General features: G+C 57.9%; 163 protein-coding genes. 73 read left to right on the top strand and 90 right to left on the bottom strand.

Annotated elements, in window-relative coordinates:
- Positions 1-19 precede the first annotated feature (19 nt).
- The 5 genes from yacG to AC2D8V_RS11590 form a co-directional block, all read right to left on the bottom strand.
- On the bottom strand, positions 20-217 hold the full coding sequence (yacG, locus tag AC2D8V_RS11570) for a DNA gyrase inhibitor YacG (protein WP_484733677.1): 198 nt from the start codon (positions 215-217) through the stop codon (positions 20-22).
- Complete coding sequence (locus AC2D8V_RS11575) at positions 217-1236, bottom strand: ribonuclease E/G (RefSeq protein ID WP_484733678.1); 1020 nt, start codon at positions 1234-1236, stop codon at positions 217-219. Before AC2D8V_RS11575 ends, yacG begins: the two co-directional genes overlap by 1 nt.
- A complete protein-coding gene (locus AC2D8V_RS11580; RefSeq protein WP_484733679.1) occupies positions 1233-1799 on the bottom strand; it encodes a Maf family protein in 567 nt (188 codons plus the stop codon). Before AC2D8V_RS11580 ends, AC2D8V_RS11575 begins: the two co-directional genes overlap by 4 nt.
- Positions 1800-1802: 3 nt before the next feature.
- Positions 1803-2021, bottom strand: coding sequence for a translation initiation factor IF-1 (gene infA, locus AC2D8V_RS11585; protein ID WP_005978431.1), 219 nt, complete (start codon positions 2019-2021; stop codon positions 1803-1805).
- 79 nt (positions 2022-2100) lie between these two features.
- Positions 2101-2976, bottom strand: a complete 876-nt coding sequence (locus AC2D8V_RS11590; protein ID WP_484733680.1) for a carbon-nitrogen hydrolase family protein — start codon at positions 2974-2976, stop codon at positions 2101-2103.
- Between the two features lie 165 nt (positions 2977-3141).
- Between AC2D8V_RS11590 and AC2D8V_RS11595 the strand changes: the two genes are divergently transcribed.
- Together AC2D8V_RS11595 and AC2D8V_RS11600 are read left to right on the top strand one after the other, a co-directional pair.
- Positions 3142-4122: a LysR family transcriptional regulator gene (locus AC2D8V_RS11595; RefSeq protein ID WP_484733681.1), complete on the top strand. Its 981-nt coding sequence runs from the start codon at positions 3142-3144 to the stop codon at positions 4120-4122.
- Positions 4123-4144: 22 nt separating this feature from the next.
- Positions 4145-4837 carry an NAD-dependent deacylase gene (locus AC2D8V_RS11600; protein WP_484733682.1) on the top strand — a complete coding sequence of 231 codons (693 nt, stop codon included), beginning with the start codon at positions 4145-4147 and terminating at the stop codon, positions 4835-4837.
- A gap of 15 nt (positions 4838-4852) precedes the next feature.
- Here AC2D8V_RS11600 and AC2D8V_RS11605 read toward each other — a convergent pair whose 3' ends face one another.
- The 4 genes from AC2D8V_RS11605 to meaB form a co-directional block, all read right to left on the bottom strand.
- Positions 4853-5335, bottom strand: a complete 483-nt coding sequence (locus AC2D8V_RS11605; RefSeq protein WP_484733683.1) for a copper chaperone PCu(A)C — start codon at positions 5333-5335, stop codon at positions 4853-4855.
- Between the two features lie 43 nt (positions 5336-5378).
- The gene (locus tag AC2D8V_RS11610; protein WP_484733684.1) at positions 5379-5723 is read right to left on the bottom strand and encodes a hypothetical protein; all 345 of its coding nucleotides are present in this window, start codon (positions 5721-5723) and stop codon (positions 5379-5381) included.
- A 100-nt stretch (positions 5724-5823) separates the two neighbouring features.
- Complete coding sequence (gene rpmB / locus AC2D8V_RS11615) at positions 5824-6123, bottom strand: 50S ribosomal protein L28 (RefSeq protein WP_484733685.1); 300 nt, start codon at positions 6121-6123, stop codon at positions 5824-5826.
- A 117-nt stretch (positions 6124-6240) separates the two neighbouring features.
- A complete protein-coding gene (gene meaB / locus AC2D8V_RS11620; RefSeq protein WP_484733686.1) occupies positions 6241-7251 on the bottom strand; it encodes a methylmalonyl Co-A mutase-associated GTPase MeaB in 1011 nt (336 codons plus the stop codon).
- A 92-nt stretch (positions 7252-7343) separates the two neighbouring features.
- Here meaB and hrpB point away from each other — a divergent pair, with 92 nt between their 5' ends.
- Entirely contained in the window at positions 7344-9761 is a 2418-nt protein-coding gene (hrpB, locus tag AC2D8V_RS11625; RefSeq protein ID WP_484733687.1) for an ATP-dependent helicase HrpB, read from the top strand.
- A 1-nt stretch (position 9762) separates the two neighbouring features.
- Here the strand turns inward: hrpB and argF are convergent, their stop codons facing one another.
- Together argF and AC2D8V_RS11635 are read right to left on the bottom strand one after the other, a co-directional pair.
- Positions 9763-10689, bottom strand: coding sequence for an ornithine carbamoyltransferase (gene argF / locus AC2D8V_RS11630; protein ID WP_484733688.1), 927 nt, complete (start codon positions 10687-10689; stop codon positions 9763-9765).
- 61 nt (positions 10690-10750) lie between these two features.
- Positions 10751-11926, bottom strand: coding sequence for an acetylornithine transaminase (locus AC2D8V_RS11635; RefSeq protein ID WP_484733689.1), 1176 nt, complete (start codon positions 11924-11926; stop codon positions 10751-10753).
- A gap of 378 nt (positions 11927-12304) precedes the next feature.
- Between AC2D8V_RS11635 and AC2D8V_RS11640 the strand changes: the two genes are divergently transcribed.
- The 7 genes from AC2D8V_RS11640 (at position 12305) to mdoH (ending at position 22057) form a co-directional block, all read left to right on the top strand.
- A complete protein-coding gene (locus tag AC2D8V_RS11640) occupies positions 12305-12868 on the top strand; it encodes a GcrA family cell cycle regulator (RefSeq protein WP_484733690.1) in 564 nt (187 codons plus the stop codon).
- Between the two features lie 110 nt (positions 12869-12978).
- Positions 12979-14601, top strand: coding sequence for a thiamine pyrophosphate-binding protein (locus tag AC2D8V_RS11645; RefSeq protein ID WP_484733691.1), 1623 nt, complete (start codon positions 12979-12981; stop codon positions 14599-14601).
- Positions 14585-15793: a CaiB/BaiF CoA transferase family protein gene (locus AC2D8V_RS11650; RefSeq protein WP_484733692.1), complete on the top strand. Its 1209-nt coding sequence runs from the start codon at positions 14585-14587 to the stop codon at positions 15791-15793. Before AC2D8V_RS11645 ends, AC2D8V_RS11650 begins: the two co-directional genes overlap by 17 nt.
- A 182-nt stretch (positions 15794-15975) precedes the next feature.
- Positions 15976-17325: a tetratricopeptide repeat protein gene (locus AC2D8V_RS11655; protein WP_484733693.1), complete on the top strand. Its 1350-nt coding sequence runs from the start codon at positions 15976-15978 to the stop codon at positions 17323-17325.
- A 48-nt stretch (positions 17326-17373) separates the two neighbouring features.
- Entirely contained in the window at positions 17374-18645 is a 1272-nt protein-coding gene (locus AC2D8V_RS11660; protein ID WP_484733694.1) for an OpgC family protein, read from the top strand.
- Positions 18645-20168: an OpgD/OpgG family glucan biosynthesis protein gene (locus tag AC2D8V_RS11665; RefSeq protein WP_484733903.1), complete on the top strand. Its 1524-nt coding sequence runs from the start codon at positions 18645-18647 to the stop codon at positions 20166-20168. The genes AC2D8V_RS11660 and AC2D8V_RS11665 overlap by 1 nt, the downstream gene beginning before the upstream one ends.
- Positions 20168-22057 (top strand): glucans biosynthesis glucosyltransferase MdoH, encoded by a 1890-nt coding sequence (gene mdoH, locus AC2D8V_RS11670; RefSeq protein ID WP_484733695.1) that lies wholly within the window; start codon positions 20168-20170, stop codon positions 22055-22057. Before AC2D8V_RS11665 ends, mdoH begins: the two co-directional genes overlap by 1 nt.
- Positions 22058-22119: 62 nt before the next feature.
- On the opposite strand, the gene AC2D8V_RS11675 is transcribed toward mdoH, so the two are convergent.
- The 4 genes from AC2D8V_RS11675 to AC2D8V_RS11690 all read right to left on the bottom strand — a co-directional run bounded on the left by AC2D8V_RS11675 (position 22120) and on the right by AC2D8V_RS11690 (position 24677).
- Positions 22120-22617: a rhodanese-like domain-containing protein gene (locus AC2D8V_RS11675; RefSeq protein WP_484733696.1), complete on the bottom strand. Its 498-nt coding sequence runs from the start codon at positions 22615-22617 to the stop codon at positions 22120-22122.
- Between the two features lie 2 nt (positions 22618-22619).
- Entirely contained in the window at positions 22620-23144 is a 525-nt protein-coding gene (locus tag AC2D8V_RS11680) for a YHS domain-containing (seleno)protein (protein WP_484733697.1), read from the bottom strand.
- Between the two features lie 158 nt (positions 23145-23302).
- A complete protein-coding gene (locus AC2D8V_RS11685; RefSeq protein ID WP_484733698.1) occupies positions 23303-24097 on the bottom strand; it encodes an SseB family protein in 795 nt (264 codons plus the stop codon).
- Positions 24090-24677: a uracil-DNA glycosylase family protein gene (locus tag AC2D8V_RS11690; RefSeq protein WP_484733699.1), complete on the bottom strand. Its 588-nt coding sequence runs from the start codon at positions 24675-24677 to the stop codon at positions 24090-24092. The genes AC2D8V_RS11685 and AC2D8V_RS11690 overlap by 8 nt, the downstream gene beginning before the upstream one ends.
- A 104-nt stretch (positions 24678-24781) precedes the next feature.
- Between AC2D8V_RS11690 and AC2D8V_RS11695 the strand changes: the two genes are divergently transcribed.
- The 5 genes from AC2D8V_RS11695 (at position 24782) to kdsA (ending at position 29424) form a co-directional block, all read left to right on the top strand.
- Entirely contained in the window at positions 24782-25117 is a 336-nt protein-coding gene (locus tag AC2D8V_RS11695; RefSeq protein WP_484733700.1) for an ArsR/SmtB family transcription factor, read from the top strand.
- Between the two features lie 2 nt (positions 25118-25119).
- The gene (locus AC2D8V_RS11700; RefSeq protein WP_484733701.1) at positions 25120-26142 is read left to right on the top strand and encodes a permease; all 1023 of its coding nucleotides are present in this window, start codon (positions 25120-25122) and stop codon (positions 26140-26142) included.
- A 199-nt stretch (positions 26143-26341) separates the two neighbouring features.
- Complete coding sequence (locus AC2D8V_RS11705; RefSeq protein WP_484733702.1) at positions 26342-27001, top strand: ABC transporter ATP-binding protein; 660 nt, start codon at positions 26342-26344, stop codon at positions 26999-27001.
- Positions 26979-28589, top strand: coding sequence for a KpsE/RkpR family capsule polysaccharide export protein (locus AC2D8V_RS11710; RefSeq protein WP_484733703.1), 1611 nt, complete (start codon positions 26979-26981; stop codon positions 28587-28589). Before AC2D8V_RS11705 ends, AC2D8V_RS11710 begins: the two co-directional genes overlap by 23 nt.
- A gap of 1 nt (position 28590) precedes the next feature.
- Positions 28591-29424 (top strand): 3-deoxy-8-phosphooctulonate synthase, encoded by an 834-nt coding sequence (gene kdsA, locus AC2D8V_RS11715; RefSeq protein WP_484733704.1) that lies wholly within the window; start codon positions 28591-28593, stop codon positions 29422-29424.
- 10 nt (positions 29425-29434) lie between these two features.
- On the opposite strand, the gene AC2D8V_RS11720 is transcribed toward kdsA, so the two are convergent.
- The gene (locus tag AC2D8V_RS11720) at positions 29435-31351 is read right to left on the bottom strand and encodes an AsmA family protein (RefSeq protein WP_484733705.1); all 1917 of its coding nucleotides are present in this window, start codon (positions 31349-31351) and stop codon (positions 29435-29437) included.
- Positions 31352-31422: 71 nt separating this feature from the next.
- Here AC2D8V_RS11720 and rimO point away from each other — a divergent pair, with 71 nt between their 5' ends.
- The 3 genes from rimO to AC2D8V_RS11735 all read left to right on the top strand — a co-directional run bounded on the left by rimO (position 31423) and on the right by AC2D8V_RS11735 (position 33538).
- The gene (gene rimO / locus AC2D8V_RS11725) at positions 31423-32793 is read left to right on the top strand and encodes a 30S ribosomal protein S12 methylthiotransferase RimO (protein WP_484733706.1); all 1371 of its coding nucleotides are present in this window, start codon (positions 31423-31425) and stop codon (positions 32791-32793) included.
- Between the two features lie 45 nt (positions 32794-32838).
- The gene (locus tag AC2D8V_RS11730; protein ID WP_484733707.1) at positions 32839-33087 is read left to right on the top strand and encodes a CDGSH iron-sulfur domain-containing protein; all 249 of its coding nucleotides are present in this window, start codon (positions 32839-32841) and stop codon (positions 33085-33087) included.
- 67 nt (positions 33088-33154) lie between these two features.
- On the top strand, positions 33155-33538 hold the full coding sequence (locus AC2D8V_RS11735) for a thiol-disulfide oxidoreductase DCC family protein (RefSeq protein ID WP_484733708.1): 384 nt from the start codon (positions 33155-33157) through the stop codon (positions 33536-33538).
- Here the strand turns inward: AC2D8V_RS11735 and AC2D8V_RS11740 are convergent.
- Positions 33535-34212, bottom strand: a complete 678-nt coding sequence (locus AC2D8V_RS11740) for a M48 family metallopeptidase (protein ID WP_484733709.1) — start codon at positions 34210-34212, stop codon at positions 33535-33537. The two genes, AC2D8V_RS11735 and AC2D8V_RS11740, sit on opposite strands and share 4 nt — an antisense overlap.
- Before the next feature lie 157 nt (positions 34213-34369).
- Between AC2D8V_RS11740 and AC2D8V_RS11745 the strand changes: the two genes are divergently transcribed.
- Both AC2D8V_RS11745 and AC2D8V_RS11750 read left to right on the top strand, forming a co-directional pair.
- Positions 34370-34597, top strand: a complete 228-nt coding sequence (locus AC2D8V_RS11745; protein WP_484733710.1) for a hypothetical protein — start codon at positions 34370-34372, stop codon at positions 34595-34597.
- A gap of 71 nt (positions 34598-34668) precedes the next feature.
- On the top strand, positions 34669-35535 hold the full coding sequence (locus AC2D8V_RS11750; RefSeq protein ID WP_484733711.1) for a branched-chain amino acid aminotransferase: 867 nt from the start codon (positions 34669-34671) through the stop codon (positions 35533-35535).
- 1 nt (position 35536) lies between these two features.
- Here AC2D8V_RS11750 and AC2D8V_RS11755 read toward each other — a convergent pair whose 3' ends face one another.
- Complete coding sequence (locus AC2D8V_RS11755) at positions 35537-35938, bottom strand: BLUF domain-containing protein (RefSeq protein ID WP_484733712.1); 402 nt, start codon at positions 35936-35938, stop codon at positions 35537-35539.
- 136 nt (positions 35939-36074) lie between these two features.
- Here AC2D8V_RS11755 and AC2D8V_RS11760 point away from each other — a divergent pair, with 136 nt between their 5' ends.
- From AC2D8V_RS11760 to AC2D8V_RS11810, 11 genes are all read left to right on the top strand, one after another.
- Positions 36075-36530, top strand: coding sequence for a universal stress protein (locus AC2D8V_RS11760; RefSeq protein ID WP_484733713.1), 456 nt, complete (start codon positions 36075-36077; stop codon positions 36528-36530).
- 116 nt (positions 36531-36646) lie between these two features.
- Positions 36647-37210: a NifU family protein gene (locus AC2D8V_RS11765; protein ID WP_484733714.1), complete on the top strand. Its 564-nt coding sequence runs from the start codon at positions 36647-36649 to the stop codon at positions 37208-37210.
- Between the two features lie 8 nt (positions 37211-37218).
- Positions 37219-37659, top strand: a complete 441-nt coding sequence (locus AC2D8V_RS11770) for a GFA family protein (RefSeq protein ID WP_484733715.1) — start codon at positions 37219-37221, stop codon at positions 37657-37659.
- Entirely contained in the window at positions 37656-38273 is a 618-nt protein-coding gene (gene tsaB / locus AC2D8V_RS11775; protein ID WP_484733716.1) for a tRNA (adenosine(37)-N6)-threonylcarbamoyltransferase complex dimerization subunit type 1 TsaB, read from the top strand. Before AC2D8V_RS11770 ends, tsaB begins: the two co-directional genes overlap by 4 nt.
- Entirely contained in the window at positions 38270-38719 is a 450-nt protein-coding gene (gene rimI, locus AC2D8V_RS11780; protein ID WP_484733717.1) for a ribosomal protein S18-alanine N-acetyltransferase, read from the top strand. The genes tsaB and rimI overlap by 4 nt, the downstream gene beginning before the upstream one ends.
- Before the next feature lie 116 nt (positions 38720-38835).
- Positions 38836-39840 (top strand): BMP family lipoprotein, encoded by a 1005-nt coding sequence (locus AC2D8V_RS11785; protein WP_484733718.1) that lies wholly within the window; start codon positions 38836-38838, stop codon positions 39838-39840.
- A 65-nt stretch (positions 39841-39905) separates the two neighbouring features.
- The gene (locus AC2D8V_RS11790) at positions 39906-41432 is read left to right on the top strand and encodes an ABC transporter ATP-binding protein (protein WP_484733719.1); all 1527 of its coding nucleotides are present in this window, start codon (positions 39906-39908) and stop codon (positions 41430-41432) included.
- A 103-nt stretch (positions 41433-41535) separates the two neighbouring features.
- Positions 41536-42666 (top strand): ABC transporter permease, encoded by a 1131-nt coding sequence (locus AC2D8V_RS11795; RefSeq protein ID WP_484733904.1) that lies wholly within the window; start codon positions 41536-41538, stop codon positions 42664-42666.
- On the top strand, positions 42666-43634 hold the full coding sequence (locus tag AC2D8V_RS11800) for an ABC transporter permease (protein WP_484733720.1): 969 nt from the start codon (positions 42666-42668) through the stop codon (positions 43632-43634). Before AC2D8V_RS11795 ends, AC2D8V_RS11800 begins: the two co-directional genes overlap by 1 nt.
- A gap of 94 nt (positions 43635-43728) precedes the next feature.
- On the top strand, positions 43729-44640 hold the full coding sequence (locus AC2D8V_RS11805) for a sulfite exporter TauE/SafE family protein (RefSeq protein ID WP_484733721.1): 912 nt from the start codon (positions 43729-43731) through the stop codon (positions 44638-44640).
- Complete coding sequence (locus AC2D8V_RS11810) at positions 44640-45401, top strand: TIGR02186 family protein (RefSeq protein ID WP_484733722.1); 762 nt, start codon at positions 44640-44642, stop codon at positions 45399-45401. Before AC2D8V_RS11805 ends, AC2D8V_RS11810 begins: the two co-directional genes overlap by 1 nt.
- Before the next feature lie 11 nt (positions 45402-45412).
- Here the strand turns inward: AC2D8V_RS11810 and AC2D8V_RS11815 are convergent, their stop codons facing one another.
- The 7 genes from AC2D8V_RS11815 to AC2D8V_RS11845 all read right to left on the bottom strand — a co-directional run bounded on the left by AC2D8V_RS11815 (position 45413) and on the right by AC2D8V_RS11845 (position 52403).
- A complete protein-coding gene (locus AC2D8V_RS11815) occupies positions 45413-46147 on the bottom strand; it encodes an SDR family oxidoreductase (RefSeq protein ID WP_484733723.1) in 735 nt (244 codons plus the stop codon).
- The gene (locus AC2D8V_RS11820; RefSeq protein WP_484733724.1) at positions 46144-47685 is read right to left on the bottom strand and encodes an ATP-dependent DNA helicase; all 1542 of its coding nucleotides are present in this window, start codon (positions 47683-47685) and stop codon (positions 46144-46146) included. Before AC2D8V_RS11820 ends, AC2D8V_RS11815 begins: the two co-directional genes overlap by 4 nt.
- A 45-nt stretch (positions 47686-47730) precedes the next feature.
- Complete coding sequence (locus AC2D8V_RS11825) at positions 47731-48396, bottom strand: acyl-homoserine-lactone synthase (RefSeq protein WP_484733725.1); 666 nt, start codon at positions 48394-48396, stop codon at positions 47731-47733.
- Between the two features lie 127 nt (positions 48397-48523).
- Positions 48524-49156: a helix-turn-helix transcriptional regulator gene (locus AC2D8V_RS11830; protein ID WP_484733726.1), complete on the bottom strand. Its 633-nt coding sequence runs from the start codon at positions 49154-49156 to the stop codon at positions 48524-48526.
- 25 nt (positions 49157-49181) lie between these two features.
- Entirely contained in the window at positions 49182-49397 is a 216-nt protein-coding gene (locus tag AC2D8V_RS11835; protein ID WP_484733727.1) for a hypothetical protein, read from the bottom strand.
- Positions 49398-49615: 218 nt separating this feature from the next.
- Complete coding sequence (gene ccrA, locus AC2D8V_RS11840) at positions 49616-50896, bottom strand: crotonyl-CoA carboxylase/reductase (protein WP_484733728.1); 1281 nt, start codon at positions 50894-50896, stop codon at positions 49616-49618.
- Between the two features lie 133 nt (positions 50897-51029).
- Positions 51030-52403 carry a 1-acyl-sn-glycerol-3-phosphate acyltransferase gene (locus AC2D8V_RS11845; RefSeq protein ID WP_484733729.1) on the bottom strand — a complete coding sequence of 458 codons (1374 nt, stop codon included), beginning with the start codon at positions 52401-52403 and terminating at the stop codon, positions 51030-51032.
- A gap of 209 nt (positions 52404-52612) precedes the next feature.
- On the opposite strand from AC2D8V_RS11845, the gene AC2D8V_RS11850 reads away from it, so the two are divergent.
- Complete coding sequence (locus AC2D8V_RS11850; RefSeq protein ID WP_484733730.1) at positions 52613-54580, top strand: methylmalonyl-CoA mutase family protein; 1968 nt, start codon at positions 52613-52615, stop codon at positions 54578-54580.
- Positions 54581-54646: 66 nt separating this feature from the next.
- Complete coding sequence (gene deoD / locus AC2D8V_RS11855) at positions 54647-55351, top strand: purine-nucleoside phosphorylase (RefSeq protein ID WP_484733731.1); 705 nt, start codon at positions 54647-54649, stop codon at positions 55349-55351.
- A 73-nt stretch (positions 55352-55424) separates the two neighbouring features.
- Here the strand turns inward: deoD and AC2D8V_RS11860 are convergent, their stop codons facing one another.
- From AC2D8V_RS11860 to AC2D8V_RS11935, 16 genes are all read right to left on the bottom strand, one after another.
- Positions 55425-56270 (bottom strand): urea carboxylase-associated family protein, encoded by an 846-nt coding sequence (locus AC2D8V_RS11860; protein ID WP_484733732.1) that lies wholly within the window; start codon positions 56268-56270, stop codon positions 55425-55427.
- Positions 56271-56344: 74 nt separating this feature from the next.
- Positions 56345-56554 carry a hypothetical protein gene (locus tag AC2D8V_RS11865; RefSeq protein WP_484733733.1) on the bottom strand — a complete coding sequence of 70 codons (210 nt, stop codon included), beginning with the start codon at positions 56552-56554 and terminating at the stop codon, positions 56345-56347.
- 8 nt (positions 56555-56562) lie between these two features.
- Positions 56563-57270: a ZIP family metal transporter gene (locus AC2D8V_RS11870; RefSeq protein WP_484733734.1), complete on the bottom strand. Its 708-nt coding sequence runs from the start codon at positions 57268-57270 to the stop codon at positions 56563-56565.
- A 4-nt stretch (positions 57271-57274) separates the two neighbouring features.
- Positions 57275-58054 carry a succinate dehydrogenase iron-sulfur subunit gene (locus tag AC2D8V_RS11875; RefSeq protein WP_484733735.1) on the bottom strand — a complete coding sequence of 260 codons (780 nt, stop codon included), beginning with the start codon at positions 58052-58054 and terminating at the stop codon, positions 57275-57277.
- A gap of 24 nt (positions 58055-58078) precedes the next feature.
- Positions 58079-58408 (bottom strand): hypothetical protein, encoded by a 330-nt coding sequence (locus AC2D8V_RS11880; protein WP_484733736.1) that lies wholly within the window; start codon positions 58406-58408, stop codon positions 58079-58081.
- Positions 58405-59082: an FkbM family methyltransferase gene (locus AC2D8V_RS11885; RefSeq protein WP_484733737.1), complete on the bottom strand. Its 678-nt coding sequence runs from the start codon at positions 59080-59082 to the stop codon at positions 58405-58407. Before AC2D8V_RS11885 ends, AC2D8V_RS11880 begins: the two co-directional genes overlap by 4 nt.
- A 176-nt stretch (positions 59083-59258) precedes the next feature.
- On the bottom strand, positions 59259-59471 hold the full coding sequence (locus tag AC2D8V_RS11890; RefSeq protein WP_484733738.1) for a hypothetical protein: 213 nt from the start codon (positions 59469-59471) through the stop codon (positions 59259-59261).
- Positions 59471-61276 carry a succinate dehydrogenase flavoprotein subunit gene (sdhA, locus tag AC2D8V_RS11895; protein ID WP_484733739.1) on the bottom strand — a complete coding sequence of 602 codons (1806 nt, stop codon included), beginning with the start codon at positions 61274-61276 and terminating at the stop codon, positions 59471-59473. The genes AC2D8V_RS11890 and sdhA overlap by 1 nt, the downstream gene beginning before the upstream one ends.
- Before the next feature lie 56 nt (positions 61277-61332).
- Positions 61333-61704 carry a succinate dehydrogenase, hydrophobic membrane anchor protein gene (gene sdhD / locus AC2D8V_RS11900; RefSeq protein ID WP_484733740.1) on the bottom strand — a complete coding sequence of 124 codons (372 nt, stop codon included), beginning with the start codon at positions 61702-61704 and terminating at the stop codon, positions 61333-61335.
- Positions 61705-61716: 12 nt separating this feature from the next.
- A complete protein-coding gene (gene sdhC, locus AC2D8V_RS11905; RefSeq protein WP_484733741.1) occupies positions 61717-62100 on the bottom strand; it encodes a succinate dehydrogenase, cytochrome b556 subunit in 384 nt (127 codons plus the stop codon).
- Between the two features lie 156 nt (positions 62101-62256).
- Positions 62257-62919: a DUF1194 domain-containing protein gene (locus tag AC2D8V_RS11910; RefSeq protein ID WP_484733742.1), complete on the bottom strand. Its 663-nt coding sequence runs from the start codon at positions 62917-62919 to the stop codon at positions 62257-62259.
- Between the two features lie 50 nt (positions 62920-62969).
- Positions 62970-63383 (bottom strand): hypothetical protein, encoded by a 414-nt coding sequence (locus AC2D8V_RS11915; RefSeq protein ID WP_484733743.1) that lies wholly within the window; start codon positions 63381-63383, stop codon positions 62970-62972.
- A gap of 70 nt (positions 63384-63453) precedes the next feature.
- Positions 63454-64488, bottom strand: a complete 1035-nt coding sequence (locus AC2D8V_RS11920) for a MaoC family dehydratase (protein ID WP_484733744.1) — start codon at positions 64486-64488, stop codon at positions 63454-63456.
- Positions 64488-64691, bottom strand: coding sequence for a DUF1737 domain-containing protein (locus AC2D8V_RS11925; protein WP_484733745.1), 204 nt, complete (start codon positions 64689-64691; stop codon positions 64488-64490). Before AC2D8V_RS11925 ends, AC2D8V_RS11920 begins: the two co-directional genes overlap by 1 nt.
- A gap of 16 nt (positions 64692-64707) precedes the next feature.
- A complete protein-coding gene (locus tag AC2D8V_RS11930) occupies positions 64708-65265 on the bottom strand; it encodes an NnrU family protein (RefSeq protein ID WP_484733746.1) in 558 nt (185 codons plus the stop codon).
- 5 nt (positions 65266-65270) lie between these two features.
- Positions 65271-66128, bottom strand: coding sequence for an HpcH/HpaI aldolase/citrate lyase family protein (locus AC2D8V_RS11935; protein ID WP_484733747.1), 858 nt, complete (start codon positions 66126-66128; stop codon positions 65271-65273).
- Positions 66129-66460: 332 nt separating this feature from the next.
- Here AC2D8V_RS11935 and AC2D8V_RS11940 point away from each other — a divergent pair, with 332 nt between their 5' ends.
- The gene (locus tag AC2D8V_RS11940) at positions 66461-66793 is read left to right on the top strand and encodes a hypothetical protein (protein ID WP_484733748.1); all 333 of its coding nucleotides are present in this window, start codon (positions 66461-66463) and stop codon (positions 66791-66793) included.
- A gap of 41 nt (positions 66794-66834) precedes the next feature.
- On the opposite strand, the gene AC2D8V_RS11945 is transcribed toward AC2D8V_RS11940, so the two are convergent.
- Positions 66835-67590, bottom strand: coding sequence for a sulfite exporter TauE/SafE family protein (locus tag AC2D8V_RS11945; protein WP_484733905.1), 756 nt, complete (start codon positions 67588-67590; stop codon positions 66835-66837).
- A 145-nt stretch (positions 67591-67735) separates the two neighbouring features.
- On the opposite strand from AC2D8V_RS11945, the gene mdh reads away from it, so the two are divergent.
- Positions 67736-68695 (top strand): malate dehydrogenase, encoded by a 960-nt coding sequence (mdh, locus tag AC2D8V_RS11950; protein ID WP_484733749.1) that lies wholly within the window; start codon positions 67736-67738, stop codon positions 68693-68695.
- 41 nt (positions 68696-68736) lie between these two features.
- On the opposite strand, the gene AC2D8V_RS11955 is transcribed toward mdh, so the two are convergent.
- Positions 68737-69363, bottom strand: a complete 627-nt coding sequence (locus AC2D8V_RS11955; protein ID WP_484733750.1) for a sulfotransferase family 2 domain-containing protein — start codon at positions 69361-69363, stop codon at positions 68737-68739.
- A gap of 263 nt (positions 69364-69626) precedes the next feature.
- Between AC2D8V_RS11955 and sucC the strand changes: the two genes are divergently transcribed.
- The 13 genes from sucC (at position 69627) to lpdA (ending at position 82590) form a co-directional block, all read left to right on the top strand.
- Positions 69627-70820: an ADP-forming succinate--CoA ligase subunit beta gene (sucC, locus tag AC2D8V_RS11960; RefSeq protein WP_484733751.1), complete on the top strand. Its 1194-nt coding sequence runs from the start codon at positions 69627-69629 to the stop codon at positions 70818-70820.
- Between the two features lie 31 nt (positions 70821-70851).
- Positions 70852-71511, top strand: coding sequence for a hypothetical protein (locus tag AC2D8V_RS11965; protein WP_484733752.1), 660 nt, complete (start codon positions 70852-70854; stop codon positions 71509-71511).
- The gene (locus tag AC2D8V_RS11970) at positions 71508-72002 is read left to right on the top strand and encodes a hypothetical protein (protein WP_484733753.1); all 495 of its coding nucleotides are present in this window, start codon (positions 71508-71510) and stop codon (positions 72000-72002) included. Before AC2D8V_RS11965 ends, AC2D8V_RS11970 begins: the two co-directional genes overlap by 4 nt.
- Positions 72003-72010: 8 nt before the next feature.
- A complete protein-coding gene (locus AC2D8V_RS11975; protein ID WP_484733754.1) occupies positions 72011-72829 on the top strand; it encodes a glycosyltransferase family 25 protein in 819 nt (272 codons plus the stop codon).
- The gene (locus AC2D8V_RS11980) at positions 72826-73488 is read left to right on the top strand and encodes a hypothetical protein (RefSeq protein ID WP_484733755.1); all 663 of its coding nucleotides are present in this window, start codon (positions 72826-72828) and stop codon (positions 73486-73488) included. Before AC2D8V_RS11975 ends, AC2D8V_RS11980 begins: the two co-directional genes overlap by 4 nt.
- Positions 73485-74036: a hypothetical protein gene (locus AC2D8V_RS11985; protein WP_484733756.1), complete on the top strand. Its 552-nt coding sequence runs from the start codon at positions 73485-73487 to the stop codon at positions 74034-74036. The genes AC2D8V_RS11980 and AC2D8V_RS11985 overlap by 4 nt, the downstream gene beginning before the upstream one ends.
- 75 nt (positions 74037-74111) lie before the next feature.
- Positions 74112-74999, top strand: coding sequence for a succinate--CoA ligase subunit alpha (sucD, locus tag AC2D8V_RS11990; RefSeq protein ID WP_484733757.1), 888 nt, complete (start codon positions 74112-74114; stop codon positions 74997-74999).
- Between the two features lie 94 nt (positions 75000-75093).
- Positions 75094-75594, top strand: coding sequence for a DUF805 domain-containing protein (locus tag AC2D8V_RS11995; RefSeq protein ID WP_484733758.1), 501 nt, complete (start codon positions 75094-75096; stop codon positions 75592-75594).
- Entirely contained in the window at positions 75591-78551 is a 2961-nt protein-coding gene (locus tag AC2D8V_RS12000) for a 2-oxoglutarate dehydrogenase E1 component (RefSeq protein ID WP_484733759.1), read from the top strand. Before AC2D8V_RS11995 ends, AC2D8V_RS12000 begins: the two co-directional genes overlap by 4 nt.
- Positions 78552-78554: 3 nt before the next feature.
- Entirely contained in the window at positions 78555-80114 is a 1560-nt protein-coding gene (gene odhB / locus AC2D8V_RS12005) for a 2-oxoglutarate dehydrogenase complex dihydrolipoyllysine-residue succinyltransferase (RefSeq protein ID WP_484733760.1), read from the top strand.
- Positions 80115-80244: 130 nt separating this feature from the next.
- Complete coding sequence (locus AC2D8V_RS12010; RefSeq protein ID WP_484733761.1) at positions 80245-80628, top strand: MAPEG family protein; 384 nt, start codon at positions 80245-80247, stop codon at positions 80626-80628.
- 67 nt (positions 80629-80695) lie between these two features.
- Complete coding sequence (locus AC2D8V_RS12015) at positions 80696-81085, top strand: MAPEG family protein (RefSeq protein WP_484733762.1); 390 nt, start codon at positions 80696-80698, stop codon at positions 81083-81085.
- Between the two features lie 116 nt (positions 81086-81201).
- Positions 81202-82590 carry a dihydrolipoyl dehydrogenase gene (gene lpdA, locus AC2D8V_RS12020; protein ID WP_484733763.1) on the top strand — a complete coding sequence of 463 codons (1389 nt, stop codon included), beginning with the start codon at positions 81202-81204 and terminating at the stop codon, positions 82588-82590.
- Between the two features lie 51 nt (positions 82591-82641).
- Here the strand turns inward: lpdA and AC2D8V_RS12025 are convergent, their stop codons facing one another.
- From AC2D8V_RS12025 to AC2D8V_RS12040, 4 genes are read right to left on the bottom strand one after another with little or no spacing between them, the layout of a single operon-like run.
- Positions 82642-83253, bottom strand: coding sequence for a pyridoxamine 5'-phosphate oxidase family protein (locus tag AC2D8V_RS12025; RefSeq protein WP_484733764.1), 612 nt, complete (start codon positions 83251-83253; stop codon positions 82642-82644).
- Complete coding sequence (locus tag AC2D8V_RS12030) at positions 83237-83977, bottom strand: lysophospholipid acyltransferase family protein (RefSeq protein WP_484733765.1); 741 nt, start codon at positions 83975-83977, stop codon at positions 83237-83239. Before AC2D8V_RS12030 ends, AC2D8V_RS12025 begins: the two co-directional genes overlap by 17 nt.
- Entirely contained in the window at positions 83977-84879 is a 903-nt protein-coding gene (locus tag AC2D8V_RS12035; protein WP_484733766.1) for a cell division protein FtsX, read from the bottom strand. The genes AC2D8V_RS12030 and AC2D8V_RS12035 overlap by 1 nt, the downstream gene beginning before the upstream one ends.
- Entirely contained in the window at positions 84876-85553 is a 678-nt protein-coding gene (locus tag AC2D8V_RS12040; RefSeq protein ID WP_484733767.1) for a cell division ATP-binding protein FtsE, read from the bottom strand. The genes AC2D8V_RS12035 and AC2D8V_RS12040 overlap by 4 nt, the downstream gene beginning before the upstream one ends.
- 164 nt (positions 85554-85717) lie before the next feature.
- Between AC2D8V_RS12040 and AC2D8V_RS12045 the strand changes: the two genes are divergently transcribed.
- Positions 85718-86581 carry a zinc-ribbon domain-containing protein gene (locus tag AC2D8V_RS12045; RefSeq protein WP_484733768.1) on the top strand — a complete coding sequence of 288 codons (864 nt, stop codon included), beginning with the start codon at positions 85718-85720 and terminating at the stop codon, positions 86579-86581.
- Positions 86582-86593: 12 nt separating this feature from the next.
- Here AC2D8V_RS12045 and AC2D8V_RS12050 read toward each other — a convergent pair whose 3' ends face one another.
- From AC2D8V_RS12050 to argH, 6 genes are all read right to left on the bottom strand, one after another.
- Positions 86594-89206, bottom strand: coding sequence for a TIGR02302 family protein (locus tag AC2D8V_RS12050; protein WP_484733769.1), 2613 nt, complete (start codon positions 89204-89206; stop codon positions 86594-86596).
- Between the two features lie 42 nt (positions 89207-89248).
- Positions 89249-90514, bottom strand: a complete 1266-nt coding sequence (gene lysA / locus AC2D8V_RS12055) for a diaminopimelate decarboxylase (protein ID WP_484733770.1) — start codon at positions 90512-90514, stop codon at positions 89249-89251.
- A gap of 82 nt (positions 90515-90596) precedes the next feature.
- Positions 90597-90911 (bottom strand): DUF2834 domain-containing protein, encoded by a 315-nt coding sequence (locus AC2D8V_RS12060; protein WP_484733771.1) that lies wholly within the window; start codon positions 90909-90911, stop codon positions 90597-90599.
- 4 nt (positions 90912-90915) lie between these two features.
- Positions 90916-91083, bottom strand: coding sequence for a hypothetical protein (locus AC2D8V_RS12065; protein WP_484733772.1), 168 nt, complete (start codon positions 91081-91083; stop codon positions 90916-90918).
- A complete protein-coding gene (locus AC2D8V_RS12070; RefSeq protein WP_484733773.1) occupies positions 91074-91283 on the bottom strand; it encodes a hypothetical protein in 210 nt (69 codons plus the stop codon). Before AC2D8V_RS12070 ends, AC2D8V_RS12065 begins: the two co-directional genes overlap by 10 nt.
- Complete coding sequence (gene argH, locus AC2D8V_RS12075) at positions 91280-92683, bottom strand: argininosuccinate lyase (RefSeq protein ID WP_484733774.1); 1404 nt, start codon at positions 92681-92683, stop codon at positions 91280-91282. Before argH ends, AC2D8V_RS12070 begins: the two co-directional genes overlap by 4 nt.
- A gap of 23 nt (positions 92684-92706) precedes the next feature.
- Between argH and AC2D8V_RS12080 the strand changes: the two genes are divergently transcribed.
- Complete coding sequence (locus AC2D8V_RS12080; protein ID WP_484733775.1) at positions 92707-93282, top strand: TlpA disulfide reductase family protein; 576 nt, start codon at positions 92707-92709, stop codon at positions 93280-93282.
- Between the two features lie 17 nt (positions 93283-93299).
- Here AC2D8V_RS12080 and AC2D8V_RS12085 read toward each other — a convergent pair whose 3' ends face one another.
- Together AC2D8V_RS12085 and AC2D8V_RS12090 are read right to left on the bottom strand one after the other, a co-directional pair.
- A complete protein-coding gene (locus AC2D8V_RS12085; protein WP_484733776.1) occupies positions 93300-94367 on the bottom strand; it encodes a Hint domain-containing protein in 1068 nt (355 codons plus the stop codon).
- Between the two features lie 293 nt (positions 94368-94660).
- On the bottom strand, positions 94661-97024 hold the full coding sequence (locus tag AC2D8V_RS12090; protein WP_484733906.1) for an adenosylcobalamin-dependent ribonucleoside-diphosphate reductase: 2364 nt from the start codon (positions 97022-97024) through the stop codon (positions 94661-94663).
- Positions 97025-97112: 88 nt separating this feature from the next.
- On the opposite strand from AC2D8V_RS12090, the gene AC2D8V_RS12095 reads away from it, so the two are divergent.
- Complete coding sequence (locus tag AC2D8V_RS12095; RefSeq protein WP_484733777.1) at positions 97113-97562, top strand: DUF1489 family protein; 450 nt, start codon at positions 97113-97115, stop codon at positions 97560-97562.
- A 132-nt stretch (positions 97563-97694) separates the two neighbouring features.
- On the opposite strand, the gene hisG is transcribed toward AC2D8V_RS12095, so the two are convergent.
- The 3 genes from hisG to hisS are packed head-to-tail and all read right to left on the bottom strand — an operon-like array spanning position 97695 to position 101088.
- On the bottom strand, positions 97695-98387 hold the full coding sequence (hisG, locus tag AC2D8V_RS12100; RefSeq protein WP_484733778.1) for an ATP phosphoribosyltransferase: 693 nt from the start codon (positions 98385-98387) through the stop codon (positions 97695-97697).
- A complete protein-coding gene (locus tag AC2D8V_RS12105; protein WP_484733779.1) occupies positions 98384-99466 on the bottom strand; it encodes an ATP phosphoribosyltransferase regulatory subunit in 1083 nt (360 codons plus the stop codon). The genes hisG and AC2D8V_RS12105 overlap by 4 nt, the downstream gene beginning before the upstream one ends.
- Positions 99463-101088, bottom strand: coding sequence for a histidine--tRNA ligase (hisS, locus tag AC2D8V_RS12110; RefSeq protein WP_484733780.1), 1626 nt, complete (start codon positions 101086-101088; stop codon positions 99463-99465). The genes AC2D8V_RS12105 and hisS overlap by 4 nt, the downstream gene beginning before the upstream one ends.
- A 209-nt stretch (positions 101089-101297) precedes the next feature.
- Here hisS and AC2D8V_RS12115 point away from each other — a divergent pair, with 209 nt between their 5' ends.
- Positions 101298-101495: a SlyX family protein gene (locus AC2D8V_RS12115; RefSeq protein WP_484733781.1), complete on the top strand. Its 198-nt coding sequence runs from the start codon at positions 101298-101300 to the stop codon at positions 101493-101495.
- 59 nt (positions 101496-101554) lie between these two features.
- Here AC2D8V_RS12115 and dnaE read toward each other — a convergent pair whose 3' ends face one another.
- Positions 101555-105079, bottom strand: coding sequence for a DNA polymerase III subunit alpha (dnaE, locus tag AC2D8V_RS12120; protein ID WP_484733782.1), 3525 nt, complete (start codon positions 105077-105079; stop codon positions 101555-101557).
- 221 nt (positions 105080-105300) lie between these two features.
- Here dnaE and xdhA point away from each other — a divergent pair, with 221 nt between their 5' ends.
- The 7 genes from xdhA (at position 105301) to AC2D8V_RS12155 (ending at position 114659) form a co-directional block, all read left to right on the top strand.
- A complete protein-coding gene (xdhA, locus tag AC2D8V_RS12125) occupies positions 105301-106710 on the top strand; it encodes a xanthine dehydrogenase small subunit (protein WP_484733783.1) in 1410 nt (469 codons plus the stop codon).
- Entirely contained in the window at positions 106707-109001 is a 2295-nt protein-coding gene (xdhB, locus tag AC2D8V_RS12130; protein WP_484733784.1) for a xanthine dehydrogenase molybdopterin binding subunit, read from the top strand. Before xdhA ends, xdhB begins: the two co-directional genes overlap by 4 nt.
- A complete protein-coding gene (gene xdhC, locus AC2D8V_RS12135; protein ID WP_484733785.1) occupies positions 108998-109939 on the top strand; it encodes a xanthine dehydrogenase accessory protein XdhC in 942 nt (313 codons plus the stop codon). The genes xdhB and xdhC overlap by 4 nt, the downstream gene beginning before the upstream one ends.
- Positions 109936-111450 carry an ABC transporter ATP-binding protein gene (locus AC2D8V_RS12140; RefSeq protein ID WP_484733786.1) on the top strand — a complete coding sequence of 505 codons (1515 nt, stop codon included), beginning with the start codon at positions 109936-109938 and terminating at the stop codon, positions 111448-111450. The genes xdhC and AC2D8V_RS12140 overlap by 4 nt, the downstream gene beginning before the upstream one ends.
- Before the next feature lie 72 nt (positions 111451-111522).
- Positions 111523-112605: an ABC transporter permease gene (locus tag AC2D8V_RS12145; protein ID WP_484733787.1), complete on the top strand. Its 1083-nt coding sequence runs from the start codon at positions 111523-111525 to the stop codon at positions 112603-112605.
- Positions 112605-113525 carry an ABC transporter permease gene (locus AC2D8V_RS12150; RefSeq protein WP_484733788.1) on the top strand — a complete coding sequence of 307 codons (921 nt, stop codon included), beginning with the start codon at positions 112605-112607 and terminating at the stop codon, positions 113523-113525. The genes AC2D8V_RS12145 and AC2D8V_RS12150 overlap by 1 nt, the downstream gene beginning before the upstream one ends.
- 54 nt (positions 113526-113579) lie before the next feature.
- Positions 113580-114659, top strand: coding sequence for a BMP family ABC transporter substrate-binding protein (locus AC2D8V_RS12155; RefSeq protein ID WP_484733789.1), 1080 nt, complete (start codon positions 113580-113582; stop codon positions 114657-114659).
- 235 nt (positions 114660-114894) lie between these two features.
- On the opposite strand, the gene AC2D8V_RS12160 is transcribed toward AC2D8V_RS12155, so the two are convergent.
- The gene (locus AC2D8V_RS12160) at positions 114895-115059 is read right to left on the bottom strand and encodes a hypothetical protein (RefSeq protein ID WP_484733790.1); all 165 of its coding nucleotides are present in this window, start codon (positions 115057-115059) and stop codon (positions 114895-114897) included.
- Between the two features lie 615 nt (positions 115060-115674).
- Here AC2D8V_RS12160 and AC2D8V_RS12165 point away from each other — a divergent pair.
- Entirely contained in the window at positions 115675-116085 is a 411-nt protein-coding gene (locus tag AC2D8V_RS12165) for a universal stress protein (RefSeq protein ID WP_484733791.1), read from the top strand.
- 9 nt (positions 116086-116094) lie between these two features.
- Here AC2D8V_RS12165 and AC2D8V_RS12170 read toward each other — a convergent pair whose 3' ends face one another.
- From AC2D8V_RS12170 to AC2D8V_RS12185, 4 genes are all read right to left on the bottom strand, one after another.
- The gene (locus tag AC2D8V_RS12170) at positions 116095-117465 is read right to left on the bottom strand and encodes a glutamate--cysteine ligase (RefSeq protein WP_484733792.1); all 1371 of its coding nucleotides are present in this window, start codon (positions 117463-117465) and stop codon (positions 116095-116097) included.
- Positions 117466-117531: 66 nt separating this feature from the next.
- Positions 117532-118062, bottom strand: a complete 531-nt coding sequence (locus AC2D8V_RS12175) for a hypothetical protein (protein ID WP_484733793.1) — start codon at positions 118060-118062, stop codon at positions 117532-117534.
- Entirely contained in the window at positions 118059-118793 is a 735-nt protein-coding gene (locus tag AC2D8V_RS12180; protein WP_484733794.1) for a hypothetical protein, read from the bottom strand. The genes AC2D8V_RS12175 and AC2D8V_RS12180 overlap by 4 nt, the downstream gene beginning before the upstream one ends.
- Entirely contained in the window at positions 118790-119509 is a 720-nt protein-coding gene (locus tag AC2D8V_RS12185; RefSeq protein WP_484733907.1) for a 16S rRNA (uracil(1498)-N(3))-methyltransferase, read from the bottom strand. Before AC2D8V_RS12185 ends, AC2D8V_RS12180 begins: the two co-directional genes overlap by 4 nt.
- Before the next feature lie 25 nt (positions 119510-119534).
- Between AC2D8V_RS12185 and ubiA the strand changes: the two genes are divergently transcribed.
- From ubiA to AC2D8V_RS12200, 3 genes are read left to right on the top strand one after another with little or no spacing between them, the layout of a single operon-like run.
- Positions 119535-120497: a 4-hydroxybenzoate octaprenyltransferase gene (gene ubiA, locus AC2D8V_RS12190; protein ID WP_484733795.1), complete on the top strand. Its 963-nt coding sequence runs from the start codon at positions 119535-119537 to the stop codon at positions 120495-120497.
- Positions 120498-120557: 60 nt separating this feature from the next.
- The gene (locus tag AC2D8V_RS12195; protein WP_484733796.1) at positions 120558-122474 is read left to right on the top strand and encodes an OmpA family protein; all 1917 of its coding nucleotides are present in this window, start codon (positions 120558-120560) and stop codon (positions 122472-122474) included.
- Positions 122471-122800: a hypothetical protein gene (locus AC2D8V_RS12200; RefSeq protein ID WP_484733797.1), complete on the top strand. Its 330-nt coding sequence runs from the start codon at positions 122471-122473 to the stop codon at positions 122798-122800. The genes AC2D8V_RS12195 and AC2D8V_RS12200 overlap by 4 nt, the downstream gene beginning before the upstream one ends.
- A gap of 4 nt (positions 122801-122804) precedes the next feature.
- Here the strand turns inward: AC2D8V_RS12200 and AC2D8V_RS12205 are convergent, their stop codons facing one another.
- From AC2D8V_RS12205 to AC2D8V_RS12250, 10 genes are all read right to left on the bottom strand, one after another.
- Positions 122805-123251 carry a universal stress protein gene (locus AC2D8V_RS12205; protein WP_484733798.1) on the bottom strand — a complete coding sequence of 149 codons (447 nt, stop codon included), beginning with the start codon at positions 123249-123251 and terminating at the stop codon, positions 122805-122807.
- A gap of 91 nt (positions 123252-123342) precedes the next feature.
- Positions 123343-123789, bottom strand: a complete 447-nt coding sequence (locus tag AC2D8V_RS12210) for a molybdenum cofactor biosynthesis protein MoaE (protein WP_484733799.1) — start codon at positions 123787-123789, stop codon at positions 123343-123345.
- Between the two features lie 3 nt (positions 123790-123792).
- Positions 123793-124038 (bottom strand): molybdopterin converting factor subunit 1, encoded by a 246-nt coding sequence (gene moaD / locus AC2D8V_RS12215; protein WP_484733800.1) that lies wholly within the window; start codon positions 124036-124038, stop codon positions 123793-123795.
- Positions 124035-124703: a CDP-diacylglycerol--glycerol-3-phosphate 3-phosphatidyltransferase gene (gene pgsA / locus AC2D8V_RS12220; protein ID WP_484733801.1), complete on the bottom strand. Its 669-nt coding sequence runs from the start codon at positions 124701-124703 to the stop codon at positions 124035-124037. Before pgsA ends, moaD begins: the two co-directional genes overlap by 4 nt.
- A 123-nt stretch (positions 124704-124826) precedes the next feature.
- Positions 124827-126704: an excinuclease ABC subunit UvrC gene (uvrC, locus tag AC2D8V_RS12225; protein ID WP_484733802.1), complete on the bottom strand. Its 1878-nt coding sequence runs from the start codon at positions 126702-126704 to the stop codon at positions 124827-124829.
- 289 nt (positions 126705-126993) lie between these two features.
- A complete protein-coding gene (locus tag AC2D8V_RS12230; protein WP_484733803.1) occupies positions 126994-127773 on the bottom strand; it encodes an SDR family oxidoreductase in 780 nt (259 codons plus the stop codon).
- On the bottom strand, positions 127770-128720 hold the full coding sequence (locus AC2D8V_RS12235) for a calcium/sodium antiporter (RefSeq protein ID WP_484733804.1): 951 nt from the start codon (positions 128718-128720) through the stop codon (positions 127770-127772). Before AC2D8V_RS12235 ends, AC2D8V_RS12230 begins: the two co-directional genes overlap by 4 nt.
- Before the next feature lie 172 nt (positions 128721-128892).
- Complete coding sequence (locus AC2D8V_RS12240) at positions 128893-129690, bottom strand: S49 family peptidase (RefSeq protein ID WP_484733805.1); 798 nt, start codon at positions 129688-129690, stop codon at positions 128893-128895.
- Positions 129691-129759: 69 nt separating this feature from the next.
- Positions 129760-130521: an ABC transporter permease gene (locus AC2D8V_RS12245; RefSeq protein ID WP_484733806.1), complete on the bottom strand. Its 762-nt coding sequence runs from the start codon at positions 130519-130521 to the stop codon at positions 129760-129762.
- Positions 130518-131453: an ABC transporter ATP-binding protein gene (locus AC2D8V_RS12250; protein ID WP_484733807.1), complete on the bottom strand. Its 936-nt coding sequence runs from the start codon at positions 131451-131453 to the stop codon at positions 130518-130520. Before AC2D8V_RS12250 ends, AC2D8V_RS12245 begins: the two co-directional genes overlap by 4 nt.
- Positions 131454-131610: 157 nt before the next feature.
- Here AC2D8V_RS12250 and AC2D8V_RS12255 point away from each other — a divergent pair, with 157 nt between their 5' ends.
- A complete protein-coding gene (locus tag AC2D8V_RS12255) occupies positions 131611-132588 on the top strand; it encodes a DMT family transporter (RefSeq protein ID WP_484733808.1) in 978 nt (325 codons plus the stop codon).
- A gap of 10 nt (positions 132589-132598) precedes the next feature.
- On the opposite strand, the gene AC2D8V_RS12260 is transcribed toward AC2D8V_RS12255, so the two are convergent.
- The 3 genes from AC2D8V_RS12260 to AC2D8V_RS12270 all read right to left on the bottom strand — a co-directional run bounded on the left by AC2D8V_RS12260 (position 132599) and on the right by AC2D8V_RS12270 (position 135677).
- Complete coding sequence (locus AC2D8V_RS12260) at positions 132599-132949, bottom strand: YigZ family protein (protein ID WP_484733809.1); 351 nt, start codon at positions 132947-132949, stop codon at positions 132599-132601.
- Positions 132950-132958: 9 nt separating this feature from the next.
- Entirely contained in the window at positions 132959-133921 is a 963-nt protein-coding gene (locus AC2D8V_RS12265; RefSeq protein WP_484733810.1) for an NADPH:quinone oxidoreductase family protein, read from the bottom strand.
- A gap of 142 nt (positions 133922-134063) precedes the next feature.
- Positions 134064-135677 carry a GMC family oxidoreductase gene (locus AC2D8V_RS12270; RefSeq protein WP_484733811.1) on the bottom strand — a complete coding sequence of 538 codons (1614 nt, stop codon included), beginning with the start codon at positions 135675-135677 and terminating at the stop codon, positions 134064-134066.
- A gap of 92 nt (positions 135678-135769) precedes the next feature.
- Between AC2D8V_RS12270 and AC2D8V_RS12275 the strand changes: the two genes are divergently transcribed.
- The 4 genes from AC2D8V_RS12275 (at position 135770) to AC2D8V_RS12290 (ending at position 139970) form a co-directional block, all read left to right on the top strand.
- Positions 135770-136999: a TRAP transporter substrate-binding protein gene (locus AC2D8V_RS12275; protein WP_484733812.1), complete on the top strand. Its 1230-nt coding sequence runs from the start codon at positions 135770-135772 to the stop codon at positions 136997-136999.
- A 152-nt stretch (positions 137000-137151) separates the two neighbouring features.
- The gene (locus AC2D8V_RS12280) at positions 137152-137820 is read left to right on the top strand and encodes a TRAP transporter small permease (RefSeq protein WP_484733813.1); all 669 of its coding nucleotides are present in this window, start codon (positions 137152-137154) and stop codon (positions 137818-137820) included.
- A complete protein-coding gene (locus tag AC2D8V_RS12285; RefSeq protein WP_484733814.1) occupies positions 137820-139178 on the top strand; it encodes a TRAP transporter large permease in 1359 nt (452 codons plus the stop codon). The genes AC2D8V_RS12280 and AC2D8V_RS12285 overlap by 1 nt, the downstream gene beginning before the upstream one ends.
- Before the next feature lie 12 nt (positions 139179-139190).
- Positions 139191-139970 (top strand): IclR family transcriptional regulator, encoded by a 780-nt coding sequence (locus AC2D8V_RS12290; RefSeq protein WP_484733815.1) that lies wholly within the window; start codon positions 139191-139193, stop codon positions 139968-139970.
- Positions 139971-139980: 10 nt separating this feature from the next.
- On the opposite strand, the gene AC2D8V_RS12295 is transcribed toward AC2D8V_RS12290, so the two are convergent.
- The 10 genes from AC2D8V_RS12295 to AC2D8V_RS12340 form a co-directional block, all read right to left on the bottom strand.
- The gene (locus AC2D8V_RS12295; RefSeq protein ID WP_484733816.1) at positions 139981-142209 is read right to left on the bottom strand and encodes a xanthine dehydrogenase family protein molybdopterin-binding subunit; all 2229 of its coding nucleotides are present in this window, start codon (positions 142207-142209) and stop codon (positions 139981-139983) included.
- Between the two features lie 30 nt (positions 142210-142239).
- Positions 142240-142971 (bottom strand): proteasome-type protease, encoded by a 732-nt coding sequence (locus tag AC2D8V_RS12300; RefSeq protein ID WP_484733817.1) that lies wholly within the window; start codon positions 142969-142971, stop codon positions 142240-142242.
- A gap of 36 nt (positions 142972-143007) precedes the next feature.
- Positions 143008-143805, bottom strand: coding sequence for a transglutaminase family protein (locus AC2D8V_RS12305; RefSeq protein WP_484733818.1), 798 nt, complete (start codon positions 143803-143805; stop codon positions 143008-143010).
- Positions 143806-144747 (bottom strand): alpha-E domain-containing protein, encoded by a 942-nt coding sequence (locus tag AC2D8V_RS12310; RefSeq protein WP_484733819.1) that lies wholly within the window; start codon positions 144745-144747, stop codon positions 143806-143808.
- A 1-nt stretch (position 144748) separates the two neighbouring features.
- Positions 144749-146173 (bottom strand): circularly permuted type 2 ATP-grasp protein, encoded by a 1425-nt coding sequence (locus AC2D8V_RS12315; RefSeq protein WP_484733820.1) that lies wholly within the window; start codon positions 146171-146173, stop codon positions 144749-144751.
- Positions 146174-146303: 130 nt separating this feature from the next.
- The gene (locus AC2D8V_RS12320; protein WP_484733821.1) at positions 146304-146825 is read right to left on the bottom strand and encodes a CIA30 family protein; all 522 of its coding nucleotides are present in this window, start codon (positions 146823-146825) and stop codon (positions 146304-146306) included.
- A 62-nt stretch (positions 146826-146887) separates the two neighbouring features.
- Entirely contained in the window at positions 146888-147316 is a 429-nt protein-coding gene (locus tag AC2D8V_RS12325) for an ion channel (protein WP_484733822.1), read from the bottom strand.
- Between the two features lie 4 nt (positions 147317-147320).
- Positions 147321-150383 (bottom strand): efflux RND transporter permease subunit, encoded by a 3063-nt coding sequence (locus tag AC2D8V_RS12330; protein WP_484733823.1) that lies wholly within the window; start codon positions 150381-150383, stop codon positions 147321-147323.
- Positions 150384-150387: 4 nt separating this feature from the next.
- Positions 150388-151413, bottom strand: coding sequence for an efflux RND transporter periplasmic adaptor subunit (locus AC2D8V_RS12335; RefSeq protein ID WP_484733824.1), 1026 nt, complete (start codon positions 151411-151413; stop codon positions 150388-150390).
- 183 nt (positions 151414-151596) lie between these two features.
- A complete protein-coding gene (locus AC2D8V_RS12340) occupies positions 151597-152466 on the bottom strand; it encodes a LysR family transcriptional regulator (RefSeq protein ID WP_484733825.1) in 870 nt (289 codons plus the stop codon).
- A 97-nt stretch (positions 152467-152563) separates the two neighbouring features.
- Here AC2D8V_RS12340 and AC2D8V_RS12345 point away from each other — a divergent pair, with 97 nt between their 5' ends.
- From AC2D8V_RS12345 to AC2D8V_RS12360, 4 genes are all read left to right on the top strand, one after another.
- Complete coding sequence (locus tag AC2D8V_RS12345; protein ID WP_484733826.1) at positions 152564-153625, top strand: sodium-dependent bicarbonate transport family permease; 1062 nt, start codon at positions 152564-152566, stop codon at positions 153623-153625.
- 82 nt (positions 153626-153707) lie between these two features.
- Entirely contained in the window at positions 153708-153923 is a 216-nt protein-coding gene (locus AC2D8V_RS12350) for a TIGR03643 family protein (protein ID WP_484733827.1), read from the top strand.
- A gap of 26 nt (positions 153924-153949) precedes the next feature.
- Positions 153950-155242 (top strand): ABC1 kinase family protein, encoded by a 1293-nt coding sequence (locus AC2D8V_RS12355; protein WP_484733828.1) that lies wholly within the window; start codon positions 153950-153952, stop codon positions 155240-155242.
- Positions 155243-155449: 207 nt separating this feature from the next.
- On the top strand, positions 155450-157570 hold the full coding sequence (locus AC2D8V_RS12360; RefSeq protein ID WP_484733829.1) for a fused MFS/spermidine synthase: 2121 nt from the start codon (positions 155450-155452) through the stop codon (positions 157568-157570).
- Positions 157571-157578: 8 nt separating this feature from the next.
- Here the strand turns inward: AC2D8V_RS12360 and AC2D8V_RS12365 are convergent, their stop codons facing one another.
- The gene (locus AC2D8V_RS12365; RefSeq protein ID WP_484733830.1) at positions 157579-158547 is read right to left on the bottom strand and encodes a DUF1194 domain-containing protein; all 969 of its coding nucleotides are present in this window, start codon (positions 158545-158547) and stop codon (positions 157579-157581) included.
- A 128-nt stretch (positions 158548-158675) separates the two neighbouring features.
- Entirely contained in the window at positions 158676-160559 is a 1884-nt protein-coding gene (locus AC2D8V_RS12370) for an SLC13 family permease (RefSeq protein WP_484733831.1), read from the bottom strand.
- 477 nt (positions 160560-161036) lie between these two features.
- On the opposite strand from AC2D8V_RS12370, the gene AC2D8V_RS12375 reads away from it, so the two are divergent.
- Positions 161037-161513, top strand: a complete 477-nt coding sequence (locus tag AC2D8V_RS12375) for a transglutaminase-like cysteine peptidase (RefSeq protein WP_484733832.1) — start codon at positions 161037-161039, stop codon at positions 161511-161513.
- A gap of 86 nt (positions 161514-161599) precedes the next feature.
- Here AC2D8V_RS12375 and AC2D8V_RS12380 read toward each other — a convergent pair.
- The coding region (locus tag AC2D8V_RS12380) for a hypothetical protein (RefSeq protein WP_484733833.1) at positions 161600-162855 on the bottom strand (1256 nt) is incomplete at its 5' end.

Genomic DNA, 162855 nt, shown 5'->3' on the forward strand with positions numbered 1-162855 from the left:
CAGGCGGTGGGACTAACGGTCAGTGCGGCTTGCGCTCTACCTGTTCGCGGCGGACGTCTTCCAGAGCCTGCTCCAGTTCGTCGGCGTCTTCAGGGTCCGCTGATGGTATGGCATATGAGCCGTTCAGCCAGCGCGCCAGATCAACGTCGGCGCACCGTTTGGAACAAAAAGGCCGTACGTCTTCGACTTCGGGTTTGCCACAGATCGGGCAGGTCATCACAAATACTCCAGCGTCGGGAAGCGCGCCCGCTTTCTTTGCAACTCCACGTGTCCCAGTGGCGTCCACCCCACTACGGTTGTTTCCACGCTGTCCCGTTTGAAAGCCTGACGCAACGCTGTTTCAATTTGGCGTCGGTCTTTTTTAGGTGCCGGTGCAAGATCCAGTACGATTTGTCCCCCCAAACCTCTCACCCTAAGGGCGCGCGGCAACGCCTGCGCACAAGCGATGTTGGCCTTCAATCCGGCGGCGAGGGACGTATCCCGCCCGGTGTTGACATCAACCGCTACCAGCGCCCGTGTAGCTTCTACAAACATGTACGCCCCACCCCCGAGAGCGACCTCAATGCCGTTCAAACTTTCAAGGCTGTCCGTCACTCCAATTTCCTCAAAACCGCCCGGATCCGTATGTACCTGTGCAGGCTCGGTCCACTCCCGCCAGGCCAGAATATGTGGGCCGTCGCCCTGACACAAAACTTCCAACTGCATTCCGTGGTCATCCAACACTGACTGTGCAAGATCACGCATCGCGACAATGTCTTCGGCAATGTCCTCACCATCAGACCCTGCGCTGCATGACCGCAGGATGAGCCCGCTGTCGCTGCCTTCCATGGTCTCATGCGCCAGCTCCAGCAGGCGGTCACGTTCAGCATCGTCCTTGATGGAGCGGCTGACATTCAAACCAGGTGCGCCGGGCGTCACGATGGCGTAGCGGCTTTTGAACAGAATCTTCTGAGTAACCGGAATCGCCTTGCCGGGCTCTGCGTAGCCGGTGACTTGCACGAGCAAAGTCTGACCGGGCGAAAGCCCCTTCACCTGACGCAAAAACGCAGATCCATCCGGCGTTTTCAAAAACATGCCGCCCTGCCCCTTCACGGGCCGGTCCGCAACCGCGCGGTAGACGGTACCCGGGCGCGGAGCGTCTGCATCAATCAACAAGTCATCAAGCTGACCGTCTACCAAGAGTGCAGCAGCCTCTCGATCCCCGAGGTGATCAAGAACGATTTGACGGCCCTTCATGACGTCGCCCTCCAACCCGCCGCATTCAGTAAACCGGCGGTCTCGGCAAGCGGAAGACCGACAATCGCAGTGTAAGACCCGCTTATCCAAGGGATGAAAGCAGCGGCAGGCCCTTGAATACCGTAGCCACCCGCCTTGCCCTGCCAGTCGCCTGTTTCGATGTATCGCTCTATCTCGTCAGGCGACAACACCTTCATGCGCACCATGCTCACGACATCACGCTGCCAATACGAACCCCCGCGCCGCACACTGACGGCTGTGATCACCCTGTGCCGCCGGCCTGACATGAGTTGCAAGAAGTCGCGGGCTTCAGCCGCATCACGCGGTTTCCCGAGTATACGCCGACCTACTGCAACGGTTGTATCGGCACATAACACAATATCAGAGGAATCGGCCCGCACCGCGCGCACTTTTTCATTCGCCATTCGGCAACAATACGGGCGCGGCAGCTCGGTCTTTTTCGGGGTCTCATCTATGTCCGGCGCGCGAATGTCATCAGGCACAACGCCAAGCTGCGCCAACAACTCCTTGCGGCGCGGCGATCCCGACCCAAGAACGAACAACGGTTACTTAAAGCGGTAGTTGATCCGACCTTTTGTCAGATCATAAGGGGTCATTTCGACCTGCACCTTGTCGCCTGCCAGAACACGGATGCGGTTTTTACGCATCTTTCCTGCCGTATGCGCGATAATTTCATGGCCGTTTTCCAGCTCGACCCGAAACGTCGCGTTAGGCAGGAGTTCCTTCACGACACCGGGAAATTCGAGCGTATCTTCCTTGGCCATGTTTTCTCCTAATTTATACATCCGCCATTTGCGGACGCCGCTTAAATGCGCGCATTTGGACCAGTTTTCAAGGGGCTTATCACTTTAGAGACAGAATTGATGCCGTGTCATCACGGCCAAATTGCTCTAACCAATGGGTGCGCCCCAGAACAGTGCCATCTTCGCGAACGTGAGCGATTGCGGCCGTGTCGACCTCTGCATAGGTCCAACCCGGCGCATTCAGCGTGCCAAGCGCAATGACGCCGGTCTCTGGGAACCCGGTGTCAGGCGGGCCAAAAACACCTCCGCAACCAGTCGAGACATCAACTGCCTCTGACCACGGCGCTTCTCCAACCAAAGAGGCCATGACGGTAACACACTGATTTTCCAGTGCACGCGACATTGCACCGATCCGTACCCGCCAATAGCCGGACAACGCTTCGGTGCAGGAAGGCACAAGGATGAGATCGCACGCCGCGAGTGCCCGTCCCAACAACGGAAACTCACAGTCATAACAAATCAACACCCCGATGCGTCCCAGCGCAGTGTCAAATACGCGCAGCGGGCCACCGCCCTGCACGCCCCATGGGTCGCGCTCGAACCGCGTCATGATCTGTTTGTCTTGTATTCCGATCCCCCCGGACGGGGCAAAGAGGCGTGCACGGTTCACCGGGCGCACCGCGGTCGCAACCGGACCGGACGCTGCGAGGATATGCACACCATGTTCCTGCGCCAGACGGTTGTGCAAATTATCGGCATCTTTCATCCGGTCAGAAACAGCGAATAGGGACTCCTCCAAGTCTGCCGCCACCTCAGGCCCAGCCAGCGTCGCCAACTCCATTGCGCCGTATTCTGGGAAAACCAGTAACTCGGCCCCGCAACCGACCGCATCGGACACCCATGTTGATATCTTGTCCTCGTATTGCGCCCACGAAGTCAGGAAATCCAATGGGTAAGCTGCTGTAGCGATAATCATGGCGAACGGACCTGCTCTTGATGGCTTCACTGTCTGCGATTGACGCGGCAGCCGCAAGAGACATGCCGCGCACACATGTCCGCGATACATACGCACGGGCCATCAATACATTGACCTTTCGGAATTGTACCTTCACAAAATTCAAAACGGGGTGGAGTAACGACCATGTTGATGAAAGGCATTACGCTGCGCGGTCTGGAGGTTTTCGAGGCCCTCGCGAGCACTGGATCAGTGGCCCAGACAGCAACACGTACTGGGTTGAGCCAGCCTGCGGTCAGTCAGCAATTACGCAACCTTGAAGCGGCCTTAGGCACCGATCTGGTCGATCATGGGCGACGCCCCATGGCTCTGACACCTGCAGGAACGCTTTTCCTGAACCGCGCGCGCATCGCCTTGTCAGAGCTGCGGGCGGCGCAGGGTGAGTTGGTGGTCATGGATTTGGCTCATATTGATGTTCTGAATATTGGCATCATTGACGATTTTGACGACAAGATCACACCACGGCTGGCAACAATCCTTGCAGACAGCCTAACCGAGAGCCGCCTGAAGGTGATCACAGCGCCCAGCAATGAGTTGGCCAACGCAATGAACGATCGCAAACTTCATCTCGCAATTTCTGCCAGCAGCGGCGCTCCGTCACCTGGTTTGATCGAGTATCCAGTGGCTCGTGATCCGTTTATGATTGTGGCGCCCAGCAGTTTCGAATTTGACCCAAAAGAACTGGACGCACCCGGCGCGCTGCCACTACTGCGCTACGACGAAGAGCAGCTTATCAGTGGTCAAATTGAAGATGCACTCGCGGCCCAAGGGCTGGCCCCGCCAAGGCGTTTTGAAATTCGTAGCCATCTGGCGTTGATGTCCATGGTTGCGCGCGGAATCGGTTGGGCGATCACAACACCGCTCGGATACATGAGGGCCGACCGCTTTCGGGATGCTGTCACCGCATACGAGTGGCCCTACACGCCTTTCGAGCGCCGTATCTCTGTTTTCGCCAGCACGGAATGGTCAGAGGACGTTCCGAAAGACGTCGCTGCTACGATGAGGCGACTGATCCAGACCCAGATGATTGATCCTGCCATGCCTGACGTGCCTTTCCTTTCCGGAAAATTCGCCACCATAAGCGAAGATCACGCGCACGCACCATGACGCCAAGATAACGGAGACGACGATGCAAAAGATTGTCATTTTAACCGGTGCCGGTATCTCGGCCGAAAGTGGCCTTGGCACCTTCCGTGCCGAAGGCGGGCTTTGGGCGCAGCATCGCATTGAAGATGTTGCGACGCCGGAGGGCTTTGAGCGGAATCCGCAGCTTGTCGTTGATTTTTATAACGCGCGGCGTTCGCAGGCCGCCGAAGCAGAGCCCAACGATGCGCACAAGGCGCTTGCGCGACTGGAAGAGGCTTTTGACGGAGACGTGGTGTTGGTGACGCAGAACGTTGACGACTTGCACGAAAGGGCGGGCATGAAGCGTGTGATCCACATGCACGGTGCCCTGAAATCCGCATTGTGTGCGGCATGCGAACATCGCTGGACTGCTCCGCTGGCGATGGCGCCTAAAGACCCATGCCCTGCGTGTCGCGCACCTGCGGCACGTCCTGATATCGTCTGGTTTGGCGAGATGCCGTACCAGATGGAGGAAATATACGACCATCTGGCAACGGCTGATGTCTTTGCCAGCATCGGGACGTCTGGCAACGTCTACCCGGCAGCAGGATTTGTTGCCGAAGCGCGCAGGCACGGAGCGGACACGATCGAATTCAATCTGGAGCCATCGGCAGTGGGTAGTCAGTTTGAGGACTTGCGCATCGGCCCTGCGACCCAGACCATACCGGACTGGGTCACAGAAGTGCTTGCACAATAACGGGCATTTGCGCGGCTAGTTGTTGTCGCCCTGTGTTGTGTGATCGAGCGAAGGCTGGCGCATATTGTCGACCGGTATGGTCACAGTCACCTCACCGGCTTTTTCAAACACAAGTGTGACGGTGATCGTTTCGCCCTGTGCCAAAGGCTCGGACAGCCCCATGAGCATCACATGATCACCGCCACGTTTCATGATATGGGTTTTGCCTTGTTCAAGCGCGATACCGTCTTCCAATTCGGTCATGACCATAATGCCATCACCTTGCGACACGTGAGTGTGCAACTCGACCCGCTTGGCAGCATTTGAACGTGCCTCCAGCAGCTTGTCGGCCTCGGGTCCATTGTTCGTAATTTCCATGAAAGCAGCACCGGTTGGCGCGTTGGGGCGAGACACGCGTACGTAAGGGTTGGTGACCAGAATGTCGGCAGCAAGCCCGATGGTCGGCAATAGAGCGAAAGACGCACCAAATGCGGTGCGGACGAAGTGTCTGAGTGTCATATTATTTCCTCGATGTGATCTGTTGAAACTTTGAGTTCAAAGATCAGACCGGAGGTGCGCGTGCGGCAAAGGCTGTTGCGCGCCGTGCAATCACTGTTTCCCGGCGATACGGCCCATGGTCCACTTTGCCGATGCCGAAAGGGTGCGCAGAAACCTGTGACGGCGCTCCACCTAAGGCAAAGGTGATAATGCAATCGGGGCAAACGTGCGGTGCCTGTGTCGGGTTGCCTTCTGCGTCCGTATAGACGCCGACGATCTGGCCACCGATGCACAACTCGGTCTCGCCTGTAGCCACCGAAGCACCGCGAACGACCGCCATGGCTTGGCTCGTTAACGCAAGAACCAAAGCCAGCGCAATTGCGCAAAGCGGGTGCAAGATCAGTTTCATACGCTATTAGAAATACCTGCAAGCGCAGGCGACCACCACACAAAAACAAAGGCCCCACCTGCGCCGCAGGTAGGGCCTTTTGTCACAACCGAGGCTGCTTTTAGCTCAGTGCTTCTGCCGTATCGGACGACTTGGCAATCGCTTTTTTGACCTTCAACGCATTCGCAGACAGGTCGGTGTCCTTTGCTTTGGCAAGGAACTTGTCCAGTCCACCACGGTGGTCCACTGTGCGCAGCGCTGCAGCGGAAATGCGGAATTTGAAGGACCGGCCCAGAGCTTCGGACTGGAGCGATACATCGTTCAGGTTCGGCAGGAAACGCCGACGGGTTTTGTTGTTGGCGTGGCTGACGTTGTTGCCAGTCATCGGGCCTTTACCGGTCAATTCGCAAACGCGCGACATGGGTCTATCCTTTTCTCAACGGTCGCCCCGGCGGTCCGGTGAACGACAAAAAGGGGGCAGCCCTTGGCCACGCCCCGGAATTTCGTTTGGTGGCTTTAGTTGGAATCGCCCGCCCGGTCAACCCAGTGCATCACCATTTTCGGGGTTTTCGACGTCGCTAGCCGATAAGCCGCGCAGAAAAGAGCTCGCCGCGACCGAAGGCACAAGGCGACCTTCGGCAACCTCGTTCGCATAATGCGCCAAGGCATCGCGTGCCTGCGGCGTTTCCAACTGCGACAGCAGCGCATTGCGCACTTCCTGTCCGAACCAGTAGCGCCCCTGTCGCGCGCGGGTTTCGTCCCAAATACCAGTCGCCCGCCGCCACTCAATGAGCTTCGAAATGTCCTCCCAGACAGCCGTCAGCCCGATGTCATGCAACGCGGACGCCATCACCGCCTTGGGATAGCCGTCCGGGTCTTGCGGGCGTTTGCGCAAAAGGCGCAACGCACCGGCATAATCCGCGCAAGTGCGGGTCGCGGCAGCCTTGAGATCGCCATCCGCCTTGTTAACAACGATCATGTCCGCGATCTCCATGATACCGCGTTTGACGCCCTGCAATTCGTCCCCGCCAGCAGGCGCAAGAAGAAGCAGAAAAACATCGGACATCTCGGCCACCACGGTTTCGGATTGCCCCACGCCCACCGTTTCAATCAAAACGACGTCGAACCCGGCAGCTTCGCACAATGCTACTGCTTCGCGTGATCTGCGCGCAACGCCGCCCAAATGGGTCTGGCTCGGCGACGGGCGTATAAACGCCTGCGGCGCGCGCGCCAAGCGATCCATGCGTGTCTTATCACCTAGGATCGACCCGCCAGACCGCGCCGAAGACGGGTCAACGGCCAGCACCGCCACCCGGAGGCCCTGCTCTACCAGCATCATACCAAACGCTTCGATAAAAGTGGATTTGCCAACTCCCGGCGTGCCAGACAACCCGATCCGGACTGCCTGCCGATCCTTGGGAAGCGCTTGCATCAGGGAAGTGGCCGCCGCGCGGTGGTCAGCACGCGCGCTTTCCACCAGCGTGATCGCGCGTGACAGGCTGCGCCTGTTTCCTTCTGCCAGCGAGCGGGCGAGTTCTGCGGTGTCCATGCGGGTTTTCCCTTTGCTCAGAGCGTTTTCTCTAAGCTACATGCAAAAGTCCAGTGCTTGGCCTGACGCGGGCCTTCAGCTAAGCAACGGCTATGACAAGCATCCTGCCAATTGACAACATATTGGACGAACTGATCGACGCCGTGCAAAAAAACAGCGCCGTTGTTCTTCAGGCGCCACCCGGCGCCGGCAAGACAACGCGTGTACCGCTGGCACTGCTGCAAGCGGGCGTGATCAACGGCAAGATCGTTATGCTTGAGCCCCGTCGCCTTGCTGCCCGTGCCGCAGCCGAACGGATGGCGGAAACTCTGGGGGAACAAGCAGGTCAGACCGTCGGGTACCGAATGCGCGGACAATCAAAAACATCCAATCGAACGCGCATCGAAGTGGTCACTGAAGGTATCCTGACACGAATGCTGCAAGACGCGCCCGACCTGCCATCCGTCGGCGCTGTAATATTTGATGAGTTTCACGAAAGATCCTTGACCGCTGATCTGGGGCTCGCGCTGTGTCTTGAAGTTGTCGAGGCTCTGCGTGATGACCTAAAGCTGCTCGTTATGTCAGCGACGCTCGACGCCGAGCCGGTGGCAAAAATGATCGGTGCGCCGATACTGACATCTCAGGGACGCGCCTTTGAGGTGCGCACTCAATGGCTCGACCGGCCCCGACCCAAATCACAAAGGCTAGAGCAAGCTGTTTCGGATCTGACATTGGAGGCGCTTGGCGCGCAGACTGGAAGCGCTTTGGTGTTTCTTCCCGGCGAAGGAGAAATCCGCCGAACAGAAGCACTGTTGAAGGCGCAACTCTCGAATGATGTGGCGGTGCATCCGCTTTACGGCGCCCTCGATTTCAAAGCGCAACGTGCAGCCGTTGCCCCAGCGCCACATGGCCGCAAGGTCGTTCTTGCCACCGCCATCGCCGAAACCTCCTTGACCATCGAAGGCGTGCGCATCGTCGTAGATGCCGGGCTGTCACGCAGGTCGGAGTTTGATCCTTCATCCGGAATGTCGCGGCTTGTGACAACACGCGTATCACAGGCTGAAGCCACCCAGCGCGCCGGACGTGCCGGACGCCTTGAGCCGGGCGCGTGTTACAAGCTCTGGACCCGCGGAGAGGACGGCGCACTGCCAGCTTTCCCACCTGCGGAAATAGAAGTGGGCGACCTTTCGGGATTTGCATTGGAACTGGCTCAGTGGGGTACGCAGCCAGAAAATTTGCGGTTTGTAACACCTCCGCATTCCGGACGGTTTGCCGAAGCGCAGTCTGTTCTGCGCATGCTGTCAGCTCTGGATACGAATAACCGGATTACCGCACATGGACGCGTTTTGGCGCGGCTCCCGCTGCACCCGCGTCTTGCGCATATGGTTGCGCGCGGCGGAGAACGCGCGCCGCTTATGGCGGCGCTTTTGGCCGAGCGTGACATCCTTCGGGGTGCACCCGCAGATCTGTCTTTGCGCATCGAAGCCGCCCAGCGCGGCAGTTCTGCCGCGCACGCGCCGACGCTCCAGCGGGTACGTGAAGAGGCCAAGCGGCTTTCCCGTCAAGTCGAACACGGAGATGTAAACGACACAGCGGCCCTTGCCGCGCTCGCTTATCCCGATCGCATCGGGTTGCGACGCACGGGCGATGCGGCGCGCTACGTTTTATCTGGCGGCAAAGGCGCGGTATTACCCAGCGACGATCCAATGGCCAACACGCGGCTACTGGTTGCAACTGATCTGGACGGCAATCCGCGCGAAGCGCGCATGCGGCAGGCAATCGCCTTACCGATCTCGACGTTGCGCGCGCATTTTGCTGAACAGATAGAATGGGTCGATCACTGTGAATGGTCACGCCGCGAAGGCAAGGTATTGGCGCGCCGACAAGAAAGGTTTGGCGCGCTGGTGCTTGATGACCAGATATGGCGCGATGTGCCATCCGACAGCGTGGCACGTGCAATGTTGGAAGGGGTGCGCCAACTCGGTTTATTGCCGTCAAGCAAGGCAAGTCGACTGATGGCACGTGCGGCCTTGATGCACGCCAACAAGGCTGATTTTCCGGACCTAAGCGAAGAGACGCTTCTTGAATCCGCCGAGATCTGGCTGTTGCCACATCTAGACGGAGTGAAAACCACTGCCGATTGGAAGTCGTTTGACATCACCTCGGCGCTTGAGTTGCATCTTGGCTGGGACAACATGCAAAGGCTTAATGCAGAAGTTCCCGCGCATTTCACGACGCCACTGGGACGCAAAGTGCCGATCGATTACGAGGATGCCCAACCGCGCATTGCGCTGCGCCTGCAAGAAGTGTTTGGCGTGATCGAACACCCGACAGTAGCCGGTACTCCGGTGCAGCTAACACTGCTGTCGCCCGCCCAACGCCCGGTTCAGGTAACAGAGGACTTGCCGGGTTTCTGGACAACCTCTTATGAAGACGTGCGCAAAGACATGCGCGGGCGGTATCCAAAGCACCCGTGGCCGGAAGATCCCCGTCAGGCGGACCCGACACTAAGGGCAAAGAGGCGTTCCTAGGTCAGACGCCAAGACAATAGCGCATTATGGCCTTTTGAGCGTGCAGCCGGTTTTCCGCCTCGTCGAATATGACCGAATGAGGCCCGTCCATCACCTCGGATGTCGCCTCGTCATCGCGGTGCGCGGGCAAACAGTGCATGAACAATGCTTCTGGCTTGGCGTGCGACATCAACCGTCCGTCAACGCGATAGGGTCTGAGCTGGTTATGGCGACGCTCGCGCGCGGATTGGGCATCATGCATAGACACCCATGTATCCGTGACCACGAGATCAGCCCCCTGAACCGCTTGCACGGGGTCACGCTCTATACACACATCCACACCCTTGGAGCGCGCAAACTCGATGAACTCCGGCTCGGGGTCCAGCGTTTCAGGCCCGGTGAAGGTGATGTCGAACCCGAACTGTCCCGCAGCGTGCAGGAAGGATGAAAAGACGTTGTTGCCGTCACCGGACCAAACCACCTTTTTGCCCTTGATCGGACCGCGATGCTCTTCGAACGTCATAACATCCGCCATGATTTGGCACGGATGTGTTCTGTCCGTCAGGCCATTGATCACCGGCACTGTCGCGAACTCGGCCATCTCGGTCAGAACCGCCTCGTCAAACGTGCGTATCATGATCAGATCAACATATCGGCTGAGCACACGTGCAGTATCCGCAATCGTTTCTCCGTGGCCCAATTGCATATCCGAGCCAGAGAGCACCATTGTCTGACCGCCCATCTGACGCACGCCCACATCGAACGAAACGCGCGTACGCGTAGAGGGTTTTTCAAAGATGAGGGCGACCATATGGTCTTTGAGCGGCAACGTATCATCCAGGGCACCACGAGGGCGCCCTGCCCGCGCTGATTTCATCTCGCCGGCTTGGTCGATAATACCGCGCAGGTCGTGTGGATCGGTCCGGTGAATGTCGAGAAAATGGTTCATCTGTCTGCACTTTTGTTGGGTCGGGCGCATTTCAACAACATGCGCATCGAAAGCATCGGGTTTAGCCAGCGGTCAAAGCTGACGCCGCCGCGTCGAGCCTGTCAACGGCCATGGCAATTTCATCATCTGAAATGGTCAGCGCGGGCAACAGTCGCACAACATTGTCCGCTGCCGGAACCACCAACACCTCGCAATCGTAGCCTGCTTTCACGACATCGGTATTTGCCGCTCTGCATTTGATCCCCAACATCAGCCCTTCGCCACGTACGCTTTCAAAGACGTCTGGATGAGCGGCTACAAGGCCTTCGAGCTTTTGGCGTAGCAGGCCTCCTTTGCGGTAAACCTCCTCCAAGAAAGCAGGATCGGCCACATGGTCGATGACCGCGCAGCCAACAGCGCAACCCAATGGATTACCTCCATAAGTCGAGCCATGCGTGCCGGGCCCCATACCGCTTGCTGCCGCTTCGGTCGCCAAAACGGCACCGATGGGAAAACCGCCGCCTATGCCCTTTGCGACCATCATGATGTCAGGTGATACCCCGGCCCATTCGTGCGCGAACAGTTTCCCGGTACGTCCGACGCCGCATTGTACCTCGTCAAAGATCAGGAGAAGCCCCTTTTCGTCACACAGATCCCGAAGACCTTTGAGGCACTGGTCCGGTACTGGGCGGATACCGCCCTCACCCTGTACAGGTTCGATTAAAATTGCACCTGTCTCATCACTGATTGCCGCGTGCAGCGCCTCGTGATCACCAAATTCCACGTGCGTGAAACCCGGCAACAGAGGGCCAAAGCCCTTGGTCATTTTTTCCGATCCGGCAGCAGCGATCCCCGCCGATGAACGACCGTGGAACGACCCGGTAAAGGCGATGATCTCCGATTTCTCCGGGTGTTCGTTTTCTGTCCAGTATTTGCGCGCCATTTTCACCGCGAGTTCGCAAGCCTCGGTTCCGGAGTTCGTAAAGAAAACGGTATCGGCAAAAGTGTGCTCGCATAACTTGTCGGCCAGCATTTGCTGCTGCGGGATCTGATAGAGATTGGATGTGTGCCAAAGCGCTCCGGCTTGTTCTGTCAACGCGGCCACAAGCTTTGGATGCGCATGTCCCAAGGCGGTGACGGCAATGCCCGCCGCCAAATCCAGAAAACGTCGTCCGTCAGCCTCGATCAGCCAAGAACCTTCGCCTTTGACAAAACTCAAAGGCGCGCGAGCATAGGTGGGCAAAAGCGTCGGGATCATCAGATCATCCTCTGTTTGGGCCGCTGGCAAGAGCACGAACCGTGCATGAGCCTTTGGCTGGGGTCAATATTTTTTGGAAAGATGTGAAACGGTCAGGCGCACATGAGGGTACGCGTCGTCGCGGTAGGCATTAGCGCAGGGCGGAGCGTCGTCGCAAAATGTTGGCGCGTGTCTGTTTCATGGCTGCGGGTTAGCGTGCCGGATCGCAATTTGCAAAACATTTTTTGGTCAAACCCGCTGGCAAGGCCAGCAAAATGGCGAAGCTTGCGCCTCTATCGTCTTCGCCGCTTGTATCTGCGGTGGCAGTGCTTAGAATAGAAGCCTGAGAAAAACAGGCGGTCCTTTCAGCAGGGCCGCTTTTGAATTGGGGAACTGCTGATGTCGTGGACGGATGAACGGGTAGAGCTGCTCAAGAAAATGTGGGGCGAGGGCCAGTCGGCCAGTCAGATCGCCAAGGAACTGGGCGGCGTGACCCGCAACGCGGTCATCGGCAAGGTGCACCGGCTGGGTCTGTCCAATCGGGCCACGACGGCTGCGAAGCCTGAGACAAAGGCAAAGCAAGCCGCAAAATCCGAAGCCAAGGCGAAACCGGCCACAAGCAAGACTGCCGAGCCTGCGGCAAAGGCAGAAGTGGATACGGCGCCAAAACCTCTGCCTGCGCGCAAGCAGATCATACCGGCAGGCCAGCCTTTGCCGCCGCAGCCTTCTGCAAATGAAATCAGCCCTGAGGCGCTCGCCAAAGTTTCGGCCATTGAAAAGAAAGCCAAGAAGCTATCGCTTATGGAACTGACCGAGCGTACCTGCAAATGGCCCGTTGGCGATCCTGCGACCGAAGACTTCTGGTTTTGCGGCCTGCCGGTGCAGCAGGGCAAACCCTACTGCGAAGCGCATGTCGGCGTCGCGTTCCAGCCGATGTCGTCGCGTCGGGATCGCCGTCGCTGACGCGCAGCCAAGGCGCATTGAAACATCGGTGAACACAAAGGTGAGTTGCGCCGGCGCGCGCTTGCGTTATCTGCTGTTGGGCAAGACTGCTCTTGTGGGAAAGATATACCGTGCCTAACTCCGAAGCCATTCGCGCCGCCGACGCTCTAGCGCGCCGCCTTTACGATGCAGGATGCCGTTATGCCTTTGGTATGCCAGGCGGAGAAGTGCTTACTCTGGTCGACGCGCTCGAGGCTGCCGGAATTAAGTTCATACTCGCCAAACATGAAAATGCCGCGGGCTTCATGGCAGAAGGTGTGCACCACCGCACCGGTGCGCCGGGTATTCTGGTGGCCACTGTGGGCCCCGGTGCGCTCAATGGCGTGAATGCCGTCGCAAATGCCCATCAGGACCGCGTACCGCTTATCGTTCTGGCAGGCGCAGTTGATCAGGATGAGGTGCAAACATACACCCATCAGGTTCTGGACCAGCAGGCCGTCTTTGCACCGATCACCAAGGCCAGCTTTTCGCTGGTACCCGGTGCCGCCCATGTCATTGCGGACAAGGCGGTAGGCATCGCGACCGAGGGACGCCCTGGCCCAGTGCATATCGATGTGCCAATTTCTGTAGCCGACGCCAAAGTACCTGCGAAGGCGCCGCCTTATCGTTCGCCCGCTGTGCCAACTGTTCCGGCAGGCGACGCCTTGGACACAGCGCGCGAATGGTTGTCGGATAGCTTGCGCCCTGTGATCATCGCAGGTGTGGACGCCATGAACGAAACTGCGGGACCGGCGCTCATCGAGTTTGCAGAGACATTCAACGTGCCGGTGATCACGACGTACAAAGCCAAGGGTTTGTTGCCAGAGGATCACGAAATGGCTCTGGGCGGCGCAGGTTTGTCGCCTCTGGCGGACAAACACCTTTTGCCATTTGTGGCATCTGCCGACCTGATTATCTGCGTCGGATACGACCCGATCGAGATGCGCACCGGATGGCGCAATGCCTGGTCACCGGATACGCAGAATGTGATCGATATTACGGCCGAGCCGAACCATCACTACATGCATCAGTCCGGTCTCAATATCATCGGTAGTTGCAGCGCAACGCTGGCTGCCCTTTCCCACGGCCTGTCTGCGCGCGCGACGTGGAGCGACGGGGCCATCAAATCAACGAAATGCGCGTTGGATGAGGCTTTTCCAACCTCAGATGATTGGGGCCCGGCTGCTGTTATCGACGTCTGCCGGCAAGTGCTTCCGCGCGATGCCCTTGCAACCGCCGACAGCGGTGCACATCGTATTCTGCTGAGCCAGATGTGGGAATGCTACGAGCCACGCGGCCTGACACAATCTTCTGCTCTTTGCACCATGGGCTGTGCGCTGCCTTTGGCGATGGGTGCCAGCCTGGCGGCGCCGGACCGCAAGGTAGTTTCTTTTTCGGGTGATGCAGGTTTTCTTATGGTGGCAGGAGAACTATCGACCGCTGCCGAACTTGGCCTACGGACGATCTTTGTAGTTTTTGTCGACGCATCACTTGCACTGATCGAACTGAAACAACGATCACGGCAACTCAAAAACCACGGTGTGGACTTTGGGCAGCATGATTTCGCGGCAATCGGCAAGGCCTTTGGCGGTCATGGTGTTACAGTTACTTCGCGTGACGAATTGTCCGGCGCATTGAACGACGCATTGGTGGCCGATACCTTTACTGTGATTGCCGCAAAGATCGACAGGGGCGGATATGACGGGCGGATCTGACACACCCGGCGCGCTCGACGGTCTGGTGATACTGGATCTCAGTCGCATTCTCGCCGGCCCCACCGCGACGCAATTGCTCGGCGATCTGGGTGCCACCGTCATCAAGGTTGAAAACCCAAAGACTAACGGAGACGACACGCGTGGTTGGGGCCCGAACTATGCCCGTGACGAGACCGGGGCGCCGACCGATCTGTCGGCGTATTTCATGGCCGCCAACCGGAACAAGCGCTCGATCTCTGTCGATTTGTCAGATGCGTCCGGCCAGCAGATTGTCAAAAGCCTCGCGGCCCGCGCGGATGTTGTGATTGAAAACTACAAACCCGGCGGTTTGTGCAAATACGGGCTGGATCACGAAACACTCTGCGCGGCGCACCCCGGCCTTGTTTACTGTTCGATCTCGGGGTTTGGACAGTCCGGGCCAAACCGCGACCAACCGGGCTATGACCTGATGGCACAGGGGTACGGCGGCATCATGTCACTGACCGGCGCTCCCGACGGTGCTCCGATGAAAGTAGGCGTCGGGATCGCCGACGTCATGTGCGGCATGTATGCGACCATTGGCATTCTCGCGGCATTAAGGCACCGTGATGCCACAGGCGAAGGCCAGCACATTGACCTGGCGTTGGTCGACGCGCAGATGGCTTGGCTCATAAACGAGGGGACAAACTTTCTGACGTCGGGCAAAGAGCCGGTCCGACGCGGTAATGCTCACCCCAACATTGTCCCATACGACGCGTTCGAATGCTCTGATGGCCACGTTCTTGTGGCCGTCGGTAACGACGCCCAGTTTGTACGGTTCTGTGACGTGATGGAACTGCCGTCACTTGGCGCAGACCCCGGTTTTGCCACAAACCAACTGAGAATTGAGAACCGCGACCGGTTGATCCCGCTTTTGCGCGCGCACCTGGTTGAATTCTCAAAAGATGAGGTGTTGCGGCGACTGCAGAGTGTGAAGGTTCCCGCAGGCCCGATACATACCGTTGCCGAGGCACTGTCTTCTGATCAGGCACTGGCACGCGGCGCAGTCGTTGATGTCCCCGGTCGGGGGCTGGAAGAAGGAAGCGTACGCCTGCTGGCAAATCCGCTCAAACTGTCTCGCACTCCCGTGCAGTACCGATACGCACCACCGCGATTTGGCCAAGACACCGAAGAGGTTCTGCACAACTTTGGGCTGAAACCCGCGACAGATTGAAACGCAACGCTTTTTTCAGTGCCTGCATCGGCTGAATTCAGCCGGATTAATGCCGCAAAACTGAAATAATGAGCAGAAACAAACACAGACATTCACAACGACGTGTTTCACCCCGCAGGCCCGGTGCCTGATGATGGAATATAAGTTAGATACAGGACAACTCGTTTCATAAGGCTCCTGTGATGAACCTCGATATCTGTCAAAGTCCTGTTTCCCTGTCTTCGGCGACCGATCTGTCCGAATGGAATGCGATGATCCGTGCCTTCTTGGCCCATGGAACAACCACACCGACGCATTTGGGCGCCATACTGCAGAGCAATCCTGACTTTGCCATGGGCCATGCGGCGCGCGGTTTGTTCTCGCTGATGATGGGTCGGGCCGAACTGACGGCAACAGCAAAGGAGGCGCTGGCAGCTTGTCGCGTGGCCACCAGCCGTGCCCCGGTGCAGATGCGAGAACAGGCGTGGATCGACGCGCTTGAATATTGGCTGGACGGGCACCCGTCCCGTTCAGTGACAGAGATGGAAAAAGTGCTGGCCGCACATCCCGTGGACACGCTCTCTGCCAAGGTGAGCCATGCGATCCGGTTTATCCTTGGCGACGCCGACGGCATGCGCCGGTCTATCGAACGTGTGCTGCCTGCCCACGATAAAGACCACGCGCTGCGGGGCTTTCTTCTGGGGTGTCACGCCTTTACGCTGGAAGAAACCGGCGAGTACGACGCGGCAGAGCGGGCGGGTCGCACCGGGCTTGAACTTGCACCAGACGATGCGTGGGGCCTGCATGCTGTAGCACATGTCTATGACATGACGGCACGTCCGGACATGGGCATCGCCCTGATCGAAAACAACACAGGCGCGTGGGATCACTGCAACAATTTCCGCTACCACGTTTGGTGGCACAAAGCGTTGCTGCATCTGGACCGCGGAGAGCACGATATTGCCCTCGGTCTCTACGACGCACAAATCCGCGCGGATAAAACCGATGATTACCGCGATATCTCGAACGCGACATCGCTGCTTGTGCGGTTGGAACTTGACGGTATGGACGTGGGCGCGCGCTGGGAAGAACTGGCTGATCTGGCCGAAGCCCGTACCGACGACGGCTGTGTTGTCTTTGCCGACTTGCACTACATGCTTGCGCTGACCGGCGCGGGTCGCTCTGGTCCGCAAGACGATATGATACGGCGCTTTCAACGCGACGCCGTGCGCAAAGGTGACATGCCAGCGCGCTACGCCGACCCGGGCCAAGCCGCACTATCGGGCCTGAACGCTTTTGCGGAAGGGCGGTACGATGCCGCTTTCACCCATCTCGCGGCAGCACGTCCCCACATGCAACAGATCGGTGGCAGCCACGCCCAGCGCGACGTGTTTGAACGCATGACAGTCGATGCGGGGTTGCGTGCTGGCAGATATGACCAGACCGAAGCGATTTTGCGAGATCGTCTGGCACGCCGTGCGGACTTGCCAGACCGCTTTACCACTACCCGGATGAACACGATCTCGCAGGCAAGGCGTATTCCTGCGCAATGACACCGCGCGGCTGATGACAATACACAAGGTAAACATTAAAGAGCGCCCATGACACTCGCCGACACATCTTCGGTGGCGACAGATCGTCCAACTGCCACGACGGGCCAACCGGTGCAAACCGGTGCGCGCGTACGCGATATCCGGCTGGACTTCTTTCGCGGCATTGCGATGTTCATCATCCTTTTTGCCCACACGCCGGGCAATTTCTTTACCTCTTGGATTCCGGCGCGCTGGGGGTTTTCGGATGCAACCGAGATTTTTGTATTTTGCTCAGGCATGGCGTCGGCCATTGCTTTCGGCGCAACCTTCGATCGCGCAGGCTTTGCACTGGGAACGGCCCGCGTTGGGTATCGGGTCTGGCAAGTGTACTGGGCCCATGTGGGATTGTTCTTTGCCACCGTGGCCCTTGTTGTCTTTCTCACCGACACCGGCATCGGCACGCGCAATTATTGGGGGCAGTTAAACCTGTGGCCGCTTTTTGTTGAAAGCGAACGATGGAGCAACCAGAACATCTGGCTCAGTTTCATGACCCTTCGCTATGTGCCGAATTATTTCGATATTCTACCGATGTACATGGTCGTACTGGTCATGATGCCGGTGGTCATGGCACTGTCGCGCGTCAATCTGTGGCTGGTGGCAGCCTTTATCGCCGTAACTTGGCTGATGGGACAGCGCGCGCTGACCGACGCGCTTGGCCTGCCGCACTGGAATTTCGTTGCCGAACCATGGGTCAAGGATAACGGCACCCAGCGCGAATGGTTTTTCAATCCGTTCGGGTGGCAGCTCGTTTTCTTTACCGGCTTTGCGTTCATGCGCGGCTGGTTGCCCAAGCCACCCGTCACCCCATGGCTGATCGGCCTCGCGCTTTTGCTGGTGCTCGCCAACATACCGCTCAGCAACATTGGCGTCCGCGAGCTGGGCTTTGATTGGGCACGCGACTGGCGTGCAGAAAACATTGCCTGGATCACCAAATCTGACTTTGGAATTCTACGGTACGTGCATTTTCTGGCGCTGGCGTATCTGTGCTGGGTCGCGGCTGGCGACAAGGGCGACCGATTGCGGACAGCTGGTAGCGGCATCGCAGCACAGGTTTGGCAAGGTGTTCTGACCATTGTGCTCAAGGTCGGGCAACAATCCTTGGCGGTGTTTATCATCAGCATGTTTACGGCAAGGCTCAGCGGCTTTGCCCTTGATGTTCTGGGACGGGATACCCTGACCGTTATCGCAGTCAACCTTGCGGGTATGAGCGTGCTCGTACTCACCGCCTATACTGCCGGATGGTTCAAATCGCAGCCGTGGCGCGCAAAGGCGGTGCGGTAATGCTGCGGCGAGATGTAATCAAGTCACTGGTTGCGTTGGCAGCTGTGCCCGCGGCGGGATACGCAGAGGAGCCGGGCCTTCAAGTCGGCCCAGCGCAAGCCTTTGATGCAGGCGTGCCGCGCGCGCGCGCCAAAGCGCTGGCAGCCAAGCCCTATTCGCCACGCCCTCTCATTCCGGAAAGCTGGCGCAATCTCAGCTACGATCAGTACCGGAAAATCTGGTTCGACAGTCGCAACGCCTTGTGGGAAGGATCACAGATACCGCAACGGGTCGATGTCTTTCCGCCCGGTTTGTATTTCCCTCAAGCCGTTGAAATCAATGTCGTCGAGGACGGAACGGCGCGGCCTTTGGCCTTTGACATGGGCGTCTTTGACACCACTGATAAATTCCCTGAGGTGGAGATCGACGAAACTCTTGGTTTCTCCGGTTTGCGACTTCGAGCTGAGTTGGAACAACCGGGTATTTTTCAGGAATATGCAGTGTTTCAGGGGGCGAGCTACTTTCGCGGGATCGGTACCGGTGAAATCTACGGCTTGTCTGCACGAGGGCTGGCGTTGAAAACTGCTGACCCGGCGGGCGAAGAATTCCCCGACTTTATTGCTTTTTGGCTTGAAACTCCTGCCCCCGGTTCAGCGTCGATTGTGCTGCACGCTCTACTGGACAGCCCGAGTTGCGCTGGCGCATACAAGTTTCGCATCACCCACGGTGAAGTGCTGCGCATGGACGTAGAAGCAGAGCTTTTTGCCCGCGAAGAGATGCGTCACGTTGGGATCGCACCGCTTACATCCATGTTTCTGTTCGATGACACCATGCGTGACCGTTTTTCAGATTTTAGGCCTGCGGTTCATGACAGCGATGGCCTGCTAATTCACAATGGCGCGGGCGAAGTCATATGGCGACCTTTGTCAAATCCGCGCAGTTTGCAGATCAGCGCCTTTGCCGACCGCAATCCGCGCGGTTTCGGGCTGATGCAGCGCGCACGCAATTTCAGCGATTTTGCTGATCTCGAAGCACTGTATCACAAGCGACCGGCGCTTTGGGTCACGCCTCGCGACGACTGGGGCCAAGGCTCGGTAACCTTGGTGGAGATTCCAGCCGATCTGGAGATTTACGACAATATTGTTGCGTATTGGCGGCCCGCTGATCCGATCCAGCCCGGTGAAACGCACAAGATGAGCTATACGCTTGACTGGGGCGCCGATCCTGCGCCGGTGACGTCCATGCCGCTGCGCACGCTCAACACCGCCATGGGAGACCGTCCAGAAGGAGGTACCATCGTTGCGATTGATTTTGCCGACGGTCCTGAGGTGCCAGACAACCTCGCAGAGATCGACATTATCTTGCGCGGCAGCGCTGGTGAAGTCTCGACCGGGCTTGTGCAGCGCAACCCTGAAACAGGCGGCCCCCGACTTGCGTTTACCTTCCACCCCGGCGAGGCGGATCTCATTGAGTTTCGCGCACAGCTTCGCGTCGGAGGCGCACCACTGAGCGAGGTTTGGCTGTACCGGTGGACACGGTCGTGATGCAGTTTAAACCGCATCTTCCGGCGACAATGCCGGCGCGTGCGCCGCTGGAGATGCAAGCGCAATCCTTCCGGCAGCGGCCGGAACAGATCACCCCAGTACCACCGCGCGGAAAAACATCGCGCGGGTGGCGGCTTGCCGTTTTTGTCCCTGCGCTGATTGGTACTGCGTTGCTAATGTGCGCTCTTTACGGATGGCTCGCCGAGACCGGCATGACCGGACTTGAATGGGCGCTTCTGAGCATGATTGGCATGACTTTTGTCTGGGTCAGCCTGTCAGTCAGCACGGTCGGCGTGGCAGTTGCGGGGCTTTTGGCGCGCACCCGCCCTGATCCGGGGAAATCCGTTGCCAGTGCCCCCATGAACGTTGCGCTGTTGGTACCAATCTACAACGAAAACGCCAGTGATGTTTTCGGAAATGCATCCGCCATGCTCGAGGATTTGTCGCGACAGCAAAGTCAGCACAGTTTTTCCCTCTTCATACTCTCGGACACACGCGACGATGCCATCGCCGCAGATGAGGAGACCGCCCTTGCCGCGCTGCGTGGAAACGCACCGGAAAGCATCTCGGTGTATTACCGGCGGCGCACCGACAATACGGACAAAAAGGTGGGCAACCTTGTTGATTGGATCACCGGATGGGGAGCCGCCTACGAAGCCATGGTAGTGCTGGATGCCGACAGTCTGATGAGCGGACGTGCAATCGACCGACTGGCTGATGAACTGGCTGGTGACCCCTCAGCAGGCCTGATTCAGACCAGCCCCGTACTGATCGGCGCAAAGACGCTTTTTGCACGCATGCAGCAGTTTTCAAATGTTGCCTATGGCTGGCTTCTTGCCGAGGGTTTGGCCAAATGGGTGCGGGGCGAAGGGAACTACTGGGGCCACAACGCCATCATCCGAACCCGCGCCTTTGCAGAAAGCGCAGGATTGCCGCATCTGGTCGGACGCGGTGGACGCAGTCAGATGATCCTTAGCCACGATTTCGTCGAGGCAGGTCTGCTGCGGCGTGCCGGTTGGCAGGTGCGTTTCATGCCGCGTCTTGCGGGCAGCTTTGAAGAAACCCCGGGCAGTTTGATCGACTACGTTCTGCGTGATGAACGCTGGTGCCGAGGCAACCTTCAGCATTTGCGGCTGCTCGGTACTGCCGGCTTGCATCCGGTGTCGCGCTTTCATTTGCTACATGGTGCCGTCAGTTACCTGCTGTCACCGGCGTGGTTCACACTGCTGGTCATCTGGTTTTTGCTGGGCAAGGACGACGAGACAAACGTGATCCGCTACTTCAACGAAGCCAATCCGCTTTTTCCAGATTGGCCGCCAGCGATGAGTCATATCGATTCCGCCGTTTTCCTTGTCATCATGTACGCCATGCTGCTGGCACCGAAACTGGTAGGCGCCGCGATCATCGCCAGCCATAAAAAGGCCACCCGCATTTACGGCGGCCGTAGCGCTTTTCTGGGCGCGGTGAGCCAGGAAATCATCCTGTCCATTGCCTATGCGCCGATCCTCATGATCCAGCAAACCCGCGCCGTTTTCCGTGCAGCGCTGGGCCGGCCGATTTCATGGGTGGCGCAGAACCGGAGCGATCAGGGCTATCCGTGGCGAACGATGCTTCGGTTCCACTGGGTGGAAACCGCTCTGGGTACTGTTCTTGTGGGCGGCCTTGCCTCAGGGCTTGTGTCATGGTGGTTGACACCGATTGCCCTAAGCCTTGTTCTGGCCGCTCCCCTGTCCGCCCTGAGTTCATTGCCGGTGGCGCGCTACCTGCCGCGCGGTCTGTGGATGCAATGCCCGCAGACACTTCGCGAACCGTCAATCGTTGCACACGCGCGACGCGCTCGGGCTCGGCTGCGCGCTCTGCTTGACGCACAGAAGTTTCCGGCCGAATAGCCGACAGTAAAAAAAGCCGCTCGAAATGAGCGGCGTTTTTCGGGGCTTGGTACTTCAGGTATTTATTCTGGCGCCACGACTGGCAGGCCCCGCCGTAACCATCCCGGCCCTGCGCCAGACCCCAACATACCCTCGGGTACATCAATGATACGGGTAAAACCGGCGGCTTTGAGCCGATCGCTCATCCGGCGCGAACGCACGCCGCGCGCACAGATCAGCGCGATGGGGCGCGCGGTGTCGCCTTCGGCGCGTGCCAGCAAAACATCCTCGAAATCCGAACGGCGCATATCCAGCGGTATCGCGCCTGCTCCCACACCCGTTCGCGCCCACTCATCGGGGCGTCGGATATCAATCAGAAGGATAGCCCCTGCACTTGCAGCCTCATGAGCCTGAGCCGGATCGAGCGCCGCCGCGCCATCATTGTCGGCAAGAACATTGTACCATTGCGCGGCAACAGCACCGCCTGTTGCCAACAACGCGCCACTAAGCACCATGAGACCCCGCCGCGACAGGCGCAACGGGGACTTTTGAGCCATCTCCACCGGATCAGGCCTCTTCATTTTCAGTTCACCGGTGCCGAGCTGCTGAACTGCGGAATGGCACGGCCAGACGCTGCGGCAGCTTCAATGTTCACCCAGTTCTTTTCGGATTTGTTGAGATTGCCGGAGATATCTTCTTCCCAGAAACCAACCACGTTGGACGTGATGTTCAGGTAAAGCTTGTCGTCGACGATCCGCCAAAGATTTGGGTTGCCGGGGACTTTGCCGCCCTGTGCAACACCATAGGCGCAGTGTCCGTCATACTGCGGAACGTAGGCTGCCGGATTTGCCAGAAACCGCTCTTTGTTAGCCTCAGACGAAAACGCGAAAGTCGCCCCGTTGTACTCTGCGGTGATGTCTTTGTCGCCTGGGACACCGGCAGGTTGCGATTGGCCGACAGGCGCCTGGGCCAGGTCGAAATAGGCCACCACATCGTACCCTGAAACCGCATAACCGGTCGGGTCGATATATTGCTCGCCCGCAAAGGCAGAGGTGGCAAAGGTGATGGCTGCTGATGCAGCGGCAATCAAAGAGACTGTAGAACGCATTTTAGGGCTCCGTTTTCTGTGTTGTGGCCTGGGACGCAACGCCCCGGTCAACCTGATCTAACCTGACAGACACCTTTCTTGCACCTCCAAGCTTTGAGCCTCTCGTGCTTGTGACTAATCACGACTGCGCGTGATCGTTTCGTGAAGTTTAGCTGCATTTATTTCAAACGGGGTGGCTTTTCCGGATCCATACCCGGTGCGCTGCGCTCCTGTGGCGCAGATTGTTGCATCTGTGGCAAATCAAAACGCAACCCATAACGTTCCAGTTTTGGGAGGATACGATCCCCCTGACGGAAAAACGCAATATCCATGGCCCCTGCTTCAATCCCGGAAAAGGTCAGCGCTTCGGTTGCGGCCTGCGTCAGTGCATGTTGCGCCTGCGGGATGGCCTCGATGAACCCCAGCATGTGCCCCTTTGCGCCGTTTTCATATGTCACGCCGACAAGAAAGGCTGCCTGCGCTAGTCCCATGGCCGTGGCCAGTTTCGTGTCCAAAGCGGCCAAGAGCTGTTCCGGCAATCCTTTAGGCGTAGTCACCTCAGCAATCTGTGCGTCCACTTCGTTTGCCGAATTTCCAAGCGTTTCAGACAACCACGTGACCGCGTCGGGGGGCAGAATGATAGACGAAGGAGCGACATCAAGATTGACGCCGAGGCCGATCCCCTGCCCCAACAAAAGACCCGCAATAACACGGCCTGACAACGCTACATAAGGCGTGACCTGTCCGGCAAAGGCGGCAAGGCGTTCTTCGCGGTCAAAGATCAGTACGTAACGCGCGTCGGCCAGGTCAAATACCTCCGGGGTCACCCGTTCGTCATCACCCGGTTCTTCGGCAAGCATCAGGAAAAACTCGCCATCCGCGAGCCTTTCGTAAAAAGCAAGACGCGCGGTGTCATCGTCTGGCGCGGCTTGCATTGCAGCGTGCGCGGCGTCGAGAGGCGTGCGCTCAGTCATCCAATACATCCTCAAGTCTTTTTTGCAATCTTGGCAGAACATCGCGTTCGAACCACGGGTTCTTTTTCAGCCATCCAGTATTGCGCCAGCTTGGATGAGGCAACACGAATACATCGTCCGACCGTTGAGCCCAGTCTCGCACCGCTTCAGTAACAGGTTTTCTCACGCCCAAGTGATATTTCATCGCGTACCCACCAATGATCAACGTAAGCCGAATGTTCGGCAAGCTTTCCATGACACGGTCACGCCAAGTTGCCGCGCATATTTTTGGTGGGGCAAGGTCGCTGCCCTTTGCGTCGTAGCCCGGAAAGCAAAACGCCATCGGGACGATCGCGACAACCGACCGGTCATAGAATGTCTGTTCATCGACGTTCATCCACAAGCGCAAACGGTCACCGGATGGATCCGTGAAAGGCTGGCCCGACTTGTGAACTTTCATGCCCGGCGCCTGCCCGGCAATTAAAACGCGCGCTTTTGGATCGAACCAGACCACTGGTCGCGGCGAATGGCGCGTTGCCGTTGCCGCAAAGCGTTCGCGGCACAGAATACAGGCTGAAATTTCGGATCGAAGATCGCTCATTCTGACGCAGTTAACACGCGTTGAGGCTCATACAAGGCGCATTTATTTCGACAAAAGTTGAAGTAACTCTTGCATCCGGCTAATAATTCGATATTTCTAAGTTTATGAAAATATCAAATGTGCCTCCCCTCGACCTCACGGTCGCTGCCGCCCGTTTCGCGGCTCTCGGCTCAGAACAACGTCTTGGCGTTCTGCGCACCTTGGTAAGAGCGGGCCCTGATGGCCTATCCATGGGCGATTTGGGCGACCGTTCGGGTGTTACAGGCTCGACCCTTACCCACCACCTGAAAATTCTCGCGACAGCTGGCCTTGTTGTGCAAAGCAAACAGGGCCGCAGTATCATCTGCGCAGCCGTTGCATATGACGACATAAAAGACCTGTCCGCCTTTCTGTTACGCGAGTGCTGTGCAGACAGCGGTGAAGGCCCTTTGAAAGACTGAACATGGCAGAAACAACGCAAACGACACCACGGCGCCCATTTCGGCCCAATGCATGGCTAGCCACGATTGTGATCGTTGCGGCAATCGCCGTTTTCGATTCTTCCCACTTCGCTGAAATGATGCAATTCGCGGCGCGGGCCCTTGTGAGAACGGCTCCATTTATCCTTTTCGCCGTCGTGGCAGTTGCCTACCTCAAGGCAACTGGCGCGGAAAACCTGCTGGCGCGCGCATTCGAAGGTTCGCCGGTCCGAATGATTTTCTTTGCCGCGTTGCTCGGCGGCTTGTCCCCTTTTTGCAGTTGCGAGGTCATTCCCTTTATTGCTGCATTGCTGGCAGTCGGCGCGCCGTTGGCTGCCGTCATGGCCTTCTGGCTCGCCTCTCCTTTGATGGATCCGGCGATGTTTGCCATCACCACAGGAACTCTTGGATTGGATTTTGCCATTGCCAAAACGATCGCGGCAATTGGGCTGGGCCTTCTGGGGGGCTTTGGCACCCTGCTTTTCGCGAAAACGCCGGTCTTCACCAACCCCCTGCGCGAGAAACCTGCGGTCGGTGGGTGCTGTGGGGTCAAGAAACCCTTTTCAGGACAACCCGTGTGGCGGTTCTGGTCCGACCCGGAACGGCGTGAAATCTTTGGTGCGACGGCCCTCGAAAACGGCCTTTTTCTGCTAAAGTGGCTAACCTTGGCCTACGTAATCGAAGCGGCAATGATCCGGTACATTCCTGCCGAGGCGATCGCGACCGTATTGGGCGGTGACGGGATCTGGCCCATTCTTTTGGGCGCTATCGTGGGGGCACCGGCATATTTGAATGGCTATGCAGCGGTACCACTGGTCGATGCTCTGCTGACACAAGGGATGGCAAACGGTGCAGCGATGTCGTTCGTTATCGCCGGTGGTGTCAGTTCAATACCAGCGGCCATCGCCGTCTGGGCACTGGTAAAACCGCGTGTGTTTTTAGCCTATCTTGGCTTTGCTCTTTTGGGCGCGATGATCGCCGGCAGCCTTTGGCAAATCATCGCCTGAGGCGGTTTTTGGCCAATCATCCGCGAAAAACAGCAAAGAGCGCGCAGCTTCCAGCCAAGCTGCGCGCTCAGTTGTTGTACATTTGTTTCTAATTAAGACATAATAACGACAAAATCGGTAAATAGTCCGTAACCAACCTCTGATAAGCAACGAAGCAGTGCGCCCACAAAAGGGCAAAGAGTGAGCGGAGCAGGCAGGCATGCTGGCCTTTGAAAATGTCTCAAAGTCCTTTTGGACGGGCACACAGCACAAGGTCATCCTCGACAAGGTGTCCTTTAAGGTGGAGCTTGGCAATTCGCTTGGAATATTGGCGCCGAACGGCACCGGAAAAACCACTCTCATCAATATGATGGCCGGTTTGGAAAAGCCTGATGAAGGCGATATCCGGCGCGAATGCAAAATATCCTTCCCTCTTGGCTTTATGGGAGGAGTTGTAGGAAAAGTGTCAGCCGTCGAAAACGCGCGCTACATCGCGCGACTTTACGGTCTTGACCCCGACTATGTTGAAAGTTTTTGCCGTTGGCTGTGCAATTTGGATGAATACTTCGATCAGCCCTTGGGCACCTATTCAGCAGGAATGCGCGCACGGTTCTCATTCGCATTGATGCTGGCGCTGGATTTCGACATGTATCTCATCGACGAAGGCATGCCATCTACAACCGATGCAGAATTCAATCGCAAGGCGGGCCAGATCCTTCAGGAGAGACTGCGCACGACCACGATCGTGATTGTGTCGCACCGGCCCAATATTCTCGAAAAGTTTGCCCGTTCAGCTGGTGTCCTGCTCGGCGGTAAATTGCACATGTTTGACACCTTGGAAGAAGCGAAACGGCTTTATGACTACGAAACCGACGGCTAGAAAATTCCGCATCAAGCGCGCCGCGCAGGAACCAGCACCGCAAAAGCAAAATCCGGCCGAACGCGAACTTGTGCAAAAGCCGGTGTCAGCTCAAACGCCAGAGCCGCAGTCTGGCAAGCCTCGCACCGCTGGCGGTTCGGGCAGTGTGGCACTTGAGCTTGACGCCATCCGGCGCGAAGGGCTGACGGGCCGCCAGTTGCGCATGGCCCGGCGCGTCGCGCACAAGAACGGGCTGGCGCCAACCTCCGATTTCGACGCCGTTCGTTTGTTGCGACAACGCGGGATCGAACCGTTTCAACGCGCCAACATGCTTGAACTTGTTGTGCCCAGCGACGGCGAACAGAATGTGAAGGACACGCCACTTGGGCGGATTCAGTTGCCGCAAACGGTACCCGACGGTCAAACCACCCTGCCATCGCCAGATGTCAGCCCGGTTGAGCAGCGCAACCGGGAAATCTCTGAAATTCAACGCGAAATCGCGCAAAGACGTCGTCGAAAGGTGCGCAACCTCGTGGCAAGGCTTGCGTTCTTCGTGGGATTACCGACGCTTCTGGCGGGCTGGTATTTTTATAGTGTTGCGACGCCAATGTACGCGACCAATTCTGAATTTCTTATTCTGCAAGCGGATAATCAGGGCGGCTCGGGCATCGGCGGGCTTCTGTCGGGCACGCAATTTGCGACGTCACAAGACAGCATCGCGGTTCAATCCTATCTGCAATCCAAGGACGCAATGTTGCGTCTCGATCAGGATGTCGGCTTCAAGTCGCACTTTACCCAAAGCTTCATAGACCCCGTGCAACGCCTGACTGAAGATCCGACAAATGAAGAGGCATTCAAAACATTTCAGCGCAACGTAAAGGTTGGCTACGATCCGACCGAGGGCGTATTGCGCATGGAAGTGATCGCCGCCGACCCGCAAACAAGCGCACAATTCAGCCAGGCGCTGATCAATTACGCCGAAGAGCGTGTCAACTCGTTGAGCGAACAAAAGCGTGGCGACCAGATGTCTGAGGCACAGATAAGTTTCGAGAAAGCAGAAGCGGAACGGCGCGCGGCGCAAGAGGCGCTGGTGAACTTGCAATTACAAGGCGCCACCCTTGACCCCGAGGCGGTCATTGCAAGTCTGCGTTCGCAGATCAACACGGTCGAACTGCAAATCATCGAAAAAGAACTGCAGCTGGCAGCCTTGCTGGATAACGCCCGACCCAACCAGTCGCGTGTTGACGGCGCACGCGGCGATATCCGCCGATTGAACGACCAACTGGAAGAATTGAATGCCAAAATGACAGACGCCAGCCAGGGTGAAAACTCGCTGGCGCAGTTGAGCGTCCGCATTCAGATGGCTCAGGCAGATCTTGCGACACGCGACATGTTGCTGCAATCCGCGTTGCAACAGATGGAACAGACGCGGCTCGAGGCGAACCGACAGGTGCGATATCTGACCACGAGCGTCAGACCCGTGGCACCCCAAGAAGCGAGCTACCCGCGCAGTTTCGAAAACACAATTCTCGCGTTCTTGATCTTTGGCGGTATCTACTTGATGATATCTTTAACCGCTTCGATTTTGAGAGAACAGGTGACCTCCTGATATGATGCATGTTTCCGTGGGCGATCTGACGATCGCGAACGACCGTCCCTTGACGGTGATTGCCGGCCCCTGCCAGTTGGAAAGCGAAGACCACGCGCAGATGATCGCGGGCCGCATGAAAGAGGCCTGCGATGCGGTAGGTGCGCAATATGTGTTCAAAGCGTCATACGACAAGGCGAACCGCACGTCGCTTTCCGGCGTGCGGGGCCCCGGCATCGACGCGGGGCTCAAAGTGCTTCAGTCGGTTGGCAAATCCATCGGGGTACCCGTACTGACGGACGTTCACAACGAGGCACAATGCGCGCCAGCGGCCGACGCGGTGGACATTCTTCAAATCCCCGCTTTCCTGTGCCGGCAGACCGACATGCTGCTAGCGGCTGGCGAAACCGGCGCAGCCATCAACGTCAAAAAGGGCCAGTTCCTCGCCCCGTGGGAAATGCCAAATATCATCACAAAAATCGAAAGCACTGGTAACAAGCGGATTCTGCTCACCGAACGAGGCACGTCGTTCGGCTACAACACGCTTGTTGCAGATATGCGTTCGCTCCCACAGATGGCCCAAACCGGCTATCCCGTTGTTATGGATGCCACCCACTCTGTTCAGCAGCCCGGCGGAAAGGGAGGCTCCTCTGGCGGGCAGCGCGAATTCGCGCCGGTGATGGCCCGTGCCGCAGCCGCAATTGGCGTGGCCGCAGTGTTCATAGAAACGCACGAGGACCCCGACCGATCGCCCTCGGACGGCCCAAATATGATCTACCTTGATCAAATGCCAAAGCTGGTTGAGACATTGATGGCATTCGACAAGCTGGCCAAGGACAACCCCTTGGTAATTTAATCCGCGCGCGTCAGTCGAAAAGCTTGCGCAAAAGATGATCTTTGATCGCGTCTTCTGTTGATTGCCCGTCTTGCTCAGGCACACCAAGCTCTTTGGCGACTTTTTCGCGTGCTTTTTGTTCCAGCTTTTCTTTTTCTTCATCCAAAGACGCATCCAACGCGGCCTCGACATCCGGGCGAATGGACACGTTTTCCCATGGGCCAACTAGACGCACGGGAATAGAAAGGCCGCGACCGCTGTTGGCACGCAGGGCAACGGGCGTGAACGTATAGTCAAGGTTTCGAGCGCCCAAGCCGACCGTTCCTGCACCCGAAGCCTCGTAATTCTTGAGCTCCAAAAGCAAATCGCGGTTGTCTAGAACCCCGCCCGCGATGGTCCAGGATGCGGTTAAATTGTCAAAGATTGTCGTGCCACCATCAAGTTTTCCCGAACGCAGTACCTCGTCAAGATTAATTCCCTCAATAGTGCCCCGCGCAATACGCAGGCTGCCGTTACCGGACAGGCTGTTCATTATCCCCTGCACCGAAGAACCCGATCCGAGAAACGACAGTTGCAAATCACCTTGGCCAGTCAACCTGTCCACATCGATGGCGTCGTCAAGAAGCTGCTGTATCGCCATCGCGGCCACAGTCATGTTGCCGCCGACGGACAGCCCTGATCGATTATTGATAATGAACTCGCCGTTGACGCGCCCGCCGTAGGCGAGCACCTCACGCAGATCGAACACCATACGGGCATTCGAATTGCGTAGGACCGCCTGCGTTTTGCCAAGCGAAAATCGGCCCAGATCAACACTTTGGGCCTGTAAGGCGATGTCTCCGTTGAATCCGGACAGGGCCGAGGCATCGATCGGAGTTGTCGACCAGCCGCGCTTGGCGGAATCAATTGCGCCGCCCGCATTTACGCCATCGCCCGCCGAGCCTGACGATGCGGTGCTTAAGTCCAGCGCACCGGCATCCAGCCGCGCATTAACCTGCGGAACACCGTTTAACCCGACATCGGCCGCACCGGTCAGACGATTTCCTCCCAGATCAACAACAAGGTCGCGCAACGCCAACTGCCTGTCCGATGTCAACGTGAGTTGGGTGTTCAAATCAATGCGGCGCCCCAGTTTGGGAGGCAATTCGGGCGCTGGCAGGCCCAGCCCACCAAGAAATGCTGCCGTATTGGTTGTATTCAAAGCAAGGGAACCGGCAACGTCGCCTGCCGTGCTTGCCCGACCGTCAAAATCAATGCGGCCTGCAGGCGCAGAAACAGATGCGCGCAGCGTCTGAACGTCGCCTGCGATAAATCCACCGAACCCGTCTACCGTCGCCGAGATACTGATCACGTCATCTGCAGGACGCAGTGCGGCTGAAATCTCTGCAGCCCCGTCAGGATCAGGCCAATCAAGTGTTAGATCCACATTTTCATACGCAACAAGATCGCTGCCCTCGGCATCGTAAATCAACGTCGCGTTGGTCACCTTTAAACGTTCAATTGTGATCTCGCGCGCAGGGCGATCCGGGCTGGTTTTTGTCTCTATACCCGCACTGCCAGTGGCGTCCGTAAATTCCCAACTGGCTCTCCCGTCCAAACGTTGCTCAAGCCTGATGGTGGGGCTTTGTGCTTCGATATTCGTAATGCGGACATCTCCTGACAAAAGACTGCGCGCATCTACGCCAATCGCAGCACTTTCGGTTTGCAAAAGAGGTCCCTGCTGCGACCAGTCTGCATTGCCGACTTCCAACCCGCCGGCCCGCAGCCCCAATACCGGCCAGAACGTCAGCGCCACATCGCCTGTGATTGCCACATCTCTGCCGGTGGCGCTGCGCAACTGGTCAGTGGCAATCTTTGCGATGCGCTCCGCGGGCAAAAAAGCGAGTGATACCGCTGCCACCAAGATCAATAGCACCACACCACCCAGTAGCCTGAAGATCCATTTCATAAGCTAAACCTCTGTCCCGTCTTTGTGGACTGCCTCTTTTCGACACCGCCCAACTACACTATAGCGCCAGCATGAGCACAAACCCGCCCAACCTGCGCCCCGACATTGCGCCCAAAGCCAAGCTTTCCGCAACAGACCGTCCCGGTCAGCCGACGATCGGTATGGTCAGCCTTGGCTGCCCCAAAGCGCTTGTAGACAGCGAACGTATCCTGACGCGGCTGCGTGCCGAAGGCTATGCCATCTCACCTGATTATGACGGTGCAGAAGCGGTGATCGTCAATACCTGTGGATTTCTTGACAGCGCAAAAGCAGAATCGCTGTCTGCGATTGGCGAAGCCCTCGCCGAAAACGGACGCGTGATTGTCACTGGCTGCCTTGGCGCAGAGCCCGAATACATAACAGGGGCGCATCCCAGCGTCCTGGCTGTCACCGGACCTCAGCAATACGAGCAGGTTCTGGATGCAGTTCACACCGCCGTCCCGCCAAACCCGGACCCTTTCATTGACCTGCTGCCAGCTTCGGGTGTCTCTCTTACCCCGAGGCATTTCAGCTACCTGAAGATCTCTGAGGGCTGCAATCACAAGTGCAAGTTCTGTGTCATTCCTGATATGCGGGGCCGCCTTGCCAGCCGACCGGCCCATGCGGTTCTGCGCGAGGCGGAAAAACTGGTCGAAAATGGCGTCAAAGAGCTTTTGGTCATCAGTCAGGACACATCAGCTTACGGCGTAGATATCAAACACGCAGAAGACCGTGGACACAGGGCACATATTACCGATCTCGCGCGCGATCTGGGCAGCCTCGGCGCTTGGGTGCGGTTGCACTATGTGTACCCTTACCCGCACGTGCGACAGCTGATCCCACTCATGGCCGAAGGCTTGATCCTGCCCTACCTTGATATCCCGTTTCAGCATGCTCACCCGGACGTTTTGCGCCGTATGGCCCGCCCTGCAGCGGCGGCCCGCACACTGGATGAAATAGCCGCCTGGCGTGAGGTCTGTCCCGACCTCACGCTGCGATCTACCTTTATCGTCGGCTACCCCGGAGAGACCGAGGAAGAGTTTCAGACACTGCTCGACTGGCTCGACGAGGCACAACTCGACCGCGTTGGTTGCTTTCAATACGAAAACGTTTCCGGTGCGCGGTCCAATGCACTGCCGGACCATGTGCCGGATGACATCAAGCAAGAGCGCTGGAACCGCTTCATGGAAAAGGCGCAGATGATCTCGGAGCAGAAACTCGCAGCCAAGGTGGGCAAGATGCTCGACGTGATTGTCGACGAAGTCGACGCGGACGCCGCCACGTGCCGCACAACGTCAGATGCACCTGAAATTGACGGAAACCTTTTTGTCGACGAAGGGCATGAGAAACTGAGCCCCGGTGACGTTGTGTCCGTTACGGTTGATGAGGCCGGAGAGTACGATCTTTGGGGAAGGTTGAACTGAACGCGGGCCGGAATACGATATGTGTTATATCGGAAAGGAAATAATATGAGTGATCTGCCAAAAATCGCGCAAAAAGCGCCGTATCCTGTCGAAGTCACCGAAGGAAAATCATATTTCTGGTGCGCCTGTGGATTATCGTCCAACCAACCGTTTTGTGACGGTTCACACAAGGATACGGGAATTAATCCCGTAAAATACACAGCCGACGCAGACAAAAAGGTGTTTTTCTGTGGCTGCAAGGCAACTGACAAAACGCCGCTTTGCGACGGGTCTCATAACGCGCTTTCCGAGTGAGCTTCCACCTGCGGTGAATTGTCCTGCATTCTGGATGGCAACACCGCTGCGCGCTATTTCACTAGTCATGACCGATGAAAGACACTCAGATACCGAAGTATTGTACAACGCTGACTGCCCCGTCTGCAGCGCAGAGATCGACCACTACGCGAAAATTGCGCGATCCAAATCGTTGCCGATTGCCTTTTCCGATTTGAACGACGTCGACGCGCTCAAAACTTGGGGTCTGACCCGTGAAATGGCGGCAAAACGCCTTCATGTCCGGCAAGGAGATGAAATTCTGTCGGGTGTACCCGCCTTCATCGCACTGTGGCGACAGATGCCGCGATATCGGTGGCTGGCACGGGTCGTCAGTATCCCGGGCGTGCACATGGCAGCCGCATTGGTTTACGACAATGTGCTCGCCCCTGTCCTGTATCGGTGGGACAGGCGTCGCACAGCGCAAAGCTAAAGGCCCGCAGCCGTTCTCTTAACAATCTCGATACGCTGCGCATTGGGGGGATGGGTGCCCAAAAACCGATCGCCCGGGTCTGGAATACGTGCAAAGAACTGTGCGCCCCTGACCGGGTCATACCCCGCCCGGGCCGTGATCACGGTTCCAAGGGCGTCGGCTTCCAGTTCGAATTCTTTTGAATAGCTGCGTGCCCCGACCAAGGCACCGTTGCGCTGTGCGGCTTCGACCGCTTCTGCACCACCACCAAGCAACACTGCAAGGCTGCCAGCAATTACGGCACCCGCAGCGGCATTCTGCTGAGAACGTGCGATATGCCCACGGATGTGATGCGCCGCTTCATGTCCCAAAACAAAGGCCAGTTCATCGGTATTTTTCGCATCGTCAATGAGCGCCACAGTAAATGCAACGATCGGCCGGCCGTTTTTGTCTATCGTCTGAAACGCATTGGCCGGCTGGTTGGGTCTATCGTCAACGAGAATGCGGAAATCACAATTGATCCCGTTGGTGCGCGCGCGACATTCCCGTTCGGCCACGGGTTCCACTGCGCGGACAACGCCGATAAAATTGCGCGCGGCAGCGTCTGTTGGCAATCGTGACGGCTGTGCGACTTCTGTGCCAAGCGGCCCGCCGCTGCTTGTCGTGGTCACATCACACGCGGTAAGCGCGAGCATTGCGCATCCCGTCAGTATCCACCGTCGCAACATTACAAGCCGTCCTCTATTCACATTACGAAAGGCAATATAGTCGTTTTGCCAAGATCGGCCAGCGACCTCACTACACAGAATCGAGATACTTGCATTGCCGGTTCAGCGCGATACTGTCCATGACATGTTTACGATAGAACATGAATTCGACGCCACCGTCATAACGCTTGTGGATGACGGACACGCTCCGTTGCAGGAGGACGTCACGGTGCACGCCACGGAAAGCGCGATCCTTCTGAACCAGTGGGATCCGCGTACCGATAGTATGGTAACGGTGCGGCTCTCGCCCGAGCAGTGGCGCGACCTGAACGCCGCGCTGAACCTGCCCGAAGGCGTTTATCAGGCGAAATAGGTCACTGATGTTGACCCGAAACTCTTTACGCGGCACTTCTTGGTCGTCACAAAAATGAAAGGCGCGGGACTATGGCCGTAGGAAAGAACATCAGCACGTGGTTCGACGGGCAGTGGCACAAGGGCGACGTTCCAATCATGCGCGCTGCAGACCACGGCAGTTGGCTGGGCAGTTCTGTTTTTGACGGCGCGCGGTATTTCAACGGATACGCTCCGGATCTCAAAGCGCACTGCGAACGGGTCAACCGCTCTGCCGAGGCGCTGATGTTGAAGGCAACGTTAACAGCAGACGAGATGGTCGAAATTATCGCCGAGGGGCTCAAGGCCTACGACAAGAGCGACGCCGTCTACATCAGACCGATGTATTGGGGTATCGACGGTGACGCCACAGCCATTGTACCCGACAGCACCAAGACGGGGTTCGCCCTTTGCCTTGAAGTCATCCCGATGGCACCTGCAGATGCCACGACCACGCTTGGTCACACGCGTTTCCGCCGTCCCGTTCTCGAAAGCAGCGTCGTCAACGCCAAGGCCGGCTGCCTTTATCCGAACAATGCCCGCATGCTGACCGAGGTACGACAGCGTGGTTTCGGAAATGCGCTGGTTGCCGACGCCATGGGCAACGTAGCGGAATCTGCCACGGCAAACGTATTTATGGTCCGTGACGGGGAAGTCTTTACGCCGATCCCGAACGGCACTTTCTTGTCAGGCATCACACGTGCGCGGCACATTTCAAACCTAGCGCTGGACGGCATAAAGGTTCACGAAACAGTTCTGAGCTTCAAAGACTTTGAAGATGCCGACGAAGTCTTCCTGACCGGGAACATGTCCAAGATAACGCCGGTAACTGCTTTCGAAGACCGGCAATATCAAGTTGGTCCGGTGACACGTAAACTGCGCGATATGTACTGGGACTGGGCTGCAAGCGAGACTATTTAGCCTATAAATCAACGGCTTCTGCGACGCGGAGAAATATCGCTCTGATGTCTCGCGCCGAGGCCCTTGCCAGCGCACCATCCGCAATGTCCTCGGGCGAATAGAACCACGTAGCGGCAGGGTCGTGGTACATGGCCCAATTCGGGAAAAGCCGGTCTTCGATCTTGCTACGCACAAGCAACTTGACTTCCACGTGGCGATCGTCTTGTTCGATTTTGCGATACAGGTTTTCGACCTGCCCCGTCGGTCCTTCCAAGAGTTGCAGGTAAACATCAGGACGACACACCAACGCGCCGGTGATGTCCAACTGCGCATTTCGCACCCGCGCCGTCGACAGAATTCCGGCAAGAATGGATGCGTCGTAGCCAAAAGGCTTCGAGCAATAGATGATCTGCTGCTTAGGCATGGCCCCCCCTACCTTGCTTGCAGCGCCAGAGTGGGCGCATTTGATCACACTGTCCAGAGACGTCATCACAGATTGACATTGCGTCGGCGGCGACCAAAGGCCATGATCCAAGGCAACAAACGGGGGACGTCCAATCATGCGCAAGTTTCTGGTGATCCTGGATGACAGCCGGGAATGTCTGAACGCCATGCGGTTCGCAGCCATGCGCGCGGCCAAAACCGGCGGTGGCGTTGAAATCCTTTCAGTTATTCCGCCGGACGAGTTCAACCATTGGATCGGCGTCGGCAACGTGATGCGAGAAGAAGCGCGAGAACGCATCGAAGTGCACTTCGAAGTATTTGCCAAATGGATGCGGGACCGCCAGAACATCGAGCCGGAACTCGTTATTCGCGAAGGACAGCCCGTAGACGAGATCATGGCTCAGATACGGGATGACCCGGAAATCGGCGTGCTGGTTCTTGGTGCAGGCACCGACAAAAAGGGCCCCGGCCCGCTCGTGACCCAGCTTACAAAGAATGCAGGCGGCCTACCCATTCCGATCACGATCGTCCCTGGTGATTTGAGCAGGGAAAAGCTGGAAGCTATCACATAATCCAAGCGACTGACCCGCTACCCATTGTTCCTTACGCGTATGCAGTTTAGAATGGTTCCAAACCTTGACACACGCTAACGGCCTGCGCATATCAGGGGTATCTTCAGGAGAGACCGATGTTTATTCAAACTGAATCCACGCCGAATCCGGCAACGCTGAAATTCCTGCCCGGCCAGACCGTGCTTGAAATGGGTACCGCTGACTTTCCGAGCGCCGAAACCGCAGACAAGTCACCATTGGCGACACGTATTTTCGCCGTGGACGGGGTGACAGGCGTCTTTTTCGGGACTGACTTTGTGACGGTCACGAAGGCGGATGCGGTCGACTGGGACCACATCAAACCAGCTCTCCTTGGCGCAATCATGGAACATTTCCAATCAGGACAGCCTGTGATCTCCGGTGATCACGCCCCTGCATCAGGACACGCTGAACATGACGGTGAAGATGGACAGATTGTAAATCAAATCAAAGAGCTGCTGGACAGCCGTGTGCGTCCTGCGGTAGCGCAGGATGGAGGTGACATCACCTTCCACGGATTTGATCGTGGTGTCGTTTACCTGCACATGCAAGGCGCTTGTGCGGGCTGCCCGTCATCGACACTTACACTGAAGATGGGGATTGAAAACCTTCTACGTCACTATATTCCGGAAGTGACCGAGGTGCGCCCCGTCGCGACCTAAGGCCGGGCGTGCACGCAATCACCAAAGATACTGTTTGCAAGGGGCGCTGCTATTGCGGCGCCTCACATTTTGAAACTGACACCAAACCCGCCACCGTCGCTTACTGCCATTGCGCTGATTGCCGGCGTGTCACTGGGGCGCCGGTTGCAGCATTTGCCCAATTTCCCGAAGGTACAGTTTTGTTGCAGGGGCCGGTGACGAACTTGCGACGTGGTGACGTCACCCGACAGTTCTGCAAGTCTTGCGGCTCACCATTGACGGCACAATTCGATTATCTGCCCGGTCAGATTTACGTTGCTGTCGGGTGTCTTGAAAATGCCGCGTCCTTTGCCCCCGAGCTCCACTGCCACGCAGAAGCGCGCCTGCCGTGGCTTTGCCTGACGGACGATCTGCCACGCGCCCCGACCAGCGCGCGCAAGGCTTTGATTGATCGGAGTGTTTCCGAATGACCATTTCCGCCCCCGTTGCTCTTGGCTTTGATACTTCGGGGCCCTACTGCGCAGCCGCCGTCGTTCAAGGAGGCGCGGTGTTGGCCCATGGCGCAGAAGATATGACCAAAGGTCAGGCCGAACGGCTCATGGATCTTTTGGCGGAAACCATGGCAATTGCAGGCGTCGATTATCACGATCTCGACGCGATCGGCGTCGGTACCGGGCCGGGAAACTTTACAGGAATACGCATCGCCGTCTCGGCGGCGCGCGGGTTGGCGTTGGGCCTGAATATTCCGGCGGTGGGTGTTTCGGCGTTCGATGCGCTTCAATACGGAACTTCAGGCACCTGTACCGCCGTTGTCGATGCACGGCGCGGCGAGGTCTATGCACAATCCTACGATCCAGAGGGATTGCCGCTGACCCCTGCTCTCATAGTCCGCGAAGCTGCTGCTGGCCTAGCCGCCCCAGTTATCGGATCAGGGTGGGAAGAGCCAAAACACCCCGCTGCAATTGCCATCTCCCACCTTGCGGCACAACGATTTCGGCACGTCGAAAGCCGCCCCGCACCTTTATACCTTCGCCCTGCTGACGCGGCGCCTGCCCGTGATCGCGGGCCAAACATCCTGCCATGAAAACACAGCAGATGGCGCGCCTGCACGCGGCGGCCTTCGCGCCAGAGCGGGGGTGGCAGCCGGAAGAATTTGAAAACCTTCTGGCATCATCCAAAGTCCATCTTTTCGAGCGTGCAGGTGGGTTTGCGCTTGTGCAGGTGGTCGCAGATGAGGCCGAGCTTCTCACCCTCGCCGTCGATCCGGTGTACCAAAGGCGCGGTATCGCAACCACGCTCATGAACGCGTGGATGACCAGTGTGACAGCTACTGAAGCGTTCCTTGAGGTGGCGGCGGATAATGCCCCTGCGCAGGCCCTGTATCACAAGCACGGATTCGCTATCACCGGGCGACGCGCGCGTTATTACCGCCGGCCGGACGGCTCAGCGGTTGATGCTGTGCTCATGCGTGCCGCACTGACCCACCGTCAGAACGCTCATTTGCCCCCCTTGAACCCAAAAACCGGTTGACCCTGCCACTGCCTTGGGCCCTAATTTGGCGCAGGCATACAACTTCTGCTGACAATGAGCGACATCGGCAGGCTCCGGCTCCGGATCGCTCCAAAATCAAAACCTGGGAGACCTACATGACCCTCATCCAAAAATTTCTCGGCGCATCCGCTGCGCTCGCGCTGTCTGCGGGCGCCGCATTGGCCGAACCTGCGCTGATTTTCGATCTTGGCGGCAAGTTTGACAAATCCTTTAACGAGGCCGCATTCAACGGCGCACAACGTTGGGCCGACGAAACCGGCAGCAAGTTCCTCGAAATCGAACTGCAATCCGAGGCTCAGCGCGAGCAGGCGTTGCGTCGTTTTGCGGAATCCGGCGCGAACCCGGTGATTACGACCGGCTTTGCCTTTGCCGATCCGGTGAACAATGTCGCAGGCGATTATCCAGACACCAAATTTATCAATATCGACGGCTGGCTGCCCGAAGTCCCCGCCAACGTTCAACTCATCGGCTTTCAAGAGCACCAAGGGTCCTACCTTGTCGGTATGATGGCGGCAATGGCATCTGAATCGGGCAAAGTCGGCTTTATTGGCGGCATGGACATCCCTCTGATCCGCCACTTTGCTTGTGGCTATGCGCAGGGCGTCAAGGCTGTGAACCCCGATGCCGAAGTTATCGCGAACATGACAGGCACCACGCCCGCAGCTTGGAATGACCCCGTCAAAGGCTCCGAACTGACAAAAGCGCAGATCAGCCAAGGCGCTGACGTTGTTTATGCGGCTGCAGGCGGCACCGGTGTGGGCGTTCTGCAAACGGCCGCCGACGAAGACATTTTGTCAATCGGCGTCGACAGCAACCAGAACTACCTGCACCCGGGTAAAGTGCTGACCTCCATGCTGAAACGTGTGGACGTTGCGGTTTATGAAACCATGAAAGCTGGCGCAAACGTCGATACTGGCGGGTTCACCGTGCTCGGCCTTGCCGAAGACGGCGTCGGCTACGCGATGGACGAAAACAACGCGTCACTTGTGTCGGATGAGATGCAGGCCGCAGTTGAGGAAGCCAAGGCGAAAATCATCTCCGGCGAACTGGAAGTTGTAGCGTATTACGCCAACGACAGCTGCCCTGTTCTGGACTTCTGAAGACAAACTGGAAATGATACGTCAGGCCACGCTTTACGGCGTGGCCTGTTTCAATGGGGTGGGACATGGCCGATCAAGCGCCAGCAATTGAACTCAAAGGCATTTCCAAAGCCTTTGGCCCGGTGCAAGCCAACAAAGATATTTCGATCCGCGTGATGCCCGGCACAATCCATGGGATCATCGGCGAAAATGGTGCTGGAAAATCGACGCTGATGTCCATTCTCTACGGCTTTTACAAGGCCGACGCCGGTGAAATCTTCATCGCTGGCAAGAAAACCGACATCCCCGATAGCCAAGCCGCCATTGCAGCAGGCATCGGCATGGTGTTCCAGCATTTCAAACTGGTCGAAAACTTCACTGTGCTGGAGAATATCATTCTCGGCGCGGAAGATGGCAGATTGCTGCGCCCCTCACTGGCAAAAGCGCGCAAGTCTTTGCTCGAGCTGGAAAAAGAGTACGGTCTCAACGTAGATCCTGACGCCATCATCGAAGAACTCGGCGTCGGCATGCAGCAGCGTGTGGAAATCCTCAAAGCGCTGTACCGCCAAGCGGATATTCTGATCCTCGATGAACCGACCGGCGTGTTGACACCAGCAGAGGCCGATCAGCTTTTCCGCATTCTGGGACGTCTTCGCAACGAGGGCAAAACCATCATCCTGATCACGCACAAGCTGCGCGAAATCATGGATATCACAGATACGGTATCCGTCATGCGGCGCGGACAAATGACCGCAACCGTAAAGACGTCCGAAACCTCGCCCGCAGCGCTGGCCGAACTCATGGTCGGACGCAAGGTTTTGCTGCGCGTTGACAAAAAACCTGCAACGCCCGGTGAGGTTGTCCTCGAGGTGGAAAACCTCAAGGTCGTCGACGACAAGGGCGTCGAACGGCTGAAAGGCATCAACTTGACGGTACGCGCCGGTGAAATCCTCGGCATTGCCGGTGTTGCCGGTAACGGCCAGTCCGAACTGCTGGAAGTGCTGGGCGGATACGCTGACGGCACCGGGTCGGTCAAGGTCAACGGCACGCCGATTGATCTGTCCGGCAAAGCATCCGACGGGCAGTCACGACGCGCCCGCGGGATTGCCCATGTGCCGGAGGACAGGCAACGAGAAGGTCTGATCATGGACTATCAGGCTTGGGAGAATACTGCGTTCGGCTATCACCGCGACCCGGCTTTTCAATCCGGGGCCCTGATGAACAACGCAGCAATCCGCGCGGACACCGAAGCAAAAATGGACCGCTTCGATGTGCGCCCGCCCAACCCGAAACTCGCCGCCAAGAATTTTTCAGGCGGCAATCAGCAGAAAATCGTCCTTGCCCGCGAAATTGAGCGCAACCCCGATCTGCTGCTCATCGGACAACCAACGCGTGGTGTTGATATCGGCGCAATTGAATTCATTCACCAGCAGATCGTCGGCTTGCGCGATCAGGGCAAGGCGATCTTGCTGGTGTCGGTTGAACTGGAAGAGATCCTCGCCCTCGCAGACCGTGTCGCAGTGATGTTTGACGGGACGATCATGGGCGAGAAAATCGCCGCCGATACCGATGAAAAGGAACTGGGTTTGCTGATGGCCGGGGTGTCTGCATGACCAAGCTCCACTCACTTTGCCAGATAAACTCTGGGGGAGGCGCAACAGCGCCGGGGGTGAAACCCCCATGCCCCGATTACCGTCAATCCGGAAAGGTGCCGTCATGGACGTGATGCCAAAATGGGCCGAAGTCGTTCTCGTGCCTCTCATTTCCCTGATCCTTGCTGCATTTCTGTCCGCACTGGTGATCCTCGCAATTGGCGAAGACCCGGTCGCCGCCATGAAACTGATGGTCTCCGGCGCTTTGGGCAGCACCTATGGCTGGGGGTACACGCTGTACTACGCCACCAACTTTATATTCACCGGTCTGGCTGTTGCGATCGCGTTTCATGCGCGGATGTTCAACATTGGCGGCGAAGGTCAGGCGATGCTGGGCGGGCTTGGTGTAGCGCTTGCATGCCTGTACGTGCCATGGCCGCACTGGTCGCTGGCGCTTCTGGGTGCGCTGTTCATGGCCGGCCTGTTCGGCGCGGCCTGGGCCGCTGTCCCGGCCTACTTGCAGGCAAAGCGTGGCAGCCACATCGTTATCACCACGATCATGTTCAACTTTATTGCCTCCGCCCTGCTCATCTATGTGGTCAACTCCTACCTCAAGCCAACCGGCAGTATGGATCCGGCCAGCCCGCGCTTTCCCGAAGCCGTCCACCTGCCGACGCTACATGATATGCTGGCGCCTCTCGGGATAGAATTTTCCAAAGCCGCACCCGCAAATATTTCTTTTGTCATCGCTCTCATCGCTTGTTTCCTGCTGTGGCTGCTGATCTGGCGCACTTCCACCGGCTATGAAATTCGTGCCTATGGTCACTCTGAGAGTGCCGCGAAATATGCGGGTATATCGCCGGTTAAAATCACCATGATCGCAATGGTCATTTCCGGTGCGCTCGCGGGCATGATGGCAATCAACAACGTGATGGGCGAAGCAGAAAGGCTTGTACTGAATGCAACTGAAGGGGCCGGTTTTATCGGAATCGCCGTGGCCCTGATGGGGCGGTCACATCCGTTCGGCGTGTTTCTGGCCGCAATCCTTTTCGGGTTTCTCTATCAGGGCGGCGCAGAACTGGCGCTTTGGACATCCATTCCCCGCGAGTTGATCGTCGTCATTCAGGCGCTCGTGATCCTCTTCACCGGTGCGCTCGACAATATGGTGCGTATGCCGCTCGAACGTATGTTCCTCGCGTTGCGTCGCGCCCGTGCACCCAAGTCAGAGACAAAACCGATGGAGCCCGCTGAATAATGGACTTCCTGACGATCATTCAACTCTTTGACAGCACCGTACGACTGGCCACGCCGTTGTTGCTCGCCTGCCTCGCCGGTCTCTTTTCCGAACGCGCGGGCATCTTCGATATTGGGCTCGAAGGCAAAATGCTGGCAGCGGCTTTCTTCTCTGCGGCAATCGCAGCGATTTCCGGCTCTGTCTGGCTTGGCTTGCTTGCAGGGGTCGCCGCCTCCATCGCACTCAGCCTGCTGCACGGCCTCGCGTCGATCACTTTTCGCGGCAACCAACTGATCTCTGGCGTCGCCATCAACTTTCTTGCCGCAGGTCTTACAGTCCTCATTGCACAAGACTGGTTCCAGCAAGGAGGGCGGACGCCGTCGCTGATTGGGAATGCCCGCTTCGAGCCGATTACCCTGCCCTTTGCAGAAGCTCTGGCAGAGGTACCGATTTTTGGCCCACTCTATTCGGAACTCATCTCCGGCCACTCGATACTTGTGTATCTGGCATTCGCCACCGTCCCGTTCACATGGTGGCTTCTCTACCGGACACGGTTTGGCCTGCGCCTGCGTGCCGTTGGTGAAAATCCGGCGGCTGTTGATACCGCTGGTGTGTCAGTTGTCGGTTTGCGCTATGTCGCGGTCATCATATGTGGCGTTCTTTGCGGTATCGCCGGTGCCTATCTGTCCACCGCGTTGCAGGCCGGGTTCGTCAAAGACATGTCCGCAGGACGCGGGTTCATCGCCCTTGCAGCATTGATCTTTGCCAAATGGCGTCCGTGGTATGCGCTCTACGCCACCTTGCTTTTTGGCCTGTTCGGCGCGCTCGAGACACGGCCGGACGTTATTCAGGCAGTTATAGGTATGAAAGTTCAGGGACAGGTTCTGGGCGCGCTGCCGTATGTGATGACGGTCATTATTCTCGCAGGCTTTGTCGGCAAGGCCATCCCACCCCGTGCGGGCGGAGAGCCCTACGTAAAGGAGCGGTAAACGCTTAAGTCCAGATTGGGCAATTACATCGGTCCTGTTTGCTGCGCGGCAGCGTGTACCATTGATTTTTAAAGGTGGGGTGCTAAACCGAGCCATGCAAATTTACCTCCCCATAGCCGAAGTATCGGTCAACGCCTTTTTGTTGCTGGGCTTGGGAGGGATCGTGGGCATCCTGTCCGGCATGTTTGGTGTCGGCGGCGGCTTTTTGATGACCCCGCTGTTGTTTTTTATCGGCATTCCGCCTGCTGTCGCCGTGGCGACCGAAGCCAACCAGATCGTTGCTTCGTCGTTCTCCGGCGTGCTGGCACACCTAAAGCGAAAAACCGTTGATCTCAGGATGGGCACGGTTCTTCTCATAGGGGGCCTAATTGGCGCAGCCGTAGGCGTCGTCGTCTTCAACTACCTCAAGGCGCAAGGTCAGGTAGATCTGCTGGTCAAGCTTTGCTACGTTGTCTTTCTGGGCATCATCGGCAGCTTGATGTTTGTCGAAAGTCTGCAGGCGATCCGGAACACCAAATCCGGCAAAGCCCCCGCCCGCAAGAAACACAACTGGATCCACGGCCTGCCCTTCAAGATGCGGTTCCGCGTTTCCGGGCTGTATATCTCTGTGATACCGCCGATCTTGGTGGGGATCAGCGTGGGCATTTTGGCCGCGATTATGGGTGTCGGCGGCGGGTTTATTATGGTTCCCGCCATGATCTACCTTTTAGGCATGCCAACCAAAGTCGTTGTTGGCACCTCGCTGTTCCAGATTATTTTTGTGACCGCATTTACCACGATGCTTCATGCGACTACGAACTTCACGGTGGACGTCGTCCTAGCGGTGCTCTTGCTCGTCGGCGGTGTGATAGGCGCACAGATCGGCACCCGTATCGGCGTCAAACTGAAGGCCGAACAACTCCGTATCCTGCTTGCAATTATGGTGCTGGTTGTCTGTGGCAAGCTCGCGCTCGACCTTTTGCTGATGCCGTCCGAGCTCTACTCCATCGGGGACTCGGGTCACTGATGCGAATTCTGGCCGCCATATTCTGCATCGTCGCATGTGCTTCTACCGTCCTCGCAGAAGAGGTCGTAGTCGGTATGAGCAAGGACACCGTATCGATCAATACCAGCTTTGATGGGTCTGAAATCCTGATATTTGGCGCAGTGAAGCGCGAGAAACCGATCCAGTACGAACCGCGCCTGCAAGTAATTATTACGGTGGCCGGACCCAACGAAACGATGATCGTGCGCCGCAAGGAAAAGCGCTTTGGCATCTGGGTCAATACCGAAGCGGTCGAGGTCGACTCTGCTCCCAGCTTTTACGCCGTGGCCACAAGCACATCTCTGGGCCTGTCGCTCAGCGACACAGAAGATCTGCGTCACAAAGTTTCGATCCCCCGTGCGATCCGGTCGGTGGGTGCACCGGACACGATCTCCGATGCCGCCAGCTTTACCGAAGCACTCATCCGCATCAAATCCGGATCCGAGCAGTATCAGTTGAATGAGGGAACGATCAGCGTTGATGATCAGACCCTGTTCAGAACCGCCATCAAGCTGCCAGCAGCACTGACCGAGGGTGATTACCAGACACGCATCTTCCTCACCCGCGGGGGGGAGGTCGTATCGATGTACGAAACGAGTATCTACGTACGCAAGGTCGGGCTGGAACGGTGGCTGTTCCGCCTCTCACGTGAGAACGCGCTGGTCTATGGGCTGATGTCTCTGGCCATCGCAATCGGCGCAGGCTGGGCTGCTTCGGCGGCGTTCCGATTTATTCGCACCTGAGGCCCCGCGGATCATCCCCGCCCGATGTAAGGCATCTTGGTCGCCATCACAGTCATGAACTGAACGTTAGCCTCAAGCGGCAGCGTCGCCATATGCATAACCGATGTCGCGACATGGTGCACATCCATCGTAGGCTGAAGTTGCGCATTCGGGTCTTCTGCCAATGCTTTGTCGTTAAAGGACTGCACCATCGGTGTGAGCGCGTTGCCGATGTCTATTTGTCCGCACGCGATGTCAAACGGCCTGCCGTCAAGGGACAAGCTGCGCGTCAACCCCGTTACCCCGTGTTTCGTCGCCGTGTAACTCACCGATCCGGGCCGCGGGACATGCGCCGAAATCGACCCGTTGTTAATGATCCGCCCGCCCTGAGGCGTCTGACGGCGCATGACTGCAAAGGCTGCCCGCGCGGTCAGAAACATGCCGGTGAGGTTCACATTCACGGCTTGCAGCCAGTCTTTGACCGCGATTTCATCAATAGGTGCGGCGGGTGTAAAAATACCAGCGTTGTTGAAAACCACATCTAACCGCCCGGCCCGTTCGGAGAAGGCTTCTACAGCACGCTCGATGCCGTCCGGATCAGTCACATCCGCTGGCAACACGACGGCATTCTTCCCGCCATCCGCGACCTCTTCCAGAGTAGCTTGATTGCGCGCAACAAGCCCGACCTGCCAACCGCTTTGCAAAAACAACTCTGCCGTCCCTCGTCCGATGCCGCTGCTGGCACCCGTAATAAGTATAGAATTCATGACCCCTCCTGTGTGCTTTCTGCCTCCAACTTCAGCGGCGCCGCTGCAACCGAACGCAAATCATCGACCCGCAACCCTGACTGAGGCTTTGACAGCCGATTGCGCACGACCCAGATCAATCGCTCTTGCGCTCGCGTGATCGCAACATACGCCAGTCGCTTCCACAATGGCTGCCCCGCTTCCGAACGCCCCATGCGGGCAGCTGTATAGATGTCTGGTGCAAAAACCTGAACAGTATCCCACTGGCTTCCCTGTGCCTTGTGAATGGTCACCGCGGCCCCATGCAAGAACGTTGCGCCCATGCGCGCTGCAAAAGGAATAAACGGCTCTTCTTCATCGGGCTTTTCAATCTTGACGATAGACGCGGCAGAGACCTGAGGATCTTCTGCACCCATGACGTGCAACCGGCTAAAACCCGGTTTTCGCCCTTCGCCGAGATAAACGACCTGCGCGCCTTTGATGAGGCCCCGCGCCTCCAGATCAAGGCGCTTTTTCCGGTGTTTAAGCGGCAGTTCGATCCCGTCGCAGATCAATGGCTCACCTTCCAGCAAGGCATCTTCCGGCGCGCCATGAACACGGCGAAATGCATTGATCAGGCGGACACGTGTGGCGTTGCGCCATACCAGCACCGGACTGCGCGCCATCAGATCGACTTCGACCCGCTGCCCCCAGACGACCCGCTCGTCTCGTCTGGCCGCGTCTTCCACCATCCGCTCAAAACTTTCGAACGTCAGCTCAGGGTCACCAAGGGCATGGGCCAGATCGAGTATGGGGTTATCCGCTTCTTGCCGGTGTATCCGGCTGAGGTTCAGCACCCTTTTCTCGGGCAATTTGTCAAATACCATCGCGCCAGACTGATTGACCGGCGCAAGCTGCGCTGGGTCGCCAAACATCAGCAGCGTGGGAAAGATTTCTTTCAGATCATCAAACTGCCGATCATCCAGCATGGACGATTCATCGACAAACCCGATGTCCAGCGGCTCTTCGCGGCGTTTCCAGCCCGTAATGAAATCAGAGCCGCGCAGACCTGCCGCAGCCAGCGCGCCGGGGATCGACGAGTTGCCCGCATAAAAAGCAGCCGCCCGATCGAGCGCCTGCTCCGTCAGCCCTTCTATCTCGGGGCGGTCGCCACTGCCTGCCAGCCACTCCGCAATGCGCTCGTATTCCGGATCATAGACAGGGGTATAAAGTATGCGGTGGATCGTTGTGGCGGGAACGCCGCGCAGTCGCAAAACCGACGCCGCCTTGTTCGTTGGTGCCAATATCGCAAGGGATCGGCGATCACGTTTCTTGCGAGGCTCATAGTCACCCGAAACAATCTCGACACCCGAGGCTTTGAGCGCCTTGTACAGTTCGGCAAGCAACAGGGTCTTGCCCGAACCTGCCTTGCCCGTCACCGCAAGCACTGCCTGTTTTTCGCTGCGGGGAGGCATGAGCAACTGATCGTCCAAATCAATACCAGAGCCCCGCAAAAGCTCGGTAACCGCGTCATAGGCGACGGCTTGATCTTCAGAGAACTGGACAGGAACAGATGCCATGGCGCGACCCTACAGGCAGGTCACGCCGGGTGCCAGCGGGAACCCTCAGGCACACTTGCTGTAGGCGACCTGTGGCGTTGTCTCTACGCGGCTGCGCGCAAAGGATTGACGGAACCACATCTGTGACGTTTCGCGGGACACACCAACGCGTTTGAGGTTACGCGCCATACACTCCGCGGTGATCTCCCACGTGCCAACAGCGATGCGATCACCCGTGGTGTCAGCTTCTTCTGCTACGCCCAGAATATCGGCCTTGATATGGCTCAGCGCAAACACGCGTTCCATCTTGTCAAAGAACACACCGACATAGTGTTCCAGCGCAAAGGCATCCATCAATTCTCCGGCCCCGACGACGAGCGCCGCTGTGACGCGGTAGTCGGCTGTCGGCGAAATACAAAGGCGGGTACACTCCCAAATCAGCGGGCTTTCGATGCGCACGCCGTCGGTCAGGTTCGTAAAGTGATCATTGACCATTGTTTGCCCAACGGTCGGCATCATACGCAAAGATCCGCCATGGGTCCCGTCAGGCAATTCCCAGATGACGTAGATCGGATCGAGCGCATCATACGCATCGATCTCGTGACCATGCTCATCAACCGTGACAGCATCCCAACCCAATCGGTGCTTGAACTGTGCGGCGCGGTCCCGAAACATTGTATCGCGCAGTGTCGGGTAATGGTGCAGATCGTGCCCGTAGATGTAGTGCAACATGAAAGATCTCCTGGCGTTGGATGCCAGCAGACTGGTGTATTAACCTTAACGAGGGTTATCACCGCCGTTCGCGCGACTTTCAGATGTCTTGCCCGACCGCGCGCCCGCGGTAAGGTTGCGTTAGCACTTAAGCGACGATCAAGCCGTTGTTGAGAGCCCGCGCGACGGCATGGGTGGTATTCAACGCACCAAGCTTGTGCCGCGAAGATTCAATGTACACGCGCAACGTGTGCTCAGAAATCTTCATCTGATGTGCTGCTTGGTTACGGCTCAGACCGCGCGCCAGATATGTCAAAGCGCTCAACTCTCGTGGAGACAGTCTGCCGTGGATCGTATCCGTTTCGCGTTCGTCGAACTCTAGACCCTTCTTGTTGAACTCGTACGCAATGATCATGAACTCTCTTTTGTGCTGTCGCACGAACATTTCCCACTCACCGTCATCACGGTTGTCGTTGATGCTCAGAACGGCGTACTGCCCGTTTGGCCCGCGTAACGGTATGGCCAGCCCCTGCGCGCCCACCCCGTGATCAAGTGCGTCCGCGAGGAAATCGCGCGCCGTCTTGGATGACCAGTCAAAGTCTTTCCAGTTGGTGGGATCAAACCGTTGGAAGCATCCCAAAACTACAGGATCAATCTTGTTGTAGCCTTTCTCTACGTATCTTTCCGCCCATTCCGACGTATATGTTCCTGCGCCGTAGTTTTCGCCAACGCTGTTGACCCAGTAGTAGACCACATGTTTGACTTCGTATTTATCACGCATGAGGTAGGTGGCCTTATAAAGACCATCAAGCGTGTCCGCTTGTTCCAACTCCTCCAAGATCCGTTCCGCTATTGTGGTTGTCACCATCGTTATTGCCTTGCGTCCTCTCATGCAGCGCCGCGATCTCGGCCAGCGCAACGATTGCCGTGTCATCCAGCTGTTCTGCCAGAACGGGCAGATCATTGGCGGTGGCAAATGTTTTCAAATCGGTAAGTACATCCAAAATCCAGTCGCTTCGCATAACAGACTCGCCTTTCAAAGGTTAACGAATGATTAACACAACTCTAACATGTGCTAAGGGCCGTTGAAAATTCGCGGAATTACACTCCCCAGAAATGGTGAGCCGCTCAAGGCTAAGGCGTTGTTCTCAAAAAGGGCTACACGTAAAAATAGAAATACCCGCGAACCAACAAATGATTCGCGGGCATTGTGGTTAATAGGCGACGTGCTTTGTTAGACCTAACGGCGCGCTTCCAAAGCATCCTCCAGCGTGCGCAGACCCGTTGTCGGCGCCTGCACGAGAACAGACATATTTCCAGGCTTGTGCTGGTTGCGCATCATTTTCATATGCGCTTGCGGCAGATCGGACCAAGTGAAAACCTCTGACATGCACGGGTCAAGACGACGCTCCAGCATCAACTTGTTTGCAGCACTTGCCTGCTTGAGGTGGGCAAAGTGGCTACCCTGCAGACGCTTTTGGTGCATCCACATGTAACGCACATCAAAGGTCAGGTTGAAACCGGTCGTCCCCGCACAAATCACAACCATGCCGCCTTTTTTGACAACGAAGGTGGACACCGGGAAAGTGGATTCACCGGGGTGCTCAAACACCATGTCGACGTTCACGCCTTTACCGGTAATTTCCCAAATCGCTTTCCCGAACTTGCGCGCCTCGGTGAACCATGCCGCATATTCCGGCGTGTTTACCGTCGGCAATTGCCCCCAACAGTTAAAGTCCTTGCGGTTGATGACACCCTTGGCACCGAGATCCATGACGAACTGGCGTTTGCTCTCGTCGGAAATGACACCGATAGCATTCGCACCCGCAGTATTGATGAGTTGGATGGCATAGGACCCAAGACCTCCGGATGCCCCCCACACCAACACGTTCTGTCCGGGCTTCAAGTCGTGGGGCTCATGGCCAAAAAGCATCCGATAAGCCGTGGCAAGCGTCAACGTGTAACACGCAGCCTCTTCCCATGTCAGGTGTTTTGGGCGCGGCATCAATTGCTGGCTCTGTACCCGCGTGAACTGTGAAAACGACCCATCAGGCGTTTCATACCCCCAGATGCGCTGCGAGGGAGAGTACATCGGGTCGCCACCGTTGCATTCCTCGTCATCACCGTCGTCCTGATTACAGTGGATGACGACCTCGTCACCCACTTTCCAGCGGGTCACCTTGTCCCCAACCGCCCAGACAATGCCTGCGGCGTCTGAACCGGCGATATGATAGGGCTGCTTGTGACCATCGAATGGGCTGATCGGTACCCCCAAGGCGGCCCATACACCATTGTAATTCACGCCTGCTGCCATCACGAGAACCAACACATCCTGACTGTCGAGTTCAGGGACATCGACAACTTCCTGGACCATGGCCGTGTCCGGGTCACCGTGACGTTCGCGCCGGATCGCCCATGCATACATCTGCTTGGGCACATGCCCCATAGGAGGCATCTCGCCGACTTCATAAAGGTCTTTTTCAGGTGCGTCGTATTGCGCGATGGTCGTATCGAGTGCCATTGCTGTCTCCCGCGAAAATAAACATGCCGCATCGCAGAATCGCGATGCTCTTGGCCCTGAATAGGAGGTGTCACGCAACATTGCAACACTTTGAGGTCATTTTTTGTAATTTTATGACCGAGCATGTGCAGAATTATTCTGCAACTGCACGCTCCTCTTCGTAACGATGCTCAATAGAAGCGGCATAATAAGCCAAAACAGCCTCCTGCCCCGCAACGCCCTTCCACAAGCGCTCGCCGTCTTCTTCAATGATGCCATGCTTGCGCATGCGCAACAAAGCCGCAGACACGGCGACTGAAAGTTCGTCCGCAGTGTAGCTCGGCATGTTGGCACCGAATAGCGTTGCATCTCGTGACAGTGCCGCTTCGAGGTCGGCCTGCGACACGGGCGTGTCAGCATTTCCGAGGTGGTGCGACAGCAGCGGCACAATCAGAACCGGCATTGCGTCATTGATCCTGTCCATCAAAACGGCCGACAGTTCCTCCAGCGGTCGATCCGCTCCGAACTTCTGAAAAGACAGTGGTTCTCCGAAAGACACCGCTGCTGTGCCAAACCGCACAAACCGCCCGCGCAAAGCCTGCCAGAATTTCTTGAGGATGAATTTGACGACAACAGAGATTTTTGCACCAAAACGACGGTCGCCGCGTTCTGCGGCCGCGATGAGAACACGGTCTTCTAGTACTCGGTCGTAGTTGATCGCGACCGGAACAAAGACGACATCGCGCCCGTTCGGGTCCGGATTTTCTGTCAGGTACGACAGCAACCCAAGCTTTGGCGGCATCAACCGGCCGGTCAGGCTGAGTCCGCCTTCGGGGAAAATACCCTGAGAGACCCCGCCTGCTGTCGCCATTTGTACATATCGCGCCAACACCTTCCGATAAAGCGCCCCGCGTGAGCGCCGACGGATAAAATAGGCCCCCATCATCCTGATCAACTGACTGAGTGGCCAGACCCGTGCCCATTCCCCCACCGCATACGACAGCGCCGATGTCCGCGCAGCAAGATAGGTCACCAATACATAATCCATGTTCGAGCGGTGGTTCATGATGAACACAATCGTTGCATCCTTTGGAATGCTCTTGATCACGTCATCGTTGCGCGGGCCTGTCCAGACCTCATAGATCGAATTCACCAGCATCCGCGACAGACGCGTCCCCAGCCCGAAATAGGTAAACGCGCTAAAGCCGGGAACGATCTCGCGGGCATAATCCCGTGCTTTTTCAAAGGCGACGTTTTCCGGAACGTTGTGTTCCTGCGCGTAGTTGTAAATTTCGCGGGTCACTTCCGGATCGTAAATCAATCGCTGGATCATGTCATAGCGCCGCGCCAGCTTGAACGGTTCAATCGGCCGCGTCAGACGTTCATTCAACTGCGAGACCGCGCGTTCGAGCCGGCGGCGAAAGAACCAGCGCACTGAAGGGAAAAGAAAATGTGACGCAAAGGTCACCGCTGCGAAAAGCAGGATGAGCACGAACAGCCAAAGAGGAAGCTCAACTGTCTGGGTCATACTGCACAATCGCAATTCGCGCCCGCGAGGTCAAAACGAAACTCCCAACCGGCCATTCCTCCAGGTGTAATGCAGCCCAGCAGGCGTACGACCGGACGTCTTCTTGCTGCAGTGCAATAGCCGCAACGCGGCGAATTGACAGCGCCATAAAATTTCCTGTAACAACGCATCAACGCAACATTATTACACACCCGATTCACGAGGCCGAGATGACAAACGCCCAGAAAGATCGCCCATGGCTTATTCGTACATATGCTGGTCACTCTACGGCAAAGGCGTCGAACGCACTCTACCGGTCCAACTTGGAAAAGGGGCAAACCGGGCTGTCGGTGGCGTTCGATTTGCCGACGCAGACGGGCTATGACAGCGATCACGTCCTGAGCCGGGGTGAAGTGGGCAAGGTCGGTGTGCCGGTATCCCATCTCGGCGACATGCGTACTTTGTTTGACCAGATTCCGCTGGATCAGATGAACACGTCCATGACAATCAACGCCACTGCCCCTTGGCTGCTGGCATTGTATATCGCTGTGGCCGAGGAACAGGGCGCGGATGTCTCCAAGTTGCAAGGCACGGTCCAGAACGATCTCATCAAAGAGTATCTTAGCCGGGGCACATATATCTGTCCGCCGGCACCGTCGCTGCGCATGATCGCGGATGTGGCTGAGTACTGTTATTCCAATGTGCCCAAGTGGAACCCGATGAACGTGTGTTCCTACCACTTGCAGGAAGCAGGCGCGACCCCGGAACAGGAACTTGCCTTTGCGCTTGCGACAGCGACGGCAGTGCTCGACGCTTTGAAACCCCGGATGCCGGCCGAAGATTTCCCCGCAGTCGTTGGCCGTATCTCTTTCTTTGTGAACGCAGGCATCCGCTTTGTCACCGAAATGTGCAAGATGCGGGCATTCGTCGATCTTTGGGACGAGATTTGCCGCGATCGTTACGGCGTTGAGGACGCCAAGTACCGCCGTTTCCGCTATGGCGTTCAGGTCAACTCTCTGGGCCTGACAGAGCAGCAACCGGAAAACAACGTGTACCGCATTCTTATCGAGATGCTCGCCGTCACCCTGTCAAAAAAGGCACGCGCGCGCGCGGTTCAGTTGCCCGCATGGAACGAGGCGCTCGGCCTGCCCCGTCCCTGGGACCAGCAGTGGTCAATGCGCATGCAGCAGATCATGGCGTTCGAGACGGACCTTTTGGAATTTGACGATCTCTTCGACGGGAACCCCGCAGTTGATGCCAAGGTCGAGGCGCTGAAAGAAGGGGCGCGGCAGGAACTGGCGACGCTGGATGGCATGGGCGGCGCCATCGAGGCGATCGATTATATGAAAGCGCGGCTGGTCGACAGCAATTCAGAGCGTCTGGGCCGGATCGAAGCAGGTGAAACCGTGGTAGTCGGCGTCAACAAGTGGACGAAAGGCGAGCCATCGCCGTTGATGACCGGTGACGGCGGCATCATGGTTGTTGATCCGGCTGTGGAAAACGAACAGATCGAACGGTTGGAGGCATGGCGCGCTGCGCGGGACGAGACCGCCGTGGTTGCTGCGCTAGCAGAGTTGCGCGCCGCAGCCAAGGAAGGACGCAATGTTATGCCTGCGTCTATCGCCGCGGCGAAAGCAGGTGTCACAACCGGCGAATGGGCCGCCCAAATGCGCGCAGTGCATGGTGAATATCGCGGGCCTACCGGCGTATCCGGGTCGCGTTCGAACCGGACCGAAGGGTTGGACGAGTTGCGCGATGCGGTGGACGCAGTCAGCGACAAACTGGGGCGGCGGCTCAAGTTTCTGGTGGGCAAGCCGGGGCTGGATGGGCATTCCAACGGTGCCGAACAGATTGCTGTGCGCGCCCGCGACTGTGGCATGGACATTGCCTACGAAGGCATCCGCCTGACGCCCGCTGAAATCGTTTCAGCCGCGCAGGAAGACGACGCTCATGTCGTCGGACTGTCGATCCTGTCGGGCAGCCATATTCCTCTCGTAGAGGACCTGATGGCACAAATGCGTGAAGCAGGCTTGGGCCAAGTGCCAGTCATTGTCGGCGGCATCATACCTGACGATGACGCCGAAAGGTTGCGCGCGATGGGAGTTGCCCGAGTGTACACACCCAAGGACTTTGAATTGAACACGATCATGATGGACATTGTGACGCTTGCAGACCCTCAGGCAGTGGCTGCCGAATGACAGGCCGCTCTTGAAGCCCGCGCGCAGGTACAGTTAACTGCGCCTGCTGGCGAGAGGAGTAATGCCATGACCGTCCATATCGGAGCCAAGCCGGGAGAAATTGCCGAAACCGTCTTGATGCCCGGCGACCCCTATCGCGCCCGCTGGGCCGCAGAGACCTTTCTTGAGGATGCGGTTTGCGTCAACGAAGTTCGGGGCATGCTGGGTTTTACTGGTACATGGCGCGGCCATCGGGTGACGATACAGGGCTCGGGCATGGGCATGCCTTCCCTGTCGATCTACGCAAATGAACTGATTTCGCAGTATGGTGCCAAAACGTTGATCCGGATTGGTTCCTGCGGTGGCATGCAATCTCATGTCAACATCCGCGACGTGATCATCGCGATGTCTGCAAGCACGATTACTTCCCCGTCCTCTGCCGTTTTCAAGGAAGTGAATTATGCGCCGACCGCGGATTTTGGCCTGCTTGCGGCGGCGGTCGCTGCCGCACAGTCGAAAGGCACCACGACTCATGTGGGCGGTATTTATTCATCAGATGTTTTTTATGCAGAGCGGCCTGATCTCGATGAACAGATGGTCCGCCACGGCATTCTTGGCGTGGAAATGGAGGCGGCTGAGCTTTACACCCTTGCTGCGCGCCATGGGCGCCGGGCGCTTGCTGTGCTGACGGTCAGCGATCATCTGCAAACCGGAGAGGCGCTGCCGTCCGAGGATCGGGAAAAGACCTTTGGCGACATGGTAGAAATTGCCTTGGAAGCAGCTTTCGCCTGATCGACCGATTGAGGCGCGGCGAATGCGGGAACGTCTGGCAGGGATATTTGAGGGCAAAGAAAAGCTGTGCGCGTTATGTGCCGTGGCTTCCGTCATAGCTGTTACGGGCCGGCGGTGACCACGCGTCGAGTGCACCGGGCGCGGGGGCAAAGATATCCACACGCAAGGGGTAGCATGAAGCGGTATCGCTGGAATGCGTCGAGCCGCAATCACCTCCGGGGCATGCGGACAAGTTTCCCAAAAGATCAATCTCGGCAAAGAATTCTATGTAGTCACCGGGGCGGACCGGACTGGCCTTCATGAAGTACTGGCCGGTATCACGGGTAAATCCGGTGCACATGAATACGTTTAAGACGTCATGCACCAGTGGCTCTGCCTGCGAGACCGGCACGTCAAGTTCTGCGGCCAGAGACCGGGTAAGGTTAGAGTGGCAGCAGTGATGATACTGGCCGCCGTCAGATAGCAGGGCGTGTGTGTAAGGATCACAACGCGTACCGATTACATCGTGAACAGAGCCCCCATAGGCGTCGATCCCGTACCACCCCAACGTGTCCTCGGTAATGGTTGCCATCGGTCGCAGGGTTGGAAAGCTGGACCACAGACGCTCGCCCTTTGTGACATGGGTACCGTGCAGGGCGCGGGTCTTCCCGGAATAAAAACGTTCGGTAGGATCAGCGGCATTGTGAAGGTTCAGATCGCCAACCTGTGCGCCTTCAACCGATGTTATTCTGAAAAAGTGACCGGCAGGAACGTGAAAGCAGCGGGCCTCGCGCGGTGGGACCATCACCTCTTCTGTTTTCTCAAATCCTTGCCGCGCGCGGTCGTACAAGTCCATATCAGGCGCGGGCAGCGTATCGACCGGATAACAGATCACGGGTTCTATGGCGCGGCGTGCATCGGCGTCCTTGGGGGCTGGCATGGCGTTTCCTTTCTCAGAGGGGCTCACCATGGCAGTTTTTGTGCTTGGTGCAAGCGCCCGGGATCACGCAAAAATCAGACAGGTTTGTTTTTCTCGCATAGCTTTGGTGCTGCGCCGTTTTCTGTAAAAACCTCTGCGCCACAGGCCATGCATTTGTACTTATGCAGGCCGTCTCGGTTGCCCGTACGATCCGCCCGCCAGCGGCAATCGCGGGTCGTGCCCCGCTGACGCGTCACAATGACGACGATGACGAACGCGATGAGCAGACCGATAACAATGTGCATCACCGACCTCAGATCATGAGGTGGCCGGCCAGCCCAAGGCCAAAGCCCAGCACCGCGCCGATCGGTGGCACACCACTGCGTTCAAGTGGCACCTGTGGGGCGATATCCTGAAACATGAGGTAAACAATACCACCAGCCGACAGCATCATTACACAACCGATCAGCGGATCGAACCCCGCGGGCATGGCAAGACCAATGTACGCACACAGCGGGCCGACCGGCACCATCGCGGCAAACAGCCAAAGCGATACCTGTGATCCAGCCGCATTCATCTCGCGCATCGCGTTGAAAGCTTCGGGAACATTCTGGAGCGCGATCAGCACAGCAACGAGGACAGCCGTAGACAGATCGGTGGAGACAAGTGCGCCAAGTGCCAACGCCTCTGGCGCATAATCCAGCATCATCGCAAGAAACTGGCCCAGTTTGCCGCCGGTTTTTGCGATACGCCGATCTACGAAGTAAAAGCCAGCGCCACCGACAAAAAAACACGCCAGCGCCAGCCATGCAGGTGTCCGCGCGCTGCCTTCAGGGATGAGTACGAGCGCTACCGCAGCAAGCAAAGCACCTGCCCCGAACGCCAGCACGCCGTGGCGCGCTTCGGTATTTGCCCAATCTGGCAGGAGGTTGAACCGCCAGAGCGCGAGGCATCCTCCAAGAGGTATGGAAGCACCGGCGAGCGTCGCCAGTGCCAAAGCCAGCCAGACCGCCTGGTCCATCAGGTCAAACGCGGCGCTCGACCATCATCTTCTTGATGTTGGCGATTGCCTCTGCCGGGTTCAGACCTTTCGGACAGGTCTTTGCACAATTCATAATCGTGTGGCAGCGATAAAGTTTGAACGGATCTTCCAGATCGTCGAGCCGTTCGCCTGTTGCCTCATCGCGGCTGTCAATGATCCAGCGGTAGGCGTGCAACAGCGCCGCAGGCCCGAGGTACCGGTCGCCGTTCCACCAGTAGGACGGGCAGGATGTCGAGCACGAAGCACACATCACACATTCATACAGACCGTCGAGCTTTTTGCGGTCTTCAATGGATTGCTTCCACTCCTTGGCGGGACGGTTTGTTTTGGTCTCGAGCCAAGGCATGATGCTGGCATGCTGGGCATAGAAGTGCGTCAGGTCCGGGATCAGGTCCTTGACCACCGGCATGTGCGGCAGCGGGTAGATTTTCACGTCCCCCGTGATCTCGTCCATGCCGTAGATACAGGCCAGTGTGTTGATCCCGTCGATGTTCATCGCGCACGAGCCGCAAATCCCTTCGCGGCACGAACGGCGGAACGTCAGCGTCGGGTCGATCTCGTTTTTGATTTTGATCAGCGCGTCGAGGATCATCGGCCCGCAAGTATCAAGATCGACAAAGTAGGTATCCACCTGCGGCGTTTTCCCGTCATCGGGGTTCCAGCGATAGATCTGGAATTTACGCAGATTGGTAGCCCCTTCCGGCTTCGGCCACGTCTTGCCCGTGGTGATCCGCGAATTCTTTGGGAGTGTCAGTTGAACCATATGTTCAGGTCTCCTGTGGGTTGGTCAAAAGCTCAGAACGTCTGCCGACGCCTGCCGCTTTGCGCACTCTTGGGTTTCGGGGCGCGCGAGGATCGTGCGCACGAGGTCTGCGGTGCCTGAATCGACGCCAACAACGGCATCAGAGGCCAGCGACTGAACGTCGCTTGCATCGGCGTTGTCCACGATGCAGTTGGTCAAAGGCGCGTAGAACGCTTTCGGCACCTGCGGAAAATAGACAGCGAGTGTTTCAGGAATAATCGTTTTTGCCGCGTCGCGACCGGCTTTGTCTGTCGCCGTTTGCACATCGGTGCAGGCGCTGAGTACGAAGCACAAAGGTATCAGGTATCGGATCATGCGTTTGCCCACCTTGTAAAAAGAATATCGAGATAGCGCGGGTGCGCCTTTTTGCCCGGTCCCGCACCGATCGTCATGACGTCGCGCATTTCCAGACCTGCACGCGCCAGCAGCGCCACAGCTTCTGACGGGGCTCCGACCCCATCGAACCGTGGGCTCACCGACATCTCGAGCGTGACGAAATCGCAGCGTTCCAAGGTTTCAGAAGCGCCGCGCAGGATGTCGAGTTCCGAGCCCTCGGTGTCTAGTTTGAGGCCAACCCGTCCCGGATAGGCCAAGGCTATCTCGTCGAGCGTCTTGACAGGGACCTCTATCTCTTCGGTTTTGATAAACGCCTGCGACAGCTTGTCCGTTCGGTGAAACAGGCTGGCCATGTCAGGTTCACGGCCCTTTTTCGAATAGGGCATCGTCAGCTTGGCTGTCCCCGCAGAGGCACCAAGCGCGGTTGCGTGAAAGTGAAACGTCTCAAGATGGTCTTTTTCGCGCACCATATCCGCGCATTCCTCACGCGGATCTATCAGCACGAAACGCGCCTGTGGAAAGCTTCGATAGAGCCAGGGCGTGCCAGAACCAACGCCCACGTCGATGATCACATCAGGAGAAAACCCGTGGCTTCGCATGTACGGCGCACGTGTCTTGATAGGGTGTACGGTCATCCCCTCATTGCGCAGCATTCTGCGAATGCTCTGCAACTCGGCGTTCATTGCAAAGGCCCCGCGTAAAAAGGCACGCAGATCAGCCGCACGGCGGCGTCTGGTCGCACGCCAGACGCGGGCAGCCCTTGCCGCCCGCGCCTGTTTTTATTACACGTAACCAATCGCTTCATGCGATGCGCCCCACCCCTACGGTGTTATTGCCCCTTGAGGCAGTACAGGTCACCGCGATGCATCGTGTTCGCCCAGTCAGGGCAACGATACGCGCCGCGTGTGACAACGCCGCTGTGTCCGGCACTGACTTTGCCGCCATAGTTCTGGTTGGTGACTGGCTCTGGTCCGGTGGCAGGCGCACAGCCTGCCAGAGCCACGGTTGCGACTGTCAGCGCGATGGCAATTGGTTTCATCATCAGAAGGTCCTTTTCTTAGGAGCAATTTTTTTCGGGTCAATCCCACCGTCATTATGACTTGTAAGTGGTTGTTCGTGAACACCTCTATAACCAAGTGATGCTTTGTTGCCTTTAAACCATATCAGAGAGTGCTTGCGCCAATTCTCGTCATCACGTTCCGGGAAGTCCTCATGCGCATGCGCACCGCGGCTTTCCTTGCGTGCCTCAGCTCCAACAATGGTGGCCACGGCGTTGGGGATCAGGTTCGCCAGTTCCAGCGTTTCCATCAAATCCGAGTTCCATACGAGGCTACGGTCAGTGACCCCGACATCGCTCCATTTGCCCGCGACTTCTTCCATCGCCTTCTTGCCTTCTGCCAGTGTCTCGTTGGCGCGGAAGACGGCGGCGTCTTTTTGCATTGTCTGCTGCATTTCAAGCCGCAGTTCGGCGGTTGGCATGTGCCCCTTGGCGTAGCGTGTGTTGTCGAACCGGTCCAAGGCTGCCTCGACAGATTTGATGTTCGGCGTTGGCACCGCGCTGTCCGGATTGACAATTTTACCCGCGCGGATCGCCGCTGCCCGGCCGAACACCACAAGGTCGATCAGCGAATTCGATCCCAAACGGTTCGCACCATGCACAGAGGCGCACCCGGCCTCGCCCACAGCCATCAAACCGGGCGAGACGCGATCCGGATCGTCAGCAGTAGGCGCCAGAACTTCGCCCCAGTAGTTTGTCGGGATGCCGCCCATGTTGTAGTGCACTGTCGGCAACACGGGAATGGGCTCTTTGTTTAGATTGACGCCGGCAAAAATCCGGGCGCTCTCCGAAATACCCGGCAAACGCAGCTTGAGCGTTTCCGGCGGCAGGTGATTGAGGTTCAGGTGAATGTGGTCACCGTTGGCCCCTACGCCACGCCCCTCGCGAATTTCCATCGTCATGCAGCGGGAAACATAGTCGCGCGGTGCAAGGTCTTTATACTGCGGCGCATAGCGCTCCATGAACCGTTCGCCTTCGGAATTCGTCAGATACCCGCCTTCGCCTCGGGCTCCTTCTGTTATCAGGCATCCCGCACCGTAAATCCCTGTGGGGTGGAATTGAACAAACTCCATATCCTGCAGCGGCAGACCCGCACGAGCGGTCATACCGCCACCATCACCGGTGCAGGTGTGCGCAGAAGTCGCCGAGAAATAGGCACGCCCGTAACCGCCCGTGGCCAGTACAACCATTTTGGAGGCAAAAAGATGCAGGGTGCCGTCGTCAAGCTTCCAGCACAGCACACCCTGACACACGCCTTCATCCGACATGATCAGGTCGATGGCGAAATACTCGATGTAGAACTCCGCGTTGTTCTTCAAAGACTGACCATAAAGCGTATGCAGAATGGCGTGACCGGTCCGGTCAGCGGCGGCGCAGGTACGCTGCACCGCAGGGCCTTCGCCAAACTCTGTTGTGTGGCCACCAAAGGGACGCTGGTAGATTTTGCCCTCTTCAGTGCGCGAGAAAGGCACACCGTAGTGCTCCAGCTCATAGACCGCTTTGGGGGCTTCGCGCGCCAGATATTCCATCGCATCCGTGTCACCAAGCCAGTCCGACCCCTTGACGGTGTCGTACATGTGCCACTGCCAGTTGTCCGGACCCATGTTCGACAACGAGGCCGCGATCCCGCCCTGCGCCGCAACAGTGTGCGAACGTGTCGGGAAAACCTTTGTGACACAGGCGGTGCGCAGCCCTTGTTCAGCCATGCCGAGGGTCGCACGCAACCCGGCTCCGCCAGCACCGACGACAACGACGTCGTATTCATGTGTCTCATATTCATATGCAGCCATGGATCAATCTCCCGGATGATGGTGCAAGGCGCGCTTGCCCGCGCCTGAATGATTTCTCAGAGGGCGAGGCGGACAATGGCGTAAAGCCCGACCGCCATGGCCGCGTAGCTGACGCAGGTCATCGCAACGATTGCGACTTTCTGCGACAGACCGTGAACATAGTCTTCGATCAGCGCCTGAACACCACCTGCAAAGTGCCTGAATGTCACAATGATCGTCAGTGCGGCGACAACAGCTGGGAACGGCCGCGCGAAATATGCCGTCACCTCTTCGTAGGATGCGCCAAGCATGGGGCCAAAGGTAAAGATAAACAGCGGGATCAGCACGAGCAGCGCGCCCGAACTGACGGTCATAGACCAGTGATGCTCGGTTCCGGACTTGGCCGAACCGAGGCCTGTGGCGCGTTTGCGGTCTGTCAGATATCTCATATTCCGGCTCCCTTACACGATCGCAATTGTAAGCAGCGTCAGGACAAACGACCCGCCGATTACCGCGTACCCGAGTTTGTAAGCTGTCTCCAGATCAAGCCCGATGCCCTGATCCCAGATCAGGTGACGGACACCTGCAAGGGTGTGATACCACAGCCCCCAAAGCGAAAGGGTCATTACCAGATCACCGAACCAGCTTGTCAGCACGCCGTCTGCATAAGCAAAATACTCTTCCGACGTTGCAGCCGCGAGGAACCACCACACGACCAGCAGCGACGAGATCAGCAGCGCATTGCCGGTGATCCGTGTGAGGATAGACGTGATGGACGTCAGTTGCGGGCGGTAGATCGTCAGATGCGGCGACAGAGGGCGATTGCCCCGATTGACATCAGCCATGGTAGATTCCTTTTGTTCCCTGCTCTCCTTTTTACGCCTTTTGCGGCATTTGTCACCTGTTCAGAGCGTGTAAAGGCGCGCCAAAACAGCGCGATACGGGCAAAAAAGCCACGTAAATGAGTTTTTGTGATCACACACAAATATTGCGTGATCACATTACTCAAAAGAACTGAGCTGCCGTGTCGTTTCGCGCTGCAGTTTGCGGCGTATCTGTTCCGGATAGTCCTCAAAACCGTTGGCTGTGATAACAAATGCGCCCTCTCCGACAATCAGGTTTTCGAAAAACCATGCGGTGAGATCATCATCATCGGTTTCGATTGCCAGCGCGTTTACCACCACGCCCTGCGACTTCAGCGCCGCGTGCCGGGTTGCCGGCAACACACCTTCATTGGAAATGCCGTCGCCCGAGACATCAATGACTTTGCGGCGGCACTGCGGAACCTCGACCAAAGCGGCCTCCGCTTCGATAAGTGCCTCTCCGATTGCGGTAGAGTAATTCCGCCAGACGCGCTTGTTCGTCCCAATTCGATCCGCCAGAACCAGCACATCACTATCGGCACGCATTTGCGTCCAAGGGATTGTGCGGCGCTGCCGGGTCGCACCAGTCCACTGGATCAGGGTCACCATTGCTTCCTGTTCGATCAAGGCGTCAACGACAATACCGTCCCGCAGAGCAGCGGCGAGCCCTTGCATCTGGATGTCATACTCGCGGCTGTCTACCGACCCCGATACATCCACAGCAAGTACCAGCGCCAGTTCGCAAGCGCGTGGCGCTGTAGCCGTCAAAGCGACGCAAAACAGAAGCAACCGAAGCAACATGCCGCCAGTCTATCGCCCTGCGGAGCGATTGCATCTGACAATTGCGACACTTAGCCGATCAAAGACAAAACAAAACCCGCACCCAACAACCCGCCGATCAGCAGGCTCAGCCGCCAAGGCGTCTGAACACCGGTTATTTCCTCGACGTTTCTCGGGATGAAATACCCACCGGCGGTAAAGGCCGTGCCGGCCAGCAACAGCGCCACCTGCGCCCAGAGCGCATCTTGCAGCACTGGGCCAAGCGACAGGGCGACGATCAAAAGCCCAAGAGAGAGCATCGCGCCCGCGAAAGCGCGGTAAACGGCAGTCAGGATCAGCGTTTGATAGGGTGTCAGCGCTGTGCCCTCTTTTTCCAGAATCAGCTTGTGGTAGGTCACCGGCACCGGCCCCTGACCGTATTTCATGGCTCCCAGAAAAAGCAGCACGGCTGCCAGGCAGTTGCAGACAAGAGCGGCAATTAACATCAAACAGTCCTTTCAACGCATCATGGCAGCAGGGTCGCGGCGGGCATCGGTTGATGTCGCAAAGCTGTTGCTATGTTGGCATCAGGGCCCAATAGTCGAGATCAAGCAAGACGTCCGGCAGGTATTTTCCGTCATCGTTGCGCAATTCGAACGGCGTGCCCCCTTTGGTTGCGACCAGCCTCAGTCGAATGGCCCCGACGCCGGGCGCGGTCGTTTCCGCCTTGTCCAACACCTCGGACCAAGCACGCACCGTATCGCCACTTGTGCACGGGTTGGCATGGGCACCACCATTCAGCCCGACAACCATCTGAGCATTGGCCAATCCATTAAACGACAGCGCCCGCGCCATGGAAATCACATGTCCACCATAGATCAGACGGGATCCATCCGGGCGCGCCGACGTGTCAAAGTGCACCTTGGCAGTGTTCTGCCACAGGCGCGTTGCCATCATGTGCTCGGCCTCCTCGATGGTCACACCGTCTACATGGTCGATCTTTTCGCCGACCTCATAGTCTCCCCAGCGATGTGGCTCCCCTGCCAGCGTGAAATCGTAATTACTGAAATCAAGCCCCTTGGGGATAACAAGGCTCGCCGGATCGACGGCTTTCGCCAGATCAGGAATAACAGCCGTCGGTGCCGCTGCATCCAGATCGCGCTTGCGCACCATGACCCACCGCACATAATCCATGACGACCTCGTCATGCTGGTTCAGCCCGGTGGTCCGGACCCAAACGACACCGGATTTACCGTTCGAGTTCTGTTTCAGCCCGATGACCTCTGAACGTGACCGCAACGTGTCACCGGGCCAGACTGGCATGCGCCAGCGTCCTTCCGCATACCCGAGATTGGCAACCGCATTCAGCGAAACGTCAGGCACGGTTTTGCCAAAAATGACGTGAAAAGCGATCATGTCGTCCAACGGGCTGAAGGGCAGCCCGCTGGCTTGTGCGAACTGATCCGACGAATAAAGCGCATGGCGCGCCGGATAAAGCATATGATAAAGCGCGCGCTCGCCCATCTTCACCGTTCGCGGCACAGCATGATCGATCACCTGTCCCACCGCATAGTCTTCGAAAAACCGGCCCGCATTCGTCTTGGTGGCCATCACTGCTCTCCCAGTTTTAGATCAGGGCTGTAGTCACCCGGCACGTCCTTGATCACCGCCTGCCCACAGCGCATGACACCGGCTGCGTGGTCCCACGTCTGGGTAGGTGTGCCGTAAAGCGCCCAGCCATTGTTCAGCGCAGCAGTCACCTTGTGACAAAAGGCCGAAGAGTCCTCTTCAGACAGGAAACGGTAAAGCTTCATGAGGCATCACTCTTCGTCAAGCGGGAAACGGCCATACGCCGGCCCAAGCGTGTATCAACGTGACCAGCGCGAACAACACCGCAGAGATAATCGCCAGCCGGATATACGTGGCGCGGCCCGCTGGTGCAGGCGGCGTCCACTCCGGCTCGGCCCGGTTGATGAGGATTACCGCACCCACTGCCCAGCCAAGCAGGCCCCCAAACAGGATGATCGAGGCCAGATCGCCATTCACCAGCAGGTGTGATGTCGCCCAAATCTTGAAAGCAGTAAGTTGCGGGTGGCGGATCTTGTACGCGGGCCACGCTTTGGCGCCCTTCGCAGCGCTGGACCCGAAAACCCAGAACGCCAGCAACATCAAGGTGTTATTGATATGCACCATAAAGCTTGGCGGCGACCAAACATGGATATAATCGACCGCCTTGTAGCCCATCACCATCAACACAATCGACGCAACAAGGGCTGCGGTCACAACACCCTGCCCCATGGCACCCAGATTGGCACGCGCCGCCGGCGCCAGTCGTTTGAAGTAATGTGCGAGGGTCCAAAGAAGAACGCCGGCTATCAGAAGAATCATGGCGGTTACTCCGCGTTAAGGGCTTCTATTGCGTCCCTTTTTGCCAGCGTTTCGCGCGCTGTTGCAACATGGAGATTTTCCACGATCCTGCCGTCGACCACCGCGACGGCCTGCCCTTGCGCGATTGCGGCATCATAGGCTGCAATCTGACGCTCCGCGAGTTCAACCTCAGCTTCGCTGGGTGCAAAGGCGGCATTGGCAATGTCGACCTGTGCCGGGTGGATCAGCGTTTTGCCGTCGAACCCCATGTCGCGCCCCTGCGCGCATTCCTCACGCAACCCTTCTTCATCCTTGAAAGCGTTAAAGACGCCATCGATGATAGCAATTCCTTCGGACTTGGCAGCCAGCAGGCAAAGCCCCAGACCCGCCATCAGCGGCAGACGGTCTGCCCGAAACCGCGTGTTCAGTTCCTTGGCCAGATCGTTTGTTCCCATAACAAGGCCTTCACACAGCCGGTGCGCCGCGATGGCCGGGGCCGCAATCATACCGCGAGGGTTTTCCATCATCGCCCAAAGCGGGATGTCTTTCGTGATCTGTGCAAGCGCGTCCAGATTCTCTGGGCCATCAACCTTTGGCAAAAGGATGGCGTCCGCCCCCATCTCCGCCGCCGCAGCCGCATCCCGAGACCCCCAATCGGTCTCCAAACCGTTAATGCGCACGATCTTCAGGCGCGCCCCGTATCCGCCTTCGGCCAGCGCGTCGGCCAGCGTTTGCCGTGCCGCGTCCTTTTCATCGGGGGCGACGGCATCCTCAAGATCAAAGATGATCGCATCCACTTGTAAACTCTTGGCCTTTTCAAGAGCACGCGGCTTTGAACCAGGAATATAAAGAACCGATCTCAAAGGGCGGGAGGTGGCTGTCATGGCGTTTTCCTTGAGCGTTTACGCATCGGCTGCGTTATAATGTTGCGCGCAAAGGGGCATTTTTTTAACGAAACTTCAAGGGGCATTCCGCCGCATCGCAGCAAATTTCAAATTGGAGATGATTGCGGGCGCGACGTTAACCATTATTTTAACCCTCACACCGATGCTGAGCCGGTCGCGCATCTCTGCACAGGCCACGGCGGGTTACCGCCAACAAGTGAAGTAGATCAGGGATCACGATTTGTTGGAACCGGGGCCGCCCCGGTCATCGCCGGGCAACCGGCTCGGCCAGATGACGACGGGCGCCGCCTTTGAAACGAAGGCAATTTGAGATGAAATGCTCTGTGAAAATCCTCCACCTTGGCGCGCTGACCGCCGCGGCGGCACTCTATATCGCATCCACAACAGACGCGGCCGCGCAGAACAATCGCAACTGCGCGCCCCGCGATGCCGTTGTCGACCGTCTGGCCGAGGGCTATGGCGAAACGCGCCAATCGGTCGGCCTTGGCGCGAACAACGCGGTGATCGAGGTCTTTGCGTCAGATAAAACCGGCACTTGGACAATTACGGTCACGACACCCAATGGCATGACATGCCTAATCGCCTCCGGTCAGTCGTACGAGACAGTCGCCGAAGTGCTGCCAACAAAGCAAAAAGACGTCTGAAAACCGCCGCGGGCCGCACGCGGCCCGTCGGACACATCCGGTCAGGTCAGGCCGTCCCAGATGAGTTTCACACCTGTCACGGACAGCAGCACATATGTTAATGCAAAGAACGCCCGTTCGGGAACCAACCGGTGCGCCTTAACCCCAAGCCATGCGCCCAATAGCGCAAAAGGGGCCAGTACCAGGTTTGCAATACCCGTCTGCCAGGTGAACATGCCCAGAAAAGCATAAGGCACGAATTTGGCGATGTTTACGATCCAGAACACCAAGACCGTGGTCGCCTGATACTGGGTCTTGGTCATCTGCTTGGATAACAAATACACCGCTGCAGGCGGCCCGCCTGCGTGGCTCACAAAGCTTGTGAATCCCGCGACAGTACCAGCCGCAAATCCCGCCCATCGCGGCAGCACCTCACCGGCTGGCCGGATCAGCTTTTGTTTGACGCCCAGTTGCCAGACAACAAAACCCAGCGAAATAGCACCAATCAATACCCGGAAAACATCCGGAGCAGCCACGCTGTACAAAGCCGCACCCAAGGCCACGCCCGGCACGCCGCCAAGGATCAAAAGCAAAGCCGCCTGCCGGTCCCATTTGCCCCAGTAGGGTTTCAGCGTGCTGACATCTATCAGCATCAACAATGGCAACATCACACCTAGCGCAAGCCCCGGCTCCACCACCAACGCCAAGATACTGGCGGACGCAAAAGCTGCGCCAGAGCCAAAGCCGCCCTTGGAGATTCCGGCAAAAATCACCGCCGGCCCTGCTATCAGAAAAAACATGGGATCAAGGTGCAACATGAGGCGCAGCATTGCCCCACGGGTCAGGCCTTGTCTAGCACACCCCCTGCGACGCGGCCCCGCACCTTTCCATGCCGCGCTTGCGAAATCTCCTTTCATTCGCTAGCACAGGCGCGACTTCAACCGAATGCGGAGCATCACTCACATGGCAAGACCCAAAATCGCACTGATCGGCGCAGGCCAGATCGGCGGCACGCTCGCTCACCTCGCTGCCCTGAAAGAACTGGGCGACGTTGTTCTTTTTGACATCGCCGAAGGCATCCCAGAAGGCAAGGCGCTCGACATCGCCGAAAGTGGCCCCTCCGCCAAATTCGACGCGAAAATGTCGGGCACCCAGTCCTACGAAGATATCGCGGGCGCCGATGTTTGCATCGTTACCGCCGGCGTTGCGCGCAAACCGGGCATGAGCCGCGACGACCTCTTGGGCATCAACCTCAAGGTCATGAAATCTGTCGGCGAAGGCATCGCCGCACACGCGCCAGACGCCTTTGTCATCTGCATCACCAACCCGCTCGACGCGATGGTCTGGGCATTGCGCGAATTCTCCGGCCTGCCCCACGAGAAGGTCTGCGGCATGGCGGGCGTGCTCGATTCAGCGCGCTTCCGCCACTTCCTCGCCGAGGAATTCGATGTCTCCATGAAAGACGTCACCGCCTTTGTTCTGGGCGGGCACGGCGACACAATGGTGCCTTTGGTCAGGTATTCGACTGTGGCAGGCATCCCGCTGCCTGATCTGGTCAAGATGGGCTGGACCACACAGGAAAAACTCGACGCGATCGTACAGCGGACCCGCGATGGCGGCGCCGAAATCGTCGGCCTGTTGAAAACCGGTTCTGCGTTCTACGCGCCTGCAACATCTGCCATCGAGATGGCCGAAAGCTACCTGAAAGATCAAAAGCGCGTACTGCCCTGCGCCGCTTATGTGGATGGCGCCTACGGTCTTGACGGGTTTTACGTCGGTGTGCCGACCGTGATTGGTGCAGGTGGCGTCGAACGGGTCGTCGAGATCGAAATGAACAAAGACGAGCAAGGGATGTTCGACAACTCCGTCACCGCGGTCAAAGGTCTGGTTGAGGCCTGCAAAGGCATCGACAGCTCTCTGTAAGCCTGACGCAACAAAATGAGAAACGGCGCCGGCTGACTTGTTCAGCCGGCGTTTTCTTTTGTGTAGGTGGCCGCGCCACCCTGCGCCCGCGCCCGCGCGATCAGTGCGATATCCGCGTCGTAAAACCTTTCGATGCGGGCACGCATATCAGCGCTCAATTCAATCGCGGCACTCTTTGACTTTTTGTCCCATACATCCCGATCCGCCGCTGATGTGCCCGATTGCATGTCGATCCAGTCAAACACCGGTGTTAGCCCGTCTTCGAGGTGAAACAACCGCATACCGGGTCGCAAAAAATCAACCTGCGGACGGATATGATTGTCCTGTGTCGCGGGGTTTTGCGCATGTTTGCTGAACATACGCTCGACCCAGACATCAAACGGCGGCACGCCCGCACGCCGGTCCGCCCTGTAGCGGTACTCGCTGATGAGGCGTGCGACCGGATCGCGCAACACCGCAAAGCTGCAATCGATAAAGGCGTCTGGGACAAGTGCTTGATGCACCGCCGCATCCATGTGCTGCGCTGAGGTCTTTGACCAGCCCAGCCTGCGGGGATAGCGCAGCGCAACGGCCCCTTTCCGGCTCAGATAGGTCTCAACACTCGACCCACCGGTCTTGGGAATATGGGCAAAGAACATCACGATCGTGCCAATTCTGGCGAGGGGCATGATGATTTCTCCGCTTCAGATTGACCCTGCGCCGCAGATTAGGGCAGTCTGCACGCCAGCACCAGAGCCGCGATAAGTCATGTGATTCTCGCCGCTTGCGGCCAGATTCCATTCGAAATTACTTTTGTGATCACACTTTTTCACGCTGTGATCACAAATTTTCGTTTTTCGGTGTCTTTTGTCGCAGTTCGTCAAAAACCCTTTTTCACAACGCCTCAGCGCGGGCAATAACGGTTCAAACGTAGCTGAACGGGACAATCGACATGAACATCCACGAATATCAAGCAAAAGCGCTGTTGCGCTCTTACGGCGCACCGGTTTCCGACGGGCGCGTTGTGCTCAAGGCCGAAGACGCAAAAACAGCCGCGGGTGCGCTTGACGGGCCATTGTGGGTGGTCAAGGCGCAGATCCACGCCGGCGGGCGCGGCAAAGGCAGCTTCAAAGAAGCGGACGCGGGTGAAAAAGGCGGTGTACGTCTGACGAAATCTGTCGAGGAAGCTTCCGAGGAAGCGAAAAAGATGCTGGGCCGCACGCTGGTCACGCATCAGACCGGCCCCGCGGGCAAGCAAGTCAACCGCATCTATATCGAAGACGGCTCAGGCATCGAAACAGAACTTTATCTGGCCCTGCTGGTAGACCGCCAGACCAGCCGAATTTCCTTTGTCTGCTCGACTGAAGGCGGCATGGACATCGAAGAGGTCGCAGCCGAAACACCGGAAAAAATCCTGAGCTTCTCAGTCGATCCCGCCACCGGGTATCAGGCTTATCACGGGCGCCGCATCGCGTTCATGCTCGGGCTGGAAGGCAAGCAGATCAAGCAATGCGTCGCGCTGATGGGCACGCTGTATAAAATGTTCATCGAAAAAGACATGGAGATGCTCGAAATCAACCCGCTGATCGTCACGGACAGCGGCGAGTTGAAATGCCTTGATGCCAAGATGGGCTTTGACGGCAACGCAGTCTACCGCCACCCTGACATCTCGGAATTGCGCGACGTGACCGAAGAAGACCCCAAAGAGCTTGAGGCGTCCAAATACGACCTCAACTACATCGCGCTCGATGGCGAGATCGGCTGCATGGTCAACGGTGCGGGGCTCGCAATGGCAACGATGGACATTATCAAGCTGTACGGCGCAGAGCCTGCAAACTTTCTTGACGTAGGCGGTGGCGCAACCAAGGAAAAAGTAACCGAAGCCTTCAAAATCATCACCTCCGACCCCAATGTCAAAGGCATTCTGGTCAACATCTTTGGCGGCATCATGCGCTGCGACGTCATCGCCGAAGGTGTGGTTGCTGCGGTAAAAGAAGTGGGCCTGAAAGTGCCGCTGGTCGTGCGTCTTGAGGGCACAAACGTGCAGCAGGGCAAGGATATCATCAACAACTCGGATGTTGATGTAATCGCCGCTGACGACCTCAAAGATGGTGCCCAGAAGATCGTAAAAGCGGTCAAGGGCTGATCCATTGCACCACCGCGACGCAGCAGAGCAGATGCTTTTGGCGACGGGAGGCGAAATGCCCGTGGCCAAGACACCTGCGCGCGCGTCGCGGGCGAAATTTCTGTGCGCGGGGCGCATGTTAATGCGCACCGCTGCGATGTCATGCCTGATACTTGCATCGCCAGCAGCGGCGCAGTCGCAAGCAGAGTTGTCCCGACTGTGGGATAATTTCATGCGGGTGTGCCCGCTAGTGCTGACCGACCCGAACGCCTATGTGCAGACGCTGGCGATACCGGGGCCGAACGGCGAACCGGTCGTGCATCAGTCCGCAGACGGCCGTGTGACCGAATTTGACACGACCATTTCAGGCGATTTCCATCACGCTGTGATTGTGGTGGTAGGCAAGCATCAGGAATTGGGATGCGGCTTTACCAGCAATCCGATGTCCGCCCTGAACGCGCAGTCGAACCCGGTGGATGGCAACCAGTTCTTTCAGCAAACCGTCGCCCGGTACGAAAATCTGGATATCTCGGGCGGCAAGGTGTCTAAACAGCTGTCGATCGGTCAGGGCCCTGTCGAGACCGACGATTACTACCAGTACTATGTCACCGGGCTTGTCCCCGATGTGGATACCGTGACGCAGGTGATTTTCGGACAAGGCTTTTACGCGCTTCACATGCACCGCTATATGATTGCAGAGGCCGCGCAATGATCCGCGCTGCTCTGATATCCGCGGGCCTTGCGGCCCCCGCCGTGGCCGGCGCGACAGCTGATCAGGCGATTGCGAGCTTTAATGCCGTCTGCTTCAAGGCCGGCCAGACGGCAGAACAGGCACGGGCACGCATGCAAGACCGCGACGGCACACCGCTGCCCTACCGCCTGACGTTCTGGGACAAAACGCTCGAGCCTGCCCCCGGCACGCCCATGGGGCTTGATCGCCACTGCGAGGTCAGCTTTCACGGCGACCACCGCGCAACGGCAATCGCCGCGCTCAAGGCACAGATGGCCAAGCCTCCGGTATTCGGGTTTGAGATTGACCTGCCAGCCACGCATCAGCGCGACGCGACAACCGGCTTTATTCAAGGGCGCGAACTGCTTCGTGGTCGCAAGGCGGTCGTGCAGGTCGGGGTGCGCCCCCGCGACGGTGCTGTTGAGACCTTCATGAATGTAGAGCGGCTGACCCCAGCCGCCTCGGCAGAATGAGCGGCGCCATGCAGGAAACCACAAGCGCCCAAACCGTGTATGTTGAGATGATCAATCTGGAACGTGATACAGAGCGGCGCGCGCATATGACCCGCGCACTGGCCGAAGCAAGCGTTGACGCCCACATGCCCGCGGCGTTTGACCTGCGCACGGCACCTGAGGGTGTGCTGGACAAATATACCAGCGCGGAAGGTCCGTGGGGGCAGTTGCCGGATCAGGATCGCGCCTGCACCATCAGCCACATGCGCAGCTGGCAGCGGTTTCTCGACAGTGATGCCACCCACTGCCTCATTCTCGAAGACGACATTCACATCTCGTCCGAACTGCATCTGTGGCTTGATGATCTTGGGTGGTGGCCCGAAGATGCAGATGTGGTCAAGATCGAACGCTGGCGCGGACGCGCGTTCAAGGTCCTGCTCCAGCGCCACAGCAACCACCTCGGCAGGCATATCTCGCGGCTTTTGTCGCGGCACGTCGGCGGCGCCGGATACATGCTGACCCGTACGGCAGCCCGGAAACTGATCGACAGCGCGCCTTACGGCATTGCGGTCGACAACCTGCTGTTCAATCAGAATGCCTCTGCGGTGGCGCGCAGCCTCAAGCTTTATCAGGTGCACCCCGCGCTTATCACACAGGGCAATGAGCCGCCCAACCGCCCGGCACCCACCGCACCGCGCCGGATCCGGCCAACAGGCTGGGCACTCGTGCGCCAAAAAGCCAAGCGCGGCTATTACGAGGTGGCCTACCCGCTCAGCAGCATTCTCAAACTGCTCGGCGGCCGGGCACAGATCAAAGCGGTGGATTACAAAGCGGAGGCAATGCAATGACCTCAGTTGCCGCTTCCACACCGCATAAGAACGGCGCAAGCCGCGCCTACGCTTATATCGGCGCCGCAATCACGCTTGCTATATTTGCCGGCCTGTCACTGACACCGGCCTCCTTCTACAAGCCGCTGATTTCCGAAGGCCGCCCGATCGAGTCACTTTCGACGGTGATGTACTTCGTCGCGGCCCTGCTCCTGCTGGCCCGCCTCCGGAGCCACTGGCCCTTTGTCGGTGTGCTGGTGTTTTTCGGCCTGCGCGAAATGGATATGGACAAGCGGCCCTTCACCGAAGGTCTTTTCAAATCACGGCAGTATCTCGGCGATACCGTCGATCTGCCAGAGAAACTTTTGTCTGCCGTCATCCTGATCCTGCTGATCACGATTGTGGTCGTTGCCATGAGGCGCGCAGTTGCCACGCTGCGCACCCGGGGCCTTGATGGCGTGTCGCTCTGCGTGCTGACCGGCCTCTTCCTTGGGTTTACGGCAAAGATGATGGACGGTCTGGGCCGTAAACTCGCGCCTTGGGGCATCGACGTGCCCACCCATATCGAAGACATCGCCACGCTGTACGAAGAGGTGGCGGAAATGGGAATGGCACTCTGCCTGCTCCTGGCCTGCGTGGCTGTTCTGCGCGCCGGACGTGAAAGAACGGAGGCCCCATGACAAACCCTCCATCCACATTGAAAAAACTGACACAGGCCGCAACCGTGGTGCTGGCGATTGGCGCACTGGCCGCCTGCGAGACGACCACGACCAGCCCCGACAGCGGGCCAGACACGTCAGGCAGCGCTCGCACGTCAGAGACGGCGACCGCCGCGGCTCCAAGCCCTGTCGTTCAATCCGGCAGCGGCCGCGTGCAGCGCGCCGCCGATGCGGCACCGGGAGAGCGGCCAGTGCCTGCCGCCCGCGCTGTGCAGTACTATTCGGCGCTGTGCGGACAGGCCGCCAACGGCCGCCGCGCGGTCGAAGCCGCCGCAGGGGCCAACGGTTTTGTTCAGAACACGAAAACGGGCACCTACTATCACCCGCAGGACAATCTTTCGGTGAAACTGACAGAAAACATCTGCTCGATGGTCTTTGCATCAGAATCGGCATCATCGTCGGTGCTGGCCTCTTTCAACGGGCTGAGCGGCACGCTGGCGACCACCCGCGCACGCGATCAGGGAATACGACAGGGCAAAAACTATTACAGCGCAGCACTGCCGCTTTGAACGGCGGGCTGCGGGCAATGCAATCAACGGGGCCACGCGCGCCCCAAAGGGACAGAACAGAAGAAAGGACGCCAGATGGCTGTACTGATAGACGAAAACACCAAGGTGATTTGCCAGGGCCTCACAGGATCGCAGGGTACCTTCCACACCGAACAGGCCATCGCATACGGCACCAAGATGGTGGGCGGCGTTACCCCCGGCAAGGGCGGCCAGACACATCTCGATCTGCCTGTCTTCAACTCCGTGCATGAGGCCAAGGCCAAGACCGAAGCGAATGCGAGCGTGATCTATGTCCCTCCCCCATTTGCAGCCGACTCGATCCTCGAAGCCATCGACGCAGAGATGGAACTGATCGTCTGCATCACCGAAGGCATCCCGGTGCTCGACATGATGAAAGTGCAACGCGCGCTCGAAGGTTCGGCAAGCCGCCTCATCGGCCCGAACTGCCCCGGTGTCATCACGCCGGACGCCTGCAAGATCGGCATCATGCCCGGCCACATCCACAAGCGTGGCTCCTGCGGTGTTGTCTCACGTTCCGGCACGCTCACCTACGAGGCGGTCAAGCAAACCACCGATCTGGGCTACGGCCAGTCCACTGCGGTTGGCATCGGCGGCGACCCGATCAAGGGCACCGAGCATATCGACGTGCTCGAAATGTTCCTCGCCGACCCCGAAACTGAATCCATCATCATGATCGGCGAAATCGGCGGCTCTGCCGAGGAGGATGCCGCTCAGTTTCTCGCCGATGAGAAAAAAGCAGGCCGCTGGAAGCCGACAGCAGGTTTCATCGCGGGCCGCACAGCGCCTCCCGGACGTCGCATGGGCCACGCGGGTGCCATCGTCGCGGGCGGCAAAGGCGGCGCCGAGGACAAGATCGAAGCCATGCGCGCCGCAGGCATCGTTGTGGCCGACAGCCCTGCGACCTTGGGCGAAGCAGTGCAGGAAGCCATTTCGAAAGGCTGATTTTGCTTAACGCGCCAACATATCACCACTGGAAGGCCCGAGGTACGATTCCTCGGGCTCTCCGGCGTGGCCGCCTGATGGCAGGAGGGCAATCATGACCTTCTCCCAAGCCGTCATCAGTTGCCTGCGCCAGTATTTCACCTTCTCCGGCCGTGCGCCGCGATCTGAATACTGGTGGTTTTTCCTGTTCTGCCTGCTGGGCGGCTTTGTTTTTGGCATTATCGAGGGCTTCATCAACGGTGCGACCCGCACCGAAGACGGCCCGACACTTTTGACAGGCGCATTCAACATTGCGACGTTCATCCCCAGCCTCGCGGTAGGCTGGCGACGGATGCACGATACCGGCCGTTCGGGGCTTTACCTGTTCTACCCGCTCTTTGCGATCATCGGATTTGCAACGTTCCTCGGCATGTTTGCCGGACCGGCCATCGAAGGCGGCGACTTCAGCCAGCTGTCCGGCGTTGTGGGCTTGGTGGCGATCATTGCGACGATCATCGTGATCGTCTCCCCCTTTATCGTGCTCTACTGGCTCACCCGCCCGTCTCAACCCGGCCCGAACCAATACGGACCCAACCCCTATGAGGTACCCCAATGACTGATCATCCCCAAAACGATCAATTCCACGCCTCGAGCTTCATGCAAGGGCATAACGCCGAATACCTCGAACAGATGTACGCGCGCTACGCCAACGATCCTGCAGCAGTCGACGAAGCATGGGCCGCGTTCTTCAAGGCCATGGGCGACGATGAAGTATCGGTCAAGCGCGAGGCCGAAGGACCAAGCTGGGCGCGCACAGACTGGCCCCCGCAACCCGCCGATGATCTTACCGCGGCGCTGACCGGCGAATGGGCGCCCGAGGCCGAGGTCAAAGCCGTCACCAAGGCGATCAAGGGCAAGGCGTCAGAGAAACAGGTTGAAATCACCGAAGAAGCCATCAAACGCGCCGTGCTCGACAGTATCCGCGCGCTGATGCTCATCCGTGCCTACCGGATCAGAGGCCATCTCGTGGCCGATCTTGACCCATTGGGCATGCGCCAGACGACACCGCACCCCGAGCTTGATCCGAAATCATACGGCTTTACCGAGGCCGACATGGACCGCCCGATCTTTATCGACAAGGTGCTGGGGCTCGAAATGGCCTCGATGCGCGAAATCATGGCGATTGTTCAGCGCACCTATTGCGGAACCTTCGCGCTGCAGTACATGCACATCTCAAACCCCGAAGAGGCGGGCTGGCTGAAAGAACGCATCGAAGGCATGGGCAAAGAGGTGCAGTTCACCCGCGAGGGCCGCAAGGCGATCCTGTCCAAGCTCGTCGAGGCCGAAGGTTTCGAAAAATTCCTGCACGTCAAATATATGGGCACCAAACGCTTTGGCCTTGATGGCGGCGAAAGCCTCGTGCCCGCCATGGAACAGATCATCAAGCGCGGCGGCGCATTGGGCGTGCGCGATATCGTGATCGGGATGCCGCACCGTGGCCGCCTGTCGGTTCTGGCAAACGTGATGGCAAAGCCCTACCGCGCGATTTTCAACGAATTTCAGGGCGGCAGCTTCAAACCCGAAGACGTGGACGGCTCGGGCGACGTGAAATACCACCTTGGCGCCTCATCCGACCGCGAATTTGATGGCAACTCGGTGCACCTGTCACTGACGGCGAACCCCTCTCACCTTGAGGCGGTAAATCCGGTCGTTCTGGGCAAGGCGCGCGCCAAACAGGACCAGAACAACGACGATCAGCGCACCAGCGTAATCCCGATCCTGCTACACGGGGACGCAGCCTTTGCCGGGCAAGGCGTCGTGGCAGAGTGTTTTGCCCTGTCGGGTCTGAAAGGCCACAAGACCGGCGGCACGATCCACATTGTTGTGAACAACCAGATCGGCTTTACCACGGCACCGCACTTCAGCCGCTCCAGCCCCTACCCCACAGATAACGCGCTGGTGGTCGAGGCGCCCATTTTCCACGTAAACGGCGACGATCCCGAAGCGGTAGTGCACGCGGCCAAAGTCGCCACCGAGTTCCGCCAGAAATTCCGCAAGGACGTGGTCATCGACATCTTCTGCTACCGCCGGTTCGGGCATAACGAAGGCGACGAGCCGATGTTCACCAACCCGATCATGTACAAAAAGATCAAGGGTCACAAAACCACCTTGAGCCTCTATACCGAACGGCTGGTCAAGGACGGGCTGATCCCCGAAGGCGAAATCGAGGACATGAAGGCGGCGTTTCAGGCCTACATGAACGAAGAGTTCGAAGCGGGCAAGGAATTCCGCCCGAACAAGGCCGACTGGCTCGACGGGAAGTGGTCCCACCTCGACAAGCAGAAACAGAAGTATCAGCGCGGCAAGACCGCCATCTCCAAGAAAACCATGGAAGAGATCGGCAACGCCCTGAGTACGGCACCCGAAGACTACCCGCTGCACAAAACCGTCGGGCGGCTTCTCGATGCGAAAAAGGCGATGTTTGCCAACGGCGAGGGCTTTGACTGGGCCACGGCAGAGGCACTGGCCTTTGGCTCGCTGCTGACCGAAGGCTACCCGGTCCGTCTGTCCGGTCAGGACAGCACGCGCGGCACCTTCAGCCAGCGCCACTCGGGTCTGGTGAATCAGAACACCGAAGAACGCTACTACCCGCTCAACAACATCAAATCCGGTCAGGCTCAGTACGAAGTCATCGACTCGATGCTGTCGGAATACGCGGTGCTCGGGTTCGAGTACGGATACTCCATGGCCGAACCGAACGCACTGACACTGTGGGAGGCGCAGTTCGGCGACTTTGCCAACGGTGCGCAGATCATGTTCGACCAGTTTGTCAGTTCGGGGGAAAGCAAATGGCTCCGGATGTCGGGCCTTGTCTGCCTCCTGCCGCACGGCTTCGAAGGTCAGGGGCCAGAGCACTCCTCGGCGCGGCTGGAACGGTTCCTGCAGATGTGCGGACAGGACAACTGGATCGTGGCCAACTGCACGACGCCGGCCAACTACTTCCACATCCTGCGCCGGCAAATCCACCGCAGCTTCCGCAAACCGCTGATCCTGATGACGCCGAAGTCGCTGTTGCGCCACAAGCTCGCGGTATCCAAGGCCGAGGAGTTCCAGACAGGTTCGTCGTTCCACCGCGTGCTTTGGGATGACGCACAGCAGGGCAATTCCGACACCAAACTGGTCGCAGACAGCAAGATCAAACGCGTGGTCATGTGCTCGGGCAAGGTCTATTTCGATCTGCTCGAAGAGCGGGACGCGCGCGGCATCGACGACATCTACCTGATGCGGGTCGAGCAATTCTACCCCTTCCCTGCACAATCCGCGGTCAAAGAGCTGGAACGCTTCAAGCAGGCCGAAGTGATCTGGTGTCAGGAGGAGCCAAAAAACCAAGGCGCCTGGACGTTCATCGAACCAAACCTCGAATGGGTTCTCAGCCGTATCAAAGCCAAGCATCCGCGCCCGCGTTACGTGGGCCGCGCCACATCCGCTTCGCCCGCCACGGGCCTGGCAAGCCAACACAAAGCACAGCAAGCCGCTCTCGTGAACGAAGCGCTTACGATTGAAGGGAAATAACTCATGACCACTGATGTACGCGTACCCACTCTGGGCGAGTCCGTGACCGAGGCGACCGTCGCCACATGGTTCAAAAAACCCGGCGAAACCGTCGCGGTGGACGAGATGCTGTGCGAGCTGGAAACCGACAAGGTGACGGTCGAGGTGCCTTCGCCGGTTGCCGGGCAACTGGCGGAAATCGTCGCAGCCGAAGGCGATACCGTGGGCGTTGATGCCCTGCTGGCCACGATCTCCGAAGGCGACGCCGGATCGGATGCAGCGCCCAAAGGGAAAGAAAGCGCCAAGGACGACGCCCCCGCTGCGGCAGCGCGCACCGGCAGCGGCGGTGGCGACGGGGCCGCTGTGGACGTGATGGTGCCTACCTTGGGCGAAAGCGTCACCGAGGCTACGGTCTCCACATGGTTCAAAGCCGTCGGCGATACCGTCGCGCAGGACGAAATGCTCTGTGAGTTGGAAACCGACAAGGTCTCCGTCGAGGTGCCCGCACCTGCCGCCGGAACGCTGACAGAAATCATCGCCGCCGAAGGCAGCACCGTGGCGGCAGGTGGCAAACTCGCGGTGATGACCTCGGGTGCCGGCGGTGCCACAGCACCTGCCGAGGCCGCCCCGGCAGACACACAATACACCACGCCAGCCGCGGGCACCGATGGTTCCATGGCAAAGGACATCGAAAACGCCCCTTCCGCGAAAAAGGCCATGGCCGAGGCGGGCCTCTCCGCCGATCAGGTCACCGGCTCGGGCCGCGACGGTCGCGTGATGAAGGAAGACGTGCAAGCCGCCATCGCCGCGGCAGGCTCAGCCGCCAAGGGTGCGACACCTGCACCGGCCGCTGCGCCACGTGCGCCCGTCTCTGCCGACGACGCCGCGCGCGAGGAACGTGTCAAAATGACCCGCCTGCGCCAGACCATCGCCAAACGTCTGAAAGACAGCCAGAACACAGCAGCCATGCTGACCACCTACAACGAGGTCGACATGACCGAGGTCATGGCGCTGCGCAACGAATACAAAGACCTGTTCCTGAAAAAACACGGCGTGAAACTGGGCTTCATGTCCTTCTTCACCAAGGCCTGCTGCCACGCGCTTAAAGAAGTGCCCGAGGTGAACGCCGAAATCGACGGAACGGACATCGTATACAAGAACTTCGTGCACATGGGCATCGCCGCGGGCACGCCAACAGGCCTTGTGGTGCCGGTCATTCGCGACGCCGACAGCATGTCGTTCCACGCCATCGAACAGGCTATTGCCGAAAAAGGCGCACGCGCGCGCGATGGCAAACTCAGCATGGCCGAAATGCAGGGCGGCACCTTCACCATCTCAAACGGCGGGGTCTACGGCTCGCTGATGAGCTCGCCCATCCTCAACCCGCCCCAGTCGGGCATCCTCGGGATGCACAAGATCCAAGACCGCCCCATGGCGATCAACGGCAAGGTCGAAATCCGCCCGATGATGTATCTGGCGCTTTCCTACGATCACCGCATCGTCGATGGCAAAGGGGCCGTGACATTCCTCGTCCGCGTCAAGGAAGCACTCGAAGATCCGCGCCGCCTGCTGATGGACTTGTAAGCTGATCCGGCCGGGTCCAATGGGGCGGCGCGCAGTCAACCCTGCGGGCCTGCCTCAAGGCCTACCGCCTGCCGCCAGACCGCAACAAACGCCGCATACTGCAACCGTGAAACAGAAAAGTGAGTAAGACATGACCGAAATCACCATCCTTGTTCTTTACGGCTTCCTGGTCATCATTACGCTGCTGATGCAGGCCACAGGAGCCATGACCCAGCTTGGCATGGGCTACCTGCTCTCCAGCCGGGATGAAAACCGCACGGTCTCCGGTATCGCCGGACGCCTCGAGCGGGCGCTGAACAACTCCATCACCGCGATGGTGCTCTTCGCCCCCGCCGTACTGCTGATCATCGTCACCGAAAGCTCGACGCCGCAGACCGTTCTGGCTTGTCAGGCCTTTCTGATCGCCCGACTGGTGTACCTGCCCGCTTACGCCTTCAAGCTGACCGGCATACGTAGTCTGGCGTGGACGGTCGGGCTGCTGTCTACCGCACTGCTCTACTTTCTGGCACTCTGATGCCGGACGCGTTGACATTGCGCACCTGCAATAAGGCCCGCCGCGCCTTTGCCTGGCCGGACCTGACATGACACCAGAGCTTACCGCACTGACAATGGCCGCATTGCTTCAGGTCGCGCAGTTCGCCGCATATTCGGTCACCGCCAACCGGCAGGTCGGCCCGAAAAAGGCGATGGGGCCGCGCGATGAGCCTGTGCATCTTTCCGGCACGGCAGGGCGGCTTCAACGCGCGATGAACAACCACTTCGAGGGGCTGATCCTGTTTACCATCGCCTGTGTTGTCATCGCGCAGTCTGGCCAGTCGACCGGCTTCACAACTGCCTGCGCGTGGGTCTATCTCGCGGCGCGCGTGGCCTACGTCCCCGCCTATGTGCTGGGCCTCGCACCCTGGCGATCGGTTATCTGGCTGGTCGGCTTCGGTGCGACAGTGCTCATGTTAATCGCCGGACTGGTTTGATGTCTCATTCTTACCAGTCTCCAAACCCACCGCGCGCTGCGCACCGACGAATTACCGACGTAACACCGACGCGATACAGACGCGCTCTGAACGTCCTGAACTAGAGGAAACACACCATGGCAAGCTACGACGTCATCATCATCGGTTCCGGCCCCGGCGGCTATGTCTGCGCGATCCGCTGCGCGCAACTTGGCCTGAAAACTGCCTGCGTCGAGGGGCGCGAGACACTGGGCGGGACCTGTCTGAATGTCGGCTGCATCCCCTCCAAGGCGCTGCTGCATGCCTCGCACATGCTGCACGAAGCCGAACACAATTTCGCAGCCATGGGCCTCAAGGGCAAAAGCCCCTCCGTCGATTGGAAGCAAATGCTTTCCTACAAGGAAGATACCATTGGCCAAAACACCAAAGGCATCGAATTTCTGTTCAAAAAGAACAAGATAGACTGGCTCAAGGGATGGGGCTCCATCCCCGAAAGAGGCAAGGTCAAAGTCGGTGACGAGGTGCATGACGCCAAGAACATCATCATCGCCTCCGGCTCGGAGCCGGCGTCTCTGCCGGGTGTCGAGGTCGATGAAAAGGTTGTCGTCACCTCCACCGGTGCGCTGGAACTGGGCAAGGTGCCCAAAAAGATGGTGGTCATCGGCGCCGGTGTGATCGGTCTTGAGCTTGGGTCGGTTTACAAACGTCTGGGCTCCGAAGTGACCGTGGTGGAATTCCTCGACGTAATCACCCCGGGCATGGACGGCGAAGTACAAAAGACCTTCCAAAGAACGCTGAAGAAACAAGGCCTTGAGTTCATCATGGGCGCGGCGGTGCAAAAAACCGAAAGCACCAAGACAAAGGCCAAAGTGCACTACAAACTGCGCAAGGATGACAGCGAGCACGTGCTGGACGCAGATGTCGTTCTGGTCGCCACCGGGCGCAAACCCTTTACCGAAGGGCTGGGGCTTGACGCATTGGGCATAAAGATGTCCCCGCGGGGACAGATCGAAGTAAACGACAAGTGGGAAACCAATGTGCCGGGCGTCTATGCCATTGGCGACGTGATCGACGGGCCGATGCTGGCGCACAAGGCCGAAGACGAGGGCATGGCTGCGGCCGAACAGGTGGCGGGCAAGCACGGTCACGTGAATTACGGTGTGATCCCCGGCGTCATCTATACCCACCCGGAGGTGGCCAACGTCGGTGCCACCGAAGAATCGCTGAAAGAGGCCAGCCACGACTACAAGGTCGGCAAGTTCAGTTTTATGGGGAATGGCCGGGCCAAAGCCAACTTTGCGGCCGACGGCTTCGTGAAAATCCTTGCGGACAAAAGCACAGACCGCATTCTCGGGGCACATATCATCGGGCCTGCGGCGGGAGATCTCATCCATGAAATCTGCGTCGCCATGGAATTCGGGGCATCCGCCGAAGATCTGGCGATGACCTGCCATGCGCACCCGACCTATTCCGAGGCCGTACGCGAAGCCGCTCTGGCCTGTGGCGACGGGCCGATCCACAGCTAGGCGGCATCGGCTTGCCCTGCGGTCAGCGTCGGCCGCCGGGCAGCGCCTTTCCTACCACATGGTCTTGGCGGCGCGCGGACCCCACGCGTCGTCATAGGGCTTGCCGCCCTCTTCTCCGTCGGTCATCTCTGCCAGAATTTCGCCGGCAGTCGGCAACGTCTCGGCAACGTCGGAGGACTGCGTCCACAGACCTGAACGCATCAACGCCCGCGCACACTGCGTATAAATTTCGTGGATCGAGACAACGACGACCGTTGCGGGCATGCGGCCCTGCTTTTCAAAGCTCGCGCGCAACTCCGGATCGGTGCGCAGTTGCGCGCGCCCGTTCACCCGCACCACGTTGTTTGACGCAGGCACCATGAACATCAGCGACACCCGCCCGTCTTCTACGATATTACGCAGCGAATCCAACCGGTTATTCCCCCGCCAGTCCGGCAGCGCCAGTGTGGAGGGGTCGATTTCACGCACCACAGGGCCGTCATCGCCGCGCGGGCTACCGTCTGTGCCCTGCGGTCCGACGGTGCTGAGAACACAAAACTTCGACGCCATGATCCACTCTCGGTACAGCGGCGTCAATCGGCGTGCCACCTTGCGCAGCGACGGCGCACCCGGCGTGCCGTACAGCGCCTCAAGCGCGGCAATCGTCTCAACCCTGTCGGTCATCCGCCACACCTGTAAATCCAGCCTCGGCCATCAATGCGTCAGACCGGCTCTCTACCGTTTGCTCCAGTTCGGCCATAAACACATCACGCGGCACGCCCGGTGCAATGGCCGGCAGAAACTCCACAACGGCAGTTCCCGGCTTGCGCAGTAACCCGTGTTTTGGCCACAGCACGCCTACGTTGGTCGCGACCGGCACACAAGGCTGACCAAGTTGTTCGTAAAGCACACCGGTGCCGACCTTGTAGGGCATCTTGGCCCCCGGTGCGACACGGGTGCCTTGTGAATAGATGATCAGTTGTCCGGGCTCGATCCGCCCTGCTTCGACGTCCTCTATCATCTTGGAAATGGCTTTGCCACGCTTGCCCCTGTCGACCGGAATACACCCAAGACTGCGGGCGTAATTTCCGATCACCGGCATCCACAGGATTTCCTTTTTCATGATGAACTTGCCGGCCGGCAGCGCGGTAAAGATCATCATGATATCCAGAAACGACTGGTGCTTTGCCGCGATCACCACTTCTCCCTCTGGCACGTCGCCGCGCACCTCGCAGCGCATGCCGACCATCCACCGGGCCGTCCAGAACACATACCGGGAATACGTCTTGCACGCCGCATAAGCGCCACGCCTGCTAAACAGGGCCCATGGCGCAAAGGCGATCCCGATAAGCGGCATGGCGACATACATCTGAGCGATGAAGACAATCGATCGCAGGTATTGCAGCATTATCCCAAACCTCCCAACGCGCGATACGCAGCCCAGCGTGTCGCGGCAAACGCGGTGATGCCCGCCAAAAGCGGGATGAACAGCGGCAAAAGCCACTCGGCCCCGACAAACCCCGCGCCGGTGAGAAAGCCCGCCCGGTCTGCTGCACCCGGCAGCGAGCGGACGATCACCATCCCGAGTGCGGTGCCAACCGCCGCCCCGCCCAAGGCACGCAACGTAAACCGCCGCACAAAGGCCCGCGCGATAAAGTGATCGGTTGCCCCCACCAGCCGCAGCACCGCAATCACCTGCGCGTTGGCCGCAAGCGACGATTGCGCAGCCAGCGTCACCATCGCCGCCGTGCTCAACCCGAGCAAAAGGGCAGACACCCAGCCCAACGACCGCAGCCGGTTGGCCGCGGCAACAAGCGGGCCGCGCCACGCATCATGGGTGTCGAGTGCCGCCGCGGGCACCTCCGCCGCCAGCCTCAGCCGCAGCCCTTCCGCGTCAAAGCCGGTATCTTCATGGATCACTTCTACCAGCTGCGGCACAGGCAACGCCGCAAGGTCGAAATCGGCACCAAACCACGGGGCCAACAGCTCTTGCTGCTCGTCGGGTGTCAATGCACGCGCAAAGGCGACACCCGCGGTCGATTCCAGAATGCGCATCACCAGATCGGTCTGCGCTGCGCGTTCCTCTGCGGGGGCCGTAATGCGGATGGTTGAGGTATTGGCCAATTCCGCTTCCCAGCTTGTTGCCAACCGGCCTGAGGCTACTGCCAGCGCCATCGCAAAAACGGCCAGAAATGCCATCGCTGCCGCTGCAAAAATCGTCAGCCGGGCCGTGAACCCGGAGGGCGGCACCACCCGATCCGCATTGGGATCCGGGCGCAGTGTCGATGTCAGCGAATTTATAAAGTTCATAGATCCGCTCCTGCCAGTTGCACCCGCCCGTTGGCAATGCGCAGAACCCGCGCCTGTACGTGGGTCTTGGCGGCGCGAATGAGGCTCAGATCGTGCGTGGCGATCAACACGGTCTTGCCCATCTTGTTCAACTCGACCAGCAAACGCAGCAGACGCTGCGACATCTCCCAGTCCACGTTGCCGGTAGGTTCGTCAGCAATCACGACATCGGGCGACATGATGACGCCGCGCGCAAGTGCAGCGCGCTGGCGCTCCCCCCCGGACAGTTCCGGCGGCAGCGCGTGCGCCCGATGCGTCAACCCGACCCACCCCATCAGCTCTGCCAGATCCTCACGCGCGTCGTCCAGACTGCGCCCGGACGCGCTGAGCGGCAAGGCAATGTTTTCGAAGACCGGCAAGTGGTCGAGAAACTGGCAGTCCTGATGGACCACACCGACACGGCGACGCAGCGCCGCCATGGCATCGCGGTCAAGCGTTGAAAGGTCTTCGCCAAAGGCGCTGACCTGCCCTTGGGTCGGCGTCAACGCGCCGTAGCACAGCTTGAGCAACGTAGTCTTACCCGCGCCCGAGGGTCCGGTCAGAAAGTGAAACGACCCGGGCGTCAGGTCCAGCGAGATATCCGTGAACAGGGCCTCGCCACTGTAGCTGTAGGCGACAGCGTTCAGCTCGATCATGATGCCTCCGATTTTTTTGCTTCGGGCTGTTTTGCCCTAGCGCCGGTCTGGTTTCAATGCATCACTTGCAGCTTTGTGGTCAGTTAACACTTTTCGCGCAGAGTGCTTCGCCATATGATCGCCGAAAAAGAAACCCTTGGGGCAACGAAGCAGCAGGATCCATAATGCGATTGATCTGTCCGAATTGCGATGCGCAATACGAAGTACCGGAAGACGTAATGCCGCCCGAGGGGCGCGACGTGCAGTGTTCGAACTGCGGCCAGACATGGTTTCAGGATCATCCCGATGCTCTTGTGGCGCGCGATGTCGCCTGGTCGGAAGAAGACCTCGAAGACGAAGAGATCATCCGCCCGGAGGACCTCGCTGATCCGGAACCCGAACCGGAGCCGGAACCTGCCCTTGATCCGGTGGCGGACGTGCCCACGTTCGAACCGGACGGACCGCCCCCGCGCCCAAGGCGTGATCTGGACCCGTCAGTGGCAGACGTGCTGCGCGAAGAGGCAGAACGCGAAGCCCGCGCACGGCAGTCAGAATCAACCGCAATGGAAAGCCAGCCTGATCTGGGGCTGATCGAAGAAAGCGGCGAAGAAGCGGACAAGCGCGCGCAGGAAGCGCGCGACCGGATGGCCCGCATGCGCGGTGAACCCACTGAGAGCGAGAGCGCCGCCGCGGCCGCAGCAGCGCTTGGCTCGCGCCGCGATCTGTTGCCGGATATCGAAGAGATCAATTCGACGCTGCGCTCGAACAGTGCGCGTTCTCCGGGGACAGACCCGGGCCAGACCGCGCAGATCGAAGTGCAGGAAAAGCGCAGTTCGCGGCGGGGTTTCATCCTGACCATCGCGCTTATTGCAGTGCTGGCGCTGCTCTACACCTATGCCCCCCAACTGGCAGAGGCTGTACCCGCGCTGGAGCCTGTTCTGACGGGGTACGTGGCAATGATCGACAGCTGGCGTATGTGGCTGGACGCGCAGATTTCGTCGCTGCTCAGTTGGCTTGACGCAGCAGCAGCCTCCTCCAACGGTCAGTAAAGCTTTTCGCTGCTAGAAACGGTCGAGCAGCCGGTCAAGGTAATTGCGTTCGACCTCGGGCCGGTCAACCTCGCCAGAACGGCGGCGAATCTCGTCCAGCAGCTCTTGTGCGCGGCCATAGGCATCTTCGTTGAGCGCCAGCGGGCTGTCATCGCCCTGCGTGCCCGAATTGCCGGATTCGCGCCCCAGCGGGTCGCGGCTGTCGGCGCGGCGGTCTGATTCTTGCTGGCCCTGCCCTGGCTGCGCGTTTTGCCGCTGCTCTGACATCATCTCGCCCAAGGCACGCATGCCTTCGCGCAGCGCTTCCATCGCTTGACCCTGATTGTCGATTGCCTCGGCAAGGTCATTCTGGCGCAACGCATCTTCGGCACCGTCCATGGCCCGTCCGGCCCGGTCGAGTGCATCGCGCGCGGCGTCGCCCTCGGGGGTGCCGGCACCCGGCAGATTGCCCTGCTGACGACGCAACTCTTCGCGCAGGGCGCGCTGACGATCAGCGATGCTGCCGTCGGCACCGCCCTGTTCGCTGCCCTGACCTTGTTGCTGCTGACCACCGTTCGGGGCTTGCCCCTGCTGGCTGCCCTGTCCCTGGCCGGGTGTTTGCCCTTCATGCTGCTGGCCACGTCCCTGACCACCATTGCGGCCCTCGTTGCCCTGATTTTCGCCAGTTTGCGCATTCGGGTCGAATTGCTCCTGCAAATCGCGGAAAGCCTGATCGCTCAGCCCCTGCTGCTCGCGCAAGGTCTCTGACAGCCCCTCCATGGCCTGCTCGCCGGGGCTTTGACCGCCCTGACCCTGCTGACCTTGCGTGACACGCATGTTCTCCATCATCTGCTGAAGCTCTTGCAGCGCCTGCTGTGCTTCGGCCATCCGGCCCTGCTCCATCAGTTCCTGAATGCGATCCATCATGCGCTGCAGATCGTCCTGCGTCAGTTGCTGCCCGTTTTGCGGCGCGCCCTCCTGCTGGTCTCCGTTCTGCTGGTCGCGCTGCGCCTGCCGCGAGAGTTGCTCAAGGTAGTCCTCGGTCGCCCGCCGCAGCTCGCGCATCAGCTCGGCAATCTCCTCGTCCGTCGCGCCGTTTTTGATCGCCTCGTTCAGCCGCTCCTGCGCGCGGCGCATCCGCTCTGCCGCGTCCGCCAGATCGCCATCCTCCAGCAGCAACGCAAGATCCCAGAGATCCGCCGCAAGCGCGTCCCGCTTCTCGTCGCTCATGCCGTGTTTGGCATGAAATTCCAGCGCCGTAACGATCCGGCGCAAACGCAACGCATCGGTCTCCTTGCGAAACACATCCTCGGGCACGTAGGACACCGCACGCATCACCTGCGCGATCATCGGGCTGTTGGCCCGCGACCACAAAAGATCCCGCCGCGCCTCGATGATCGCCGCCGCCAGCGGGTCAAAGAACCGCCGTCCCGGCAGCACCATCGCACGCGGTTCGGTCACGAATTGCTGCTCCGCCCCGTCCAGCGCCGAAAGCCGCGCAAGCACAGGCAGGTTTGCCCACGGGTGCTGCGAAAAGTCTTCGATAAGGTTTTCTTCAAACTCAGCCCGATCACCCGCGATCGGCATCGGCAGAGGCACCACGAGATCGGGGCGCGCCTCGGGATCAATCGTCAACCCGTACCGCCGGTCGACGGCAACCAGATCAACCGTGAACTGCGCTTCACCCGCCTCAACGCCGTAGTCATCACGCGCCTCAAAGGGCAGCGTCATCTCGCCCATGGCCGAGGCATCGGGGTTCGACAGTATCGCGATCTCGGGCGCGCTGTCGGGGATCACGTCGATCTGCCACGAACGCCCGCCTGGACCGTTGATGGTAATTTCGCCACTTTGCACCACGGTAAAGTCCTGCGCCGGGTCCGACGCGGCGGTGACCTCCGTACGCCCCGAGACGGTCTCGGAAAGGGTCAGCGCGCCCACTTCGCCGTACATACGCACCGTGATGAGGCTGCCCGCCGGAACCGAAAGCGGGCCTTCGGGAATATCATTGAGATAGATGGTGGGCTTGCGGGTGTAGCGCGGGCTTTCCGCCCAGCCTTCCCAGACCGGCCCGCTTGCCAAACCGCCGCCGCCGGGGGTCATCTCGGCCACCGATCCGACGCGCCAGATCGATCCGAACAGCAGCGCTATGCCAAACAGCATCACCGCCAGATAACGCAAGGCATAAGGGTCGCGCGAAGAAATCCGCAAGTCAGCGGGGACAGCGTTTGCTTCCGCGGCCCGCTTGGCCATCCGTGCCTTGTGCGCCCGCCAGACCGCAGCCGAAGTTTCATCTTCCGCGCCGATTGCCTGCGTGTCGAGAAGTGCCGTCAGAGGCCGCCCCGGTAGGCTGGCATCCAGCCGTGCCATGGCCTGCGCCCGCGTCGGCACGCGAAAATGAAGAAACGCGTAGATCAGCGCTGCCACGCCGGCAAAGCTTGCAACCACCACGGCGGTCCAGACCACCTCGACCACCACGCTGTCCTGCAGACCCAGCATCAACGCCGCCAGAACCAGCAGCACCACCGTCATCAGCGGCCAAAGGCTCTGAACAAGTTTCTCGGCGAACATCCCCCCCCAGGTCAGACGCAAGGGCCATCGCACCGCTTTCAGGGTGCGTTCCGCATCGGCCTTGGAAAATGTCGCCATATTCACTGCTCCGCCTTGGGGGGCTCTGGCGCGCGCGTCACATCAGAGCCATTCAGGAATGGTATCTCGATTTATCATTTCGTCAAAGGTCGGACGTCGGCGGATAACCGCAAATTGATCGTCTTTCACCAAAACCTCCGGAATAAGAGGCCGCGAATTGTATTCACTGCTCATTACCGCGCCATATGCGCCTGCAGAACGAAAGGCGACAAGTGCCCCTGCGGTCACGGGCGGCATCATCCGCTCCTTGGCAAAGGTGTCACCAGATTCGCAGACCGGTCCGACAATATCGAACTTGACCGGCTCGGTACCGGGTGCCGGCTCCACCACCGGGATAATATCGTGATACGCTTCATACATGGCCGGTCGGATCAGATCGTTCATGGCGCCGTCGATGATCAGGAAATCCCGACCTTCGCCAGACTTCACATAGATTACTTCAGAAACCATTAACCCGGCGTTGCCAGCGATCAGCCGGCCCGGTTCGATTTCGATCTCGCAGTCGAGGTGACCCAGCGTGCGCTTGACCATGGCGCCGTAATCCATCGGCAGGGGCGGAGCCTGATTGTCGCGCGCATAGGGAATGCCCAGCCCGCCGCCCAGATCGAGCCGCCGGATGGTGTGCCCGTCCGCCCGCAGCATTTCCGTCAGTTCGGCCACTTTCTGATAGGCCAGTTCAAATGGCGCCAGATCGGTAAGCTGGCTGCCAATGTGCACGTCGATCCCCACAACTTCGAGCCCCTTCATCGACGCCGCCAGCGCATAGACCTCGCGGGCGCGCGAAATCGGGATCCCGAATTTGTTCTCCGACTTGCCGGTGGCGATCTTGGCGTGGGTTTTGGCGTCCACATCCGGATTGACGCGAATGGTGATCGGCGCGGTCACCCCCATGGCAAGCGCGGTTTCATTCAACACATGCATTTCCGGCTCGGATTCGACGTTGAACTGGCGGATGCCGCCCTCCAGCGCAAGCCGTATCTCTGCCGCGGTTTTGCCCACGCCGGAAAAGACGATGCGCTCGCCCGGCACGCCCGCGGCCTTCGCGCGCATGTACTCTCCACCGGAAACCACATCCATGCCGGCACCGGCCTGCGCCAGCGTTTTCAGGATCGCCTGATTGGAAGCCGCCTTCATCGCATAGCAGACAAGGTGATCGGTGCCTGTCAGTGCTTCGTCGAAAAGCTGGTAGTGGCGCAGCAGCGTCGCGGTCGAGTAGACGTAAAACGGCGTGCCCACGGCGGCGGCAATCTCGGCAACCGGCACGTCTTCGGCGTGCAAGGCACCGTTTTTATAAAGAAAATGATCCATCCGCAGGCTCCGACAGGAAAGACAAGTTGCGCGTCAATAACCGGAAGTGCGGCGCGCTTCAATCACCCCCGGCGATGGCAGGTCAGGCCGGTTTGCTGCGCAGAAAAAGATACAAGGGCAAGCCGCAGCTTACGCCGATGCAAAAGGTCGCGGGAATGGCGATCAGACCGATCCAGCGGCGGGCCTGAATGCTTTCGACAAGACACCAGATGGTCAGGGCAATGGCGGCAATCGTCAGATCCCACACGAGCCCATGCGTAGAGGCATTGACGTACCATGCGTCGATCAGTCCGGACAGACCTGTGCCCGTCTCCTGCATGTAAGAGATGAAATAATACATCGGATGGATGGCGCCCCAAATGGCCAGCGCCAGAAATACCATTCGCATCGGCATCATGGCCTCAGCCTCCTTTTACGACACCCACACGAGCTTCTCCGGTGATGCTGATCCCGTTTTGCGGGGGCGATGCGGCAGGCGGTTCGGATGTGGTGCGGGACGTCCCGTTACCGGTGCATGCAGATAGCGCGCCAAATGCGAAAACAATGGCGAAAACGCGTACTACCACCATGATCCCCGCCCGATATTGACGGACCACCACCCCTGTGACACGCCGATCGAGGGATAAATCCCGTTGTTCGAAATTGTGACCCCGCCGGTCACCTGCGGTGGCGGTGCAGGTTGCGTCGGCTCAGGCGGCACCGGTTCTCCGTCAACGCCGCAAGCGGCGACACCAGCCATCAAAACCAACGCAAGAACAACACGGATCACGACACTATTTCCTTCCAGCGGGCAACCTGCTCGCGGACGCGAAGAGGTGCAGTACCTCCATAAGATATGCGACTATTGACCGAATTTTCTACCCCGAGCACGTCAAATACCGCCTCGGTGATGCCTTTGTGGGCCGATTGCATGTCGGATAGCGACAAATCTGGCAGGTCACAGCCCTTGCTTTCTGCCAGTGCCACAAGGCTGCCGGTGACGTGGTGTGCGTCGCGAAACGGCAACCCAAGCACACGGACCAGCCAGTCTGCCAGATCGGTTGCTGTCGAAAATCCAGAGCCGGCAGCAGCGGCAAGGCTGTCGCGGTTCGCAGTCATGTCGCTGACCATCCCGGTCATCGCCGCAAGCGCCAGCATCAGGTTATCCGCCGCGTCAAAGACCTGTTCCTTGTCTTCCTGCATGTCCTTTGAATACGCAAGCGGCAGCCCCTTCATCACCATCATCAGCGCCGTGTTCGCGCCAAAGATGCGCCCGACCTTGGCGCGGATCAGTTCTGCTGCGTCCGGGTTTTTCTTCTGCGGCATGATCGACGAACCGGTCGAGAACCGGTCTGACAGGGTCACAAAACGGAACTGCGCCGAAGACCAGATCACCAACTCTTCGGCAAACCGGCTGAGGTGCACCGCGCAGATGCTCGCCACGCCCAGAAACTCGAGAGCAAAATCCCGATCCGATACGGCATCGAGCGAGTTTGCCGCCGGCGAATCAAAGCCCAGCGCTTCGGCGGTCATGTGCCGGTCGATGGGGAATGACGTTCCCGCCAGCGCTGCCGCGCCCAATGGCGAGGTGTTCATCCTTGCGCGCGCGTCACGCACACGGCCGAGGTCGCGGCCAAACATCTCGACATAGGCCATCATATGATGACCCCAGGTGACCGGCTGCGCCGTTTGCAAGTGGGTAAAGCCCGGCATCACCCATTCCGCGCCTGCTTCGGCCTGCTCCAGCAAGGCACGGATCAGCGCGAGCAACCCGCCCTCCGCTGCGTCTAGCTGGTCACGAACCCACAGCTTGAAGTCGGTCGCAACCTGATCGTTTCGGCTCCGTCCGGTGTGCAAACGGCCCGCAGGCTCTCCGATGATCTCCTTGAGACGCGCCTCGACGTTCATATGAATGTCTTCCAGTGCAGCGGAAAACTGGAACTCCCCGGCTTCTATTTCTGACAAGACCGTGAGCAGCCCTTCCCGAATGGCCTCGACGTCGTTAGCTTGCAAGATGCCTGTCGCACCCAGCATTGCGGCATGTGCACGCGAACCTGCGATGTCCTGTGCCGCCAACCGCTTGTCGAAGCCGATCGAGGCATTAATTGCTTCCATGATCGCATCCGGACCGGCAGCAAAACGGCCACCCCACATCTGGTTGGAGGACTTCTGGTGCGGCGTGTCAGTCATGAAGATCACCCTTTGGAGGGAAAATGAAGAATTTGGTTTCTGCGATCCTTTATACGGCCCTTTCGCTTGGTGCAATCGCCGGGGCCGCCCCCCTCGCGGCGGATATTGACGCCGCCGAACTGATGCGCGACGGCGATATGAAGAAACTGGTTTTTCACAGCAGCCCGCAGGCCACGTCCAATGCGGCCTTCGATCTGGCTGATGGCGCAGGTCAGGCCACACTCAAGGATTATCGCGGCAAGTATGTGCTGTTGAACTTCTGGGCGACGTGGTGTGCCCCCTGCCGAAAGGAAATGCCGCACCTGTCAGAACTGCAAAGCGAGTTCGGCGGCGACGATTTCGAGGTGCTGACCATCGCGACAGGCCGGAATTCGCCCGCAGGTATTGCAAAGTTCTTCGAAGAGATCGGCGTTGACAACCTGCCCCGGCATCAAGACCCGAGACAGTCGCTGGCAGCGCAAATGGGCATTTTCGGGCTGCCGATTACCGTGCTGATCGATCCTGATGGCCGCGAGATTGCGCGTCTGCGTGGTGATGCAGACTGGGCGTCTGACAATGCCAAGGCGATCATCACGACGATCCTCGACCGCCCCGGCTAAACGCGGTTCCGGCGCGATCAGGCCGCGCGCAGCAGGATCGCAGCCTCGGGCGCGGTCAGGTTGCGCCGCGCAAAGCCCCCATAGGTATGTGGATCAAAGGCCAGATCGGGGTGCTGCGCCAAAAGCCGGGCGCGATCTGCATCTGCGATGCTCGCAAGCGCGGTGTTGGCCGGGTGAAAGCTTTCAGTCTCGACACCGTTGGCCCAAAGAATGTTATGACTGGGGAGCAACAGGTGGATGTAGGTCACAGCCGCCGACTGGGTGTCGGTAGCGATCAGGCCACCGTTGATCAGGTCTTTTGCCGCGACAAGTACTTCGGCCGTGTTGAACAAATCCCGCGCCATCGCGCCTTTCAGCAGCATCCGGTGCTCGGGCGAGACCAATAACTCCCGACTGGGGCACTTGATGCCCAGTGCACCTGCGCGGATCCGCACCGGGCGCAACCGGGGCATGGCGAACAGTCTAGCGCCGGTCATGTGGCGGCTGCCGATCCACTCAACGGGCTGTGCCCCGTTGTCCTTTGTCTGCACCAGATCACCGACGCGCAACGCCTCGACCGGCTTGCCGCCGTAGGGCGTGGCAATCAGTGTACCGGGCGTAAAGCAGATCACCCCGCCGCTGTCCGGCGCGTTGTCTGACTTGGGGCGCGCGCCCAATGTGTGGTGGACAACCCAAAGGTCGGTGTGGCGCGGCGGCAATTCGTCCAGAAACATCAGCAGAGGCTGTGTACCGCGCCCGATGTTGATGAGGGTGACAGTGTAGCTTTGCGCCCCGTCCGTCACCACAAAACTGCTGTCGCCGAGCGCTGCGTCGAGGGTTTCGTCATCAGGCCGCATGCCTGCGCCGGGATCAAGCGCTGCGCCGACCAGTCGGTGCACCATGCGCGCCGCGCGCTTGCGCAACTGCTCTGACCCGTCTGCCCTGTCCAGCCGTAAAATGCCCGCTTGGCCGTCAACCTGAACGGCATCGCCGCGCCAGGACCAGGCGGCCCCGACGGTGAGCGCATCCACAGGGGCGGCGTCCAGACCGTCCACTTCCGTCTGCGACCAAGATATGACGAACGTGCCGCGAAAGCCCGTCTTCATGTGCCTCAATACCTGCCGTTTTTTATTATTAACGAAGCGTTAACCAGTTCGGCGCGGTCTGTTAAGGAAAAAATTCGCGCGATTCCAGAGTGTTGCAAAAAAGATCGACTGCAGGCAGCCGCTGGCAACCTTTGATTGAGTACACGCCCAATAGAGACAAGTATAAGCATTATCGGCTCGCCCCGCGCCGGCAAACGCAGCGCGGCAGATTTTGCGGGGCAGCGGCAAGCCTGCGCGGTCCCGGCCAGATCAGACGGCGGTGGCCGCCGGTCTGGCTGTCGCAAGACGAACCGCTATCCGCATTTGGAGTAGCCACAGGCGCCGCAGGTCATGCAGCCCTCGACCATGCGCAGGTCATATTGGCCGCAACTGCTGCACGCCTGACCCCGCTGGTTTTCCAGACCCACCACCTGCGCCTGCGGGTCGGATTTGAGCCCCATGCCCTCGCCCTCGATAAAGCCTGTGGCAATCATATGCTGCTCGATGACCCCACCGATGGCCGCGAGGATCGACGGGATGTATTTGCCCTGCATCCACGCACCGCCCCGTGGGTCGAACACGGCCTTGAGTTCTTCCACCACAAAGCTGACGTCGCCGCCGCGCCGGAATACTGCGGAGATCATCCGTGTCAGCGCTACAGTCCAGGCGAAATGCTCCATGTTTTTGGAATTGATGAAGACTTCAAACGGGCGGCGGCGTCCACCCAGCACGATGTCGTTGATGGTGATGTAAAGCGCGTGTTCGCTGTCGGGCCATTTGACCTTGTAGGTGTTGCCTTCCAACTCACTCGGCCGGTCCAGCGGTTCGGACATATAGACGACTTCGCCGGCACCAAATGCAGTGCCGCCCTGGGCGGCGGTTCCGGCAGAGACGGTGGCCGGGGGCTCTGCCCCCGACGCGCTGTCGCGCGTCTCCCCCGGAGTTTTTTCGGCAAGATGAGAGGAGCTTTGGGATGGTTTTTCTTCGGCTACGCTCAGGACACTGCCGGTCACGGCATTGGGGCGGTATGTGGTGCAGCCTTTGCAACCGGTATCCCAGGCCTCCATGTAGACATCCTTGAAGGCGTCAAAGGAGATGTCTTCGGGGCAGTTGATCGTTTTGGAGATCGAGCTGTCGACCCATTTCTGGGCCGCGGCCTGCATCTTGACATGATCGAGCGGCGCGAGGGTTTGGGCGTTGACGAAATAGTCGGGCAGCTCGGCATCGCCGAATTTCTCGCGCCACAGCTGCACCGCGTAGTCCACCACTTCTTCTTCGGTCCGGCTGCCGTCCTTTTGCAGCACCTTGCGGGTGTAGGCGTAGGCAAAGACCGGTTCAATACCGGAGGAGACATTGCCCGCGTAGAGGCTAATGGTGCCTGTGGGCGCGATTGAGGTAAGCAGCGCGTTGCGGATGCCGTGGGTGCGCACTGCGTCGCACACGTCCTCGTCCATAGCTTGCATGGTTCCCGAGGCGAGGTAGGCGTCAGCGTCGAACAGCGGGAAAGCGCCTTTCTCCTTTGCCAATTGCACCGACGCCAGATACGCGGCGCGGGCGATCGCGCGCAACCAGCGTTCGGTCTGACGCGCCGCCTCGTCGGAACCATAGCGCAGGCCGACCATGAGCAGCGCATCGGCGAGCCCGGTGACGCCAAGCCCGATGCGCCGCTTTGCCTGTGCCTCGGCGGCTTGCGCTTCCAGCGGGAATTTCGACGCGTCGACAACGTTGTCCATCATGCGCACGGCGACCGCGACCAGATCTCCCAAAGCGCTTTCGTCGAGCGCCGCAGTTTCTTCAAAGGCATCCGTCACCAGCCGGGCAAGGTTGATCGACCCCAACAGGCAGGCCCCGTAGGGTGGCAGGGGTTGTTCGCCGCAGGGATTGGTGGCCGCAATGGTTTCGCAATAGCTCAGATTATTCGCCTGATTGATGCGATCGATAAAAATAACTCCGGGTTCGGCATAGTCGTAGGTGGCCTGCATGATGCGGTTCCACAGGTCGCGCGCCTGTACCGTGCGGTAGACCTTTCCGTCAAAGATCAGTTCCCAGACGCCGTCGGCCTTGACCGCTGACATGAAATCATCCGTCACCAGCACCGACATGTTGAACATGCGCAACCGCGCGGGATCCGACTTGGCCGCGATGAAATCTTCCACATCCGGATGATCGCACCGCATGGTGGCCATCATCGCGCCGCGGCGCGAGCCTGCCGACATGATTGTCCGGCACATCGCATCCCAGACATCCATGAAAGACAGCGGCCCGGAGGCATCCGCCGCCACCCCGTGCACATCCGCCCCCTTTGGCCGGATCGTAGAAAAGTCGTACCCGATACCGCCACCCTGTTGCATGGTGAGAGCCGCCTCTTTCAACATGTCGAAAATGCCGCCCATGCTGTCGGGCACCGTCCCCATGACAAAACAGTTGAACAGCGTGACCTGTCGCGCGGTTCCGGCACCGGCAGTGATCCGACCGGCCGGCAGGTATTTGAAGTCTTCCAGCGCGCTGTAGAATTTCTCTTCCCAGTGCGCAGGGTTTTCTTCGACCCGCGCCAGATCGCGTGCAATGCGCCGCCACGTGTCTTCAACCGTGACATCGCGCGGCGTGCCATCTGCATCCTTGAAACGGTATTTCATATCCCAAATTTGTTCGGCGATCGGGGCGGCAAAGGCTGACACGGTGCGGTCTCCAAAGGTTATCCACAGTTTTGTGTGGACAAATACACAAGGCATTGAGGGTTTCGGAACAAGGGCTACAATATACGCCATGAGTGAGCAGAATCAAAGCACCAAAACCGTACACCTGATCAAACTGTCCGTCGGCACCGAGACAGTGGACGATCTGGCCGCCTGGCAGGCAACCAAACGCGCGCAGACACCTGACGGGCTGCCGCGCCACATCACGCGCATGTGGCCCAAGCGGGAGGAAGACGTGCTGCGAGGCGGGTCTATCTTCTGGGTCATCAAAGGGGTCATCCAGTGCCGCCAAAAAGTGCGCCGGCTTGACGAATATATCGCCAATGACGGTATTCGCCGCTGTGCTATCGTGCTCGACCCTGACATTATCCGCACGCAATCCAGCCTGAAACGGCCCTTTCAGGGCTGGAGGTATCTGCCGGTCACCGACGCGCCGCCCGATCTGCCCAAAGGCCGTGCCAGCGAAGAACCGCTGCCCGTCGAACTTAACCGCGCGCTGGCCGAAATCGGTGTGCTTTAGCCGGCGTGACGGCTCCTGTGGGCATTGTTACCGAGTAAAGCCGCGACGCCGGCAGGCGGACGGGGCAAGCCACCGAGTTATCAGGCCGGCGGCCGGTCGTGCACAGACCCCATGCGCCAGAGGTTGCGCTGTTCAGACAGCAAGCTGACCGAGAAAACCTGTCAGGGTGTCCCGATCTGCGTCTTCCAACGCGGCCACGCGGCTGCGCCACAAGGTTGCCTGCGAGCGCAGGATCGGGCCGTCTGCGAGGGTCTTGAGGTGGTTGGCACGCAGGGTTTCCCCGCTTGACGTGATATCGGCAATCGCCTCTGCGGTCTCGTTTGCGACCGTCCCCTCGGTCGCGCCCTGACTGTCGACAAGCGCGTAATCCGCAACACCGCCCTGCCGCAGGTAGTCGCGCACGATCCGGTGATACTTGGTCGCGATACGCAAACGATGCCCGTGCGCCTGCCGGAAAGCAGCAGCCACCGCATCAAGATCGTCAAGTGTCTCTACATCTACCCAAACCTGCGGCACTGCGATGACCAGATCCGCAAACCCAAACCCCAGTTCGGACACCGGCTCCAACTGCTGCTCCCACAAGGGCAGCTTTTCCTGCACGAGGTCCGTCCCCGTAACCCCGAAGTGGATGCGCCCGGCTGCGAGTTCACGCGGGATTTCCCCGGCAGACAGCAGCACCAGAGCAACGCCCTCGACCCCGCTGACCGAACCCGCGTATTCCCGGTCCGAGCCGGTCCGCTGCAGCGTGACACCGCGCGCGCCAAACCACTGAAACGTCTTCTCCATCAACCGACCCTTGGAGGGTACGCCCAGCTTCAAGGTCATGACTGCGCCTCCAGCACAAGCATCAGGTCGGGCCGCAACACACCCCCCACAGCGGGGATCTCGGCCCCCGCGCCCAGACGGCGGGTCAGCGCATCATAGCGCCCGCCTGTCACCACAGGCGGCAGATCAGCACGGTATTCGGCATAAAACCCAAAAACGAACCCGTCGTAATACTCCATCGAGGTGCGTCCGTAATTCGCCTCGAACGGCAGTGCGGCCACATCAACTCCGCGCGCGGCCAGCGCATCGGCCCGCGCCGAGAGACGCGTGACAGCAGTCGCAATCGCGGGCAGGTCGACAGACAGGTCCCGCAGCTGTTCCAACGCGTAGGGCAGCGTTTCGCGCACGCCCAGCAGCGCATTGACCAGCATCACCTCGTCGCCGCTGATCGGCGCGGCCTCTGCATCTGCGTGCAGCACGGCAAGGCGCGCCTCGATCTCGCGCGGGCTGCGCCGCCCGATGTGCGGCGCTGTGACTTCGGGCCCCTGCCCCGCCAGCAGGCTCTGGCGCGCCGAAGAAAGAGGCACGCGACCGGCAAACCGGTCCATCAGCGCGCGGAACCGGCGCGGCCGCCAGATGTGCCGCATCAGGGCCGCCTTGCGGGCATCGGTGGTCTGCAGCCCCTGCACCGCCGCCATCAGAATACCGATGTCACCGGTTGCCGCCCGCAGGCCCAGCGGGGCCACGATCTCGGCCATCAGCGCAAAAACTTCTGCATCGGCTGCCGCCGGATCTGCCCGGTCAAAAACCTCGTACCCGACCTGCTGGTATTCATTGGCGCGGTCCGCGTCATATTCCTGCCGGCGGAACACCTCGCCCGCGTAAGTGTAGCGCGCGGGCTCGGCGCCATGGGCCATATGCATCTGAACGACAGGCACGGTGAAATCCGGCCGCAACATCTGCTCGCCCCGCAGCGCGTCCGACGTCACATAGGCGCGCGCGCGGATTTCCTCTCCGTAGAGGTCCAGCAGGGTCTCTGCCGGTTGCAGGATCGGCGTCTCGACGGGCATTGCACCCGCCTGTTCAAGACGGGCACGCAGGGTGGCCGCCTTTGCCAGAACCTCGGCGCGTGCGGTCATTTTGTCAGCCCGTGTTCCGTGAGGATCGCGCGCACCTTATCCACCAACTGCGCGCGCGGCACCTCGAACTGGCTGGGGCGGTCTTTCCATTCCTCGTGGGTCGCGGTTTCGGCGATCTGCGCACCAAGGATCAGATCCTTGATCTGGATGACCCCGCGCTCTTTCTCGTCGCCGCCCTCGATCACGGCGACAGGGCTGTTGCGCTTGTCGGCGTACTTGAGCTGGTTGCCAAAGTTCTTGGGGTTCCCGAGGTAGACTTCGGCCCGAATGCCCGCCTGCCGCAGTTCGGCCACCATCGCCTGATAGTCGGCCATGCGGTCGCGGTCCATGACGGTGACGACAACGGGGCCGGCTTCTACTGTATCGATACGCCCCTTGGCGTGTAGCGCGGCCAGCAGCCTGTCGACCCCAATGGAAACACCCGTCGCCGGTACTTCCTGCCCCGTGAAACGCTTGACCAGATCATCATAGCGCCCGCCCCCCGCAACCGAGCCGAAGTTGCGCGTGCGGCCTTTTTCATCCTGAATGTCAAAGGTGAGTTCTGCCTCGTAAACAGGGCCGGTGTAGTACCCCAAGCCGCGCACGACCGAGGGGTCGATGACGATGCGGTCAGGACCGTAGCCTGCGGCGGCGCATAGGTCGGCAATCTGCCGCAGTTCAGAAATGCCTTCAATTGCAGTATCTGAACCTGCTCCTAGCGTCTCAAGGGCTTGGAGCACCTGCTGACTGTACAGCAAACCCGAAACCGGGTTGCCACGGACGCCTGAAGCATAATCGCCAATTGCTCGAACGCGGCTTTCGTATTCTGCAGGGGATTCGTCGTCACGTACTTTCATTGATGCGTTTTGCGACGCTTCTTCGCCAGCGGAGAAGAAGCGTAATATTCGGTTGACCTGGTCGACGGTCAGGTTTGCGCCTTCGGTAAAATCACCACTCTCGTCTTGTCGACCTTTGCGAAGAAGGGCGCTTACACCTTCCCAACCTAGTCTGTCCAGCTTGTCGATGGCACGCAGCACAATGCCGCGAGTAGCGTGGTCGTCAGCGGGGATTTCAGCAACTTCCATAACCCCGTTCAGAACCTTGCGATTGTTCACCCGGATTACGTAATCGCCACGCGGAATGCCCACCTCTTCAAGGCAGTCAGCCAGCATCATGCAAATCTCAGCATCAGCCGCCATACTTGCCGTGCCAACCGTATCGGCATCGCATTGGTAAAACTGACGGAACCGCCCCGGCCCCGGCTTTTCGTTGCGCCAGACAGGGCCCATGGCATAGCGCCGGTACGGCGTCGGCAGATCGTTGCGATGCTGCGCATAGACGCGCGCCAGCGGAGCAGTCATGTCATAGCGCAGCGCCAGCCAGTCGCCGGGCTTGTCGCCTTCGCCGTCTTCCTGCCACGCAAATACACCCTCGTTCGGGCGGTCCACATCGGGCAGAAACTTGCCCAGCGCCTCGACCGTTTCCACCGCTGAGCTTTCCAGCGCATCAAAACCGTAACGATGATACACCCCGGCGATCTTGGACAGCATCTCGGCGCGCTGGGTCACTTCAGCGCCGAAATAATCGCGGAACCCCTTGGGCGTCTGCGCCTTGGGGCGGGGGGTCTTTTTGGGCTTGGCCATGCTGCTCCTCAGGGCATTGCGTCTCGCGCGCGGTCTAGCGGATAGGACCGGTCAGGACAAGGCGGGGTTTGGGCGCTTTATCCGATGCTTCGCACGTGCTAGGGCGTCTGGGCGCGCCCGTGGCCACGGCGCCGGTAATGCACGATGCGCGCCACCATGCACGCCCGCAGACCCACCCCGCGCACCAACGCCTGCCCAAGGAGCTATTCGTGACGCAACACCTGGAAGAGAAGATCGCCCATCTGACCCGAACCGTTGAAGAGTTGTCAGATGTGGTCGCCCGACAGGAACAGGATATCGCAACGCTGAACCGCCGCGTTTTCATGTTGATGCAGCGCGAGGGAGAACGCGACGCGCAAGGCTCCGGTGGTGTAGTGGTGGGTGACGAGCGCCCGCCCCATTACTGACGTTTGCACCGACGAAATACCGACGTTTTACCGACGTCGCACCGACCGGCATTTTCGGCTCAGATATCCTCGACCTCAAGCACGCCCTGAAGCGATTTGATGGCCCCCTTGATCTGCGGGTTCACAGCGAACTCCTGACCCAGATCGATCTCGACCTCTCCGGGCAGGCTCGGGTCCATCAGGCAGAAGTGCACAGGTCCGCGTCCGGCACCCCGCGCGGCCTTGCGCGCGCCTTCAAGCACTGCAGCCACCGCCTCGATCGCCTCCGGCGCCTCGACAAACACCTTCAGTCCGACCCCGCCCACATCTGCCGTCATCGCGTCAATCGGGCCAACAGAACGCCCCAGCAACTTGAGTTGGTCGCTTTCCATCGTTGCCTCGACCGACACGACAACTTTGGACCCTGCATCAAGGTGTTCGCGCGCGGTCTCCAGCGTGTCAGAGAAAAGTGTGACCTCGTAAGCCCCTGAAGGATCGGACAATTGTGCAAATGCAAAGCGGTTGCCCCGGGCCGACTTCCGCTCTTGCCGGCCGGCCACAATACCGGCGAGTTTTGCGTTCATCGCGCCCTTTTGCGAGACCTTCTCGGTCAATTCATCCAGCGTCATGAACGGCATGCCACGGTCGCCGCCATACTTGCGCTTCAGCAGCGTCATGTAATCGTCCAACGGATGCCCGGACAGGTAAAAGCCGACCGCCTTGAACTCTTCGCTCAGGCGTTCCGCCGGCAGCCAGTCATCCACAGGCTGCAAACGCGGTTCGGGTAAATCGTCGCCGGCCTCACCAAAGAGCGAAACCTGATTGGACGCCTTTTGTTCAAAGATTGCAGCGCTGTAACCCACCAGCGCATCAAGTGCGAGGAACACGCGACGCCGGTTGCTGTCCAGTTGATCAAAGGCTCCGGAACGCGCCAGCATTTCCAGCGGGCGCTTGCCTACGCGCTTGAGGTCCACTCGGCGCGCGAGATCAAAAAGCGTGGCAAAGGGTTTGTCGCCACGCCCCTCGACGATAAGCCGCATCGCGTCCACGCCGACATTTTTCAGCGCCCCAAGCGCATAGACCAGCGCACCATCCACCACCTTGAACGTCGCATCCGACCGGTTGACACACGGCGGCACCCACGGCAGTTCCAACCGCTTGCGGACCTCTTCGAAGTAGATCGCCAGCTTGTCTGTCAGATGGATGTCGCAGTTCATAACACCGGCCATAAACTCGACCGGGTGATTGGCTTTGAGCCACGCCGTCTGGTAGCTGACAACAGCGTATGCCGCAGCATGGGATTTGTTAAAGCCGTAGTTTGCGAACTTTTCCAGAAGATCGAAAACCTCTGTGGCTTTCGCCTTTTCCACCCCGTTTTCCATTGCGCCCTTTTCGAATTTCGGGCGCTCCTTGGCCATTTCCTCGGCGATTTTCTTACCCATCGCCCGACGCAGCAGATCGGCGCCGCCAAGGCTATACCCGGCCATTACCTGCGCAATCTGCATCACCTGCTCCTGATAAACGATAATCCCTTGTGTTTCCTCGAGAATATCGTCGATCAGCGGATGGATTGAGGCGCGTTCCTTAAGCCCGTTCTTGACCTCGCAATAGGTGGGAATGTTCTCCATCGGACCGGGACGATAGAGCGCAACAAGCGCGACGATATCTTCGATACAGGTTGGCTTCATGCGCTTGAGCGCATCCATCATTCCAGAGCTTTCAACCTGAAAAACCGCAACCGTTTTGGCGCTTGCGTAGAGCTTGTAGCTGGCTTCGTCGTCGAGGGGGATCGCGTTGATATCATTCTCTGTACCGGGTGCCGGCGCATAGAGCTCGGTGCCATCGGCAGCTACATGCAACGGCCGCCCCGCATTGTTGATCTGCTCAACGGCATTCTGAATAACGGTCAGTGTCTTGAGGCCCAGAAAGTCGAATTTGACCAAACCTGCCTGCTCGACCCACTTCATGTTGAATTGCGTGGCGGGCATGTCGGATCGCGGGTCCTGATAGAGCGGCACCAAGGCATCCAAAGGGCGGTCACCGATCACCACCCCAGCGGCGTGGGTTGACGCATTCCGCAGCAATCCCTCGACCTGCTGACCGTATTCCAGCAGCCTTGCGACGACTTCCTCGTTTTTTGCCTCCTCGCGCAGCCGCGGTTCATCCGCCAGCGCTTTTTCGATCGACACCGGCTTGACCCCCTCGACGGGGATCATCTTTGACAAGCGGTCGACCTGCCCGTACGGCATCTGCAAGACACGCCCGATGTCACGCACGGCCGCCTTGGACAACAGCGCACCGAAAGTGATGATCTGCCCAACCTTGTCGCGCCCGTATTTCTCTTGCACGTAGCGGATGACCTCTTCACGTCGATCCATGCAAAAGTCGATGTCAAAGTCAGGCATGGACACGCGTTCGGGGTTCAGGAAACGCTCGAAGAGCAATTGATACCTCAGCGGGTCAAGATCTGTAATCGTCAGTGCGTAGGCGACCAGCGACCCGGCGCCCGACCCGCGGCCGGGCCCCACCGGGATGCTATGGTCCTTCGCCCATTTGATAAAATCGGCAACGATCAGAAAGTATCCGGGAAACCCCATGCCTTCGATTATGCCCAGCTCAAAATCGAGCCGTTCGGTATATTCTTCGACCGTTGCCGCATGCGGGATGACCGCCAGTCGCGCCTTTAGCCCGTCGTGCGCCTGCCTGCGCAGCTCTTCGACTTCATCGTCCGCGAATTTGGGCAAAATGGGGTCACGCCGATACGCTTGAAAAGCGCAGCGCTTTGCAATTTCTACTGTGTTTTCAATTGCCTCAGGCAGATCGGCAAACAAAGTCACCATTTCTGCCTGTGTCTTGAAGTAATGCTGGTTGGTCAGGCGCCGCCGCGCGTCCTGCTGGTCGACGTACGCCCCCTCGGCGATGCAGATCAGCGCGTCATGCGCTTCGTACATCTTGGCTTGCGGGAAGTAGACATCATTGGTGGCAACCAGCGGCAAATCCATCGCGTAGGCCATTTCGACGAGGCCCCGCTCGGTAAGGCGCTCGTTGTCAGGCAAACCGTTTTCGCCCGGATGGCGTTGCAGTTCGACGTACAAACGGTCGCAAAAGATGGTTTGCAACCGGATCATCAGTTCTTGCGCCGCCGGTGCCTGACCTGACTGCAGCAGCATCCCGACCGGGCCGTCCGGCCCACCCGTCAGGCAAATCACCTCGGCTGCGTTGGCGGCGATTTCATCCAACGTGACCTGTGGCAGCGCACCACCCTTGTCGATGTACAGGCAAGAGTTCAACTTCATCAGGTTTTCGTATCCCGCCTCGCTTTGAGCCAGCAGCACAAGGGGCGCAGGGTCTCGCGGACGCTCACCGGGACGGGCTTGCATGTACTGCAGATCAACCTGACAGCCCAGAATTGGCTGCACGCCCGCGCCCGACATAGAGACAGAAAACTCCAGTGCCGCAAACATGTTGTTTGTATCGGTCAAAGCGAGTGCCGGCATACCGGCCTCGTGGCATAAGCCGGGCAGTTTCTTCAAGCGCAGCGCGCCTTCCAGAAGCGAATACTCGGAATGGGTGCGCAGGTGGATGAATCGGGGATCAGTAGGCATGACGCAAACGTACGGCAGCCCTGCTTGCCTTGCCAGACGGGAAATCAGCTGCGGCGCAAAAAATGGCATGCGCACGCCGCCAGACCCCTTCACAGTTCAATTTTCCTTGCCAGCACACAGAGAGACGAATAGCGTCGGGTGCGAAATCGACCGCCTGACGTTCTACGCCGCATCGAACGTCTGGGTTTTGAGGGTCTGGGGTACCGCGGCGGATCAACCGGATGGACATAGCGTTTCGCCTTAACGGAGAGACCGTGACGCTGCATGACGTGGCAGCGACAACAACCCTGCTGGACTGGCTTCGGGAAACACGCGGCTTTACAGGAACCAAGGAAGGCTGCAACGAGGGCGACTGCGGTGCATGCACCGTGATGGTCACTGACGAGTCCGGCGCACATGCGCTGAATGCCTGCATCCTGTTTTTGCCGCAACTGAACGGCAAGGCGGTCCGAACCATAGAAGGGATCGCAGCCCCTGATGGGGCATTGCATCCTGTCCAGCAGGCAATGATAGATCATCATGGCAGCCAATGCGGCTTTTGCACGCCGGGCTTCGTCGTATCGATGGCCACTGCGCACCTGAACGGCGCAACCGATCATGATACGCAATTGGCGGGCAATCTCTGCCGGTGTACTGGTTATGCGCCGATCGTCCGTGCGGCTGTTGCGGCAGAGACTGCACCCGTCCCGGATCATGTGAAAGACGCACCATGTGAGGCAACCGATACCGCAGCGGTAACGGACGCCGAAACAAGCGGTGAAGGCGGAACACCGGCAAACGTCTACCAGCCGGAAAGTGCCGATGATCTGGCACGGTGGTATGCGGCGCACCCGACCGCCACTCTTGTCGCAGGGGCCACTGATGTTGGCCTTTGGGTGACCAAGGACATGCGCGACATCAGCCCCACAGCCTTTCTTAATCGATGTTTCGATTTGCGTGGCGTGACTGTCGATGCCGAAACGATCACGATCGGCGCGATGACAACGCTTACCGAGTTGCAAAACGCGATTGCCCCGTTTCACCCTTCATTTGCGCAGATGATCGCCCGGTATGGGTCGGTTCAGGTCAGAAACGCGGCTACCATCGGCGGCAATATCGCAAACGGATCTCCGATTGGCGACGGCCCGCCCGCCTTGATTGCACTTGGCGCGCGACTGCACTTGCGCCACGGGGACACGCGCCGGGATCTGGCGCTGGAGGACTTCTTCATCGAATACGGCAAACAGGACCGCTCCCCCGGTGAATTTGTCGAGAAAATCAGCGTGCCGCGACAAACCGACAGATTGCGGTGTTACAAGCTGTCGAAACGGTTTGATCAGGATATCTCTGCAGTTTGCGGCTGTTTGAGCCTCGTGCTCGAAGGCGGGCTGGTACAAACCGCGCGGATTGCCTTTGGCGGCATGGCTGGCACGCCTAAACGCGCAACAGCGGCAGAAGACGCCTTACAAGGCAAACCTTGGTCGCGAGACACGGTGCACCGGGCGATGCAGGCGCTGGCAGATGACTTCACACCCCTTAGTGACATGCGGGCAAGTGCCGGTTACCGGCTCCGGACTGCTCAGAATATGTTGTTGCGCTACTGGCTCGAAGACCAAGGCAGCCAAACCTGTGTTGCGAAGGTTTCTGCATGACGGTTTCGCGCCCACTCCCCCACGATGCAGCAGCTCTGCATGTCACCGGCGCGGCGCGCTACGTCGATGACATCCCCTGCCCCGCAGGCACCCTGCATCTTGCCTTCGGCGTGTCCAGTATTGCGTCTGGCCGCATCCGCAAACTGGATTTGACCAAAGTCCGCAACAGCGCGGATGTGGTCGCGGCGCTTTCAGCCGCAGATTTGCCGAACGACGCGGATTGCTCGCCGTCCAACCATGACGAGCCACTTTTGGCGAAAGACACAGTGCATTATGTCGGGCAGCCGCTTTTTCTGGTCATCGCACGATCTCATCTGGCCGCACGCAAGGCTGCGCGCCTTGCGACAGTCGACGTCGATCCAAGCAACGCCCTGCTCTGCGTTGATGAGGCACTGGCAGCCGATAGCAGGTTTGAGGACGGGCCAAGGATTTGGGGCCGCGGTGACCCGGAACGCGAGATTGGCAATGCAACACATAGCCTGACGGGACGACTGCACGTCGGCGGGCAGGAGCATTTCTACCTCGAGGGTCAGGCGGCACTGGCCCAGCCGCAGGACGACGGTGATATGCTGGTGATGAGTTCCACGCAGCATCCCACCGAAATTCAACACAAAGTCGCTGAAGCGCTGGGGCTTGCCATGCACAATGTACGTGTTGAAACGCGCCGCATGGGCGGCGGCTTTGGCGGCAAGGAAAGTCAAGGCAACGCCTTGGCCATCGCCTGCGCACTCGCGGCGCGGCTTACAGGTAAGCCCTGCAAAATGCGCTACGACCGGGACGACGACATGGTCATCACGGGCAAGCGCCACGACTTTGAAATCGACTATACCGTCGGGTTTGATGACCAAGGGCGCATCCTTGGCATAGACTTCACGCACCTTGTGCGGTGCGGTTGGGCGCAGGACCTGTCTCTGCCGGTTGCCGACCGGGCCATGCTGCACTCCGACAACGCCTATTTTCTGCCCGCAGTGAAGATCACAAGCCACCGTTTGCGGACCAACACGCAAAGTGCGACCGCTTTTCGCGGGTTTGGCGGGCCTCAGGGTATGCTGGGTATCGAACGCGTCATGGATCACATAAGCGCCCATCTTGGTATCGATCCACTGAAGGTGCGCCGCGCGAACCTTTACGCACGAGACGGCGGATCGCGCGCCCAGACGCCCTATGGTCAGACCGTCGAAGACTTCGTTTTGCCCGATCTGATCGACGAGTTGACTAGGACCGGCGATTACGACGCGCGGCGCAAGGCAATTGCCGCCTGGAACGCCGAGAATTCAGTCATCAAGAAAGGGATCGCGCTGACGCCCGTGAAATTCGGTATTTCATTCACGCTGACGCACCTCAATCAGGCTGGTGCGCTGGTGCATGTCTATCAGGATGGATCGGTCCATCTGAACCACGGCGGCACCGAGATGGGTCAGGGACTATTTCAAAAGGTCGCACAGGTGGCCGCTGACCGGTTTGGCATCGACACCAGCCTGATCAAGATCACAGCGACCGACACCGCGAAAGTCCCGAATACTTCGGCAACGGCAGCTTCTTCGGGGAGTGATTTGAACGGCATGGCGGTGCAGATCGCCTGCGACACCATCCGCACACGTATGGCAGACGCCTTGGCCGCCGAGCATCAGGCACACGCCTCTGACGTTGTGTTCGAGGACGGCATGGTGCGCATAGGTGCTACGGAAATGACGTTCGCACAGGCGGCGCAGCGCTGCTATCTTGGCCGCGTCAGCCTTTCGTCTACCGGCTTTTACAAGACGCCAAAGCTTGCGTGGGACCGACTGAGAGGGCAAGGCCGGCCATTTTTCTACTTTGCCTATGGCGCGGCAATCACTGAGGTCGCCATCGACACGCTGACAGGCGAGAACCGGATTTTGCGGGCTGACATACTGCATGACGCGGGCAAATCGCTGAACCCTGCGCTCGACATCGGGCAAGTCGAAGGCGGGTATGTACAGGGTGCGGGTTGGTTGACCACCGAGGAGCTTGTTTGGGACGAGTCAGGACGGCTGCGCACGCATGCCCCGTCAACTTACAAGATACCTGCCTGCTCGGACCGGCCGGATATTTTCAGCGTTGCGCTGTGGGATGGGGCGAACAGAGAAGAGACCGTATACCGATCCAAGGCCGTGGGTGAACCACCCCTCATGCTGGGTATTTCGGCTTATGCCGCTTTGTGCGATGCCGTCTCGGCCTGCGGGCCAAACTACCCGGATTTGCAGACCCCCGCCACAGCAGAAGCAGTGTTGGACGCCATAATGCGTGCGACTGGCGAGACCCCATCATGACCGGCTTTGACCGCACCGCGCTGACCGCCGCCTGCCGGCGCCACGGACGCGTCTGCCGGGTCGTGGTCGCTGATGTCCGCGGCTCTGCTCCGCGAGAAACAGGGGCGGCGATGCTGGTTTGGCGCGATGGGTTTAGCGGCACGATTGGAGGCGGGACACTGGAACACGCGGCGATAAATGCCGCGCGCGATTGGCTGGACAAAGACACGCCAAAGGTGACACAGCACGCGCTTGGCCCTGACTTGGGCCAGTGTTGTGGTGGCGCGGTCACGTTGTTGACCGAGCCGTTTGATACGGAATCTGCTCTGGCGCTGCCTCGCGACGTCGTTGCCAGAGGCCCCGGTGTTATGCCTTTTGCGGTGCAGCGTGCGCTTGGTACCGCGCGAAGTGCAGCCCGGCCGCCGGAGGTGCAATGGCTGGACGGCTGGTTGATTGAACCAGTCGCGAACCCTTCACGCCATGTCTGGATCTGGGGCGCGGGGCATGTTGGGCGGGCAATTGTGGATGTGCTGAATCCTTTGCCGGATGTCAGCCTTACCTGGATCGATACAGCGAAAGATCGCTTCCCACACGACATTCCGGATAAGGTCGAACTGATTGCGACCGATAAGCTCGCCCGCCTCGTCCGTCATGCGCCGCCAGACGGCCAGCACCTGATTGTTACCTATTCGCATGCGCTCGACCTTGAACTGTGCCATCAGTTGTTATGCCATCGCTTTGGCTTTGCGGGGCTGATCGGGTCAAAGACGAAGTGGGCGCGTTTCAGATCGCGGCTCGCGGCTTTGGGGCATGCACCGGGATCGATCGCGCAGATCACCTGCCCTATAGGACAGCCTGAATTCGGCAAGCACCCTCAGGCAATTGCTGTGAGCGTGGCGGCTACTTTTCTGGCGCAGTGGAATACTGTCGCCGCAGATGATGCGAAAGGCTTTGGATGACCCCACTTCTAACGCTCAACGGGTTGACCAAGGCCTACCCCGGCGTCGTCGCCAACGACGATGTGTCAATGCAGATCATGCCCGGAGAAGTGCATGCGTTGCTTGGCGAAAACGGTGCAGGCAAGTCGACGCTGGTCAAGATGATTTACGGTCTGGTGAAACCTGATCAGGGCGAAATGTTGATGAACGGGCAGCCTTTTTTGCCAGCCGAACCGCGTGCCGCGCGTGCTGCGGGCGTGGGGATGGTCTTTCAGCATTTTTCGCTTTTTGATGCGCTGACGGTCGCGGAAAACATCGCTTTGGGTATGGAAGACGCGCCTGCGATGCGCACATTATCCGAGCAAATCCGCCGAGTTTCAGAAACCTACGGGCTACCCCTGTCGCCGGACCGGATCGTTGGCGATCTTTCGGCAGGCGAACGCCAGCGGGTCGAGATCATCCGGTGCCTGCTGCAAGAACCGAAACTCCTGATCATGGACGAACCGACCTCAGTACTTACCCCGCAGGAAGTCGATATTCTGTTTCAGACACTTCAAAAGCTGCGCGCCGAAGGTACCTCAATCCTGTATATTTCCCACAAGCTGGAAGAAATCCGCACCCTGTGCGACACCGCCACGATCCTCAGGCTGGGCAGGGTCGTGGGCACCTGCGTGCCACGGGACACTACGGCGCGGGAAATGGCCGAACTTATGGTGGGCAAAGTGTTGGGCACCCCGACCCGGTCGGGTGTGGAACCGGGTGACGTTGTGCTCGCGTTGTCCGGATTGTCGCTGGCCTCGCCTTCGGCATTCGGCATGCCCCTGCGCGATCTGTCTTTGGCGTTGCGTAGCGGCGAAATCCTCGGGATCGGTGGCGTCGCCGGCAACGGTCAGGATGAGCTTTTGGCAGCACTTTCCGGCGAAATGGTTGCAGGCGACGGGATGATCCGGTTGCGCGGTGAGGACATCAGCCGGCTCGGGCCGCGTGCCCGACGCGCTTTGGGTCTTTTATGCGCACCCGAAGAACGGCTCGGCCATGCGGCTGCCCCTGACATGTCGCTGACGGAAAATGCAATGCTGACAGGGGCAACCCGTGAAAATCTCGAGAAAGGCGGGTTTCTGAACTGGCCCGCCGCCCGTAACTTTGCCGAGAAAATCATCGAGGCATTCGACGTGCGTACTCCCGGGCCGGGGAATGCGGCGCGGTCCCTCTCGGGGGGAAATCTGCAGAAATTCGTAATTGGCCGCGAGGTGCTGCAACGCCCCGACGTTCTGGTGGTGAACCAACCGACATGGGGGGTTGATGCGTCGGCCGCCGCCGCCATCCGCCAATCCCTGCTGGATTTGGCGACCAAGGGTGCTGCGTTAATCGTCATCAGCCAAGACCTTGATGAGCTTATGGAAATTTCTGACAGGTTTGCGGCGCTCAACGAAGGGCGGCTGTCAGATCCGCGCCCTGCCGCGGGGCTCAGCGTCGAGCAGATCGGCTTGATGATGGGCGGTGCACACGGGATGGAGGTCGCGCATGTTTGAACTGGTTTGCGGAAAAGCTCTTGTGCCTCAGGTGGGGATATTTGGTGGCCAACGAAACCGGGAGCGCATGAGATGATCCGGCTGGAGAAGCGACCGCAACCTAGTCAGGCCTTTGCCTACGCAACGCCGCTTCTTGCAGTGGCTGCTACGTTTTTCTTTGGTGGGTTGTTGTTTGTCGCACTTGGCAAAGACCCTGTGCAGTCAATACAGACGATTTTCTGGGAACCGATCTTTGGCGAGTTCGCGTTTTTCTACCGTCCCCAGTTGCTGATCAAGGGCGCGCCGTTGGTCTTGATCGCGATCGGACTGAGCATTGGCTTCAAGGCTGGTATCTGGAACATCGGTGCCGAAGGCCAGTACATCATGGGGGCACTTTTCGGTGCCGGTTTCGGACTGGCCTTTTATCCCACCGAGAGCGCTCTGATATTTCCCGGCATGGTTCTGGCAGGCGCGTTCGGCGGATGGATTTGGGCTATGATACCGGCTGTGCTCAAGGTCAAGTTTGGCACAAACGAAATTCTGGTATCGTTGATGCTGGTCTATGTTGCCGAGCAATTTCTGGCGTCGATGTCCTTGGGTTTGTTGAAAAACCCAGAAGGGTTCGGCTTCCCGGGAAGCCGTAACCTGCAGCAGTATGAAAGCGCACATAACGCCGAGATCATTGCAAATTCAGGCATGCACTGGGGGGTCGTGATGGCCATGATTGCTGTGATATTTGCCTATGTTCTGCTGGCACGCCACCGTATCGGGTTTGCCGTACGTGTGACCGGCGATGCGCCACGCGCCGCCCGGTTTTCAGGCGTGAATCCGAACCGGCTTATTCTGTTTTGCCTCGGCTTTTCGGGCATGCTTGCCGGGCTGGCAGGGCTTTTCGAGGTATCGGGCCCTGCCGGGCAGGTCACGATAGATTTCAACGTAGGCTACGGATTTACCGCGATTATCGTCGCCTTTCTCGGCCGCCTTCACCCCGTGGGCATTGTTCTGGCCGGGCTGCTTATGGCGCTGACCTACATCGGCGGTGACATCGCGCAAAGCCAGCTGGGCCTGCCTGCAGCCGCCATACAGGTGTTTCAGGGCATGCTGCTTTTCTTTCTTCTGGCCTTGGACGTTTTGACGAATTACCGGATCCGCATGGGTCGGACGGAGGCGGCGTAATGGATCTTTCTGCAATCAACCCGATCTTGCTCATCGCGGCGCTGATGAGTGCAGCAACACCAATTCTGCTGGCTGCAACGGGCGAGTTGGTGGCAGAACGCGCAGGTGTTCTTAACCTTGGCGTCGAGGGGATGATGATCGTGGGTGCCATATGCGGTTTTGCCATCGCGGTTGAAACAGGATCACCCACGACCGGATTTATCGCCGCAGCCCTCGGTGGAATGGGTCTGAGCCTTTTGTTTGCCTTTCTCACGCAGGTGACACTTGCAAATCAGGTGGCATCCGGGCTGGCGCTCACTCTGTTTGGACTTGGTCTGTCGTCACTCTTGGGTCAGGGCTATGTCGGTATCAAACCGCCGCGCATGCCGGATATCAACTTTGGCCCATTGGCCGATATCCCGGTAGTTGGCCAGATCCTGTTTTCGCATGACCCCATGCTCTATGTCGGATTGATCTTTGTTGCCCTCGTCTGGGCTGTGCTGCGGTTTACGCGCATTGGATTGGTTCTGCGCGCCGTCGGGGAAAACCATGATGCAGCGCACGCCTTGGGGTACAAAGTGGTACGCATCCGGACACTGGCCATCATGTTCGGCGGCGCCCTCGCAGGCATGGGCGGCGCCTACATCAGTCTTATCCGCGTACCGCAATGGACAGAAGGTATGACAGCCGGCGTGGGCTGGATCGCACTCGCTCTCGTTGTATTTGCCAGCTGGAAACCGTGGCGTGTTCTCTTGGGTGCTTATCTTTTCGGCGGGATCACGCAATTGCAGCTCAATTTGCAAGGTGCTGGCGTTGCCATTCCTGTCGAATATCTGGCAATGTCGCCGTATGTTATAACGATCGTTGTGCTTGTCGTCCTGTCTGCGGATAAGAGCGCAGCCCCCGGCTCTCTGGGTCGGACATTCCACGCCTCAAGCTAGGGGCAAATCAAAGCCCCGCCACAAGGGGCAGCAAAACATGGGGAAGACCAACACATGAAATTCACCACACTCCTTGCCAGTGCGGCCATTGCACTGGGTATGGCCACAGGCGCGGTTGCCGATGGTCATGAAAAAACGAAGGTCGGCTTTGTTTATGTAGGCCCGATCGGAGACGGCGGCTGGACATACGAGCACAACAAGGGCCGTCTCGCCGTGGAAGAAGAACTCGGCGACGCAGTCGAAACCGTCTACGTCGAAAACGTGGCCGAAGGCCCGGATGCCGAACGCGTAATGACGCAGATGGCGCTGGATGGCGCAGACCTGATCTTTACCACGTCTTTCGGCTACATGGACGCCACCATCAACGTGGCCAAGAAATTTCCGAATGTGAAATTTGAACACGCCACAGGCTACAAGCGCGCTGATAACGTCTCGACCTACTCCGCACGGTTTTACGAAGGCCGCGCCATTCAAGGTCACATTGCCGGCAAGATGACAAAATCGAACATCATCGGCTACATTGCTTCGTTCCCTATCCCCGAAGTAATCCGCGGCATCAATTCTGCCTACATCCACGCCGCCAAAGTGAACCCGGATGTCGAATTCAAGATCATCTGGGTCTACACATGGTTCGATCCTGCCAAGGAAGCGGACGCGGCCAAAGCCCTGATCGAACAAGGCGCTGACGTGGTTCTGCAACACACTGACTCCACTGCGCCGCAAGCAGCCGCACAGGAAGCAGGCGATGTCATCACTTTCGGGCAAGCCTCTGACATGGGCCAATATGCGCCAATGCCGCGCGTATCCTCCATCATCGATGACTGGGCGCCATACTATATCGCACGGACCAAGGCCGTCATGGACGGCACGTGGGAAAGCACAGATACGTGGGATGGTATCGGCCCCGGCATGGTTGGCATCGGTGAAATTTCCGATGTGGTCCCAGCAGATGTCAAAGAAGAGGCCCTCGCCATGAAAGCCGCACTGGCAGACGGTTCATACCACGCGTTCACCGGCCCGCTGAAAAAGCAGGACGGCAGTGACTGGCTGGCCGAAGGCGAGACCGCCGATGACGGCACTCTTGCAGGCATGAACTTTTACGTCGAAGGGATCACAGGCGATATTCCGCAATAAGTTGCGCTGCGATAATTCGAGAAAGCCCCGGTTCTGACCGGGGCTTTTTTTGACCCGCCGCCGTGCAACTGACGGCAGGCTGCGGGGCCGCAAGCCAGATGATACAAGCGGTACTCTCCCTCCAACCCTTTCAACGTCACTTCGATTGACGCATCGAGATGGAATTCGCCGGCAGTTTCGATCATCGCGCGTGTCGCGTCTGACTGACGGGTTTCATCCTGCTGAGCTTTGATCGCTATTCGGGTTGCCTTTTGGCCACAGCGTCCGGAAAGTCCTCTCCCGCTTTGACGATGTCGCGGGTATTGATCCCAATCCTTTCCGACAGCATTGGATTTCCCAGGCACTGCTCGAAAGGACTTGCCAGACGCATCGCTTGCTCGACCGAAGAAAGGATGGACAACTAGCCATCATCTTTACCTGTCGTCCGTCGTGGCCACTTTGTAAGGCCCCGACCACGTCCGAATAACCGCGATAACAGCTGCCCACCTGATGGCCATTGCCGCGAGAAAGTTGTCTAGGCCTTGTGCGAATAGCCAAAAACTTCGACATCTGGCACCGGGCTGAAATTGTTCAAATTCGTGATTTTCCACATCCCGTGTTCGAGCCAAAAACCAGTGACATTCCTGGGCAAACCGATTTTTGAGCATTTATTCAAAAGAAACCTGCAGCCACGCCTTCGGGTTTCACCTGCTCAGCACTCTTTTTCGTCGGTGCCGATTTAGGTCAGCGCGGCAGTTTCGAAAAATAAGGCGACGGCAGTATTTGCCATGCGATCCAGTAGAGCCTCCAGCCCTCGACCACCAATCGTTTGTCATTCAACAGAGGCGTGAGGGGCATTTCCATTGATCCCGGTCACTGCTCTTAGATACCGTTGAGAGTTGCGCTTGCACCTTCTCGTGGCGATGTCTGGTCGCCGTGTCACGCATTGGAGGGCGGTGCCCTGCTGAACTGACACAGGTCAAGGCAGCTTTGCTGGCGCAGGGTTATCATGATGTCACCAAGAAGGAGTGAGACAATGTACAAACACATACTCGTACCCATTGTTTTCGATCACGGCTCTCAGGGTTGGGCGGCGGTTGAAACGGCCAGCCATCTTTTGGCAGAGGACGGCACCATAACCCTTCTGCATGTGTTGGAGGATGTTCCAGTTTATGCGGCCGCACATATCCCACATGGTGTGCGTGAAAAGCACCGCGAAACGGCGATGAGCGAACTGCACAAGCTGGCTGATAAGGTCAGTGCAAATACCCTGTGCAGCGTTATCCACGGACACTCGTCGCAAAGCATTCTGGACTACGCCGAAAAACACTCAGCAGACTGCATTGTGATCTCATCTCACAAACCGGGTCTTGAAGACTATTTCATTGGCTCCACTGCCGCACGAGTCGTTCGTCACGCGCGCTGCGCGGTACATGTCATGCGATAGCCTACCAGCTTAGTAAGAGTATTCTTTGTAGATGCGGCTGAGATCACCATTCCAGTCACCGTGATAGTGATCCAGCAACTCATCCGCGGGTGTTTTGCCTGTCTCGACGCTCTCATGCAAAGCGTTCAGAAAATGCGTCTCATCGGGCACCATCCCACCGGCGCCCGACCGGGCACGCGACTTTAACCCTGCATGGCTGATTGCAACCGCTTCGCGGGCCAGATCATGCATTTTTACGCCGTTCACTTCTCCCTGAAGCCCGTGTGACGATGCGACGACCCGCAAGGCGTCTCTTGTACCCGCATCGAGGCCCTTTACCAGATCCCAGGCCGCATCGAGCGCAGTCTGATCATAGGTCAGACCCACCCAGAAAGCGGGCAAGGCGCAAAGTCTCCGCCAAGGTCCTCCGTCCGCTCCGCGCATCTCGATAAAGCGTTTTAACCGCGCTTCGGGGAAGGCGGTGGTCAAGTGATCGGCCCAATCTGAAATCGTTGGCGTTTCCCCCGGCAATGCAGGCAATTCACCCCTAAGAAAATCGCGGAATGACATGCCCAGAGCATTGACGTAAGCGCCGTCGCGGTAGACGAAATACATCGGTACATCCAGCGCGTATTGAACCCACGCCTCAAAACCGAAACCTTCATCAAAAACGAACGGCAGCATCCCGGTACGTGCTGCATCCAGATTGCGCCACGACACCGCGCGCCACGACTTGTGCCCGTTGACACGTCCTTCGAAAAACGGAGAGTTCGCGAACAGGGCTGTAGCAACAGGTTGCAGCGCCAGCGCCACGCGCATTTTTTGCACCATGTCAGCTTCGGAACCGAAATCGAGGTTAACCTGAACCGTACAGGTACGTCGCATCATGACGCGGCCCATGGTGCCAACACGGCCCATGTAGTCGTTCATCAGCTTGTACCGACCCTTGGGCATAAGATCCATCTGGTCATGCGTCCAGACAGGCGCAGCACCCAAACCGATAAAACCCGCTCCGATGCGGTCGGCGACCTCTTTGACTTCTCGCAAATGAGAATTCACCTCGTCGCAGGTTTCATGAATCGTCTCCAGCGGCGCGCCTGACAACTCCAGCGCCCCACCGGGTTCAAGACTCACATTCGCGCCATCTTTTTCAAGCCCGATGATCTTGCCGTCTTCCATGACGGGCGCCCAGTCAAATGTGTCACGCAGCCCCTCAAGCATCGTACGGATCGAGCGTTCGCCCTCATACGGCAGCGGCTTGAGCGTATCGCGGCAATACCCAAACTTTTCGTGCTCGGTTCCGATGCGCCAATCCTCTTTCGGCTTGCACCCTTGTTCGAGGTATTCTGCCAACTGGTTGTGCGACGTAATCGGGCCACCGCCGGACTGAGGAATGGACATGGTGAAGGCTCCGTTCGTTGGCTGCCGATAACTCGGCTTTCGGGATGATGCGAATTCTACTGCGTGTCAATGCAGAGTCCTATGTGCGGACATGGAAGTATCACGCTGCCAGAGCACGATGGAGTGCGTGCTCTCGCCTCTGGTTGCTCTCAGCACCTTGTCCATCCGCAGGCCGGGCAACGTTGAAAAGGCGTCAAAAAGATCCTGCGCACCCGCAGCATTTACCGGCACGAGCAGCGCGGCCTGCCCCGATTGCTCAAGCCGCCAGTGCGCCGGATGTAGGGTTGGGTCATATACCAGCCGAGAAAGCTCTCGCAGATCAATACTGCCACCAGTCAGCGGGCCATAATAGACAACACGCCCTTCATCCACATCGACCGTGCCCGGTCCGGCCCCCGATGCGCGAAACCGGCCGCGCTGCACGCCGATCCAAAGCAAAGCAAGCCCGCCGATCAGAAACGCGCCGCCCGGAAATTTCAACAGATGCCCGGGTTGCAGAAAAAGCCAAAGGCCGCAGGCCGTGCAGGCGACACCGATCAGTGCCTCTCTCCACCGGGTCATGGCGTCTTTCGCTTCGGGTCGAATAAAGGACGTCACGACCTGTCTCCGTTCAGCGGATGCCATCCGGCATCTTCGTCTCGCCAGTCATAAGGTGCCACAACCGGCTCAAACTCCATATCGGTAAAGTCACGAATAAGGGCCAACTCCTGTCCGCGTCGACGGTATAGCATACCGCCCTGGGTGTCATACCGGCTGAGCGCGTCGCTCTGTGGCGCCGCCATCCGGTCATAGATGTCACGCACGGATTGCGGTGCGGGATCTTTGAGAATGCGACGGGTGACCTCCCGCGGCAGTGGTGCACGATTACCGTTAAGCAAACGAATGCCGGTTGTGCACCCCTTGTCCGGCTCGCCAAGCGTGACTCGCGCCAAACCGGTGTCTCGCCCGATAATATCAGCACCGCCACCAGCGTAGTAATGGCAGTTATCCAGAAAACAGCCACCACCGCCCCACGTATCCCCGCAAGGAAACACCGACAACGCCGTCCAGTAAGGCGGGCGGGATAGAGCTGAAAAAGCGCCCTCCGCTGGCCCACGCCAGTACCCGTCTAGGGTAAAGTAGATGAAATGCGCACCGTCAGGCGATAACGCGCAACGTTCGACATACACTTTTTTCTTCAACCATTGCCCGTCTTCAAAACTGTCGGTGTCTCTTTGCCAAAGGATCATGCGAAACTGCTTGGATGGGCCTTGCCGCAGGATCACTGCACGATCGTTTTCTGTCGCAAAAAAGAGGTGCAGGCGCACCATCGGCTCAGGTCCGGTCATTCCCAGTCTCCCAGTTCCCGTTGCCAGAGCGTCAATGCCGCGACGGCGGCTGTATCTGCGCGCAGGATGCGAGGCCCCAAAGAAACGACATGCGCGAAAGGCAAAGCAAGTAGTCTCGCGCGTTCCTTGGGGGAAAACCCCCCTTCTGGCCCGATCAGAACGGCCCATGGCCCTTTTTCCTGCGGTAAACCATGGGCTTGCCCTGCCTGTGCCTCGTCACAAAACATCAGCCGCCGCGTACCATCCCAGCCATCAAGCACCCGATCCAGCCGCTGCAGGTTGGACACCTGCGGCACAAAAGTGCCGCCACATTGCTCTGCTGCCTCGATTGCATGTGCCTGCAATCTGTCGCGCTGGATGCGCGCGGCGTTGGTGTAATCCGTTTGCACAGGAATAATGCGCGCCGCTCCGAGTTCTGTAGCTTTTTCGACGATAAAGTCGGTGCGCGCCTTTTTGATCGGCGCAAACATGAGCCACAGGTCTGGCGGCATCTGCAATGGTTGTGTCTGGTGCAAAACCTGCAGACGACCGGTTCGCTTGCCAGCCTCGACCAACTCGGCCAGCCACTCGCCGGTCACCCCATCAAACAGCAAAATCTGTGCGCCGGGACCAAGCCGCATGACGCCAAACAGGTAATGCGCCTGATCGCGCTGCAAAGGAACTGATTGCCCCTCCCCCAAAGGGTGCTCTACAAAAAGGCGAATTTTGGCAGTCAGACGATCGTTCATAGAAAGTATACATATGCAAGAGCCCAGCCCAGCACCAGACGGTCAGGTCGCGGATGCGGTAAAAGACAACTGGGTGGACCGTTATGCTCCGGAATGGACAAGGCCTTATCTGCGCCTCAGCCGTGCGGATCGGCCAATTGGAACTTGGTTGCTGTTGATCCCGTGCTGGTGGGGATTGATGCTGGCCATCCTGCGCGACGGGCAGGCCGGATGGTACGACGCGTGGATCGCGCTGGGGTGCGCTATCGGTGCGTTCCTGATGCGAGGTGCGGGCTGCACATGGAACGACATCACCGATCGAGATTTCGACGGCAAAGTAGAACGAACCAGATCGCGCCCCATTCCTGCAGGACAGGTCACCGTGCGCGGCGCATTTATTTGGTGCTGCGTTCAATCGCTGCTGGCCCTTTGCATTTTGCTGACCTTCAACATCCAAGCCATTGCTCTGGGGGTGCTCGCCCTGTTGCCGGTTACCATCTACCCCTTTGCCAAGCGTTTTACCTGGTGGCCGCAGGTTTTCCTTGGCCTCGCTTTCAACTGGGGCGCATTATTAGCGTGGACAGCGCATACCGGCAGGCTGGAGTCGCCGGCCGTCCTGCTCTACGCGGCTGGCATTGCTTGGACGTTGTTCTATGACACAATCTACGCGCATCAGGACACCGAAGATGACGCGTTGATCGGCATCAAATCCACCGCACGGCTTTTTGGCGACAAGACAACCGCATGGCTGCGACGTTTCCTGATGGCAACCGTCGGCCTTATGGGGCTTGCGGTCATTTTTGCGGTCAAGGATTCGGTTTCGATTCTAGGGTTGGTGATTGCCCTCGGCGGTCCTTGGGCCATGGGGTGGCACATGGCATGGCAACTTCGGGGGCTCGACACCGATGACAACGCCAAGCTGCTGCAACTCTTTCGCGCAAACCGGGATACCGGCATGATCCCGCTGATATTCTTTGTGGCAGCATGGTTCCTGTGATTGAAACCGTGCCGCACAGCGCGTATCACGTGCCGGTAATGCAAGGACTTTCAGGGTGATATGGGTAACCTGCGGTTTTATCTGATATTAATCGCTTTTTCGCTGGCCGCAGTGCTGGCAATTGTCGCGGCCACCTTGTCAGCGGAAATGATCGAAGATTCGTCGGAAATCAACGTCCGCAACGTGCTTGACCGCAATGGGTTGACCTGGGCCGAAGTAGAAGCAGACGGGCTACGCGTCATCCTTTCAGGCACGGCACCTACCGAAGCTTTGCGGTTTCGCGCCCTGAGCCTTGTCGGTTCTGTGCTCGATGCCGAACGCGTCGCTAATGAGATGGAAGTGGCCGCAAGCGAGGCTGTCGCACCTCCGCGCTTTTCAGCCGAAGTTCTGCGCAATACCGCCGGGCTTTCGTTAATTGGCCTGATCCCTGCTTCCAGCGACCGCGATGCCATCGTTGATGGATTCGTCGCCATGGGGGATGCGAACGTCACCGACTTGCTTGAGGTAGCGAATTATCCGGCGCCTTCGGGTTGGGAAGATGCCCTTGCCTATGCCATCGCCGCCATCGAGGGTTTGCCCCGCGCCAAAGTATCCGTTGACGCTGGCAGAGTTGAAATCACTGCAATTGCCAATAGCGAAGAAGACAAGTCCGCGATGGAAGCGCGTTTGACCCGAATGGCGCCTCCTGCGCTACAACTCAGTCTGAACATCTCAGCCCCCCGCCCAGTGATAACACCATACACGCTGCGCTTCGTGATGGATGAAAACGGCGCGCGGTTCGACGCCTGCTCTGCAGATACGCTGGCCGCCCAGACTGTTATCATCAACGCCGCCTTCACCGCCGGGCTCACCGGACCGGGCCGTTGCACAATTGGCATGGGGGTTCCCAGCAAGAGTTGGGCCGAAGCTGTTGAACTCGCCATCAACGCGTTGGCCGAGATCGGAACAGGCACTGTCACCTTTTCCAATGCGGATGTGACTCTTGCCGCGGGTGTAGGCACACCCGAAACGTTGTTTGACCGCGTTGTCGGTGAACTGGAAACGGCCCTGCCAGATGTTTTCGTGCTGCAAGCAGTGTTACCCAGACCACTAGAAGACAGCGCAGGACCCGTAGAATTTACCGCGACGCTCAGCCCCGAGGGGCAGGTACAGTTGCGGGGTCGACTGCCCAGCGAGGATTTGCGTGAAGTAACAGACAGCTATGCGCGTGCCAAGTTCGGTTCCGAAGCGGTTTATACAGCAGCGCGCGTTGTCGAAGATATGCCAGCAGACTGGCTGACGCGCGTTCTCGTCGGCATAGATGCCCTGACCTACCTCAACAACGGCCTCGTTTCTGTCCAACCTGACAGCATGTCTATTTCCGGCGTATCCGGTAATCCTGACGCCCAACAGGAAATTGCCCGGCTGATGGTCGAAAAACTCGGCGAGGATGGCGTGTTTGACATCGACGTCAACTATCAGGAAGCACTTGACCCGATTGCTGCACTGCCGACGCCGGACGAATGCGAGGCGCGCATCGCTGAAATCCTTTCAGTCGAAAAAATTGTTTTTGAGCCGGGATCTGCAACGATTGACGAGAGTGCCGTTCTTACAATGGATTTGATCGCCGAGGCTCTGCAGGACTGCGGGAACCTGCGACTGGAGGTGCAGGGACATACTGACAGCCAAGGCCGCGAGGAGATGAACCTGTCGCTCAGTCAGGCAAGGGCAGAATCGATCCTCAATGAATTGCGCGCTCGCAAGGTGCTGACCCGCAGCTTTACCGCCAAAGGCTATGGCGAAAGCCAGCCAATCGCAGACAATGACACCGAGGCGGGGCGAGAGGCCAACCGCCGCATCGAATTCAAGCTTGTCCGACCAGAACCCAGCGTGCCCGAAGGCGAATCCGCACTGGAAAGCCTCGCTGAAAACAGCGATACAGGGCAGGAGGACTCAGATGACTCTGATGCCGAAGGCGCACAGGGAGACGATCAATGACAAGCGGGCAATTCGTGGTGGCAATGGCGATCATGCTGTTTGTTGCGTTTTGCCTTGGGTGGTTCGCCAACTGGCTGGTGCACAGGTTCTCGCGCGTGGCCGCCGACGATGTCGCTCAACTTGACCGCATGAGCCAAGAGTTGCACGAGGCAGAAGAGACACGCGACCAAGCCATCACCTATCTGCAACAGCGCGAAGCCGAGTTGACCAACCAACTCGCCCAGACCGAAGCCGAGTTGCGCGCTGCCATGGATGGTCTTCGCGATGCCCGTCAAGAGGCTGAAGAATTGCGCGCCAGAATGACCGGCACGCAAAACGCTGGCTGAACGGCTACTTTACCGTCAGATGGGCGCAGTGCGCGCGGTGACTGATGTCTGAAGATGTACTTCCCAACACCATCGCCGAAAGATTGCCCAAACCTCTGCGACCCGAGACGATCAAGTCTGCGCCCACCGCCTTCGCCTTGTCTACGACAGCGGTCGCCGGATCACCATCAACGATGTGGCAGGTGACCTCGGAATGCCCCTCGACATCTGCGATCTTTTTGGCCGTGTCCGTCACGATCGCAGCAGCCTCCGCCACCTCTTCCTTTGACGGCATGGTCGTTGCTGCGTGATAGCCCGACACAGCGCCCAGCGCGAATGCGACCGTCTCATGTTTGGGAACATGGACGACATGGACTGAACCGTTGAATTTCTCCGCTATTGCGCAAGCCGTGCGCAGCGCGTTTTCCGATGGCTCTGAACCGTCAAAGCCTACACAGATCGTATCGAACATAACCTACCCTCCTCTGGTGATTAAGTTGTCCGACACTATCAACAGCAGACGATGGTACGCTTTGACATGTATCAATCAAGCCGAATACCGCTTACCAGCGATCAAGCGCGTCTTCATCTTCGGCGCGCGCGTCCACCCACGACGATGCACCGTCCTGAGTAATTTCGCGCTTCCAGAATGGTGCACGGCTCTTGAGGTAATCCATCAGGTATTCGGCGGCTTCAAAGGCGTCCTTGCGGTGCCGGGCAGCGGTCGCCACCATCATGATCAGCTCACCCGGTCGCAACGGGCCATAGCGGTGGATGACGAGAACATCACCCAGCGACCATCTTTCCTGCGCCTGAGCAGCAATGTCATGCAGCGCGCGTTCGGTCATACCCGGATAGTGTTCGATCTCCATCTGGTGCAAAGCACCTTCGCCTGTGTCTCTGACAACGCCAGTGAAAGTGACAACAGCGCCCAAGTCCGTGCGGCCAGCCGCAAACGCCGCTGCCTCGTGCCCCAAATCGAAAGGCGTTTCTTGCACGCGGATGATCACTGGTTAGCCCCCGGTCATCGGCGGGAAAAAGGCAACCTCGCGCACCCCGTCCAATGAGGCACCAAAATCCGCCAGTTCCTGATCAAGGGCGACGCGCAGCGCCGAAGTGTCTGCGAAGGCGGCCGCGTACCGGTCTTCGCGTGCGACCAATTCTGCCACCAAGTCGTTAACCGTGCGCGCCGAGGTATCAACAGTTTCTCGCGGCAGTCCGATACGTTCGCGCACCCAAGCAAAATAGAGAACGTTCATGGTCTGTCATCCCTCAAATACGGCATCGCCTTGATCAGGTAATCCGCACCGGTGATCAACGTCAACGTCGCTGCGACCCAAAGCAGGGCAAGGCCGATCTGGCCGGCCCACTCCATCGCAAAATGCTTCCAGCGCAATCCCTGCAAATCCTCGACTGTGCCTGCAAACACCTGATCGACCAAAGCCTGATCCATCCCGTAGGCAGACATGACAAGGTAATGTTCGAAAACGCCATGCGAGAACAGCACGGCGATTGCTACCATCTGTAAGGTCGTTTTCCACTTTGCCAGCTTGGTCACCTTAAGTGTCCCGGCGGTATCGCCAAGGAATTCGCGCAGGCCCGACACAAACACCTCGCGAAACAAAATAACTGTCGCCGGCAAGACCAGCCATGGCGACCAACTGGAGAAGCCGATGATGACCATTAACGCGATGACGACCATTGCCTTGTCGGCAATCGGGTCGAGCATCGTGCCCAGTTTGGTTTCCTGCTTCCACGCCCGCGCAAGGTACCCATCAAACCAGTCTGTCACCGCCGCAGTAATAAATAGGACCAGAGCAAACCAATCCGCGTAAGGACGCGTGAAGTACAGAAACATGACCGCAACCATCGGCGCCGCGATCAGTCGCAACAGGGTTAACAAATTGGGAAATGTCATCTTCATACTATCACCTTACAACGCACGATTCCGGAGGAAAAGCAGCATCGGGCACGAAGGCACCTCCGCGCAGACAGCGTGCGGCGCTCAATCAAATCAAGGCGTCGCGCCGCAGGCGCGTCCGCTGGATTACCCGCGTTCATGAAAGTAGTCGTAGATCTTTTCGGCCAAGGCATCCGATACACCCTCAACCGCCTTCAGATCGCTTAGGTTCGCCCGTGAAACCGCCTTTGCCGAGCCAAAGTGCGCAAGCAAAGCTCTTTTGCGGGCAGAACCAACACCGGGCACTTCATCAAGCGGTGTGGCCCCTACAGCTTTGGACCGCTTGGCGCGGTGCGTCCCGATGGCAAAGCGGTGGGCCTCGTCACGCATCCGCTGTACAAAGTAAAGGACGGGATCGTTGTGGCGCAGCGCAAAGGGCTGGCGCCCCATGCGGTGGAATTCCTCTTTACCCGCGTCGCGATCAATACCTTTGGCAACCCCGACCATCGGGATGTCCTCAACACCGTATTCACGCATGATAGATGCAACGGCACTGACTTGCCCTGCGCCGCCGTCGATGAGCAGCAAATCCGGCCAGTGACCCTCAGTTCTGTCCGGATCTTCTTTAATCAAGCGTTTAAAACGCCGGGTCAGCACCTCTTTCATCATTCCAAAGTCGTCACCCGGAGTCAGTTCGTCTCCCCGGATATTGAATTTTCGATACTGGTTTTTCATGAAACCTTCCGGCCCGGCCACGATCATTGCGCCCACCGCATGGGCCCCCTGAATGTGCGAGTTGTCGTAGACTTCGATGCGATTGGGGATGCCAGAGAGATCGAACGCTTCGGACAGTCCCTTCATCAAGCGGGCCTGCGTGGCCGTTTCGGCCATCTTCCGTGCAAGGCTCTCACGGGCGTTCCGTAATGCCCCGTCAATCAACTCAGCCTTTTCACCCCGCCTCGGAACAACAAGTTCAACCTTACGGCCAAGCTTGCCGGTCAGGGCATCTGCCATGAGATCAGGGTTTTCAATCTCATTGCTCAGGATGACCTGCCGGGGTGGTTCGCGTGTGTCATAGAACTGACCAAGAAACGCCTCGAGGACCTCTGCTGCATCTACATCCTGTCCCACTCTGGGATAGTAGTCGCGGTTTCCCCAATTCTGGTTGGCTCTGATGAAAAAGACCTGAACGCAGGCCTGACCGTTTTCAAGATGCAGCGCAACGACATCTGCCTCCGTGACCCCTTTGGGGTTGATACCTTGCGCTGTTTGTACCTGTGTCAAAGCCTTGATGCGGTCACGCAGTGCCGCGGCGCGCTCAAATTCCATCTCTTCAGAAGCGCGCGCCATTTCCGCCGCAAGGCGCGCCTGAATATCCGTTGTTCGACCGGTCAGAAATTTCTCGGCATCCTTGACTGTCTGACGATAAGCCTGCGCATCAATCTTGCCCACGCAAGGCGCAGAACATCGTTTGATCTGATATTGCAGGCAAGGTCGCGTACGGCTTTCGAACATTGCATTGGAACAGTCCCGCAGCAAGAACACCCTTTGCAACTGGTTGAGTGTCCGGTTCACCGCACCAGCAGAAGCAAACGGTCCGTAATAGCTGCCTTTCTGTTTCTTAGCGCCCCGGTGTTTCTTGATTTGTGGAAAGTCGTGATCGCCGGTGACAAGGATGTTCGGAAAGCTCTTGTCGTCACGCAGCAGCACGTTGAACTTTGGCTTGAGCTGCTTGATCAGGTTCTGCTCCAACAACAGTGCTTCTGTCTCTGTCTTGGTTGTCAGGAACATCATCGACGCAGTCATCGAAATCATGCGGGCGATACGCGCGGAATGCCCGGTTGGCCGCGCGTAGTTTGACACCCTCGCACGTAGATTTCGCGCTTTCCCAACGTAGAGAACGCGGCTTTCGGAATCGAGCATCCGGTAAACGCCTGGGGATGTATCCAGCGTTTTCAGGTACCCATGGATGATTTCATGGCCCGGCTTTTCGCCTTTAGGGAGAGTGTCAACTGAAGTGGTCATTTTGATCGTTACATGATTCCCTTGTTCGCTGCACTGTAGCGCCTTTAACTTCAAGGACTAAGGTGTCCACGAAACCTGTGGACAACCTTGCAGATAACTTCTGGGCAGTCGCAATTTTTCGTTTAAATTTGAGCGCTTCACGAGTTTGCACAAAATTTAATCAGTTTTATAAGCTATTGAAAATAAACAAAAGATTGTTTTCGCCAACACAAGCAACTGAAAACACTGATCTTTTTGTAACAGCTTTGTGACCGCACAACCGGCGGTGCAAAACTTTCCGCTATGCTTTTTATTCCACCCCTTGAACATCAGGTGTTTGCCAAGCGAGGTGCTGGCCCCCATCTACACAAATCAGTTGTCCTGTGACCGCAGGAGCATCCAGAAAATAGCCCAGCGCTGCGACGATATCCGCGGGGTTTGCGCCGCGCCGCAGAACCGTCGCTGCGCGTTGATTTTCGAAATGCTCTTTTGATTGCCGCGCCCCTTGAAGCGTTGGTCCCGGCCCGATCGCATTGACACGTATCGCAGGGGCCAAGGCGCGTGCTGTGGTCTGGGTAAGGGCCCACAACCCCATCTTGGCCAGAGTGTAAGTCATGAACTCTGGCGTCAGTTTCCGGACACGTTGATCAACCATGTTCACAATCAAACCGCTGGCGACCGGCTCGTCTGCTGTATCCCGTTTCGGAACCAGACCCTGATCCGCCATCGCCTGCGTCAGAATGAACGGCGCGCGCAGATTGCTTTGCATATGGCGATCCCACGAGGTGCGTGTCGCCGTTTCAACGGTATCGTATTCAAAGATTGACGCGTTGTTGACCAGGCAGTCGATCGGGCCGTCAAGTACCTCAACAGCCGTTTCGAAAAGCGCGGAGGTTGCCGCATCATCAAGCAGGTCCGCTTGCAAGGCGACTGCGTTGCCGCCCGCTTCCTCGATCATTTTTACCGTCTGTCGTGCACCATCTTCCGAGGAAGCATAGTGTACGGCGACGTCATAGCCGCGCTGCGCCAAATAGACGGCCATAGCTTGGCCCAAGCGGTGCCCTGCTCCGGTAACAAGAGCCCGCGTCATACCAGCAATACCGCCATATAAAGAACGTAGAGTCCGGTTAGGACAAAGCCCCAGATGCGGGTAATGTTCCAGCACATGTATACAAATGGTGCGAGCAGCACAGACGCCCCCAGCATGACCCAAAGATCAAAACGCAGGAACTCGGGATCGACAGGGATCGGGCCGACCAGACTGGCAATACCTATGATCGCCAACAGGTTGAACATGTTGGAACCAATCACATTACCAAGCGCCACGTCCGCCTGTCTGCGCAAAGCCGCCACAACAGTGGTGGCCAACTCAGGCAACGAGGTGCCGATGGCGACCAATGTCAATCCGATCACGGTGTCAGACACACCGAACTGCTGCGCAATTATCGTGGCATTGTCGACCAGTAAGTCCGCGCCAACTGGCAGGCCGATCAGACCGAGAACCAGAAAGATAACGATACGCCAAAGCGGCATATTGGGGTCCGCTCCTTCGGGTTCTTCGTCCTCTGCCACGCCCTTCATCGAGTCCCTGTGGAGTTTGGCATCGCGAAATGCATCGCCCAGAACGAAAAGAACAGCCGCGATCAGAATCAGGCCCGCTTTCCAGTCGAACACCCCGCGGTACGCCAAACCAATGAACAAAAGCGACGCAATGATCATGAAATTGTAGGTTTTGCGCGTGTTGCACTCTGATGTGTGCATTGTCGCGAGTATTGCAGGCACGCCAAGCACAAGAAGAATGTTTGCCGTGTTGGACCCAACCACATTGCCCAAGGCAAGTCCCGGCGCGTCTTCTAAAACAGCCTGAATTGAAATGAGAAGTTCTGGCGCGGATGTGCCAAAAGCGACGATCGTCAGGCTGACAATGAGGGCGGGCACACCCAGCCTCAGGCTAAGGTTCACCGCCCCTTTGACCAGCGAGTCGCCGGCCAGCAGCAAGATCAGCAACCCCAGCCCTGACAGCAGCCAAGGCGTCATGCGCCGCCCCCCCGTTGCTCACAACTGCACGGCCCGCTTCCGATCCTGTAGCGGCCACAGCGTTTGCATTTGGCAGACGCCAGCCGCTTGCCGCCCAACCAGTGCATCTTGCCAAACATCGCAAGCACGGCGATCACAACAAGAAACAGGACGACGATCTTGAATATCATGCCTACAGACCAAACTGCGCAAAAGCGCTGCGTTCTTCGACAGAGTGGAGTGCATCGTCAATAACGCGCGCGCCAAACCGCGAAAGGAGCGGTTTTTTCGCACCGTACCGACGGAATTTAACCTTGTCACCGTAGCGGTCGACCATCATTGGTTTGAGATGCCCGATGCCATCGATAAGACCCAGTTCCTTGGCCCGTCGGGCAAGCCAGATTTCCCCGGTAAACAAATCCTGATCCTCTTTGAGTTTTCCCGCCCGACGTTCGGAAACATGCGCTTTGAAATTGTCGTGAATGTCTTCGAGCAGGTCTTTTAGACGGGCGACATCTTCGGGGTTTTCCGGGCGGAACGGATCCAACATGGATTTTGATTTGCCGGCTGTGTAGACGCGACGCTCGATGCCTTGGCGGGCCAGAAACTCATGCGCACCGAATGATGCGGAAATAACACCAATTGACCCGACGACAGAACTGTCATCAGCAAATATCTCGTCGGCGGCAGCGGCAAGCCAATAACCGCCCGAGGCAGCCACGTCCTCGACAAAAGCGATAACCGGCACCTCTTTTTCCTGCGCCAATCTGCGGATACGCCGACCGATCAGAGAAGATTGCACCGGGCTGCCACCCGGCGAATTAATCTCTAGAACGACGGCTTTTGGTTTGCCACGCGTAAAGGCTTTTTCCAGAACGGGACCGATTGTTGCGTCGTTGAGCATGCCCCGTCCAGAAGCACTGATCACGCCGGAAAGGCGAACGACGGCAACTGTGGGATCGGAATTGAGAAAAGGGATCCAGCGTATCATGAGGCCTCATGTAGATTGGCATACCGCCTCAAACAAGGCGGCGCCGAAAGAGTTTTATCCGGCGCGGCACTATTGACGCAGGCGCCAGCCCGTCTTGAATATCCACCAGATCACCGCAAGGCATGCAAAAGTAAATCCAGCTATGGCCAGAAGAGACAAGCCAATTGGCACATCTGCAGTGTCAAAAAAGGCCCAACGGAACCCAGAGATCAGGTAAACAACCGGATTGAATAGCGAGATCACCTGCCAAACTGGTGGCAACATTGAGATGGAGTAGAACGACCCGCCAAGAAAAACCAAAGGGGTCACGACCAGCAGCGGCACCAGTTGAAGCTGCTCAAAATTGCCAGCCCAAATCCCGATAATGAACCCCAGTAACGCAAAGCTCAGGCAAGTCAGTAGCAGGAAAAGGGCCATGGCAAGCGGATGCGCAATCTTGATGTCGACAAACAAAAAAGAGGTCGCCAGAATGATCACCCCGATGAACAGGGCCTTTGTTGCCGCAGCCCCGACGTAACCGGCAACTATTTCAAGAAAGTTCACCGGTGCAGACAAAAGCTCGTAAGTGGTGCCGATGAATTTCGGAAAATAAATCCCGAAAGACGCATTCGAGATCGATTGCGTAATCACCGACAGCATAATCAAACCCGGAACGATAAATGCGCCGTAAGAAACTCCTTCGACCTCGTCGATCCGGCTGCCAATGGCTGCGCCGAACACCACGAAATAGAGAGAGGTAGACAGAACAGGCGAAAAGAAACTCTGTCCCAGAGTGCGGAAAAATCTTGCCATCTCAAAGAGATAAATTGCTTTGATCGCTGTCAGATTCATGTGCCTGCTGCCTCGTCCTGCTGCACCAGATCAACAAAGATGTCTTCCAGACTGCTTTGCCGTGTGACCACATCTTTCAAAACGAGCCCTGATGCCGAGACATCTGACAGAAGCTTGGTGATGCCGGTGCGGGCGCGGCTGTCGTATGTATAAGTCAGCGTTCGTTTGTCCGACCCAAGCACCAGATTATAGGATGCCAGCGCTTCCGGAATAACGTCGACCGGCTCGGTCAGTTGCACATCCAGTTGTTTTTGCCCCATCCGTTCCATCAGCCTTTCCTTGGCTTCGACCAACAGAATCTCGCCCTTGGCGATAACCCCGATACGATCCGCGATGGCTTCAGCCTCTTCGATGTAATGCGTCGTCAGTACGATCGTGACGCCCTCTTGTTTCAGGCGGGCCACCACATCCCACATGTCCTTGCGTAACTCGACATCCACACCAGCGGTCGGTTCGTCGAGAAACAACAACCGAGGTTCATGGCTGAGCGCTTTGGCAATCAGCACGCGGCGCTTCATCCCGCCGGACAAGGCGCGGACCTGCGTGTCACGCTTTTCCCAGAGCGAAAGCTGGCGCAAGATCTTTTCAATCTTGGCGTCATCGCGCGGCTTACCGAACAGTCCTTGCGAGAATCTCACCGTATTGATGACCCGCTCGAACGGCTCAAGGTGAATTTCCTGCGGCACCAGACCAATGATGTTTCGCGCTGCGCGAAACTCAGTGATCGTATCATGTCCGCCGACGCGTACGAAGCCGGATGTCGCACGTGTGATCCCACAAATCGTCGAGATAAGGGTGGTCTTGCCGGCGCCGTTCGGCCCCAAAAGGGCAATAATCTCCCCCGCATCAATGGACAGCGACACGCCCTTCAGGGCTTCGAACCCGTCATCGTATGATTTACGCAAATCTTCAATTTCAAGAATAGCAGGCATGTGCAGAGCTTCCTTTCTCGGCACCCGATGGATACTCGCCCGACGCCGGGAAGGACAGCGCGATTTTGCACATAGCGCTGTTCTACTATGCAAGTGCCGCACCGTTGTTTGTCGCAAACGGGCTCGACACGCCCTGCAACACTGTTACTGACAGGCAATGACCTCTCGGCCACAAAACAACGCAAGCCTCGGCATATTGTTCATTCTGGCGGGTATTTTCGCCATTTCGATCAATGATATGCTGATCAAACGCTTGTCGGGCGACTACCCTCTGCACGAAATCGTATTTTTTCGCGCGGCCACGGCTTTGGTCTTTACAATGGTGATGGTCCGGTTCGAAGGCGGGCTAGCCGTTTTGCGCACGAGGCAACCTTTACTGCACGCTGTGCGAGGCTTGCTCATCGTAATTGCGAACATGGCTTTCTTTGCAGCACTCGCTTCTCTGCCACTGGCTGACGCTACGGCACTTTTCTTTGCGGCGCCGCTTTTCATCACTGTACTGTCCATCCCGTTGCTTGGTGAAAAGGTCGGGGCGATGCGTATTACGGCTGTTCTTGTGGGATTTGTCGGCGTGGTTATCATGCAGCGCCCATGGGCGGATGCCGCCGCTCTGGATACACCGCGCATTGTTCTTTTGCTCCCTGTTCTGGCCGCTCTGACCTATGCGCTGAACCAACTCATGACACGGCGCCTTGGGATCGAAAGCAAGGCATCAGCGTTGTCGGTTTACGTGCACTTGAGTTTTCTGGTGGTTTCGCTCGGTTTTTTCCTGATCGCGGGCGACGGCCGCTTTGCGCAAAACACCACTAATGAGGCGGCCCAGTTTTTGCTGCGCGCATGGATCTGGCCGCCTGCCGCGGATACATGGGTCATGCTGGGCATGGGGGCCAACGCCGCGGTGGTCGGATACTGCCTGAGCCAAGCCTACCGCATGGCCGACGCAGCGACTGTTGCCCCGTTCGAATACGTCGGGCTACCCTTGGCAGTTTTCTGGGGCTGGCTCATTTTCGCTGAATTCCCCGTTTGGGAAGTCTGGGCCGGTATCGCCCTCATTCTCGGCGCCAGTCTCTTTGTCTTTTTGCGAGAGCGCCAGAAATCAACGGTCATAGCCCGCGCCCCTGTCAGGCGTCGCTAAGCTGTTGTCCTTATCCACGCTGGTCGAGATACATCCGGACAGCACTTTGAACATGGCGAAACCGGTCCCCGCCCAAGTGCTTTCCACCGAACCATCGTGTAACCACGACTATTTCATCCCGAATGTTTTCGCGTTCAAGCATGCGTACGATGACCATACCGGCGCCAGATTCACCGTCATCGTTCTTGAGCGGGCCCTCCTCCAGTATGACGGCCCAGCTATTGTGCGTTGCTTTTGCAAACTTCTTGCGCCGTGTCAGGGCTTTGACAAAGTCTCTCGCGTCTTGAGCCGACTGGCAGCGACCGCCGGACACGGCGTATTTGGATCCCCGATCGCTGATAATATTTTCAAGAACTTGCAAACCAGTCGATCAGTCGATGCGCACCACGACCTTTCCGGTCGCTTTCCGTGTACGCAACAGATCCAGCGCTTCATTTGCCTGCTCGAGCAACAAGACATTGCTGACGTGAGGTGTGATCTTTCCCTTGACGTACCAGTCAGTCAGCACCTTAAAACTGTCGGTGAGCACTTTCGGATTAACGCGGGTGTATCCTCCCCAATAAAATCCAATCACTGTCAGATTTTTGACCAGTAGGTGATTTGCAGGGATTTGCGGCACTTCTCCGGACGCAAAGCCAAGCGGTATGAGACGCGCTTCTGGGCGACACGCGCGCAGCGCTGCTTTGAACTGGTCGCCACCAATCGGATCGTAAACTACATCCGCGCCGCCCAACCCCTTCACGATATCCCGAATATCATCGGTGTCCGAGTTGATCAGATGATCTGCGCCTGCTGCTTTGGCGACCTGAAGTTTTTCCTCGCCGCGGGCAACGGCAACAACTTCCGCCCCCATCAACTTGCCAAGTTCAACGGCAGTCAATCCGACGCCACCCGATGCGCCAAGCACAAGCAAACGCTCGCCCGGTTTCAAGTGGGCTTTGTAATCCAGTGCAACATGGCTTGTGCCATAGGCAATCAGGAACGCCGCAGCATGCTCGTCAGTCATCTTATCCGGAACTGGAACGCATACATCTGCAGGAATAGCGGCATAGTCCGCCAGCGCGTCGAACCCGCAGTACGCTGCAACGCGTTGGCCGGTTTGCAAAGAAGTTACACCTTCTCCAACTTCGGTTACTGTGCCGCAAAGTTCCATGCCCAATGTAAAAGGCACTTGGGGGCGCTCTTGATAGGTTCCCTTGATGATCAGCAAGTCGCCAAAGTTGAGGCCGCAGGTGTGCACCTTGACCACCACCTGCCCGGGCGCGGCATCGGGCTTGGGAATATCCTGTAGGGAAAGCGGCTGTCCCAGTTCGGTAACCTGCATTGCGCGCATGTGGGCCTCCTCATGCAATACGATCCTGTGGCTGCAGGTTGACCAGAGCCTTGCCGGTTTTACAAGTCCGCCACCGCGCATATCCCGTAACGTCGTCCGGCCACGCGAAAGCTTTCACATCATGACCGGAAAACACATGCGATCACGCGCAATCTTCCAACACAAGGTCCGAGGCTTTTTCGCCAATCATTATCGCAGGCGCATTGGTGTTGCCTGAGACGATCTCCGGCATGATGGAACAGTCGGCCACGCGCAGGCCCTGCACGCCATGTACCCGCAGCCTCTCATCAACAACGGCGTCGGGCCCCTGCCCCATCTTGCAGGTTCCTGTCGGATGGTAGATTGATGCGGTGTTGTTACGCGCCCAGTCCAGTGTCGCGTCATAATCGTCCGTGTCCAGTGACGCGTTGGGGCGGAATTCCTCCGAGATCTTGCTGGTCAGAGGCGCATGTCGTGCAATATTGCGCGCGATATTTACGCCGGCAACAACCGTGCGGCAGTCGGTTTCGGTCGACAGGTAATTCGGAATAATCTTCGGATAGGTGCGGGGCTGGTCCGATGCGAGACGGATTTCCCCCTTACTCTCAGGGCGCAGCTGGCACACCGACATAGTAAAGGCCGAAAACTTGTCAGCGCCCTTACCCGGATTTTCGGCCGACAACGGCTGGACGTGAAACTGTATGTCCGGTGTCTCAAGATCTTCGCGGGTTTTGAGAAACCCGGTGGCAAGGCTGGCCGCCATGGTCATTGGTCCGGCCCGGAACATCAAGTATTTCAAACCGATCTTGGCCTGACCTACTAAGGTCGACACCTCATCGTTAAGCGTGGGTTCATTACATTTATATACAAGGCGCGCCTGCAAATGGTCCTGAAGGTTCTTGCCGACACCCTTCAGGTTTTGGCGCACTTCAATCCCGTGTTCGGACAGTTGCTCTGCCTCGCCAATACCGGAAAGCATAAGCAGCTGTGGCGAGTTGATCGCCCCACCTGACAAGATGACTTCCTTGCGCGCTTTGATCGATTGTGGATGTCCGGACCGGTCAAGGTACGTAACCCCTGTTGCCCGTGTGCCATCCATCTCAATCTTTTGAGCAAGCGCATGCGTAATAATCTGAAGGTTTGGCCGCTTCTTTACCGGGTTGAGGAAAGCCACGGCAGAACTGCACCGGCGCCCGTTGCGTGCGGTCAGTTGGAAAAATCCAACGCCTTCTTGGTCCGCTCCGTTGTAATCAGGGTTGAATTTGTAACCCGCTGCTTGCGCCGCCGCTACCCACGCGTCGGTGATGGGTCTTTGGATACGCATGTTTGAAACGGAAAGCTCGCCACTATCTCCATGATACTGGTCAGCTCCGCGTTCATTTTTTTCTGCGCGCTTGAACAGGGGCAAAACATCGTCCCATCCCCAGCCCTTGTTACCCATTTGCTGCCAGCGATCGTAGTCTTCAGCCTGGCCCCTGACATAAAGCAAGCCGTTCAACGAAGATGACCCGCCCAGCACCTTGCCACGCGGCCATTCGATCGAACGCCCGTTCAGACCGGGATCAGGCTCAGTTTTGTAGCACCAATCTACTGAAGGGTTGTGGATCGTTTTAAAATAGCCGACCGGAATGTGTATCCACGGGTTGATATCACGGCCGCCTGCTTCCAGCAGAATGACCTTGTGTTCAGGATTTGCACTCAGCCTGTTGGCGAGAACGCACCCCGCAGACCCCGCCCCGACAATCACAAAATCTGCTTCCACAAACAGCCCCTCCATGTAGAATAAAAAAACTCTATGCAAAAACCAATAACCATACTAGAGTTTTTTGGGACAAAATGTCTCAATAATCGACGTTCAGGGAGGAACGCATGAAAGTACAAAACAATATCAAAGGCATATCACGCCGCGATTTGTTCAAAATTGCGGGGCGCTACGGGCTTAGCTCGACACTTTTGGCGGCCGGTACGTTTGGCGGCGCAATGAGTGTTGCGAATCTGGCAAAAGCAGCTGAATCGACCTATGAAAAGCGCTTTGCCAAGGAACCCAAGTTCACGCTGAAATTCGGTGCAGCGGGCTTTAACCCAACAAACTTGCTGATCGAACGCGCCGGTGTTTTAGAGTTTGCACGCGATCTGGAAAGCCGCACAGACGGCGAGATTCGCGTTGAATTTATTGGTAATAACCAGATTTGTAACCAGCTGAGCTGCGTTGAGAAGACACAGCAGGGCATCGTTGATATGTACGCGGCTTCCACGCAGAACTCTGCCGGTGGTGCGCCGTATCTCAATGTTCTGGACTATGCGTACATGTTCCGCTCGCGTGCGGACCAGTACTACTTCATGTACAGCCCAGAATCGCAGCGCATTCTGCGCGAACCATTCGAAAAGCGTCACGGTCTGAAGTTCCTGTTCACACACGCAGAGCTTCGCGGCATCCAGCTTGGTCTGGCATGGCAAGACAAAGAAACGGTCACAAGCATCGAGCAATTGTTCGGTACAAAGAATCGTGTGACGGGTACACAGCTTGGCCGGATCGCTATGAACGCGCTGAACCTGAACCCTGTGCCAATCGCTTGGGAAGAAACGCTGGACGGTCTGAAGCAAGGTCTCATCGATGGCGCCGAGACATGGGCATCGGCTGTGGCCTACGCCAACATGTCGCCGGTGGTCAGCCAGTGTGTTGACCTGCGCTTCTTCTGCGGAACCGAGCACACAGCGATGTCAGCCTCTGTCTTTGACAGCCTTGGCGGTGACCTGCAGGACGCCGTTATGGAAGCCGCATACCTCACACAGGTGCACGTGCAGGCGGCAAACGAAGCCGCACTCGTCAACACTGTTGGTTTCTCCGACCCGCAGCTTCCGGGCACAATCTTTGCCGAGAACAATGTCCGCATGGCGACCTTGTCCGACGCAGAGCGCAGGAAAGCCGAGGAAATGTGCTCGCCAGAGTTCCAACCGCAACTGTGGGAGCAGTGGCGCGAGCGGATCAACGGCTGGGCCGGTGGCATCGACACCTATCAGGACATCTACAACGAAGTCCGCAACAACCCACACACACTGGCCGAAAACGTCGAGCCACGTCGTTGGTGGAAAGCATAAGCTCCGCTTACCGTTACCAAAATGCCGGTCCCCTTTCCGGGGGCCGGTCCTTTTGTCCGCAGCATTAACGAAAATGAATGCAGGCGTGCGCAAGCGCGCCTTTGGCAGATTATGAATGCAGGCGCGGATCAAACCTTTGGGAGGGACAGGGTTTGTCAGTTTTTTCAGAAATGGGCACGATACTCTCGGCTGTTGCATCGCAAGACAGCTTTGAGATTTCGGCTGCTCTGCGCTCGAGTGCCAAGTGGTATCTTGGTATTATAGTCTTGGTGGCGGGCGGTCTTATTGTCGCCACCATATATCGCACGGTGCCCTTCGTCGAAAGACACCTGGAGCGCACCATTATGGTGTACAGCTACCTTGCGATCGCCTTCATCATCTTCTGGGGCGTAATCGACCGGTTTATTTTCAGCAACCAGCAGCCGTGGTCGACGACGATCCCACCGTTCCTTTTCATGGTGATGGCGTGGTATGGCGCCTCATACAATATTCGTCTGCGCACACACCTGAGTTTTTCAGAATTCCGGACCAAGATGCCGCCAACTGGGCAAATGGCCTGCCTGTTTCTGGATTTCCTGCTGTGGTTCGGCTTCGCGCTGATCCTCTTTGTGACGACATGCAGCCTGACAGCCAACTCAGCCGCAAACTTCCAGATCGTTCTGGGCACGGACAATACCATGCAATGGTGGTTCCTGATTACCGCTCCGATCGCAGCGGTATTGATGGCAGGCCGCGCATTTCAGAACCTTTTCGAGGACCTGCGCCGCTATCGTAATGGCGACAAGCTTATCGAACAGGCTGTTATCGGGGGAGATACATAATGACTGACGGTTCTCTGATAACGCTGATCTCATTGGCGGTCACCTTCCTGTTTATGATGGGTGTGCCCGTTTTCCTTGTCATCGCCTATTGGGTCATTGGCTGTTCTTTCGTGTTGGGGCTGACGCTCGACAACATGGGCTCAGAACTGATGAACGTCTTCAACAAAGGCTTTGCGCTTTTGGCGATGCCGCTCTTTATTCTGACGGGAGATTTGATCAACAAGTCGGGTATCGCCCGAAGGCTATCGAACTTTGCCTATGCCTGTCTGGGCTGGCTCAGGGGAGGCCTGGCCATGGCGAGCCTTGGTGCGTGCGGGCTTTTTGCCGCGATCTCTGGTTCGAACTCAGCGACGACTGCAACGATCGGTTCGATGCTGCATCCAGAAATGGTCAAAGGCGGATATGACGAACGCTTCTCGGCCGCAACAGCGGCGGCTGGCGGCACCGTGGGTATCATCATTCCGCCCTCGATTATCTTCATCGTCTACGGCTTCTTGATGAACCTGCCGATCTCGGACCTGTTCGTGGCCGGCATCATCCCCGGAGCCTTGATGGTATTTGCCATGCAGTTTGCCTGCTGGATAATCTGCCGCGCAAACGGCTGGGGCTACCTGATCCCGCTGCAAATCGCACGGATCATGAAAACCGCGCTGGGTGCATGGCTGGGCTTTTTCGCAATCGGGCTTGTACTCTGGGGCATCTACACGGGTAAGTTTTCACCAACCGAAGCCGCGGGCGTGACCGTAGGTTTCTGTGTGATTGCCGGACTTCTCAGCTGGGCTTTGAGCCACCTGTTCCACATCTCGGATGACAAGGACTGGCAGGAAAAAGGCTGGGCTGAAATGCTTTTGGTGGATGGTTTCACCATTCTCGAAATCCCAAGCATTGTCGTGCGTTCGGCGCAGATCACCGGCATCCTTGCACCGCTGATCGCAATCTCGGTTGTGATGCAGCAAATCCTGTCGCTTCTGGGTGCGCAACAGGTGATCGGTGATTTCGTGATCTCGATGGGGGGCTACTATGCTGTCCTTGCCACTGCGATGCTGATCGTTTTCGTGTCGGGTATGGTGCTTGAATCGCTGCCGGTTACGATCATTCTGGCGCCCATTCTGGCACCGATTGCGGCCAGTGTCGGCGTTGATCCTATCCACTTCTCGGTCATCTTCCTCGTCGGCGCGTCCATCGGGTTCATCACGCCACCCTACGGCCTGAACCTTTACGTCGCGTCCGGTGTGACAGGGGTGCCTTACTTCCGGCTTCTGCGTTACTCTACAATGTACTTGCTGGCTCTTATGGCCACTTGGATCTTTGTGGCGTTGACACCCGAAATGGCGCTAATGCTGCTGCCTGACCGGTAAAGAGGAATAACCATGCCTGACGACCTTTCTTCAGCAAAACAGGGGCAAATCCCGACCAACCTTCGTCTATTGGTCTTGTTGGAGGAGGTCGCCAAGGCGGGTGTCCCGGTAACGCCTTCGGCGATAAAGGATCAACTGAACCTTCCCAAACCCACGCTTCACCGGCTTTTTCATACAGCCGAAGAGGCAGGGTATCTTCAAAGAGATATCGATGGCCGGTCTTATAGCCCCGGCCCTCGTCTCCGCCGCCTCGCGGTTAACACTGTTTCTTCGCAAAGAGTGCGCATGGTGCGCCTGACAATCCTCAGCCGTGTTGCTGAAGAGATCGGCGAAACCTGCAACATCGCGACGCCCGACCGTGACGGCATGACATACCTTGACCGCGTAGAGACACACTGGCCCCTTCGTATTCAATTGCCCGTTGGCTCGCAGGTACCGTTTCATTGCACTGCGAGTGGCAAGATGTATCTGTCTTCGTTGCGCAATTCCTACCTTGACCGGTTCCTGAATAGCGTCACCCTTGGCCGCCACGCACCGGGCACAATAACCGACCAGACCGCGCTGCGCACAGAACTCGAAACGACCAGAAAGCGCGGATACTCGACGGACAATGAAGAATTCATGGAAGGCATGGCGGCTGTGGCAGTTCCAATCATGGACCCGCAAGGGCGCCTTGTCTCTACCCTCTCAGTACACGCTCCGCTGCAACGACTTGGTCTGAACGCTTTGATAGACCACGTCGAGGTACTGCAAGTCGCGGCGAATGAACTGTCGGAACTGATCAACGCCTGACATTAAGCAATCAGACAAAATCAACCTGCTTGAAGAACGGCATTTCGCGCAACCGCACACCGGTAGCCGCAAAAACCGCGTTGGCCAGCGCAGGCGCTGCAGGAGGTACCGGCGGCTCGCCGATACCGCGCAAAACAGGGTTTGCTTCGCGCCAGCTAACATCAATTTTTGGCGTCTGGTAAAGCCTAAGCCCTTCAGCATCATGATAATTGGACTGGTCCGCGCGGCCATTTGCATAGGTCAGCTCGGAGTTAATCGCATGGCCTAGTCCCCAAATAATGCCACCTTGGATTTGCGCCTCGAAATTGGACGGGTCAATCACGCGCCCCGCGTCTGCCGAGGCCCAAACATGATCTAGTCGAATACCCTTTGGCGTTGCTGTAACCTCCACAACCTCAGCCACCGGAACACCAAAACTCTCGACCAGCGCGACCCCTCTGCCCTTGCCCGGCGCAAGCGGCTCTCCCGCCCAATTGGACATTTCTGCCACCTGCTCCAGCACATTTCGCGCAACGTCCCACGTGCAAAGACGCAGTCGCTCTTGCACAGGATCGGCACCCGCCTCGAATATCAACTCATCAAGGAAACTTTCCAAATAGAAACCAGCAGCAGAAGCACCAACCGACCGCCAGCTTGAAACTGGCGCCAGACCGTCAACACGAAATGCACGAACTTGAAAACTGTCAATCTGATAAGGCGCATTCCACGCACCTGCCGCGATTTGCAGGTCAGGCCCGGGCGCAGGTGTGCCAAGCCGCGATGTCTGTGAAACAATGACCGGAGGCGACGCAATATCGAGCGCAAGTGCGGTGACATGGCCTTCTGAAACGGCACCGCTACACCGGGCGACGCCGATATGCCGGGGATAATCCCAAGCGAAATCTTCTTCTCTACGAAGCGTCAGTTTGACGGGAACGCCGGGCATTTGCTGCGCCACCTCGACGGCCTGAACCATCACGCCAAGCTCAAGTCGGTGGCCAAAACTCCCACCTGATGTCTGATTGTGAAAAGTCACTGCGTCTGTCGCCACGCCGGCGACTTTCGCCAGCGTTTGCTGGGCTATGCGCGGAAGCTGAGACGCCGCCCAAACCTCGACACCGGTTTCACTGAACAAAGCTGTTGCATTGAGCGGCTCCAGCGGCTGGTGTGCCAGGTAGGGCGCACGGTAGGTCGCCTGCGTGGGACGCGGCGCAGCCGCATCACCATCCTGACGCCAGACCTTGTCGAGCGCATCTTCGGTAAAAGACTGGTCAAGCAACGCCCAATGCTCGCTTTGTTCTGCTGGATACTCAGCCGGGCCCCAAGTGACATCAATAAGGTCCGCCGCCTGCATCGCAGCCCACGTTGTGTCTGCGACCACCGCAAAACCATCGCGTACGCGCATGACTTTTTGAACACCATCGACCAACTGCGCCGCCGCGGTGTCAAATTGCACTGGTGCAGCGCGGGTGGGGCTCAGCCTGAGCGCAGCGTGCACCATCCCGTCCAGGCGCATGTCAATGCCATACGTCTGACGGCCCGTCGACTTTGCCGTCAAATCGCTGCGTGCCCTGTCCGTTCCGATCAGCCGCCACGCCTCGGGGGGGCGCAGTGCAACGTCGCTCACAGGCTCAAGGCTTGCCGCTGTGGCAGCGAGGGCCTGGTAGGGTATCCGGGTCCCATCTGGCAATACAACTGCACCAGCGTTGGTGGACAAATCCGAGGTGGCAATGCCTGTCTCTTGCGAGGCTGCCAGCTTCAGCGTTTCCCGCGCCGTTGCGCCAGCAGCGCGCAGCTTGTCAAAACTATCGGGGACCGAGGTGGAGCCGCCTGTTCCCTGCAACCCGATAATCTTCATCACCCCTGCAACGCCGGTGCGTGCAGCGGTTGCGACGGCGCCGCGATCTCGGCTGCTGAAGGGCACACCCTCTTCGGCCATCGCCGTATTGTAATAAGCCTTCGCGGGTGGACCATACGCAGTCTCGAACTGTCCGAACTCAAGATCGAGCTCCTCCGCCAGCAAAAGCGCCTGCATGTGCACCGCCCCCTGCCCGACATCGATATGCGGTGTAATCAACGTGATTTTGTCAGCGGTAATCTTGACCCACGGGTTAAAGCTTGCCCCGCCTGACGGCAACGAGGCGGTAAGAGGATTGTCCGGTGTCCGCACCACGAGGTAAGCGCCAAAGGCAACGCCACCGGCAACTGCCGCCGATCCAATCAGAAAACTGCGTCGCAAAATTTTGCGTGCAGATGTCATAGGCAACACTTTCAGCTTGGGATAACTGGATCAAACCTCGTAGCCCGGCAACTGGTCAAGCGCAGATTTCAGCGCATCTCCCCAACCAGCCGAGATCTGCTGGTAAATTTCATCATCCGCCTCGATACGCACCTGCCATTCATCGGAAAAGCTGTCACTTTCGTAGACGTGACAATCAAAAGGCAGCCCTACTGAAAGATTGGACTTTGTCGTGCTGTCAAACGACACGAGCAGCAGCTTCAGCGCCTCGTCAAACCCCATATCTGCGTCATAGCCACGTACCAGGATAGGCTTGCCGTATTTGGTCTCACCGATCTGAAAAAACGGCGTATCTTCGGTTATTTCGATAAAGTTTCCCTGCGGGTAAACCAGAAAAATCGTAGGTTTGCCGCCCTTTATCTGACCTCCGACAATCACAGATGCACTGAACTGGTCGTTGGATGTGGGCCCATTGGGGCTGGAATAAGCGATGACTTCTTTCAGCGTGGCCCCGACCAGACGCGCCACCTGAAACATCGAAGGTTGACTCAAAATACCCGGGTCACGATCACCTACCGGCTCGGAGCGTTCTTCCAGCAAGCTGACCATAGCCTGCGTCGTCGCGAGATTTCCCGCGGTCATCAGCGTGATCGAGCGTTCTCCTGCGATAGTCCAGTTAAAGAGTTTTCGGCTGGTCGAAAAATTGTCAACACCCGCGTTGGTGCGGGTGTCGGACATGAATACAAGGCCGGTACTCAAGCGCATGCCAACGCAATAGGTCATCTTTGTCCATCTGGAAGGTGTATAATCAGATCAGATTTACTGCTGCACTTGCAAAGATACAATCATCGATTCATCACCGCTGCCCGCACGCAGGCCCGAAATCGGTGCGGCATCCCGCGCATCCCGACCAATGGCAAGGCGGGCGTAACGCTCATCCGGGCACACCCCGTTTGAAACGTCAAACCCGACCCACCCGAGCCCATCAAGATGCACCTCGGCCCAAGCGTGGCTTGCATCCTGATCAATACGATCATTCATCATCAGGTAGCCGCTTACATACCGCGCAGGGTAGCCAGCCTTTCGCGCGGCCGCGACAAAGATGTTGGCGTGATCCTGACAAACGGCGCGGCCGATCTCCAGCGCGCCTTCCGCGGATGTCTCTGCCTTCGTATGCCCGAATTCATAAGGAGCCGCTTTCAGGATCGCCGTACTCAGGGCATGACACTGCGCGATGTCATCTCCGGAAGCTGTAAGAATTTGCGCAAGTTCGCAGACGCGGTTGCCCGCTTGGGTAAGCTGTGTCGCTTGCATGAAATGCCACAGTGGCGCGCGCCCGTATACATGGCCCAGAACTCCGGCAAGGTCATGGGTATCTACCGCACCCCGAGCAGTTATCGTCAGGCTTTGCGTACCCGGTGTCGCACTTACCAGATCTACCTGGTTTCCATAGTGATCGCGGTAGCGCGTTTCGATTTGGCCACCGTCAATTTCCAATTCGCAAGCATCCACAGTTTGCAGCTTGTTTGTATCCGGCCGCAGCCGGATCCGCTGCAATGCAAAGATCACCGGCGCCTCATAGTCGTACTGCGTTGTATGTTTGATCGAAAGTCTCATCTAGCGGATAAACCTGTATTCTTCTTCGATCAGCGCACCAATTTGCGCTGTCTGGGAAATATTTGCTTCCAGAAACTCGTGGAGACCTTCATCAAAGATTGAGTCGATCGTCTTGCTCTTGATCTTTTGGTGGAGCGCCTTGGCCTTGTTCAGGCTTTCACCAGCTCCGCCGTAGTCTTCTGCCAAATAGGTCAGGTTTTCAACGATCTGCCCTGCGCAAAAGGCTAAAGAGCGGGGCAATCGACGGTCAAGAATGAGAAACTCGGCGATGTTGGGCGCGTTGTACCCACCTTCGACCGCCCACCGAAACGAAGAGTGCGCGGAGACTGACCGAAGGATTGTCTCCCACTGTACGTTATCAAGTCTGCTGCCTACAAAGGACGTAGCGGGCAAGAGAGCGTAATACTTAACGTCGATGATCCGCGCTGTACTATCCATCCGTTCAATGAATGTGCCAAGGCGGCAAAAGTCGTAAATGTCGTTCCGCAGCATCGTGCCGTGTAAAGCACCACGAACCAACGCGGACTGTCGACGTATCGCATCGAGTACTTCAGGCAGGTCTGTTTCTGGTATCGGTTCGCGCAGCAGTTTTGTGAAAAGCATCCATGTCTCGTTGACGGCCGACCAAACTTCGGTCGTCAACGCGGTTCTGGTGAGCCGTGCATTATCCCGGGCAGTTTTGATAATCGACAGTACCGAATTTGGATTTTCCGGATCACGGAGCAGGAAGTCCGTGACATGGGCGCTGTTATAAATACTGTACTTGGCTTGATAGGCATTCTGAGCAGCCGAGGTCACGATGACCGACTTCCACTCAGAAGCCGGATCAGAGGACCGTGTCAGCGCAATTCGAAACCCCGCCTCAATGAGCCGCGCTGTGTTTTCGGCTCTTTCAAGATATCGGAACATCCAATAGAGACCGCCGGCTGTTTTTCCTAGCATGTCAGCTCTCCAACACCCAAGTGTCCTTCGTGCCCCCACCCTGACTGGAGTTGACCACAAGACTTCCGTCGGTCAGCGCTACCCGCGTCAGACCGCCCGGCACGATGTTTATCTCATCGGGGGACACCAACGCGAACGGGCGCAAATCAACGTGCCGGGGCGCGAGCCCGGCCTCTGTCAAGATCGGCACGGTGGACAGCGACAAGGTAGGCTGCGCGATGTAATTCGCGGGATTGGCTTTTAGCTTTTCGGCAAAGTCAGCAAGCTCTTTCTTGTTCGCGGCCGGACCCACCAGCATACCGTACCCGCCAGAGCCATGAACTTCTTTGACAACCAGATCAGCCAAATTGTCCAAAACATACTTGAGCGTATCGGGCTTTGCACACCGGTGCGTCTCCACATTTTTCAAAATAGCTTTCTCGCCGGTGTAAAACTCCACGATGTCGGGCACATAGCTGTAAATTGCCTTGTCGTCTGCGACCCCCGTACCAGGCGCGTTTGTGATCGTGATATAGCCCGCGCGGTAGACGTCCATGATCCCCGGAACGCCGAGGATTGACGTCGGATTGAATGTCAGAGGGTCCAAAAATGCATCATCGACGCGGCGATAGATCACATCAATCACCTTGTAGCCGCGCGTGGTTCGCATAGCGATATGGCCGTCAATCACCTGAAGGTCATGCCCTTCGACAAGTTCGACGCCCATCTGGTCTGCCAGAAAGCTGTGCTCGTAATAGGCAGAGTTGTGAATGCCGGGGGTCAGCACGACAACACAGGGTCGCCCATTGCAACCGGGCGGCGCCGAGGCTTCCAGCGATCGGCGCAGGTTTTTTGGGTAATCACTGACCCTTTGCACTTTGATCTTGGAAAACAACTCGGGAAACATTTGCAACATCGTTTCGCGATTTTCGAGCATGTAGCTGACGCCTGATGGGGTCCGTGCATTGTCTTCCAGTACAAAGAAATCGTCTTCACCGGTGCGCACGATGTCTGTACCAACAATGTGGGTGTATACGTTTCCAGCAGGGCTGAAATCCATCATTTCGGGGAGAAAAGCTTCGTTGTTTGCAACCAGATCGATGGGTACGACACCCGCGCGCAGGATCTCCTGCCGGTTATAGATATCGTGCAGAAAAGCATTGATCGCGCGGACACGTTGCTCAATCCCACGTGAAAGCTTTGACCACTCAGAGTTGGACAAAATGCGCGGAACCAGATCAAAGGGGATCAAACGCTCCTCGGCATCGTCTTGCCCATAAACGTTGAAGGTAATACCCGTTCTGCGAAAGAATGCTTCGGCTTCTTGCGCCTTTCTGGATAGTCGTTCGACTTGCTGCTCTTCGAACCACGCCTGATAGGACGCATATGGCGTACGCACGCTATCGCCGACTGACATTTCGCTGAAATGGTTTGCTTTTTTCGACATACCTCAAGCGTAACGCTGCTTAACGTCAGTGCAAGCAAGTTTACCAAAACACCTATTGGCAACGAAAAGCCGGGCCTTCGCGGCCTGAGCCTGCCTAAATGTTAACCGTTTCCTGGCACCGCAGAATCGGTCATCGGTAAAGTGCTATTGACCTTACTGTCACATCGGCCACGAACTCACGGCCAACGGCAAGCACTCCGATCCTTCGCAGCCCGGACAGATCCAGAGGCACTTCAGTCCGGTGTGGCATAAAGTGTGCAAAGGGCAGCTGAGTGGTCTGCCAACTCTTCGTGGTATTAAAATCCAACGTGTAGGACTGCCAAGGACGGGTCAGCTTTTCAGTTCGTAGGCGTACTTCGTAGCTTTCTCCGTTACCGCACACCTCCATCTGCAACCCTTTCCAGGTGGAAACATCTATGGCGCCCCCATCGGGCTGCAGATCAAACGCCATCTGCACAAAACCGCCATTGTTATCCAGCGACACCTGCCCTGTCAGTCGGGCACCCTTTTGATGCTGACGCGACACCTCGCCTTCAGACACGCCACCCATGACATGATCAGAAACAAATTCCCATTCCGGCTCCAATCGCTGCAGATCGAACTCTTCGGACATCGCTTGCACTCCCATGCAAATGCTACGTACGCCAGTCACCGATTGAATGCCGCACCTCTTACTTAGCCGGTGCACATAAACTGGCATGGCGCGTAGCCAAGTCAGTCATCGCGCAATGATTCAACAATGTTGGAAAACAGCCCAACGAGGAAGGCCGTTGAAAGGCCGAATGACAGTATCCCGTTGACCGATGCCATCGCTCCGAAAATTCGAAAGTCTTTTGCCAATGTGACGTCACCGTAGCCAACCGTCGTATATGTAACCAGCGAGAAATAAATCGGCTCTTCATACCCGGGCAAGGCGCCCAGCAACCAGATCATTAGCGCCCAGAGATAGATGTGGACAGTGTGCGCGAACAGCATCGGAAAGAACACGATCGCGGAGAAATTGAAAGCTTGCCGCACGGTCGCTTGTTGTCTGAACGCTGCGAATTGGCGCAAACGGCGCACAATCCATCCGATCACACCGATCTGAAAAAGGGTGCATCCGATCATAATGATGCTGCCCAGCGATATTTGAGTCAGAACCATCACCTCAAGCTACAGCGCCCCGTTCCTCGACTCCCTCACGCCGCGCGTCCCGAATGAACAACAGGCGATATACAGGAGGCACAAATATCAGCGTGAGCGGGGACGCAAGCACCAAGCCGCCAATCATCAAGGCAGCCATCGGTTCAAAAAGGGCACCGCCCGCAATGGCCATGGGTAACAGCCCCAGAACCGTCGTCAGCGATGTCAGCATCACCGGTGTCACCCGCTTTTTACTCGCGGCAACTATCGCATCATCCAGCGATTGCGTTTTGCGCTCGATATCGATCTGGTCGATCAGAACAATCGCGTTGTTGATGATGATCCCCATCAAGGAAATGAGCCCAAGAATACCAAAAAACGACAGCGGCATGCCTGCCATCGCCAATGCAAGCGGCGCTCCGGCAAGGATCAGCGGAATGGTCATAAAAGTAAGCAAAACCCGCCGGAACGAATTGAACTGGAACACAAGTGCAGCAATCATGACAATCAACGCATAAGGCATGCCCGCTGCCAACTTTTCATTCGCCTCCGCTGCGTTTGCAGATTCCCCTTCGATCTCGATTTCGTAGTCCGGCCCCAGATCAAGGCCAGCCAGCGTTGGCGCCAGCAGCTTTTCCACTTCCGAAGCCGCGATCGTTTCACTTTTCCCAGAGATGATGATCTGTCGCACCTGATTTTCCCGCCGCAACTGCGAAAGTTCCAGACGCGGATCAAACACCGCTACCTGATCAAGCGAAATCAGACCATTGGCTGTTGGGATCGACAAGTTCATCAAATCTTCGAGGCTATCGCGGTAGTAGTCTTCGGCCCGCACCACAATCGGAATACTGTCCGACCCGTCGCGGAACGTGGATACGGTTGCACCAGAGAAATAGGCCGCCATAACATTCGATATATCCTCGGACGTGGTACCGAGCTCGCGTGCTTTTTCCTGCAGGACGTTCATGGTGATCTTGAGCGTTTTGTTGCCCCAGTCGTTCTCGTTCAGAATGATTCCCGGCACCTCGGCAAATGCCTCTTCAACCCTTTTTGCCGCTGTCAGCATTACGTCTGCATCTGGCCCTCTGATTTCGATTTCGACAATCCCGGATTCAGCGCCGCCCATGGACAACCGAGTGACACGCGCCCGCGCAGCCGGATGTTGCTCGTACAAATATCGCCGCGCGCGTTCAGAGGCCGCAACTGCTTCTTCGAAGTCGTTGGTATTCACCACGATGAAAGATGAAGATGGATCAGTATCCGCCGGCTCCAGCGCCAGATAAAAGCGTGGCCCGCCGTGCCCGATAAATGCGGTGGTATTTGCTACTTCGGGATTGATCTCTTGGTTGTGCAGCCACTCGATAAAACGCAAGGTCTCTTCCCGCGTGGCAGAGATTGCGGTGCCTTTGGGCATGTTCAGGTAAACAAGGTATTCCGCTCTTTCACTTAGCGGAAACTGCTCGCTTTTCAGCGAGCCGAATACAGTGCTGCCCAAGAAGACAATCCCGTAGCACAGCACAATAATCGGAATGCCAAAACGCAACGTCTTTCGAATAAGCATACCGTAAACCGCAACAAGTCTGTTTTCCCCCTCTCGTGCTTCTTTTGGCTTCAACGTGCGGGCAGCAAGAAATGGCAAAATATAATGGGCTGTGAGCCACGACCCCAGCAACATGATCGCAACCACCGCCCCAAGAGAGAAGGCAAATTCCCCCGACGTTCCGTCCAAAATGAGCATCGGAATAAAAGCGGAAACTGTCGTAATTGATGCGACAGCAAGAGGCACGAAAAACTGCCCCCCCGCTTCAATCGCCGCCTGTTCAGGTTTCGTGCCCTTAAGGATGCGTGCCTCGATATCCTCGACGACGACCAGCCCGTTATCTACCAAGAGCCCCAGCGAAATAATCACGGCTGCAATCGATATCTGTTCTATGTCAATGCTAAACTGCGACATTCCCATAAGCGCGAAGGTCACAGTGAACGGAACAATGCATGCCACGATAAGTGCCGGACGAAACCCGAGGAACACCAGCATCACGAGCAACACGACTACAAACGTCTGGGCAACATTTGACAGAGCGTTGTTGATCGCCATGGTGACATTTGTTTCTTGAAACGTTGAAATATTGAAGCTGATACCAATCGGCTGCCTCTGCTCAAGCAGCGGTATCGCGACCTTCAGATCATGGCCAATCTTTTGGATATCACGATCATCCGACATCTCGACGCTGACCAAAACAGCCGGTGCGCCATTGAAAAACACCGGGTTTTGCATCGGGTCCACGAAACCGCGCCGCACAGTCATCAGGTCGCGCAGCCGTATCAGGTTGTTGCTGCCCTCAAGCTGCGTTAGCACGTTTTCCAATTCTTCGACGGTCTCAAGATCGCCATTTGCTTCAAGAACGATGTTGGTTCCGGATGCGTCTATTTCGCCGGCGGGCAAAATAACGTTTTGAGCGCGCAAATCTGCAAGAACCGTGCTGATCTGCACCCCAACGCTGGCAAGGCGCCTGTTATCGATCTCCAGCCAGATCCGTTCTTCCTGATCGCCAGACAAGGTAACTTTTGTGATGCCCTCGACCTGATACAACCCCTGCTGCAAGTCCTCCGCCGCGTCATAAATCTCGGCGTAGTTGTACCCCTCACCGGTCACGGCGATCGTTGCCACGGCAACATCGCCATAGTCTGTGTTTATAAATGGTCCGAGCGATCCTTCTGGCAGTTCGCCGACCGAGTCTTCCATCTTTGTACGCAGATCCTGAAATGCGACCTCAAGGTCGTCTGCGTCAATCTCTTCGAACATCTCAACCGTGAGCTTGACCTGACCTACCGTAACCAGTGACGAGATGTCCTCCACTTGGGTCAATTCGCGTGCGGCACGCTCCAATGGCGTTGCCAGTAACTCTTCGACGCGCTCCGGTTCCATTCCCGGGAATTGTGCAATCACAACAGCACTACGGATAGTAATGGCCGGGTTTTCTCGCTTTGGCAGAGTGATGTACGTCATCAAGCCGACCAGCATAACACCGATCATCGCCAATATTGTCAGGCGGGAACGCTCGATCCCGAAACGCGTCAAACCTTCCACGGGATCAACTCTCGTCGTCCAGAAGTTTTACATGCAGTCCTTCGCGCAGAAACGAAACCCCCGCCGAGGCCACGCGGTCACCGACTTCCAGCCCGTCAACAACAATCAGGTAGTTTCCGCGGATACCGCCGATCGTTACTTCCCGGCGCGTGACCGTACTACTCGCCTCGTCATATACGTAGACGCCCATTTTCGATGAGCCCCGAGGACCACTCGGCTGTGAGGCTTGGCCGTCCATAATTGCCACACTTAACGGCAGCGTAAAGCCCTCCTCTGCGGGCAGCTCAAACTCGATCGCAGCCTCAACGGCCATACCCGCCTTCAGGAGCGGATGCTGTTCCTGCAAGGTCAGAACAATCGGAAAACTGGATACCGCATCGGCGCGTGATCCGATTTCACTGACAACCGCATCGAGTATGATATCAGGTCGATCAGCAAGCCGAACAGTTGCCGTTTTGCCGACGACCAGACGGTTAACGGTGTCAAAATTGACCGAAAAGGCAACCTCGAAACTGTCGTCGGGATATATCTGCACAACGGGTGTCGCTGCTGATATCGTGGCAAAGCTGTCAACCTCCACCGAATTGATGATGGCGTCAAAAGGTGCGCTCAGTGTCGCCTTGCTGAGATTTTCACGCGCATCATCCAACGACGTTTCTGCCTGCACAAGGGTCGCGTCAGCGATCTCCGATTGCGTTGTGGCATCATCTGACACGACCTTGGTGACGGACCCGCGCGCGAACAACTCGCGCTGACGTTCAGCATTTTCACGTGCGTTCAGCGCCGCCGCTTTCGCCTCGACCACCGCTGATTCAGCGTTTCTGACCTGAAGCTCTAGTGATGCCGGATCAAGCTGGGCGATCAAGTCACCACGCGCGACGCGCTGGCCAACATCAAGGTCAACCGCTTCCAACTTGCCGGAAACCTCAAAGGAAAGGGTAGTAATTTCAGATGCTTCAAGGATTGCCGGGAACCGCCTTACACTAAACCGTTCGGTTTCCGCGACCTGATGTGTTTTTAGGCCGCGCACGGGCGGCTCTGTTTCAGCTTTTTCTTCCCTGCAACCTGCCAGCGCGATGACGGCGGTTAGAGCCAATATAACAAATCTCATCCAAACCGCCCCCGATAGGTTTTTGTGGTGGCGCTATCAAACCACTAGACGCATCGCTTGAAAAGCCGTGAAGTCTTTGTTTCCTCGATTGCGCCGCCTGTATCAAACCGCTCGCGCTAAAAGATCAGCAAGCGCGGGGTGCGGAAAACTGCGTTGCGCAGTCACTGCGTAAAAACTTTCAGCGATATTCAGAGCGAAAGAAGCTGTGCCAATCCTGCCCGAGGCGATCTCGTCAGCCAATACAACATCCGGGGCCACCGCAACGCCCGCATCCGCACGCGCCAACAGACGCACCATCGCCATATCGTCGACATCAGCTATGATTTTCGGGACAACACCAAGGCGTGCAACAAGGCTGTCAAAGCCGCGGCGGATTGCGGTATCTGTCGGAACGATCAGTGGTTCGTTTGCCAGCAGATCAGCGAGGTCGTGATATCGGAGCCGTCGAGGTGCCCCGTGCAGACTGACACTTTGCTCTGCCAGCCGATGTGCCGTCAGATCGACGCCGTAGCCTCCATGCGGCGGTTCGGTCGTCAGCAACACGTCTAATTTCAGCGTTCGCAACCCTGCAAACAGGACATCTGCGCTGCCCGACTTCAACTTAAGCGCTACGTCACCAGACGTAATCAACGGGGCGAGGAACTGTAATTGAAAGTTGCGCGACAGGGTGGACAAAGCCCCCACCCTTAATGGCGGCGTTGCGTCGTGCACCCCCTTGAGGATTGAAACCAGTTCCTCACCTGTCCCGAATATTCTATCAGCGTGATCAAGCGTAATCCGGCCGACTTCAGTCAGCACAAGTTGCCGGCCCACACGATCAAACAGCTTGTGGCCCAACCGGTCTTCGAGTGTTTTGATCTGGGTAGAGAGTGCCGATTGCGATAAGTTCACCCTCTCAGCCGTGCGCGTCAGATTACCCTCATGCGCGACTTCGCGGAAATAGCGCAGATGATGATAGTTCAGCGTGTCCATTCATCTATTATATAGATCAATTCCTCCTAAAACATATATTTTTCTTTTGCCCTTGCCTGCCGCATATCGTGCTTCGGACAATGGCGAGGAATGGGATATGGACGTTTTTTTTGATGTAGCAGCGACGCTCGTCGCCCAATTGCAAAAGCCTACGCTGGCGTTTCTGATCGGCGGCATGATGCTGGCCGCTTTGGGCAGCAAGCTCAAAGTACCGGATCCTGTTTACAAGTTCATCGTCATGATCTTGTTGCTGAAAGTCGGTCTTGGTGCAGGCATTTCAATCCGCGAAGCAGACTTGATTGCCCTTACCGTCCCCGCACTGGCTGCTGCTGCCGTTGGCGTCGCTATCGTTTTGATGGGTGGTTTCACGCTCGCGCGCTGGAACGGTGTCTCCAAAATGGATGCGATGGCAACAGCAGGGCTGTTCGGTGCAGTTTCCGCTTCGACACTCGCAGCAGGCATGGCCATGCTGGATGACGAAAACATTTTCTACGAAGGCTTTATAGGTGCGCTTTACCCTTTCATGGATATCGCGGCGCTGGTCACTGCCATCGTGCTGGCAAAGTTGAGCGCGGAAAGAAAGCGCAGTGGCGCGGTCCAAGGCGGCGGCACGATGACAATGGGGAACAGTTCCGGCACTTCAAGCAGTCACTTTGACTGGGAATTGGTCCGCGGCATCCTCAAGGACACATTCCGCAGCGCCGCCATCTCTGCGTTGGTTCTAGGTATTGCTATTGGCCTTTTGGGGCGTCCGGAATCCGTCTATACGAGCTTTTATGAACCGCTGTTTCGTGGTCTTTTGTCTGTCCTCATGCTTGTCATGGGTATCGAAGCATGGTCGCGGCTTTCCGAACTGCGCAAAGTGGCGCATGCCTATGTTCTTTACGCACTTACAGCGCCCATTATTCACGGGATGATCGGCTTTGGCCTTGGGCTGGTGGCGCATCACCTGACAGGGTTTTCAGCAGGCGGAATCGTACTGATCGCAGTCATGGCTGCATCAAGCTCTGACATCTCCGGCCCGCCGACAATGCGTGGTGCATTACCCCAAGCAAACCCTTCAGCTTATATCGGTGCGTCCACAGGGCTCGGCACACCAATCGCGATCCTGAGCATCCCCTTGTTTATTATACTGGCCGACAGGTTTGTGGGGTTTTAAAGCAAATGGCCCGTCGCCGTGGCGATGGGCCGGATTGCCATTGACACCTTGTCGGAACCGCTTGCACCGCTAACTGCGCTCTATGAGCAAGCAGGTTTCTCTTTCGCAACAGGATATCAGCGCCGTGATCGACATGGCGCTGTGCGATCACACCAGCTTTGACACCATCAGGACCGAATACGGGCTAGCTGAAAAAGATGTCAAAGCGTTAATGCGCGCGGAGCTAAAACCGGGCAGCTATCAGGCTTGGAGGCGGCGCGTACGCAGTTTTTCTGATCGCCGCGCGAATTACAAATGACCGTGCACCGACCCGAAAAGCGCGCTATGGCCTTACCTTCCACCCGCTTGTCCCGTCTGGCCCGGCTGGGCGGGATGACTGCGGGGGTTGCCGGCAACATGGCCGTTGGCAGCCTGACAGCCATAAGCCGGGGAAACCGTCCGGTTTGGCGCGACCTGCTCATGACGCCCAGCAACGTCAGTCGTATTGCTGACCAGTTGGCCAAAATGCGCGGCGCGGCGATGAAGGTCGGGCAGCTTGTATCCATGGATACAGGGGAGTTTCTGCCGCCTGAACTTGCGCAGATCATGGCCCGATTGCGCGATGACGCTCACTTCATGCCGCCTGCACAACTGAAAAAGGTGCTGGCCGCGCAGTGGCCGGACGGATGGCTGCGCGAGTTTGCCCATTTTGACGTGCGCCCGATTGCGGCAGCGTCGATTGGTCAGGTCCACCGCGCAACTCTGAAAGACGCCCGCGAGATTGCAATTAAGGTTCAATATCCCGGTGTCGCGGCAAGTATCGACAGCGACGTTGCTAACGTCGGCGCACTGATCCGGATGTCTGGCATGCTGCCGTCGGGGTTCGAGCTTGCGCCTTATCTGGACGAAGCCCGCAAGCAACTTCACGAAGAGACCGACTACGCACGCGAAGCCTCTTGCCTTGTCCGGTTTGGCAAACTGCTTGCCAGTGATGATCGCTTTCAGGTCCCCGACCTTATTGAAGAGTGGAGCACGCCAGAGATCCTGACGATGGCGTTCGCACCCGGTACTCCCATAGAATCTGCGCAAAACGCGTCGCAAGAAAAACGTGATGGCTTGGCGACCGCGATGATCGACTTGATGATGGCCGAGCTTTTCGAACATCGCCTGATGCAGACCGATCCGAATTTTGCGAATTATCGATATGATGTCGCATCAGGTCAGATCGTGCTGCTTGATTTTGGGGCGACCCGCGCGATCCCGCAAAGTGTTTCCGAGCAATACAGAAACCTGATGCGCGCCGGATTTGCGAAAGACCTTTCCGGTTTGAGGGACATGGCATTGCAAATGAATTTCTTTGCAAGTGACACGCCTGATAAATTCCAGAAGCAGATCGTTGACATGATGATGCGGGTCTTCGACACGATGAACCAGCCAGGACCATATAATTTCAGCGATCGCACGTTGGCAAATGATTTGCAGCGACAGGGCATGGCATTGGCACAGGACGGTTTCATCCCCCCGCCGCTGCCGATTGATCTGCTATTTGTTCAGCGCAAATTTGGCGGCATGTTTTTGCTGTGTGGGCAATTGGGCGCAAAAGTGGACGTGCGCAGGCTTATAGAGCAGCACCTGTAGCCAAACCGCCCAAATCCGAACAATCCCTGAGTTATGGCGCGATTGTAGCCAGAGCGACCTAAATTTGGCCGCAATCCTCGGATATCCGCGAACCAGAGCAGATACCCGGTGGGAAAGGATCGCCAAGTGACCAGCATCGAAACCAGCACAGCGCCCCGGTCGCAGGTGTTTAATCGGGCAGGCATATGGCTCCCCGTCGTTTTCACCGTGACCATATTCATTAGCGCCAGCCTGTTGTTTTTCGTCCAGCCACTATTTGCCAAGCTGGTGCTGCCACATATTGGCGGTGCACCAGCCGTTTGGACGACCGCAATGCTGTTTTTTCAGGTGGTTTTGCTGGCAGGCTACGTCTATGCCCATCTGCTAAGCCACTATGCACCACTGCGCTGGCAGTTGCCGATCCATTTGTGTTTTTGGGGCGCGGCCCTGTTGTTTTTACCATTATCGATCAGCGCAGGATGGGTGTACGACCCGCAGGCATCTACAACTTGGCAGACGCTTTCGCTTTTTGCTCTGGGCGTTGGTGTTCCGTTTGGAATGCTGTCGGCCAATGCCCCGCTGCTGCAGTCATGGTATGCAAAAAGTGCCGGACCTTCGGCGCATGATCCCTACTTTCTTTATGGATCCAGCAACGTGGGGTCGCTTCTTGCCCTGCTCGCCTTTCCATTGGTGGCAGAACCGCTTTTCGGCGCGAGCGCCATTGGTGCAGGCTGGGCCATACTCTTTGTGATTTTTGGTGGGTGCCTTGCGCTAAGCGGGTTGCTGGCACAGTTCAACCCGGGCGCATCGGGTACCAACCCAGAGGTTCAGAAGACCACCGCGCGCGTTGCACCAAGGCAAGTCGCGATCTGGATTTTGCTGGCGTTCGTGCCATCCAGTCTGATGTTGGCGATCACCACCAAAGTCAGCACCGACATGGGGTCGCTCCCCTTGATCTGGGCAATTCCGCTGTCGCTTTACATTCTTTCGTTTGTTGTGACCTTTACCAACCGGCCATGGGTACCGGACCGCTTCCTGCCGCAGCTTGCTGCAGGTGCCTGTGCATTGATGGCAGTGTTGATGAGCAGTTTTGCAAAGGGTCTTCCTACTTGGGGTAACGCCCTTTTATTTGCGCCTGCACTCTTTGTCGTCGCAGTTCACGCGCACCGGACCCTCTATCAGAACCGACCGGAAAGCGCGCACCTGACGCTGTTTTACATCTGCATGTCTGTGGGTGGTGCGATGGGCGGGCTGTTTAACTCGATCCTGGCACCGTCTCTGTTTGACAGCCTGCATGAAGGTTGGCTGTCAGTCTGCGCAGCTTCGGCTGTGGCTCTGATCGGGATGCAGCGGCCGCAACTAAGACCCCTCGCTTACGGCCTTATCCTCGTAGGTATCGCGCTTTACGGCTTCGGCCTGTTGCGCGACGCAGGTGGCACACTGCTGTTGCTTGGTGCGATGGCAGTTTTCACTCTTGTGGCAAGTGGATTATGGCGTGCGCCGCTGGCCGTATTTGTTGCAGTGAGCGCCTTTCTCGTCACCGACACACTGTCGGTACGCGAGGCGTATCTGTTCAAGGATCGCAGCTTTTTCGGAGCGCATACCGTTTATGACAAAGACGGATTGCGGGTTTATGCCAATGGCACGACTGTTCATGGATATCAGGCCGTCACCCCGGCAGGTGAGCGCCCCACACCGCTGTCTTACTACCACCCTAACAGCCCAATGGCGCAAGTTCTGACGACCTCGGACGGGATCGATACCGCACGCATCGGAGTCGTTGGGCTGGGTGTCGGATCGTTGGCCTGTTACGCACGTCCCGGACAATCGTGGGAGTTCTATGAGATCGATGACATGGTGGACAGGGTCGCACGTACGCCATCTCTTTTCAGTTTCATGTCCTCATGCGCGCCCGGATCACAGACACATCTCGGAGATGCCCGCATCGTGCTGGCCCAGCAAGACATAACATTCGACGTCATGGTTCTTGACGCCTACAGCTCGGATTCAATCCCCGTGCACCTTGTTACAGTGGAAGCGGTTGAGATGTACCTTGACCGTCTGGCACCGGATGGACAGCTCGTCTTTCACATTTCCAACCGCTATTACGATTTGACGCAACCACTGGCGCGGATCGGGCGCGAGCTTGGGCTCCACGCCGCTATTCGCCACGACAGCCCTGAAGAAATCACGACGCCGGGTGCGCAACCATCGCTGGTTATGGTGCTTTCAACGGATCATGACCGGACCAACACCCTTTTGGGAGACAAGCGCTGGCAGGCGGTAACGGCCGATGAAAAACCAGCGTGGACCGATGATCGCGCAAATGTACTGTCCGCGCTGAAATAGCCAAAAGCTCAGGGCGTGATGTTAAACGGATTTCCATAGGTTGTTCTGCGCGGGTCACCGCAATCAACTTTGGCAGTTGGTGGCGGATCAGATGGCCCAAGCTGGAGTGCGATGGCTGGAATAATCCGCGCTGCTGGCCTGTCATTGGTCGTGTTCCACGCCCGAGCGATACGCCGCTTCTCAACGGGCGATATTTGCGCCATTTCCAGCATCAACTTCATGATCAGCGTCTCGCGGACATCTCCGAACCCGCGCGCGATAAGGTGAAACGCACCCGGACCCCCGATAACGCAATCCGCGTAAAATCGCGCGACATGGTCGAAGGATGGGTCTCTGAGGCCCGGTGTCTCACCCGTCACTTCAATTGGCAGCCCATTGACCGTAAGACCCATCTCCAAAAGGCGCTCTCGCGCCACCGTGACCCCGGAACCATCATTGATCACCCCGTCTCCGGAAATATCGATGATGTAGTCGCGCGCCCGGAACGGCAGCGTTGCCATGGCAGCCTCAGCAGCGATCAGCGCGTCGCCAACGGCTGTCGGCTGCACGAACATCGGGTCATTCGATACGTCTTCAATAGCAAGAATACCTTGGGCAAATTGCATCAGTTCCGCGCGAGAAGACATCACAGTCATAGGCAGCAAAACCCTTTGGAAGCGTGTGCCGCTCCACTCCATATAGGCGATTGCCACACGGCCCGCGCCACCGCCCAACGCCATGTCTGCCACCCGCGGATCGCTCAGTGCCGCGGCATAAGCCTCGCGTTGGAAAAGCCTTTCGTCCGATTTAACTGATGACGAAACATCCACGGCCAAAACCAGCGCGATGTCCACGCGCGTGGGGTCGGACAGATCGATTTGGCCCGACGCATACTTCGGCGCCCCTTGCGATTGTGCCTGCGCAATTGCCGCTGACGTGAAAAGTGATGTTATAAGCAGGGCCAAAGCTGCCTGCATGATACTGCGTTTCGAGTTCATCTGCCGTCTCCTTTAGGACAAGGCAACTCCCACTCGTTTTGCAGCTTTTTAGCAGGCAAGTTTTAACAGATGATTTTCCCACCGCCCCATCACAGCGGGGCCACCCGAAAAAAGCGACCGCGACCGTCTTAAAAGACAACATTCATCATGAAGAGTGACACGATGAGGAAAAGAATGGTCATGATGCCGCCACTCTTCATGAAATCGACCACGCGATACCCCGCCGGCCCCATGATCAGCGCATTCACCTGATGGGTTGGAATGATGAACGAATTGGAGGTCGAGATCGCCACCGTGAGTGCGAAAATCGCCGGGTCGCCCCCCGCAGCAACCGCGATGGATACGGCCAACGGGACCAACAAGACAGTGGCACCGACATTCGACATAATCAGCGTGAATATGGTCGCCAGCACGGCCATCCCTGCCTGCAAAGACCAAACAGGCCAGCCGTCCAGCAATTGCAAAATTTGCTGCGCAATCCATGCGGCTGTACCAGAGGTTTGAACGGCCTGCCCCAGCGGGATCAGGCTTGCCAACAAGAACACGGTGCTCCAGCTAACTGCGCGGTAGGCTTCGTCTATGTCCAGAACGCGCGACAGTATCATCCCCACCGCCCCCGTCAGCAAACACAGCGACAGACGCAGGTCCGTCAGCAGGATCAACCCGATCGCGATCAGGAAAAAGAAAACGGCCCAGCCGACCTTGGACGGGCGCGGATCTTCTTGTGGAAAGTCCGTTGTGACAACGACAAAATCGCGGTTCTTTGTCAGACGTGTGAGCGCCTCCCAGGTCACGTGGATGACTAGTGTGTCGCCTGCGTGAAAAGGTACTTCGCCAACCGCTGTGGGTTCATGCTCTTCAGTTTCAACGAGGCTGAGCGTCTCTTCGTTGCGGTGGATCGCCAATAAGCTCGCCCCGTAGGTTTTGCGAAATACTAGGTCATGGGCGCATTTGTCGATCACAGAAGACCCGGGCGGAATGACCATCTCGGCAATACCGGATTTGGTCGGTGCGTAGTCTTCGGCGAACACGTCCAACTGGCTATGCAGCGTAAAACCCATCTCTTGCGTCATGTGACGAATGACTTTCTCACGCCCCAAAACGGCAAGACGGCACGGCGTGGTAATTTCAGTCTGGATGACCGGAGCGAACCATGTCTTGCGCTGGTAGCCGCTCCCGATGATGTAGACGTGATACTCTTTCATCAGATCATCAAAAGTGCGCCCTGCACAGGCGTGGCCTTCGGGGATGGAAATTTCAAAAATATCAGTTTTCAGGCCGTAGATCGTTTTGAGGTACTCCTTCAGCGACTTGCCGCTGGTCGCGTCACCGTCCTTTTGCTCACTGGGTAGTACCCAACGGCCAAACAGAACGAAGTAAAGGATACCTGTTGCAACGAGGGTCACGCCAATCGGTGTGACCGAGAAGAGCCCGAAAGTATCCATTTGGTCCACTTCCGGTAGTGTTGCATTGGCAGTAAGGATCAAATCGTTCAGCAGGATCAAAGGTGATGATCCCACCATTGTCATCGTGCCGCCCAGAATGGCGCAAAACCCCATAGGCATGAGCAAACGGCTCAATGGCAGTTCGGTGCGTACGGCGATCCGGCTTACAACAGGCAGAAAAAGAGCTGCTGCGCCCACATTCTGCATGAAAGAAGATATTACGCCCACCGTGCCAGAAATGATGGGCACCACACGCGCCTCTGTCGTGCCCCCGTGTTTCAGGATCAAAGCGGCCACCCGCGTCATCAATCCGGTTTTATCCAGCCCCGCGCCAATGATCATCACGGCAATAATCGATACGACTGCGTTCGATGCCAGACCGTCGAATAGCTGGCTGACATCGGCCAGGGTTTGCAGGCCCGGTACTTGGCTCAGCAGCCCCAACAGGACCATGACCAGAATCGCCGCAAGGTCGATCCGGACAATCTCTGAAATAAAAAGTGTGACCGTAAAAAGAAGCAGCCCCAACACTGCCATCATTGGAAGGGTCAATTCAATCGTTTCCAAGGGGCGCCTCCTGAACAAAAGCCTAACCCCCAAAGACGCCAAAAGACAATAAATGCCTTTATTTTAGATACTTCAGGTTGAAGGATTTACTTGCCTCGGGGCGAGACGACAGGATAATTTCGGCGCTTATGGTACACCTTCCTGCGAAGAACCGTCTGTTTTCTGACTGGAAAAGGCCACATTATCGCCTTGGCCTGCGCAGCAACGCCGGATTCTCTTCAAACCTTCGACCATTTCACCCGACACACATATCATTGGGGGTGCCAGCGATCGACGACGGGTCGCGCAAATGATGTTCAGGCATCAAAGGTGTGAAAAATGAACAAACCGTTGCTGCTCGCGGACCAACAGACCAACCAGCCTTCTGCCTTGAAAACAATACTTTTCTGCACAGTTGCCGTAATCATCGGTTTTGCTGCGACCCTCACGCCGACACAGGCGCATGCGACTCTAGATGGCCGTTTTTTGCAGGCAAAGATGGCGATTGCCGCACCTTCAGCCGCACAGCAGTTGTGTTACAAGTATGACTGGGCCTGCTCGACCTCGAGAGGAACAACAGCCAAGCTGACCCAGGCGGATGTCGGCGTGGTCCACCAGATCAACAAGAGTATCAACCGCCAGATCCGTGAGGTTTCGGACAAATCGCAATATCGCAAAACTGATTACTGGACCTTGCCCTCCTCACGACGGGGTGACTGCGAAGACATCGCCTTGTTAAAGAAAAAGCACCTGATCAAAGCAGGAATTGCACCAGAAAGGCTGTTGATGGCGACGGTATTGGACCGCAAACGCCGTGGTCATGCTGTGCTAATTCTGCGCACCAATTCCGGTGACTATGTACTCGACAATCTCACCAACAAAATCAAACCATGGAGCGCTACCGGTTATACTTTTCTACGCATGCAAAACCCGGATGCACCTCGTAAGTGGGTGGGATTGATGGTCCGCGGATGACAAATTAGAAACGCGCCTCTGATGAGAGAGGCGCGCTTTTGTTATTTGTTATTAAACAGGCTTTTGAAACGCGAGACGCGGACCGCTTAGTTGTTTCCGCGGCCGTTGCCTTGGTTCCCGTCGCTGTCGGACGCGCCGTTCCCGTTGCTGTTGCCCGAGTTGCCGTTGGTGTTGCTGGAATTGCCATTCCCACCGCCAGAACCGGAGCCGCCGCCGGAACCGTTCCCGCCACCTGAGCCGTTTCCGCGGCCGTTGCCTTGGTTCCCGTCGCTGTCGGACGCACCGTTCCCGTTGCTGTTGCCCGAGTTGCCGTTGGTGTTGCTGGAGTTGCCATTCCCACCGCCAGAGCCGGAGCCGTCGCCGGAGCCGTTGCCGCCAGAGCCATTGCCTTGGTTGCCGTCGCTGTCGGACGCACCGTTCCCGTTGCTGTTGCCGGAATTGCCATTGGTGTTGCTGGAATTGCCATTCCCACCGCCAGAGCCGGAGCCGTTGCCGCCAGAGCCATTGCCTTGGTTGCCGTCGCTGTCGGACGCGCCATTCCCGTTGCTGTTGCCCGAGTTGCCGTTGGTGTTGCTGGAATTGCCATTCCCACCGCCAGAGCCGGAGCCGCCGCCGGAACCGTTGCCGCCACCTGAGCCGTTGCCGCCAGAGCCGGAGCCGCCGCCGGAACCGTTGCCGCCACCTGAGCCGTTGCCGCCAGAGCCGTTTCCTTGGTTCCCGTCACTGTCGGACGCGCCGTTCCCGTTGCTGTTGCCCGAGTTGCCGTTGGTGTTGCTGGAATTGCCATTCCCACCGCCAGAGCCAGAGCCGTCGCCGGAGCCGTTGCCGCCAGAGCCGTTGCCCTGGTTGCCGTCGCTGTCGGACGCACCGTTCCCGTTGCTGTTGCCGGAATTGCCGTTGGTGTTGCTGGAATTACCGTTGCCGGGACCTCCAGTGTCGTCGCCGGTATCATCGCCGGTGTCATCACCGGTATCATCGCCGGTATCATCGCCAGTGTCATCACCGGTATCGTCGCCAGTGTCGTCACCGGTATCATCGCCAGTGTCATCACCGGTATCATCGCCAGTGTCATCACCGGTATCGTCGCCAGTGTCATCACCGGTGTCGTCGCCGGTATCATCGCCAGTGTCATCGCCAGTGTCGTCACCGGTATCATCGCCAGTGTCGTCACCGGTATCGTCGCCAGTGTCGTCACCGGTATCATCGCCAGTGTCGTCACCGGTATCGTCGCCAGTGTCGTCACCGGTATCATCGCCAGTGTCATCACCGGTATCGTCGCCAGTGTCGTCGCCAGTATCGTCGCCAGTGTCGTCACCGGTATCATCGCCGGTGTCGTCACCGG

The sequence above is a fragment of the Roseobacter sp. YIN89 genome (assembly GCF_057219365.1).

Bases quoted from the DNA above. Each gene is read 5' to 3' on its own strand.
- AC2D8V_RS11720 (WP_484733705.1), bottom strand. From the start codon at position 31,351: ATGAAATGGATCTTCAGGCTACTGGGTGGTGTGGTGCTATTGATCTTG.
- sdhA (WP_484733739.1), bottom strand. From the start codon at position 61,276: ATGGCTGCATATGAATATGAGACACATGAATACGACGTCGTTGTCGTC.
- AC2D8V_RS11945 (WP_484733905.1), bottom strand. From the start codon at position 67,590: ATGTTGCACCTTGATCCCATGTTTTTTCTGATAGCAGGGCCGGCGGTG.
- AC2D8V_RS11995 (WP_484733758.1), top strand. From the start codon at position 75,094: ATGACCTTCTCCCAAGCCGTCATCAGTTGCCTGCGCCAGTATTTCACC.
- AC2D8V_RS12155 (WP_484733789.1), top strand. From the start codon at position 113,580: ATGAAATTCACCACACTCCTTGCCAGTGCGGCCATTGCACTGGGTATG.
- AC2D8V_RS12365 (WP_484733830.1), bottom strand. From the start codon at position 158,547: ATGAACTCGAAACGCAGTATCATGCAGGCAGCTTTGGCCCTGCTTATA.
- uvrC (WP_484733802.1), bottom strand. From the start codon at position 126,704: ATGACCACTTCAGTTGACACTCTCCCTAAAGGCGAAAAGCCGGGCCAT.
- AC2D8V_RS12060 (WP_484733771.1), bottom strand. From the start codon at position 90,911: ATGATGCCGATGCGAATGGTATTTCTGGCGCTGGCCATTTGGGGCGCC.
- AC2D8V_RS11575 (WP_484733678.1), bottom strand. From the start codon at position 1,236: ATGAAGGGCCGTCAAATCGTTCTTGATCACCTCGGGGATCGAGAGGCT.
- AC2D8V_RS11845 (WP_484733729.1), bottom strand. From the start codon at position 52,403: ATGACCCAGACAGTTGAGCTTCCTCTTTGGCTGTTCGTGCTCATCCTG.
- AC2D8V_RS11915 (WP_484733743.1), bottom strand. From the start codon at position 63,383: ATGTTAATTGCCGCTCTTGTCTGCAACTGCCTGGCAGCCGTGCTGCTT.
- AC2D8V_RS11805 (WP_484733721.1), top strand. From the start codon at position 43,729: ATGCAAATTTACCTCCCCATAGCCGAAGTATCGGTCAACGCCTTTTTG.
- AC2D8V_RS11875 (WP_484733735.1), bottom strand. From the start codon at position 58,054: ATGGTTCAACTGACACTCCCAAAGAATTCGCGGATCACCACGGGCAAG.
- argH (WP_484733774.1), bottom strand. From the start codon at position 92,683: ATGACTGACACGCCGCACCAGAAGTCCTCCAACCAGATGTGGGGTGGC.
- AC2D8V_RS11650 (WP_484733692.1), top strand. From the start codon at position 14,585: ATGACGGGCGGATCTGACACACCCGGCGCGCTCGACGGTCTGGTGATA.
- AC2D8V_RS11975 (WP_484733754.1), top strand. From the start codon at position 72,011: ATGCAGGAAACCACAAGCGCCCAAACCGTGTATGTTGAGATGATCAAT.
- AC2D8V_RS11970 (WP_484733753.1), top strand. From the start codon at position 71,508: ATGATCCGCGCTGCTCTGATATCCGCGGGCCTTGCGGCCCCCGCCGTG.
- AC2D8V_RS11880 (WP_484733736.1), bottom strand. From the start codon at position 58,408: ATGATCCGATACCTGATACCTTTGTGCTTCGTACTCAGCGCCTGCACC.
- AC2D8V_RS12035 (WP_484733766.1), bottom strand. From the start codon at position 84,879: ATGAACTTTATAAATTCGCTGACATCGACACTGCGCCCGGATCCCAAT.
- AC2D8V_RS11890 (WP_484733738.1), bottom strand. From the start codon at position 59,471: ATGATGAAACCAATTGCCATCGCGCTGACAGTCGCAACCGTGGCTCTG.
- yacG (WP_484733677.1), bottom strand. From the start codon at position 217: ATGACCTGCCCGATCTGTGGCAAACCCGAAGTCGAAGACGTACGGCCT.
- AC2D8V_RS12165 (WP_484733791.1), top strand. From the start codon at position 115,675: ATGTACAAACACATACTCGTACCCATTGTTTTCGATCACGGCTCTCAG.
- AC2D8V_RS12180 (WP_484733794.1), bottom strand. From the start codon at position 118,793: ATGACCGGACCTGAGCCGATGGTGCGCCTGCACCTCTTTTTTGCGACA.
- AC2D8V_RS12085 (WP_484733776.1), bottom strand. From the start codon at position 94,367: ATGAAGACGGGCTTTCGCGGCACGTTCGTCATATCTTGGTCGCAGACG.
- odhB (WP_484733760.1), top strand. From the start codon at position 78,555: ATGACCACTGATGTACGCGTACCCACTCTGGGCGAGTCCGTGACCGAG.
- pgsA (WP_484733801.1), bottom strand. From the start codon at position 124,703: ATGAAGATGACATTTCCCAATTTGTTAACCCTGTTGCGACTGATCGCG.
- AC2D8V_RS11730 (WP_484733707.1), top strand. From the start codon at position 32,839: ATGAGTGATCTGCCAAAAATCGCGCAAAAAGCGCCGTATCCTGTCGAA.
- dnaE (WP_484733782.1), bottom strand. From the start codon at position 105,079: ATGCCTACTGATCCCCGATTCATCCACCTGCGCACCCATTCCGAGTAT.
- AC2D8V_RS12245 (WP_484733806.1), bottom strand. From the start codon at position 130,521: ATGAATCTGACAGCGATCAAAGCAATTTATCTCTTTGAGATGGCAAGA.
- AC2D8V_RS12255 (WP_484733808.1), top strand. From the start codon at position 131,611: ATGACCTCTCGGCCACAAAACAACGCAAGCCTCGGCATATTGTTCATT.
- AC2D8V_RS12250 (WP_484733807.1), bottom strand. From the start codon at position 131,453: ATGCCTGCTATTCTTGAAATTGAAGATTTGCGTAAATCATACGATGAC.
- AC2D8V_RS11920 (WP_484733744.1), bottom strand. From the start codon at position 64,488: ATGGCCACCAAGACGAATGCGGGCCGGTTTTTCGAAGACTATGCGGTG.
- argF (WP_484733688.1), bottom strand. From the start codon at position 10,689: ATGAACCATTTTCTCGACATTCACCGGACCGATCCACACGACCTGCGC.
- infA (WP_005978431.1), bottom strand. From the start codon at position 2,021: ATGGCCAAGGAAGATACGCTCGAATTTCCCGGTGTCGTGAAGGAACTC.
- sucC (WP_484733751.1), top strand. From the start codon at position 69,627: ATGAACATCCACGAATATCAAGCAAAAGCGCTGTTGCGCTCTTACGGC.
- AC2D8V_RS12200 (WP_484733797.1), top strand. From the start codon at position 122,471: ATGACAAGCGGGCAATTCGTGGTGGCAATGGCGATCATGCTGTTTGTT.
- AC2D8V_RS12375 (WP_484733832.1), top strand. From the start codon at position 161,037: ATGGCGATTGCCGCACCTTCAGCCGCACAGCAGTTGTGTTACAAGTAT.
- AC2D8V_RS12015 (WP_484733762.1), top strand. From the start codon at position 80,696: ATGACACCAGAGCTTACCGCACTGACAATGGCCGCATTGCTTCAGGTC.
- rimO (WP_484733706.1), top strand. From the start codon at position 31,423: ATGAGCACAAACCCGCCCAACCTGCGCCCCGACATTGCGCCCAAAGCC.
- AC2D8V_RS11985 (WP_484733756.1), top strand. From the start codon at position 73,485: ATGACAAACCCTCCATCCACATTGAAAAAACTGACACAGGCCGCAACC.
- AC2D8V_RS11755 (WP_484733712.1), bottom strand. From the start codon at position 35,938: ATGCCTAAGCAGCAGATCATCTATTGCTCGAAGCCTTTTGGCTACGAC.
- AC2D8V_RS11885 (WP_484733737.1), bottom strand. From the start codon at position 59,082: ATGCTGCGCAATGAGGGGATGACCGTACACCCTATCAAGACACGTGCG.
- AC2D8V_RS11835 (WP_484733727.1), bottom strand. From the start codon at position 49,397: ATGCGAAGCGACTGGATTTTGGATGTACTTACCGATTTGAAAACATTT.
- AC2D8V_RS11595 (WP_484733681.1), top strand. From the start codon at position 3,142: ATGTTGATGAAAGGCATTACGCTGCGCGGTCTGGAGGTTTTCGAGGCC.
- AC2D8V_RS12030 (WP_484733765.1), bottom strand. From the start codon at position 83,977: ATGCTGCAATACCTGCGATCGATTGTCTTCATCGCTCAGATGTATGTC.
- AC2D8V_RS11810 (WP_484733722.1), top strand. From the start codon at position 44,640: ATGCGAATTCTGGCCGCCATATTCTGCATCGTCGCATGTGCTTCTACC.
- AC2D8V_RS11760 (WP_484733713.1), top strand. From the start codon at position 36,075: ATGCGCAAGTTTCTGGTGATCCTGGATGACAGCCGGGAATGTCTGAAC.
- AC2D8V_RS12350 (WP_484733827.1), top strand. From the start codon at position 153,708: ATGAGCAAGCAGGTTTCTCTTTCGCAACAGGATATCAGCGCCGTGATC.
- AC2D8V_RS11800 (WP_484733720.1), top strand. From the start codon at position 42,666: ATGGACTTCCTGACGATCATTCAACTCTTTGACAGCACCGTACGACTG.
- AC2D8V_RS12315 (WP_484733820.1), bottom strand. From the start codon at position 146,173: ATGTCGAAAAAAGCAAACCATTTCAGCGAAATGTCAGTCGGCGATAGC.
- AC2D8V_RS11910 (WP_484733742.1), bottom strand. From the start codon at position 62,919: ATGTTGCTTCGGTTGCTTCTGTTTTGCGTCGCTTTGACGGCTACAGCG.
- hisS (WP_484733780.1), bottom strand. From the start codon at position 101,088: ATGGCCAAGCCCAAAAAGACCCCCCGCCCCAAGGCGCAGACGCCCAAG.
- AC2D8V_RS11685 (WP_484733698.1), bottom strand. From the start codon at position 24,097: ATGACTGAGCGCACGCCTCTCGACGCCGCGCACGCTGCAATGCAAGCC.
- AC2D8V_RS12230 (WP_484733803.1), bottom strand. From the start codon at position 127,773: ATGACGCGGGCTCTTGTTACCGGAGCAGGGCACCGCTTGGGCCAAGCT.
- AC2D8V_RS11785 (WP_484733718.1), top strand. From the start codon at position 38,836: ATGACCCTCATCCAAAAATTTCTCGGCGCATCCGCTGCGCTCGCGCTG.
- AC2D8V_RS11665 (WP_484733903.1), top strand. From the start codon at position 18,645: ATGCTGCGGCGAGATGTAATCAAGTCACTGGTTGCGTTGGCAGCTGTG.
- AC2D8V_RS11695 (WP_484733700.1), top strand. From the start codon at position 24,782: ATGAAAATATCAAATGTGCCTCCCCTCGACCTCACGGTCGCTGCCGCC.
- AC2D8V_RS11965 (WP_484733752.1), top strand. From the start codon at position 70,852: ATGCTTTTGGCGACGGGAGGCGAAATGCCCGTGGCCAAGACACCTGCG.
- AC2D8V_RS11605 (WP_484733683.1), bottom strand. From the start codon at position 5,335: ATGACACTCAGACACTTCGTCCGCACCGCATTTGGTGCGTCTTTCGCT.
- AC2D8V_RS11790 (WP_484733719.1), top strand. From the start codon at position 39,906: ATGGCCGATCAAGCGCCAGCAATTGAACTCAAAGGCATTTCCAAAGCC.
- AC2D8V_RS11740 (WP_484733709.1), bottom strand. From the start codon at position 34,212: ATGCTCGCGCTTACCGCGTGTGATGTGACCACGACAAGCAGCGGCGGG.
- AC2D8V_RS11660 (WP_484733694.1), top strand. From the start codon at position 17,374: ATGACACTCGCCGACACATCTTCGGTGGCGACAGATCGTCCAACTGCC.
- AC2D8V_RS11680 (WP_484733697.1), bottom strand. From the start codon at position 23,144: ATGCGTTCTACAGTCTCTTTGATTGCCGCTGCATCAGCAGCCATCACC.
- deoD (WP_484733731.1), top strand. From the start codon at position 54,647: ATGACCGTCCATATCGGAGCCAAGCCGGGAGAAATTGCCGAAACCGTC.
- AC2D8V_RS12170 (WP_484733792.1), bottom strand. From the start codon at position 117,465: ATGTCCATTCCTCAGTCCGGCGGTGGCCCGATTACGTCGCACAACCAG.
- lysA (WP_484733770.1), bottom strand. From the start codon at position 90,514: ATGGATCATTTTCTTTATAAAAACGGTGCCTTGCACGCCGAAGACGTG.
- AC2D8V_RS11955 (WP_484733750.1), bottom strand. From the start codon at position 69,363: ATGCCCCTCGCCAGAATTGGCACGATCGTGATGTTCTTTGCCCATATT.
- AC2D8V_RS11640 (WP_484733690.1), top strand. From the start codon at position 12,305: ATGTCGTGGACGGATGAACGGGTAGAGCTGCTCAAGAAAATGTGGGGC.
- AC2D8V_RS11980 (WP_484733755.1), top strand. From the start codon at position 72,826: ATGACCTCAGTTGCCGCTTCCACACCGCATAAGAACGGCGCAAGCCGC.
- hisG (WP_484733778.1), bottom strand. From the start codon at position 98,387: ATGACCTTGAAGCTGGGCGTACCCTCCAAGGGTCGGTTGATGGAGAAG.
- AC2D8V_RS11690 (WP_484733699.1), bottom strand. From the start codon at position 24,677: ATGAGCGATCTTCGATCCGAAATTTCAGCCTGTATTCTGTGCCGCGAA.
- xdhB (WP_484733784.1), top strand. From the start codon at position 106,707: ATGACGGTTTCGCGCCCACTCCCCCACGATGCAGCAGCTCTGCATGTC.
- AC2D8V_RS11935 (WP_484733747.1), bottom strand. From the start codon at position 66,128: ATGACAGCCACCTCCCGCCCTTTGAGATCGGTTCTTTATATTCCTGGT.
- AC2D8V_RS12305 (WP_484733818.1), bottom strand. From the start codon at position 143,805: ATGAGACTTTCGATCAAACATACAACGCAGTACGACTATGAGGCGCCG.
- AC2D8V_RS11750 (WP_484733711.1), top strand. From the start codon at position 34,669: ATGGCCGTAGGAAAGAACATCAGCACGTGGTTCGACGGGCAGTGGCAC.
- AC2D8V_RS12290 (WP_484733815.1), top strand. From the start codon at position 139,191: ATGCCTGACGACCTTTCTTCAGCAAAACAGGGGCAAATCCCGACCAAC.
- AC2D8V_RS12275 (WP_484733812.1), top strand. From the start codon at position 135,770: ATGAAAGTACAAAACAATATCAAAGGCATATCACGCCGCGATTTGTTC.
- AC2D8V_RS11865 (WP_484733733.1), bottom strand. From the start codon at position 56,554: ATGCACATTGTTATCGGTCTGCTCATCGCGTTCGTCATCGTCGTCATT.
- AC2D8V_RS12340 (WP_484733825.1), bottom strand. From the start codon at position 152,466: ATGGACACGCTGAACTATCATCATCTGCGCTATTTCCGCGAAGTCGCG.
- AC2D8V_RS12195 (WP_484733796.1), top strand. From the start codon at position 120,558: ATGGGTAACCTGCGGTTTTATCTGATATTAATCGCTTTTTCGCTGGCC.
- AC2D8V_RS12040 (WP_484733767.1), bottom strand. From the start codon at position 85,553: ATGATCGAGCTGAACGCTGTCGCCTACAGCTACAGTGGCGAGGCCCTG.
- AC2D8V_RS11860 (WP_484733732.1), bottom strand. From the start codon at position 56,270: ATGCCAGCCCCCAAGGACGCCGATGCACGCCGCGCCATAGAACCCGTG.
- AC2D8V_RS12270 (WP_484733811.1), bottom strand. From the start codon at position 135,677: ATGGAGGGGCTGTTTGTGGAAGCAGATTTTGTGATTGTCGGGGCGGGG.
- AC2D8V_RS12050 (WP_484733769.1), bottom strand. From the start codon at position 89,206: ATGGCGACATTTTCCAAGGCCGATGCGGAACGCACCCTGAAAGCGGTG.
- AC2D8V_RS11795 (WP_484733904.1), top strand. From the start codon at position 41,536: ATGGACGTGATGCCAAAATGGGCCGAAGTCGTTCTCGTGCCTCTCATT.
- ccrA (WP_484733728.1), bottom strand. From the start codon at position 50,896: ATGGCACTCGATACGACCATCGCGCAATACGACGCACCTGAAAAAGAC.
- tsaB (WP_484733716.1), top strand. From the start codon at position 37,656: ATGACCATTTCCGCCCCCGTTGCTCTTGGCTTTGATACTTCGGGGCCC.
- AC2D8V_RS12325 (WP_484733822.1), bottom strand. From the start codon at position 147,316: ATGGTTCTGACTCAAATATCGCTGGGCAGCATCATTATGATCGGATGC.
- AC2D8V_RS11655 (WP_484733693.1), top strand. From the start codon at position 15,976: ATGAACCTCGATATCTGTCAAAGTCCTGTTTCCCTGTCTTCGGCGACC.
- rpmB (WP_484733685.1), bottom strand. From the start codon at position 6,123: ATGTCGCGCGTTTGCGAATTGACCGGTAAAGGCCCGATGACTGGCAAC.
- AC2D8V_RS12045 (WP_484733768.1), top strand. From the start codon at position 85,718: ATGCGATTGATCTGTCCGAATTGCGATGCGCAATACGAAGTACCGGAA.
- AC2D8V_RS12150 (WP_484733788.1), top strand. From the start codon at position 112,605: ATGGATCTTTCTGCAATCAACCCGATCTTGCTCATCGCGGCGCTGATG.
- AC2D8V_RS11600 (WP_484733682.1), top strand. From the start codon at position 4,145: ATGCAAAAGATTGTCATTTTAACCGGTGCCGGTATCTCGGCCGAAAGT.
- AC2D8V_RS11745 (WP_484733710.1), top strand. From the start codon at position 34,370: ATGTTTACGATAGAACATGAATTCGACGCCACCGTCATAACGCTTGTG.
- AC2D8V_RS12065 (WP_484733772.1), bottom strand. From the start codon at position 91,083: ATGGTGGTAGTACGCGTTTTCGCCATTGTTTTCGCATTTGGCGCGCTA.
- AC2D8V_RS12265 (WP_484733810.1), bottom strand. From the start codon at position 133,921: ATGCGCGCAATGCAGGTTACCGAACTGGGACAGCCGCTTTCCCTACAG.
- sdhC (WP_484733741.1), bottom strand. From the start codon at position 62,100: ATGGCTGATGTCAATCGGGGCAATCGCCCTCTGTCGCCGCATCTGACG.
- xdhC (WP_484733785.1), top strand. From the start codon at position 108,998: ATGACCGGCTTTGACCGCACCGCGCTGACCGCCGCCTGCCGGCGCCAC.
- mdh (WP_484733749.1), top strand. From the start codon at position 67,736: ATGGCAAGACCCAAAATCGCACTGATCGGCGCAGGCCAGATCGGCGGC.
- sdhD (WP_484733740.1), bottom strand. From the start codon at position 61,704: ATGAGATATCTGACAGACCGCAAACGCGCCACAGGCCTCGGTTCGGCC.
- hrpB (WP_484733687.1), top strand. From the start codon at position 7,344: ATGACAAGCATCCTGCCAATTGACAACATATTGGACGAACTGATCGAC.
- AC2D8V_RS12295 (WP_484733816.1), bottom strand. From the start codon at position 142,209: ATGACATCTGCACGCAAAATTTTGCGACGCAGTTTTCTGATTGGATCG.
- AC2D8V_RS12300 (WP_484733817.1), bottom strand. From the start codon at position 142,971: ATGACCTATTGCGTTGGCATGCGCTTGAGTACCGGCCTTGTATTCATG.
- AC2D8V_RS11765 (WP_484733714.1), top strand. From the start codon at position 36,647: ATGTTTATTCAAACTGAATCCACGCCGAATCCGGCAACGCTGAAATTC.
- AC2D8V_RS12235 (WP_484733804.1), bottom strand. From the start codon at position 128,720: ATGACGCCTTGGCTGCTGTCAGGGCTGGGGTTGCTGATCTTGCTGCTG.
- AC2D8V_RS11610 (WP_484733684.1), bottom strand. From the start codon at position 5,723: ATGAAACTGATCTTGCACCCGCTTTGCGCAATTGCGCTGGCTTTGGTT.
- AC2D8V_RS12355 (WP_484733828.1), top strand. From the start codon at position 153,950: ATGGCCTTACCTTCCACCCGCTTGTCCCGTCTGGCCCGGCTGGGCGGG.
- AC2D8V_RS12095 (WP_484733777.1), top strand. From the start codon at position 97,113: ATGAGTGAGCAGAATCAAAGCACCAAAACCGTACACCTGATCAAACTG.
- AC2D8V_RS11830 (WP_484733726.1), bottom strand. From the start codon at position 49,156: ATGCGTGATAAATACGAAGTCAAACATGTGGTCTACTACTGGGTCAAC.
- AC2D8V_RS11735 (WP_484733708.1), top strand. From the start codon at position 33,155: ATGACCGATGAAAGACACTCAGATACCGAAGTATTGTACAACGCTGAC.
- AC2D8V_RS11705 (WP_484733702.1), top strand. From the start codon at position 26,342: ATGCTGGCCTTTGAAAATGTCTCAAAGTCCTTTTGGACGGGCACACAG.
- AC2D8V_RS11825 (WP_484733725.1), bottom strand. From the start codon at position 48,396: ATGTTGCACTACATCTACGGGCACGATCTGCACCATTACCCGACACTG.
- AC2D8V_RS12285 (WP_484733814.1), top strand. From the start codon at position 137,820: ATGACTGACGGTTCTCTGATAACGCTGATCTCATTGGCGGTCACCTTC.
- AC2D8V_RS12025 (WP_484733764.1), bottom strand. From the start codon at position 83,253: ATGACCGACAGGGTTGAGACGATTGCCGCGCTTGAGGCGCTGTACGGC.
- rimI (WP_484733717.1), top strand. From the start codon at position 38,270: ATGAAAACACAGCAGATGGCGCGCCTGCACGCGGCGGCCTTCGCGCCA.
- AC2D8V_RS12080 (WP_484733775.1), top strand. From the start codon at position 92,707: ATGAAGAATTTGGTTTCTGCGATCCTTTATACGGCCCTTTCGCTTGGT.
- AC2D8V_RS12010 (WP_484733761.1), top strand. From the start codon at position 80,245: ATGACCGAAATCACCATCCTTGTTCTTTACGGCTTCCTGGTCATCATT.
- AC2D8V_RS11710 (WP_484733703.1), top strand. From the start codon at position 26,979: ATGACTACGAAACCGACGGCTAGAAAATTCCGCATCAAGCGCGCCGCG.
- sucD (WP_484733757.1), top strand. From the start codon at position 74,112: ATGGCTGTACTGATAGACGAAAACACCAAGGTGATTTGCCAGGGCCTC.
- moaD (WP_484733800.1), bottom strand. From the start codon at position 124,038: ATGAACGTTCTCTATTTTGCTTGGGTGCGCGAACGTATCGGACTGCCG.
- AC2D8V_RS12240 (WP_484733805.1), bottom strand. From the start codon at position 129,690: ATGATACGCTGGATCCCTTTTCTCAATTCCGATCCCACAGTTGCCGTC.
- lpdA (WP_484733763.1), top strand. From the start codon at position 81,202: ATGGCAAGCTACGACGTCATCATCATCGGTTCCGGCCCCGGCGGCTAT.
- AC2D8V_RS11850 (WP_484733730.1), top strand. From the start codon at position 52,613: ATGACAAACGCCCAGAAAGATCGCCCATGGCTTATTCGTACATATGCT.
- AC2D8V_RS12145 (WP_484733787.1), top strand. From the start codon at position 111,523: ATGATCCGGCTGGAGAAGCGACCGCAACCTAGTCAGGCCTTTGCCTAC.
- AC2D8V_RS12205 (WP_484733798.1), bottom strand. From the start codon at position 123,251: ATGTTCGATACGATCTGTGTAGGCTTTGACGGTTCAGAGCCATCGGAA.
- AC2D8V_RS11590 (WP_484733680.1), bottom strand. From the start codon at position 2,976: ATGATTATCGCTACAGCAGCTTACCCATTGGATTTCCTGACTTCGTGG.
- AC2D8V_RS11815 (WP_484733723.1), bottom strand. From the start codon at position 46,147: ATGAATTCTATACTTATTACGGGTGCCAGCAGCGGCATCGGACGAGGG.
- AC2D8V_RS12345 (WP_484733826.1), top strand. From the start codon at position 152,564: ATGGACGTTTTTTTTGATGTAGCAGCGACGCTCGTCGCCCAATTGCAA.
- meaB (WP_484733686.1), bottom strand. From the start codon at position 7,251: ATGGACACCGCAGAACTCGCCCGCTCGCTGGCAGAAGGAAACAGGCGC.
- kdsA (WP_484733704.1), top strand. From the start codon at position 28,591: ATGATGCATGTTTCCGTGGGCGATCTGACGATCGCGAACGACCGTCCC.
- xdhA (WP_484733783.1), top strand. From the start codon at position 105,301: ATGGACATAGCGTTTCGCCTTAACGGAGAGACCGTGACGCTGCATGAC.
- AC2D8V_RS11820 (WP_484733724.1), bottom strand. From the start codon at position 47,685: ATGGCATCTGTTCCTGTCCAGTTCTCTGAAGATCAAGCCGTCGCCTAT.
- AC2D8V_RS12310 (WP_484733819.1), bottom strand. From the start codon at position 144,747: ATGCTAGGAAAAACAGCCGGCGGTCTCTATTGGATGTTCCGATATCTT.
- AC2D8V_RS11925 (WP_484733745.1), bottom strand. From the start codon at position 64,691: ATGAAGCTTTACCGTTTCCTGTCTGAAGAGGACTCTTCGGCCTTTTGT.
- AC2D8V_RS11700 (WP_484733701.1), top strand. From the start codon at position 25,120: ATGGCAGAAACAACGCAAACGACACCACGGCGCCCATTTCGGCCCAAT.
- AC2D8V_RS12105 (WP_484733779.1), bottom strand. From the start codon at position 99,466: ATGACCGCACGCGCCGAGGTTCTGGCAAAGGCGGCCACCCTGCGTGCC.
- mdoH (WP_484733695.1), top strand. From the start codon at position 20,168: ATGCAGTTTAAACCGCATCTTCCGGCGACAATGCCGGCGCGTGCGCCG.
- AC2D8V_RS11870 (WP_484733734.1), bottom strand. From the start codon at position 57,270: ATGGACCAGGCGGTCTGGCTGGCTTTGGCACTGGCGACGCTCGCCGGT.
- ubiA (WP_484733795.1), top strand. From the start codon at position 119,535: ATGCAAGAGCCCAGCCCAGCACCAGACGGTCAGGTCGCGGATGCGGTA.
- AC2D8V_RS12000 (WP_484733759.1), top strand. From the start codon at position 75,591: ATGACTGATCATCCCCAAAACGATCAATTCCACGCCTCGAGCTTCATG.
- AC2D8V_RS11930 (WP_484733746.1), bottom strand. From the start codon at position 65,265: ATGATTCTTCTGATAGCCGGCGTTCTTCTTTGGACCCTCGCACATTAC.
- AC2D8V_RS11675 (WP_484733696.1), bottom strand. From the start codon at position 22,617: ATGAAGAGGCCTGATCCGGTGGAGATGGCTCAAAAGTCCCCGTTGCGC.
- AC2D8V_RS11635 (WP_484733689.1), bottom strand. From the start codon at position 11,926: ATGATCCCGACGCTTTTGCCCACCTATGCTCGCGCGCCTTTGAGTTTT.
- AC2D8V_RS12140 (WP_484733786.1), top strand. From the start codon at position 109,936: ATGACCCCACTTCTAACGCTCAACGGGTTGACCAAGGCCTACCCCGGC.
- AC2D8V_RS11940 (WP_484733748.1), top strand. From the start codon at position 66,461: ATGAAATGCTCTGTGAAAATCCTCCACCTTGGCGCGCTGACCGCCGCG.